At 69.5% G+C, this 230,686-nt stretch carries 200 protein-coding genes and 15 pseudogenes (2 of these 215 running past the window's edge); 113 read left to right on the top strand and 102 right to left on the bottom strand.

Translation table 11 applies throughout. The annotated features are described in order from the left end of the window. A protein-coding gene (locus tag CES90_RS17720; RefSeq protein WP_189781173.1) for a mandelate racemase/muconate lactonizing enzyme family protein crosses the window boundary here: on the bottom strand, nt 1-273 show its 5' portion. The gene continues 891 nt to the left of window position 1, outside the view; the window shows 273 of its 1,164 coding nt (coding positions 1-273); the start codon lies at nt 271-273; the stop codon falls past the left edge of the window. Nucleotides 274-836: 563 nt separating this feature from the next. On the opposite strand from CES90_RS17720, the gene CES90_RS17715 reads away from it, so the two are divergent. The 6 genes from CES90_RS17715 (at nt 837) to CES90_RS17690 (ending at nt 7,744) form a co-directional block, all read left to right on the top strand. Beyond that, nucleotides 837-1,883 (top strand): LacI family DNA-binding transcriptional regulator, encoded by a 1,047-nt coding sequence (locus CES90_RS17715; RefSeq protein WP_189781172.1) that lies wholly within the window; start codon nt 837-839, stop codon nt 1,881-1,883. A gap of 154 nt (nt 1,884-2,037) precedes the next feature. Continuing rightward, on the top strand, nt 2,038-3,039 hold the full coding sequence (locus CES90_RS17710) for an ABC transporter substrate-binding protein (protein ID WP_189781171.1): 1,002 nt from the start codon (nt 2,038-2,040) through the stop codon (nt 3,037-3,039). Between the two features lie 100 nt (nt 3,040-3,139). Beyond that, a complete protein-coding gene (locus CES90_RS17705) occupies nt 3,140-4,678 on the top strand; it encodes a sugar ABC transporter ATP-binding protein (RefSeq protein ID WP_189781170.1) in 1,539 nt (512 codons plus the stop codon). Continuing rightward, entirely contained in the window at nt 4,675-5,772 is a 1,098-nt protein-coding gene (locus tag CES90_RS17700) for an ABC transporter permease (RefSeq protein ID WP_229913616.1), read from the top strand. The genes CES90_RS17705 and CES90_RS17700 overlap by 4 nt, the downstream gene beginning before the upstream one ends. Beyond that, nucleotides 5,769-6,809: a galactofuranose ABC transporter, permease protein YjfF gene (gene yjfF / locus CES90_RS17695; protein WP_189781169.1), complete on the top strand. Its 1,041-nt coding sequence runs from the start codon at nt 5,769-5,771 to the stop codon at nt 6,807-6,809. The genes CES90_RS17700 and yjfF overlap by 4 nt, the downstream gene beginning before the upstream one ends. Nucleotides 6,810-7,015: 206 nt before the next feature. Then, entirely contained in the window at nt 7,016-7,744 is a 729-nt protein-coding gene (locus tag CES90_RS17690; protein ID WP_189781168.1) for an SCO2400 family protein, read from the top strand. A gap of 10 nt (nt 7,745-7,754) precedes the next feature. Here CES90_RS17690 and CES90_RS17685 read toward each other — a convergent pair whose 3' ends face one another. Next, nucleotides 7,755-8,594, bottom strand: a complete 840-nt coding sequence (locus tag CES90_RS17685) for an alpha/beta fold hydrolase (protein ID WP_189781167.1) — start codon at nt 8,592-8,594, stop codon at nt 7,755-7,757. Between the two features lie 119 nt (nt 8,595-8,713). Between CES90_RS17685 and CES90_RS17680 the strand changes: the two genes are divergently transcribed. After that, nucleotides 8,714-9,235 carry a hypothetical protein gene (locus CES90_RS17680; protein WP_189781166.1) on the top strand — a complete coding sequence of 174 codons (522 nt, stop codon included), beginning with the start codon at nt 8,714-8,716 and terminating at the stop codon, nt 9,233-9,235. 7 nt (nt 9,236-9,242) lie between these two features. Next, on the top strand, nt 9,243-9,746 hold the full coding sequence (locus CES90_RS17675) for a hypothetical protein (RefSeq protein WP_189781165.1): 504 nt from the start codon (nt 9,243-9,245) through the stop codon (nt 9,744-9,746). Between the two features lie 18 nt (nt 9,747-9,764). Here the strand turns inward: CES90_RS17675 and CES90_RS17670 are convergent, their stop codons facing one another. Continuing rightward, nucleotides 9,765-10,202, bottom strand: coding sequence for a MarR family winged helix-turn-helix transcriptional regulator (locus CES90_RS17670; RefSeq protein WP_189781164.1), 438 nt, complete (start codon nt 10,200-10,202; stop codon nt 9,765-9,767). An 89-nt stretch (nt 10,203-10,291) separates the two neighbouring features. Between CES90_RS17670 and CES90_RS17665 the strand changes: the two genes are divergently transcribed. Continuing rightward, nucleotides 10,292-11,290, top strand: a complete 999-nt coding sequence (locus CES90_RS17665; RefSeq protein ID WP_189781163.1) for an NADP-dependent oxidoreductase — start codon at nt 10,292-10,294, stop codon at nt 11,288-11,290. A gap of 109 nt (nt 11,291-11,399) precedes the next feature. Here the strand turns inward: CES90_RS17665 and CES90_RS17660 are convergent, their stop codons facing one another. Beyond that, nucleotides 11,400-12,551, bottom strand: coding sequence for a serine hydrolase domain-containing protein (locus CES90_RS17660; protein WP_189781162.1), 1,152 nt, complete (start codon nt 12,549-12,551; stop codon nt 11,400-11,402). 15 nt (nt 12,552-12,566) lie between these two features. Next, entirely contained in the window at nt 12,567-15,128 is a 2,562-nt protein-coding gene (locus tag CES90_RS17655) for a M14 family zinc carboxypeptidase (protein WP_189781161.1), read from the bottom strand. Between the two features lie 196 nt (nt 15,129-15,324). Here CES90_RS17655 and CES90_RS17650 point away from each other — a divergent pair, with 196 nt between their 5' ends. The 4 genes from CES90_RS17650 to CES90_RS17635 all read left to right on the top strand — a co-directional run bounded on the left by CES90_RS17650 (nt 15,325) and on the right by CES90_RS17635 (nt 19,076). Continuing rightward, nucleotides 15,325-16,377, top strand: coding sequence for a serine/threonine-protein kinase (locus tag CES90_RS17650; RefSeq protein WP_189781160.1), 1,053 nt, complete (start codon nt 15,325-15,327; stop codon nt 16,375-16,377). 70 nt (nt 16,378-16,447) lie between these two features. After that, on the top strand, nt 16,448-17,026 hold the full coding sequence (locus CES90_RS17645; protein WP_189781159.1) for a TetR/AcrR family transcriptional regulator: 579 nt from the start codon (nt 16,448-16,450) through the stop codon (nt 17,024-17,026). A gap of 16 nt (nt 17,027-17,042) precedes the next feature. Then, on the top strand, nt 17,043-18,251 hold the full coding sequence (locus CES90_RS17640; RefSeq protein ID WP_189781158.1) for a GDSL-type esterase/lipase family protein: 1,209 nt from the start codon (nt 17,043-17,045) through the stop codon (nt 18,249-18,251). Between the two features lie 9 nt (nt 18,252-18,260). Next, nucleotides 18,261-19,076: an EI24 domain-containing protein gene (locus CES90_RS17635; protein ID WP_189781157.1), complete on the top strand. Its 816-nt coding sequence runs from the start codon at nt 18,261-18,263 to the stop codon at nt 19,074-19,076. Here the strand turns inward: CES90_RS17635 and CES90_RS17630 are convergent. Continuing rightward, a complete protein-coding gene (locus CES90_RS17630; protein ID WP_189781156.1) occupies nt 19,057-20,361 on the bottom strand; it encodes a pyroglutamyl-peptidase I family protein in 1,305 nt (434 codons plus the stop codon). The two genes, CES90_RS17635 and CES90_RS17630, sit on opposite strands and share 20 nt — an antisense overlap. Before the next feature lie 307 nt (nt 20,362-20,668). Beyond that, nucleotides 20,669-20,767: pseudogene (locus CES90_RS17625) on the bottom strand (TetR family transcriptional regulator); the annotation flags it as partial. Between the two features lie 76 nt (nt 20,768-20,843). On the opposite strand from CES90_RS17625, the gene CES90_RS17620 reads away from it, so the two are divergent. Then, complete coding sequence (locus CES90_RS17620; protein ID WP_229913615.1) at nt 20,844-23,312, top strand: beta-glucosidase; 2,469 nt, start codon at nt 20,844-20,846, stop codon at nt 23,310-23,312. A gap of 11 nt (nt 23,313-23,323) precedes the next feature. Here the strand turns inward: CES90_RS17620 and CES90_RS17615 are convergent, their stop codons facing one another. Beyond that, a complete protein-coding gene (locus CES90_RS17615; protein ID WP_189781155.1) occupies nt 23,324-24,304 on the bottom strand; it encodes an aldose epimerase family protein in 981 nt (326 codons plus the stop codon). Nucleotides 24,305-24,337: 33 nt separating this feature from the next. Further along, complete coding sequence (locus CES90_RS17610; protein WP_189781154.1) at nt 24,338-25,246, bottom strand: SGNH/GDSL hydrolase family protein; 909 nt, start codon at nt 25,244-25,246, stop codon at nt 24,338-24,340. A gap of 289 nt (nt 25,247-25,535) precedes the next feature. On the opposite strand from CES90_RS17610, the gene CES90_RS17605 reads away from it, so the two are divergent. Further along, nucleotides 25,536-26,030: a DUF3145 domain-containing protein gene (locus tag CES90_RS17605; protein WP_189781153.1), complete on the top strand. Its 495-nt coding sequence runs from the start codon at nt 25,536-25,538 to the stop codon at nt 26,028-26,030. 90 nt (nt 26,031-26,120) lie between these two features. On the opposite strand, the gene CES90_RS17600 is transcribed toward CES90_RS17605, so the two are convergent. The 5 genes from CES90_RS17600 to CES90_RS17580 form a co-directional block, all read right to left on the bottom strand. Then, nucleotides 26,121-27,392 (bottom strand): beta-ketoacyl-[acyl-carrier-protein] synthase family protein, encoded by a 1,272-nt coding sequence (locus tag CES90_RS17600; protein WP_189781152.1) that lies wholly within the window; start codon nt 27,390-27,392, stop codon nt 26,121-26,123. A 123-nt stretch (nt 27,393-27,515) separates the two neighbouring features. Next, nucleotides 27,516-27,764, bottom strand: coding sequence for an acyl carrier protein (locus CES90_RS17595; RefSeq protein ID WP_007381745.1), 249 nt, complete (start codon nt 27,762-27,764; stop codon nt 27,516-27,518). Nucleotides 27,765-27,864: 100 nt separating this feature from the next. Further along, complete coding sequence (locus CES90_RS17590) at nt 27,865-28,866, bottom strand: ketoacyl-ACP synthase III (protein ID WP_189781151.1); 1,002 nt, start codon at nt 28,864-28,866, stop codon at nt 27,865-27,867. A 15-nt stretch (nt 28,867-28,881) separates the two neighbouring features. Beyond that, entirely contained in the window at nt 28,882-29,793 is a 912-nt protein-coding gene (locus CES90_RS17585) for an ACP S-malonyltransferase (RefSeq protein WP_189781150.1), read from the bottom strand. Between the two features lie 89 nt (nt 29,794-29,882). After that, a complete protein-coding gene (locus tag CES90_RS17580) occupies nt 29,883-31,085 on the bottom strand; it encodes a PucR family transcriptional regulator (protein ID WP_189781149.1) in 1,203 nt (400 codons plus the stop codon). Nucleotides 31,086-31,144: 59 nt separating this feature from the next. Here CES90_RS17580 and CES90_RS17575 point away from each other — a divergent pair, with 59 nt between their 5' ends. Continuing rightward, nucleotides 31,145-31,807 carry a pirin family protein gene (locus tag CES90_RS17575; RefSeq protein WP_189781148.1) on the top strand — a complete coding sequence of 221 codons (663 nt, stop codon included), beginning with the start codon at nt 31,145-31,147 and terminating at the stop codon, nt 31,805-31,807. A 7-nt stretch (nt 31,808-31,814) separates the two neighbouring features. On the opposite strand, the gene CES90_RS17570 is transcribed toward CES90_RS17575, so the two are convergent. The 4 genes from CES90_RS17570 to CES90_RS17555 form a co-directional block, all read right to left on the bottom strand. Then, on the bottom strand, nt 31,815-32,180 hold the full coding sequence (locus tag CES90_RS17570) for a hypothetical protein (RefSeq protein WP_189781147.1): 366 nt from the start codon (nt 32,178-32,180) through the stop codon (nt 31,815-31,817). A gap of 838 nt (nt 32,181-33,018) precedes the next feature. After that, a complete protein-coding gene (locus CES90_RS17565) occupies nt 33,019-34,149 on the bottom strand; it encodes a DUF5954 family protein (protein ID WP_189781146.1) in 1,131 nt (376 codons plus the stop codon). 48 nt (nt 34,150-34,197) lie between these two features. Further along, the gene (locus tag CES90_RS17560; protein WP_189781145.1) at nt 34,198-35,016 is read right to left on the bottom strand and encodes a serine hydrolase domain-containing protein; all 819 of its coding nucleotides are present in this window, start codon (nt 35,014-35,016) and stop codon (nt 34,198-34,200) included. Nucleotides 35,017-35,035: 19 nt separating this feature from the next. Further along, on the bottom strand, nt 35,036-35,506 hold the full coding sequence (locus CES90_RS17555) for a GNAT family N-acetyltransferase (protein ID WP_189781144.1): 471 nt from the start codon (nt 35,504-35,506) through the stop codon (nt 35,036-35,038). A 96-nt stretch (nt 35,507-35,602) separates the two neighbouring features. On the opposite strand from CES90_RS17555, the gene CES90_RS17550 reads away from it, so the two are divergent. Both CES90_RS17550 and CES90_RS17545 read left to right on the top strand, forming a co-directional pair. Next, nucleotides 35,603-36,067 (top strand): MerR family transcriptional regulator, encoded by a 465-nt coding sequence (locus CES90_RS17550; protein WP_189781143.1) that lies wholly within the window; start codon nt 35,603-35,605, stop codon nt 36,065-36,067. After that, nucleotides 36,064-37,077, top strand: a complete 1,014-nt coding sequence (locus CES90_RS17545; protein WP_189781142.1) for an aldo/keto reductase — start codon at nt 36,064-36,066, stop codon at nt 37,075-37,077. The genes CES90_RS17550 and CES90_RS17545 overlap by 4 nt, the downstream gene beginning before the upstream one ends. Here CES90_RS17545 and CES90_RS17540 read toward each other — a convergent pair whose 3' ends face one another. The 3 genes from CES90_RS17540 to CES90_RS17530 form a co-directional block, all read right to left on the bottom strand. Then, nucleotides 37,078-37,932, bottom strand: a complete 855-nt coding sequence (locus CES90_RS17540; protein WP_189781141.1) for a DUF4429 domain-containing protein — start codon at nt 37,930-37,932, stop codon at nt 37,078-37,080. A 75-nt stretch (nt 37,933-38,007) separates the two neighbouring features. Further along, nucleotides 38,008-39,216: an alpha/beta hydrolase gene (locus tag CES90_RS17535; protein ID WP_189781140.1), complete on the bottom strand. Its 1,209-nt coding sequence runs from the start codon at nt 39,214-39,216 to the stop codon at nt 38,008-38,010. 134 nt (nt 39,217-39,350) lie between these two features. Then, nucleotides 39,351-40,019: a TetR/AcrR family transcriptional regulator gene (locus CES90_RS17530; protein WP_189781139.1), complete on the bottom strand. Its 669-nt coding sequence runs from the start codon at nt 40,017-40,019 to the stop codon at nt 39,351-39,353. A gap of 100 nt (nt 40,020-40,119) precedes the next feature. On the opposite strand from CES90_RS17530, the gene CES90_RS17525 reads away from it, so the two are divergent. Next, nucleotides 40,120-41,745 (top strand): MFS transporter, encoded by a 1,626-nt coding sequence (locus CES90_RS17525; protein ID WP_189781138.1) that lies wholly within the window; start codon nt 40,120-40,122, stop codon nt 41,743-41,745. A gap of 212 nt (nt 41,746-41,957) precedes the next feature. Then, nucleotides 41,958-42,047: pseudogene (locus tag CES90_RS49625) on the top strand (small hydrophobic protein); the annotation flags it as partial. Between the two features lie 45 nt (nt 42,048-42,092). Here CES90_RS49625 and CES90_RS17520 read toward each other — a convergent pair. Both CES90_RS17520 and aceE read right to left on the bottom strand, forming a co-directional pair. After that, nucleotides 42,093-42,851 carry a potassium channel family protein gene (locus CES90_RS17520; protein WP_189781137.1) on the bottom strand — a complete coding sequence of 253 codons (759 nt, stop codon included), beginning with the start codon at nt 42,849-42,851 and terminating at the stop codon, nt 42,093-42,095. A 97-nt stretch (nt 42,852-42,948) separates the two neighbouring features. Beyond that, nucleotides 42,949-45,696: a pyruvate dehydrogenase (acetyl-transferring), homodimeric type gene (gene aceE / locus CES90_RS17515; protein ID WP_189781136.1), complete on the bottom strand. Its 2,748-nt coding sequence runs from the start codon at nt 45,694-45,696 to the stop codon at nt 42,949-42,951. Nucleotides 45,697-46,097: 401 nt separating this feature from the next. Here aceE and CES90_RS17510 point away from each other — a divergent pair, with 401 nt between their 5' ends. From CES90_RS17510 to CES90_RS17485, 6 genes are all read left to right on the top strand, one after another. Then, the gene (locus CES90_RS17510; RefSeq protein ID WP_172638938.1) at nt 46,098-46,535 is read left to right on the top strand and encodes a DUF3052 domain-containing protein; all 438 of its coding nucleotides are present in this window, start codon (nt 46,098-46,100) and stop codon (nt 46,533-46,535) included. Nucleotides 46,536-46,761: 226 nt separating this feature from the next. Then, entirely contained in the window at nt 46,762-47,220 is a 459-nt protein-coding gene (locus CES90_RS17505; RefSeq protein ID WP_189781135.1) for a peroxiredoxin, read from the top strand. 112 nt (nt 47,221-47,332) lie between these two features. Next, nucleotides 47,333-47,908: a calcium homeostasis/redox stress adaptation protein gene (locus CES90_RS17500; protein WP_189781134.1), complete on the top strand. Its 576-nt coding sequence runs from the start codon at nt 47,333-47,335 to the stop codon at nt 47,906-47,908. A 132-nt stretch (nt 47,909-48,040) separates the two neighbouring features. Beyond that, nucleotides 48,041-48,616 (top strand): TerD family protein, encoded by a 576-nt coding sequence (locus CES90_RS17495; RefSeq protein WP_189781133.1) that lies wholly within the window; start codon nt 48,041-48,043, stop codon nt 48,614-48,616. Between the two features lie 305 nt (nt 48,617-48,921). Beyond that, the gene (locus tag CES90_RS17490; protein ID WP_189781132.1) at nt 48,922-50,067 is read left to right on the top strand and encodes a DUF475 domain-containing protein; all 1,146 of its coding nucleotides are present in this window, start codon (nt 48,922-48,924) and stop codon (nt 50,065-50,067) included. A 108-nt stretch (nt 50,068-50,175) separates the two neighbouring features. Further along, on the top strand, nt 50,176-50,913 hold the full coding sequence (locus CES90_RS17485) for a TerD family protein (RefSeq protein ID WP_189781131.1): 738 nt from the start codon (nt 50,176-50,178) through the stop codon (nt 50,911-50,913). Nucleotides 50,914-50,974: 61 nt separating this feature from the next. Here CES90_RS17485 and CES90_RS17480 read toward each other — a convergent pair whose 3' ends face one another. Continuing rightward, nucleotides 50,975-51,796: a TerD family protein gene (locus CES90_RS17480; RefSeq protein ID WP_189781130.1), complete on the bottom strand. Its 822-nt coding sequence runs from the start codon at nt 51,794-51,796 to the stop codon at nt 50,975-50,977. 213 nt (nt 51,797-52,009) lie between these two features. Here CES90_RS17480 and CES90_RS17475 point away from each other — a divergent pair, with 213 nt between their 5' ends. Next, nucleotides 52,010-53,185, top strand: coding sequence for an HpcH/HpaI aldolase/citrate lyase family protein (locus CES90_RS17475; protein WP_189781129.1), 1,176 nt, complete (start codon nt 52,010-52,012; stop codon nt 53,183-53,185). A 57-nt stretch (nt 53,186-53,242) separates the two neighbouring features. Beyond that, nucleotides 53,243-54,058 (top strand): annotated as a pseudogene (locus CES90_RS17470) (phosphoribosyltransferase domain-containing protein); the annotation flags it as partial. Nucleotides 54,059-54,301: 243 nt separating this feature from the next. Here the strand turns inward: CES90_RS17470 and CES90_RS17465 are convergent. The 5 genes from CES90_RS17465 to CES90_RS17445 all read right to left on the bottom strand — a co-directional run bounded on the left by CES90_RS17465 (nt 54,302) and on the right by CES90_RS17445 (nt 60,798). Further along, entirely contained in the window at nt 54,302-57,523 is a 3,222-nt protein-coding gene (locus CES90_RS17465) for a cytochrome P450 (protein ID WP_189784364.1), read from the bottom strand. Nucleotides 57,524-58,659: 1,136 nt separating this feature from the next. Further along, nucleotides 58,660-59,376: a recombinase family protein gene (locus CES90_RS17460; RefSeq protein ID WP_208921426.1), complete on the bottom strand. Its 717-nt coding sequence runs from the start codon at nt 59,374-59,376 to the stop codon at nt 58,660-58,662. A 12-nt stretch (nt 59,377-59,388) separates the two neighbouring features. After that, nucleotides 59,389-59,532: a hypothetical protein gene (locus CES90_RS17455; protein ID WP_206187798.1), complete on the bottom strand. Its 144-nt coding sequence runs from the start codon at nt 59,530-59,532 to the stop codon at nt 59,389-59,391. Between the two features lie 14 nt (nt 59,533-59,546). Continuing rightward, entirely contained in the window at nt 59,547-59,699 is a 153-nt protein-coding gene (locus tag CES90_RS17450; RefSeq protein WP_189784365.1) for a hypothetical protein, read from the bottom strand. A 445-nt stretch (nt 59,700-60,144) separates the two neighbouring features. After that, a complete protein-coding gene (locus CES90_RS17445; protein ID WP_055543227.1) occupies nt 60,145-60,798 on the bottom strand; it encodes a TetR/AcrR family transcriptional regulator in 654 nt (217 codons plus the stop codon). Nucleotides 60,799-60,860: 62 nt separating this feature from the next. Here CES90_RS17445 and CES90_RS17440 point away from each other — a divergent pair, with 62 nt between their 5' ends. From CES90_RS17440 to CES90_RS17390, 11 genes are all read left to right on the top strand, one after another. Next, a complete protein-coding gene (locus CES90_RS17440) occupies nt 60,861-61,541 on the top strand; it encodes a class II aldolase/adducin family protein (protein WP_189784366.1) in 681 nt (226 codons plus the stop codon). Further along, the gene (locus CES90_RS17435; RefSeq protein WP_055540564.1) at nt 61,538-62,479 is read left to right on the top strand and encodes a carbohydrate kinase family protein; all 942 of its coding nucleotides are present in this window, start codon (nt 61,538-61,540) and stop codon (nt 62,477-62,479) included. Before CES90_RS17440 ends, CES90_RS17435 begins: the two co-directional genes overlap by 4 nt. 1 nt (nt 62,480) lies before the next feature. Beyond that, entirely contained in the window at nt 62,481-63,884 is a 1,404-nt protein-coding gene (locus tag CES90_RS17430) for an aldehyde dehydrogenase family protein (RefSeq protein WP_189784367.1), read from the top strand. Between the two features lie 825 nt (nt 63,885-64,709). Beyond that, complete coding sequence (locus CES90_RS17425; protein ID WP_063799256.1) at nt 64,710-65,444, top strand: response regulator transcription factor; 735 nt, start codon at nt 64,710-64,712, stop codon at nt 65,442-65,444. A 252-nt stretch (nt 65,445-65,696) separates the two neighbouring features. Next, nucleotides 65,697-66,710 carry an ABC transporter ATP-binding protein gene (locus CES90_RS17420; RefSeq protein WP_229913979.1) on the top strand — a complete coding sequence of 338 codons (1,014 nt, stop codon included), beginning with the start codon at nt 65,697-65,699 and terminating at the stop codon, nt 66,708-66,710. A 430-nt stretch (nt 66,711-67,140) separates the two neighbouring features. Beyond that, on the top strand, nt 67,141-68,037 hold the full coding sequence (locus CES90_RS17415) for a hypothetical protein (protein ID WP_055540567.1): 897 nt from the start codon (nt 67,141-67,143) through the stop codon (nt 68,035-68,037). Continuing rightward, nucleotides 68,037-69,047, top strand: coding sequence for an alpha/beta fold hydrolase (locus CES90_RS17410; RefSeq protein ID WP_189784368.1), 1,011 nt, complete (start codon nt 68,037-68,039; stop codon nt 69,045-69,047). Before CES90_RS17415 ends, CES90_RS17410 begins: the two co-directional genes overlap by 1 nt. Nucleotides 69,048-69,049: 2 nt before the next feature. After that, entirely contained in the window at nt 69,050-69,682 is a 633-nt protein-coding gene (locus tag CES90_RS17405; RefSeq protein WP_189784369.1) for a hypothetical protein, read from the top strand. Next, a complete protein-coding gene (locus tag CES90_RS17400) occupies nt 69,679-70,107 on the top strand; it encodes a thiol-disulfide oxidoreductase DCC family protein (RefSeq protein ID WP_055540570.1) in 429 nt (142 codons plus the stop codon). Before CES90_RS17405 ends, CES90_RS17400 begins: the two co-directional genes overlap by 4 nt. A 166-nt stretch (nt 70,108-70,273) precedes the next feature. Further along, nucleotides 70,274-70,879, top strand: coding sequence for a hypothetical protein (locus CES90_RS17395; RefSeq protein WP_157873213.1), 606 nt, complete (start codon nt 70,274-70,276; stop codon nt 70,877-70,879). Nucleotides 70,880-71,193: 314 nt separating this feature from the next. Continuing rightward, nucleotides 71,194-72,021 (top strand): ABC-2 transporter permease, encoded by an 828-nt coding sequence (locus CES90_RS17390; RefSeq protein ID WP_079055024.1) that lies wholly within the window; start codon nt 71,194-71,196, stop codon nt 72,019-72,021. Nucleotides 72,022-72,141: 120 nt separating this feature from the next. Here the strand turns inward: CES90_RS17390 and CES90_RS17385 are convergent, their stop codons facing one another. Continuing rightward, on the bottom strand, nt 72,142-73,020 hold the full coding sequence (locus CES90_RS17385) for an LLM class flavin-dependent oxidoreductase (RefSeq protein WP_157873214.1): 879 nt from the start codon (nt 73,018-73,020) through the stop codon (nt 72,142-72,144). 205 nt (nt 73,021-73,225) lie between these two features. Here CES90_RS17385 and CES90_RS17380 point away from each other — a divergent pair, with 205 nt between their 5' ends. Further along, nucleotides 73,226-74,275 carry a sulfotransferase gene (locus CES90_RS17380; protein WP_189784370.1) on the top strand — a complete coding sequence of 350 codons (1,050 nt, stop codon included), beginning with the start codon at nt 73,226-73,228 and terminating at the stop codon, nt 74,273-74,275. Nucleotides 74,276-74,956: 681 nt separating this feature from the next. Here CES90_RS17380 and CES90_RS49620 read toward each other — a convergent pair. Further along, a complete protein-coding gene (locus tag CES90_RS49620; RefSeq protein ID WP_229913980.1) occupies nt 74,957-75,115 on the bottom strand; it encodes a hypothetical protein in 159 nt (52 codons plus the stop codon). Between CES90_RS49620 and CES90_RS17375 the strand changes: the two are divergent. The 3 genes and pseudogenes from CES90_RS17375 to purU form a co-directional block, all read left to right on the top strand. Continuing rightward, a pseudogene (locus tag CES90_RS17375) lies at nt 75,074-75,637 on the top strand (hypothetical protein); the annotation flags it as partial. The gene CES90_RS49620 and the pseudogene CES90_RS17375 overlap by 42 nt on opposite strands. Further along, nucleotides 75,631-75,993 carry a hypothetical protein gene (locus CES90_RS17370; RefSeq protein WP_055540575.1) on the top strand — a complete coding sequence of 121 codons (363 nt, stop codon included), beginning with the start codon at nt 75,631-75,633 and terminating at the stop codon, nt 75,991-75,993. The pseudogene CES90_RS17375 and the gene CES90_RS17370, both read left to right, overlap by 7 nt. Nucleotides 75,994-76,290: 297 nt before the next feature. Continuing rightward, nucleotides 76,291-76,472 (top strand): annotated as a pseudogene (gene purU / locus CES90_RS49615) (formyltetrahydrofolate deformylase); the annotation flags it as partial. 206 nt (nt 76,473-76,678) lie between these two features. On the opposite strand, the gene CES90_RS51975 reads toward purU, so the two are convergent. From CES90_RS51975 to CES90_RS51250, 3 genes are all read right to left on the bottom strand, one after another. After that, a complete protein-coding gene (locus CES90_RS51975; protein ID WP_157873215.1) occupies nt 76,679-76,894 on the bottom strand; it encodes a hypothetical protein in 216 nt (71 codons plus the stop codon). Nucleotides 76,895-77,133: 239 nt separating this feature from the next. Further along, complete coding sequence (locus CES90_RS17360) at nt 77,134-77,610, bottom strand: hypothetical protein (RefSeq protein ID WP_157873216.1); 477 nt, start codon at nt 77,608-77,610, stop codon at nt 77,134-77,136. 390 nt (nt 77,611-78,000) lie between these two features. Next, a complete protein-coding gene (locus CES90_RS51250) occupies nt 78,001-78,732 on the bottom strand; it encodes a helix-turn-helix transcriptional regulator (protein WP_268257030.1) in 732 nt (243 codons plus the stop codon). A 315-nt stretch (nt 78,733-79,047) separates the two neighbouring features. Between CES90_RS51250 and CES90_RS17350 the strand changes: the two are divergent. Further along, nucleotides 79,048-79,761: pseudogene (locus CES90_RS17350) on the top strand (SpoIIE family protein phosphatase); the annotation flags it as partial. A gap of 336 nt (nt 79,762-80,097) precedes the next feature. Here the strand turns inward: CES90_RS17350 and CES90_RS17345 are convergent. From CES90_RS17345 to CES90_RS17300, 10 genes are all read right to left on the bottom strand, one after another. Further along, a complete protein-coding gene (locus tag CES90_RS17345; protein WP_055540578.1) occupies nt 80,098-80,559 on the bottom strand; it encodes an Lrp/AsnC family transcriptional regulator in 462 nt (153 codons plus the stop codon). Nucleotides 80,560-80,957: 398 nt separating this feature from the next. After that, on the bottom strand, nt 80,958-82,442 hold the full coding sequence (locus CES90_RS17340; RefSeq protein ID WP_189784372.1) for an NAD-dependent succinate-semialdehyde dehydrogenase: 1,485 nt from the start codon (nt 82,440-82,442) through the stop codon (nt 80,958-80,960). A 61-nt stretch (nt 82,443-82,503) separates the two neighbouring features. Next, a complete protein-coding gene (locus CES90_RS17335) occupies nt 82,504-83,370 on the bottom strand; it encodes an ABC transporter permease (protein WP_055540580.1) in 867 nt (288 codons plus the stop codon). Continuing rightward, nucleotides 83,367-84,248 (bottom strand): ABC transporter permease, encoded by an 882-nt coding sequence (locus tag CES90_RS17330; protein ID WP_055540581.1) that lies wholly within the window; start codon nt 84,246-84,248, stop codon nt 83,367-83,369. The genes CES90_RS17335 and CES90_RS17330 overlap by 4 nt, the downstream gene beginning before the upstream one ends. Before the next feature lie 3 nt (nt 84,249-84,251). Beyond that, nucleotides 84,252-85,391, bottom strand: a complete 1,140-nt coding sequence (locus CES90_RS17325; protein ID WP_055540582.1) for an ABC transporter ATP-binding protein — start codon at nt 85,389-85,391, stop codon at nt 84,252-84,254. After that, entirely contained in the window at nt 85,384-86,490 is a 1,107-nt protein-coding gene (locus tag CES90_RS17320) for an ABC transporter substrate-binding protein (RefSeq protein ID WP_055540583.1), read from the bottom strand. The genes CES90_RS17325 and CES90_RS17320 overlap by 8 nt, the downstream gene beginning before the upstream one ends. 382 nt (nt 86,491-86,872) lie before the next feature. Next, nucleotides 86,873-87,226 carry a cupin domain-containing protein gene (locus CES90_RS17315; RefSeq protein ID WP_055540584.1) on the bottom strand — a complete coding sequence of 118 codons (354 nt, stop codon included), beginning with the start codon at nt 87,224-87,226 and terminating at the stop codon, nt 86,873-86,875. A 325-nt stretch (nt 87,227-87,551) separates the two neighbouring features. Next, nucleotides 87,552-88,286 carry an SDR family NAD(P)-dependent oxidoreductase gene (locus CES90_RS17310; protein ID WP_189784373.1) on the bottom strand — a complete coding sequence of 245 codons (735 nt, stop codon included), beginning with the start codon at nt 88,284-88,286 and terminating at the stop codon, nt 87,552-87,554. 98 nt (nt 88,287-88,384) lie between these two features. Continuing rightward, nucleotides 88,385-89,491, bottom strand: a complete 1,107-nt coding sequence (locus CES90_RS17305) for an alanine racemase (RefSeq protein WP_189784374.1) — start codon at nt 89,489-89,491, stop codon at nt 88,385-88,387. A 119-nt stretch (nt 89,492-89,610) separates the two neighbouring features. Continuing rightward, nucleotides 89,611-90,096 (bottom strand): RidA family protein, encoded by a 486-nt coding sequence (locus tag CES90_RS17300; RefSeq protein ID WP_189784375.1) that lies wholly within the window; start codon nt 90,094-90,096, stop codon nt 89,611-89,613. Between the two features lie 514 nt (nt 90,097-90,610). Between CES90_RS17300 and CES90_RS17295 the strand changes: the two are divergent. After that, nucleotides 90,611-91,029 (top strand): annotated as a pseudogene (locus tag CES90_RS17295) (IS701 family transposase); the annotation flags it as partial. A gap of 385 nt (nt 91,030-91,414) precedes the next feature. On the opposite strand, the gene CES90_RS17290 reads toward CES90_RS17295, so the two are convergent. Then, the gene (locus CES90_RS17290; protein WP_189784376.1) at nt 91,415-92,656 is read right to left on the bottom strand and encodes an iron-containing alcohol dehydrogenase; all 1,242 of its coding nucleotides are present in this window, start codon (nt 92,654-92,656) and stop codon (nt 91,415-91,417) included. A 29-nt stretch (nt 92,657-92,685) separates the two neighbouring features. After that, complete coding sequence (locus CES90_RS17285) at nt 92,686-93,714, bottom strand: Ldh family oxidoreductase (RefSeq protein WP_206188010.1); 1,029 nt, start codon at nt 93,712-93,714, stop codon at nt 92,686-92,688. Between the two features lie 219 nt (nt 93,715-93,933). Here CES90_RS17285 and CES90_RS17280 point away from each other — a divergent pair, with 219 nt between their 5' ends. Together CES90_RS17280 and CES90_RS17275 are read left to right on the top strand one after the other, a co-directional pair. Beyond that, nucleotides 93,934-94,563, top strand: coding sequence for a GntR family transcriptional regulator (locus CES90_RS17280; RefSeq protein ID WP_079055181.1), 630 nt, complete (start codon nt 93,934-93,936; stop codon nt 94,561-94,563). 254 nt (nt 94,564-94,817) lie between these two features. Then, nucleotides 94,818-95,807 carry a threonine ammonia-lyase gene (locus tag CES90_RS17275; protein ID WP_055542101.1) on the top strand — a complete coding sequence of 330 codons (990 nt, stop codon included), beginning with the start codon at nt 94,818-94,820 and terminating at the stop codon, nt 95,805-95,807. A 538-nt stretch (nt 95,808-96,345) separates the two neighbouring features. Here the strand turns inward: CES90_RS17275 and CES90_RS17270 are convergent. Next, complete coding sequence (locus tag CES90_RS17270) at nt 96,346-97,032, bottom strand: GntR family transcriptional regulator (protein WP_189784377.1); 687 nt, start codon at nt 97,030-97,032, stop codon at nt 96,346-96,348. Nucleotides 97,033-97,630: 598 nt separating this feature from the next. On the opposite strand from CES90_RS17270, the gene CES90_RS17265 reads away from it, so the two are divergent. From CES90_RS17265 to CES90_RS17240, 6 genes and pseudogenes are all read left to right on the top strand, one after another. Further along, nucleotides 97,631-98,227, top strand: a complete 597-nt coding sequence (locus CES90_RS17265) for a haloacid dehalogenase type II (RefSeq protein ID WP_189784378.1) — start codon at nt 97,631-97,633, stop codon at nt 98,225-98,227. A 48-nt stretch (nt 98,228-98,275) separates the two neighbouring features. Further along, nucleotides 98,276-98,761, top strand: coding sequence for a RidA family protein (locus CES90_RS17260; RefSeq protein WP_107467814.1), 486 nt, complete (start codon nt 98,276-98,278; stop codon nt 98,759-98,761). Between the two features lie 487 nt (nt 98,762-99,248). Next, nucleotides 99,249-100,394, top strand: a complete 1,146-nt coding sequence (gene solA / locus CES90_RS17255; protein ID WP_189784379.1) for an N-methyl-L-tryptophan oxidase — start codon at nt 99,249-99,251, stop codon at nt 100,392-100,394. A 305-nt stretch (nt 100,395-100,699) separates the two neighbouring features. After that, nucleotides 100,700-101,965 (top strand): MDR family MFS transporter, encoded by a 1,266-nt coding sequence (locus CES90_RS17250; RefSeq protein ID WP_189784380.1) that lies wholly within the window; start codon nt 100,700-100,702, stop codon nt 101,963-101,965. A 436-nt stretch (nt 101,966-102,401) separates the two neighbouring features. Beyond that, a complete protein-coding gene (locus tag CES90_RS17245) occupies nt 102,402-102,728 on the top strand; it encodes a hypothetical protein (RefSeq protein WP_189784381.1) in 327 nt (108 codons plus the stop codon). Nucleotides 102,729-103,328: 600 nt separating this feature from the next. Then, nucleotides 103,329-103,424, top strand: a pseudogene (locus tag CES90_RS17240) (transcriptional regulator); the annotation flags it as partial. Between the two features lie 629 nt (nt 103,425-104,053). Here the strand turns inward: CES90_RS17240 and CES90_RS17235 are convergent. Further along, on the bottom strand, nt 104,054-105,019 hold the full coding sequence (locus CES90_RS17235; protein ID WP_189784382.1) for a pirin family protein: 966 nt from the start codon (nt 105,017-105,019) through the stop codon (nt 104,054-104,056). A gap of 121 nt (nt 105,020-105,140) precedes the next feature. Here CES90_RS17235 and CES90_RS17230 point away from each other — a divergent pair, with 121 nt between their 5' ends. The 3 genes from CES90_RS17230 to CES90_RS17220 are packed head-to-tail and all read left to right on the top strand — an operon-like array spanning nt 105,141 to nt 106,471. Next, complete coding sequence (locus CES90_RS17230; RefSeq protein WP_189784383.1) at nt 105,141-105,617, top strand: MarR family winged helix-turn-helix transcriptional regulator; 477 nt, start codon at nt 105,141-105,143, stop codon at nt 105,615-105,617. A 2-nt stretch (nt 105,618-105,619) separates the two neighbouring features. Further along, nucleotides 105,620-106,072: a winged helix DNA-binding protein gene (locus tag CES90_RS17225; protein ID WP_189784384.1), complete on the top strand. Its 453-nt coding sequence runs from the start codon at nt 105,620-105,622 to the stop codon at nt 106,070-106,072. A 51-nt stretch (nt 106,073-106,123) separates the two neighbouring features. Further along, nucleotides 106,124-106,471: a tetratricopeptide repeat protein gene (locus CES90_RS17220; protein ID WP_189784385.1), complete on the top strand. Its 348-nt coding sequence runs from the start codon at nt 106,124-106,126 to the stop codon at nt 106,469-106,471. Nucleotides 106,472-106,483: 12 nt separating this feature from the next. Here the strand turns inward: CES90_RS17220 and CES90_RS17215 are convergent, their stop codons facing one another. Beyond that, on the bottom strand, nt 106,484-107,890 hold the full coding sequence (locus tag CES90_RS17215) for a PepSY-associated TM helix domain-containing protein (protein WP_189784386.1): 1,407 nt from the start codon (nt 107,888-107,890) through the stop codon (nt 106,484-106,486). A 195-nt stretch (nt 107,891-108,085) separates the two neighbouring features. Between CES90_RS17215 and CES90_RS17210 the strand changes: the two genes are divergently transcribed. Next, nucleotides 108,086-108,742 carry a peptide deformylase gene (locus CES90_RS17210; RefSeq protein WP_189784387.1) on the top strand — a complete coding sequence of 219 codons (657 nt, stop codon included), beginning with the start codon at nt 108,086-108,088 and terminating at the stop codon, nt 108,740-108,742. A 7-nt stretch (nt 108,743-108,749) separates the two neighbouring features. Here CES90_RS17210 and CES90_RS17205 read toward each other — a convergent pair whose 3' ends face one another. Beyond that, nucleotides 108,750-110,207, bottom strand: coding sequence for a dihydrolipoyl dehydrogenase family protein (locus tag CES90_RS17205; RefSeq protein ID WP_189784388.1), 1,458 nt, complete (start codon nt 110,205-110,207; stop codon nt 108,750-108,752). 130 nt (nt 110,208-110,337) lie between these two features. Between CES90_RS17205 and trxA the strand changes: the two genes are divergently transcribed. After that, entirely contained in the window at nt 110,338-110,733 is a 396-nt protein-coding gene (gene trxA / locus CES90_RS17200) for a thioredoxin (RefSeq protein ID WP_189784389.1), read from the top strand. A 116-nt stretch (nt 110,734-110,849) separates the two neighbouring features. Here trxA and CES90_RS17195 read toward each other — a convergent pair whose 3' ends face one another. After that, on the bottom strand, nt 110,850-111,884 hold the full coding sequence (locus CES90_RS17195; protein ID WP_189784390.1) for a LacI family DNA-binding transcriptional regulator: 1,035 nt from the start codon (nt 111,882-111,884) through the stop codon (nt 110,850-110,852). 559 nt (nt 111,885-112,443) lie between these two features. Here CES90_RS17195 and CES90_RS17190 point away from each other — a divergent pair. The 4 genes from CES90_RS17190 (at nt 112,444) to CES90_RS17175 (ending at nt 116,291) form a co-directional block, all read left to right on the top strand. Further along, nucleotides 112,444-113,895, top strand: coding sequence for an amidase (locus tag CES90_RS17190; protein ID WP_189784391.1), 1,452 nt, complete (start codon nt 112,444-112,446; stop codon nt 113,893-113,895). A gap of 24 nt (nt 113,896-113,919) precedes the next feature. Continuing rightward, on the top strand, nt 113,920-114,144 hold the full coding sequence (locus tag CES90_RS17185) for a hypothetical protein (RefSeq protein ID WP_184902426.1): 225 nt from the start codon (nt 113,920-113,922) through the stop codon (nt 114,142-114,144). Between the two features lie 150 nt (nt 114,145-114,294). Then, complete coding sequence (locus tag CES90_RS17180) at nt 114,295-115,698, top strand: flotillin family protein (RefSeq protein WP_189784392.1); 1,404 nt, start codon at nt 114,295-114,297, stop codon at nt 115,696-115,698. 146 nt (nt 115,699-115,844) lie between these two features. Further along, nucleotides 115,845-116,291: a type II toxin-antitoxin system PemK/MazF family toxin gene (locus CES90_RS17175; RefSeq protein ID WP_189784393.1), complete on the top strand. Its 447-nt coding sequence runs from the start codon at nt 115,845-115,847 to the stop codon at nt 116,289-116,291. Here the strand turns inward: CES90_RS17175 and CES90_RS17170 are convergent. Then, on the bottom strand, nt 116,266-117,099 hold the full coding sequence (locus CES90_RS17170) for a TIGR02452 family protein (protein ID WP_189784394.1): 834 nt from the start codon (nt 117,097-117,099) through the stop codon (nt 116,266-116,268). The two genes, CES90_RS17175 and CES90_RS17170, sit on opposite strands and share 26 nt — an antisense overlap. Before the next feature lie 299 nt (nt 117,100-117,398). Here CES90_RS17170 and egtA point away from each other — a divergent pair, with 299 nt between their 5' ends. The 5 genes from egtA to CES90_RS17145 all read left to right on the top strand — a co-directional run bounded on the left by egtA (nt 117,399) and on the right by CES90_RS17145 (nt 122,093). Then, complete coding sequence (egtA, locus tag CES90_RS17165) at nt 117,399-118,673, top strand: ergothioneine biosynthesis glutamate--cysteine ligase EgtA (protein ID WP_189784395.1); 1,275 nt, start codon at nt 117,399-117,401, stop codon at nt 118,671-118,673. After that, nucleotides 118,670-120,016, top strand: coding sequence for an ergothioneine biosynthesis protein EgtB (egtB, locus tag CES90_RS17160; protein WP_189784396.1), 1,347 nt, complete (start codon nt 118,670-118,672; stop codon nt 120,014-120,016). The genes egtA and egtB overlap by 4 nt, the downstream gene beginning before the upstream one ends. Continuing rightward, a complete protein-coding gene (egtC, locus tag CES90_RS17155; protein WP_189784397.1) occupies nt 120,016-120,780 on the top strand; it encodes an ergothioneine biosynthesis protein EgtC in 765 nt (254 codons plus the stop codon). The genes egtB and egtC overlap by 1 nt, the downstream gene beginning before the upstream one ends. After that, the gene (egtD, locus tag CES90_RS17150) at nt 120,777-121,739 is read left to right on the top strand and encodes an L-histidine N(alpha)-methyltransferase (RefSeq protein WP_189784398.1); all 963 of its coding nucleotides are present in this window, start codon (nt 120,777-120,779) and stop codon (nt 121,737-121,739) included. Before egtC ends, egtD begins: the two co-directional genes overlap by 4 nt. A gap of 138 nt (nt 121,740-121,877) precedes the next feature. After that, nucleotides 121,878-122,093, top strand: a complete 216-nt coding sequence (locus CES90_RS17145; protein WP_189784399.1) for a dodecin — start codon at nt 121,878-121,880, stop codon at nt 122,091-122,093. A 4-nt stretch (nt 122,094-122,097) separates the two neighbouring features. On the opposite strand, the gene CES90_RS17140 is transcribed toward CES90_RS17145, so the two are convergent. Continuing rightward, nucleotides 122,098-122,586 carry a phosphatase domain-containing protein gene (locus tag CES90_RS17140; protein WP_189784400.1) on the bottom strand — a complete coding sequence of 163 codons (489 nt, stop codon included), beginning with the start codon at nt 122,584-122,586 and terminating at the stop codon, nt 122,098-122,100. A gap of 145 nt (nt 122,587-122,731) precedes the next feature. On the opposite strand from CES90_RS17140, the gene CES90_RS17135 reads away from it, so the two are divergent. Further along, nucleotides 122,732-123,835, top strand: a complete 1,104-nt coding sequence (locus tag CES90_RS17135; RefSeq protein ID WP_189784401.1) for an NAD(P)/FAD-dependent oxidoreductase — start codon at nt 122,732-122,734, stop codon at nt 123,833-123,835. Between the two features lie 64 nt (nt 123,836-123,899). Here CES90_RS17135 and CES90_RS17130 read toward each other — a convergent pair whose 3' ends face one another. From CES90_RS17130 to CES90_RS17100, 7 genes and pseudogenes are all read right to left on the bottom strand, one after another. After that, complete coding sequence (locus tag CES90_RS17130) at nt 123,900-124,418, bottom strand: MarR family winged helix-turn-helix transcriptional regulator (RefSeq protein ID WP_189784402.1); 519 nt, start codon at nt 124,416-124,418, stop codon at nt 123,900-123,902. A 72-nt stretch (nt 124,419-124,490) separates the two neighbouring features. After that, nucleotides 124,491-124,709, bottom strand: a pseudogene (locus tag CES90_RS17125) (MFS transporter); the annotation flags it as partial. Beyond that, nucleotides 124,709-125,353: pseudogene (locus CES90_RS17120) on the bottom strand (VOC family protein); the annotation flags it as partial. The pseudogenes CES90_RS17120 and CES90_RS17125, both read right to left, overlap by 1 nt. A gap of 10 nt (nt 125,354-125,363) precedes the next feature. Further along, nucleotides 125,364-126,452 (bottom strand): 4-oxalomesaconate tautomerase, encoded by a 1,089-nt coding sequence (locus CES90_RS17115; protein ID WP_189784403.1) that lies wholly within the window; start codon nt 126,450-126,452, stop codon nt 125,364-125,366. A gap of 46 nt (nt 126,453-126,498) precedes the next feature. After that, nucleotides 126,499-127,209 carry a 4-carboxy-4-hydroxy-2-oxoadipate aldolase/oxaloacetate decarboxylase gene (locus tag CES90_RS17110; RefSeq protein WP_189784404.1) on the bottom strand — a complete coding sequence of 237 codons (711 nt, stop codon included), beginning with the start codon at nt 127,207-127,209 and terminating at the stop codon, nt 126,499-126,501. Beyond that, nucleotides 127,209-127,967: a PIG-L deacetylase family protein gene (locus CES90_RS17105; RefSeq protein ID WP_189784405.1), complete on the bottom strand. Its 759-nt coding sequence runs from the start codon at nt 127,965-127,967 to the stop codon at nt 127,209-127,211. The genes CES90_RS17110 and CES90_RS17105 overlap by 1 nt, the downstream gene beginning before the upstream one ends. Nucleotides 127,968-128,102: 135 nt before the next feature. After that, nucleotides 128,103-128,753 carry a GntR family transcriptional regulator gene (locus CES90_RS17100; RefSeq protein WP_189784406.1) on the bottom strand — a complete coding sequence of 217 codons (651 nt, stop codon included), beginning with the start codon at nt 128,751-128,753 and terminating at the stop codon, nt 128,103-128,105. Nucleotides 128,754-128,997: 244 nt separating this feature from the next. Between CES90_RS17100 and CES90_RS51620 the strand changes: the two are divergent. Further along, a pseudogene (locus CES90_RS51620) lies at nt 128,998-129,619 on the top strand (IS200/IS605 family accessory protein TnpB-related protein); the annotation flags it as partial. Here the strand turns inward: CES90_RS51620 and CES90_RS17090 are convergent. Both CES90_RS17090 and CES90_RS17085 read right to left on the bottom strand, forming a co-directional pair. After that, nucleotides 129,609-131,069: a sensor histidine kinase gene (locus tag CES90_RS17090; protein ID WP_189784455.1), complete on the bottom strand. Its 1,461-nt coding sequence runs from the start codon at nt 131,067-131,069 to the stop codon at nt 129,609-129,611. The pseudogene CES90_RS51620 and the gene CES90_RS17090 sit on opposite strands and share 11 nt — an antisense overlap. An 8-nt stretch (nt 131,070-131,077) precedes the next feature. After that, the gene (locus tag CES90_RS17085) at nt 131,078-131,767 is read right to left on the bottom strand and encodes a response regulator transcription factor (protein ID WP_189784454.1); all 690 of its coding nucleotides are present in this window, start codon (nt 131,765-131,767) and stop codon (nt 131,078-131,080) included. Nucleotides 131,768-131,920: 153 nt separating this feature from the next. Here CES90_RS17085 and CES90_RS17080 point away from each other — a divergent pair, with 153 nt between their 5' ends. The 3 genes from CES90_RS17080 to CES90_RS17070 are packed head-to-tail and all read left to right on the top strand — an operon-like array spanning nt 131,921 to nt 134,632. Next, complete coding sequence (locus CES90_RS17080; protein ID WP_189784407.1) at nt 131,921-133,264, top strand: ferredoxin reductase family protein; 1,344 nt, start codon at nt 131,921-131,923, stop codon at nt 133,262-133,264. A 10-nt stretch (nt 133,265-133,274) separates the two neighbouring features. Further along, nucleotides 133,275-133,886, top strand: a complete 612-nt coding sequence (locus CES90_RS17075) for an FMN-binding protein (protein ID WP_189784408.1) — start codon at nt 133,275-133,277, stop codon at nt 133,884-133,886. Between the two features lie 5 nt (nt 133,887-133,891). After that, entirely contained in the window at nt 133,892-134,632 is a 741-nt protein-coding gene (locus CES90_RS17070; protein ID WP_189784409.1) for an FAD:protein FMN transferase, read from the top strand. 111 nt (nt 134,633-134,743) lie between these two features. On the opposite strand, the gene rox is transcribed toward CES90_RS17070, so the two are convergent. Further along, nucleotides 134,744-136,207, bottom strand: coding sequence for a rifampin monooxygenase (gene rox, locus CES90_RS17065; RefSeq protein ID WP_189784456.1), 1,464 nt, complete (start codon nt 136,205-136,207; stop codon nt 134,744-134,746). Nucleotides 136,208-136,545: 338 nt separating this feature from the next. Next, entirely contained in the window at nt 136,546-136,737 is a 192-nt protein-coding gene (locus tag CES90_RS17060) for a hypothetical protein (protein ID WP_189784410.1), read from the bottom strand. Nucleotides 136,738-136,873: 136 nt separating this feature from the next. Between CES90_RS17060 and CES90_RS17055 the strand changes: the two genes are divergently transcribed. The 4 genes and pseudogenes from CES90_RS17055 (at nt 136,874) to CES90_RS17040 (ending at nt 145,571) form a co-directional block, all read left to right on the top strand. Beyond that, entirely contained in the window at nt 136,874-138,595 is a 1,722-nt protein-coding gene (locus tag CES90_RS17055) for a SulP family inorganic anion transporter (RefSeq protein WP_189784411.1), read from the top strand. A 119-nt stretch (nt 138,596-138,714) separates the two neighbouring features. Then, nucleotides 138,715-138,996: pseudogene (locus CES90_RS17050) on the top strand (GNAT family N-acetyltransferase); the annotation flags it as partial. 266 nt (nt 138,997-139,262) lie between these two features. Next, nucleotides 139,263-144,452 carry a family 43 glycosylhydrolase gene (locus tag CES90_RS17045; RefSeq protein WP_189784412.1) on the top strand — a complete coding sequence of 1,730 codons (5,190 nt, stop codon included), beginning with the start codon at nt 139,263-139,265 and terminating at the stop codon, nt 144,450-144,452. Between the two features lie 117 nt (nt 144,453-144,569). Beyond that, a complete protein-coding gene (locus CES90_RS17040; protein ID WP_189784413.1) occupies nt 144,570-145,571 on the top strand; it encodes an LLM class flavin-dependent oxidoreductase in 1,002 nt (333 codons plus the stop codon). Here CES90_RS17040 and CES90_RS17035 read toward each other — a convergent pair. The 5 genes from CES90_RS17035 to CES90_RS17015 form a co-directional block, all read right to left on the bottom strand. After that, on the bottom strand, nt 145,495-146,421 hold the full coding sequence (locus CES90_RS17035; RefSeq protein WP_189784414.1) for a lysophospholipid acyltransferase family protein: 927 nt from the start codon (nt 146,419-146,421) through the stop codon (nt 145,495-145,497). The genes CES90_RS17040 and CES90_RS17035 overlap by 77 nt on opposite strands. A gap of 4 nt (nt 146,422-146,425) precedes the next feature. Then, nucleotides 146,426-147,196, bottom strand: a complete 771-nt coding sequence (locus CES90_RS17030; RefSeq protein ID WP_189784415.1) for a GNAT family N-acetyltransferase — start codon at nt 147,194-147,196, stop codon at nt 146,426-146,428. Nucleotides 147,197-147,552: 356 nt separating this feature from the next. Then, the gene (locus tag CES90_RS17025; protein WP_189784416.1) at nt 147,553-148,299 is read right to left on the bottom strand and encodes a succinate dehydrogenase/fumarate reductase iron-sulfur subunit; all 747 of its coding nucleotides are present in this window, start codon (nt 148,297-148,299) and stop codon (nt 147,553-147,555) included. Beyond that, nucleotides 148,296-150,248: a fumarate reductase/succinate dehydrogenase flavoprotein subunit gene (locus CES90_RS17020; RefSeq protein WP_189784417.1), complete on the bottom strand. Its 1,953-nt coding sequence runs from the start codon at nt 150,246-150,248 to the stop codon at nt 148,296-148,298. Before CES90_RS17020 ends, CES90_RS17025 begins: the two co-directional genes overlap by 4 nt. A gap of 1 nt (nt 150,249) precedes the next feature. Further along, complete coding sequence (locus CES90_RS17015; RefSeq protein WP_189784457.1) at nt 150,250-150,921, bottom strand: succinate dehydrogenase; 672 nt, start codon at nt 150,919-150,921, stop codon at nt 150,250-150,252. A 139-nt stretch (nt 150,922-151,060) separates the two neighbouring features. Here CES90_RS17015 and CES90_RS17010 point away from each other — a divergent pair, with 139 nt between their 5' ends. Then, complete coding sequence (locus tag CES90_RS17010) at nt 151,061-151,945, top strand: LysR family transcriptional regulator (protein WP_189784418.1); 885 nt, start codon at nt 151,061-151,063, stop codon at nt 151,943-151,945. Nucleotides 151,946-151,963: 18 nt separating this feature from the next. Here the strand turns inward: CES90_RS17010 and CES90_RS17005 are convergent, their stop codons facing one another. From CES90_RS17005 to CES90_RS16990, 4 genes are all read right to left on the bottom strand, one after another. After that, the gene (locus CES90_RS17005; RefSeq protein WP_189784419.1) at nt 151,964-153,268 is read right to left on the bottom strand and encodes a serine/threonine-protein kinase; all 1,305 of its coding nucleotides are present in this window, start codon (nt 153,266-153,268) and stop codon (nt 151,964-151,966) included. A 28-nt stretch (nt 153,269-153,296) separates the two neighbouring features. Continuing rightward, on the bottom strand, nt 153,297-155,441 hold the full coding sequence (locus CES90_RS17000; RefSeq protein WP_189784420.1) for a putative bifunctional diguanylate cyclase/phosphodiesterase: 2,145 nt from the start codon (nt 155,439-155,441) through the stop codon (nt 153,297-153,299). Then, complete coding sequence (locus tag CES90_RS16995; RefSeq protein WP_189784421.1) at nt 155,438-156,250, bottom strand: SAM-dependent methyltransferase; 813 nt, start codon at nt 156,248-156,250, stop codon at nt 155,438-155,440. Before CES90_RS16995 ends, CES90_RS17000 begins: the two co-directional genes overlap by 4 nt. 336 nt (nt 156,251-156,586) lie before the next feature. Then, nucleotides 156,587-157,579: an SCO0930 family lipoprotein gene (locus CES90_RS16990; RefSeq protein WP_189784422.1), complete on the bottom strand. Its 993-nt coding sequence runs from the start codon at nt 157,577-157,579 to the stop codon at nt 156,587-156,589. A 271-nt stretch (nt 157,580-157,850) separates the two neighbouring features. Between CES90_RS16990 and CES90_RS16985 the strand changes: the two genes are divergently transcribed. Both CES90_RS16985 and CES90_RS16980 read left to right on the top strand, forming a co-directional pair. Continuing rightward, complete coding sequence (locus CES90_RS16985) at nt 157,851-158,450, top strand: hypothetical protein (protein WP_229913982.1); 600 nt, start codon at nt 157,851-157,853, stop codon at nt 158,448-158,450. 22 nt (nt 158,451-158,472) lie between these two features. After that, on the top strand, nt 158,473-159,237 hold the full coding sequence (locus CES90_RS16980) for a bestrophin-like domain (RefSeq protein ID WP_189784424.1): 765 nt from the start codon (nt 158,473-158,475) through the stop codon (nt 159,235-159,237). 68 nt (nt 159,238-159,305) lie between these two features. On the opposite strand, the pseudogene CES90_RS51970 reads toward CES90_RS16980, so the two are convergent. Together CES90_RS51970 and CES90_RS16970 are read right to left on the bottom strand one after the other, a co-directional pair. Further along, a pseudogene (locus CES90_RS51970) lies at nt 159,306-159,581 on the bottom strand (helix-turn-helix domain-containing protein); the annotation flags it as partial. 90 nt (nt 159,582-159,671) lie between these two features. Continuing rightward, nucleotides 159,672-160,163 (bottom strand): LPXTG cell wall anchor domain-containing protein, encoded by a 492-nt coding sequence (locus CES90_RS16970; RefSeq protein WP_189784425.1) that lies wholly within the window; start codon nt 160,161-160,163, stop codon nt 159,672-159,674. A gap of 332 nt (nt 160,164-160,495) precedes the next feature. On the opposite strand from CES90_RS16970, the gene CES90_RS16965 reads away from it, so the two are divergent. After that, on the top strand, nt 160,496-161,167 hold the full coding sequence (locus tag CES90_RS16965) for a class F sortase (RefSeq protein WP_189784426.1): 672 nt from the start codon (nt 160,496-160,498) through the stop codon (nt 161,165-161,167). Nucleotides 161,168-161,200: 33 nt separating this feature from the next. On the opposite strand, the gene CES90_RS16960 is transcribed toward CES90_RS16965, so the two are convergent. Beyond that, nucleotides 161,201-162,082, bottom strand: coding sequence for a polysaccharide deacetylase family protein (locus CES90_RS16960; RefSeq protein WP_189784427.1), 882 nt, complete (start codon nt 162,080-162,082; stop codon nt 161,201-161,203). A gap of 101 nt (nt 162,083-162,183) precedes the next feature. Here CES90_RS16960 and CES90_RS16955 point away from each other — a divergent pair. The 4 genes and pseudogenes from CES90_RS16955 to CES90_RS16940 form a co-directional block, all read left to right on the top strand. After that, a pseudogene (locus CES90_RS16955) lies at nt 162,184-162,642 on the top strand (universal stress protein); the annotation flags it as partial. Between the two features lie 148 nt (nt 162,643-162,790). Beyond that, on the top strand, nt 162,791-163,336 hold the full coding sequence (locus CES90_RS16950; protein ID WP_149823903.1) for a sigma-70 family RNA polymerase sigma factor: 546 nt from the start codon (nt 162,791-162,793) through the stop codon (nt 163,334-163,336). Nucleotides 163,337-163,471: 135 nt separating this feature from the next. After that, nucleotides 163,472-163,987: a hypothetical protein gene (locus tag CES90_RS16945; RefSeq protein WP_189784429.1), complete on the top strand. Its 516-nt coding sequence runs from the start codon at nt 163,472-163,474 to the stop codon at nt 163,985-163,987. A 239-nt stretch (nt 163,988-164,226) separates the two neighbouring features. Next, nucleotides 164,227-164,883, top strand: a complete 657-nt coding sequence (locus tag CES90_RS16940; RefSeq protein WP_189784430.1) for a hypothetical protein — start codon at nt 164,227-164,229, stop codon at nt 164,881-164,883. 31 nt (nt 164,884-164,914) lie between these two features. Here the strand turns inward: CES90_RS16940 and CES90_RS16935 are convergent, their stop codons facing one another. Both CES90_RS16935 and CES90_RS16930 read right to left on the bottom strand, forming a co-directional pair. Beyond that, nucleotides 164,915-165,784 carry an Fpg/Nei family DNA glycosylase gene (locus CES90_RS16935; protein WP_189784431.1) on the bottom strand — a complete coding sequence of 290 codons (870 nt, stop codon included), beginning with the start codon at nt 165,782-165,784 and terminating at the stop codon, nt 164,915-164,917. Nucleotides 165,785-166,049: 265 nt separating this feature from the next. Further along, on the bottom strand, nt 166,050-168,128 hold the full coding sequence (locus CES90_RS16930) for a SpoIIE family protein phosphatase (RefSeq protein ID WP_189784432.1): 2,079 nt from the start codon (nt 168,126-168,128) through the stop codon (nt 166,050-166,052). Nucleotides 168,129-168,264: 136 nt separating this feature from the next. Here CES90_RS16930 and CES90_RS16925 point away from each other — a divergent pair, with 136 nt between their 5' ends. Next, entirely contained in the window at nt 168,265-169,689 is a 1,425-nt protein-coding gene (locus CES90_RS16925) for a lipase maturation factor family protein (protein WP_189784433.1), read from the top strand. A 160-nt stretch (nt 169,690-169,849) separates the two neighbouring features. Next, on the top strand, nt 169,850-171,196 hold the full coding sequence (locus CES90_RS16920) for an amidase (protein ID WP_189784434.1): 1,347 nt from the start codon (nt 169,850-169,852) through the stop codon (nt 171,194-171,196). Between the two features lie 100 nt (nt 171,197-171,296). On the opposite strand, the gene CES90_RS16915 is transcribed toward CES90_RS16920, so the two are convergent. After that, nucleotides 171,297-171,470: a hypothetical protein gene (locus CES90_RS16915; protein WP_172638842.1), complete on the bottom strand. Its 174-nt coding sequence runs from the start codon at nt 171,468-171,470 to the stop codon at nt 171,297-171,299. Nucleotides 171,471-171,963: 493 nt separating this feature from the next. Here CES90_RS16915 and CES90_RS16910 point away from each other — a divergent pair, with 493 nt between their 5' ends. After that, entirely contained in the window at nt 171,964-172,479 is a 516-nt protein-coding gene (locus CES90_RS16910) for a hypothetical protein (protein WP_189784435.1), read from the top strand. A gap of 34 nt (nt 172,480-172,513) precedes the next feature. On the opposite strand, the gene CES90_RS16905 is transcribed toward CES90_RS16910, so the two are convergent. The 5 genes from CES90_RS16905 to CES90_RS16885 form a co-directional block, all read right to left on the bottom strand. Then, the gene (locus CES90_RS16905; protein WP_189784436.1) at nt 172,514-174,013 is read right to left on the bottom strand and encodes an SDR family NAD(P)-dependent oxidoreductase; all 1,500 of its coding nucleotides are present in this window, start codon (nt 174,011-174,013) and stop codon (nt 172,514-172,516) included. Nucleotides 174,014-174,228: 215 nt separating this feature from the next. Next, nucleotides 174,229-175,575 (bottom strand): wax ester/triacylglycerol synthase family O-acyltransferase, encoded by a 1,347-nt coding sequence (locus CES90_RS16900; protein ID WP_189784437.1) that lies wholly within the window; start codon nt 175,573-175,575, stop codon nt 174,229-174,231. Between the two features lie 216 nt (nt 175,576-175,791). Next, nucleotides 175,792-177,012 (bottom strand): glucose-1-phosphate adenylyltransferase, encoded by a 1,221-nt coding sequence (glgC, locus tag CES90_RS16895; protein ID WP_189784438.1) that lies wholly within the window; start codon nt 177,010-177,012, stop codon nt 175,792-175,794. A 53-nt stretch (nt 177,013-177,065) separates the two neighbouring features. After that, complete coding sequence (gene glgA, locus CES90_RS16890; protein WP_189784439.1) at nt 177,066-178,217, bottom strand: glycogen synthase; 1,152 nt, start codon at nt 178,215-178,217, stop codon at nt 177,066-177,068. Nucleotides 178,218-178,314: 97 nt separating this feature from the next. Next, entirely contained in the window at nt 178,315-179,043 is a 729-nt protein-coding gene (locus CES90_RS16885; protein ID WP_189784458.1) for a (2Fe-2S)-binding protein, read from the bottom strand. A gap of 229 nt (nt 179,044-179,272) precedes the next feature. Here CES90_RS16885 and CES90_RS16880 point away from each other — a divergent pair, with 229 nt between their 5' ends. Next, the gene (locus CES90_RS16880) at nt 179,273-180,445 is read left to right on the top strand and encodes a DMT family transporter (protein ID WP_189784440.1); all 1,173 of its coding nucleotides are present in this window, start codon (nt 179,273-179,275) and stop codon (nt 180,443-180,445) included. A gap of 40 nt (nt 180,446-180,485) precedes the next feature. Here the strand turns inward: CES90_RS16880 and CES90_RS16875 are convergent, their stop codons facing one another. Beyond that, complete coding sequence (locus CES90_RS16875) at nt 180,486-181,706, bottom strand: transglycosylase family protein (protein WP_189784441.1); 1,221 nt, start codon at nt 181,704-181,706, stop codon at nt 180,486-180,488. A 398-nt stretch (nt 181,707-182,104) separates the two neighbouring features. On the opposite strand from CES90_RS16875, the gene gndA reads away from it, so the two are divergent. After that, entirely contained in the window at nt 182,105-183,544 is a 1,440-nt protein-coding gene (gene gndA / locus CES90_RS16870; RefSeq protein WP_189784442.1) for an NADP-dependent phosphogluconate dehydrogenase, read from the top strand. Nucleotides 183,545-183,997: 453 nt separating this feature from the next. On the opposite strand, the gene panD is transcribed toward gndA, so the two are convergent. From panD to CES90_RS16830, 8 genes are all read right to left on the bottom strand, one after another. Next, the gene (gene panD, locus CES90_RS16865; RefSeq protein WP_189784443.1) at nt 183,998-184,417 is read right to left on the bottom strand and encodes an aspartate 1-decarboxylase; all 420 of its coding nucleotides are present in this window, start codon (nt 184,415-184,417) and stop codon (nt 183,998-184,000) included. A gap of 831 nt (nt 184,418-185,248) precedes the next feature. Next, nucleotides 185,249-188,185, bottom strand: a complete 2,937-nt coding sequence (locus CES90_RS16860; RefSeq protein ID WP_189784444.1) for a discoidin domain-containing protein — start codon at nt 188,183-188,185, stop codon at nt 185,249-185,251. 92 nt (nt 188,186-188,277) lie between these two features. Further along, the gene (locus CES90_RS16855) at nt 188,278-189,750 is read right to left on the bottom strand and encodes a glycoside hydrolase family 32 protein (protein WP_189784445.1); all 1,473 of its coding nucleotides are present in this window, start codon (nt 189,748-189,750) and stop codon (nt 188,278-188,280) included. A 100-nt stretch (nt 189,751-189,850) separates the two neighbouring features. Further along, the gene (locus CES90_RS16850; RefSeq protein ID WP_189784459.1) at nt 189,851-192,148 is read right to left on the bottom strand and encodes a glycoside hydrolase family 3 N-terminal domain-containing protein; all 2,298 of its coding nucleotides are present in this window, start codon (nt 192,146-192,148) and stop codon (nt 189,851-189,853) included. A 167-nt stretch (nt 192,149-192,315) separates the two neighbouring features. Next, the gene (locus CES90_RS16845; RefSeq protein ID WP_189784446.1) at nt 192,316-193,203 is read right to left on the bottom strand and encodes a carbohydrate ABC transporter permease; all 888 of its coding nucleotides are present in this window, start codon (nt 193,201-193,203) and stop codon (nt 192,316-192,318) included. Nucleotides 193,204-193,209: 6 nt separating this feature from the next. After that, nucleotides 193,210-194,196: a carbohydrate ABC transporter permease gene (locus tag CES90_RS16840; protein WP_189784447.1), complete on the bottom strand. Its 987-nt coding sequence runs from the start codon at nt 194,194-194,196 to the stop codon at nt 193,210-193,212. 48 nt (nt 194,197-194,244) lie between these two features. Next, nucleotides 194,245-195,543, bottom strand: a complete 1,299-nt coding sequence (locus tag CES90_RS16835; RefSeq protein WP_189784448.1) for an extracellular solute-binding protein — start codon at nt 195,541-195,543, stop codon at nt 194,245-194,247. A gap of 408 nt (nt 195,544-195,951) precedes the next feature. Beyond that, the gene (locus tag CES90_RS16830) at nt 195,952-196,983 is read right to left on the bottom strand and encodes a LacI family DNA-binding transcriptional regulator (protein WP_268257031.1); all 1,032 of its coding nucleotides are present in this window, start codon (nt 196,981-196,983) and stop codon (nt 195,952-195,954) included. Between the two features lie 517 nt (nt 196,984-197,500). Here CES90_RS16830 and CES90_RS16825 point away from each other — a divergent pair. The 9 genes and pseudogenes from CES90_RS16825 to CES90_RS16785 form a co-directional block, all read left to right on the top strand. Continuing rightward, a pseudogene (locus tag CES90_RS16825) lies at nt 197,501-197,887 on the top strand (glycoside hydrolase family 32 protein); the annotation flags it as partial. A gap of 145 nt (nt 197,888-198,032) precedes the next feature. After that, entirely contained in the window at nt 198,033-198,677 is a 645-nt protein-coding gene (locus tag CES90_RS16820; RefSeq protein WP_189783399.1) for an HAD family hydrolase, read from the top strand. Nucleotides 198,678-198,731: 54 nt separating this feature from the next. Then, nucleotides 198,732-199,955, top strand: a complete 1,224-nt coding sequence (locus tag CES90_RS16815) for an MFS transporter (RefSeq protein ID WP_189783398.1) — start codon at nt 198,732-198,734, stop codon at nt 199,953-199,955. Next, complete coding sequence (locus CES90_RS16810) at nt 199,906-201,081, top strand: acetoin utilization protein AcuC (protein WP_189783397.1); 1,176 nt, start codon at nt 199,906-199,908, stop codon at nt 201,079-201,081. Before CES90_RS16815 ends, CES90_RS16810 begins: the two co-directional genes overlap by 50 nt. A 191-nt stretch (nt 201,082-201,272) precedes the next feature. Next, a complete protein-coding gene (locus tag CES90_RS16805) occupies nt 201,273-202,088 on the top strand; it encodes a phosphatase (protein WP_189783396.1) in 816 nt (271 codons plus the stop codon). A 129-nt stretch (nt 202,089-202,217) separates the two neighbouring features. Then, nucleotides 202,218-202,430, top strand: coding sequence for a helix-turn-helix domain-containing protein (locus CES90_RS16800; RefSeq protein ID WP_004984898.1), 213 nt, complete (start codon nt 202,218-202,220; stop codon nt 202,428-202,430). Between the two features lie 167 nt (nt 202,431-202,597). Then, nucleotides 202,598-202,696, top strand: coding sequence for a 30S ribosomal protein bS22 (locus CES90_RS16795; RefSeq protein ID WP_003948845.1), 99 nt, complete (start codon nt 202,598-202,600; stop codon nt 202,694-202,696). 273 nt (nt 202,697-202,969) lie between these two features. After that, nucleotides 202,970-204,046 carry an NAD-dependent epimerase/dehydratase family protein gene (locus tag CES90_RS16790; protein WP_189783395.1) on the top strand — a complete coding sequence of 359 codons (1,077 nt, stop codon included), beginning with the start codon at nt 202,970-202,972 and terminating at the stop codon, nt 204,044-204,046. A gap of 14 nt (nt 204,047-204,060) precedes the next feature. After that, nucleotides 204,061-205,158: a lysophospholipid acyltransferase family protein gene (locus CES90_RS16785; RefSeq protein ID WP_189783394.1), complete on the top strand. Its 1,098-nt coding sequence runs from the start codon at nt 204,061-204,063 to the stop codon at nt 205,156-205,158. A gap of 87 nt (nt 205,159-205,245) precedes the next feature. Here CES90_RS16785 and CES90_RS16780 read toward each other — a convergent pair whose 3' ends face one another. The 3 genes from CES90_RS16780 to CES90_RS16770 all read right to left on the bottom strand — a co-directional run bounded on the left by CES90_RS16780 (nt 205,246) and on the right by CES90_RS16770 (nt 208,939). Next, complete coding sequence (locus CES90_RS16780; protein WP_189783393.1) at nt 205,246-206,478, bottom strand: DUF5667 domain-containing protein; 1,233 nt, start codon at nt 206,476-206,478, stop codon at nt 205,246-205,248. A gap of 275 nt (nt 206,479-206,753) precedes the next feature. Beyond that, nucleotides 206,754-207,584, bottom strand: coding sequence for an ECF subfamily RNA polymerase sigma factor, BldN family (locus tag CES90_RS16775; RefSeq protein WP_189783392.1), 831 nt, complete (start codon nt 207,582-207,584; stop codon nt 206,754-206,756). Nucleotides 207,585-208,000: 416 nt separating this feature from the next. Then, nucleotides 208,001-208,939, bottom strand: coding sequence for an HAD family hydrolase (locus CES90_RS16770; protein ID WP_189783391.1), 939 nt, complete (start codon nt 208,937-208,939; stop codon nt 208,001-208,003). Nucleotides 208,940-209,079: 140 nt separating this feature from the next. Between CES90_RS16770 and CES90_RS16765 the strand changes: the two genes are divergently transcribed. The 8 genes from CES90_RS16765 to CES90_RS16730 all read left to right on the top strand — a co-directional run bounded on the left by CES90_RS16765 (nt 209,080) and on the right by CES90_RS16730 (nt 218,264). Continuing rightward, nucleotides 209,080-209,370, top strand: a complete 291-nt coding sequence (locus tag CES90_RS16765; RefSeq protein ID WP_189783390.1) for a glutaredoxin family protein — start codon at nt 209,080-209,082, stop codon at nt 209,368-209,370. Nucleotides 209,371-209,784: 414 nt separating this feature from the next. Beyond that, the gene (locus tag CES90_RS16760) at nt 209,785-210,540 is read left to right on the top strand and encodes a redox-sensing transcriptional repressor Rex (RefSeq protein ID WP_189783389.1); all 756 of its coding nucleotides are present in this window, start codon (nt 209,785-209,787) and stop codon (nt 210,538-210,540) included. Continuing rightward, a complete protein-coding gene (locus CES90_RS16755; RefSeq protein WP_189783388.1) occupies nt 210,537-212,273 on the top strand; it encodes a glutamyl-tRNA reductase in 1,737 nt (578 codons plus the stop codon). Before CES90_RS16760 ends, CES90_RS16755 begins: the two co-directional genes overlap by 4 nt. Continuing rightward, a complete protein-coding gene (gene hemC, locus CES90_RS16750; RefSeq protein ID WP_189783387.1) occupies nt 212,270-213,238 on the top strand; it encodes a hydroxymethylbilane synthase in 969 nt (322 codons plus the stop codon). The genes CES90_RS16755 and hemC overlap by 4 nt, the downstream gene beginning before the upstream one ends. Next, nucleotides 213,235-214,971: a bifunctional uroporphyrinogen-III C-methyltransferase/uroporphyrinogen-III synthase gene (locus CES90_RS16745; RefSeq protein WP_189783386.1), complete on the top strand. Its 1,737-nt coding sequence runs from the start codon at nt 213,235-213,237 to the stop codon at nt 214,969-214,971. Before hemC ends, CES90_RS16745 begins: the two co-directional genes overlap by 4 nt. A 214-nt stretch (nt 214,972-215,185) precedes the next feature. Then, nucleotides 215,186-215,557: a hypothetical protein gene (locus CES90_RS16740; protein WP_189783385.1), complete on the top strand. Its 372-nt coding sequence runs from the start codon at nt 215,186-215,188 to the stop codon at nt 215,555-215,557. A 5-nt stretch (nt 215,558-215,562) separates the two neighbouring features. Beyond that, nucleotides 215,563-216,591 (top strand): hypothetical protein, encoded by a 1,029-nt coding sequence (locus tag CES90_RS16735; protein ID WP_189783384.1) that lies wholly within the window; start codon nt 215,563-215,565, stop codon nt 216,589-216,591. Then, on the top strand, nt 216,588-218,264 hold the full coding sequence (locus CES90_RS16730; protein WP_189783383.1) for a hypothetical protein: 1,677 nt from the start codon (nt 216,588-216,590) through the stop codon (nt 218,262-218,264). The genes CES90_RS16735 and CES90_RS16730 overlap by 4 nt, the downstream gene beginning before the upstream one ends. Here CES90_RS16730 and CES90_RS16725 read toward each other — a convergent pair. Next, entirely contained in the window at nt 218,248-220,014 is a 1,767-nt protein-coding gene (locus CES90_RS16725; RefSeq protein WP_189783382.1) for an APC family permease, read from the bottom strand. The genes CES90_RS16730 and CES90_RS16725 overlap by 17 nt on opposite strands. Nucleotides 220,015-220,265: 251 nt before the next feature. Between CES90_RS16725 and hemB the strand changes: the two genes are divergently transcribed. Further along, complete coding sequence (gene hemB, locus CES90_RS16720; protein ID WP_189783381.1) at nt 220,266-221,258, top strand: porphobilinogen synthase; 993 nt, start codon at nt 220,266-220,268, stop codon at nt 221,256-221,258. A gap of 12 nt (nt 221,259-221,270) precedes the next feature. Here hemB and CES90_RS49590 read toward each other — a convergent pair whose 3' ends face one another. Beyond that, a complete protein-coding gene (locus tag CES90_RS49590) occupies nt 221,271-221,393 on the bottom strand; it encodes a DUF397 domain-containing protein (protein ID WP_229913856.1) in 123 nt (40 codons plus the stop codon). Between the two features lie 215 nt (nt 221,394-221,608). Next, nucleotides 221,609-222,355 (bottom strand): DUF4232 domain-containing protein, encoded by a 747-nt coding sequence (locus CES90_RS16710; protein ID WP_189783379.1) that lies wholly within the window; start codon nt 222,353-222,355, stop codon nt 221,609-221,611. A 265-nt stretch (nt 222,356-222,620) separates the two neighbouring features. Between CES90_RS16710 and CES90_RS16705 the strand changes: the two genes are divergently transcribed. Together CES90_RS16705 and CES90_RS16700 are read left to right on the top strand one after the other, a co-directional pair. Further along, entirely contained in the window at nt 222,621-223,988 is a 1,368-nt protein-coding gene (locus tag CES90_RS16705; protein WP_189783378.1) for a helix-turn-helix domain-containing protein, read from the top strand. Nucleotides 223,989-224,075: 87 nt separating this feature from the next. Then, entirely contained in the window at nt 224,076-224,471 is a 396-nt protein-coding gene (locus CES90_RS16700) for a DUF805 domain-containing protein (RefSeq protein ID WP_189783377.1), read from the top strand. Here the strand turns inward: CES90_RS16700 and CES90_RS16695 are convergent. Beyond that, nucleotides 224,465-224,626 (bottom strand): hypothetical protein, encoded by a 162-nt coding sequence (locus tag CES90_RS16695; protein ID WP_189783376.1) that lies wholly within the window; start codon nt 224,624-224,626, stop codon nt 224,465-224,467. The genes CES90_RS16700 and CES90_RS16695 overlap by 7 nt on opposite strands. Nucleotides 224,627-224,899: 273 nt before the next feature. On the opposite strand from CES90_RS16695, the gene CES90_RS16690 reads away from it, so the two are divergent. Continuing rightward, on the top strand, nt 224,900-225,802 hold the full coding sequence (locus CES90_RS16690) for an SAM-dependent methyltransferase (protein ID WP_189783375.1): 903 nt from the start codon (nt 224,900-224,902) through the stop codon (nt 225,800-225,802). Nucleotides 225,803-225,887: 85 nt separating this feature from the next. Here CES90_RS16690 and CES90_RS16685 read toward each other — a convergent pair whose 3' ends face one another. Further along, a complete protein-coding gene (locus CES90_RS16685) occupies nt 225,888-226,817 on the bottom strand; it encodes a phosphotransferase family protein (RefSeq protein ID WP_189783374.1) in 930 nt (309 codons plus the stop codon). Between the two features lie 127 nt (nt 226,818-226,944). On the opposite strand from CES90_RS16685, the gene CES90_RS16680 reads away from it, so the two are divergent. Next, on the top strand, nt 226,945-228,231 hold the full coding sequence (locus CES90_RS16680; protein ID WP_229913861.1) for an aminotransferase-like domain-containing protein: 1,287 nt from the start codon (nt 226,945-226,947) through the stop codon (nt 228,229-228,231). Nucleotides 228,232-228,282: 51 nt separating this feature from the next. Here the strand turns inward: CES90_RS16680 and CES90_RS16675 are convergent, their stop codons facing one another. Continuing rightward, complete coding sequence (locus tag CES90_RS16675; RefSeq protein ID WP_189783373.1) at nt 228,283-229,095, bottom strand: DUF4253 domain-containing protein; 813 nt, start codon at nt 229,093-229,095, stop codon at nt 228,283-228,285. 628 nt (nt 229,096-229,723) lie between these two features. Between CES90_RS16675 and CES90_RS16670 the strand changes: the two genes are divergently transcribed. Continuing rightward, nucleotides 229,724-230,452, top strand: coding sequence for a hypothetical protein (locus CES90_RS16670; protein WP_189783372.1), 729 nt, complete (start codon nt 229,724-229,726; stop codon nt 230,450-230,452). A gap of 24 nt (nt 230,453-230,476) precedes the next feature. After that, nucleotides 230,477-230,686 carry the beginning of a hypothetical protein gene (locus CES90_RS16665; protein WP_189783371.1) on the top strand. It continues 498 nt past the right edge of the window, so 210 of the gene's 708 nt are visible here — the first part of the coding sequence; the start codon lies at nt 230,477-230,479; its stop codon lies beyond the right edge, outside the window.

Below are 230,686 nucleotides of genomic sequence, written 5' to 3'. Positions count from 1 at the left end.
CTCGATCACGGCGATGCCGGACATCACGATCTCGCCGGCCCGGCCGTAGTCACCGTACTTCATGCGCTTGACGAGATCCTCGACAGCGAACGGGTCGGAGCCGAGAATGTGGTTGGTCTTCGCCTCGTGCAGATAGCCGAGCAGCGCGTCGGTGTGGCCCAGCATGCGGGTCTCGCCGACGCCGGTGAGTCCCTCGTCGGTGTGCACCTGGACGTAGGTCAGGTTCCGCCACGGCGTTCCGACTACGTGTGTGCTGATTCCCGTGATGCGCACGGTACTCCCTGTCCTCTTCGGTCTGTTCGAAATATCGGCACTCGTTCGAAATGCTGGTCGCGACAGTAGGGACGACCCGGTGCGAGTGTCAATGGGTCTACAAACAACGGTTTCGACGCGACACCGGAGACGACCGGCGAGGCGGATGCGACGGGGTGCGCCACGAGGGTCGCCGGGCTCTTCGAAGGTGTGCACATGCCTCTCGTGGTGGCCCTCGGAGCGCTCTTGACCAGGCAAAACACCAGCGACCCCACAACCCTCGCCGCTCGTCGCGTTATTCAACCGTGACGACTTCTCTGGCGCACCCCCCTTGACCGGCATGAATTGTTAGCGCTCACAATGACGTCCGCATTCACCAGTCGGCCACGAGTCGGCCCCGACGGCATCCAAGGAGGTATGAGCGTCGTGTCAGCAGTGCTCCAACTCGCCTTCCAGCCCAGTGCCGTTGGTCCTTCCGGAACTCCGGCGGCTCATTCCGGAGCTTCGACATGACGCCGCCGGCGCCGAACCATCGGCCCCCGGCACAGGTCTTATCAGCGGACGACGGCCAAGGAGGTGCGGCTGTGACTCACTCGCAGCTTCGGCCGCCCACCATGGCCGACGTGGCACGCCAGGCCGGCGTGTCCCACCAGACCGTGTCCCGCGTGCTGGGGGACCACCCCAACGTGCGGGACGAGACACGGGCCAAGGTGCTGCGGGCGATCGAGGAGATGGGCTACCGCCGTAACTTCTCCGCACGGGCCCTGGCGACCCGGCGTACCCGGACCCTGGGTGTGGTTGCCTCGAACACCACGCTCTATGGTCCAGCCAGTACGTTGTTCGCGCTGGAGGAGGCGGCACGTGCCGAGGGCTATCTGGTCTCGACGGTCAGTCTGCGCAGGCTGACGGTGGAGACGCTGTCCGAGGCCCTGGACCGCCTCAGCGAGGGCGGAGTGGAGGGGGTCATCGCCATCGCCCCGCAGCGGTCGGCGGTCGAGGCCCTCGCCGAACTCCGCCACCCGTTCCCGGTGGTGGCTGTGGGCACCGGCTCGGGCGCCGAGGTTCCCAGCGTCAACGTGGATCAGAATCTGGGAGCACGGCTGGCCACCGGCCATCTGCTCGCCGCAGGCCACCGCAGGGTCTGGCATCTCGCCGGACCCGAGGACTGGCAGGAGGCGGCGGACCGGGCCGACGGCTGGCGGGCGACCCTCGAAGAGGCGGACGTGGAACCACCTATGCTCCTGCGAGGGGACTGGAGCCCGCTGTCGGGCTACCGGGCCGGCCAGGAACTGGCGGGCTGGGTGGGACGCGGCCTGACCGCGGTCTTCGTGGCCAACGACCAGATGGCACTGGGGGTGTTGCGGGCGCTGCGTGAGGCGGGCGTGCGTACTCCCCAGGACGTGGCGGTGGCCGGCTTCGACGACATCCCGGAGTCGGAGTTCTTCGCCCCGCCGCTCACCACCGTCCGGCAGGACTTCGCGACGGTGGGCAAGCGGAGCATCGCTCTGCTGCTGGACCTGATCGAGGGCCGTACCCCCTCCGGTACGTCCCAGGTCTCGATCGAACCCCAACTTGTCGTCCGCGCAAGCACGTTCCCGTACCTGCCTCAATCGGGAGCCGCTCCCGGCTGACGACGCACCACCCGGTCGCCGTTCGTTCTTCGGGCCGAACGTGATCGTTATTTCGAACAATGATCGACAGGCTGGACGCAGTGCAGCCGGTCCCTATGAGTACCAAACGAGTACCAGCGGTCCACCCCGGGCCGGCTCTTCAAAGGAGAAGAACATGCTCAACAGACGGAACTTCCTCACTGCGGCGGTCGGTGTGGCGGCCACGGCCGGTCTGGCGGCCTGCGCCAAGGAGGACGGCAACTCCGGCGGGTCCTCCTCCGGTGGCGACAAGAAGATCACCCTCGGCTTCTCCCAGGTCGGTTCCGAGAGCGGCTGGCGCAGCGCCAACACCGACTCGGTGAAGTCGGCCGCCAAGGAGGCGGGCTTCAAGCTGCAGTTCTCCGACGCGCAGCAGAAGCAGGAGAACCAGATCTCCGCGATCCGCAGCTTCATCGCGCAGAAGGTGGACGTCATCGCCTTCTCGCCGGTGGTCGTCACCGGCTGGGACGCCGTGCTCAAGGAGGCCCAGGCGGCGAAGATCCCGGTCGTCCTGACCGACCGGTCCGTCGAGAGCGACGAGTCCCTGTTCGTCACCCTCGTCGGCTCCGACTTCACCGACGAGGGCCGCCGCGCCGCCAAGATCCTGGAGAAGGTCCTGGAGAAGGCCGGCCACAAGGGCAAGGTGAAGATCGCCCAGCTGGAGGGCACCACCGGTGCCGCCCCCGCGATCGAGCGCGCCAAGGGCTTCAAGGAGGTCATGGACGCGGAGCACAAGGACGACTGGGAGATCGTCGTCAGCCAGACCGGTGACTTCACCCGTGCCGGCGGCAAGCAGGTCATGGCGGCCTTCCTGCAGTCCAACCCGGACATCAACGTCCTCTACGCGCACAACGACGACATGGGCCTCGGCGCCATCCAGGCCATCGAGGCGGCCGGCAAGAAGCCCGGCAAGGACATCCTCATCGTCACGGTCGACGGCGTGAAGGACGGCTTCATCGCCATGTCCGAAGGCAAGATCAACGCGATCGTCGAGTGCAACCCGCTGCTCGGCCCCCAGCTGATGGACGTCGTGAAGAAGGTCCAAGCCGGCGAGAAGGTCGAGCGCTGGATCAAGACCGAGGAGAGCGACTTCATGCAGGACCAGGCCAAGGACGCGCTCCCCACCCGTAAGTACTGACCGACCGCACCCACCGGCAGGGAGCCTCCGGCCGACCGGCGACCATCCGGTCCGGGGAGGCTCCCTGCGGGCCTGAACCCATTTCAAGAGGAGCGCTGCCATGGCAGAGCCGCGGCCCGTCCTGGAGATGACGGGCATAGTCAAAGAGTTTCCGGGGGTACGGGCTCTGTCGGGCGTCGACTTCCGGCTCTTCCCCGGCGAGATACACGCCCTCATGGGCGAGAACGGAGCCGGGAAGTCCACCCTCATCAAGGTGCTGACCGGGGTCTACTCCCTGGACGGCGGCACCATCACCCTCGACGGCAAGGCCGTGCGGATCGGCAGCCCGCTGGAGGCACAGCACGCCGGCATCAGCACGGTCTACCAGGAGGTCAACCTCTGCCCCAACCTCTCGGTGGCGGAGAACATCTTCATCGGCCGTGAACCCACCCGCGCGGGCCGCATCCAGTGGAAGCAGATGCGCAAGCAGGCCGCGGAGATGGTCGACCGCCTCGGCCTCGACATCGACGTGACGGCGCCGCTGTCCTCGTACCCCCTGGCCGTGCAGCAACTGGTCGCGATCGTACGGTCGGTGGGCCACGGCGACAGCGACGGCCAGGGCTCCGGCACCAAGGTGCTCGTCCTGGACGAGCCCACCTCCAGCCTCGACCGCGACGAGGTCCTCGAACTGTTCCGCCTGATGCGGCGCCTGCGGGACGAGGGCGTCGCGATCCTCTTCGTGTCGCACTTCCTCGACCAGATCTACGAGATCTGCGACCGCATGACCGTGCTGCGCAACGGCACCCTGGTCGGCGAGCACATGGTGGCCGACCTCGACCAGGTCGGACTGATCGAGCTGATGATCGGCAAGGCCCTGGACCAGCTGGAGGAGCTCCACGAGCACCAGCTGCGCTCCGACGTCGGCGAGACCCTCGTCAAGGCCGAGGGCCTCGGCCGCACCGGCGGTATCGCCCCCTTCGACCTGGAGATCAAGAAGGGCGAGGTGCTCGGCCTCGCCGGACTGCTCGGCTCCGGCCGCACCGAACTGGCCCGGCTGCTGTTCGGCGCCGACCAGCCCGACAGCGGCAAGGTGACCGTCGCCGGCAAGCAGGTCTCGATGAGCGCACCCAACGACGCCATCGGCGCCGGTGTCGCGTTCTGCTCGGAGAACCGCAAGACCGAGGGCCTCGTCCCCGACCTCACGGTCCGCGAGAACATCATCCTCGCCCTCCAGGCGTCCCGCGGCTGGACCCGGCCCATCCCGGCCTCCCAGCGCGACGAACTCGTCGCCAAGTACATCAAGGCCCTCGACATCCGCCCCGCCAACCCCGAGGCCCGCGTCGGCCAGTTGAGCGGCGGCAACCAGCAGAAGGTGCTGCTCGCCCGCTGGCTGATCACCCAGCCGAAGCTGCTGATCCTCGACGAGCCGACCCGCGGCATCGACATCGGCGCCAAGGCCGAGATCCAGAAGCTCGTGGTCTCCCTCTCCGAGGACGGCATGTCCGTGCTGTACATCGCGGCCGAACTGGAGGAGGTGCTCCGGCTCAGCCACACCATCGGAGTGCTGCGCGACCGCAAGCTCGTGGCGCAGCTGACCAACGGGCCGGAGATCACCACCAGCAAGATCCTGGAGACCATCGCGAGCGGAGAGCACCAGTGAGTACCCCGGCAGTGACCACCCCCTCCCGCTGGCGAGCACTGACGCACCACCACCTGTTCTGGCCGGTCGCGGTCCTGATCGCCCTGCTGCTCGTCAACGTCCCCTTCACACCCGACTTCTTCGCGATCAGGATGACCGACGGCCACCTCTACGGCAGTCTTGTCTCGATCGTGCTGTTCGGCTCGCCGCTGATCCTGGTGGCGGTCGGCATGACCCTGGTCATCGCCACCGGCGGCATCGACCTCTCCGTCGGCGCCGTGGTCGCCATCACCGGCGCCCTGACGTGTTCGTACATCAGCGACCAGGCCGACCAGAACGCACTGTCCGCGGTGTTCCTCGCCATGGGCATCGGACTGGTCGCCGCCGTCGTCTGCGGCCTGTGGAACGGCTTCCTGGTCGCCCGGATGGGCATCCAGCCCATCATCGCGACCCTCATCATCATGGTCGCCGGACGCGGTGTCGCCCAGCTGATCACCGACGGCCAGATCATCACCATCAACAGCGAGCCGTACAAGCTGATCGGTGGCGGCTACTGGCTGACCCTGCCCTTCTCCATCTTCGTCGTCGCCGCCGTCGTGGCCGTCACCGTGGCCCTGACCCGCCGTACGGCGCTCGGCCTGCTCGTCGAGTCGGTCGGCGGCAACGCCGAGGCCAGCCGCCTGGTCGGCATCCGCTCCCGGCGCATCAAGATCATGGTGTACATGTTCTGTGCCCTGTGCGCGGGCATCGCCGGCCTGATGATCAGCTCCAACACCTCGGCCGCGGACGGCAACAACGCCGGCCTGTGGATCGAGCTGGACGCGATCCTCGCGGTCGTCATCGGCGGCACCTCGCTGCTCGGCGGCCGGTTCTCCATCGGCGGCACCGTGATCGGCGCCCTCGTCATCCAGACCCTGACCACCACGATCTACACCATCGGCGTGCCCACCCAGACCAACCTGGTCTTCAAGGCCGCCGTCGTCATCGTCGTCTGCCTGCTGCAGTCCCCGAAGTTCCGGGCCAAGGTCTTCGGCGCCAAGGGCGCCCGGACCACCGCCCCGGCGGAGCCCGCCACCCCGGCCGACGCCGCCCCGAAGATGGAGGTGTCGCGATGAGCGCGACCACCAAGACCCGTACGGCGGCGGAAGGCCGTACGGCGTCCAAGCCGGCCCAGGCGTCCGCGGCCGCGCGTCTGCTCGGCGACCGGCGGCTGCCCGTCCTGGTCACGGCCGGCCTGTTCCTCGCGATGTACATCGGCGGTCTCAGCCGCTACCAGAACTACGGTTTCGGCGAACCGCAGGTCTTCCTCAACCTGTTCATCGACAACAGCTATCTGCTGGTCGCCGCCGTCGGCGCCACCTTCGTCATCATGTCCGGCGGCATCGACCTGTCCGTCGGCTCGCTGATCGGCTTCACCACCATGTTCACGGCGTGGCTGGTGGAGCGTCAGGGCCTGCCGCTGATGCTGGTCATCCCGCTCGCCCTGGGCGTGGGCGCGTTCGGCGGCTTCCTCATGGGCTATGTGATCCACAACTTCGAGATCCAGCCGTTCATCGTGACCCTCGCCGGCCTCTTCCTCTTCCGGGGCCTGTGCCTGGTCATCAGCAAGGAGTCCATCTCCATCAGCGACTCCACGGTGAGCAGCATGGCCCAGACCCGGGTGTCGCTCGGACTGGGGGAGTTGTCGATCGGCGCCATCGTCGCCCTGGTCGTCCTCGCCGCCGCCTTCTACATACTCCACTACACGCGCTTCGGCCGCCGGGTGTACGCGATCGGCGGCAACGAGCAGTCGGCGCTGCTGATGGGGCTTCCGCTGGGCGGCACGAAGATCGCCGTGTACACGGTGAGCGGCTTCTGCTCGGCGCTGGCCGGCCTGCTGTTCATGCTGTACATCCAGTCCGGTGACCCGCTGCACGCCGTCGGCATGGAGCTCGACGCGATCGCCGCGGTCGTCATCGGCGGCACGCTGCTGACGGGCGGCTCCGGTTACGTCCTGGGCACCCTGTTCGGCGTCCTCGTGCTGGGCCTGATCAAGAGCATCATCCAGTTCGAGGGCACGCTCAGCTCCTGGTGGACGAAGATCGCCACGGGTGTGTTGCTGTGCGCGTTCATCCTGATCCAGCGGGCGATGACGGCGCGTAAGCAGACATAAGCCGCCGGGGCGCTGTAGGCCGACGTGGCCCGTCGCACGTACGCCGTGCGCCGGGCCACGTGGCGTTTCACGGGCCCGGCGCGGAGGATCGCGCCGAATGGTCGGGCTTGACCTCGACCGAGCAAACAGGAAAGGCCAGTTCCGCACAGAACCTTCACGGCAGCCTCTAGGAACGGCCCGTGTCGGTTCCCTAGTCTTCCCGCGTCATGGACTATTGCCACCCGTGCCGAAGGCACCTCAACGGCGCCCTCGCCTGCCCGGGGTGCGGCACCTCAGTCGAAGAGCTCCCCGCGTACGCGGACGAGGCCGAGGAGCGCCCCGACGGCGCCGAGGACACCTCCGCCACGCCCGAGGGCGAGCCCGGCCCACGTTCGAGCCGCCGGGCCGGTCGGGAGCGCGACGGGAGCGCGGGGACGCGTTCCAGCCGCCGCGACCGCAAGGCGGCGGCCCACCGGCGCCGCCGTAAGCGCGTGCTGCTGATCGGCAGCGGCCTGCTGCTGGCCGCCGGCGCGCTGAGCCTCGCCGAACTGGGCATAGAGTCCCCCGGCTCCGGCTCGAACACCACGGTGGCGGACGAGGAGTCCGCGGGCGGCGCCTCGGTCTCTCCCGACGGCGGGGCGGACGAGCAGAACGGCACGACCGGAGACTCGGGCCAGGGCGCCTCCCCGTCCGCGACCCCCTCCGACTCGGTCTCCCCCTCCGCCTCCGAGTCGGAGAAGGCCGACAAGGACAAGTCCGACAAGGACGAGAAGGAGCGCGAGTCGGAGTCCGCCACGTCAGGCACCCGCCCCGACGCCACCAGCTCGGCCCCGGCCGCCACCTCGGCCCCCGACCCCACGGCCGAGCCCACCAAGGACGCCCCCACGGCCGACGACCCGACCCCGGAGCCGTCGCCTTCGGAGACGTGCGAGAAGATCCTGTGGTGGTGCGCGTAGTAACTGGGGATCAGCCCAGGAACTCCGCGACGGTCGCCCTGAACCGCCCGGCGTCGTCCATCCACGGATGGTGCGAGGCCCCGGCCTGAACGACGAGCCGGGCATCGGGGAACAGCCCGGCGTACTCACTCATCGCGCGCGGCGGCGAGTTGAGATCGACCTCCCCGGCGACTACGAGGACGGGGGCCCCGAAGCGGGCGAGGGCGGCCCGGCTGCCCTCCGGGTCGAAGGCCCCGTCGGCCCCGAAGGCGCCCGCGGCCTCCTGGTTCTTCTGCGCGGCGTCGGCGGCGTGCAGCTCCTGGGCCGCGGAGTCCCAACGCCCGTGGAAGAACGGCGCGATGGCCTCCCAGTGCCCGGCCTCCGCCCGCCCCGCCACGACCTCCTCCAACGCCGCGAACGCCTCCCCGAACCACGCCTCACCGTCCCGCGCCCGCGCGACCCCGAGCCGGTCCTCGACGCCGACCGCGATCCCGACACCGATGGGGCTGGGCGTGACCAGCACGAGCCGCCCGACGCGCTCCGGGTGGCGGGCGACGTACGCCACGGCGAGATTCGCCCCGGCGCAGTGGGCGAGCAGGTCGATCCGCTCCAGCCCGAGATGCTCCCGCAGAGCCTCGACGTCGTCGACCTGCCGATCGCAACGGTAGGACACGGTGTCCTCCGGTACGGCGGAAGCCCCCGTACCCCTGAGATCGAGCATGATCAGCCGCCGACGCGCGGACAGCCCCCCGAGGTCGCCGAGATAGGCGGAGGCACGCATCGGCCCACCGGGAAGACAGACGAGGGGTGGCCCGTCACCGAGGGCGTGGTAGGCGAGCGAAGTGCGGTCGGCTGCGAGGAAGTCGGTCATGGAGGCGACCCTCACACTCCGCCCGGGAACGGGCAACAGAGATTCCCTTGCCCTCCTCGCCCCGCCCCCGGGTACGTTCGGCCCATGAATCACGTCCCCGCACCCGCCCCGCTGCCCCGATGAACGACTGGTGGACCCAGCTGGACGACCGCACCCGCCAGGAGGCCGACGCGCACGTCCTGGACGACCGTCACCTGCTGGCGGTCAAGATCGTGTGGGAGGCCCTGCGTCCCCTGGGCCTGGACCTGTGTGAGGCGCAGAAGATCGTCCATACCCGCTACGAGGCCCTGGTCGACCGAGTCCGACACACCCCACCCGACCCCCTCGACGTTCCCTCCCTCACAGCCCGCGCCGCCGCCCACCCGGGCCGAGTCGCCGCGATAGAGGCCCTCTGGGACGGCGACACGGTCCATGGCTGGTTCGTCGACCTGGTAGCGGTCCTGGAGGACCCGGAAGGAGAAGCCCGCCTGGCCACCGTCCACCACCGCCCCGAGGGCCCTTCACCGGCCACGGCCGCCACAGAGGCCGGGCAAGCCTTGGCCGATCACCTCGGCGTACCGTTCCACTTCGCCTCTCCAGCCGTACCGGACGACGAGGCCCCGCGCTGGCGAACAGGGCAGCGCCCCTCCGAAGATGCATGACCGGACCATGAAACCGAGCGCGGTCGACGCCGATGGCTCCCCTCTCGACCAGGAACCGCCCGAGCACCGGCGCTACGCCCGCCACCTGCGGGCCCTGGCCGACATCCCGGAGCGGGAGGAGGCCGACCTGGTGGCCGCCGTGCTGTGCGACGAGGACCCGCAGATGGCGCAGAGCGCGGTGGTCCACCACCTCGACCGCCGCGCCGAACAGCTGCTGACCGACGCCCGGTTCCCGTCCTGGGCCGAGGCCATGACGCCCGTGATCGACGGCCGGGACTTCCTCACCCGGCGCCTGCGCGAGTGGACGCTCCTGCGGGCGATCGCCCTGCACGAGCCATGGACCGCCGACGAACTCATCACGGCATCCGACTGGCTTCAGCGCACCGCCGCGGACGCGCGGATCGGCACGTCACCCGCTGCCCTGAGCCTGCTGGCCGAACGAGGGCGCACGCGCCGCGTCCGTAACGCGGCCGGGCGCCGAACGAGACAACCGGACGAACCACTGAGCTGACGCCGCAGCCGCCCCCGGTCACTTCCCGAGCATCCGCCGCAACAGATCCCGCAACGACTCCCGCTCCTGCGTGGACAACCCCGCCAGCGGCTCCCGGGCGAAGTCGAGGGACTCGCGGAGGCTGCGGGCCACGCGGCGTCCCTCCGCCGTCGCGGCGGCCAGTTTCACGCGGCGGTCCTTGGGGTCCGGGCGGCGTTCGACCAGGCCCCGGCTCTCCAGGCGGTCCACGATGCCCGTCACGTTCGACGGCTCGCAGCGGAGTTTCTGGGCGAGGCGGCGCATGGGGAGGGGTTCCAGGGAGAGGAGGCCGAGGAGGCGGGCCTGGGCGCCGGTGAGGGCGTGGCCGGCGGCGGCGTCCTCGTACTCCTCGTGGTAGCGGGCCACGACCGTGCCGATGAGTTCGATGACCTCCAGGGTCAGCGGATCGATGCGGGTGGTCGTCTTCTGTGTGGCCATGGACTCCAGCGTACCCCTTTATTTGACAACATGAAATATTCAGGAGCATGGTTGTTTCAGGTACTGAACTAATTGGGAAAGGCTCCGTCATGATCAACCGCGAATGGCACCTGCTCAGCCGCCCCGTCGGCTGGCCCAAGGACGAGGACTTCGCCCTGGTCGAGGCGGAGGTCCGGCAGCCTGCAGAGGGCCAGGTCCTGGTGCGGAACAAGTACCTGTCCGTGGACCCGTACATGCGCGGCCGCATGAGCGACGCCAAGTCGTACGTCGCGCCCTACGAGCTGGGCAAGGTCATGCAGGGCGGTGCCGTGGGCGAGGTCGTCGCCTCCGAGGCCGAGGGCATCGCCGTCGGCGACCACGTGCTGCACATCGGCGGCTGGCGCGAGTACGCCACCTTCGACGCCGCGCAGGCCGTCAAGGTCGACCCGGACGCCGCGCCGCTCTCCACCTACCTCGGCGTCCTCGGCATGACCGGTCTCACCGCCTACGCGGGCCTGCTGCGGGTCGGCGCCTTCAAGGAGGGCGACGCGGTGTTCGTCTCCGGCGCGGCCGGGGCCGTCGGCAGCCAGGTCGGCCAGATCGCCAAGCAGAAGGGCGCCTCGCGGGTCATCGGCTCCGCCGGGTCCGACGACAAGGTCAAGCTCCTCGTCGAGGAGTACGGCTTCGACGCCGCCTTCAACTACAAGAACGGCCCGGTCCGGGAGCAGCTCAAGGAGGCCGCCCCGGACGGCATCGACGTCTACTTCGACAACGTGGGCGGCGAGCACCTGGAGGCCGCGATAGGCGCGCTCAACCTGCGCGGCCGGGCCGTGATCTGCGGCATGATCTCCCAGTACAACGCGACCGAGTCGACCCCCGGCCCCCGCAACATGGTCAAGATCCTCCAGAACCGGCTCCGCGTCGAGGGCGTCCTCGTCGGCGACCACTACGACCTCCAGCCCGAGTTCGTCCGGGAAGTCGGCCCGTGGGTCGCCTCCGGCGCCCTCAAGTACCGCGAGACCGTCGTCGAGGGCATCGAGAACAACCTGGAGGCCTTCCTCGGCGTCCTCCGCGGCGACAACACCGGCAAGATGATCGTCAAGCTCTGAGCCCGACCCGTGACGGACGCCGGCTCATGGTCGTTGCACACGGCGGAGTCCGCACCCCTGGACGTGGGGTGCGGACTCCGCCATATGTGCAGGACCAGGTGTACGGTCCTCAGACCGCCAGTGCCGCCGTGTGCACCGCCCTCACCAGCCCCTCGTTCTCCGGTGCCGCCCCGCCCGGGAAGGCCATGCGGCGGCGGGTGTAGCCGTACGCCAGGCCGCTGCGGGGGTCGGCGAAGGCCTGGGATCCGCCGGCGCCGCTGTGGCCGAAGGCGCCGGCGCCGAGGAACGGGTAGCGGGTCTCGGCGGTGGCCTGGAAGCCGAGGCCGAACGCCCCGGGGGCGCGGGTCACGAGGTCGTGGCCGTGGGAGTGGATCTGGCCGATCTCGGCGATGGTGTCGGGCTTGAGGAGTGGCGGCCGGCCGTCCACCTCGCTGATGGCCGCCGCGTACATCCCGGCGAGCCCGCGCGCGGAGCCGATACCGCCCGCCGACGACTGCCCGCTCGCCCGCACGATGCGGGCGTTGGGGAAGTCCGTCAGCTCGCCTCGTTCCGGCACCTGGTTGTTGAACGCGATGGAGGACAGGGTGTGCGGGCCCTGTGGCACCGCGTCCAGCTCGGCCTGCTGCGCGGGCGTCGGCGTCATCGGCAGGACGGTCCGGAAGCGGGGCTCGTGCTCGGCCGGCAGCCCCAGGAAGAGGTCGAGCCCGTACGGGGCACGCACCCGCTCCTCGTACACCTCCTGCAGCGTGCGGCCCGTCGCCCGTCGTACGACCTCTCCGGTGAGCGCGCCGATGACGATGGCGTGGTAGCCGAAGGCGCTGCCCGGCCGCCAGAACGGGCGCTGGGTGGCGAGGCGTTCGGCGATGACGCGGTCGTCCGCCAGCTCCTCCAGGGTGAAACCGGCGTCGGTTCCCAGGAGCCCCGCCCGGTGCGCGAGCAGCTCCCGCAGAGTCACCGCGCCCTTGCCCTCGGCCGCGAACTCCGGCCAGTAGAACGCCACTTCACGGTCCAGCTCCAGCACACCGTCCTGGACGAGGAGCGCGACGACGAGGTGGGCGGCCCCTTTGGTGGAGGAGAACACGCCGTAGAGGGAGTCCGGCCCGACATCCTCACCGGCCCACAGGTCGACGACCCGCCGCCCGTGCGCGTACGCGGTCAACTGACCCTCGTAGTCGGCCCGTTCGGTGGCCACGAACGCGGCGAACTCCTCGCGCACCGCCTCGAAACCGTCCGCGACGGTGCCGTGTATCTCCTGCGTCATCCGCTCTCCTCGACCTCAGCCGCTCGTGTGTGCCATGGTGAACAATGCCCGCCCGACCTGGGGGAATTCCCCCTTCGGGTGGTCGCGGAAGAGAGGTTCCGTGCCGAAGAGGACCGTGTTCGGGTCGCTGACCACGGATGCCTGTCCCGCTGCCGCTGCCGGGCCGCCCGTGCCGTCGTCCAGAGGCCGCCAGTGGCCGGAGACGAGCGGGTTGCCGGTGCCGTACGACTGCTCGACGGTGACGTCGGGGCCGAGGTCGGTGAACCAGACGGGCGCGTAGACGAAGCCGTGGTCGGGCGCTTCGCCGGTGACGGCGCCATCCGAATTCACCACGCGGACCACGCCGTTGGCGTCCTCGTTGCCTTGCACCGCGGTCGCCGTCAGCTGTCCGGTGGCCGAGGCGAGCGATGCCCCGGTCGTGCCCCGGCCGACCAGGCCGTGGGTGGTGAGGAAGCCGGTCAGGGCCGTACGCGCGGACGCGTTCAGGCCGCCGTACGACAGGCCCGACGACACGAACAGCACATCCGCCGTCGACCAGTCGAAGCCCGCGTTGAGGATCGCGGTCGACACCGGGACGACGTCGAAGTTCATCTCCCGCAGTGCGAACAGTTCGCCCGCCGTGACGGCGGCGGCCACGCGTACGCGGTGGAGGGGGGTGCCTCTGACGGTCCTCGTCGCGTCGAAGGCCACGTCGTACGACCTGGCCAGGGCCACCGCCTTCCGCCGCGCCGAGGACGGCACGAGAGCGCTGCCGTCGGCCGCCTGGCGTACCGAAACCCCGTCCTTGAGAAGGGAGTTGAGGGCGGCGATCTCCTGCGGGGAGTCGAGGCGGAGGCGCAGATTACCGCGCGGGGCCACGTAACCGACGCGGGCCGCCGCCGTCACCGGGCGCGCGGGGACGGCCGACAGCCGGCCGCTCTCGACCTCCACCACGCTCGCGCCCCACAGCCGGCCAAGGCTCCAGCCGGAGATGTCGTACATCACCGACACCTTGTCGCTGATGTCCCGCCCGTCGGCCAGCAGGACGTTGGCCAGACCACGCTTGGGCTGGCGCATGTCGACCACGTACGAGCCCTTCGCGTACGTCCGACCGCCGAGCCGGAAGGCGTGGGTCGCGCGGGTGACTCGTACGTCGTTGGCGAGCAGGTGGTCGACGAGGCGCGCGGCGGCCGTGGCGGACCGCTGGCCGGTGCCCGCCGGGATGACGTACGCGCGCGGGAACTCGGTCGTGTAGACGTCCTCGGGGCCGATGCCGGGCACGCCGGGGACGGTCTCCTCGGAGACCGGGACCTGGGCGGCGCCCGTGGCACCGCGCCGGAAGACCTCGATCTGGTCGGCGATGAGCGAGGTCCGCCTCCGCTGCACGAAGTCGAGGGTGGCCTCCATGGCCGCACCCGCCACGTCGACATTGATAGCGGACCGGCGGCGCAGTTCGCTCACCGGCAGTGACTCGTACGCCGTGTTGTTCACCTGGAGAGGGATCTCCACGGTGTGCGCGGCGACCGTGCCGTGGAATGCCGCGTACTGCGGGGTGAAGATCGGCGGCCAGTCGTCCCAGCCCTCCGCCGAGTCGCGGAAGGGGATCTGGACCGGGTCGACGCCGTCCTTCTCGGGCGTGTAGCCGAGGCCGTTGACGGCGGACTCCATGCCGAGGGCGTTGGCGTAGGTGTTCTTGAGGAAGAGGTCGTACTCGTAGTTCTCGCCGTGCGGGGGAGTGGTCGGTTCGATGAGGGTGCCGTTGACGTACCCGTGCAGGTCGAGCATGACGGCAGGCTGCTTGTCGATCTGGATCTGCCGCATCGCGCGCACCTCGGGCTGCGAGGCGGTCACGAAGTCCCGATTCATGTCGAAGCCGCCTGCGTTCGTCCGCGTGCCCGCGATACGGCCGTCCGGGTTGGCGGTGATGTTGAAGTACAGGCGGTTGCGGGCGAGGAGGTCCTTCGTCCTTGTGTCGTCGGCGGTGGCGAGCCGCTCGACGAGCTTCAGGGCCGCGTCCGTGCCCTCCCACTCGTTGCCGTGGATGTTGTTGTTGAAGAAGACGGGTGTCTTGTACTTCCGCTTGACCGCCGGGTCCTTGGCCGCCGACTGCGGGGCGGATTCGATGAGTTCGCGCATACGGGCCTGGTCGCGGGTCTGCCGTGCGGTCTCCGGGGCGGTCACGGTGACGAGGTAGAGGCGGTGCCCGCCCGCCGAGCGCCCGGCGATCTCGACGCTCACCCGGTCGCCGAGCGCCTGGAGGGCGTTCAGCTTCGGGGCTATGGCGTGGTACGGGGTGAGGCCGAGCTTGAGGGACTTGTCGGCGGGGTTCTCCGGGTCGGGAGAGAGGATCTGTTCGCGCGGGTAACCGCGGCTGGAATCGGCCGTGTCGGAGAGGTCGGCGACCGGTGCGCTGAGGGCTCGTCGGGCCGCGCTCGCCGGGGCCTTGGCGGCGCCCTGCGGCAGTGCGGAGCCCTCGCGGACGGGGGGTTTCGGATCGGCACCCGCGGGGTGCGGGGCGATCAGGAGCGATCCTGCGGTGACAGCGACGGCGGCAACGCTGGACAGTGCGGATCTCGGGCCGGGTCTCGGCGGACGCACGCTACCTCCTGGAGTGGGGTTCCTTGGACGTGCCGGTGCGGGTGACGATCACGATGTGCTGCTGTCTACCTGTTCGACTCCCGGGCAACAAGAGGGCCCCACCGTCACGAGCGCCTCGAACGGCCCCGATCCCGACGCTGATTACGTCCCGTGAGCCGCCTTCAGGTGCTACGCATCAGCGGTGAACTCTTCCGACATGTCACGCGGTGCGCGTCTGACCGCCCACGGCGCCGTCTCCACCGCCCTCGCTCTGCACAGCGACCACGCCCTGGCCGAACTCCTCGACACGGCCGCCCCGCTCGGCACCGGTATCGGCGGCAAGTCGGCGTTGCTGGAGGTCGCCGGAAGCCCGGTCTTCGTCAAACGCGTGCCCCTCACCGACCCGGAGCGCCGCCCGGAACACGTCCACTCCACGGCGAACCTCTTCGACCTCCCCCTCTACTGCCACTACGGCATCGGCGGCCCCGGCTTCGGCGTATGGCGGGAGCTCGCCGTCCACACGATGACGACGAACTGGGCGCTCTCGGGGGCGTACGACGGCTTCCCCCTCATGTACCACTGGCGGGTGGTGCCGGACTCCACGCCCCTTCCCGAGGAACTGGCCGACATCGAACGCGTCGTCGCCTTCTGGGGCGGCGGCCCCCACGTACGCGACCGCATCGAGGCCCTCCAGAAGTCCTCCGCGAGCGTCGCGCTGTTCCTGGAGTACATCCCGCGCAACCTCCACCAGTGGCTGGGCGAACGCACGGCCGCCGGTGCCGAGGCCGCCGACCGGGCCTCCGCCATGGTGGAGAGCGAGCTGGCGGCCGGACTCTCGTTCATGAACAGCCGGGGCCTGCTGCACTTCGACGCCCACTTCCAGAACATCCTGACCGACGGCCACCGCCTCTACTTCACCGACTACGGCCTCTCCTTCTCCTCCCGCTTCGACCTGTCCCCGCAGGAGAAGGCCTTCTTCGACCGCCACCGCTCCTACGACCGCTGCTACGCCCTCAACCACCTGGTGAACTGGCTGGTCGCCGACCTGTACGACTGCGGACCGGACAAGCGCGAGGAACGCGAGTCCCGGATACGCGCGTACGCCCGGGGCGAGCGCCCCACCGGCATCCCCGAGACCGCCGAGGCGATCATCACCCGCCACGCCCCGCTCGCCACGGTGATGGCGGATTTCTTCCACCGTTTCAGAGACGAGAGCAGGGAGACGCCGTATCCCGTGGACGTGCTTCGCCGACTCGATCTCCCGGCCTAAAGGTGAGTGGCAGTTGCCTAAAGGCTGTAGGTAAATGCGATAATCGACATCGGCGAGCGAAAGGATGGTCATGGCACGCGTAGGGCTCACCCCGGAACGCCTCGCACAGGCGGGCGCCGAGCTCGCCGACGAGGTCGGGTTCGACGAGGTGACCGTGTCGGCGCTGGCCCGGCGGTTCGACGTCAAGGTCGCGAGTCTGTACTCCCATGTGAAGAACTCCCAGGACCTCAGGACCCGTATCGCCCTGCTGGCCCTGGAGGAACTCGCCGACCGGGGCGCCACCGCGCTCGCCGGACGGGCCGGCAAGGACGCCCTCGCCGCCCTGGGGAACGTCTACCGCGACTACGCCCGCGAACACCCCGGCCGCTATGCCGCGGCCGGGCTGAAGCTCGATCCGGAGTCGGCGGCCGCGAGCGCCGGCGGCAGACACTCCCAGATGACACGGGCGATCCTGCGCGGCTACGACCTCACCGAACCCGACCAGACGCACGCGGTCCGGCTGCTGGGCAGCGTCTTCCACGGCTACGTGAGCCTGGAGTCGGCGGGCGGCTTCAGCCACAGCGCCCCCGACTCGCAGGAGAGCTGGGAGCGGATCCTCGACGCTCTCGACGCCCTGCTGCGCAACTGGCCCGCCGGTCAACCCCGTTGAGCAACAGGTTGAGGTCATGGACAACACACATCACTGGATCACCACACCCCTCACCGCCGACCTCCTGCGCGGTGCCCTCGACATCGAGCGCACCGAGCACGGCGTCCTCCCGCACCGGCTGCCGGCCCGGGCCCGCGCCCAGTGCACCGACCCGCAACTGGCCATGGCCGAGGCCCAGCCCTCCGGCGTACGACTGGTATTCCGCACCCGGGCCACCGCCGTCGAACTCGACACCCTCCCCACCAAACGCGCCTACGTCGGCGCCCCACCCCGCCCCGACGGCCTGTACGAACTCCTGGTCGACGGCCGCCCGGCAGGCCGGGCGAGCGTGCCGGGCGGCAACACCGTGACCATCGACATGACCACCGGCACCGTCGAGAGCCGACCGGGCACACCCGGCACCCTCCGCTTCGCGGACCTGCCCGATGCCCTCAAGACCGTCGAGATCTGGTTGCCGCACAACGAGACCACCGAACTCGTCGCCCTGCGCACCGACGCGCCCGTGGAGCCCGCCGAACCCGACCCGGACCGCAGGGTGTGGCTGCATCACGGCAGTTCGATCAGCCACGGCTCCGACGCCGCCGGCCCCACGACCACATGGCCCGCCCTCGCCGCCTCCCTCGGCGGCGTCGAACTGATCAACCTCGGCTTCAGCGGCAGCGCCCTGCTCGACCCCTTCACCGCCCGCGCCATGCGGGACACCCCCGCCGACCTGATCAGCGTCAAGATCGGAATCAACGTCGTCAACCACGACGTCATGCGCCTACGTGCCTTCACCCCCGCCGTCCACGGCTTCCTCGACACCCTCCGCGACGGCCACCCCACCACACCGCTCCTGGTCGTCTCGCCCCTCCTGTGCCCCATCCACGAGGACACCCCCGGCCCCTGCGCCCCGGACTTCACCGACATCGCCGAAGGCCGCCTGCGCTTCCGCGCGCTGGGCGACCCGGCGGAGAGCACGACCGGAAAGCTCACCCTCCGGATCATCCGGGACGAACTCAGCCGCATCGTGGCCGGGCGCGCCACCGACGACCCCCACCTCCACTACCTCGACGGCCGCGCCCTCTACGGCGAGCCCGACGCCACCGCCCTCCCTCTCCCCGACGACCTCCACCCCGACGCCGAGACCCACCGCCACATCGGCGAACGTTTCGCCGAACTCGCCTTCACCGCCGACGGCGCCTTCGCAAGCCCCGTCGGTGCCGTTGTCGGTCCCCCTCGATAAAGTCGACCCATGCGCGAACTAGGGGCGGGCTTCAAGTACCTCCTGCGAGGACAACGCTGGGTGGCCCAGCACGGCAAGCAGTACGGCTTCGGCCTGATCCCGGGCCTGATCACGATGGTCCTCTACCTGGGCGCCCTGGTCGCACTGGCCGTGTGGGGACCGGACTTCGTCATGTGGGCCACCCCCTTCGCGGACGGCTGGTCGAGCCCCTGGCTCGGCCTCTTCCGCGGCTTCCTCACCGCCGTACTGTTCGCCCTCGCCCTCCTCCTCGCGGTCATCACCTTCACGGCCGTGACCCTCCTCATCGGCCAGCCCTTCTACGAGAACCTCTCCGAGAAGGTCGACCGCGACGTCTCACCCGACGGCACGGCCCCGGAGTCCGGCCTGCCGCTCTGGCGGGAGCTGTGGATCTCGGCCCGGGACAGCCTCCGTGTCGTCATACGGGCGGCCCTGTGGGGTGTGCTGCTCTTCGCCCTCGGTTTCGTGCCGTTCATCGGCCAGACGGTCGTCCCGGTGATCGGCTTCGTCTTCACCGGCTTCTTCCTGACCGAGGAGCTGACGGCGGTCGCCCTCCAGCGGCGCCGCGTCGAGCTCCGCGACCGCCTCGCCCTCCTGCGCTCCCGCAAGACACTGATCTGGGGCTTCGGCACCCCGCTGGGCCTCGCCTTCCTCGTCCCCTTCGTCGCGGTCTTCCTCATGCCCGGCGCGGTCGCGGGCGCCACCCTCATGGTCCGCGACCTGCTGGGCGAGGAGACGAACGACGAGGACGGGACCCCGGCTCAGGGCCCGGCCAACCCCATGTTCGTCAAGTCGCAGACCCCGTAGCACCGGCGTCGAGCGCCACCGTCACGATCGCCCGTACCTGCGCGATGATGTCCAGCCGGTTCCGTACGAACTCCGGATCCGTCACCGCCCCGGTCGCCGGATCCGTGTTGCCGGTCCCGAACTGCAGCACGGGCGTGTGCACATGCCCGCCCGGCAGCGTGTCGTGCAACCCCAGCCGGTCGCGCAGCAGCGTCGCCCGGTAGGCGATCTCGTTGGACAGGTAGTCCCCGCCGCCCCCGGCCCGGGCGGTCGACCCCGCGGTCGGCCCCTCCGGCCGTACGACCGCCGCGGTACCGCCCGCCGGGATCTCGGTCACGCTCGTGTTGTCGTACACCGGGAAGCGCCCCGTGTTCGCGCCGACGATCGCCTCGTACGGCAAGGTCGTCGACGTCCACTGCGGCTGCGAGGCGGGGTCGGTGACCGGGATGGTCTCGGTCCGTCCGACGTTGTCGTTGTCGGCGAAGCCGCCGCGCCAGGCCCCGTTGGTGCGCTCGATGTCGAAGCGGCCGACGCGGCCCTGGCTGACGGTCGCGAAGAGGTCCACGTGGGGCAGCTGCCGCCGGAGGGCGCGTTCGACGGTCCCGTCCGTGAAGTCCTGCCAGCGGACGGGGAAGACGGCCGTCTCGATACGCGCCGGACCGTCGGCGGTCTGGATCACGGTCCCGTCGAGGGCGAGAGCGGTAGCCCCCGAGGGATTGGAGATCCGGACGTCCCGGTCCAGCGTGAACGGATCGAACCCGGTGACAAGCACCCGCTTCAGCCCCTTGCCCCCCTTGCCCCCGGCGGAACGCGGATACCGGATGTCGTCCTGCCCACGCGACGCACGCTCCAACGCGCCGAGCAGCTCAGCCCTCTGCCGGTCCGACAGCCCGAACTCCGGCTCCAACCCCCGCACTTCCCGCGTCATCCCCAACCGGGCCCAGTACAACGGCCGATCGTCATCCCGACTCAAATCTCCGCCCACCGGCCCGCGCCCCTGCGCCCGGTCCACCGCCCGCGTCCACAACCGCGCACCCTGCCGTACGACGATCCGCTCGGCCTGCGCGTACGACCGCGCCCCGGCCAGTGCCCGCGCCAACTCCGGTGCCACGGTGTCGAATCCGGAGCGCCGGAGGATCTCCTGAGGCGCGGCCCGGTCGAGCCGCTGCTCCTCGACGGTGAAGGTAGTGGCAGAAGTGGCAGAAGTGGCCGAAGCGGCGGCGGCCGGGGGAGCCGCGAGGCCGGCCATCAAGGTGGTCGTCAGTCCGAGTACTACGGGTATGGCGAGCTGAACGCGTAGGGACATCAAGGGAGTTCGGGCCTTCCGTCGCTGTGGGGGTGTCGCCGGACGACGGCAAGTATGCGGCACTCTGGAGTCAGCGTGCCGTAGCTGCGGGCAATCGTGCCGCTGGGGCGATGGGGGTACCTCCCGTTCGAGCGGAGCCGAGAGTGGGGGAGGGTGGGCGCAGCGGCACCCGGTATGCGCCGGTGAGCGAAACCAACCCCCGCCCAGCACCGACCGCCGGGCAACCGGTCAACCCCGGCCCACGTCCCCGCCTTCGCCCCCACCCCCCCGAGCAACGTCAAGAAGTCCCGAAACGCCCCCGGCATGTCAACCCCTGCTGCGTGAGCCCCACCCGCTCCGCGACCGCGGCCAGGCTCGCCGCGCGGTACCCACGCTCGGCGATCACCGCCAGCGCGGCCCGCACGATCTCCGCGCGCCGTACTCATCTACTGGTGACACGTGCAAGATGGAGACGCCCAGGCTTTCAACGAGGAGGTGCCGCAGTGGCGAAGACGGTGGCGGAGACGGTGGCGACAACGGAAACGGCCCGGCGGGACGAGGCGCGCGAGGCGGTCGTCGAGGCGGCCCTGGCCAAGCTCGACCTCGACGCCAAGGCCCGACTGCTGTCCGGCCAGGACATGTGGACCCTGCCCGCCCTGCCCGAGATCGGCCTGCGGTCCCTCGTCATGTCGGACGGCCCGATCGGCGTACGAGGAGTGCGCTGGACGGCGGACGACCCGTCCGTCGCGCTGCCCTCCCCGACCGCTCTCGCCGCCACCTGGGACCCCGAACTCGCCCGCCGAGCAGGGGTGTTGCTGGCCCAGGAGGCCCGCCGCAAGGGCGTCCACGTCCTCCTCGCCCCCACCGTCAACCTGCACCGCTCCCCACTCGGCGGCCGCCACTTCGAGGCGTACAGCGAGGACCCGTATCTGACCGGCGAGATCGGCTCGGGCTATGTGACCGGCGTGCAGTCCGGCGGAGTGGGCACCACGGTCAAGCACTTCGTCGCCAACGACGCCGAGACCGACCGCTTCACGGTGGACAACCTCGTCTCCGAGCGCGCCCTGCGCGAGCTGTACCTGGCCCCCTTCGAGGCGATCGTCGCGAACGCCCACCCCTGGGGCATCATGACGGCCTACAACACGGTCAACGGCAAGACCATGACCGAGCACCGCTACCTCGTGAACGAAGTCCTGCGCGGCGAGTGGGGCTTCGACGGCTTCAACGTCTCCGACTGGCTGGCCGCCCGCTCCACCACCGGCGCCATCGAGGGCGGCCTCGACGTCGCCATGCCGGGTCCGCGGACCGTGTACGGCGAGCCCCTCGCGCAGGCGGTACGGGACGGCAAGGTGGCCGAGGCCAAGGTCGACGACGCCGTGCGCAACGTCCTGCGGCTCGCCGCCCGCGTCGGCATCCTCGACGGCGCCGAGCCCGTCGTCACCGACCTCCCCGAGACCGTCGACGGCAGCGCGCTGGCCCGCGAGATCGCCCGCCGCTCCTTCGTCCTGGTCCGCAACCAGGGCGCCCTCCCGCTGCGGCCGAACGGCACCGTCGCGCTCATCGGCGCCGCCGCCCGCGATGCCCGTGTCCTAGGCGGCGGCTCCGCCACCGTCTTCCCCGCCCGGATCGTCTCCCCGCTCGACGGCCTCACCGCCGCCCTCCCCGAGGGCGCCCTGACCTACGCCGTCGGTGCCGACCCGAACACCGAACTCTCCGTCTTCGACGCGCGCTTCGAACTGCGCGCCGTGTGCCGGGACGCCGACGGCGACGTCATCGGCTCGGACTCCGCGCCGGGCGGCCAGCTCAAGTGGATGGGGCCCTCGGGCCTGCCGGAAGGCGTCACCCACGAGCGGCTGCACACCGTGGAGTTGACCGGCGCCTTCACCCCGCGCGAGAGCGGCCCGCACACCTTCGGCATCCAGGGCATCGGCACCTTCAAGCTCACCATCGGCGGCACGACGTACTTCGACGATGTCCAGAGCCCCCCGAAGGACGACCACTTCATCACCTTCTTCGGCGAGCCCACGCCCCGGGCCCAGGTCGAACTGACCGCCGGCGAACCGGTCGAGGTCTCCCTCACCTACGTCGTGGAACACACCGAAGACATCCCGATGCAGGCGATCATCTTCGCCCTCGCCCACCAGGACCCGCAGCGCGACCCCGACGACCTGATCGCCGAGGCCGTCGAAGCGGCACGCGACGCGGACACGGCCGTGGTCGTGGTCGCGACCACGGAGCGCGTCGAGTCCGAGGGCTTCGACCGCGAGGACCTGACGCTCCCCGGCCGCCAGGACGACCTCGTCCGTGCCGTCGCCGCCGCCAACCCCCACACCGTCGTGGTCGTCAACTCCGGCTCCCCGGTGGAGCTGCCGTGGCGCGAGGACGTCGCCGCCGTCCTGCTGAGCTGGTTCCCCGGCCAGGAGGGCGGCGCCGCCCTGGCGGACGTCCTCACGGGCACCCACGAACCGGGCGGCCGCCTGCCCACCACCTGGGGCACCCTGACCGAGGCCCCGGTCACCCGAGTCCTCCCGTCGAACGGCGAACTCCCGTACACCGAGGACGTCTTCATCGGCTACCGAGCCTGGCAGAAGGAGGGCAGGACCCCGTCGTACCCCTTCGGCCACGGCCTCGGCTACACCGACTGGACATACGAGACGATCGAGATCACGGACACGACGACAGTGAGGGTCCGGGTCCGCAACACGGGCACCCGCACAGGCCGAGAGACCGTACAGCTCTACCTGGCCCCGACCACCCCGGACGCGACCCGCCCGACCCGCTGGCTGGCCGGCTTCGCCACGGTCGAGGCGGCTCCGGGCGAGACGGCGGAGGCAGTTATCGAACTCCCACGCCGAGCCTTCGAAACCTGGGACGAGAGCGCCAACGCCTGGACCTACGTGAAGGGTTCGTACGAGGTAGCGGCCGCCCGCTCAATCGCAGACCGCCGGGTAAGGGCAACTGTCGAAGCGTAAGGGAACTGCGGCTAACGAACCCCGAACCCATAAACAGTCTCCGACCGATACACGCCGCCCGGCCGCAACTCCGTACTCGGAAACTGCGGCCGGTTGGGCGAATCAGGAAAGTGCTGCGTCTCCAAGGCGATCCCATCCCCGGGCCCGAACGCCCCCTCCAGATGATCCGCCGTATAGACCTGCATCCCCGGCTCCGTCGTAGCCACGGTCAACACCCGCCCTGATCCCGGCTCGAACAACTCCGCCACCACCTCGGCACCCCCCGTAACCCCCTTGTCGAGCACGAAGTTGTGGTCGTACCCGGCCCCCACCTTCCGTGCCACGCGAAAGTCGAACCGCGTCCCCTCGACCTCGGCCAGTTCACCCGTCGGAATCAGATCCCCGTTCACCGGCGTCACCCGCGCCGCATCGATCCGCAGCTCATGCCCACCCGCACTCCCGGCCGAGGCCCCCGCGAGATTCCAGTACGAGTGGTTGGTGAGGTTCACGACAGTCGGCGCATCGGTGACCGCCTCGTACGAGACCCGCAGCGCACGACCGTCCTCGTCGAGCGTGTACGTGGCGGACACCTCGAGCCGCCCGGGGAACCCCTCCTCCCCATCCGGACTGACGCGGAACAACCGCACCCCACCCTCGACGGCTTCGGCGTCCCACACCCGCTTGTCGAACCCGAGCGCACCACCATGCAGGGAGTTGGGCGGATTGTTGCACTCCAGTTCGTACGTCCGGCCGTCCAACGTGAAGCGCCCCCGGGCGATCCGATTGGCGTACCGCCCGATCAGCGCCCCGAAGAACGGCCCCTGATTCCGCAGGTACCCGTCGAGGTCGGCGAACCCCAGCACCACATCAACGGCTCGGCCCTCGCGGTCCGGGACCTCGACCGACTGCACGATCCCGCCGTACGTCAGGACGCGCACCCGCGTGCCGCCCCGCTCCAGCGTCCAGCGATGAACAGGCGTGCCGTCGGAAAGTGTGCCGAAAAGTTCGTTCATGAGCGAAACTCTAGGTCACCCCCGGAACCCCGGTCACGTGCCCTTCCCGCTCACCACCCGATACGCGATCTCCGCCAGCCGCGCCTGTCCGTTCACGCTCGGATGGAACCAGTCCCACTGGCTGAGCTGCGCCTGCCCGAACCGGTAGTCGAAGACGGCATCCCCGTCGTAGCGGCAGTAGCGGTCCTCGGCGCAGACATCGCGCAGGACGTCGTTGTACGCCACCACGCGTTCCTGAACGGCGTCGCGCCGCTCGGTCGCGGCCGAGGTCATCACATCCGGATCGGCCAGCATCGACGGACAGATGCCCAGCTTCCAGACCTGCTTGCCGAGCGGATTCGTCCGCCCTTCGCTCCACAGCCGCTTCAGATCGGGCACGCTCGCCACGAACACCTGTGCCTTCGGCAGGCTCTTGCGCAACGTGGCCATCGCGTCCTCGAAGTCGGCGCGGAAGTCGGTGACCGGGGTCATGTCGCCGGTGGTGGCCCGGCAGGCGTCGTTCGCGCCGATCATCACCGCGACGAGTTCGGGCTCGCGGGTCACGGCCCGCGCCACCTGGCTCGGCAGGTCGGCCATCCGGGCCCCGGTGACCGCGTAGTTCCAGCTCCGCTGGGCAGCCCCGGTCTTGCCCAGCAGTCGTACGGCGAGACTGTCGACCGACGCGTCACTGCCGGTGGCCCATGACACCTCGGGGCAGTCGGAGAGCACCTCGCACGCGTCGAAGCCACGGGTGATGGAGTCCCCGACGGCGACCAGTGACTCGGGGGTGCTGTCCCAGGTGGGGGTGGGCAACGCGGAGGGCCGGGCCTTCGCCTCGGTGGCCCGGGGACCTGGGGAGTCGCCACCGCTGGCGTCGCACGCGGCCGTACCCAGCAGGAACGCCGCCACGACGGCACCGACCCCCGCCCTCGAACGGTGCGAACGGTGGCGTCGCTTCCGCATCCCTGGTCCCCTTCTCTCTCCATACACGTGCAACCCCCACTCATGACAACGCACGAGAGTTCCCGACGCGGGGCCCGGCTACGGATGAAGATTGGGTTTGACGGGACGGAAGGTGCAACTGTTCTCATACGTACAGGCGTCCCCTCGGGTGAAACCCGAGTTCTTCCTGGCGTTGGCTCCGACGGTACGTCACACTCCTTGCTTCGCCGCACGGTAGCCTCGCCACGTGGCCCGCTCCGCCACTGCCGTTCCGTCAAGTTACAAGAAGCACCGCTCTGTGGAGGCCCCGGTGACGACACGTGGAGTTCTGTACGTGCACTCCGCGCCGCGCGCGCTGTGCCCGCACGTCGAGTGGGCCGTCGCGGGGGTTCTGGGGACCCGGGTGAACCTCGACTGGATCCGGCAGCCGGCCGCGCCGGGCACCTGGCGCTCGGAGTTCTCCTGGCAGGGCCAGGCCGGCACCGCCTCCAAGCTCGCCTCGGCGCTGCGCGGCTGGCACCTCCTCCGCTTCGAGGTCACCGCCGAGCCCTGCCCCACCGCCGAGGGCGAGCGCTACAGCTGCACCCCCGACCTGGGCATCTTCCACGCCGTCACCGGCATCCACGGCGACATCCTCATCCCCGAGGACCGCCTCCGCGCGGCGCTCACGCGCTCCCGCAGCGGAGAGACGGACCTGGAGGCAGAGATCGCCAAGCTCCTGGGCAAGCCGTGGGACGACGAGTTGGAGCCCTTCAGATACGCGGGAGAGGGCGCCCCGGTCCGCTGGCTGCACCAGGTCGTGTAAGCGACAAGTCCCGACACGAACGAAGGGCTCCCACCGACCGGTGGGAGCCCTTCACGTTCGTAGGACGGGAGATGTTCGTACGACGGGAGATCAGACCGTCCGGAACGCCAGAACCACGTTGTGCCCGCCGAACCCGAACGAGTCGTTCAGCGCGGCGATACGGCCCTCAACGGGAAGCTTGCGAGCCTCGCCCCGCACGATGTCGGCGTTGGCCTCGGCCTCGGGGTCGAGGTCGTCCACGTTGATCGTCGGCGGAGCCACCCGGTGGTACAGCGCGAGCACCGTCGCCACGGTCTCCACACCACCGGCACCGCCCAGCAGATGCCCCGTCATGGACTTCGTCGCGGACACGGCGAAGTGGTCGGTGTCGTCACCGAACACCTTGCGCAGCGCCTTCAACTCGGCGATGTCACCGGCCGGCGTCGACGTCCCGTGCGCGTTGACGTGCACGATCTCGGCGGGGTCGAGGTCGGTCCGGTCCAGCAGGTTCTGCAGGGCGTGGGCGATGCCCCGACCCTCCGGCTCGGGCTGGACGATGTCGTGACCGTCGGCGGAGACGCCCTGGCCGACCGCTTCCGCGTAGACACGGGCGCCACGCGCTGCCGCGTGCTCGGCGGACTCCAGCACCACCACACCCGCGCCCTCACCGAGCACGAAGCCGTCACGCCCGGTGTCGTAGGGACGCGACGCGCCCTGCGGGTTCTCGTTGTTCTTGGACATCGCCATCATGTTGCCGAACGCGGCGATCGGCAGCGGATGGATCGCGGCCTCGGTGCCACCGGCGATCACGACGTCGGCGCGGCCGGTGCGGATCATCTCGATGGCGTAGCCGATGGCCTCGGCGCCCGACGCGCAGGCGGAGACCGGGGTGTGCACACCGGCGCGCGCGCCGACGTACAGACCGACGTTGGCGGACGGGCCGTTGGGCATCAGCATGGGCACGGTGTGCGGGGAGACACGGCGTACGCCCTTCTCCTTCAGCACGTCGTACTGGTCGAGGAGGGTCGTCACACCACCGATGCCGGAGGCGATGACCGCGCCGACCCGGTCGGCGTCGACGGTGCCGTCGTCGGCGGACGTCTCGGTGTAACCGGCGTCGGCCCACGCCTCCTTGGCCGCGATCAGCGCGAACTGCGCGGAGCGGTCCAGTCGGCGGGCCTGCGGGCGCGGAATGACCTCGGTCGGTTCCACAGCGATCTGCGCGGCGATACGTACCGCCTGGTCGGCGGCCCACTCCTGCTCCAGGAGACCGACACCGGAACGTCCGGCGACCAGCCCCTCCCAGGTGGAAGTCGCGTCGCCACCCAGCGGTGTGGTTGCGCCGATACCGGTGACGACCACGGTGCGATTGGTCGAGCTCACGGAAACTTTCTCCAACAGTTACGAGGAGGACAACCCCGCCGGGGCGGGGACAACGGCGCCACCGCCGGGTGGCGGGGCAGAACGGACTGATCCGGGGACCGGGCCGGGGCCCGATCCGGTGGATCAGGCCTGGTGCTTGAGGATGTAGTCGGTCGCGTCGCCGACCGTCTTGAGGTTCTTGACGTCGTCGTCCGGGATCTTGACGTCGAAGCGCTCTTCGGCGGCGACGACGACCTCGACCATGGACAGGGAGTCGACATCCAGGTCGTCGGTGAAGGACTTGTCCAGCTGGACGTCCTCGACCGGGATGCCGGCGATCTCGTTCACGATGTCGGCGAGACCGGCGACGATCTCTTCCTGAGTGGCGGCCATGAGGGCGCTCCTTCGTAGATATCCAGAGTGTTGGGCGTCCGCCGCGTCGGCGGCAGGTGTTGCGGTTTCCGTTCCGGACCGCATGATCCGGAACGGTTGCCTAGGGGAGGGTAACGACCGTCGCTGCGTACACGAGACCCGCCCCGAAGCCGATGACGAGCGCGGTGTCGCCGCTCTTCGCCTCGCCGGTCGCCAGGAGCCGCTCCATCGCGAGCGGGATCGAGGCGGCCGAGGTGTTGCCGGTGGTGCGCACATCGCGGGCGACCGTGACGTGCTCCGGCAGCTTGAGTGTCTTCACCATCGAGTCGATGATCCGCTCGTTGGCCTGGTGCGGGATGAAGACGTCCAGGTCGTCCGGGCTGATCCCGGCCGCGTCCAGCGCCTGCTGCGCGACCTTCGCCATCTCGAACACGGCCCAGCGGAACACCGCTTGGCCCTCCTGCGTGATCGCGGGGAACTTGGCGACCTGGCCGGTGCGGTAGTCCGTCCACGGCACGGTCTGCTTGATCGTCTCGGACTTGTCGCCCTCGGAGCCCCAGACGGTAGGGCCGATGCCCGGCTCCTCGGACGGGCCCACGACGACCGCGCCGGCGCCGTCGCCGAACAGGAAGGCCGTCGCCCGGTCCTCCAGGTCGGTCAGGTCGGACAGCCGCTCGACGCCGATGACGAGTACGTACTCCGCCGATCCCTCGACGATCATGCCCTTCGCGAGGGTGAGCCCGTAGCCGAAGCCCGCGCAGCCCGCCGAGATGTCGAAGGCGGCGGCCTTGTCCGTGCCGAGCTTGTCGGCGATCTCGGTGGCGACGGCAGGTGTCTGCTTGAAGTGCGAGACGGTGGAGACGATCACACCGCCGATCTGCTCGGCCGAGATCCCGGCGTCGGCGATCGCCTTGCCGGAGGCCTCGATCGACATCGCGGCGACCGTCTCCTCGTCGCTCGCCCAGTGCCGGGTCTCGATACCGGAGCGGGAGCGGATCCACTCGTCGGACGAGTCGATCGTCTCGAGGATCACCTCGTTCGGCACGACCCGGGTCGGGCGGTAACCGCCGACACCGAGGATGCGCGCGTACGGGGCACCCTTGCTGGGCTTCAGCTTCGCCATGCTCCGGGCTCCTTGTCAGGCGTGCTCTGCGATGAGCTCGCGAGCGGCGTCGAGATCGTCGGGGGTCTTGAGCGCCAGGGTCTTCACACCCGGCAGCGCGCGCTTGGCGAGACCGGTGAGCGTGCCGCCCGGGCACACCTCGACGAGCGCGGTCACGCCCAGCTCCTTGAAGGTCTCCATGCACAGGTCCCAGCGGACCGGGTTGGCGACTTGGCCGACCAGCCGGGCGAGCACGTCGGCGCCGGTGGCGACGGCCTTCCCGTCCTTGTTCGACACGTACGTGAACTTCGGGTCCCCGGGGGAGAGTCCGGCGGCGGCCTCGGCGAGCGCGTCGACCGCGGGGGCCATGTGGTGCGTGTGGAAGGCGCCGGCGACCTTGAGGGCCACGACCCGGCGGACACCCTCGGGCTTGTCCGCCTCCAGCGCGGCCAGCTGCTCCAGGGTGCCGGCGGCCACGATCTGGCCCGCACCGTTCACGTTCGCCGGGGTCAGGCCCAGCTTCTCCAGATGCGGAACGGTCGTCTCGGGGTCGCCGCCGAGCAGCGCGGACATACCCGTCTCGGTGATCGCGGCGGCCTCGGCCATGGCCAGACCCCGCTTGCGTACGAGGGCCAGGGCTTCGGAAACGTCGAGGACACCGGCGAAGGCGGCGGCGGTGATCTCGCCGACGCTGTGGCCCGCGACCGCGCCGGGCGTCATGTCACCGAGTGCCGCGGCGGACAGCAGTCCGGCCGCGACCAGCAGCGGCTGGGCCACCGAGGTGTCCCGGATCTCGTCCGCGTCGGCGTTCGTCCCGTAGTGGACGAGGTCGAGCCCGATGGCGTCCGACCACGCGGCGAGGCGGTCGGCGGCACCGGGGAGTTCGAGCCAGGGGGTCAGGAAGCCGGGCGCCTGGGCGCCTTGGCCGGGAGCGACGAGTACGAGCACTCTCACACTCTCTCTTGGGGACGGCCGACGCCGCCCGTGGGGACAGGGACGAAGAACACGAGGGGCTTTTGTAGCCCCCCGACAAAACCCTAGAGCTGAGGATCTCCATTCACCAGACGCCCCAGGATCAGCGCGATCCGCAGTGTGAACGCAGAGCGTACATCTGAAGGAGACCAACCGGTGACGTCAGTCACACGTCGAAGCCGGTAGCGCACGGTGTTGGGATGGACGAAGAGCATCCGGGCCGCGCCTTCGAGACTGGAGGCCTGTTCGAGATAGACGCTGAGCGTCTCCAGCAGCGCGGAGCCGGCCTCCTCCAGCGGTCTGTAGATCTCCTCCACCAACTGCTCACGGGCGTTCGGGTCTCCCGCGATGGCCCGCTCCGGAAGGAGATCGTCCGCCAGCACGGGCCGGGGCGCGTCCTGCCAGGCGGAACAGGCCTTGAGCCCCGCGGCCGCCGCCTGCGCGGACCGGGTCGCGGCCAGCAGGTCGGGCACGACCGGCCCCGCGACGACGGGTCCCGCGGCATACGGCCCGATCAGCGACTTCGCCACCTGCAACGGATTGTTGCTGCCTCCGGCGATGACCACGAGCCGGTCGCCGAGCACACCGGTGAGCACCTGCAACTTGGCGTGCCGGGCAGCCCGTCGGATCGCCTCCACGGTCAGCTCGCTGTCGCCGTCCGGGGCGGTGCCGAGGACCACGCACACATGCTCGGGGGAGTTCCAGCCGAGGGCGGCGGCCCTGCTCACCGCACCCTCGTCGGCCTCCCCGCTGAGCACCGCGTTCACGACCAGCGACTCAAGGCGGGCGTCCCAGGCACCCCGTGCCTCGGCGGCCTGCGCGTACACCTGTGCGGTGGCGAAGGCGATCTCGCGCGCGTAGACGAGGAGCGCCTCGCGCAGCACGGACTCGTCACCGGGAGCGGCCACCTCGTCGATCGCGGACTCCATGACCTCGATCGTCGTCCGCACCATCTCCACGGTCTGCCGCAGCGTGATCGCCCGGGTCAGCTCACGCGGCGCCGTGCCGAACACATCCGTCGAGATCGCCTGCGGGGCGTCCGGGTGCCGGAACCACTCCGTGAACGCGGCGATACCGGCCTGCGCGACCAGCCCGATCCACGACCGGTTCTCCGGCGGCATCGCCCGGTACCAGGGCAGCGTCTCGTCCATCCGTGTGATGGCCTGCGCGGCAAGGCTTCCGGACGACTTCTCCAACCGCCGCAACGTTCCGGCGTGCGCGTGGACGTGCGGTACGGGTTCGGATTTACGGGTTTCGGGTTCGGGCACGGGACAAGACTGCCTTATCGGGACGTCGACGCGCGGCGCGGGTCGCTACCGTGGAGTACGTGATCGACGTACGGCGCGCCGACGAGCGCTACCCCGGAGGTGACCCCGAGTCCGGGATCGCCTCCCTGCACGCCTTCTCCTTCGGGGCGCACTACGACCCGGACAACCTCCGCTTCGGTGCGGTGATCGCCTGCAACGAGGAGCGCCTCGCCCCCGGCGCCGGCTTCGACGAGCACCCGCACAGCAACACCGAGATCGTCACCTGGGTCGTCGAGGGCGAGCTCACCCACCGCGACACCACCGGCCACGAGACGCTCGTCCGCCCCGGCGACGTCCAACGCCTCAGCTCGGCGGGCGGCGTACGGCACGTGGAACGCAACGACGGTTCCGCGCCCCTGACCTTCGTTCAGATGTGGCTGGCCCCCCTGGACCCGGGCGGCGACCCGTCGTACGAGATCGTCCACGGCATCGCCGACTCCACCCCCTACGCCGTCCCGGAGGCGGGCGCCATACTGCACGTACGACGGCTGGGCACGGCGGGGGAGCGCACCGCCGTACCGGACGCGCCGCGGGTGTATGTGCATGTCGTCCGGGGTGAGGTGCGGCTCGGGGAGCACGGGCTGGGGCCCGGGGACTCGGTGCGGGTGGAGGGGGAGAAGGGGCTGGAGCTCGTGGGGATGTCGGGGCCGGCGGAGGTGCTGGTGTGGGAGCTGGCGGGGTGACGGAGGCTCAGATCCCGCTGCTCGGCTCCTCCGCGTTCCGCCACACCGTGATGTCCACGGTGATGTAGTCGCTGGGGTCGTTCGCGGAGGCGGCCCCTTGGATCGTGACCAGGCCCATGTGGCCGCGGGCGGTGTGTACACATGGCTGGGAGCCCCTGGAGACCTGGTCGAGCGACACGCTCAGCGCGTACCGGGTCTCGTTCAGGCAGGTGTCGAGCGAGCCCTGCTGAGTGGTGTTCAGCAGGACGAGCTTGTTGCCGCCGAGCACAATCCTCGTCCCCGAGAGGTCATTGACGTAGTAGAGGTCTCCGCCGGTCCCGTCGACGCTGTCGAACGTGCTGAGCGGCTTGGGCGGCGAGTCCGTGAAGCGCACATAGTGGTCGCCGGGATGTCGACACCCTTGTGACTGGCCGGGGCGTGATCGGAGTCGGCAAGCGGCCCGGAGCCGCCCGAGCCGGAACCTCCGCCGGAGGTCGAGGTCGCTTCGTAGATGCTCGACCCCTCATGGGAGCCCGTAATGCCTTCCGTCGCGTTCCCGATGACGCCCACGACCGCGGCACAGCCCCCGAGCTGCAACACGAGCAGTCCCAACACGAGCGCCACGATCCTGCCCGCCTTGCTTCTGGGCGGCGGAGGAACGGGGCGCGTGTGTGGTTGCGGCTGTGGGCCGGGGCGCCACATGTGTGGCCGCGGGGGAGGGGGCGGTGCCTGGGGCCCGGGCGGCCGGGCGTACGGCGATGCGCGGGGGGACTGTGGGGGGGCCGGCTCCGCCCGGGGGGTGTGGGCCGTGGGTGGGGCGGGGGCACCGGCACGGGTGTACGGCGTGGTGGGCGGGAGAGAATCCGCCAGCAGCCTGGTCGAGGCCGAGACCCCCCGGGTGATCTGCTCCCCGATCGCGGCGGGCAGCCAGGACCCGGACTGGCGCAGCGGGGTGAGCGACGCCTCCTGGCGCAGGGTGATGACCTGTGCGAGGGAGGGCCATCCAAACGGATCAGTCACTGTGTGCCCAACAAGGATCAACCCACCGCGCTCGATCCGATCCGATCCCGGCCGGCACCGCAACGGTTCGAGTACCGGGTCGAGCCGAGGTCGGACGTACGGTGAGCCCGCGCTTGATCGCCACACGGGCGAGGACGGCGGTCGGGGGGCGCCCCACCGGGCATCCCCGACCGCCGGCAAAGCCCGGCTGAGCCCGGAGGTTCCCACCAGGCTCAGCCGCGTTTCCTTTTCGCCCGCCGCTCCTCGGCCGCCGCGCGGCGGATCTCCTCCTGGTCCCACAGCGCCTTCAGCTCAAGGGTCCGTTCGTCGAGTTCGATCGGAGCATCCTCGTCCCCGTCCGTCCACAGCCCCTGCTCCTTCAGCTGCCGCGTGTGGACCTCCACCGGCGGCTCCGGGTCGAAGTCGCTGGGCCGGGGCCCCTCCGGGCCGTCGGGGCCGATACGGATCAGCCGCTCGACGCGGGTGACACGGAAACGGGTCCCGTCGACGCTCAGGCTGTTGCCGCGCTTTTCGTCCAGCAGGTCGGCCGCTCGCGCGTACTCCGCCTTCTTCTCGTCCGACAGCCGCAGCGTGAACGGCGCCATGACCCGCAGCCATGCCGCCAGGCTGTCGCGTGCCCCCTGCGGTGTGGAGTGCGATGACCCGGGGTTGTGCGACCTCCACTCCCCGTCCACCCGCTCGGAGATCATGAACACCGCCGGCAGCAGCACACCGCCCGGACAGGCCACAGCGGCATGCCGTGCGTCGGCCAGTACGTCCTCCGGTGTGCCGGAGGCGGATCCGAAGAGCTGCAGGAGATCGAACTTCAGCAGGCTGTCGGACAGCCCGGCGCTGGTGTACGGATCGACAACGAAGCCCTTGGTGCGTGACCGCACACGGTAGGCCTCCCCGACCTCCGCCGGGTCGGGATCGGAGGGCCGGGGCGGTTCGGGCCCGCCGCGCCCCATGCGGATGAACTTCGCGGCCCGCACGATGCGGTACCGCTCGCCGCGAACCCGGAGGTCGTCGACGACTTCCCGGTCCATGCGCAGGGCGGCCGCCATCCACGCCTTCCGCGCCTTCGCGTCACCGGCGTCCTCGGCTTCCTTGGCGCGCATCCGGAAGTGCGAACCCAGGGTGTCCCTGGCGCCCTGCGGGGTGTCGCTGCCGTACTCGGACAGCTCCCAGCCTCCGGCGTCGAGCTCCCGCGCATGGAAGAACTCCGCGAGGCTCACCGCCATCAGCCCGGGATACCGTTCCCGCGCCTGCCATGCCTCCTGCTCGGCGAATGCCGCGATGGGGCCTTCCTGCGGGGCGACCCGGAAGGTCAGATAACCAGGCACCCTGTCTTCGTAACCGGTCATGTACTGAATGTGCCCGAATCCGAGGCGACTTCGCCGCAGAACGGGGAATCACACCAACTCGGCCAGCACCGCGTCCGTGAACGGCGTCCACGCCTCGATCGCCCACGGTCCGAACGCCCGGTCCGTCAACGCCACGCAGGCCACCCCCGCCGCCGGGTCGATCCACAGGAACGTACCCGACTGCCCGAAGTGCCCGAAGGTCCCCGGCGACGACGAAGTACCCGTCCAGTGCGGTGACTTGGCGTCCCTGATCTCGAAGCCGAGGCCCCAGTCGTTGGGGTTCTGGTGGCCGTAGCCCGGCAGCACACCCTTCGTTCCCGGGTACTGCACGGTCATCGCCTCGGCGACCGTACGTGGATCGAGCAGCCGGGGCGCCTGCACCTCGGCCGCGAACCGCACGAGGTCGTCCACGGTCGAGACGCCGTCCTTGGCCGGAGAACCGTCGAGCGTGGTGGCCGTCATCCCCAGCGGTTCCAGTACCGCCTGCCGCAGATACTCCGCGAACGGGATGTCCGTCGCCTTGGCGACATGGTCCCCGAGCACCTCGAACCCGGCGTTGGAGTACAGCCGCCGCTCCCCGGGCGCCGCCGTCACCCGGTGCTCGTCGAAGGCCAGCCCCGAGGTGTGCGCGAGCAGATGCCGTACGGTCGACCCGTCCGGCCCCGCCGGCCCGTCCAGCTCGACCGCCCCCTCCTCGTACGCGACGAGCAAGGCGTACGCGGCGAGCGGCTTGGTGACCGAGGCCAGCGCGAACCGCTGCCCGAGCGGGCCATGGGCCCCCAGTACGGTGCCGTCCGCCCGCACGACGGCCGCGGCGGCGGTGGGGACCGGCCAGTTCTCGATCAAAGCGAGGCTCTGCAAGGACATGTGTACGAGACTATGCGGCTCAGAGGTTCAGCCGCATAGAGGGGTCCGGCTTGCGGACGAAGCCCAGGGCGGCGTAGAGCGGCTCGGCCTCGGCGGACGCGTTCAGGTCGACCTGGGCGACGCCCTTCGTGCGGAACCACTCCAGGAGGACCTCCATGCAGGCGCGCGCGTGGCCCCGGCGCCGGGAGTCGGGATCGGTGGCCACGCTGAACACATACCCGACGGAGCCGTGCGGGTTCCCGGCCCGCCCGATGCGGTACTCGACCGTCCCGGCCACCAGCGCGGCGAGGGCGCCCGGCCGCTCCGGATGGTCGATCACGAAGGCCACGAAGTCCCCGTCCGGGTCGGCGAGTCTGCGGCGTACCGTGGGCAGGGACTCCTCATGCCAGTCGGTGGAGCGGTCCGCTCCGCGCATCGAGTCGATCATCACCTGACGCAGCCGGAGCACTTCCTCCGCGTCCTCGGCCGTGGCACGCCGTACAAGCCTCATGATCCGCACGGTAGTCAGCCAACTCTCCGTGTGTCGCCGGAATTTCATCGGATTCCGCTTGCTTGGAGCGCACTCCAGGGTTTTAGCGTTGAGGCCATGACCGTGGTGGAGACGACAGGTACCAGGACCCAGAACTGCGCCGGACTGCCCTTGTACGAGCGGCGGCCGGAAGGACAGGACAAGTACACGATCAGCGAGGTCGCCACCCTCACGGGGCTGACGGCGCACACCCTGCGCTGGTACGAGCGGATCGGCCTGATGCCGCACATCGACCGTTCCCACACCGGCCAGCGCCGCTACCGCAACCGCGACCTCGACTGGCTCGACCTCGTCGGCAAGCTCCGGCTCACCGGCATGCCGGTCGCCGACATGGTCCGGTACGCGGAACTCGTCCGCGAGGGCGACCACACCTACGCCGAGCGCTTCGACCTCCTCAAATCGACCCGGGAGGACGTCCTGGCCCGGATCGCCGAGCTCCAGGACACCCTGAGCGTGCTCGACCGCAAAATCGACTTCTACGCGGACGCCGGGCAGGCCCTGGCGTCGGAGAGGGCCTCATGACGAACGGCAGGATCGCCAAGGCACGGCTGGGAGCGGACGGCCCCGAGGTCGGCGTACAGGGCCTCGGCTGCATGGGCATGAGCTTCGCGTACGGCCCCTCGGACGCGGCGGAGTCGAGGGCCACCCTCGAACGCGCCCTGGAACTGGGCGTCACGCTCTACGACACGGCCCACGCCTACGGCGCCGGCGAGAACGAGAAGTTCCTCGCCCCCTTCGTCAAGGCCCACCGCGACGAGGTCGTCATCGCCACCAAGTTCGGCCTGGCGGTCGACCCGGACGACTCCACCAAGCGGATCATCCGCAACGACGCCCCGCACATCCGCGAGTCCGTGGAGGCGAGCCTGCGGCGCCTCGACGTCGACGTGATCGACCTCTACTACATGCACCGCCGCGACGTGAACGTCCCCATCGAGGAGACCGTCGGCGTCATGGCCGACCTCGTCCGCGAGGGCAAGGTCAAGCACCTGGGCCTGAGCGAGGTCACGGCCGGCGAACTCCGCACCGCCCACGCGGTGCACCCCATCGCCGCCCTCCAGTCGGAATGGTCCCTCTTCAGCCGGGACATCGAGACCCATGTGGTCCCCACGGCCCGCGAACTCGACGTCACCCTCGTCGCCTACTCCCCCCTGGGCCGAGGCTTCCTCACCGGCTCCTTCGCCAAGGCAGAGGACCTCACTGCGGACGACTTCCGCCGCCACCAGCCCCGCTTCACGGGCGACAACGCGGCGGCCAACGCGGCCCTGCTGGACCCGATCCGCGCCGTGGCCGACGCCCACGACGCCTCCCTCGGCCAGATCGCCCTGGCCTGGGTCCACCAGCAGTCGGCCATGTACGGCCTCCAGGTGGTCCCGATCCCGGGCACGCGCAAGCCGGGACGGGTGGAGGAGAACACGGCGGCGACACGCATGGTCCTGGGCGAGGAGGACATGGCGTTGCTGGAACCGATAGCGGCGAAGGTGGCCGGAGACCGCTACGCGGACATGACGTTCACCTCCGCAGGCAGGGAGTAGCTAAAGCTCCGCCAGCAACTCCGCCTTCTTCACACTGAACTCCTCGTCCGTGACCAACCCCGCCTGGTGCAACTCCCCGAGGTGCCGGATCCGGTCGGCGATGTCGGCCGGATCCCGCCGCGGCACGGCGGCGGCCAAGGCCGCATCCCCGGGCCCCGCGGAGCGCACCCGCACGGCCGCCAGCACAGCCGCGGCGAACGGCAACGACTCATGCACGGGCCCGTACCCGAGCCCGAACACCACGGCCGCCGGATCCTGATCGGGCTGCGCATGCTGCTCGGCATCCCGCCGCAGCAACCGCAGATAGCCCTCGAACATTTCCGGCGACCGCCACTCCACCCCACTGAGTGAACTCACCGGAAAACTCTGGTCCCCGGCTTTCCACTTCGCCGAGGAGGCGCCCGTCCAGAACCACCGGAACGACACCGACCGCCCGTCGAACGACGCCTTCCCGTCGTACGCCTTGAACTGCAACGGCACCTCGGGCGCCGCCACCAGAAACCGTTCGGCGGGCCCCGACTCGGTCAACCTGGCCCGCAGCTCGTCGGCGTAGTACTCGGCGAGAGTCCCCCGCTCGGCCGGCATCACCAGCCGGTACGGATCGGAGCTCTCCTTGAGCTGGTCGGCCGCCGCTTCCATCAGTGGATCGGCGCCCGGTCTCGGCACGACGCGCAGTACGACGGTGCCCCGCTTCCCCGGTGTCAGCGTCACGTCCGCGATCGCTTCCAGGGGGACGCGCCGCTCGCCGAGCGCGGCGAACAGCTTCGGTGTACGGATCCCCCGTTCGAAGCGGATGAGCACGGAGTCGGACTCGAACTCCCAGGCGGCGTGAAATCCGGCCAGTACATCACCCATGCGGCTCATCGTATGCGCGCGACGCGACGAAGTCCCGACCCGTGGCGAACCGCACTTTTCCGTCCTCTACGCGCGTCAGGCCGCAGCGGCGTCGGGCAAACCCTCCAGGCATGCGTCATCCTCCTGCGCGCAGTGCACCGACTCGTAGGCGCCGACGCCGATTTCGGCGAGGTTGTACAGACTCTCGGTCCCCGGCTCGAAATAGCCGCTGTGCCCCTTGGCGTCGGACGCCGACAGGATCCGCGCACCGAACTCCGCGGAGACCGGGTCGGCGCCGTGCCCGAGCCCGCCGACCTCCAGGTAGGGAACGTCCTGGACCCAGTCGTCGGCGTCCCGCATGGCCCACACCCGGGCCGGCGTACGCAGTTGGGAGGCCGTCTCGACGCGCATACCGGGGCTGCCGGCGACCGCTATGTCGGTCACCCGCGCCGGCAGCGCGCTCGCGGCGACCCCGCACACCACCGAGCCGTAGCTGTGGCACAGCAGCGCGACCGTGGAGGCGCCCGGCAGGGCCCGCACCAGCGCGTTCAGCCGGATCGAGCCCTGTTCGGCGCGGAGCGCGGTGGCGGAGTCCAGGCCGAGGCCGTCGGGCGCGGTGTAGTCCGCCCAGGCGATGACGGCCGTACGCGTCCCGCGGCTCGCCGCCCGCTCCGCCTTGTAGAGCGCCTTGGCCATGCCGAAGGGCGCCGAGTACTGGCGGTTGGTGCGCTGGAAGTTGAGGACGTTGGTGTCGACGCCGGGGACGACGACCGACACGCGCTCGGCCTTGTCGAGGTTTCCGAAGACCTCGGCGACCCGGCCGGCGCCTTCGGGGTCGAACGCGAGGATGTGCCGGCTCCTCACGGCCAGTATGTCGTAGCGGTGCATCCGGCGGCCCGCCTGCTGCTGGCCGGCCGCGGAGAGCCGTTCGTCGTGCATGCGCTGGCGTTCGCGTCTGCTCTGCTGCTTCAGCGCGATGCGGTTGGCCCGGTAACGCAGTTCGACGGGGGCGCCGTTCATGTTGCCGATCGCGAGCGGGTAGCGCTGGGCGAGCCGGGTGCGCTGCCGTTCGCTGAGCGAGGCGAAGAACGACGCCAGTCGGTACGGGGACGATTGGGCGTCCGGCAGATCGCGTCCGTCGAGGTGTCCGCGTTGCCACGCGGAGAGCGACGCCTGCAGCGGCGACTCCCCTCGATGGCTGCGGAGCGCGGTCCAACCGGTGGTCGCCAGCATCACGAAAACGACGGCCAGCGCCAGCAGTGCGCGCCAGACGTTCAGTTGCGGGGAGGAGTCGAAGGAAGTCACTGAAAGGACACACTAAGAGAACGGAAGGGTCTCGCGTTAACCGAGTGGGGGAGATCACGTTTGGCGGACGCCTGTTCCGTACCGTGCGCGACGGTGCGCAAAGAACATCCCGATGCTGCCGTTCCCTGTGTGTTTCAGTCCGTACGTCGGTCCGTACGCCACTTCTCGGCCAGCGCGGGCCGTACGGCGTCCAGGTGCACGGCCATCAGGTCGCGCATCGTGTCCATGTTGAGGTCCTCGCCCAGGGCCCATAGACGTTCGGTGACACGGATCACTCCGGAGAAGAGGGCGACGGCCACCCGCGGCCGGGGATCGGCGTCCACGTCGACGCCCTCACGCTCGGCGATGATCCGCGCGATCGCCTCCGCCGTCTCGTCGGAGCGGCGCAGATGGGCGGCGAGGAGCGCGGGCGTCGACTCGACCATGCGGTAGGAGCGCAGATACAGCTCGACGGGAACGACCTGTTCGACGATCTCGGTGATGTCGTCCCAGCCCTCCAGGACGGCGTTGCGCATGGCCTCCAGGGGGGCCTCGTGCGGCGGGCGGTCGCGCACTGCCTCGGCGAAGCACTCCTGGGCGATGTCCTGGACCGCGAGGGCTGCCTCCTCCTTGCCCGCGAAGTAGCGGAAGAAGGTGCGCTGCGAGACGTCGACGGCCTCGGCGATCTCGTCGACCGTCGTCGCCTCGTACCCCTTGGTCGTGAACAGCTCCAGCGCGGCCCGCAGCAGCGCGTCGTGCGTGCGCCGCTTCTTGCGTTCGCGCAGTCCGGGCCGCCCTTCCGGCGTCGCCGTCACCGTCTTCATGAACCCTCGTCTCCACCCGCCCTCGCGGCGAGTGACGTGACAGTTACCGACTTGTGAATTGGTTTGTCAACTGTCAGTGGCTGTCATTAGCCTCGAACGCATGACTAGTCAGACCACTGTCGACAAGACGGGACCGGGGGACAAGGCGCCGGCAGCCCCGTCGGACCCGACACCGAGCCAGGCCCGCGGCCTGCGCGGCCATCCCTGGTTCACCCTCCTCACCGTGGCCGTCGGCGTCATGATGGTCGCCCTCGACGGCACCATCGTGGCGATCGCCAACCCGGCCATCGCGGACGACCTCAAGGCGAGTTTCGCCGAGGTCCAGTGGATCACCAACGCGTACTTCCTCGCGCTGGCGGTCACCCTCATCACCGCGGGCAAGCTCGGCGACCGCTTCGGCCACCGCCAGACCTTCCTCATCGGTGTGGTCGGCTTCGCCGCGGCCTCGGGGGCCATCGGTCTGTCCGACTCCGTCGCCTTCGTGGTGACCTTCCGTGTCTTCCAGGGCCTGTTCGGCGCCCTGCTGATGCCGGCCGCGCTCGGTCTGCTCCGCGCCACCTTCCCCGCCGAGAAGCTGAACATGGCGATCGGCATCTGGGGCATGGTCATCGGCGCCTCCACCGCGGGCGGCCCGATCCTCGGCGGCTTCCTCGTCGAGAACGTCAGCTGGCAGTCCGTGTTCTGGATCAACGTCCCGGTCGGCGTCCTCGCCGTGGCCCTGGGCGCCTGGATCCTGCTGGACCACCGCGCCGAGAACGCGCCCCGCTCCTTCGACATCCTGGGTATAGCCCTGCTGTCGGCGGCCATGTTCTGCCTGGTCTGGGCCCTCATCAAGGCCCCCGAGTGGGGCTGGGGCGACGGCCTGACGTGGACCTTCGTCGCCGCGTCCGTCGCCGGCTTCGCCCTCTTCGCCTTCTGGGAGACGAAGGTGAAGGAGCCCTTGATCCCGCTGGCGCTGTTCCGTTCGGTCCCGCTGTCCGCGGGCGTGGTCCTGATGGTCCTGATGGCCATCGCCTTCATGGGCGGCCTGTTCTTCGTCACGTTCTACCTGCAGAACGTGCACGGGATGAGCCCCATCGACGCGGGCCTGCACCTCCTTCCGCTCACCGGCATGATGATCGTCGGCTCACCGCTCGCCGGCGCCCTGATCACCAAGGCCGGGCCGCGCATCCCGCTGGCCGGCGGCATGGCGCTCACCGCGATCGCCATGTACGGCATGTCGACCCTGGAGACCGACACCGGCAGCGGCGTGATGTCCCTCTGGTTCGCCATGCTCGGCCTCGGCCTCGCCCCGGTCATGGTCGGCGCGACGGAGGTCATCGTCGGCAACGCCCCCATGGAGCTCTCCGGTGTCGCCGGCGGCCTCCAGCAGGCCGCGATGCAGATCGGCGGCAGCCTCGGTACGGCCGTCCTGGGCGCCGTGATGGCCTCCAAGGTCGACGGCGACCTCGCCGGCAACTGGAAGGACGCCGGTCTCCCGCCGCTCACCGACACCCAGCTCGACCAGGCCTCCGAGGCCGTCCAGGTCGGCGTGGCCCCGGTCGCCGAGGGCACGCCGGCACAGATCGCCGCAAAGATCACCGACGTCGCGCACGACACGTTCATCTCCGGCATGGGCCTCGCCTGCCTGGTCGCCGCCGGGGTCGCCGCGGTCGCTGTCCTCGTGGCGTTCCTGACCAAGCGCGGCGAGAACGCGGAGGCGGGCGCCGGGGCGGCGCACATCTGACGCGTTCACCTATCAGGGTGACAAGGCTAAAGATCGCTCGCACCGGACACCCGCCCTGGACCACAGTGGCGGACCGAGGTTCTGCGCGCGCTGCCGGAGGGGAGCAGCGCGCGCAGCCGGGACCGACCAACCCTCCCTTGTTTCAACCACGCCGTAGGGGTACCCGCCTTCCTGTACGCGAACTGACCGCAAGGTTCAGGGAGTTGTAGACGATGGCGGGTTTCGGACACGGTATGCGCAGGCACCCCCGCTCACGTGGCCGGACGTGGTCACGGACCGGGCCGGATCGCGCGACCCTCGGCACCCGCCCCGTCTTCTGACGCCGGGGACTGCGGGCGGCCCTACGGTCACAGGCGCTGTTTCGGCACCGCCCCTCCGGAAGACCGCAACGCAGCAACCTCCGCCCGCAACAACCGAACCTCCTCCGTCAGCTCGGCAATCGCCGCGGTCTGCCGCCGCTCCTCCGCGTCGTCCTTCTCGAACCGCGCGATGAACCACGCGGCGATATTCGCGGTCACCACACCCAACAACGCGATCCCCGACAGCATCAGCCCAACGGCCAACACCCGCCCCAGCCCGGTGGTCGGCGCGTGATCCCCGTACCCCACGGTCGTCATGGTGGTGAACGACCACCACACGGCGTCGCCCAGCGTGTGGATGTTCCCGTCCGGCGAGCCCCGCTCCACGGACAGCACCGCCAACGACCCGAACATCAACAGCCCGATCACCGACCCGCCGACGTACGTGGTGAGCCTTATCTGTGACGCGATCCGCGCCCGCTGCCCGACCAGCAGCAACGTCGCCACCAGCCGCAGCAACCGCAGCGGCTGGACCATCGGCAGCACCACCGCGCACAGGTCCAGCCAGTGCGACCGCACGAACTCCCACCGCCGCTCGGCGAGCGCGACCCGGACGAGGTAGTCGAACGCGAACGCCCCCCACACCGCCCACTCGGCGACCTCGCACCACCACTTCACGTTCGCGCTCGCGTCCGGCCGGACGATCGGTACGGCGTACGCGACGGCGAAGACCGCGGCCAGTCCGAACAGCGGCCGCTGTGTGTGCTGTTCCCAACGGGCCTGCGCCGAGCCCGATCGCTGCTTCATGCTGCGCATCGTAGAAAACACATCGTGGAAAACGTGAAGGGGTGGTGAACCCGCAGGTTCACCACCCCTTGACACACGGAGACACAGGGACCAGATGCTAGGCGTCGCCGCCCGCGGCCCCCGGGTCGGCCGCGGCCACGTCCAGCAGCTGGTACCGGTCGATCGCCTGCTTCAGTACCGACCGGTCGACCTTGCCCTCGCGGGCCAGCTCGGTCAGCACCGCGACCACGATCGACTGGGCGTCGATGTGGAAGTACCGCCGGGCCGCACCCCGCGTGTCGGCGAAACCGAACCCGTCGGCGCCCAGTGACTGGTACGTGCCCGGCACCCACCGGGAGATCTGGTCCGGCACCGACCGCATCCAGTCGGAGACGGCCACGAACGGCCCCTCGGCGCCGTTCAGCTTCTGCGTCACGTACGGGACGCGCTGCTCCTCCTCGGGGTGCAGCAGGTTGTACCGCTCCACGTCGATCGCCTCGCGGCGCAGCTCGTTCCAGGAGGTCGCCGACCAGACGTCCGCCTTGACGTTCCACTCCTCGGCGAGGATCGCTTGCGCCTCGACCGCCCACGGCACCGCGACACCGGAGGCGATGATCTGCGCCGGGATCGCGCCCGACTCGCCGACCTTGAAGCGGTGGAGGCCCTTGAGGATGCCGTCCACGTCGACATCGGCGGGCTCGGCCGGGTGCTGGATGGGCTCGTTGTAGACGGTGAGGTAGTAGAAGACGTCCTCGCCCGGCTTGCCGTCGGCGGTCTCGCCGTACATCCGGCGCAGACCGTCCTTCACGATGTGCGCGATCTCGTACCCGAACGCCGGGTCGTAGGCGACACAGCCCGGGTTGGTGGACGCCAGCAACTGCGAGTGGCCGTCCGCGTGCTGGAGACCCTCACCGGTCAGCGTCGTACGCCCGGCGGTCGCGCCCAGTACAAAGCCGCGCGCCAACTGGTCGGCCATCTGCCAGAACTGGTCGCCGGTGCGCTGGAAACCGAACATCGAGTAGAAGACGTACACCGGGATGAGCGGCTCGCCGTGCGTCGCGTACGCCGAACCGGCCGCGATCAGCGACGCCGTGCAGCCGGCCTCGGAGATGCCGTCGTGCAGCATCTGCCCGGTCGGCGACTCCTTGTACGCGAGCAGCAACTCGCGGTCCACCGACTCGTACTGCTGGCCGAGCGGGTTGTAGATCTTCGCGCTCGGGAAGAAGGAGTCCATGCCGAACGTGCGGTACTCGTCCGGCGCGATCAGCACGAACCGCTTGCCGATCTCCTTGTCCCTCATGAGGTCCTTCAGCAGCCTTACGAACGCCATGGTCGTGGCGATCGACTGCTGGCCGGAGCCCTTCTTCACACCCGCGTACGTCTTGTCGTCCGGCAGCGGGAGCGGCTTGGCGCGCACGACACGCGTGGGGACGTAACCGCCGAGCCCCTTGCGGCGGTCGTGCATGTACTGGATCTCCTCGGAGTTCCGCCCGGGGTGGTAGTACGGCGGAAGCCCGTTCTCCAGTTCCTTGTCGGAGATCGGCAGGTGGAGGCGGTCGCGGAAGCCCTTGAGGTCGGCGACCGTCAGCTTCTTCATCTGGTGCGTGGCGTTGCGGCCCTCGAAGTTCGGGCCCAGCGTCCAGCCCTTGATCGTCTTGGCCAGGATGACCGTCGGCTGGCCCTTGTGCTCGTAGGCCGCCTTGTACGCCGCGTAGATCTTGCGGTGGTCGTGACCGCCGCGGCCCAGGTGCAGGATCTGGTCGTCGGTCATGTTCTCGACCATCGCGCGCAGCCGGTGGTCGTCACCGAAGAAGTGGTCGCGGATGTACGCGCCGGTCTCGGTGGCGTACGTCTGGAACTGGCCGTCCGGCGTGGTGTTCATCTTGTTGACCAGCACACCGTCGCGGTCCTGCGCGAGCAGCGGGTCCCAGGTGCGGTCCCACACCAGCTTGATCACGTTCCAGCCGGCGCCCCGGAAGACCGACTCCAGCTCCTGGATGATCTTGCCGTTGCCGCGCACCGGGCCGTCGAGTCGCTGGAGGTTGCAGTTCACGACGAAGGTGAGGTTGTCGAGGCCCTCGCGGGCGGCGAGCGTGAGCTGGCCGAGCGACTCCGGCTCGTCCATCTCGCCGTCGCCGAGGAACGCCCACACATGGGACTTGGAGGTGTCCGCGATGCCGCGCGCCTCCATGTACCGGTTCATCCGGGCCTGGAAGATCGCGCCGAGCGGGCCGAGGCCCATGGACACGGTGGGGAACTCCCAGAAGTCCGGCATGAGGCGCGGGTGCGGGTAGCTGGACAGGCCGTTGGGGGCCTTCGACTTCTCCTGGCGGAAGGCGTCGAGCTGCGGCTCGCCGAGCCGGTCGAGGAGGAACGCGCGGGCGTAGATGCCCGGGGAGGCGTGCCCCTGGAAGAAGATCTGGTCGCCGCCGTCGCCCCCGTCCTTGCCCCGGAAGAAGTGGTTGAAGCCCACGTCGTAGAGGGAGGCGGAGGAGGCGAACGTCGCGATGTGACCGCCGACGCCGATGCCGGGGCGCTGGGCCCGGGACACCATCACCGCGGCGTTCCACCGGGTCGCGTTGAGGATCTTCCGCTCGATCTCCTCGTTGCCCGGGAAGAACGGCTCGCTCTTCGTGGGGATGGTGTTGACGTAGTCCGTGCTGCGCATCTCGGGCACGGCCACGCGCTTCTCGCGGGCCCGCTCGATGAGCCGGAGCATCAGATAGCGCGCGCGCTCACGGCCGCGCTCGTCCACCGCGGCGTCGAGCGAGTCGAGCCACTCCTGGGTCTCCTCGGGGTCGAAGTCAGGGACCTGACTCGGAAGGCCGCCAATGATGATCGGATTGCGATCGGATCCGGAAGCCACGCTGTTCCTTAGCTGTCAGAGGGCCACTCTTCATGGGTGTTCATGGGTGCCTGCACCGTTCCCCATCGTGTACCTCGGGGGCGCAAACGTCACCTCTACCGAGAGGTAACCAGGGCGTTTACTTGTTCCGTAAAGGCAGTAGAGCCGTTCGACTCTCGTACCCTCGGATGGTTACCGAATGCGCAAAACGGGCAGAAGGGTGTGGCGTGTGTCACCTGTAGCTGTGAATTCGCGCAGAGAGTTGCGGTGACACGGCCCGGATCGTCACCGTTTCGGCGGTCTCCGAGGCTGGGTACTTGCGCGATCCGTCCCGCCCGTGTGGACTACGGCCAATGCTTCGCGTACACGCGTGGCTGATATCCCGGGGGCAACCCCACCCGAACATGATCAGGAGGCAACCCGTGAGCGCGACCGCGGACCACGCGGAGGAGCGGACGAACCCTGCCGTCAGGCTGGGGTTCCAGCCCGAGCAGGTGGTCCAGGAGATCGGCTACGACGACGATGTCGACCAGGAGCTCCGCGAGTCCATCGAGGAAGTCGTAGGCAGTGAGCTCGTCGACGAGGACTACGACGACGTGGCCGATGCCGTCGTGCTGTGGTTCCGCGACGACGACGGCGACCTGACCGATGTGCTGGTGGACGCCACCACGTACATCGAGGAGGGTGGCTCGATCCTGCTGCTGACGCCCAAGACCGGGCGGGACGGCTATGTGGAGCCCAGCGACATTTCGGAGGCCGCGACGACTGCGGGGTTGTCCGCGTCGAAGAGTGTCAGCGTGGGCAAGGACTGGAGCGGTAGTCGTTTGGTGACGCCGAAGGCGGCCAAGTCGAAGAGGTGACTCTCTTGCTTCCGGTCAGGTTGTTCGCCTGAGAGCTCGGAGTGAGCTGTGTGTTGGCGGCTGCGGCGTCGTCGTGGCTTGTCGCGCACACGGGGCGGAGCCCCATATCGACACCGCCCCGCGCCCCTGGGTGGGTGCCCCTGCGGGGCTACCCACCCAGGGGCGCGCCGTTTCTCCTGCGTAGGCTGGGCCACCCGTACAGCCCATGAAGGGACGCAGGAGAATCATGGCGATCCAGGTCGGCGACAAGGCACCCGACTTCGAGCTCAAGGACAACCACGGCGCCACGGTGAAGCTCTCGGACTTCCGTGGTGAGAAGAACGTGGTGGTGTTGTTCTATCCGTTCGCGTTCACCGGGGTGTGCACCGGAGAGCTGTGCGAACTGCGGGACAACCTGCCGAAGTTCGTGAACGACGACGTACAGCTGCTGGCGGTGTCGAACGACTCGATCCACACGCTGCGGGTGTTCGCGGAGCAGGAGGGGCTGGAGTACCCGCTGCTGTCCGACTTCTGGCCGCACGGTGAGGTCAGCCGCGCGTACGGCGTCTTCGACGCGGACAAGGGCTGCGCGGTGCGCGGCACGTTCATCATCGACAAGGAGGGCGTCGTTCGCTGGACCGTCGTCAACGCCCTGCCGGACGCCCGTGACCTGAACGAGTACGTCGCCGCCCTCGACACCCTGTGATTTGTCGGCCCTAGGGCCTGCGGCAGGTGGGAACCCCTCACTAGGATCGACACGTTGATCCGATACCAACGCACGACGGGGCTCCCCGCCCCTGACGACAAAGGGAGGACTCGTGGGAGTCAGCCTCAGCAAGGGCGGCAACGTATCGCTGACCAAGGAGGCCCCGGGCCTGACCGCGGTCATCGTTGGTCTGGGGTGGGACATCCGCACCACGACCGGCACCGACTTCGACCTGGACGCCAGCGCCCTGTTGCTGGACTCCTCGGGCAAGGTCAGCAGCGACGCCAACTTCGTCTTCTTCAACAACCTCAAGAGCCCCGACGGCTCGGTCGAGCACACCGGTGACAACCTCACCGGTGAGGGCGAGGGCGACGACGAGCAGATCAAGGTCAACCTCGCGGGCGTGCCCGCCGAGATCGAGAAGATCGTCTTCCCGGTCTCGATCTACGACGCCGAGAACCGCCAGCAGTCCTTCGGCCAGGTCCGCAACGCGTTCATCCGCGTGGTGAACCAGGCGGGCGAGGCGGAGATCGCCCGTTACGACCTCTCCGAGGACGCCTCCACCGAGACCGCGATGGTCTTCGGTGAGCTGTACCGGCACGGTGCGGAGTGGAAGTTCCGCGCCATCGGCCAGGGCTACGCCTCGGGTCTGCGCGGTATCGCCGCGGACTTCGGTGTGAACGTCTGAGTCTCGGGGGAAGTCCCACAGGACTCACCGTTGTGGAGTCCCAGAGGACACTGTTGTCCGGCGCCGCCGTCATTCGACTGCGGCGCCGGATGCGCTCGTAACGCATGATCCAAATCGGGGAGGACCAGCACCATGGGCGTCACGCTCGCCAAGGGAGGCAATGTCTCCCTCTCCAAGGCCGCGCCGAACCTCACGAAGGTGATGGTAGGGCTCGGCTGGGACGTCAGGACCACCACCGGAGCCGCCTTCGACCTGGACGCCAGCGCGCTGCTGTGCCAGAACGGGCGGGTGCTGGGGGACGAGTGGTTCATCTTCTACAACCAGCTCACGAGCCCGGACGGCTCGGTGGAGCACACCGGTGACAACCTCACCGGCGAGGGCGACGGCGACGACGAGTCGCTGATCATCGATCTCACCAAGGTGCCGGCCCACTGCGACAAGATCGTCTTCCCGGTCTCCATCCATGACGCGGAGAACCGCGGACAGGCCTTCGGCCAGGTCAGCAACGCCTTCATCCGCGTCGTCAACCAGGCCGACGGCCAGGAACTGGCCCGCTACGACCTCTCCGAGGACGCCTCCACCGAGACCGCGATGATCTTCGGCGAGGTCTACCGCTACGGCGCGGAGTGGAAGTTCCGAGCGGTCGGCCAGGGGTACGCGTCGGGCCTGCGCGGCATCGCTCTGGACTTCGGGGTCAACGTCTCCTAGGGCGTGTTGCGAAAGTCCCGTCGTCCGCCCGGAGGGCGGGCCGAGCGGCGTCATGGGGGTCCCCCCGCTCGAGCGAAGCCGAGAGTGGGGGAGAAGCCGAGAGTGGGGGAGCGTGCCAGGCGTCGGGCGGCAGGCGGGACCTTCGCAACACGCCCCAGCCGCTCCGACGGCAGTTCATCGCGCTATATGAGCTAAAACCGGGGCCGGGTGGGGTTCGAAGGGGGGACGACTAGACTTCGGATTCAAAGTTTCGTAAAGCCGCGCGCGGCGCGGGGGAACGCCGTACACACACGATTGGGTAGCCAGTGGTTCTGAAAACCTTCGGCTGGTCGTTCGCGGTCACCGCGCTCGGCTTGGTCGCAGCGGTTCTCTATGGTGGATGGGCGGCGTTCGGCATCGTCGCGATCCTGTCCGTCCTGGAGATCTCGCTGTCGTTCGACAACGCGGTGGTCAACGCCGGGATCCTGAAGAAGATGAATGCCTTCTGGCAGAAGATCTTCCTCACCATCGGCATCCTGATCGCCGTGTTCGGCATGCGTCTGATCTTCCCGGTCGTGATCGTCGCGATCAGCGCCAAGCTGGGCCCGATCGAGGCTGTCGACCTGGCGCTCACCGACAAGGACCAGTACCAGCAGTACGTGACCGACGCCCACCCGTCGATCGCCGCCTTCGGTGGCATGTTCCTGCTGATGATCTTCCTCGACTTCATCTTCGAGGACCGGGACATCAAGTGGCTGGCCTGGCTGGAGCGGCCGCTGGCCAAGCTCGGCAAGATCGACATGCTGTCGGCCTGTATCGCGATGATCGTCCTGCTGATCACCTCGATGACCTTCGCGGCCAACGCCCACCAGCATGGCGGGGCGCACGTCGACAAGGCGCAGACGGTTCTGATCTCCGGGCTCGCGGGCCTCATCACGTATCTCGTCGTCGGCGGTCTCTCCGGCTACTTCGAGGACAAGCTCGAGGAAGAGGAGGAGCGCGAGCACGAGGAGGAGGAAGAGGCGGAGCGCGCCGGCAAGCCGCGCTCGGCCGTCGCCCTCGCCGGCAAGGCCGCGTTCTTCATGTTCCTCTACCTGGAGGTCCTGGACGCGTCCTTCTCCTTCGACGGTGTCATCGGCGCCTTCGCCATCACCAACGACATCGTCCTGATGGCGCTGGGCCTCGGTGTCGGCGCCATGTACGTCCGGTCGCTGACCGTGTACCTGGTCCGCCAGGGCACCCTCGACGACTACGTCTACCTGGAGCACGGCGCGCACTACGCGATCGGCGCGCTCGCCGCGATCCTGCTCGTCACCATCCAGTACGAGATCAACGAGTTCATCACCGGTTCCATCGGTGTCGTCCTGATCGCCTGGTCCTTCTGGTCCTCCGTCCGCCGCAACAAGGCGCTGGCGGCCGCGGAGGGAAAAGCTGACGCCGCCGACAAGGCGGAGGTCTCTTCCGGAGTGTGACGGCCCTCCGGGTGAGGGAACGCTCTGAGCGGGGCGGTCGACGAGGACTCCTCCTCGTCGACCGCCCCGCGGTGGTTGACGCGACGACACGGCAGTTGTGGGGCGGGCATGAGTTTCCTGGACAACCTCTGGCGCGGACGGGCCTCCGAGTTCGACGCGGGCAGTGCGGCGACCAACGCGATCGAGCTGACCAAACGACATCAGAAGGTGTCGCTCAGCAAGCAGAACGCCGCCGCCGGGCATCTGCGGGTCAACCTGTCCTGGCGGATGCGGACGTCCGACATCGGCGGGCCCAAGCGGCAGAGTGTGCTGCGGCATCCGTTCCAGGCGCTGAAGCCGGAACCCGTACAGGCGCACAGCCAGAGCATGGTCAACGTCGACCTCGACCTCGGGTGTCTGTACGAGCTGGCCGACGGGACCAAGGGGGTCGTCCAGCCGCTGGGAGGCTTCCTCGGTGACATCAACGACCCGCCGTACATGCGGCTCAGCGGCGACGACCGGTTCGGGTCGGGATCCGGCGAGACGATGTACATCAACCTCGACCACCGGGACGACTTCAAGCGGCTGCTGGTCTTCGTCTACATCTACGACCAGACGCCGGCGTTCGACCGTACGCACGCGGTCGTCACGCTGTACCCCAGCAATGGGCCGCGGATCGAGATAGGGCTGGACGAGCGGCACTCGCAGGCGCGGTCGTGTGCGGTGGTTCTGATCGAGAACGTCAAGGGCGAGATCGTTGTGCGCCGGGAAGTGAAGTTCGTGTACGGCTTCCAGGCTGAGCTTGATCGGTTGTATGGGTGGGGGCTGCAGTGGGGGCGGGGGTACAAGTCGAAGGCGGATCGCTGACGTCGTTGGGGGTGTTGTGAGCAACACCCCCAAGGCCTGACAGCTCGGGGCGACGAGCCCCTCAGCGGCCGATGAACTGCGGGCCCTGCGGGGGCAGGCGGAAGTTGGGGTCCAGGGCTGCCGCTGCCGCTGCCGCTGCTGCGGGCTGGGGGTATCCGTAGGCCGGGGCGCCGGTTGTGGCGGGGGCCGGGTGCGGGTAGCCGTAGGCCAGCTGGGACGGCTGTTGGGTGGGGGCCGCCGGGGGGTAGCCGTACGCCGGCTGGGTCGGGACTCCGGTGGCGGGCTGCTCCGGGGGGAGTGGGGCCGAGATTTCCGGGGTCGGGGTGGTGGTCGTCGCTTCCGATTCGTCGACCGAGATGCCGTAGTCCACGGCGAGGCCCTGGAGGCCGTTGGTGTAGCCCTCGCCGAGGGCGCGGAACTTCCAGCCGCCGCCGCGGCGGTAGAGCTCGCCGCAGATGAGGGCGGTCTCCTCGCCGGTCTCGGGCTTGATGTCGAAGTAGGCCAGCGGCTCGGCGTCGGCGACCGTGGCGTCGTAGAGCAGGATGCGCAGGGACCGTACGCGGTCGAAGGTGACGTCGTCGGCGGAGGCCACGAGGAGAATCTGGCCGACGGCGGACTCGACACCCGCGAGATCGGTCTGGATGGTGTCCGTGAGGCCGTCGGCAACGCGCTTCTTGCCGAGCCGCCACACCGTGCCCGAGGGGTGGCGCGGCTGGTTGTAGAAGACGAAGTCCTCGTCGGACCGTACGCGTCCGTCGGGGCCGAGGAGCAGCGCCGAGGCGTCGACTTCCGGGGCACCCTGTCCGGGCGCCCAGCGCAGCACGGCGCGGACCGCCGTGGCTTCGATCGGGACGTTCGACCCCTTCAGCATCGCGTGCGTCATGCGGTCATCCTGCCCTCTCGGTCCTGATCACGACAACGCGGGGGCGAGGAACCGCCGGTGGGAGCGCTGGTGGAGCGTCGGTGGAACCGTCGAGCGCCCGACATGGCCGGGTTACCAGAACTTCACGCCCTGCGGGAACTGATGACACACATTCGTACGTACTATTACCGGCCACCTTCAACACCGGCCGCCCAGCAGCCACGGGGGAATTCCATGCGTCATTTCGGGCACATCGCCCCTGAGGAGCGTCAGCGCCTCTTCCACCGGGAGCCGGGTGAGTTCGACGCCGACTCCCCGGCCAAGACGCTCGCCGCCGCCCTCGGCGCCACGCTCTACAGCCCGGCGACCCGGGAGCGACTGGCCGACGACATCGTCAAGCAGGCCGGGCGCGGGGTCGTCTCCATGGTGCTGTGCCTGGAGGACTCGATCGACGACGCGGAGGTCGTGGGCGCCGAGGAGAACCTGATCCGGCAGTTCGCCGACCTCGCCGACCTCGCCGGGCGGTCGGATGTGGAGCTTCCGCTGCTGTTCATCCGGGTCCGCTTCCCGGAGCAGATACCCGACCTCGCACGGCGTCTCGGCCCCGCCGTGCAGCTGCTGTCCGGATTCGTACTGCCGAAGTTCACCGAGGAGCGCGGGGTCGCCTTCCTGGAGGCGCTCACCGCGGCCGAGGCGGCGAGCGGGCGGCGGCTGTTCGCGATGCCCGTGCTGGAATCGCCCGAGCTGATGTATCGGGAGACGCGCGTAGACGCCCTCCAGGGCATCGCCCACACCGTCGACAAGTACCGCGACCGTGTCCTCGCCCTGCGCCTCGGCGTCACCGACTTCTGCTCCTCCTACGCGCTGCGCCGGCCGCCGGACATGACCGCGTACGACGTCCAGATCGTCGCCTCCGTGATCGCGGACGTGGTGAATGTGCTGGGCCGCGCGGACGGGACCGGGTTCACCGTGACCGGGCCGGTGTGGGAGTACTTCCGGGTCCAGGAGCGGATGTTCAAGCCGCAGCTGCGCACCAGCCCCTTCCTCGCCAACCGGGCCGTGGACCTGCGCGAGTCGCTCATCGAGCACGCCCTGGACGGCCTGCTCCGGGAGATCTCCCTCGACCACGCCAACGGGCTGCTCGGCAAGACCTGCATCCACCCCTCGCACGTGCTGCCGGTGCACGCGCTGTCCGTGGTCAGCCACGAGGAGTTCAGCGACGCCCAGGACATCCTGCGGCCCGAGCGCAACGGCGGTGGAGTCATGCGCTCCGCCTCCCGCAACAAGATGAACGAGGTCAAGCCGCACCGGGCCTGGGCGGAAAGGGTTATGCAGCGGGCCGAGGTCTTCGGTGTGGCCCGGGAGGACATCGGGTTCGTGGACCTGCTGGCGGCCGGGCTGCCCGACTGATCCGCCCCGCTCACGTACCACTGACGCCCGCATTCACGCCGTACCGACAAGGAATCGATGATTAACGCAGCGAACGACACGACCGATCCGACCGATCCGACCGATCCGGCCGATCCGACCGGCGTGACCGGCCCGACCGATCAGGTCTGGTCCGGGGCCTGGGTCGCCGAGCGGCTCGGGATCGAGCTGGTCGGGGACGAGGAGTTGAGCGGGCTGCTCGGGCTCGCGCTGCGGCGCAACCCCAAGCGGGCGCATCTGCTGGTGTCGAACGTGCTCGGCAAGCATGTGCCGCAGTCGCCGGCCGTCGTGTACGGGCAGGGGTTCGAGTTGGGGCGGCGGGTGCGGGAGCTGCTCGGGTCCGCCGGGGCGCGGACCGCTGTCGTCCTCGGGTACGCCGAGACGGCCACCGGGCTCGGGCACTCGGTCGCGGACGGTGTGGGCGAGGCGCCCTGTCTGCACTCCACCCGGCGGCCGGTCGAGGGCGTCGAACAAGCCGGTGGCTTCGAGGAGTCCCACTCCCACGCGACGTCGCATCTGCTGCTGCCGGAGGACCCGACGCTGCTCGCGGGGCGGGGGCCGTTGGTGCTCGTCGACGACGAGTTCTCCACCGGGAACACGGTCCTCAACACCATTCGCGCGCTGCACGAGCGGTATCCGCGTGACCGGTACGTCGTCGTGGCGCTCGTCGACATGAGGTCGGCGGCGGACCAGGGGCGGCTGGCCGAGTTCGCGCGGGAGATCGGGGCGCGGGTGGATCTCGTCGCCGCGGCGAAGGGGACGGTACGGCTGCCGGAGGGCGTGCTGGAGAAGGGGCAGGCGCTGGTCGCGGAGTACGAGGGCGCGGCGGAGGTGCCGGTCCCGGCAGGCGCGGCGGAGGTGCCGGTCCCGGGAGGCGCGGCGGAGGTGCCGGTCCCGGGAGGCGCGGCGGAGGTGCCGGTCCCGGGAGGTCAGACCGGCCAGCCCCGCACCGACCACCACCACATCCGCCCTGCGGGCGTGCTGCGCCGTGGCAATGTCCTTCTTCTGCGTATCAGTCATGATCTTTCCTTCGGTAGCGATGTGAGGTATTGGTTCAGCGGCCATGACCGGCCACGAGCAGCGGCGCCCGGCTGCGGGTCAGCCCGCCCAGACGTCCTCGACGTACGTGCCGGACTCCGTCATGGCGGTCAGCCAGTCGGCGGCCTCGTCGGCGCCGGCTCCGGTGTGCTCGCGGTAGACGGCCTGGAGGGCCGCGCGTACGCCGGGGGCCATGCGGCGCCCGTCGCCGCAGACGTACACCCGTCCTCCGGCCTGCAGGACCGACCAGACCTCGGCGCTCTCCTGGGCGATGCGGTCCTGGACGAAGCGGGCGCCGTCCTCGGGGGTGTAGCTGAAGACGGGGCGCAGGCTGACGGCTCCGGCGTCCTCGGCTGCCTGGAGTTCGTCGCGGTGGAGGAAGTCGGCGTCGGGGTGGTCGCAGCCGAAGTAGCACAGCAGTGTCCCGGTCGCCTTGCTGTGCAGCCGGTCGAGGACGGCGCCGCGGAACGGTGCCACTCCGGTACCCGCGCTGATGAGGATCACGGGGGTGGCCGGGTCCTGCGGCAGGCGGAAGGCTTCTCTGCAGGGGAGCACCCGCGCCTGGAGGGTGTCGCCCGCGCTGACGGTCTGCAAGTAGTGGGAGGCGATGCCGTGGAAGGTGCCCTCGCCGCCGCGGTGCGGCGCTTTGAGGAGCGACACCATCAGGTCCACCTCGCCAGGCGCGGCCGCGGCGGACGAGGAGATCGAGTAGTGCCGTGGCCGCAGCACGGGCAGCAGTTCCAGGAAGTGCTCGAACGGCAGCTCGCAGGCCCGGTAGCGCTCCAGCAGGGCCAGGAGGCTGCATGCGGCGTCGGTGACCTGCTCGCGGAAGACATCGGGCTTCGCCTCGGCGAGTTCTGCCAGGGGGCGGTGCTCGGGCGGGCAGACGGTGTGCTCGGCGAGTACGGCGACCTGCTCCTGGGTCGCGGCGTCCTGAAGCTCCACGAAATCCGTGAGCAGTTGACGCAGGGTCAGCGGGCGGTCGACGGGCAGGGCGCCCCGGCTGCGGCGGCGTGCTTTCAGCCGTACGGTGCGGTCCAGGTCGAGGCCGAAGCGGTCGGCGACCCGCTGCACGAGGGCGGCCGGGTTGCGTGGGAGCACCGCGAGGTGGTCGCCGGTGCGGTAGGTGACGCCGTCGGGCAGCCGCAGCCGGAGGAAGCGCTTGGAGCGGCCGAGCGGGTGGTCCAGGTCGACCAGCTCGTAGGCGTCCAGCACCTCCATGGGCTGTACGCCGTGCCGTGCCGCGAGCGGGCCGGTGACCGACTCCGTGGCGTCCTGAAGCTCGTACAGCCCCTGGTCGGCGTCGGCTTCGCCGCTCTGTCCGGTCGGTTCGGCGCCGGCCTGCACCGGGATCCCGTACTTCTCCAGCAGGGTGTTCCACAGGTCGCCGGTCCACCGGTCGACGGTGCCGGCGAAGTCCCCCGCGGCGTCGGCGGCGCCACGCTCCAGCAGGGGCGCCGCACCGGCGGCGGCGAGCCTCTCGTCGATGAGCGTCGGGATGCGCTGGTAGGTGGCGGCCCAGTTGCGGTCGCCGACGCCGAGCACCGCGTACTCGACGCCGTCGAGCGAGCCGGGCTCCAACTCCTCCAGCCATGACACGAACCGGGCGGCGTCGTCGGTGGGCCTGCCGTTGTAGGAGGCGGCGACGATCACCAACGGGCCGCCGGTACCGGTGAGCTGCCCCACGGCGTCGTCGAGGGAGGCGACGGCGGTGACGAAGCCGTGCTCGTCGCCGTCCACGGCGAGATCGGCGGCGATGCCGGAGCAGGTCCCGAGATTCGAGCCGTGCAGCACGGTCAGCGTCGTACCGGTCGCACGCCGGGCGGCGGGCCGCGCCTGTTCGGCGGGTGCGCTGACGGCGACGCCGGCGGGCAGGCGGCGCTCGCCGCCGACGCGCCGGGCCAGGTTCAAGGTGAAGGCGTCGGGCTTGAGGGTGAGGGACTGCTTGATCTTGAACTGGTTATCGGTGTGGTCGATCAGGCGGAACCGGTGCACCAGCAGGGCGAGCACCAGCGTCGCTTCGTGCAACGCGAACTGGCGGCCGATGCAGGCCCGTTCGCTGTTGCCGAACGGCTTGAACAGGTGGACCGGGCGTGCGGCCTCCCGCTCGGCCGAGAACCGCTCCGGGTCGAACAGCTCGACGTTGTCCCCCCAGGCGGGATCCCGGTGCAGCTGAGGGATCAGCACCATCAGCGACTCGCCCTGGCGCACGGCGTACTTGCCGCCGATGACCGTGTCGGCCAGGGGCTCGACCGCGTACGACGGCTCCGTGGGCCACAGCCGCAGGCTCTCGCTGAGGATCTGGCGGACGTAGGTGAGCTTGCCGATGTCCGCGTACTGCGGGTCGGGGTCGGCCGTATCGCCCCACAGGGCGTCCACTTCCGCCTGGGCGCGGGCCAGCACCGCGGGGTGCTTGGTCAGGTAGTACAGCGCGAACGACAGCAGGCCACTGGTGGTCTCGTGGCCGGCGATGAGGAAGGTGATCGCCTGGTAGCGGATGTTGACGTCGTCCAGCGGCTCACCGCTCACCTCGTCGCGGGTGTGCAGCATCCGCCCCAGCAGGTCGTCGGTGCTCTGGTCGCCGTCCGCCCTCCGCCGCCGGATCACATCATCGACCAGGTCCTTCATCAGGGTGACGTCATTGCGGAACTGCTCCGCCTTCTTCCACTGGAACAACTCGGCCCCGGGGATGGACTCGCCCTTGGCCTGAGCGAAGTCCAGTGCCCTCGCGAGCGCCGTGATGAAGGGATGCGGCTCGTCGCGGCGGAAGGATTCGAAGTCGTAGCCGAAGCCGCACAGCCCGATCGTGTCGAAGGTCAGCCGGGTCATGCCGGCGGCCACGTCCACCGGAAGCTCCCCGGCAGCCTGGTCCCACTTGGCGATCAGCTCCCGGGCGACCTTGAGCATCGTCGCGTGGTAGCCCCTCATCGCGCCCCCGCAGAACGCCTGCATCAGGACGTCGTGCGCCTTGCGCCAGTTGGGCTCGTCGCCGTAGGCCGTGAACATCCCGTCCCCGCCGATCTCCCGCAGGATCACGAGATCGGGGTGGACGTTCTTACGGAAACGGCTCTCGTCCGCCAGCTCGGAGACGAGATCCAGGCCGGAGACAAAGTTGATCTCGGTTCCGAAGATCCGGAGCTTGAACAGCGGCCCCAGCTCCTTGGCCTCCTGCATGACGTAGGCGAGGCCCTCGGCCCCGTCGGGGACATCGAGCGCGTGGCCGATGAGGGGAAGAGACGGGCGCTCGGGGATCCGCTCGGTCCCAGAAGGCGTATTGGGCATGAACATGACTTTCGAATCGCGGCCGTGAAGCGAGGGGTGTCAACCTATCGCAGACTTTGTCGACTGACAATGTCGTGCGACTTAGTTGAAAGACATGGAAGCGTGTGGCGTCTCGGCGCTGGGCCTTCCGCCCCGGCTGGAAGCCTCAGGTCGGCGAGGAAAAGCGACGCGAGGGGCGCGTCGGCCTGGCCCGCGGAGTTCCGACTCCGCGGTACTCGGTAGGGCCACTGCGGAAGACGGTGATGATCCCCGCTGGGACGTCCCAGGGCGGCCTCGGAGATGACCGGTGAGGCCTGCGTTCCCTGGAGTCATCAGCGAGACCGGGGCCTTACGGGGAAGGAGAGGCAGTCCGCGTCGCGCATCACCACGTATCCGTAGGTGGTGCACGCGTGCCGGCGCGCGAGGGGACGGGCGCGCTCCATCAGCGAAGCCGGAACGCACGGCAGTCCGGTGGAGGGTGCGTCGAGGCCCGCCGCATGCCCGCGGTGAGTCCCACCGTGACGTGGGGAAGCCGGAGACCGCTGACCAGACGTCCGCTGGCGCCTCCCGTCCACCGCTGATCCGCTCGAACACCGGGGTGGCCGACGCACACGCCGAATCGCGGTCTGTTCGGTTGCCGGGCCGGGTGACATGGTCGGGAGAAACTAGAGCGGCGGTTCCGCTGCGCCATGCACCCTGGTCCTGCCGGGTGTCCCGCCGCGCCATGCCCGTGGTGACCGGCGGGGGCAGAGGTCCTCCGGTGGGGCGTCCACGGCGCGCGACGGCCATGGGCGCGCAACCGGTGGGACGGCGTGCGCTTCATACGGAGAAGCATCTACGCCTGGCCTGTTCCTGACTATGGGTAATTTTACAGGGGCCCACGGGACCCTCGGGATGCAGGAATTCTCCGGAGTCCCCGCTCCCACCCATGAGTTGGATGCATACCCGAGCAGGACGCTCACGATGCGCTCGTCCACGGTGTGAGCCAATGCCGACTGCTCTCGGACGGCCCACCGGCCCGCGCTCCTGGTCGCCACTGCGGCTCCCTGCCGCGACCGGAACCGCGGGCAATAAGCTGTCGGCTCATGGACGTCGGCGTCCTGGCCACGGGGCGGTCTCCATGGCCTTCCAGGGCAGGCGACTGCCTGTACGCGGTGTCACTCGTGGCACAGTCGGCGGTGAGGCCACGGCTGTCGACCTCCGCTCAAATGGCGCTTTCGGACAGGTGGAAAAGACAGCGGTGAGCGAGACACCGGTGACCGTTGCGGCCTCAGGGACGGGGAACCTGCCCGCGCCGCCTGACCACTTTCATCGGCCGACGGCGCGATACTGCCGAGATCCGTCGCCTCCTCCGCGCCGCGAGGCTCCTGACGCTCACCGGGCCGGGCGGTATCGGTAAGACCGGGCTGGCGTTGGAGGCGGCCACCGCAGTCGGCCATGCTTTCCGGACGGGGTGTGGCTGGTGGACCTGGCACCCGTACTGGACCCGAAGGCCGTGGTCGGCGCGACGGCGGAAGCTCTGGGCGTGGGGGACGTCGGCTCCAGCCCCGTGGTCGAGAAACTCGCGGCTCATCTTTCCCGGCGCCATGCCCTGATCGTGCTGGACAACTGCGAACACGTCGTGGACGCCAGTGCGGAGCTGGCTCAGGCGCTTCTGCCAGCAGCTGCGCATCGTCGGCGAGCAATGCGCCACCGAGCGCCGACAGCTCCAGAAGCTGATACCAGTCCCGTCCCGAGCGGGCCAGACGCGACATCTCCGTGCCCAGCGCCAAGCCGACATGCCCCAGGGAAATTTCCGCGACCAGCCGCTGAAAGCCCTCCCGGTGCTCCGAGCGTGCGCCGGACTTGCCCAGGTCATCGTCGATGACCAGCACCCGCGACGCCTCCTAGCCCAGCGTCACGGCCCGGTCGACCAGCGCATACTGCCGCCGCGTCGACTCCTGATGCCCCTCGACCTGCTGCCGCGTCGACTGCCGCACATAGACGACGGCCGGCAGCTCACGATGCCTGGATGTGATCTTGCTTCCCATGCGTTCCCACGGCATCACCGCGGCCACGGCTCACCGCCCGTGTCCGCGAGCGGCCGATCCTGCACACCCTCCGCGGTGAGCTCCTGGGTGTGGCGGAACATCACCGCCAGCCAGTAGTCCGCTACCTCCCGACGCGCCGGGGGAAGGCTCTCCCGCACCCCCTCCATCCGCGGACTCTGGGGCCGTCGTCGACGCCGCCGTCCCGCATGCCGCCTCACCTCCGGCAGCCCGGACGGATGCCTTCCGCAGCCGCTGCACCGCAGCGACCAGCCGCAGCAAGCCCACCCGGTCCACCACCCGTCCTTGATTTACGTGCTGTTGACTACCCGTGGGCGCAGTCTGCTCGGCGCATCTCGATCACCCATCGCTTCAGCAGGGGCTCCCGTGTTTCCTCGCACTGGCCCGGCCGACGCCGTCGCCCGGGTGGAGAAGAAGACCGGAGGCCCCGCCCGCCTCGTCCTCACCCGTGAACACCGACGGCGGCCGGAGGAGGCGGTCTCCCTGCAGACCGCCGCTGAACGACAGCCCCGCACCGCCATGTCGGCCGGCTGCCGCCGGTCGCGGTGGCCCCGACGACCCGGCGTGACGCCCCGCCGGTCGCCGGACTCGCGGCTACCGGGTCCAGTGGCCGAGATAGGCGCGCAGCATGCTCTTGAGATGGCCGAGCAGTTCGGCGTCTCCGGCGGCGTCCGTGCGGAAGGCGTCCTGGGTCACCGCGTCGGCGGCGAGGAAGGCGGTGTAGCAGGCCGTCGCCGCCTCCCTGTCGTCGGGCAACAGGCGCTGTGCGACCAGGATGCGGTGCAGCCCCGCCGCCATGACGCGCTTGTGCTTGCTGTCGGCCTGCCTGGTCCATTCGGTGAGGTGGCGTCCGAACCACAGGGCCCGAAAGCCCGGTTCGGAACGGTAGATGTCCGCGAAGGCGTCGACGAGCACGGTCACCGGATCACTCCATGTCTCCGTGCGCGCGAGTTCGACGAACGCCTCCATGGCCGCTTCCAGCCGGGTCAGGTACATATCGGCCAGGGCCTCGACGATGGCCTCCCGGTCGGGCAGGTACTGGTACAGCGCCCCCACGGACACCCCCGACTCGGCGGCGACGCGGGTCGTGGTCAGCACGTCCGCGCCTTCCGCGACGAGCAGCCGTTCGGCGGCCTCCAGCACCCGGGCGACCTTCTCCCTCGCCCGGGCCTGGCGTGGCATCCGCCGCAGCCGCAGCGCCGTGACCTGCACCATGTCGCTCCCGTCGGGTTCGTCCGTCGCGGGCATCCGTCGCACCCTTCCGTAAAACCAAATGTGACTTTGTTTCATGTTCAGGGTACCTTCGCGGCATGGCTGACGCGAACGAGTTGCTGCCAGAACCGCGGCGCGCCGTGGCGGAGGCGTGCCACCGCCTCGCCGACGAGGGACTGCTGATCGGCACGGCGGGCAATGTGAGCATGCGCGACGGCGACCGGATCGCGGTCACCGCCACCGGCGCCGTCCTCGGACAGTGCACGCCCCACCAGGTGACGGTATTGGGCCCCGACGGCGGGACACTCGCCGGGAACCTCGAACCGACCTCCGAACTGGAGCTGCACCTCGGGATCTACCAGCGGTACGGCGCCGGCGCGGTGGTGCACACCCACTCGCCCCAGGCCACCGCGTTGTCCCTGGTGCTCGACGAACTTCCCTGCGTCCACTACCAGCAGCTGCTGCTCGGCGGGTCCGTGCGCGTGGCGCCGTTCGCCGTCTTCGGCACCCCGGAGCTGGCCCAGCACGTGCTCACGGCACTCGACGGCAGGTCGGCGGCGCTGATGGCCCACCACGGCGCCGTGGCATTCGGGCCGACGCTCGCCAAGGCCGTGGAGAACGCGCTGCTCCTGGAGTGGCTGTGCGGCGTGTACCTGCGCGCCGCCCACATCGGCAAGCCGCGGGTCCTCGACGACGACCAGCAGACCGCCGTCGTCACCTCCGCCCTGCGGCGCGGCTACGGCACCACCCACCCCACAGGAGAGGACAGCACCCGATGAGCCAGACAGTCATAGCCCTCGGCGCTCACGTGTTCGACGTGCAGGTCCGGCCCGTCGAGGCCATCCCGGACGGGCAGGGCGCGACCCTGGTGGACCAGATCCGGTTCAGCCCGGCGGGCACGGCCGCCGGTACCGCGCTGACCCTCTCCAAGCTGGGAGCGGCGGTGCGCACCGCTGGCGCGGTGGGCACGGACCCGATCGGTGACCTGCTGCTGAGCATGCTGGCCGGCCACGGCGTGGACACCTCTCTCGTCCTGCGCCGCGACGACACCCAAACCTCGGCCTCGGTGCTGCCCATCCGCCCCGACGGCAGCCGCCCCGCGTTCCACGTCCTGGGCGCGAACATCAGCTACGGACCGGACGACGCCCCGCACACGGAGATCGCCGAAGCCACCCATCTGCACATGGGCGCACCCGAGTTGATGGGCGGTGAGGCCGCGGCGAAGACACTCGCTCCCGCACGGGCCGCGGGTGTGGTCACCTCCGCCGACCTGCTCGTCGCCGGCGACAGCGGCTTGTTCGACTGGATCGCGCCCGCACTCCCGTATCTGGACCACCTGTTGCCCAACGAGGAGCAGGTGCTCGGACTCACCGGCGCCGCGACGCTGGAGGACGGTGCGCGCAGGTTCCTCGCGGAAGGGGTCGGGTGCGTCGCCGTCACCCGGGGCGCACGCGGTGCGCTGGTGGTCACGGAGGACGAGGTGATCGAGATTCCGGCCTTCGCCGTCGACGTGGTGGACACCACCGGCTGCGGCGACGCCTTCTCGGCCGGCTTCCTGCGCGGACTGGGCCTGGGACGCGGACCGCGCGAGTGCGGCGTGCTCGGCTGTGCCGCCGCCGCGCTGGTGGCACAGGGCCTCGGCAGCGACCACGGCGACTTCGACCTCGCCACCGCCGACGCCTTCGCCACCACGGCCGCCACCCTGGAGAGCCGCTGACATGGACACCATCGACACCACCCGGGCGCCCGGCACCGAAGCCGCGGCCACCGTTGCCCGACTGCGTACCGTCTTCGCATCCGGCCGCACCCGGTCCGTGGCCTGGCGCCGCGCCCAACTGTGGTCCCTGCGAACCCTGTTGACGGAACACGCACAGGAGCTGGGGGAGGCTCTGAGAGCCGATCTCGGGAAGAGCCCGACGGAGGCGTTCACCACCGAGATCGGGTTCACCGTCAACGAGATCGAACACACGCTCGCCCGCCTGCATGGATGGCTGCGCCCGCGTCGGACCGGTGTGCCGCTCGCGCTCGCACCCGCCCGCGCCCGGGTGATCCGGGAACCCCTGGGCACCGTCCTGATCATCAGCCCGTGGAACTACCCGGTGCAGTTGGCGCTGGCCCCCCTGGTCGGAGCACTGGCCGCGGGCAACTGCGCCGTCGTCAAACCCAGCGAACTCGCCCCCGCCACCTCCGCTGCCCTCGCCCGGCTGCTGCCGCTCCACCTCGACCCGCAGGCGGTGGCCGTTGTCGAGGGCGGCGTCCCCGAGACCACGGCCCTGCTGGAACAGCGCTTCGACCACATCTTCTACACCGGCAACGGCACCGTCGGCCGGATCGTGATGGCCGCCGCCGCCCGCCACCTCACCCCGCTCACCCTGGAGCTGGGCGGCAAGAGCCCCGTCGTGGTGGAACCCGGCACCGACCTGGCCACGGCCGCCCGCCGTATCGTCTGGGGCAAGTTCATGAACACCGGCCAGACCTGCGTGGCACCGGACTACGTCCTCGCCGTGGGCGAGACGGCCACCGCACTCGAACCGCACCTGGCCTCAGCGGTCCGCGAGATGTACGGCGACGACCCGGCCACCAGCCCCCACTACGGCCGCATCGTCAGCACCCGCCACTTCGACCGGCTCGTCAGCTTCCTCAAGGACGGACGCACCGTCGTCGGCGGAGACCACGACCGCGACAGCCGCTACATCGCCCCCACCGTCCTCGCCGAGGTCGACCCCGGCGCGCCGGTGATGAACGAGGAGATCTTCGGGCCCGTCCTGCCCCTCATCGCCGTCCCCGACCTGGACACGGCCATCTCCTTCATCACCGAACGGGACAAACCCCTGGCCCTCTACGCCTTCACCGCCTCCGCCGACAGCAAGCGACGCCTGACCGCGCAGACCTCCTCCGGCGCCCTGGCCTTCGGCGTCCCCAACGCCCATCTCACCGTCCCCGGCCTGCCCTTCGGCGGCGTCGGCGAAAGCGGCTTCGGCCGCTACCACGGCGAGCACTCCATCGACACCTTCAGCCACACCAAGGCCGTCCTCGACAAGCCCCTCTTCGCCGACCCGCTCCGGATCGCCTACCCGCCCTTCACCACCTGGAAGGACCGGCTGCTGCGCCTCCTGCTGTGAACGACGCATGCTCCGCTGCTGGCTGCGGAGTGGTTACGGGCGCTGTGCCATGGTACTGAGGGCACGGCCAGGCCGTGACGAGGGCGAGCAAGCGGTAATCCACCGCGTGGGCGGCGAGGGGCGGGGGGCGGCTGACGCACGTGCTTCGCAGTGCCCTCCGCCACGAGCGCGGCCACCTCCGTTTCCCGGCGTCCAGGGGACACGGGCAACTGCGGCACTCCGCCGGGCGTCGGCCGACGCCACCAGGGCCAATTCGACCGCACAGGCCGGACTGTCGTACTGACTTCCTTCCGTGACGGCATTCTCGAACGCCGTCGGGCCGAGGGCCGCCATGTTTTCCTTCTCGAAGCGGGCCTGGAACCGGGACATGCCTGCGATCCAGGCAGGGAGGCCATGACCAGCGGCTCTACCCGGTACGGACCGCCGGTGACCCACGTCAGCGCTACCCGGCAGTAGTACGGCCGCGACTGACGGTTGGCCAAACAATTCCTCAAACTTTGAACATGTCCGGCGTGGGAGCCGTATGCAAGAACACCGTGATTCCCTCCCCGTGGTGGGCTCCCCCGTGCTGGGCTTCCGTCCAGGAGGTTGCGATCCAGCCCGATCCGGCCCCCGAGGAGACGACGGACAAGCCAAAACGGCTCTACACGCCGCGATAACTGGGGAAGCGATTCCCCCACCGGCTGAAACTGGTGGCCCCTTCGCCAGGAGACTGATGGCGTCAATGGAAGGACGCACAGAGGTATGGACATGCAACATTCCTCACATATCGGCACTAACCGCCCTCCGGCCCCGTCGCCTTGCCACGACCGCCTGCCTCACCCTTTGGGCCGCGAACTGACCGTCGGCCTCGCGTGTGCCGAAGACGACTGGCCGTACTCGGAGTGGCCCGCCAAGAACGGTCTGGTCCGGACCCGGTTTGTGCTCCCGCCGTATGACCAGCTGCACTCCGGCCACCGGGACGGCCCGGACGCCGTGGTGTTGCGCTGCGACGATCCTGTGGACGCCTTGATGCCACTGCTCGACGCCATGCGGGGCAGGACCATCCCGGTGATCGTGAGCAGCCCGGTATGGCAAGCCGACCGGCTCGCTGAGGCACTCCGCCACGGAGTGAGTGGATACCTGGTCGACGGCGACCACTGCTCATGCATGCTCAACTCGGCGGTCCTGAACTGCGTGGCCGGCAACACCTATCTCTCCCCCATGGCCTGCACGGCTCTCAGAAAGGGAGCGTTCCCCGTGGCGGCCGTGGGGAGCGGGGACCCGGGACCCGCGGAGGCGCTGAGGGTCGGCCTCTCCCCCAGGGAACGGCAAATCATCGAGCTGCTGTCCTCTGGCTACGGAGCGCCCGAGATCGCCAAACGGCTGCATCTGGCCGAGAAGACCGTGCGCAACAACCTCAGCAACATCTACGCCAAGCTGGACGTCCGGAGCGGGACGGAGGCGGTTCTGCTGTGGCTGGGCGCCAGTCGAAACCCTGCGGGGGCCACGGTAGCCGAGAGACAGGACCCGCGGTTCGGGCAGGCAACGCTTCCTGCTGCGCACTCCAACACGGGCTGACAATTCCCGTTCACATAAAGTGGCCCCCCGGCAAAGCCCGGAGGGCCCCTGCTTCGCGTCGGGCATCGAGATTTCGACGCTGGCGGCGTTACTGAAACCTCACTGTCGATTCCCGGGATATTTGACCCTGGCGGTAATCGGCGCAGCAGAGGAAATGTGAAATCCGTAACGTCCTGCTGTGGCCTGGCACCCCCGGTCAGTAGTTGACGACCAGGACATCGACTCTGAGCCCCTGGCCGAGAAAACCACGCTGTGGCCGACCGCATAGTCTCCGGAGGCGATCTTCTAATGGCCGGTCCATCCGATCCGGTTATCGAGACCAAGGCCCTGACAAAGGTGTACAAGAGTAAGACCGGTTCACACGTTGCGGTGGACGGGGTGAATCTGCGGGTCGACAAAGGAGAGTTCTTCGGACTGCTCGGCAGCAATGGAGCCGGCAAGTCCACGCTCATCGGCCTGCTGACCACGGTGATCAAACCCACCCGTGGCCGCATGCGGGTGGCCGGCGCCAGTGTCAAGCACCGCCCAGTGGCGGTCAAACGGGCCATCAGCGTGGTCCCACAGCGCAATTCCCTCGATCCGCAGCTCACGCTGGCGGAAAACCTCGAGTTCCACGGGCGGATGTTCGGGCTGGGAGCTCGCCAAGCGCGGCGGCGTGCCACACGCCTGCTCCAGGAGTGTGGCATCGAGGATGTCGCGTCGAGAACGATCAGGAGGGTGTCGGGCGGCCAGGGCCGGCGTGCCCTGATCGCCCGGGCACTGATGCACCAACCACAGGTGCTCTTCCTCGATGAGCCGACAGCCGGCGTCGATATCAAAGCCAGGCGGCTGGTGTGGAATCTGCTGCGCGGGGTCCACGCCGCCGGGACCACCATCGTGCTCACCACCCACTACCTGGAAGAGGCACAGGAACTGTGCGGTCGCATCGCCATACTGAACCGAGGGAAGATCACGGCCATCGGTTCGCCTGACAAGCTGCGCTCCGAGGCGGGGTTGCAGACGGTGGTGACCATCCAGCTCAGCGGGGACGCCGAGGCTGTCGCTGCAGCGGCCGACCAGATGCCCGAGGTGACCAAGGTCGAGCATCACGGTGACACCTTGCGGCTCTACACCCACAAGCCGGATGGCCTCATCAGAGAGGTCGTCTTCCTCGCCGAGTCCGCAGGACTTCACGTCACATCGGCTACCACCGCTGCTCCGAGCCTGGACCGGGTGTTCCTCACCCTGACCAGCAAGACCCAGCCGGGTCCGAGTGTGCCGGTATAACGGCCGGACCAAACCCGCCCCGCCGACCACCCAGGCCGACCGTAATATTCTCCGGCACCGAGTGCCCGGGCGTCGACGCCTGCGTGTATCACCTCGTCGGCTATATCGGCCGGCTCCACTACGAATTCGCGCTGGAGAACGGCCTGCTAATCGCGTCGGAATCCTCGACGCCGGTCTCCCTCACGGCCGCCTTCTCCCTTGGTTTCCGACGCATTCTCCGCGACCGAGGTTTCGCTGAGAGTTCTTTACGGTGACTCGGGATATTTGACCCTGGCCGGGACCGGCTCGGTAGCGCACACTCGATTTCAGACAGTTGATCAGCCAGTCTGGTCCAGTCCAGTTTCACTCGTTCCCGAGTGTCGATCAAGACGTATCGAGCGAGGGGTCAATCGAACTCCTTTTGATGCCCCCTCACTAAGGAGGTTGACGCATGCAAGCGTGGACCACGGTCCTCGAAAAGGCCAAGGAATTCGAGGGTACCCAGGTGGGGTCCGAAACGGAGTCGACGATATCGGCGGTGGAGCGGCTGAATGCGGTATGTGCGCTCGTCGGGGCGTTGGAGCAGTTGAGCCGCATCTCGGACTACCGGGACGACGGTACCGTCTCATGGCAGGTGATGCGGGAGCGGTTCCCCGATCAGGACCACTGGAAAGTGCGGGTCATGGACCGGGTGTTCAGCTATCCGGGAGTGGCGGGCATGACCATCGTGCGGGGCCTGGCCGCGGCACGGCTGCTGCTGGGCCGGCCGGGGCCGACGGAGCGGAAGCTGCTCGACGGTGTGCTGGTGGCCGCCGCCAGTGTGGGCAACGCGCGTACGCACTACGGCGGTGACGGTTCCGATCACATCTCCTACGTGGGTCTGGTCACCACGTTTTTGGCCCGGCTGTTCCCGGACGACGCGCGTGCGCAGCGGGTGTGCCTGAAGTTCCTGTCGTTCCAGGCGTGTCTGTCGTATCCGGTCTCGGGTGCGGTGAAGGTGGCCTCGCCGACGTGGCGCAGCGGCCGGGCGATCACCGGGATCTTTCGTACAAGCACCTACGGCGACAAGTGGCTGTACGAGCTGACGAAGAAGCATCCGGCGATTCCGGTGTTGCTGGCGTGGATGGTGATCCTGGGGGAGTTGGCGTTCCCTTTGGTGCTGGTCGCGCCGAAGCCGGTCGCCCGTGCGATGCTGACCGCGTCGACGATGTTCCACCTGGCCAACGGCCGGTTCATGGGATTGAACCGGTTCGTGTGGGGATTCGCCTCCAGCTACCCGGCGGTGGCGCACATGTCCCGCGGGCTGGGCCCGGCCGCGCCGGCTCGTCTCGAGTCGGGGGTGCGGTGATGCGGGCCACGTGGAACGCGCTGTCGGGATGGTCCCGGCGGTGGGGTACCGCGGAAACGGTCGAGAATCTGGTGATCGGTGGCACCCTGACCGCGGTCACCGCCGCGATCGCCATCCGCGAGGTGCGGGGCCCCAATTCCCGAGTACCGGGGCGGATGGCCGGGGGCGGCGGGGTCCATGTGATCACCCGTCCCGGTGGCGGCCCGACGGTGCTCTTCGAGAACGGCCTGGGCTACCCGGCCACGATATGGTCGTGGGTCCAGCGGGGATTGCCGGCCCAGACCGCCTCGATCGCCTACGACCGGCCCGGTATCGGGTGGAGCCCTGCGCAACGCCGGTCGACCGCTCTGGCGTATCCCGAGAGCCTGCGTGCGACGGCGCGGTCGGTGGCCGCCTACGGGCCGTTCATCCTGGTGGGTCACTCGGTGGGCGGGCTGCTCACCCGGATCTTCGCCCGCCACTTCCCGGAGCTGGTCGGCGGGATGGTGTTCGTCGATTCGGCCCACCCCGCGCAGTATGTGCGCTCGCCCGGGCAGGCCGCTGCCCTGGAGCGGCTCCGCAACGACCTCGACCAGATGATCGTGCGCGGTCGGCTAGGGATGCCTCCGTCGTGGAACAGCACCATGCCGCTGTACCAGCTGCCCCCGGACGTGGGTCAGATCACGAGCAAGGTGACGTTCCAGCCCCGCAACCTGCGGGCCGCCCGACGCGAACTCGACCTCGGTGAGCGGGAGTGGAGCGCCCACGCCGACGAACTGACCGCACTGGAGCGGCCGGTCGCGGTGATCAGCGCGCAGCAGTCCCTCGCCAAGGACCCCGTCATGGACGAGCTCCACCAGGAACTGGCCGACCTGTCCCCGGTGAACCGGCGGGTGGTCGTGCCCGGCGCCGACCATCTGACCGTGCTGACCCACCAGCCGTTCGCGGCGCACGTCACCGACGCCATCACCTGGATCATCAACGAACTGTCTCCGGCCATGGCCAAGCCGGCGGCGCAGCAGGGAGGATAGAAGTGACCACCGACCCCCTCTCCCAGCGGATTCCGCAGCTGCCGTCCCGGGCCAAGCGCACCGCGTCGTGGACCGCGCTGTACTCCGCCTTCGCCGTGTGGGGAACGCTGACCGTGCTGCGCAACCTGGACGTGTCCCCTGGGCTGCTGAACAAGTTCACCCGATACGGCCTGGCGGTACCCAACTACCGGTTCTTCGGCCCCAACCCGGGCACACACGACTTGAACCTACTGATCCGCCACCGGAACCGTGACGGCTCTCTCACCGAATGGCAGGAAGTGGTCGTCGGCGAGGAACGGAACCTGCTCCACGCCGTCTGGGCCCCGTTCCGCCGCCCCGAGAAAGTCATCAACGACGCGGTCCGCGACGTGTACCGGACCGGTAGCACCGTCCTGAGCAATGACTTCCTGCCACAGACGACAGGCTACAAACTCCTGCTGAACGTGGCACGGAACCAGGTACCCCACGACAGCACCGCCACCGACGTCCAGTTCGCGGTATGTCAGCTCGCCGTCTACGAGCCACTACTGACCCCGCAGATCACCTACGTCTCCGCGTTCCACGACCTGGCCACCGCGGACATGACTGCTGAACACGTCCCGCAGCCGACAGCGGCCACGGCTGAGCCATCGTGACCGCACCCGGCCAGAACGATCGCTCCGGCCGTCATGCCGAGCTGCTCTACGACAACGACTGCGGATTCTGTACCCGCAGCGTGCAATGGCTGCGCGACCACAACGCCCTCAGCCACACCCGCACCGTCGCCTGGCAAAGCCTCGACCCACGTCGCCTCCCCGTTGCCCGACAACGACTCGAACGCGAGATCATCCTCGTCAGCGACGGCGACATCCACGGCGGCGCCACCGCCCTCGCGCACGCGGTGAGCAGCGGCTCACTCCCCTGGCGACTGACCGGCCACGCGCTGCGCCTGCCCGTCATACGCACCCTCGCCGCATACGTCTACCGGAACGTGGCCGTCAACCGGCACCGCATGCCCGGCGCCACCGCCGCCTGCGAAATCCCCACCCGAGCCGCGCCATCACCGAAGTCGCGAACCTGACGGCCCGACCGGCCCAGCCGCACGCCCGCGCCAGACAGATGAGCAGGCGGCCCATCGTCCGCCCCCGCAGTCCCCTGCCCGGCGACGTCGTGCGCGACACGTACGTCAAGCCTGGCCCCAAAGCCACCGGCGGAACGATCCGACGGAAACGAGAAGGGAAGCAAAGATGTTTCAACTGAAGAAAACCAGGGCGGCCGATTACGCCGACCTGTCCCCGGTCAACCGCACCGGGTTCATCTCAGCGGCCGACCCCATCAACTGCGTGGTCGAGGCGGGTGCCGTCGTCGCTGAAGGGGCGGTTGAGGCGGGGGAAGCGGCGGCGGAGGCCGAGGGCGAGGCGTTCGTCGAGGCCGAGGCCGAACAGTTCGCGCAGGCGGAGTTCGGGCAGGCCGCACAGGAAGTCGCCGAGGCGGAGGCCGCAAACGCACCCGCGGCCGCCGAGGGCGGCGTGAACGCGGCTGGCGCGCAGGTCGCCGAGGCGGAAGCCGCCAACGCACAGCAGCAGGCAGTAGCCGCGGCACAGGCCGATGGCCAGCAAGTAGTCGACGGAACCCCCGCAGGTCAAATAGTCAACGGCGCCCAGGCAGAGGCACAAGCCGCGGCAGAGGCCGATGGCGTGCAAGTAGTCGACGGAACCCCCGCAGGCCAACTGGCAGCAGCCCAGCAGGCGAACCAACTGGCCGCGGCCGGGGTGGGAGTCGGAGCCATCGGCGCCGCAGCCGGCACGGCAGCCGCCGGCAACGCTGTGGCGCAGAACGTCAACAACGGCTAGTCGCCTCCGTGCAGGGCTGCCCCTCACGGTGATCTCGGGAAGCCCTGAACACCCCCGAGGGTACGGGTTCCGCACCGCCGACGCGTCATCCCACTCGTCATGCTTGCCCTTGAGACGACCGCCCCCGAGGGCAAGCATGACACCAACTCGCTCCAGTCTGACTGACACATCGCGGACATGACGAATTCTTCGGCCTGCTGGGCAGCGACGGAGCCGGTAAGTCGACCTCGATCGGCACGCTGACCGCCGTGCACTGACCAGACGCAGTCCACCGGCCACCGCAAGCCGGTGGCCACGACCGAAGACGGAAAACCATGGCATTCACAGCGACCCGAGCCAAAGATGTCAAACTGACCATCTGGCGGCCATTTCTCGTACTCGTGTTCCGCGAGATCCGCCGGCTCCGCAAGGAAGCGGCAGGGTTCGTCATGAAGATCGCCATCATCACGCTGTCCACCGTCTTCGTCTTCGACTTCGTCCTGCCGCAACTCGGTGGCCAGAGCCTCGGCGTCACCCAGGGGTACGCCACGGTCCTGGCGCCGGGAATGGTCGCCGTCGCCACCTGCAACCAAGCGTTCACCGCCGCTCTCACCGCTGTCAGCCTCGACTTCGGGCCGCTGCGCCGCATCGACCAGGCCCTCATGGCCCCGCTCCCCGTACCGCTCATCGCCCTGACCAGGATCGTAGACGGCACCCTGCGCGGAGTTCTCGCGGCATGCGTCGCCCTGCCGATCGTCGCTTTCGTGCACGCCCCCGGCGCACCACCAGCGCTCGACCTGACCCGATGGCCCTTTCTGCTGGGCACCGTGGTCGGAGCCTCCATCCTGTTCGCCGCGTTGGGGATCGTAGTCGGCACCGCCGTCAACCCCGGCAAGGTGTCCAACGTCCTGCCCTTCGGCCTGCCCGTCATGATCATGCTCGGATGTGTCTACTACCCCTGGGCGGCGCTCGGCCCCCTCCCCTGGCTGCAGTACGTCGTACTGGCCAACCCGGTCGTCTACATCACCGAGGCCACTCGCTTCGCCATCGCTCCCCAGCTGGGGCACCTTCCCGAATCAGTCCTCCTCTGGACGATCGGCGTCGGCCTGATCCTCACCACCGCCGTCGGACTGACCCGTTTCACCATTAAAGCTCGCCCATGAACGGCGTTCGGGTGTGGCCGGGAAAGTCCTTCAGCAGCGGCGGTATCCAAAGAGCCGGGCCTGCCCGGCCCCTCCCCCCATCTTGGACGAAGCCTCACACAGCGCCGACGATGAGGCTGATCAGCGTCCCAGCAGCCGCATCACCGGAGCGAACTCCGCCGCCATCCCCGCCGGCACCGTGACCAGAGAGAATCCCCACCGCTCCCGGCGGGCCAGCAACTTCTGTGCGACCTGCTCAGCGGTGCCGACCAGATACGGCACAAGGCGCGGCACCGTCTGCGGCGAGCAGCCCCAGCGCCGGGCGAGCGCATCGGTCACCGCTGCCGGGTTCTGGGTCACGAAACACCCCCACAGCAGATGATTGAGGCGTGGCGGTACGTCCCGTCCGGCCGCCCCAGCACGCACCCAGGCCAGTTGTGCCTCGACGCTGGCGTCAAGCATCCCGGTGTATTCCGTAGGTCCGTCCGGTCCCATCGGCGGGAGCAGGCTCACGATGTCCGCCTCCTGCCCGGCCAGCTCCAGCATCCGGCGACGGGCTCCCCCAAGGAGCAAAGGAGGGGGTGACGTGCCGTCCGCGGCGGCTGCCGCGGCCAGGACTTCCCGCACCTTCGGCAACGCCGCCCGCAGCCGGTCGAACCGCGACACACCGGCTTCCAGTTCCACGCCGGACTGCACGTAGTCGTCACGCATCCAGCCTGCTCCCAGGCCCACCACAGCCCGGCCCCCAGAGAGGGTGTGCACCGTCGCCATCTCCGAGGCCAACAGGGCCGGACTGCGTAGATCGCTGTTCAGGACATAGGTGCCCAGCCGGATCCGACTGCTCACCCCAGCAGCCATGGCCAATGCGGGGACCGCAGCCAACCGAAGCCGTAGATGATCGGTCACCAACAGGGCGTCGTAGCCGAATTCCTCGCTTCTGCGGATCACCGTCAACCATTCTGCGGCACCGTAGTCCGGCTCCGCCACGACGGCGAATTCGAACGGTAAAGAATCTGCCACGTCACCCTCCCCGCTCGCCATGGCCACCATTTCCGGACCCGGGCAGCATGCTACTTGCTGATCGCCTCCGACTGCCGGGCGGTAACCAGCACGTCGGAGCGGACTACTCCGGGACGTTTGACCCTGTGATTTCGCCAGCCGGTCGACTAGCGTCTTCCGGTACTTGGGCAACCTGCATGCGAAGAGGGCAGAGGATGGTCACCACATGAGCTTGACTTTCGTCGTCAGCACGGGACGCTGCGGCTCAACTCTACTGTCGCGACTTCTGCATACGAACCCCGATATCCTGAGCATCAGTGAATTATTCGGCCTCGTGCCCATCAAAGACCGGCTGGCCGGGCACCTGGACGGGGGCGATTTCTGGCGACAGATCGCTGATCCCGTACCCTTCATTGACGCCATGGTGCGCGACGGCCTCACCCTTCCGGAATTTCTCTACCCCTACACCACCGGACGGTTCACTCCGGAAACCGGGGTGCCCTTCATCAGCCACATGACCCTGCCGACGCTGACCGATGACCCGGACGGCGTCTTCGACTGGCTGGCGGCGATCGTGCCAGACTGGCCGACCCGGCCAGTCCCCGACCACTACCGCCACCTGTTCTCCCTGCTTTCCGACAGGTTCGGCGGTACGGCGACCGTGGAGCGCACCGGCGGTTCCATCCGGGCGGTGGCGGACCTGCGCAGCGCGTTTCCGGAGGCACGCTTCATCTATCTCAGCCGGGACGGGATGGACTCCGCCCTGTCGATGAGCAAGCACGCCGGTTGCCGGATACCCGTACTCGTCGAGAGGGAGGGCTCCTGGACCCGAGCAGTACACAATGCGGCGGATCGAGCCACTGGACAAAGCGGACGATTCCCGGCAATCGACGCAGAACGGATCATGGAATGTGAAATTCCGCTGGCCTCGTTCGGTGACTTCTGGTCGACCATGACCCTGAAAGGCGCCGCGGAGCTGGCCCGGATACCCCTCGACCGCTGGACCACCGTTCGCTACGAACAGCTCCTGCTCGACCCCGTCGCCAGCCTCTGCCGGCTTGCACGGTTCCTCGGCGTCACCTCCTCGCCCGAGTGGCTCTCTTGGGCAGCGAAGCAGGTCAGACCGGAAAGAATCGGAACATCCATTGATCTCGCCTCGGCGGACGTGGCCGAGCTGCGCGCCGCATGCTCCCCGGGCTACGCCGCTGACGAAGCCCTCCACGCCCAGCATCCGCCTACGGCTGCAGGCATCGAACACGGTCGGTCAAAGCGGTGACGACGCCACCGGGACGAGAGGCCCGCCGTGACACCGCTTCAGGTTGCGGCATCATCCCGGCATGGGCGAGAGTCCGTCCTGCCGGGGCTGAGCAGACCGAGGCAACCAGCTCACCCGGGGGAAGTCGTGTCCGGTTCGGTTCCGCCGGCCGGAGGCGGTAGCGTGCCCAGGTGGGCCTCGACACGGGAGCGCAGGAGTTGGCACTCCGCCCAGTGGCGGGGCAGCGGTCCAGCAGGACGTCAAACCACACAGGCGGCGCTGACCACCTGACCGCGCTGGAACTGCTCGCGGGTCAGATCGATATGCACGACCTTGATGTCCTGCCAGAAATGCTCACCGTCTGGCGACCTGCGCCCGCAGGACCGCACTCCACCCCCTGGACACCGGATCCACGGCCGGCGTCGTACCTCCAGGAGGCGCACATCAGGGAAGCACGCATCACCGGCCCCGGCCCGCGCCCGCCTCCTGGCTGGCGACCGTCTTCGAACTGCCCGGGGAACTGAACGCCGGGGCGCTGGAGCGGGCACTGCTCGGCTGGATCGACCGGCACGAATCGCTGCGCAGCCGACTGCTCCCCCACGGCGGGCCTGGTGCCGGGCCCAGGGGCGGTCGGTGAGCCGGGCGACGCTGCGGGCGGGGACGGTTGCCATGCTGTAGCGAGGCCGTCGGCGATGTCACCGGTCAGATCCGGGCCACGGACACGTAGGGGACCGGGCACAGGTCGGCGGCTGCGAGTGGCTCCTCGACGAGCAGGGGGCGCAGGCATTCCAGGCCGCCTGCGTCAGCAAGGGCGGGAACTTCTTCTCCGGGGCGCTCGCGTGCCTGGCGATCGTGGCGCACGAGAACACGGGGCAGCAGCAGTTCCGTGCGATCGCACCCTTCCACACCCGGACCGATCCACAGTGGGCCCAGTCGGTCGGCTGGTACGTCGGACTGGCGCCGGTGGGATTCGCGGTGCGCGGCACCGACGCCTTTCGTGAAGTGATGGCGGGAGCCGGCCTGGCGTTGAAACGCGCGAGACCCCTGGCGACCGTGCCACTTCCCCGCATCACCGAATTGCTCGGGATGCCACTCGAACCACGGTTCATGGTCTCGTACATGGATATACGCAGAACTCCGGGCGCGGAACAGTGGGGCGAATGGCGGGCGTTCGCGCTGCGCAGCCGCCGCATACACCCCCACGAAGTGTTCCTCTGGATCATGCGCTCACACCGCGGCGTCTACCTGAGTTTCCGATATCCGGATACCGAGGGCATCAGAACCGCCGTTCCACGCTATATCGAACAGACCAGATGGCTCATGGAACAGATTGCCAATGAAGGCAGTGAAGACTGCCGAGGAAAGGAATCCGAAACATGCTGATGACACCGATCCTCGAATACGCTCCGGAACCCGGTGAACTGGTCGAATTCCGGGTACCCGCCGCGGTACTGGCGGTCACCGCAACGGCGCCCGAGCACCCGGCCCCGCCGTCCTACGTACAGGAGAACCACATCTGGCGGCGGCTGGCCAACCAGATGGCGGGCAAACGGCACTCGGGGTGGCTGGGCATCGTGTTCGACGTGCCCGGCAGACTCGACACCGGGGCGATGGCAACGGCGCTGGAGAAATGGGCCACACTGCTGACCTGGTTCGACGTGGAAACGGTCGCAACAGGGGCGGACACCCTTCCACGCCTGCGGCGCCATGCGCTCAACCCGGAAACGGAAACGTTGTGACCCCTGTTGGACGCAGCCGTGACCCCTTGGCGACCAGTTTCTCGGCTTCGGCGATGGACCGATGGCCGGGCACGAGCACGCTCCTTCGGGCCGTCTGAGAAGCCATGAGACATTGACGGCACGCAACCCGCTCATGGCCCAATGCGCATGAAAGCCATGGCGACAGCCGACCACCGGCCGAGCGGCGCTCGCGGCGCCGCTCTTCGTGATGCGGCGCAAGCTGTTACGGGCCCTCAGCTGCATCGTGGGAAATGATCTTGACGAGCGCGGGATGGCGACGGCTAGAAGTCTGATGAAGATCTTGGTGAGGGCCCGATCATCGCCCAGGACGTCGAGCCCGTCACCCACCGGGACACGCCCGAGCAACTGGCCGCAACGGGCGGGACATCGAGCGGCGCGTGCTGGCCAGGGCTGTCCGCCATCATCTGGAGAGCCGAGTGCTCCTCAACGGACGTACGACCGTGGTTTTCCCGGACTGACGGTTCCGTTGCGGGCGCCGCCTGGAGCAGCGCCCGTAACAGTCCGTCCTGGCCTCCGAGCGACGGCAGCGCGGTGCAGCCGTGCTCCTGGCAGAGGCGGTGGAAGATTTCCTCCGCAGGCCGCTGCTCATGGCCGCGGCGACGAGCAGCGTTGAGCGACTACGGCCTCCGGCTCGAGTGAGGCGCCCCCAGGGCTTCCGCAACAGTCAATCGGACTCGACACCGGATCGCGTCTGCCGGCCGATCTCACTGGTGCCACCGGCCTGACCAGCGTCTTCACCACCGCTCTGCGCAGGCTGCGCCCGCGCGGCACCGGCCACGAGCCGGGCCGGGTCGCGGTCGATCTCGCCGTGATGCTCGCCGACGGCGGCGAGACCATCACTGAGCCGAAGGGCACGCGCGCAAAAGCTGGACTTCGACACGCTGGTGTCTGATCTGCAGGCACAGGCGTTGCGTCTTTCTCAGACGGACTCAGTACACCTTCGCCCCATGGTGATCACCATTCCGCGACCGCACAGACAAGGAGCTCGCTGAGTCCGCGTTGTGCCTTTGCTACCCGCGCAGCTTGACAGAACTGCCATCAAGATCGATTCCCGTGTCGGAACCGGTCAGGCGCCTTGCGCAGCGCGCGGCGGCCGCGGCTCTGGCCGCACCAAGAACCTCATACGAGCACCGGCGTGGATTCCGGAGCGTCGGTGTCGACCAGCACCACGTCATTCTTCGCGTCATAGGAGACGCCGACGCTGTAGTCGACCGTGTTGTCAGCGATCCAGCCTTTCGCCGTGACCTCCTGCTCGAGCTGCTGCTCCTCGTCCTTGGTGAACTGGCTGATATAGCCCAGGACGTTCATACCGGCCGGGAACTTCGACTCGAGCTGGTCCCCGTCGGCGGGGGGTGTGTCCGCGGGCAGCGCGAGCATCGTCAGGGAGCCGTCGTCGGCTGTGTAGACCCCGAGGGGGTGGTACTGCTGGGCGACATCGTCGAGGGTCTGGTACTGCTCCTGGCTCGTCGCCGACGTGGACGTGGCCGACTCATCGTCCGCATATGCGGCGACGGGTGATGCCAGGGACACCGTGGCAGTCGCGGCCGCCGCGACCAGCGCCGCGGCGAGGCGCCTTCTTCTCGTTGTGGTTCTCACTTTTTCTCTTTCTCGCAGAGGGAACCGACGGCCGGATCGGCAGGGTCGGCTCACGAAGGAGATGAATTTTGCGAACGGCGTGCGGGCCACCGCGTTCGACCCATTGGGCCCGGTAACCGAAGGTGACCGGGGCCGCCCGGCGGGTCGGACCGCTTCAGAAGAACGAGAGCGCTCTCACCGAAGGAGGAGACAAGCGCTTCCACCAGCGTCGCTCATCCGCGTGTGGCCTGAGGGCGTGAGGCTCTCGGTGCCCGGGACGGTCTGAGCGGCACCGGCTCGCAGGTTGCGCTTTTTGCGAGCCCGCCCTGCGTGCTGTGCTTCATGCCGCAAAGCATCGGTGCGCACCCGCTGGCGGACATGGGTAGTTCTACGGGGGGTGGTACCTAACTTCTACGGGGTGGGTACCTGGTTCGCCGCCCACCAGGTCGCGACCTGAGTACGGCGGCTGCAGCCGAGCTTGGTCATGATGCTGTCCATGTGCCCGTCGACCGTACGCGGCGACAGCACCAACTGGGCGGCGATCTGCCGGTTGGTCATGCCCTCGGCGACCAGCGCGGCGACCTGCCGCTCCCGGCGGCTGAGCGGGCACGGCGCGGTGGCGGCCGGGGCGGTCCGCCCGCTGTCGGCCCCGGTGCTCGTGTCCAGGGCGAGGGCGATGGCCCGGGCCGGGCTGTCGTGCCGGGCGCCTTCCGCGAGGGCCTTCTCGTATCCGGCCGGGCCCAGAGCGGAGATAGCCACCTCCTCGCAGCGGGCTCGGTGCCGGGCGTATGTGGAGTCGGGGCGGGCTTCGATGTCCCGGATCCCGCTGTGCCGGGTCAGGGCGTGCGCGGCGCCCAGCAGCTGTGCCGCCCGTTCGTGGTCGCCTTGGGACGCGGTGATCCAGGTGAACACCTCCAGGGCTATCGCGGTCCCGGTGTAGTCGTTGAAGCCCCGCAGGATCTCCAGCGCCGCCCGTGTCAGCGCTGTGCCCTCCTGCCTGTCGCCATGTGCCCAGAGCACGTAGCCCAGCGCCCACTTCGCGTAGGACCCCCACAGACGTTCCTCGGATGCTTCCGCCAGCCGCACCGCGCGCCTGCTGGCCTCCTCCGCAGCGTGCGCGTTCCCGAGACGGACCTGGGCCATCGCCACCTGGAGGAGCCAGAACAGTCCCTGCGGTCCTTCGCCCGCCGCCTCGTGAGCGGCCCGCGCCCCCTCGTACAGGGGCACGGCTTCCGCCGTCCGCCCCTGGAACAACACAGACATGCCACGGTAGTCCTGGATGTAGGGCAGGTCCGATGGGTCGTCCAGCCGTTTGCTCAGCTCGTCGGCCTCGTCCAGCCAGCGGTCGGCCGTCGCGAGATCTCCCTGGAGGATCGCTACCCAGGCGGCGGCCCACAGTGCCCGGGCCCGGGCCGGGGTGGGTTCGGGTGCCGCCGCGAGGAGACGGTCGAACTGACGCCGGTCTCCCCGCCACTCGGGTTGGGAGGTGGCCTGCCCTTCGAGACCGCAGAATTCACTCTGCCCGAGGGCTCCCGGCTGGTCCTGTACACCGACGGGCTGATCGAGGACCGGCACCGGGACATCGACGTCGGCCTCGAGAAGTTGCGCGACGCCCTGGCACACCCTGGCCGGAACCCGGAGGAGACCTGCCAGGCCGTCCTCAGCGCCCTGCTGCCGGCACGGCCGAGTGACGACATCGCCCTGCTCGTCGCCCAGTCCCGCCTGCTGGATCCCTCCCAGGTCGCCGAGTGGGACGTGCCCAGCGACCCCGCCCTCGTCGCCGGAATCCGTGCCGATGTCACCTACCGGTTGGAGGAGTGGGGGATGGAGGAGCTGACCTTCTCCACCGAGCTAGTGATCAGCGAATTGGTCACCAACGCCATCCGCTACGGCACCGATCCGATCGGGCTGCGCCTACTGCGCGACCGTAGTGTCCTGATCTGCGAGGTCGCCGACGGCAGCAGCACGTCACCGCATCTGCGCCGGGCGGCCGCCACCGACGAAGGGGGGCGGGGGCTGTTCCTGGTCGCCCAGTTCACGCAGCGGTGGGGCACCCGGTACATGCCGCGCGGCAAAGTGATCTGGACCGAACAATCCCTCCACAGCCCGGCGCCAGAACCTGACCTCGACATGGCCGATGCCCTGCTGGAGCAATGGGGGGACGCGGACTGATGAGCGGCCACGGAGCGGCCTCGCCACATGGGGCGGACAAGCGGCGGCGAGACTGCCATCGCCCGATTCAGCGAGGCGTTACACCACTGATACCTCTTGAACCACGCTGAGCTGCCAAGCCATCCGACTCAAACCTCGGACCTCGGACCACAGGATGGTTGTGCAGAAGGACCAACTCCGCTCAACGCCTTCGAGGTGCTCGGTGACCGTCTTGCCCCCCACACATCGCTATTTGGCGGCCGCCTGGGGCGCGGAAGAGGCGCTGGCCACCAGGGGGAGGTGGTGGGCCTCGTGGTCAGGGTGGGCTGGACAGGGAAATAGCGATGACGGCCCTGCTCACCCCTGTGGCGTGGTACGCCGTTCTCCTCGCGGGCGGTTGACGATGCTGGACAAGGTGAGGGCGGTGACTGTGTCGCGTACGCCGGGCATCTTGGCGATGTCCTCCCAGATGCTCCGTACGCGTTCCAGCGAGGCCGCTTCGAGGCGCACCATGATGTCGAAGTCGCCGCTGAGGATCTCGCAGATGACAACCTCGGGAATGCGTTTGAGTGCGGCCAGGACGTCGCCGCCGCGCATGCGGTCCTGGCGATAGACGAGTACGAGCGCCGAGACGACCGTGCCGGTGTCGTGGCCCGCGCGGACGATGGTGTAGCCGGCGATGTGGCCCTGGCGCTCCAGTCGTTCGACGCGCTGGCGCACCGCGTTGCGGGACAGCAGCACCTTGCCGGCCAGATCGGAGTGCGAGATGCGGGCGTTGCGGGTCAGCTCGGCGATGATCTTCTCGTCGATGGCGTCCACAGCGGACCGTCTCCTTCGTCAAGTCGGTGGAGATGGCAGCCCCCACGGCACGCGGATCGCGGGTGGCATGTGTTCCTGCGGAACTTGGTGCAGTCCCGGCGAGGACGAACCGCTCCCCACCGGGCTGCCCCGGCTGTCTGACGCCCCAAACGCCTGCCCCACGGCTGCTGGATGCCCCTTGCCGTCGGTAACCAGGAGCTCAGAGGCAGGCACCGACGGCAGGAACTGCTTCACGCCGCCGTTCCTGTCGGGGATCCGGTCGGACGACCGGGCTGGCGGCATCAAGGCCGCCGGAGACTGGCGGCCTCCCTTGGCCGTGCCGCTGGTGGACGACCGTCACCCCGGTCACCGTGTTGCCCTGCTCGACGCGGAAGCGGGCTCCGCTGGTGGCGGCTTGCTCAGCTGTGAAAACCGGGCATGGACAGGTACTTGAGCTGCTGGTACTCATGGAGGCCCTCGGGTCCGCCCTCGCGGCCCAGGCCGGACTGCTTGATCCCGCCGAAGGGTGCCGCGACCTCGGAGACCAGGCCGCGGTTGATGCCGACCATCCCGGCCTCCAGCCGGGCGGCGACCCGCCGGGCGCGGTCGATGTGGGAGGTCATCACATACGACGCGAGGCCGTGCTCGGTGTCGTTGGCCACCGCTATGGCCTCGGCCTCGGTGGAGAAGCGGTGGATGGCGGCGACGGGACCGAAGACCTCCTCGTGCATGATCGCGGCGTCGGCGGGGACATGGTCCAGCACGGTCGGTGCCGCGTAATGGCCCGGCCCGTCAGGAATGTCCGCCTCCGCGACGACGACGGCACCACGGGCCACGGCGTCCTCGACGAGATGACGGACCTTGTCCACGGCCCGGTGATCGGCCAGCGGGCCTAGCCCGGTGTCCTCCCGGTCCGGGGCACCCACCCGGATCGCGGCGATCCGTTCGCCGAGCGCCGCGGCGAACGCGTCGGCGATTCCCTCCTGGACGAGGAACCGGTTGGCCCCGACGCAGGACTGGCCGCCCAGCCGCATCTTCGCGATCATCGCTTCGCGGACCGCGAGGTCGAGGTCGGCGTCGTCGAAGACCAGGAACGGCGCGTTGCCGCCCAGCTCCATCGAGGTGCGCAGCACCCGCGCACCACTCTGCTGGAGCAGCAGCCTGCCGACCGGTGTGGACCCGGTGAACGACAGCTTGCGCAGCCGGGGGTCGGCCAGCAGCGCCGTGGTGACCGCTGCCGCGTCGCTGCTGGTGATCACGGTCAGGACACCGGGGGGCGCGCCGGCCTCACGCGCCAGCTCGCCCAGCGCCAGGGAGGACAGCGGGGTGAGAGCGGCCGGTTTGAGCACGGCGGTGCAGCCGGCGGCGAGGGCTGCGGCGGCCTTGCGAGCGGCCATGGCCAGGGGCACGTTCCACGGGGTGATGAGCAGGCAGGGTCCGACCGGTTCGGCGACGGTGACGATGTGACTCCTCCCGTCCGGGGAGGGGGTGCTGCGCCCCTGCGGACGGACCGCCTCCTCCGCGTACCAGCGGAAATAGGCTGCGGCGTAGTCGACCTCGCCCCGGGCTTCGGTGATCGTCTTGCCGATCTCCAGGGTGATGATCCGGGCCAGACGCTCACGGTGTTCGAGCAGGGAGTCGGTGAGCCGGTGCAGGACGGTCGCACGGTCCCGTGCGCTGGTGCGGGCCCACTGGTCGGCAGCCGCGGCCGCCGCGTCCAGTGCGCTCACCGCGTCCTGCGGGCCGCAGTCGGCGACGGCGGCGATGACTTCCTCGGTCGCGGGGTTGCGTACCTCGAAGGCGCGGCCACCGGTGGCGGGTCGCCAGTCGTGCGCGAGGAAGCCACGGGGGACGGATTCCAGGACGTCCGCCTCCCATGAGGGAGCGGTGAGCGTGTCAGTCATGCGCGTGGCTCTTTCGCTGATCGAAGACTGGTGTGGTCGAGGGAGCACGATCGGTGGGCGGTCATACGGCGTCACCTGCGGGGTTGGCGACGCCGACGGTGTTCTCGACGGAGAGGAGGGATTCCTGTCGTCCGGAGCCGAGCCAGCGGACCAGGGCGACGAGGCCGAGGGCGAGGATGGCGAAGGCGATGAGGATGGCGCTGACGGCGGTGACGCTGGGGTCGATCTCGAAGGTGAGGGAGTTGTAGACCTGCACCGGGAGGGTGACGGTGTCGACGGAGGAGAGGAATTGGGAGATGTAGAACTCGTCGAAGCTGGTGATGAAGGAGAAGATCGCCGCCGCGATCATCCCCGGCGCGGCGAGTGGGAAGGTGATGCGCCGGGCGATGGTGAGCCGGCCGGCGCCCATGCTGGCGGCGGCGTCCTCCAGCCGTTCGTCGATCCCGCGCAGCGTCGCGATCAGGATCAGCACCGCGATGGGTGAGGCGAGCACGGTGTGGCCGAGCGCGATGGCGATCGGGCTGCCCAGCATCGCCGCGGGCTCGAACAGCAGGAACAGGCCCAGTGCGGTGACGATCTGGGGGATGAGGAGGGGGCCGAGGACCAGGGCGAAGACCGCCGAGCGCAGCGGGAGTTCGCTGCGGACCAGGGCGGTCGCCGCCGTCACCCCGATGATGAGGGAGAAGACGGTGCTCAGGGCGGCGACGAGGGCGGACAGGGAGAGTGCGGCGGGCCATTTGCTGCCGTCGGCGAAGAGGGCCTTGTACCAGTTCAGCGTCCACGTGTCGGGTGGGAAGGAGGCGAAGGCGTTGTTGCTGAAGGAGGTGACGAGGATGACGACGATGGGCAGGGCCAGGAACAGCAGGATCACGGTGGCCACGGCGGTCAGGGCGATCTTGCCGGTGAGGGTCTTGCGCAGCTCCATCATGATCCGTTCCTCCTCCTGCGGCTGGCGCCCAGGGAGCTGACGACCTTGACCAGGAGCAGTCCGGCCAGGGTGAGGACCAGCAGGATGACGCCCTGAGCGGCCGCCCCGTTCCACTGGTTCTCCTTGGTGACCTGCTGGTTGATGAGGGTGGCGATCATCGTCTGGTTCGGGCCGCCCATCAGCGCCGGGGTGATGTAGTAGCCCAGCGAGAGGATGAAGCTGAGGAGTCCGGCGCTGGCCAGGCCGGGGGCCACGAGGGGCAGGTAGACGCGGCGGAAGATCGTCACCCGTCCCGCGCCCATGCTCGCCGCGGCGGCGAGCAGGCGGCGGTCGACTCCGCGCATCACGCCGTAGAGCAGCAGCACGGTGTAAGGGAGCATCATCGACGTGGTGCCGATCACGACGCCGAGTTCGTTGTAAAGCAGTTGGTACGGCCCGCCTGGGAGCCACTCGTTCACCAGTCCCCTGTCGCCGAGCATGATGATCCAGCCGTAGGTGCGCACCAGCGCGGAGACGAAGTGCGGGACGACCACGACCAGCATCGCCAGACCCGCCCACACCGGCTTCAGCCGGGAGATCGCCTGGGCCAGGACGAACCCGAACACCAGACTCAGCACCGCGGTCTCCGCGGAGATCCGCAGCGTGGTGAACAGCACCGACAGGTTCACGCCCGTCAGTGCGTCGGCATACCAGTGCAGCGTGAACGATCCGTCCGCGTCCTTCAGGCTGAGCAGCAGCGTGGAGAAGATCGGGTAGACGAACAGCACCAGCAGATACACGACGACCGGCAACGCGTAGAGGATCCCGACGCGGGTCCTGCGTGAGGCCAGGAGCTTGCGGGGGCGGGCGGGAGCGCCTGCGGTGAGGGTGGCGGCCATGACTCACCCGCCCTGTTCGGTCGGGAAGAGGTTCACGTCGTCCGCGTCCACGGTGATCCCGACCCGCTCGCCCGCGACGGGGCCGCGGCCTGCGGGGACTTCCAGGCGCAGCAGCGGCCCGTCATCACCGTCGATGCGTACGCCGGCGCGCACCAGGGTGCCCACATAGGTGGCGGTCTCGACGGTGCCGGTACAGAAGCCGTCGTCGGCGGCGCTGGCCCGCAGCCGGCCCGGCTGCACGGCGACCTTCACCTGCGTGCCGGGGGCCAGTTGGTGACGGCGCGCCGTCAGCAGGCCACCGGACTGGGTGAGGCGGACCAGGGTGTGCTCGCCGTCGTGCTTCTCCACCCGGCCCGGCAGGAAGTTCGCCGCGCCCAGGAAGTCCGCCACAAAGGGGGTCTTGGGCCGCTCGAACAGCTCGCGGGGGGTGTCGAACTGCTCGATCAGACCGTTGCGCATCACCGCGATGCGATCGGACATCACCAGCGCTTCTTCCTGATCGTGCGTCACGTAGATGACCGTCAGGCCCAGTTCCTGCTGGATGGACTTGATCTCGATCTGCAGCTGGTCGCGGAGCTTCTTGTCCAGGGCGCCGAGGGGTTCGTCCATGAGGATGACCGGCGGTCGGTAGACCAGCGCCCGGCACAGGGCCACACGCTGCTGCTGGCCGCCGGACAGCTCACGCGGCTTGCGGCCGCCGAATCCGGACAGGCCCGCGATCTCCAGCGTCTCCCCCACCCGGCGGCGGATCTCGTCCTTCGGCACTCCGCGCAAGGTGAGGGGGAAGGCGACGTTCTCGCTGACGGTCATGTGCGGGAAGAGCAGGTACTGCTGGAAGACGAAGCCCAGGCCCCGCTTCTGCGGCGCCAGGCGCGTCACATCGCGGCCGCCGACGGTGATGGTGCCGGAGTCGGGCTCGCAGAACCCGGCGATCATCATCAGCGTCGTGGTCTTGCCCGACCCGGAGGAGCCGAGGAAGGTGACGAACTCACCCGCCGCGATCTCCATGGACGCCTCGTCGACGGCGACGACATCGCCGTAGGTCTTGCGCAGGGCCACCACCGACAGCGCTTTGCCGGTCGCGGTGGCCGGCTTGCCGCCGGCCACCTTGACGGACGGTGCGGCGACACCGAATTCAGCCACGAGCCCACTCCAACCAGCGCTTGGTGACGGCCGACTCGTTCTTCAGCCACCACTCGACATCCGCGTCGAAGCCCTTGTCGTAGTACTTCGGCGCACCCGCGGACGCGTTGCGCTGCTCCTCGGTCAGCTTGCCGTAGGCCACCGGAGAAGACGGGTTCGACGGGAAGAACTTGACGATATTGGCCTGACTCTCCGCCCGCAGCGAGAAGTCCATCAGCTTGTAGGCGGCGTCCAGGTTCGCCGCGCCCTTGGCGATGGCATAACCCGAGAACTGACGGCGCGTACCGTTGAGCTGCCGCTCCACCGGCACACCCTGCTTCTGCAGATCGGCGAGACGACCGTCCCACACGGTGGACATCGTCACCTCCTCGCGGCTCAGCAGCACACCCGGGAGCGGGCCACTGTCCCAGAACTTCTTGATGTTGGACCGCAGCTCGGTCATCACCTTGAAGGCGCGGTCCACATCGAGCGGGTACAGCTTGTCCATCGGGACACCGTCGGCCAGCAGCGCGAACTCCAACTCCGGCAGGTCACCGTCCGGGTGAACCATCGCGCGGGAACCCTTGAACGCCTTGGTGTCCCAGAAGTCCGCCCACGACTCCGGCTTCCTGCCGCCGAAGGCGTCCGTGCGGTAGGCGATGCACTGGCCGTAGAAGCCGTAGCCGACGGCATGGTCGGTGATCTGGGCCTCGGGGATCTTCGCGCTCTTCACACTCTTGACCCGGTCGAGATCCAGCGCCTCCAGCGCGTCCTGCTTGACGTACTTGAAGTGGGACATCATCGAGTTGTTGATGAGGTCGCACTGCGGCCGGCCCTGCTTGATCTGCGCCAGCAGCGGAGCGTCGTCCAGGTTCAGCACCTTCACCTGGATGCCGGTCTCCTGCGTGAACGGCGTGTAGATCGCCTTCTGGAGAGCCGCGCCCCAGGAACCGCCGCTGTCACGGACGACCACCGTCTTACTGCCGCCCTTGCCACCACTCCCACCGGCCGTCCGGCTGGAGCCGGTACCGCAGGCGGAGAGGGAAGGAAGAGCGGCGAGGGCGGTCAGACCGCCTGCTCCGCGCAGGAGCGCTCTACGACCGATCTGGGCATCACTCATGGCAATACTCCTCATCTGGGGACGCGTGGGACCAGCTGTGCGGGGGCTTTACCTCGCAGGTGCGGGGGGGGGTGGTGCAGTGTGACTAAGGCGGGCAGAGCATCGCCCGCCTGCGTTGCCGATCGCCGCTTTGGGGGCGTCGACGACCTTGTCGTCAGAGCGACGCCGATTGATGGCGGTGGGGAAGCTGGAGCCCTGGCAGGCGGTGATCAGCGGAGTGGGGGGTCTTCACCAGAGCCGCGGTATGAGGGCGTGGTGAGGGATGAAGCAGAGCCGGGTTTGCGGCTGAAGGACGGGCCGATCGGTTTGTCTGCGCCGGCGACAACTCAGCGGGTAGCTTGGCGAAAGATCCCGAAGACGATCGGGGTGCGCGGCATCGGGATCACATTACGGTCACGTAGATCTTGCGCACGGTTTCGATGGTCTTCCAGACACCGACGTAGCCCGGCTTCATGACGAAACTGTCGCCGGCCTTGTAGATCACCGGCTCGCCGCCTTCGGGTGTGAGTTCGACGACGCCGGAGAGGATGTGGCAGAACTCGAAGGTCTCGCCCTTGATCGAGCGCATCTCGCCGGGCGTCGCTTCCCAGACGCCCGTATGGATGGACTCCCCACGGGCGACGTCCTGAGCCCAGGTCTTGAAGGCGGGTTCGCCGGAGATCAAGCGTTCCGGGAGCGGGCCGGACTCTCGCGGCGCGAAAGAGGGATTGGTGTCGATGGCCTTCAGGAGCGACATGTCTTTCCTTTGGGAGCTTGAGGGATTGGCGGCCACTGTCGATGAGCTGCTGTCGAGCGGCGTCTGGCACACGCTCGTGGGTGGGGCCCGTTCCAGATGTGTGGAGGCCGGCGAGGCGTCGTGGCTGGTGCCGGGGTTGGCCGGGTGGCTCGGATGCGGTTGTCGGCATGGGCGCACCGTGGGTGGCCTTGTTCGAGCGCGGTGGCATGAGGCACGTGCTCGGCGCGGTTCGACAGTTCATGCCGCGATCGGCGGATGTCCGAGACAGAAGGCGAGACAGTGCAGGTTGTTCAGTCCCTTGCTGGTGGTGATGCCAAGCAGGGGCTCAGCCGGCGGTGTACCCGCCGTCGACGGTCAGGACCGATCCGGTCACGTACGACGACTCCGACGACGCGAAGAAGAGCACCGCGTCGGCGACCTCTTCGGGGGTGGCGAGGCGCTGGAGCGGGATCGTGCTCTCGCGCTGGCGGCGGTAGGCCTCGGGGTCGGGCCTGCGCTGGAACGCCGCTTCGATGATCGGGGTGGCGGTCAGGCCAGGGGCGACGACGTTGACGCGGATGTTGCGCGGGGCCCACTCGATCGCCGCGCCCTTGGCGAGCATGATGAGGCCCCCCTTGGCGGCGGAGTACAGGACCTGCCCTGCCATGCCGACCATGCCCAGCCGTGAGCTGACGCAGACGAACGAGCCGCCGGTCTCGGGCATGAGCGGCGCGAAGTGCTTCATCACCAGGAACGCGCTGAGCAGGTTGCTCTCCAGTACGTTCCTCGCGTCGTCGCAGGCCATCTCGGTGAGTGGACCGTCGGCCTGCAGACCGTGGTTGAGGACGACGACGTCGACGGTGCCGAAGGACTCCGCGGCCTGCTTGGCCAGGTGCTCGACGAACGTCTCGTCGTTGAGGTCTCCGGGAATGTATAGGTCGTCTGGCTGAGCGCTGTCGAGCCGCTCCTTGCGGCCAGTGAGCAGCAGCCGTCCGCCCTCCCGGCGGAAGTGGGAACTCACCGCCTGCCCTATGCCACTGCTGGCGCCTGTCACCAGGGCCGTGACGTTCTTGAGTCTCATGTCAGGCACTCCTCATACGCATGTCAGGCACTCCTCTTACGGGGGAGGTCGGTCAGGGGTGGGGGCTCGGGGAGGACGGGAGTCTCGTGCCATGCCGGTCAGTTGAGGAATCCGCGGGCGTCGACGGGCCAGCGCTCCAGCGAGGTGCCCGTGCTGTCGGTGACGATGAGTTCCTCGAAGCCGAGGACGACCGGGCACACGTGGTTCGGCACGACCGGTACGACGCTGCCGACGCCGGGGCGGAACTCGCCGTCCGGCAGCGGGAGGAACCCGTGGTACTCGTTGACCTTGGACAGGACCGCTGTCGTGCCGGCGATGCCGCCGTAGCCGATCTCGGGGCTGCCTTCCTTGCTGAGGGCCTTGTTGCCCACATCGAGGATGACCTGACCGGGGACCCAGTCACTGACCACGGTCCCGGCGACGAACAGCGCGATCTGGTCCTCCGTGCAGGCGCCGAGCCGGGCATTGTTCAGATCTCCGAAGACATACTCGCCCGGACGGATCTCGGTGATCACGCCGCTGGTGGAGAACTCCAGGGTGGGAGTGGAGCCCGCGCTGACCACCTCCGCGGTGACCCCGACGCCTTCGAGGCCGCGTACCGCGGCGGTGAGCGTGGCTTCCTGGTCCTGCGCGGCGCGTCGGCGAGCGTCCTGGTCGGCACCACCGTGACCGGGATAGGTGAAGACGCCCACCGGCACCAGACCGCGCTTGCGGGCGGCGAGCGCGAGTTCGCCCGCGGCCTCGGGTGGCGCCCCGGAACGACGGGCACCGCAGTCGACCTCGATCACGACCTGCAGCCGGTCCGGTTCGTCTCCCATCGCGTCGGCGAGCGCCTCGATCGCCGCGACGTTTTCTACGCCGACCCGCAGCCGGGCGGACTCGGCGAGCCGGCGGATCCGGGGCTTCTTCGACCCCGCGGCCCAGATCGGGTAGGCGAGGAAGATGTCGTCGAACCCGGCCGCGGCGAAGACCTCGGCCTCACCGACATTGCCCGCGGTGATTCCGACCGCGCCCGCCTCGATCTGGCGTCGCCCGATCTCCACGCACTTGTGCGTCTTGACGTGCGGCCTGACCTGCAGGTTGTGCTGGTCGGCGAAACCCTGGACGCGGTCGATGTTGCCCTGCATGACGTCGACCAGCACGATCGGCGCGGGGGTGTCGATCCGCTCGACCAGAGCGTCGAGGACTCGTTGCAGCCGGTTCACGCTGCCCTCCTTGTGGTTCTGCCTGGAATGACCGAGGGGCGCGGGTGCTGACTCCCCTAAATGCTGAGCGCGCGGTCCGCGATAGCGCGCGCAATGGCGTACACCGCCTTCGGGTCTGCCTACGCAGCGGTGCAGACCATCTGGATCTCCACCGGACTGTTGAGCGGCAGACCGGTGACACCGATCGCAGTGCGGGCGTGCCGCCCGTTCTCACCCAGCACCTCGATCAGCAGCTCACTGGCCGCGTTGGCGACCTGCGACTGCTGACCGAAGTCCGGCGTACTGGCGACGAAGACCAGCATCTGCACGATCCGGACCCGCTCCAGATCACCCACCGCCTGCACAGCCGCGGCGAGGCAGTTGAGCACGGCATGGCGGGCCAGTGACCGCGCCGTCTCCAGCTCCACGTCCCCGCCGACAATGCCCTGCCCCAGCAACCAACCGTCCTTGTAAGGCAGCTGGCCCGAGATGTAGATGCTGGAGCCCACCGACCGGTGGTGCACGTAGTACGGGTTGTCGGCGAGTTCGGGAAGGGCGAGACCCAAAGCCTTGAGCCGATCGGAAGCCGAACCAGTGCTCACTGCTGACGCCACGGACTGGCTCATCGCGTCACCTCTGCGGACGGCACGAGGAACAGACCCGTGCGGTTGTCGATAAGTGGCTGTTTCATACGAATCTTGATCATCTGCACTCGGCTCTCTCCTCGAGTAACAGTGGCGATAAAACGCCGTATCGTGGCTTAAACTAGCCACCTTTTGTCGTTTGTCGACCATATGGGCGCCTGTTGAGCGCTGTCAATACCAAGTTCAGTCTCGAATACAACCTCGGAACACCGCATGCGGCTGCACTACCGCTGCTGGAGGCGACGGTCGACGCCGGGACCTGGCTCACCGGTTTTATCCGCTTCGGCATGGACGGTCCATGTGCGTGGCCGGCCTCACCAAGCAGCCGAAGACGGCGTATGAGCACGCGCGGTAGCGCTGGGACAGCTACGAGTACCACGAGTACTCCGACATGGCGTTCGGCCTGCTCAAGATCCTCAGGTACGACTTCAGCCAGATTTTGCGTCTTTGAACGCACTGGGCAGCCTCCCGGCGTGATCGACGAGCCGGAGTTGAGATCTGGAACAACGAACTCAAGGAACGGTTCCTGCGTACCGGCCACCGCTTCAGGCGCGTGCAACCGCGTCGCAGGATGCGTGACTACATCCGTGGACTGCTGGGCCCGGTCGGACGCACAAACGGCTGGCAGCTGGCCGAACACGCCGGACACCGCACACCCGACCACCTCCAAAGGCTCCTCAACCGCGTCCGCTGGAAGGCCGACGAGCTCCGCGACGGCCTCCAGCACTACGTAGCCGAACGGCTCAGCGAACCCGGCGGGATCCTCATCCTCGACGACACCGCTTCCTCAAGAAGGGCACCACCTCCTCCGGCGTGCAGCACCAGTACTCCGGGACCGCCGGCCGCACCGAGAACTGCAAGATCGGTGAGTACGCCGCCTACGCCACCACACGCGGACGCGCCCTGGTGGACCGGGTTCATAGCTGCCGACGCCGCGGCAAAAGGGGCAGCAGAAATGGTTCCTGCCTCGCGCCCCTCACCGTGGCAGAAGTTCGGCGGCTCCTGGCAACTGTCACCTCACCCACTGCCGTTGGCCCGTCCCTGATGAGCACGCGCGCGCTGAGATGGTCTCACTGGCGCCGACGGCGCCAAGCCGTCGCTCGCCGATGTCACTATCAGCGGCGGCTGCACACGATCGAGGGGCGGCCCGGGAAAGAGAACACGGGTCGGCAATCAGTCCACTACAGTGACCCAAACCGCCCCTGACCAGGGAAAACGTGAAAGTGCTGCTGGAGTACTAGAACTTCGGTCATGGGCTTCTCCGTTTCGGGTGGGTGGTAGCGGCTACGACAGCAAAGGGTCAGGGAAGCTTTCCGGTGAAGGCGAGTTCGACCAGTTCGCGCGCCTCCACGGCGCCGAGGGGCACCGGGTTGTTCTGCACCAGCCGACGAGCTCTCAGACCGTTCTCAGCGATCTCGTCGAGCTGGTCGTAGGTGACACCGAGGTCGGCGAGGGTGGCAGGGATCCCGATGTCGGAGAGCAGGTCGGCGACGGCCCGTACGGCGCCCTGAGGGGTCACGTTCTCCCCGGCACCGAGCAAGCGGCCGATTTCGGAGGTCTCCTCCGGGCGCGCCTCGGCGTTGAAAGCCATGGCGTACGGCAACAGACAGCCGACCCCGACTCCGTGCGCGGTGTGGGTGAGGGCGCCGATGGGGTACTGGAAGGCGTGCGCGACGGCAGTGCCGGCTGTGCCGAGCGCGAATCCGCCACACAGCGCCGCCATGGCCATGTCGTCGCGGTGCGGGCCCTCGCCGCCGGTGTGCACGCAGGTCCGCAGACTGCGGCCGACGAGCTCGAGTCCGTAACGGGCGTAGGCATCGGTCAGGGCGCCCTTGCCGACGAAAACACGCTCCTGGTACAGCTCGGAGGTGGGCTCGTGCCGGATCGCGGTGAACGATTCCACGAGGTGGCTGAGGGCGTCGGCGCCCGAGGCCGCAGAGAGGCCGCTGGGGCAACTGCCTGTCAGCACCGGGTCGATGACGGCGGTGTGCGGAATCAGGTATGGCGATGAGATGCCGACCTTCATCACCGCTTCCGGGTCGCTCAGCACCGCGACGGGAGTGACCTCGGACCCGGTGCCGGCGGTGGTCGGGACCGCGACGACGGGGATCGTGGGACCCGGTACGGCGAACTCGCCGTAGTAGTCCCGCGGAGAGCCACCGTGCCGAAGCACCAGAGCCAGCACCTTGGCGAGGTCGATGCAGCTCCCACCGCCGATCCCCACCACGACCTCGGGGTCGGAGGCTTCCGAGCTACGGACGTGGGCCACTGCGGCGTCGACGTCACCGACCGGCAGATCTGGCGTGACCTGGTCGAACACGGTGACCCTGGCACCTCTGCGCCGCAAGGCGACGACGACGTCGTTGAAGAACGGGTCGCCGGCCATGCGCTCATCGGTCACGAGCACCACCTGGTTGCCCAAAGCGAGGACCATGGGAGCCAGGGCGGCCCGCTGGCCGGCTCCGTAGAGCACCTCGCGGGGTTGGCGGAGCAGCCCGAAGGAGGACGTGGGAGCAATGCCGGCCGAGCTACTTGGGGACATCGGTTTCCTTCCGTTGGGGATCGTGTCCGTCATGCGTGGTCGAGCGCTCGCAGCTCGGCCACGAGTGCAGTCGGCAGTTCGACGCCGTTTGCGAGTGCGCGCGAACGGCACTCGCGGGCCCGGTCGCCTGGGACGAGGACGGCGCGGTCGGGTCCGCTGTCGCGGATCTCGGTGAGGTAGTCAGTGAGGTGGCCGGGAACTACCGCCGGTCGCAGCAGTACGAAGAGGTCACCCTTGGTCGCGGGGTGCACCGAGTCGAGCGTGCCGGTGATTCCCGTCCCGAGTGCGGTGCCGGTCAGCGAGGCCACCATGAGCTCGATCGCGAGGCCCAGCCCGTATCCCTTTGCCCCGCCGAACGGGGCGAGCGCCCCCTCCTTCGCGCGCAGCGGATCGACGGTCGGCTCCCCGTCGGCATCCAGCGCCCACCCTGGCTCCAGGGGCTCCTCGCGTAGAGCATGGGCGTGGACTTTTCCCATGGAGATCTGGCTGGTGGCCATGTCGAGCACGAACGGCTCGGGCTCGGCGGGGACGCCGACCGCGATCGGGTTGGTCCCGATCAGCGCCCGCCGCCCGCCGTAAGGGTGGACCAGGGCTTCGCTGGTGGTCATGGCCAGGCACACGAGGCCGCGCTTCGCGACATGCTCTGCGTACCAGGCCAACATGCCGAGATGGTTGGCGGAGGCGATCGACGCGGCGGCGATCCCGGTCTCGTGGACACGCTCCTGCACGACGTCCAGGGCGGTCCGGGCCACGACGGGTCCGAGCCCCTGTCCGCCCTCGACCTGTAGGAGGGCCTGTCCGATCCACGTGTGGGTCCCGGTGGTCTCCGGGTCGGCGACGCCGGCCCGGATTCGGCGCACGAGCCGGGGAAGCCGGAGCAGTCCGTGCGACGGCTGGCCTTTGAGCTCGGCGTCGATCAGTAGGTCTGCCTGCCACCGCGCCCCCTTCACGGGTACGCCGGCGGATCGAAGCGCGCGCTCGGCCAAATCACGAAGCTCGGCCACGGGCAGGCGAACCGGCTTCTCCAACGGCTGTCCAAGCGGGTTCGGGGTGCTCACGGGGCGGTCCTCCATCATGCGTCGGCCTGCGATGACTGCACAGAGACTGACAGTAGATCCGATCGGATTCAAGAAGCGATCCGATCGGATTCTGCAAGGATCCGATCGGATCTTGAGTCAGATCCGATCGGATGTCATAGTGATTCCCAGTGCATCAACCGATGACAGGAGTGTTCCGCGTTGACGAGTCAACCGGCGAACGTCCCCAGGAAGGGACCGGTGGTCACCGAGGTGTACCACCTGATCTTCGGCATGTTGATCTCCCAGGAGATCCCGCCCGGTGCCCGGATGGCGGTCGACGAAATCGCCCGCAAACTGGGGGTGTCGCAGACGCCGGTACGCCAAGCGCTGGCCACTCTGGAGGCCGAGGGCCTGGTCACGCGTACCCACCTTGTCGGCTACCGAGCCGGCGAGTTGATGACACGCAGGCAGTTCGATGACCTCTTCGCAGTTCGTGCGTTTCTCGAGCCGCAAGCGGCCCGGCTAGCAGCCGAGAAGCCCGCGCCGGAGAGGCTCGCGGAGATGCGCAGCACCCAGAGTGAGATGACCTACGAGGCTTCTCGCAACGGTGTGGTGCCCTACGGCACGTTTGCGCGGCACGACGCCGAGCTGCACTCAGCCATTGCCGAGGCCTCTCGCAACGAAGCGCTGCGCGACGCGGTCTCCCGGCTCAATGCCCATGTCCACCTGTTTCGCCTGTACGTCGACCGTGCTGTCACCCACGACGCACTCGACGAGCACGAGGAGATCGTTTCGGCTATCGAGCACCGCGATCCACGGCGGGCGGCGGCCGCGATGCGCGCTCATCTCCGTCGCTCGCAAAAGCGCCTCCGCTCGGCATTCGAGTAGCTGCCGGCACTGCTGTCCATCTGTACCGGTGCCATGTCACTACGCCCTGCCCACATGAGGCGTGTCCATTTCGACCATTCAAGACTCTGGGCACGTCCCGCACATCGCCGTCAATGCCGGCGACGGGATCGGCCCCAAGGTGACCGAGAGTGCCCTAGCGGTCGTGCGGGGCCGCGGGGATCGAGATGGCCACCACCGACGTGCCCGTCTCGGCTGGCCTGTGTTCCTTCGAGAAGTGAGACATGAGGAGTTCCATGAGTGCGCTGGTCAGTCTTGAATCCATCCAGGACGCGGCGGAGCGGATCCGCGGGTACGCCCTCCGGACACCTCTGATGGTGTCGCCGTGGGAGGGACTTTCACTGAAGCCGGAGAGCCTGCAACCGGTGGGCAGCTTCAAGATTCGTGGTGCCACAACGGCAATCACCCGCCTTGCGCCGGAGGCTCGCCAACGAGGTATCGTCGCGATGTCATCGGGCAACCACGCACAGGCCGTGGCCTACGTGGCCCGCAGTCTTGGAATCGCGGCGCACATCTTCATTCCGGACAACGCTCCGGCACGAAAGATCGAAGCAACCAGAGCCTTGGGCGCTGTCGTTGAGGTGGTGCCACCCGAAGAGCAGTACAGCCGACCGGAGGAGTTCGCACGAGAGACGGGCAAGACTCTCATTCCTCCGTTCGAGAACCTTGACGTTATTTCCGGGCAGGGCACCATCGGCGTGGAGATCGCCGCGGATGACCCGGGCATCTCGACAATCCTGGTGCCAGTGGCCGGCGGCGGACTGATCGCGGGGATCGCGGCCGCCGCGGCGGCGTTGCTGCCGAACGCGCGAGTGATCGGCGTCGAGCCGGAGCTAGCCGCGGACGCCGCGGAGTCTCTTCACACCGGCGCACTCCGGGCGTGGGCTGCTCAGGAGACGGCACGAACAATCGCCGACGGGTTGCGCACTGCCAGCCTCGGCGAAATGGCCTGGCCACATGTGAAGGCCTACGTGCACGACATCTTGACCGTTACCGAGGACGAGATCGAAGACGCCACCAGACGACTCGCGGTCGAGGCCCGGCTTCTAGCGGAGCCTAGCGGCGCGGTCACCACAGCGGCGTACCTCCACCGGCGTCGCGAACTGCCGGCAGGACGTGCGGTGGCGGTGGTGTCCGGAGGCAACATTGATCCCGCATTCCTGAGCGGCCTGGTCGCAGATGCTGAGAAGGTACCGCGGAACACGCCTGCCGGCGCTTGCCCGTAGACAAAACTCCTGCGCATCACGCCCAGCCTTGCCCCACCGAACCTGATCCGCGAAGGAGGCCAGGTCGGCCCGAACGTCTGCTGAGGGCATGGGCGACTATCAACACCGCCGACGCCATGTGCCTGGTCTGCTCTCAGCCGTGACGCCCGTCACCGTGAAGACGGTGATAGGGCACTGATCGGCGTCTGGGTTATGCCCGCCAGCTCCGGGACCCTCGCCGACGGGCGTGACCTAGCACCGATCGGTTGTCGAGGTCATCGGGCGTCGACTCCACGAACGGTCTGCATGCAGACGTCACGGCGAGTCCCATCGTTTGCGTCGGACCTGTTCCACGAGTCGAAAGCAAGGTGTACTGCGCGGTCGTCCTGGACACGTTCTCGCGACGCGTGGTGGGCTCGCCCACTGCGGAGCTGATTCACTCAAGATCCACTACAGATCGTGTGGAGAGTGCGAGCTTGATCCTCACCGTTTCGGCATGGGCGTGCGACGTCACGGTGGCGAGCGGGCTTTGACGCGCTTCACGCACGTCGGCGTGGCCTCAAGCGTGCCGGGGCGCGTGTTCTCCTGGCACTGCCGTCCGGGCTCCCAGCCCCATGGGGAAGTGGGCGGCCAGTTCCTTGCGGAACGCGTCGGTGTCGCCTTCCAGGGCGACCGTGGCCAACCTCTCGTGCTCGACGACCAGTTGCTGCGGGTTGTCGCTGTACGTGCGGTGATCGACGCTGAGGTAGAGGCGCAGCTTGGTCTCCCAGCCGTTCCACATGCCCTGCAGGACACCGTGGCCCGAGAGGTCGTAGAAGAGCCTGTGGAAGCGGAGGTGCGCGTCGATGCTGGCCGGGATGTCGTCCTTCTCCATGGCCCGGCGCAGATCCTCGACGGTCTGCAGCAACTGGGGCCGCTCAGCACCGCGCAGCGCTTCGGCGGAGAGCTCGGCGGCGTACGGCTCGACGTGCAGCCGGACCGAGTCGATCTCGGCGACCTCGCGCGCGCTCACCTCCACGACGAACGCGCCACGGTAAGGGATCTTTACGACGAGCCCTTCTTCCTCCAGCTTGGTCAGGGCCTCGCGCAGCGGGGACCGGCTGATCCCCAGATCCGTGGCGATGTGCGCCTCGCGCAGCTGGCCACCAGGAGGGACGCTTCCATCGAGGATGGCGGCACGCAACGTGCGGTAGACACCGTCCGGCGTCGTCGTCCGCTGCTCCTGCCACTCGAACTTGTGGTCCACCCCGTCACCCTCCCCTGCTCACACCCGACCACCTGGTCGTTTGTCGACTATACCCCCGCCGATCTGGCGTCAACACCTCAAGTTGACTGCCAGGCACGGAGCTCACTGATATTCACAACGGCGCCCCATCCGGTTCGCGGGTCACGGTGACAGGCGGCGCCTCGGGGCCGTTTGGTTCTCAGACCGATGCTGGACCGGCGGCACCGACGCTCGCAGACCTGCAGCGGACGCAGCCGACGAGGGGAAGCGCTGTGGGCCCATCTCCATCTTTCCGGACGCCAACGCTTCTCATTCATCGCGTCGGTACCAGGTTTCACGTCAGTAGCTGAGCGCCTGGCTGACCGGTGACATTGCCGTTGTTCGCGGCCTGCTCGATGAGCCTGGCGCTCAGCCGGCCTGCACGAACTCGGAGGCGACCTCGGCCGAGAGGCGATTGCGCCCCGATCACCTCATCCATTCTGGAAGCGGATCATCGCCGGGTCTGTCTGCCTGAGCCACTCCTCCGCGAGGTTGACAGTCGAGGGTATTCGGTCGACAATCGACCAACAATATGGTCGACAATCGACTAGCACTGACCACTAACGAACGAGGAGGATCAGTGGGATTCGATGCCAAGCCCAAGTACGTGACGTTCGACATGAACGGCACGCTGATCAAGTTCAGCATCAACGACACGATGCGCGAGGTCCTGGGCGACCGGCTGCCGGCCGAGGTCGCCGACGACTACCTGCGGATCTGCAAGGCGTACCGGATCGACGAGTGCACGGGCGCGTACCAGCCGTTCCACCAGGTCGTCGCCCGCTCCATGGAGCGCACCTCACGCAAGCTCGGCCTCGAGTACCGCGAGGAGGACGCGCGGGCGGTGTACGAGACCATCCCCACCTGGGGCCCGTACCCCGGTGTCACCGAGGCACTGAACCGCCTGGCCGAGGAAGTCCCGCTGGTGATCATCACGAACAGCGACACCGCGCACGCCGAGCGCCTCGCGGAGAACCTGAAGGCCCCGTTCGAGGTCGTCATCAGCGCCGAGGAGATGGGCATCTACAAGCCGCGACTCGGCGCGTTCGACTACATGCTCGACAAGCTCGGCGTGACACCCGACGAGCTCGTGCACGTCTCCGCCAGCCCGATGTACGACCATCGCTCCGCGGCGAGCTCCCCGTCCTCTTCGGCCTCCCGCGCCCCTGACGCCTGAGCCCGATCGGAGAACCGAGGAAATGATTCACAGAAGGAGGGTGGCGGCATGACTCAGCCGCTGTATCAAACCGTCAAGGGAGACTCGGCTTCAGAAAGGCTCCAGGCCCTGGGGCTGAAGCTGCCCGCCCTCGCCGGCACCACGTACCTCGTGCCCCACCGGACGGTGGGCTCCATCATCCACCTCTCCGGCCAACTACCCTTCAAGGACGGCGAGCTGCTGGGTCAGGGCGTGGTCGGCCGGGACGTGGAGCTGGAGACCGCGCAGGAGCTCGCACGCCATGCCGCGCTCAACTGTCTCGCTGCCGCTGCGCAGGCGGTGGGCGACCTGGACCGGGTCCGGATCGTGCAGATGCTGGTCTTCGTGGCCAGCACGCCGGACTTCGCTCAGCAGTCGAACGTCGCCAACGCAGCCAGTGAACTGCTCATCGAGGTACTGGGTGAGAACGGGCGGCACGCCCGCACTGCGATCGGTGTCGCCGGGCTGCCGCTCAACACCCCCGTCGAGATCCAGGTCGTCTGCACCGCTGTGTAGCGGCGAGCAGTGCGGCGGTGGCCCGGCTTCGACGGGCACTCGACGCCCTCTGCCAGCACGATCGACACCCCAGTGGAGATCCTGCTGGCCGACGCGAGGGGCAGATCCCGCTCCGGCGCCTCGCCCTCCCGACGAGATCACTGACGCCGTCCTGTTCCTCACGTCGCCGGAATCCTCGCGCATCCCCGGGGCAACGAACCCCGTCGACACCGGCTACACCGTCTTCCAGCAGCGGCCCACGCGGTTCCCAGAGAAGGTCGGCATCACGCCTGGTGACGAGTCGGCACCCTCCCCTGGGTCGGCTACCGGGCACGGAAGTGGGAACCGAAACCCGTTCGCTGGCTGGGTGTTCACGCCATGTACCAGCTCTTCGGCATCGCCGACAGCTGGGAAGAACGCAGGAACTCCAGCCAGACCTCAGGCCTCGGCCCCCCGGTTCGGCAGCCGCCTCGCCGGACTCCACGAGTAAACGCAAAGGAACGCTCTCATGGACGCACGACTCGCCGTCATCGGCTTGGGCAGCATCGGAAGCATGGCCCTGTGGCAGGCCTCCCGACTGTCCGACTCGGTAGTCGGTTTCGAGGCAGCCACCCCCGCCCACGGCCGCAGCGCCGTCGGCGGAGACACCCGCCTGTTCCGCATGATCTACCTCGGCAGGCCCGACTACTACCCCATCATCGAACGCTCCCGCGGCCTGTGGGCCGAACTCGAAGCGGAAACCGGGCAGGACATCCTCACCACCACCGGCGGCCTCACCATCGGGACGGCAAACAGTAACTTCATCAACAGCCTCCTCGAGACAGCGCGTATCAACGGAGCCGAGCACAGCGTCCTCAGCCGGGAGGAGATAGCGGAACGCTATCCCCAGCACAACCTCCGCCCCGACGACTGCGCAGTCCACGACCCCCGCGGCGGCGTTCTGCGCACCGACCGCGCCGTCAGCGCCGCCGTCGCGGCGGCCCAGGCCAACGGCGCCACCGTCCTTCAGAACACACCCGTGGACAGCATCACCGAAACCGACCACGGCGTCGTCGTCACCTCGGGCGACAGAACCTGGACATTCGAAAAGGTCATCGTCGCCTCGGGCGGCTGGTCCCGAAAGCTCATGCCCGACCACCTCAAGGCCGTCACCGAAACCCATCGGATCGTCCTGACCTGGTTCATCGCCCAGGACGGCACCCAGTTCTCGCCGGAGAACTTCCCCGCCTTCAGCCGGTGGTACGAGGATCGCTCCATGTACGGCGCACCCGCCGTCGACGGCGTGACGGTCAAGGCATCAATCGACGGACCGCTGGCCGGGCGCGCACGGGCAACCCCCGACCCGAACTCCGTACCCAGGGAACTCACCCGGGAAGAAATCGACAAGACCACCGAGATCGTCACCGAGTTCCTCCCCGGCCTGATCCCCACCATCGCGCGCGCCGACGCCTTCCCCGACCTCTTCACCCAGGACAGGCATCCCCTCATCGGCTGGCTGGATCAGAACAGCAGCATCTACTGCGCCACCGGATTCTCCGGCAAGGGCTTCAAGATGGCCCCCGGCTACGGCCACATCGCCGCACACGAGGCGCTCGGCAAGCAGACCGTCGAAGGCCTGGACTTCGTGCGTCCGGACCGGTTCAAGACCAGGTAACCGCCCCCTCCTGCCGCCTCGGCGAAGTGGTCTCGGTATCGCCATCCGGCTGACGGTCGTTGTGCGACTCATCTATTGATGTGCCGAACGCGTCCCCTGGGCCGTCCTCGCCCCGGCCGCCGTCCTGGGCCCTGCTCGGGGCGCTCGCGGTCACTGCGGCCGGCGAGGTCGAATCCCCAGGCTGACGCGGCGGGCGTCAGCCCACCCCGGAGCGCACACGGACCATCCCAGCGGGTCGGCGCCGACGGTGTCGGAACGACCGCGTACGCCCGTACTCACACACCCAGGAACCGACGGACGCCACCATGCCCGATCTCATCTCCCGCGCCCTGACCCGTCGAACCGTCCAGACGACCAAGCCTTCACGCGAGCGGACCTGGAAGCATCTGTCACCGCTGCTGCGGCTGCTGATCCTTACCCAGCTCACCTCCGGTATCGGCTTCTACGCCGTTCTGCCGTTCCTCGCCGAGCACCTCGGCACCGCGCTTGGCATGGCGGGGTGGATGGTCGGCTTCGTCCTGGGTCTGCGCACCTTCAGCCAGCAGGGCCTCTTCGTGGTCGGCGGCGCACTCGTCGACCGCTACGGCGTACGCCCGATCGTGCTGGCCGGCTGCGTGCTGCGGGTTGCCGGCTTCGCCTGGCTGGGGTACGCGGAACAGACCTGGACGGTGATCGGCGCGGTGCTTCTCATCGGCTTCGCCGCCGCGCTGTTCTCCCCGGCGGTGGAGTCCGAAGTGGCCCGGCAGGCGGTGATCAGGGAGGAGGAGGGCCACGGTTTCCGCACTGGTGTGTTGGCTCTGCTGAGCGCGGCCGGACAGGCCGGTGCCTTCATCGGCCCGCTGCTCGGCGCCCTGTTGCTCGCCGTGGACTTCCGCACCACCTGCCTCGCCGGAGCCGCCGTTTTCGTCCTCGTTCTGGCCGGTCACATATGGCTGATGCCGCAGCACATCCCCGGCCGAGTGCGCACCCGACAGCGGGGCGGCACGCGCGTCCTGCTGCGCAACCGCAGCTTCCTCGCCCTGTGCTGCGCCTACGGCACCTACCTGCTCGCCTACAATCAGCTCTACCTCGCCCTGCCGGACGAGGTGCGGCGCGCGACCGGCTCCCAGGCGGCCCTGTCCTGGCTGTTCGCCCTGTCCTCCCTGCTGGTCGTCTGCGCCCAACTGCCCCTCACACACTGGGCAGGCGACCGGCTCGGCCTGCGCCGCTCGATGATCGCCGGGCTGCTGCTCATCGCGGCCGGTCTCGGGGTCGTGGCCGCCGCCCGGCCCGCCGGCTGGACGGGTGTGGCGGGGTTGCTGCCCGCCGCCGGGTACGTCGTCCTGCTCACCCTCGGCCAGATGCTGGTCGTCCCCGCCGCCCGCGCCTGGGTGCCCGACCTCGCCGAGAACGGCCGCATCGGCCTCTACACCGGCGCGCTGTCCTCCGTCTCCGGCCTGATCGTCCTCATCGGCAGCTCAGTCACCGGCTCCCTGCTCGACCTCGACCTGCCACCTGCCGTCCCCTGGCTGATCCTCGCCGCAGTGCCAGCCCTAGCGGTGGCAATCCTGCCGAGCTGCTCTGAACGGTAGACGGATATGGGAGGGGCTCACTGACGTCATCCGTTCCTGCCCGCACACAGACGGCCTGACCCGTCGCCTTCTCAGCCGCACCACCCCGCCAGGCCTCAACGTCAGCTGGACTGGGGCGGGATGTATTTCCGGCTGCGCGCAGCAGTGGTGTCCGTGTCGGACAGGGCGAGGACGGAGAGCAGGGCGAATGCGCCTGCCGGGCCGAGTACGGTCCAGGGCGCCAGTTCGGCGTACGGCTGGTTCTCCGACAGCAGGCGGCCCCACTCTGCGGTGGGCGGCCGTTCGCCAAGGCCGAGGAAGCCCAGGGAGGCCAGGACGAGGACGGTGGTGGGCAGGCGCAGGAGGGCGTTGCGCAGGCCGGGGGCAGTACGGCGGGCAGCAGGTGGTGGCGCAGAAGGTAGTCCGGTCCGGCGCCGAAGGAGAGGGAGGCGAGCAAGTGGCCGCCGGCCCGCTCCTGTTCCAGCGGGGCCGCGGCCTGGGCTGCGTAGGGGATCCAGCCGACCAGGGAGACCACGAGGGCCGCACCCGAGGCCGAGGAGCCGGTCACCGCAGTGGTCAGCATTCCGGCGAGGACCGCCGTCATCGTCGACACCACTTCCCCGAGCCCCGCTCCGACCTGTGCGGCCATGCCGAGCAACAGCCCGGTGAGCGTGCACACCGCGGTCACCGCGAGGGCCACGCCCACCGTGCGCAGCGCTCCGTGGCCGAGGCGGGCCAGCAGGTCGCGGCCGAGGGCGTCCGTGCCGAATGGGTGTGCGACTGAGGGCGGGAGCGGATGAGGAGGCCACTCGCCCGACACACTGGCCGCTGTTCGGGAGCAACCGGGCCTGGACGAGGGGCCGCTCACGCATCTCGCGCACTGGCTGGGCGGGCTGGCCCAAGGCGACGCGGGCACCTCCTGTTCCAGGACTTCGCCAGAGCGGGGGCCGCAGCGCCGTTCTTGTCCAGGGCGGTCAGTCCTTCGACCACGGAGAGCTTGCCCAGCAAGGTGGCGTCGTCGCTGTACGGGGACAGCGCCATCACCGGCGGCCGGGCGAGCGCGACCCTCAGTCGCCCTTCCGATCCTCCTTCAGCGCCCGTGCCCGTGCATTGCCCGCCGGACACGAAACAGCCTGCGAGCAGCGGAGTGAGAACGAGAGCCACGAAGACACCACGGGGGGCGTACGCATGGAAGGTCCTGCTCATGCAAGAGAGGGTGGTTTGAGCCCCTGCGCGCCATAAGTAGCCCTTGGGACTCGATCACTACACTTAGGGCACCCTAACTGGATCTACCCCGGTAGGTGAACCCTCAAGTAACGAGATCGCCACGACGCCTTGTAGTGCACGGGTGCCTGAATTCAGGGATCTGTGAACTGTCTTGGGTGTGCTGATCGTTGCCTCCGACGTCGACGTGCTGGCCCGCTTCGGCCGCGCACTCGCCGACCCAACCCGCTGCCGGATCCTGCTCGCCCTGCGCCAGGAAGAAGATCTCTTCGTCTCTCGCCTCGCGAAATCGCGGTCCGCCTGCCATGCCCCTCCGTCCGACCGATCCCGACCCAGCTAACGTCCAAGATCCGGACCATACGCGGGCCAGATTCCGCCAACTGCGCCTCGGGTCCGCTATTCGAGCTGGTCAGAGCCGCACCCACGGTGTACCACCAGCAGACGAAGAAGCTGCCAGGAGCAATCCGATAGGCGTCCCCCTCCGGGAAGCAGTACCGAGAGCGCTCACTACTACGGACACTCACGCCTTGTGGAATTGCTACATGACGACAGGCCGAGCGCCAGGTCCTGATACCAGGGTGCGACTCGGTCGCCCGCCAAGCCGGAATCCTCCGTTGACCACTCAGTCGGCAATGCCCCCTCCACACCCCCAAAGGGGGAGCACGAGCCGCCGACAAAACCTGATGACGCATCAGTAGAGTTAGCAAAGGGTTAGCAAGAGTCCTGCCACAGCTGCCAACGGACAGCCAGACCCTGGAACCGCCCAGTGCCCGAAACCGTAGCTGCGGCACACCCATCCACTCCCCCGCGAGCGGCCGCCGAGCGGGAGCCAGAACCCGACAGCGCGTCACCCGCCGGCACCGAATGATCAATCGTTTCCGCAGGTCAACGGGCTCTCCCTCGCGGCTTCAGAGGCGTCGGCGGCAGCTCGGGGGCTGGCAGGGGATCCCCGTCATAACCCTTCACCTCCCCGAACCGCGTCCCTTCCATCCAGTCCCGGCGCGCCTGTACGATCTCATCCTGCGACCGTCCGATCCAGTTCCAGAACATGATGAGCTCCTCCTCGAAGGGCTCTCCACCGAGGAGCATGAGGGCGGCGTCCGACTCGGCGCGCAGGGGGAGTTCGGAGCGGCCGCAGCCGAGGTAGAGCATGGAGCCGGGGAGGACGGGGACGCCGTCGACGTGGGCCTCGCCGGACATGGACAGGACGGCGTACTCGAAGTCGGGTTCGAGGGGCAGGCGCAGATCGGCGCCGCGGGTCAGGGCGAGGTCGGCGCCGACGATCGGAGTGAACGTGGTGCCTGGCGAGGTCGCGCCGTCGAGGGAGCCGAGGATGAGTGTGGCGCTCAGGCCGGGCGCGGTGACGGTCGGCAGCTCGGCGTGGTGCTCGAAGCGCGGGTCGGTGTGCCGGTGGCTGTCCGGCAGGGCGACCCACAGCTGGGCGCCGTGCAGGAAACGGGCGTGCGGCTTGGGGCTCTCCTCGGAGTGCGAGATCGCGCGGCCGGACGTCATCAGACCGAGCTCGCGCGGCCGGATCGTCTGCAGGCTGCCCGTGGAATCGCGGTGCAGCACCTCACCCTCGTGCAGCCAGCTGACGGTCTGCAGGCCCATGTGCGGGTGCGGCGGGACCTGCATGCCGGGCTCGTCGGCGATGTCGTCCGGCCCGTAATGGTCGACGAAGGCCCAGGCACCTACCATACGGCGGCCCAGGTTGGGCAGCAGCCGCCGGACCTCGGTGGACTCGCCGAGCGGTACCCGGCGAGGGCTGAGGAGTTCACGAACCGGCTCGGCCACGACGAAACCCCGGCCGCCGCACACCGAGGGCACCGCCTCGCGATCAAGATTGCTCATACCTCACAACCTAGACCCGAGCGGCACCCGCCGTCAGTCCGCCAGTCCCTCTCTCCACCTGCCTCAGGGCCTCCCGCGAAAATAGTAGCCATGGCTACAGTAGCCATGTACGCTATCTGTCATGAGTTCGACTTCCGAGGGCGCTACGCCCGGGTTTCTCGTCTGGCGCCTGTCCATGAAGTGGCGGGTCGCGGTCGACCGTGCGGTCGCTCCGCTGGGACTGACGCACGCGCAGTACTCGCTGGTGGCGTCGCTCCACGGCATGCACCGCTCCGGCCTGCGGCCCAGTCAGCGGCAGCTCGCGGACCACACCGGCCTGGAGGCGCTCTACGTCTCCAAGCTGGCCCGCGCCCTGGAGACCGCCGGGCTCGTCGAACGCGCCCGGGACCCCCGCGACCCGCGCGCCGTACAGCTGGCGCTCACCGAGGAGGGGCGCACTGTGGCCCGGCGGGCGATCGAGGTCGTCCAGGGGCTGCTGCAACAGCTGCTGGGGCCGCTCGGCGGTCTCGACAGCACCCGTACACGGGAGTTCACCCGCGAGCTGACGGCCCTCCTCGACGTACCTCTCACCCCTGTCACCGAGCACGAGAAGGAGTAGTCATGGCCACCACCGCGACACCCACTGTCAACGGCCGGGTCATCGCCCTCGCCCACTACGCCGGCCGCGCGGTCCTGGAGAACGTGCTGGCCGGTCACGGCGCCACGTTCCAGCAGTCGGTGGCCCTCCGGGTCGTCGCGGTCGCCGACGAACCCGTCGACCGGGACCTGCTCGTGGACCAGGTCGTCGGCTCCCTCAAGGTCGAGACAGCCGACATACAGGCCGTCGTCGATGAGTTGGTCTCCGCGCGGTTGCTGGAGCCGGACCCGGCACAGCCGTCCCGGCTCAGGTTCACCGACGCCGGACGGGAGTTGCACACCAAAACCACCGCCGATACCGCGCCCATCTCCGCCCGGATCTACGCCGGCATCCCTGCCGAGGATCTGGCGGTCGCCGGTCGCGTACTGGCCCTCGTCACCGAGCGGGCGAACGCGGAGCTGGCCGCCATGAAGTAGTGGAATATTCAATAGCTGGTCGGGGTTGTGGGCCGTCGAAGGAGGTCACCAGTGGACACGACGTACTACGACCACGGGACACCGGCCGAGCGCTGGGAGCGCGCGCGGATGTTCTTCGACGCCAAGGACTACGCGGCCGCCGCACGCGTCCTCGGCGCACTCGTCGAGGAGGTGCCGGAGCAGACCGGCCCCCGGCTGCTGCTGGCCCGCGCCTACTACCACTCGGCCCAACTTCGCCGTGCCGAGGCCGAGTTGCGCATCCTCGTCGAGCGGGACCCGGTGGAGCACTACGCCCGGCTGATGCTGGGCCGCACGCTCCAGCGACAGGCCCGGCACGACGAGGCCGAGTCCCACCTGCGGATAGCCTCGGCACTCGCGGGTGACTTCGAGCGACGGTGACGTGCGTGCGCCCTACTCCGTCTCCGCCCGGTCGCCGTACGTTCGCTTGCCGCGCCGGTACGCGATCTCGCCCAGTACGACGTCCACCGCGATGAACACGGCGAGCGGGATGCCGAGCAGCGGGACGAAGTAGCCGAGGACGGCGACGGCCGCCAGCACGGGGACCAGGATGTGCGGTGGCACGTGCTGCCAGGCGCCGCGCGGGATCGGGCGGCCGAAGGACGAGGCCCGGCCGCGCTGCCACCACATGCGGTAGCCCCAGAGGATCAGCAGGACCAGCGAGGCCGCCAGCGACAGCAGGACGATCTGGTTGACGATGCCGAACAGGACACCGGTGTGGGCGTCGATGCCCCAGCGGGTGAGCTTGGCGAGCACCGGGAAGTCGGCGAACCGGAGCGTGTCGGTGACCTCGGTGGTCGTCGGATCGACGGCCACCGCGTCCTGCTTGGTGGGCCAGCTGCGCTGGACCTGCCTCACCACGTACGTGGAGGACGCGTCCGCGGGCGGCACGATCTCCACGGGGTCGCCCAGGCCCTCGGCGCGTGCGGCGGCGAGGATCTTGTCCAGGTCGCCTTCCGCGGCGGCCCCGCCCTCCGCCGTGCCGGCGTCATGGCCCCCGTGGTCGCCGGCCGCGGCCGAGATGGCGGGGGTCGCCTGGCGGAGCTCGGTGCGCAGCACGTCGATGTTCGCACCGGCGTACGCCGACCAGGTCAGACCCGTCGCCGAGAGGAAGAAGAACCCGGCGGCGGCCCACACGCCGACCGTGCCGTGCAGCCCCAGGGTGCGACGGCGGCCACTGGTTCCGCGCACCTTGCGCTGGGCACGGCGGCGGGCGAACCACAGCACGAGACCGCCGCCCGAGATGACCCACAGCCAGCTGGCGGCGAGTTCGCTGTAGAGGCGCCCGGTCTCGCCGAGGTGCAGGTTGGCGTGGAACCGGCTGATCCAGGCCCGCACGGGCAGGGCGCCGGTCGACCCGTACTGCTCCAGCGCCCCGCGCACCTCCGCCGTGTACGGGTCGACGAACACCGCGAGCGTCGAGGCCTCGTCGACGCCCTCGATCCCCGACAGCAGCACCCGGGTCGTCGCGTCCTCCTCCGGGGAAGGGCGTACGGCCGAGAGGGTGCCCTCGGGGTACTCCTCGCGGGCCGCGGCCACCTGTTCGGAGATCGGCAGCTTCTCGTCGCCCACCTTCGAGACTGTCATCTCGTCGGCGTACACGATCCTCTCGATCTGGAACGACGCGGCGTACATCCCACCCGTGAGGGCGGCGACCAGCAGGAACGGGGCGACGAGGACGCCCGCGTAGAAGTGCAGTCGCAGGGCGAGCGGCCGGAGCGAGACCCAGCCCTTCGTGGTGACGTCGGGCTTGACGGGTTTCTGGGGCTCGTCCGTCTCGGTCGCGGGGGCGATGGTCATCGGCGGGACACTCCGGGGTGCGGGGACGTCGTGGTGGTTCGATAGCGGTTCAGTAGTCGGGGCGCGGAGGCACCGAGTTCCCGGAGGATCTGTGATGCGGGTCACACGCCCGAGTGCGGTGTGCCACTCCCCTGCCGACGGTGAGTCCGCGAGAGCCGCCTCGCTTCCCGCCAACCCGCTTGGCATGCTGGCTCGATGGCCTATGAACGTGATCGCACCGAGTCCCGCCCCCTGAGCGACCGGGTCGAGGAACTCCTCGCCCATGAGGGCCCGCTGCCGATCGTCGCCGCGGGCGACCCGGTGCTGCGCCGCACCGCCGAGCCCTTCACCGGCCAGCTGGACCCCGCCCTCCTGGCCCGCTTTGTCGCCGCCCTGCGCGCCACCATGCACGCGGCGCCGGGCGTCGGCCTCGCCGCACCGCAGGTCGGGGTGTCCCTGCGGATCGCGGTGATCGAGGACCCGGCGCCGGTCCCGGAGGAGGTACGGCTCGCCCGCGGCCGGGTCCCGCAGCCGTTCCGCGTCCTGGTCAACCCGTCGTACGAGGCGGTGGGGCCGTACCGTGACGCGTTCTTCGAGGGCTGCCTGAGCGTGCCTGGCTGGCAGGCCGTCGTGGCCCGGCACGCCAAGGTCCGGCTGCGGGCGCTCGACGAACACGGGCAGGCGGTGGACGAGGAGTTCGCGGGGTGGCCCGCCCGGATCGTCCAGCACGAGACGGACCACCTGGGCGGCACGCTCTACCTCGACCGCGCCGAGCTGCGCTCCTTCTCCTCGAACCAGGCGATGGCCGACCGCTGGAACGACCCGACCCCGGCCCGCGCCGCCCGGGACCTCGGGTTCCTGCTGCCGGAGTGAGACATCGTCAGCCCCGGTACGCCTCCAGCAGTCGCAGCCACACCTCGCTGACCGTCGGGTACGAGGGCACCGCGTGCCAGAGGCGGCTGACGGGGACCTCGCCGGCGACGGCGATCGTGGCGGACTGCAGGAGTTCGCTGACGGCAGGGCCGACGAAGGTGACCCCGCGGAGGGTCTCGTGGTCGAGGTCGACGACCATGCGGGCGCGGCCCCGGTAGCCGTCGGCGTACAGGCCCGCCCCCGCCACGGAGGAGAACTCGACGTCGACGGCGCGGACGCGGTGGCCGGCCTGTTCCGCCTCGGCGAGGGAGAGGCCCACGGCGGCGGCCTCGGGGTCGGTGAAGACGACCTGCGGAACGGCGGCGTGGTCGGCGGTGGCGGCGTGGGCGCCCCAGGGGTCGCTCTCCAGGAGGGGGACCCCGGCCGCACGGGCGGCGATGGCGGCCCCGGCGATACGCGCCTGGTACTTGCCTTGGTGGGTCAGCAGCGCCCGGTGGTTGACGTCGCCGACCGCGTAGAGCCAGGAGCTGCCCGTCACCCGGAGGCTGTCGTCGACGGGCAGCCATGAGCCGGGTTCCAGGCCGACCGTGTCGAGGCCGAGGTCATCGGTGCGCGGGGCGCGTCCGGTGGCGAAGAGGATCTCGTCGGCCTCCAGGCGGTCGCCGGCGTCGGTGAGGGCCACCACGGTGCCGTTCTCGCGGGTCACCGCCGTCACCGAGGTCCCGGTGCGGATGTCCGCGCCGGCCTCCGTGAGCGCCTCGGCGACGAGTTCACCGGCGAAGGGCTCCATCCGGGGCAGCAGCCCCTTGCCGCGTACGAGGACGGTGACCTCGGAGCCGAGGGCCTGCCAGGCGGTGGCCATCTCGACGGCGACGACACCGCCGCCCACGACGAGCAGCCGGTCCGGGACCTCCTTCGCACTGGTGGCCTCGCGGCTCGTCCAGGGCCTGACCTGCGCGAGCCCCGGCAGGTCGGGCAGTTGGGCGCGGCTGCCGGTGGAGATCACCACCGCGTGCCGGGCGGTGAGGACGTGGCGGCCGCCGTCCGGGGCGTCGACCTCGACCCTGCGGGAGCCGGCCAGACGGCCCTTGCCGCGGTAGAGGTCCGCCCCGATGCTCTCCAGCCACGAGATCTGGCCGTCGTCCTTCCAGTGGGCGGTCTCGTAGTCACGGTGGGCGAGGACTTCGGCGGCGTCCAGTGGGCCCTGCACCAGGTGGCGCAGGCCGGGGACGCGGCGGGCGTCGGCACGGGCGATCGCGGGGCGCAGCAGGGCCTTGCTGGGCATGCACGCCCAGTACGAGCACTCGCCGCCGACCAGTTCGCTCTCCACGACCGCGGTGGACAGGCCGGCGGCGCGGGTGCGGTCGACGACGTTCTCCCCCACGGGTCCGGCACCGAGCACCACGACGTCGTAGTCGGTCGTGGTCGAACGCGTTGTGTTGTCGGTGTGTTCCGTTTCCGTCATGGGGTCAGTCTGGTTGTTGGTGTGCGTCGTGGCCACACGGGTACGCGCGCGGAATACGCCACCTCCGGGTGGCGTTGTCGACAGCGGCTCGCCCCGAGCCTTGAGACCAGCGAGTCCAGGAAGAAGAAGGATGGACGCCATGAGCAGCACCGTGGAGCTCACCAAGGAGAACTTCGACCAGACGGTCACCGAGAACGACTTCGTCCTGATCGACTTCTGGGCGTCCTGGTGCGGGCCGTGCCGCCAGTTCGCGCCGGTCTACGAGAAGGCCGCCGCGGACAACCCCGACCTGGTGTTCGGCAAGGTGGACACCGAGGCGCAGCCGGAGCTGGCCCAGGCCTTCGCCATTCAGTCGATCCCGACGCTGATGATCGTCCGTGACCAGGTCGCCGTGTTCGCACAGCCGGGCGCCCTGCCGGAGGCGGCGCTGACCGACGTCATCGGACGAGCCCGCAAGCTCGACATGGACGAGGTCCGTAAGGCGGTCGCCGAACAGCAGGCGCAGGCCGAGCAGAACGGTCAGTGAGACGGCCGGTTCACGGCAGGAGGGACAGGAGCGGCAGTCACACGGCCGGGGACAACTCCGAGCAGCGGTCCTTGAGTTGGGCCCGCGCTCGGGGTCCGGTCGGCGTCGGCACCTCGTCAGCTCGATTCGCGGTGGACGATTCTCGCGCCGAGTACGTCGTGGGTCGCGGGGATCATGCCGGCGTCACGGACCGCGCGGTCGACGAGTTCGGCGAGGTCGCGGCCGGCCGGTAGTTCGATGTGGACGGTGCTGAGGCGGGGGCGCAGCAACCGGCCGAGCATCAGGTCGTCGGCACCGACCACGGCCGTCTCGTCGGGGACGCCGATGCCCTCGTCCTGCAGGGCCCGCAGCAGCAGCATCGCGTACTCGTCGTTGTACGCGAACACGGCGTCCAGACCGAGGGAGCGCCACCGCGCGGCGAGTTGCGCCGCGGCCCCCTCGTCGTACGCCAGGGGCAGCTCCGTGACCGTCGCCTCCGTGCCGCGCACCGCGCGTCGTACGCCCGCGAGTCGCGGCTGGGAGAAGACCCCGAGGCCGGGTTCCTCGGGTACGACGACGCCTATACGGCGGCGCCCTCGCTCGACCAGGTGCCGGCCGGCGCTGTGGCCGACGCAGCCGTGGTCCAGGAGCAGCACATGGGCGCCCTCGACGGGCTCGGGGCTGAGCGCGACGACGGCGCGGGCGCCGGAGCGCTTCAGGACGGCCACGCCCTGGGGGCCGAGCCCTTCGCCGGGGACGATCACCGCGACCGGGCGCAGCTCGGCCCAGGCACGGGCGGCCTCGTCGCCGCGCAGGGCGACGCCGCCGTACTGCACGACGGTGTAGTCGAGGCGGCTGAGGGCCCACTGCAGGTCGTTGATGAACTGGCTGTAGAGGGGCCCGATGGGCACCTTCGGGGTCGGCATCAGCACCATGCGGCTGTGGCCGGCGCGCAGACTGCGGGCCGCGGCGTGCGGGACGTATCCGAGTTCCTTGGCGGCGTCGTGGACCCGGCGGCGGGTGGGCTCGCTGATGCGGACGGCACTGGTGTTGTTGAGGACATAACTCACCGTCGCGCGTGAGACTCCCGCGAGACGGGCCACATCGGCGCTCGTGGGCACGGAACGTTGCAGGGGCGACGGCGGGGCGGGCTCTTTCGATATCTGCACCATGAGGAGGGCATCCTTGCAGAAGCTGTGAGGGGTGTTCCGACCGGGGGAGTTCGGCCACACGGAAGCTCGGGTCTCGGGCCACCGATCCATGTGGGTGGGAAGTTTGACGAATCTGTTCGAAATCTGTTCAAGGCTGCAACCATTTCGCGCCATGCTCGCGAAGGTGGGGAGATGGGGCGTCTTTCCGAGGCGGCCACTCGGTTTCCCGCCCCGGTGGGTAAGCGCTGTCACGCCTGGCCACGGACGTGTGACGGGTGTTCGGGAAGTGGCTCTCGGGGCGCAGGGGACCGTTCGGCGGCCGGGATTCTATGCGCATGGCATGAGGCCGCAATGCTTCACACCTATGGCGTGAACTGTGCGCTGCGACGGGCGTTACCCGCCAGTTGGCGGGCATATGCCGCCGTACGACGGCCTCCTCGTGGCTTGCCGCCGCGCTGGTCATCGCGGCACGAACCACTGGGGAAACGCCGGGCCCGCCAGGCATGATTCCGGCCTCGCACCGCAGCGTCCGCACGAACGTTACCGTTCAGTAGACAAGCTGCTTCCGGAGGTGTTCCGTATGGCTGCCGACCGTGCCCCGGGTCTGGCGGAGTGTGCCCGTGCGCTGGCCGCGGGGGAGGTGACGTCACGGGCGCTCGTGGAAAAAGCGTTGGCCCGGATCGAGGCGAGCCAGGCGACGGTCAACGCGTTTCGGCGGGTGCGGGCGGAGGCGGCGCTGGCGGAGGCCGACGCGGCGGACGAGGAGCTGGCCGCGGGCGGGCGACGGCCGCTGCTCGGGGTGCCGGTGGCGGTGAAGGACGACATGGACGTGGCCGGCGAGCCGACCGCGTTCGGCTGCCGGGGCGAGTTCCCCTCGCTGCCGGAGGACGGCGAGGCGGTACGGCGGCTGCGGGCGGCCGGGGCGATCGTCGTCGGCAAGACCAACACCTGCGAGCTGGGGCAGTGGCCGTTCACGGAGGGGCCCGCCTTCGGTGCCACCCGTAATCCCTGGCACCCGGACCACACACCCGGCGGCTCCTCGGGCGGCTCGGCGGCGGCCGTCGCGGCCGGGCTCGTGCCGGCCGCGCTGGGCTCGGACGGCGCGGGCTCGGTGCGCATCCCGGCGTCCTGGACCCACCTGATCGGCATCAAGCCGCAGCGGGGCCGCATCTCGACCTGGCCGCACGCGGAGTCCTTCCAGGGCATCACCGTCAACGGCACCCTCGCCCGTACGGTCGCCGACGCCGCCCTCCTCCTGGACGCGGCCAGCGGCAACCACGAGGGCGACCTGCACCGCCCGGCCCCGATCAAGGCCTCCGAGGCAGTGGGACGCGACCCCGGACGGCTGCGGATCGCGCTGTCGCTGAAGCCGCCGTTCACGGCGCTGCCCGCCCGGCTCGATCCCCGCGTACGGGAACGGGTCCTCGCGGTCGCGGAGCGGCTCGCCGCGCTCGGACACGTGGTGGAGGAGGCGGAGCCGCGCTACGGGCAGATCGGGCTGACGTTCGTCCCGCGCGCCACCGCCGGGATCGCCGAACGGGTCGGCGCGATCGCCCGGCAGGACCTCCTCGACCGGCGCACCCGCGACGCCGCACGCCTCGGCCGGCTCCTCGCCGGGGCGCCCCTGAGGCTGGCCCGCCGCGCGGAGGCCACGCTCCACCAGCGGATCGGCGCGCTCTTCACGTCGTACGGATACGACGTGCTGCTGGCGCCGACGACCGCCGCTCCCCCGCCGCGCGTCGGGTCCATGCTCGACCTCGGCGGCCTCGGCACCGATCGGGCGATGATCGCCGCCTGCCCGTACGCCTGGCCGTGGAACGTGCTCGGCTGGCCCGGGGTGAACGTCCCGGCGGGGTTCGTGGGGGACGGCCTGCCGGTGGGCGCGCAGTTGCTCGGCCCGGCCGACAGCGAGCCCCTGCTCCTGTCGCTGGCCGCGCAGTTGGAGGCGGACCAGCGCTGGCACGAGCTGTGGCCGCCGGCGGGAGGACGCGGGCTCACCCGTGGTGTGAACGGTTCGGCCCGCACCAGGTGAGCCGTACCCGATGACCCGTACGCTGTGACCATGGACGAAGCGTCGATGGTCGGGCTGATGGGACGGGTGACCGGTGCGGTCGGTCCCGGGCTCGTCGGCGAGGTGATCGTCCGGGTGCGGGGCGGCGCCGAGCACTTCCTGGCCTACCCCGCCTCCGCCAAGGACCGGATCGAGCCGGGGACGCTCGTGATGGTGATGGAGTATCTGCCGCCGCGCACGGTGTATGTCTCGGCGGCGTACGACAGTTGACGGTCCGTCGGATCTGCCTGTCGGCCTTCAGACACCGGCTTCGCATCAGGACTGCAACAACGGTCCCCCGGTACCTGTACCGCCGCTGTGCAACGCGGGACACTTCCGACGTTCGGTGCCGAAAGGGCACCTGGCAGAGGGGGTGTGCCGATGTTCGTCGGCATGATCGCGGGGGCGGCCGTGGGCGCCGTCCTGGTACTGGTCGGTCTGTTCAAACTCATGTGGCGCGTCGCCGAACCCAACGAGGCTCTGATCATCTCCGGCTCCAAGCACAAGATGGAGGGCCTGGAGGAGGGCATGAACTTCCGTATCGTCACCGGTCGCGGCACACTCGTGCTGCCCGGGATGCAGGCGGTGCGCAAGCTCTCACTCGATCTGAACCAGACAGAGTTGGCCGTGGAATGCGTGACCCATCAGGGCATTCCGCTGAAGATCCGTGGTGTCGTCATCTTCAAGGTGGGCGACGACTTCGTGTCCATCGCCAACGCGGCCCGTCGCTTCCTCGACCAGCAGAAGCGGGTCTCGGAGCGGGTGCACAACGTGTTCGCCGGTCATCTCCGGTCCATCGTGGGCGGGTTGACGGTCGAGGACATGATCCGCGACCGCGAGAAGCTCACCGGTCAGACCCGGGCGGCCTGCGGTACGGAGATGGAGAAGCTGGGCCTGATCGTCGACTCGTTGCAGATCCACGAGATCGAGGACCCGACCGGCTACATCAAGAACCTCGCCATGCCCCACGCGGCCGCCGTCCAGCGGGACGCCCGTATCGCGCAGGCCGAGGCGAACCGGCTCGCCACCGAGGCCGAGCAGCAGGCCGCGGCGCGCATGGCGGAGGCCACCCGGGACAGTGAGATCCTCCAGGCCGGCTACCAGGCCGAGCGGGACAACGCCTCGGCGAGGGCCAAGCAGGCCGGCCCTCTCGCCGAAGCGGCCGCCATGCAGGAGGTCGTCGTCCAGGAGACCCGGGTCGCGGAGCTGGCGGCGGCCCGGCGCGAACAGCAGCTCCAGGCGGACGTCCGCAAGCCGGCGGATGCCAAGGCCTATGAGAAGCGCACCCTCGCCGAGGCCGAGCGCGACGCCCGTATCTCGGCCGCTCAGGCCAAGGCCAAGGAGACCGAACTCGCGGCTGCCGCCGAGGCGAACGCGACCCGCGCCACCGGTGAGGCCGAGGCCGCCGCCCGGCAGGCGAAGGGGCTCGCCATCGCCGAGGCCACGCGGGCGAAGGGGCTCGCCGAGGCCGAGGGCATCAAGGCGCGGGCCGCTGCGCTGGCGGAGAACCAGGAGGCCGTGATTGCCCAGCAGTTGGCCGAGCGGTGGCCGGAGATCGTGCAGGCCGGGGCGAGTGCGTTCGGCAACGTGGACAACATGGTGTTACTCAACGGGGCGGACGGGATGGCGGACATGTTCGCCAAGGCGCTGACGATGGGCGGGACCGGGTTGGGGCTGGCTCGGCAGTTGCTGGCGTCCATGAATCAGAACGGGGTGCCTGCCGGCGGCTCGGCCGGGGTCAATGGGCTGCCTGTTGAGAAGGTGCCGGTGGATCGGGAGTCGTAGTACAGGCGTTGGGCCGTTTGAGGGCGCCGCAACTCCGACTCCTCGTGGTCTGCCGCGGGTTGTTTGTGGTTGATCGCGCCCACGCGGCGGGGCCGCAAATCGACACAGACCCGCGCCCCTTTCGGGGCGCGGGATAGCGTTGCTGCGTGACTGCCTTTGCCGATCAGCATGTTCCTGGGCGCTATGGGCCCTTTGCCACCACCGAAGCCGATCCTCGCAGCGTGGGGCGGGTGCGTACCGAGTACTCGCCCTCACACGACGGCGACCCCGACCCTGGGGAGATCGTGTGGACCTGGGTGCCGTTCGAGGAGAACGACGGGCGGGGGAAGGATCGGCCTGTGCTCGTTGTGGCTCGGGAGGCCGGGGGGACGTTGCTCGCGGTTCAGTTGTCGAGCAAGCGGCATGACGGGGATCGGGAGTGGGTGCCGATCGGGAGTGGGCCGTGGGATCGGTCCGGGCGGGATTCCTGGGTGGATGTGGATCGGGTTCTGCGGCTGCATGAGGCGGGGATGCGGCGCGAGGCTTGTGCGTTGGACCGGATGAGGTTCAACTCCGTGGTGCATCGGCTCAGGGAGCGGTACGGCTGGCGTTGAACTCTCGTTCGAAGGCGCTCCTGACCACCGCTCCCTTCGTCCGGTCCAGTACCCCGAACACCACATGCACGAAGTACCCGTCGAAGCGGCCCTCGACCAGCAACTCCCGGAAGGCGCCCGCCACATGGCTCGGGTCGTTGCCGAAGACCCCGCAGCCCCAGGCGCCCAGGACCAGCCGGCGGTAGCCGTAGGCCGCCGCTGTCTCCAGGACGCGCTCCGCGCGCGTGGCCAGCGCTCGTGGGAGCTCCGGCGCTCGTTCCGGCGCCGTACGCAGGACGACCGACGCGTTCGGGGCGGCCGAGGTCAGGAAGCCGGCCTGGTAGGGGTCGTTCAGGAGGTGGCCGCGGTCGTCCCGGAAAACGGGTACGGCGGGTGAGTGGATGACGCGGTCCGTGTAGAACGGGTCGCGGTGGGCGCGGTGGTGGTCGTAGAAGTCGCGGGCCTCGCGGACGCACGTGTACAGGGCGGAGGCGCGGCAGAGGGCCTCTTCCTGGGCCTGGGCGCCGTTCAGGTAGCCGCCGCCGGGGTTGCGGGCCGAGGAGAAGTTCAGGACGGCGACCGGGGCGACGTCCTGGCGGGTGAGGCGGTGGGCGGCTTCCAGGCTGCTCTCGCCGGTGACCTCGATGAGCGTATCCACGGGGACGGCGTTCGGGATGTCCACCGGATCCGGTCCGTGCAGCCGCGTGCCGGTCCTCGCCGCCTCGACCTCGGCCGCTATGGACACCTCGCGGCCGTCGGGCGTGCGGTAGTGGCCCGCGGCGATGATTTCCTCGGTCTCCCGTGCGATTCCGCGCAGGCGGGCGCTCATGGCGCCACCCCCGTGTGCGCCACGAGCGCCGTACGTGTGCGCTCCCCCGTCGTGCTCATGGACGCATCGTGGGTGATGCTGGTGAGTGGCCGCAACGGAGTATTTCCGACGTGAACGGCCCTGGACAGGGCCGGGAAGAGGTGCCTGAAGCTCCCGAAAACAGAGATCGACGATCCGCATTGCGGCGATGTGCACCCTTGTGCGAAGCCTCGTGAGGGTCTTGGGTTGGATGAGCACTGTCGATCCGGCCCCCACCCATCCGGCCGGCGGCACGGTGGAATCTCAGGAGGATTCTGAACATGCCAGATTCCGTGAGTGGCTGTACGGAGCACCGCTCCGGCGTCACCGAAGCCGAGGTGGAGGCCCTGGTGCGGGGCATCTGCTTCAAGACCGGCCCACCGCGCACCCTCGGTGTCGAACTGGAATGGCACGTCCACGAGCTGCGCGATCCGCGGCTCCCGGCACCACCCGTACGACTGGAAGCGGCCTACGCCGCACTGCGGACCCTGCCCCTGACCTCGGCTCTGACCGTCGAACCCGGTGGTCAGCTGGAGCTCAGCTCGGCTCCCGCCGCCTCCCTGATGGAGTGCGTGAGGTCCGTCTCGGCCGATCTGGACGTCGTACGAGCGACGCTGCGCGAGTCGGAGCTCGCCATCAGCGGCTTCGGCCACGAACCCTGGAACCCTCCGACCCGGTATCTGCGTGAGCCCCGGTACGACGCGATGGAGGTCTACCTCGACCGCTTCGGGCCCGAGGGGCGGGCCATGATGTGTTCCTCGGCCTCCGTCCAGGTGTGTCTCGACGCCGGGTACGAGGAGCCGGGGCCTCTCGGCCTCGAACGGCGCTGGTGGCTGGCGCACCAGCTCGGCGCGGTGCTGGTGGCCGCGTTCGCGTCCTCACCGCTGGCGCATGGCCGGACCACCGGCTGGCGTTCCACACGGCAGGCGCTGTGGGCGGCGATGGACCCGGGGCGTACGAACGCCCCGGTGCTGGACGGTGACCCCCACGGGGCCTGGGCGCGGCTGGTGCTGGACGCGCCGGTGATGTGCGTTCGGGCGGCGGAGGGGCCCTGGGTCGTTCCGGGCGGGATGACGTTCCGGGAGTGGACCAGGTCCGACGCGCCGCCGAGCCGCGAGGACCTCGACTATCACCTGACGACCCTGTTCCCGCCGATCCGGCCGCGCGGTCACCTCGAATTCCGCATGATCGACGCTCAGCCGGGTGCGGACGGGTGGATCGTGCCGCTCGCCGTGACGGCGGCGCTGTTCGACGACGCGGAGGCCGCCGAGGTCGCCTATCGGGCGGTCAAACCCCTTGCGGAGCGGGCCGGTTCGCTGCCGCCGCCGCGTAATCCCCTGTGGGTCGCGGCCGCCCGTTCGGGACTGGCCGACCCCGAGCTGCGGGACGCGGCGGCCGTGTGCTTCGCCGCGGCCGCCGAGGCACTGCCCCGGCTCGGCGCGAGCACCGAAGTCCAGGACGCCGTCGCCGAGTTCACCGACCGCTATGTGGCCCGGGGCCGTTGTCCCGCCGACGAGCTGCTCGACCTGTTCCACGGGAAGGACATCCCCGCATGACAGCACCCGAGACCCCGGCACCGACGAACGACGCCGACCCCGACATACTCCGGGAGCGCGCGCTGGCGGCGCTCACGACGGCCCGTTCCCGCACCGCGCTCCTCACCTCCGTCGTCGACGAGCCCGACCTGACCGCACAGCACTCGCCACTGATGTCCCCGCTGGTGTGGGACCTCGCCCACATCGGCAACCAGGAGGAGCTGTGGCTGCTGCGGAACGTCGCGGGGCGTGAGGCGATGCGGCCCGAGATCGACGGGCTGTACGACGCCTTCGAGCACCCGCGCGCCGAACGCCCCTCGCTGCCGCTGCTGCCGCCCGGGGAGGCGCGCCGGTACCTCGCCGAGGTGCGTGGCCGGGCGCTGGACGTGCTGGAGAGCACCGCCTTCCACGGCAGCCGGCTCACCGACGCGGGCTTCGCCTTCGGCATGATCGCCCAGCATGAACAGCAGCACGACGAAACGATGTTGATCACCCATCAGCTCCGCAAGGGCCCCGCCGTGCTCACGGCGCCGGACCCCGCGCCGATGCCGCTGTTCACCGGCCCGGCCGAAGTCCTCGTGCCCGGTGGGGAGTTCATGATGGGCACCTCGGCCGAGCCATGGGCGCTGGACAACGAGCGGCCGGCGCACCGGCGCGTCGTCCCGCCGTTCCACATCGACACCACGCCGGTGACGAACGCCGCGTACCAGGCGTTCATCGAGGACGGCGGCTACGAGGACGCGCGCTGGTGGACGGCCGAGGGCTGGGAGCACATCCGTGCGCACGGAATCGCCGCGCCCCTGTTCTGGCGCCGGGACGGCCGGCAGTGGCTGCGACGGCGCTTCGGCGTCACCGAGGTCGTCCCGCCCGACGAGCCGGTACTGCACGTGTGCTGGTACGAGGCCGACGCGTACGCCCGCTGGGCGGGGCGCCGGCTGCCCACGGAAGCCGAGTGGGAGAAGGCGGCCCGGCACGACCCGGTCACCGGCCGCTCGACGCGCTACCCGTGGGGCGACGCCGACCCGACGCCCGAACACGCCAACCTCGGCCAGCGTCACCTCCGGCCGGCCCCGGCCGGCAGCTATCCGGCGGGGGAATCTCCGCTGGGAGTACGGCAGTTGATCGGTGATGTGTGGGAGTGGACGTCCAGCGACTTCCTGCCCTACCCGGGGTTCACGGCGTTCCCGTACAAGGAGTACTCGGAGGTGTTCTTCGGCCCCGAGTACAAGGTGCTGCGCGGCGGGTCGTTCGCCGTGGACCCGGTGGCCTGCCGGGGGACGTTCCGCAACTGGGACTATCCGATCCGGCGGCAGATCTTCAGCGGGTTCCGCACCGCGCGGGACGCGTCTCCGGAGGCTGTCTGATGTGCCGTCATATCGCGTTCCTGGGCTCACCGTCGCCGCTGGGGAAGGTCCTCGTGGATCCGCCGCACAGTCTGTTCCGGCAGTCGTGGGCGCCCCGGCGGCAGCGGTACGGGACCGTCAACGCCGATGGTTTCGGGGTCGGTTGGTACGCCGAGGGCGACCCGGTACCGGGGCGGTACCGGCGGGCCGGGCCCATCTGGGGCGACCAGTCCTTCGCGGACCTCGCCCGGGTCGTGCGCACCGGGGCGCTGCTGGCCGCCGTACGGGACGCCACCGTGCCGGGTGCGGACAACGAGGCCGCGGCGGCGCCGTTCACCGCCGGGCCGTGGCTGTTCAGCCACAACGGGGCCGTCACCGGGTGGCCGCGGTCGCTGGCGGGGCTCGCCGCCGAGTTGCCGGCCGTCGAGGTGTTGTCGATGGAGGCCCGCAACGACTCCGCGCTCGTGTGGGCCCTGGTCCTGAACCGGCTGCGGGCCGGCGACGAGGAGGGCCAGGCGCTGGCCGACACGGTCCTCGAGGTCGCCCGGGCGGCCCCCGGCTCCCGGCTCAATCTGCTGCTCACCAACGGTGACACCATCACCGCGACGGCCTGGGGCGACACCCTCTGGTACCTCGCCGAGCCCGGCCGGAGCACCGTCGTGGCGTCCGAGCCGTACGACGACGACCCGCACTGGGTCGAGGTGCCGGACCGCACGCTGCTCGCGGCCAGCCGTACAGACGTTCTCCTCACCCCGCTCAAGGAGTTGGAGGGTACCCCCGCGTGAGTCCGTTCCTTCTCACCCGCACCCTGCCCGAGGACGCCACGGACGCGGCCCTGCGCGCCGATGTCCTGGAGGGGCTGACCCGCACGCCCAAGGCGCTGCCGCCGAAGTGGTTCTACGACGCCGTCGGCAGTGAACTGTTCGAGAAGATCACCGAGTTGCCCGAGTACTACCCGACCCGTGCCGAGCGCGAGATCCTCATCGACCGGGCCGGTGAGATCGCCTCGGCGAGCGGGGCGCGGACCCTGGTCGAGCTGGGGTCCGGGTCCTCCGACAAGACCCGGCATCTGCTGGACGCGATGCCCGGACTGCATACGTACGTGCCCGTCGACGTGAGTGAGAGTGCGCTGCGGCTGGCGGGTGAGGCGCTGGTCGCCGAGCGGCCGGGGCTGCGTGTGCATGCCCTGATCGACGACTTCACCGCCGGGATCCGGCTGCCGGAGACGCCCGGGCCGCGGCTGGTGGCGTTCCTTGGCGGCACGATCGGCAATCTGGTGCCGGTGGAGCGGGCGGCGTTCCTGGGGTCCGTACGTGGTCTGCTGGCGCCCGGTGACGCGTTGTTGCTCGGCACGGATCTGGTCAAGGACGCAGGAGTGCTGGTTGCCGCGTACGACGACTCGGCCGGGGTGACGGCGGCGTTCAACAAGAACGTGCTGGCTGTCGTCAATCGGGAGCTGGGGGCGGATTTCGATCCCGGCGCGTTCGATCATGTCGCTCTGTGGGATGCCGAGCGGGAGTGGATCGAGATGCGGTTGCGGTCGCGGGTGGCCCAGAGTGTGAAGATTCCGGCGCTTGATCTGGCCGTGGACTTCGGGGAGGGGGAGGAGTTGCGGACGGAGGTGTCGGCGAAGTTCCGGAGGGAGGGGGTGCGGGGCGAGCTGGCTGTGGCCGGGCTGGAGTTGACTCGGTGGTGGACGGATCGGGAGGGGAGGTTCGCGCTGTCGTTGAGCGTGGCGCGGTGACCTGCGGGGCGGCCGGGGGTTTTCCCGCCCCCGCCGCCCCCACATCACAGCCCCGCGCCCCTAAAGGGGCGCTACGTCTCGCGGAGTTCTGTGGGCTGGGGCACCGTGGAGGAGTGTGTGGCTGAAAGGAGCAGACGTATGTCCGACCATGTTTATCGGGTTACCGAGATCGTCGGGAGTTCGGGTGAGAGCGTCGACCATGCCATCCGCAACGGCATCGATCGCGCCGCCCAGACGCTGCGGAACCTTGACTGGTTCGAGGTGACGCAGGTGCGGGGGCATATCGAGAACGGGGAGATCGCGCACTATCAGGTCGGGCTGAAGGTTGGGTTCCGGCTGGAGGACGCGGGCTGAGTGCTCAGGTGCGGCCCTCCCGTTCCTGTGCCACCTTCAGCGCGGCGGACGTCGCGGCCCATCGTGCCCGTACGACCGTGAAGCCCGCCTGTCGCGCGTCCTCGCACACCAACTCGTCGTCGTCCACGAGGACACGGATCTCGCGGGTGCGGGCGAGGCGGCGGAGGATCTCCAGTTTGGTACGGCGGGCGGGGCGGCGGTCGTTGTCGCGGCGCATCCAGATCCGGCCCTCGGGGAGGCCGTGGGTGGTCAGCCAATCCACGGTGTCGCGGCGGCAGCGTTCGGGGCGGCCGGTGAGATACATGACCTCGCACTCCTCGGCGCTCTCCAACGCGAGGGCGATGCCCTCGGCAAGCGGCGGGTCCTGGGGGGCGGCCGCGAAGAAGGCGTCCCAGTCGCGCGGCTTGCGCTCCAGGTACCGCTGTCGGTGCGCGGTGTCGGCGAGGGTGTTGTCCAGGTCGAATACGGCGAGGGGGCGGTTGTCGGCGGTCACGGGGCCAGCCTAGGGCCCCGTGACACGTGACAGTTCTGTGATCCCCGTCGTCGCTTCACACAACAAGCACAGACTTCGCCCGCCGCTTTAAGTTTCAAGGGATAGGCTCATCATCTCTCCCCCCACCCTGCACAGGAGAATTGATGTGCTTGACGGCGAAGTAATCGTGATCGGCGGCGGATACGGGGGCATCCGCTTAGCCAGACAGTTGGACGGGGTCGCACGGGTCACCCTCGTGGACCGCAAGGAGGTCTTCTTCCACCGCATTGCCGCGCTGCGCGCCGGCGTACACGAGGACTGGACGACCACGCCCTTCATCCCCTACGACCGGCTACTGCGCAACGGCCGGGTGGTGGTGGGCAAGGCGATCGACATCGACACCGGCGAGCGGCAGGTACGACTGGCCACGGGTGAGCGGCTGCCGTACGACGTGGTGGTGATCGCCACGGGTGCCGACTATCCGGAACCCGCGCGTTTCCTGGGCACGACCATCGACGAGGCGGCCAAGACGTTCACCGCGCACCAGGAGAAGATCGCCGCCGCCGAGCATGTGCTGATCGTCGGTGGTGGGCCGGGCGGTGTGGAACTCGCCGCCGAGATCCGGCTGGCGCGACCCGAGGCACGGATCACGCTCGCGCACGCCGGGTCGGCGCTGCTCAGCTCCACCGGCAGCAAATGGGCCGGTCGGCGGGCCCTGACCTGGCTGGAGTCGCATGACGTGGAGGTGCGCCTCGACTCGTTCATCTCCCCCGGGGCCGACTTCGACACCTACCGGGACGGCCGCGGCAACATCATCGAGGCAGACCTCTCCTTCTGGGCCACCGGCACCACCCCCAACACGCTCTGGCTGCGGCTGGCCGGGCACGGCGCCTGGCTGAACGGTTCGGGGCAGATCAAGGTCGACCGGATGCTGCGGGTCGACGGGCGGCTGGACGTGTTCGCGGTCGGTGACGTGAACGACGTCACCGAGTTGAAGATCTCCCCCGTCGCGATCGCCCAGGCGGACATCGCCGCCCACAACATCCGTGCCTACCTGGGGAGTTCGGGCAGGCACCGCAAGGACCCGCGCTTCTACCGGCCGATCCAGCGCACCCCGCTGATCGTGCCGTTCGGGGCGGCCGACGGGCTCGCCCTGATCCCCGTGCCGGGCGGCGAGACCGCCGTGCTCGGCGGCCGTACCGCCACCCTCGCCAAGGCGAAGACCCTGATGACGCCGTACATGCGCAAGCAGCTCGGCTACACGGCCTGAGTCCACGCCCCTGCCCAGTCTGCGACGGCGGGCCGGGGCTGCTCGCGCGTGCCGTCGTGGAGGGTCAGCCGGTGTGTGCCGGGTCCGCGGTCTCGTGTTCGACGAGGTCGTTGGCGTGGGCCAGGAAGTCGTCGACCATGCGGTGGAAGAGGCCGGCGAGCTGCTGGAGATCCTCGGGCGACCAGTCGGCCAGAACCATCTGCATACCGCGGACACCGGCCTCACGGATGCGGTCGATGGCCTCACGGCCGACCGGAGTCAGCTCGATGCGCTGGGCGCGGCGGTCGTCCGGGTCGGGTACGCGGCTGACGTACCCGGATTTCTGCAGCTGCTGGACCTGGCGGGTGACGTGCGAGGCCTCGACGCCCAGGCGGTTGGCCAGCTCCCCCGGGCGCAGTGGCTCGGAGTCGGCGATCTGCCGCAGCAGGGCCACGGCGGCACGGTCCAGCGGCACACCGGCCAGGGCCATCAGGCGCTCATGGGCCCGGGCCCGGGTGCTGAGGTAGGTGATACGAGTGAGGGCTCGCTCGATCTCGATCACTTCAGGAGTGGGGGGGTCGGACGGGAGCGGTGATGGGGACATGGGCTCACTTTACCATCTTGTTGCCTAACTCAAGTAAATTCCCCCGTTGGCCCGTCTGAGAGCTCTTCACCCCACGGCGCCGAAGCGGCCCATGCCGGAGGTCCAGCCGACGGCGGTGGCCCGGTTCTCGGGGTGGGAGCGGATCGGGACCGTCGCGTGCCCGGCGGCGGTCAGCGCGAACCAGATCGCCGAGATGCGCGGGGCGCCGAAGCGGTCGGCGGCGCGGCCGACGATGAGCATGCCGACGATGTCGGAGCCCAACTCGTAGCCCTCGCTGCGCATCAGGGTGGGCGCCCCTGGGAGCCGGTCCAGTCCTCGGTGTAGACGACGTCGTACGACTTGTTGGTGAAGGTCAGCCACTGGGCGGCGACCTTCCCGGTGTCGAGGACGATCTGCTCGGTGGCGCGGGCGCCGAGGACCTCGCGGGTGAAGGCGGCGTTCGCCGCGACGTCGGAGGCGAGGAAGTTGACGTGATCGAGGCGGCGTACGCCGACACCGTGGCCGGGCTTGGCCTGGGACTGGTTCTTCAACCCCGGCTTGAGGTCGTCCGGCGCCTCGTACCACTCGCTGCGCCAGTACAGGGCGACCTCGTGGCCGTCGGGGTCGGTGGTGACGTACAGCGGACCGATGCCGGGTTCGTCCTCGACCCAGCGGCCCGCGCGGCCGGTGTTCTCCAGCTCCTCGACCCGGCGCTGGAGGGCCTCCTCGGAGGAGGTGCGCAGGGCGGTGCGGCGGATGCCGGACGTGGAGTGGGCGGTCAGGGTGAGGCTGTGGTGCTCGTAGTCGTCCGAGGTCCGCAGATGGACAGAGCCGCCGGAGCGGCCGTTCTCGGTCAGTCCCAGGATCGCGGTGAAGAACCACAGGCTGCGGTCGAGGTCGGGGGTGAGCAGTTCGACATGGCCGAGGTGGGCGATGTCGCCGAGCGGTGGGGCCATCAGCGGGTCCTCAGGGGCGAGAGGCGACATCGGCGGACCGGGGGAAGACCGTGCCGTCGAAGATCTTGCGGGCGGTGCGTACGACGGCGGTGCGGCTCACCGTGGGGCTGCCGTCGGGCTCGTACGTCACCCGGGTCTCGATGTCGAGGAAGCCGGTGGGGTGCTCGATACGCAACCGGTCACCCGTGGACGGAAGTCGGGCGATGCCTTCGCCCACACCGCCCTCGACGCGCAGCCCGGCGGCCACACTCGCGGCGCCGAGCACGCCGATGGAGGTGTGGCAGCGGACGGGGATGAAGGTGCGGGTGGTGATGGCGCCGCCGTACCGGGGCGGGGCGAGCAGGCTGAGTTTGGGCACGGTGGTGCGGGCCACGTCGCCGAGGCCCATGAGTTTGCCCGCCGCCGGCCTGATCTCGCGCAGCCGGTCGGTGAGGACCGGATCCGCTTCCAGTTCCTCGGGGGTTTCGTAGCCGGTGACCTCGAGTGCGGCGGCGGGGATCAGCACGGTCGGCATGCCGTTGTCGACGCAGGTGACCTCCGTGCCCGCGACGACGTCCCGGGCGTTCCCGGTGGGCAGCAGCGGACTGCCGCTCGGCGGGAACTCGATCACCACCGGCGCGCCTGCCCCCGGCACACCGGAGATCTCGGTGTCCCCGGTGACCGCGATCCGGCCGTCGGGGGTGGGGAAGGTCGCCACGGCGAGGTCGCCGGTGTTCAGCATGCGGATGCGTACGGACGTCTCCGGGTCGCCGACGGCCACCAGTCCGCGCTCGACGGCGAACGGGCCGACTCCGGCAAGGAGGTTGCCGCAGTTCTGACGGTCGCTCACCTGTGGCTTGTCGACGCCGACTTGGAGGAACAGGTAGTTCACGTCGGCCACGGGGTCGGCCGAGGCGGACACCACGGCGACCTTGCTGGTCAGGGGGTGGGCGCCGCCCAGGCCGTCGATCTGGCGAGGATCGGGGCTGCCCATGACACGCAGCAGCAGCTCGTCGCGGGCGGCGGGATCGGCGGGCAGGTCCCCGGCGAGGAAGTAGGCGCCCTTGGAGGTGCCGCCCCGCATCAGCGTGCAGCGGACCCCTTCGGGCCATCCGCTCACGACCCGGCCTCCGCACCGACGTACACCTCGTACACCTCGTACGGCTTCACGACTCCGCCTCCTCGCGGACGTACTCCTCGAAGGACTTGTAGGTCACCCCGAGATGTACGAGGGTCTCGCGCAACCCGTAGCGGTCCAGGCCGAGTTGGCCGTCGAGGAAGGCTGCGCGGGAGGCGGCCTCCTTCTGCTCGCGGGCCTCGGCGGCCTCGGCCGCCCGGCGGGCCCGCTCGCGGGGGACGACGACCACGCCGTCGTCGTCGGCGAGGATCACGTCTCCCGGGCGGACGATCTGGCCGCCGATGGCGACGGAGACGTTGACGGAGCCGCCGGTGGCCTTGACCGTGCCCTGGGCGCTGACGGCGGCGGACCAGGCGGGGAAGTCCATCGCGCGCAGTTCCTCGGTGTCGCGGATGCCCGCGTCGATGACCAGGCCGCGTACGCCGCGCCGGCTGAGGGCGGTGGCGAACAGTTCGCCGAACATGCCGTCGGTGGAGGGCGAGGTGGTGGTGACGACGAGGATGTCGCCCTCGCCGCACTGCTCGACGGCGGCGTGGATCATGAGGTTGTCGCCGGGCCAGGAAAGCACGGTGACGGCGGTGCCCGCGACCCGGGTGCCCTGCTGGATGGGGCGGAGGTGGGTGCCGAGCAGTCCGGTGCGGCCCATCGCCTCGTGGACGGTGGCGACACCGTACCGGGCGATCGCCTCGACGTCCTTCGCGTCCGCCTTCGGCGGGTTGGTGACGATCACGCCGCCCATCAGTCCAGCACCTCCGTGACCTGCGGGTAGGGGCGCATGTACGCCTCGGCCATGGTCTTGTGGGCGAGGCCCAGGTTGGGGCCCGCGTTGCGCTTGAGCTGGACGCCGCGGCGGACGGCGAGGTCGGTGTAGTAGTCCCACAGGTGCTGCTGGGCGCCGAGGCACTCCATGGCCTTGCGCTTGGTCTCCCAGACCTCGGTGATGTCGAGGAGGACCTCGGGCTTGAAGCCGCACATCTCGGGCTGGTGCGGTTCGAAGAAGAACACGGGCGGGGCTCCGATGATCTCGCCCTCGGACGGGTATCCGATGGCCTGGGCGAGCACGCGCGCGTCCAGGGCCATACGGGCGGCGGCCGGGTGGTCGCCGTTGTACGGGTCCTGAAGCGGGTGGGTGAGGACGACATCCGGCTGGGCCGCGCGGTAGACGGCGACCAGCCGGTCGGTGAGCTCGGGGCTGCCGATCAGCGGGTAGTCACCGGCGTCGAAGAAGACGATCCCGGCGCCGAGGGTGGCGGCGGCCTTCTCGGCCTCCTCCCGGCGGATCGCCTTGATCTCGTCGAGCTTCCTGCCCTCGCGCCAGGCCTTGGCGGACTCGCCGCGCTCGCCGAAGGTCAGGCACGCGATGGTGACCTTCTCGCCGCGGGAGGCCGCCAGGGCTATGGCGCCGCCGGCCCTCCATACAAAATCTCCCGCGTGCGCGGTGATGACAAGGGTCGATCGTGGTGGGGTGGCGGTGGCGGGCGCCGTGCCGTCGGTCATCTGCTGCATCTCCTCGGAGGACGGACCTGACAGGCCGGACAGGCCTGTTGCCCCACCCCTGGAGCACACTCGGTCGAGGCGCCGCTCGCGTTGTGCGCGTTGTGCGCGTTGCGCGCGTTACTCGCGTTACTCGCGTTACTCGCGCAACGCCTCGATCACGCTCATGAGGTGGGCGCGGACGGCCGCTTCGGCCGCCTGCGGGTCCCTGGCGCTGATCGTCTCGATCATGGCCAGGTGCTCACTCAGGGAGTGCTGGGGCCGTCCCGGCCGCAGCGCGAGCTGGAAACGGTGGCGCACCAGCTGGGCGTTGAGCCGCTCCAGCAGCTCCACCGCCGCCTGCTGACCGGAGAACTCCCGGATCCGGGCGTGAAGTCGCTGGTTGAGCTCGGAGTACGTCACCGGCTCGCCGTCGGCGACGGCCTTGGTCATCGCCGTGCCGATGTCGGCCAGTTCGGCGAGTTGGTCGTCGGTCGCCTCGACCGCCGCCTTCGCCGCGCACAGCCCTTCCAGGACCATGCGGCACTCGCTGATGGCGACCGCTTCCTCCACGGTCACCACCCGCACCCGCGAGCCCCGGTTGCGGATCCGCTCGACGAGTCCCTCGGCCTCCAGATCGATCAGTGCCGCGCGGATGCTGGCCCGTGTCACACCGAACTGCTCGGCGAGCTCGTTCTCCACCAGCCTCTGTGCCGGTGCCATCTCGCCGCGCAGAATCGCCTGCCTCAGCTTCGCCAGCGCGAGCTGTTTGGCCTGCTCTCCGGTGCCCGGACGGGCTTCCTCCTGCATCGCGCCCTCCCTGAGTGAGTGCCTGTCGAACATAAAAGTAGGCCAACAAGATTGTCAACAATTTTGTTCTCACAGAGGGGGTGCGGTTTTGCCGTCGGGTCGGCCGGATCAGCGCCGGGCCACGCCGAGGCTCAGCGCGTTCGCCGCGACCACCGCACCGATGGCAACCCACTCGACCCAGCCCAGCCCCTCGCCGAGCATGATCCAGCCGACGAGGGCGGCCAGGACGGGGTTGACGCTCCCCTACGACCTCACCGGCACCGCCCAACACCGCGACGCCCAACTCCGCCACGCCCTGATCCGCCTGCTGCACTGGGCCCAGCGCCACCACCTCGCCATCGCGGTCGAGGACCTCGACTTCCGGGCGGAGAAGACCCGGGAGAAGCACGGCCGCAGGAAGCGGTTCCGCAACCTGGTCTCCGGCCTGCCCACCTCCAGGCTGCGGGCCAGACTCCTCAGCATGGCGGCCGAACTCGGCATCCCTGTCATCGCCGTCGACCCCGCCTGCACCTCCCGCTGGGGCGCCCAGCACTGGCACAAGCCCCTCACCGGCAAGAACAGCAAGACCACCCGCCACCATGCGGCAGCGGTGGCGATCGGAAGGCGCGCCCTGGGGCACCCGATCCGGCGACGGACGGCACCGCCCCCTGCTCACCGGAGTGATGAGCAGGGGCATCGGACCGTTCAGGCCGACTCGGTGGCCCCGGGGAGTGAGGGAACCCGCCCCCGCATTCCCGGACCACGGACACGATCCGTGCGCGCCGGATGCGGACCGAAAGCGGGAGACCAGAACGCCCGACACCGTTCGGGACGTTCGGCTGAGCATGAGTTCTGGGAAACAGAACTCACTCCCGCTCAGCCTTTAGGAACGGTTCCGAGCGGCAGTCGTACCGTGAACGTCGTCGTGCCGGGCTCGCTGGTCAGGTCGATGGTGCCGCCGTGGGCGCTGATCAGGGAACGGGCGACGGCGAGGCCCAGGCCGCTGCCGCCGCGGTCGCGGCTGCGGCTGCGGCTGCGGGCCTTGTCGACACGGTAGAAGCGGTCGAAGACGCGGGCCTGGTCGTCCGCCGGGATGCCGGGGCCGGAGTCGGTGATCCGTACCTCGGCCGGGCCGGACTCGACGGCCACCTCCAGGGCGACCTTCGTGCCGGGCGGGGTGTGCACGGCGGCGTTGGTGAGGAGGTTGTCGAGGACCTGGCGGACGCGCAGGGGGTCGAGACGCAGCCGTACAGGGGTGGAGCCGATCGCCACGGTCAGCGGATGGTCGGGGCGGCCGGCGCGGAAGGCGTCCGCGGCCTGGCGCGCCAGCTCCGTCAGATCCGCCTCCTCCAGCCGCAGCGGGGTCTCCACGTCGGCGGCGTCCAGACGGGCGAGCATCAGCAGGTCGTCCAGCAGGACGCCCATCCGGGCGGCCTCGGCGCGCAGCCGGGCCAGGTGCTTGTCGCGTTCCTCGGGGCTGTGGGCGGCGGCGTACTGGAAGAGGTCGGCGTAGCCGCGTACGGACATCAGCGGGGTGCGCAGTTCGTGCGAGGCGTCGGCGACGAAGCGACGCAACCGCTGTTCGGCCTCGGTGCGGACAGCGAGCGCGTCGTCGATGTGCTCCAGCATGGTGTTGAAGGCGGTGCGCAGTTCCTCGACCTCGACCCCGCCGTCACGGTTGTCGTGGCGCACCGACAACCGCGCGGAGTCCGTCAGGTCGTGCGAGGTGATCCCGCGGGCGGTGTCCGCCATGTCGCTCAGCGGTTTCAGTCCGCGCCGCAGCATCGCCCGGCCGAAGACGACGAGCGCGCCGAGCGCGAGGACGAAGGTGACGACCTGGATCGTGATCAGCTGGTTCACGGTGTCGTCGATGGCCTCCATGGGCGCGGCGCTGACGAGGACCACACCGGGTTCGGCCTCGCAGGCGCGCAACCGGTACAGGCCCGCGCCCTTGAGGTGCTCGGTGCGGACGATCTCCGTGTCCAGACCGGCCTGTGCCCGCGCCAGCGAGGTGAAGTCGTCGATGTCCTCGGGGACGTCGTCGGCGTGCTCGGGGGTGCGCAGCCTGGCGTTGCCGTCCGACACGTCGTACACGGCGTAGTACCAGCCGTAGTACTTCTTCCCCTTCAGGGTGCCGTTGTCCGAGATGCTCTTGGACTGGGCGATCTGGGCGATCTTCAGCTGTTCGTTGAGCTGCGCCGACAGATAGTCGCGCATGTACATGGTGAGCGCGCTGCCGACGACGGCGAACACGATCAGCGCGAGTGCGCCCAGGCCCAGCGCCAGCCGGGTGCCCAGGCGCATCGCGCGGTAGGTCTCCTTGATCCGGGCGATCACTCGGGCGATCACTCGGTGGCCTGCCGCAGCACGTATCCGAAGCCTCGTACGGTGTGGATGAGCGGTTCGCCGCTGTCGTCGAGCTTGCGGCGCAGCCGACTGACGACCAGTTCGACGACGTTGGAGCGGCCGCCGAAGCCGTACTCCCAGACGTGGTCGAGGATCTGTGCCTTGGTGAGGACGGTCGGCGACTTGCGCATCAGATAGCGCAGGACCTCGTACTCGGTCGGGGTGAGGGTGAGCAGCTTCTCGCCGCGGCGGACCTCGCGGGTGTCCTCGTCCATCGTGAGGTCCGCGACCTGGAGCACCGAGCGCTGGAAGGCGGGCCCGGCGCTGCGCCGCAGCACGGTCCGCAGCCGGGCCATCAGCTCCTCCACCGCGAACGGCTTGACCAGGTAGTCGTCGCCGCCCCGGGTGAGGCCGGCGACCCGGTCGGCGACACCGTCGCGGGCGGTGAGGAACACCACCGGCACCATCGTGCCGGACTGGCGCAGCTGGTCGAGCACGCCGAAACCGTCCAGACCGGGCAGCATCAGGTCGAGGACCACGATGTCGGGTTGGAACTCGGCCGCCTGGTGCAGCGCCTCCTCGCCGGAGTACGCCGTGATCGCGTCCCAGCCCTCGTAGCGGGCGACGGTCGCCACCAGGTCCGCGATCGGCGGATCGTCGTCCACCACGAGCAGTCGCACTTTTTCCACATGCTCATACTGCGTCACCGATCGTGTCCCGCCATAGCCGGTTCAAAGTTCGAAAGTAGATCGATAAATACTTGAAAGTTGTCCGACAGTAAAACGACAGCTCCCGCGCGACAAGCTCGTACCCCCACTCGATCAAGAGCAGGAGCTGTCCCCGTGACCACTGTCCAACACCCCCCCGCGGCGCTGAGCCGCTCGGGAGCGCGCCCCAAAGTGGTCGCCCGCACCGGCCTGTACGCCGTGCTGGCGGCGAACGTGGCCGTGGTGACCGTCTTCTTCGTCCAGGCGGGCTTCGCCTCGAACGCCCTGATCGTGCTGGGCCGGCTGGCCGGTCTTCTCGGCGCGCTGCTCATGGCTTTCCAGCTGGTGCTGGTGGCCCGGCTGCCGTGGTTCGACCGGCGCATCGGCATGGACCGGCTGACCTCCTGGCACCGCTGGACCGGCTTCTCGGTCCTGTGGCTGCTGGTGGCGCACGGGGTGTTCATAGCCTTCGGGTACGCCCAGTCGTCGGGCATGGACCCGGTCAACCAGCTGATCAACCTCGCCGAGACCATCGAGGGCGTGCTGCGCGCGATCGTCGCGCTCGGCATCATCATCGTGATCGGCGTGGTCTCGGCCCGCTTCGCCCGGCGCCGGCTCGCCTACGAGACCTGGCACTTCATCCACCTGTACACCTACGTCGCGGTGGTGCTGGCGTTCACACACCAGGTCGCGGCGGGTACGACGTTCGCCTCGTCCAAGACGGCCACGGCGTACTGGTACGCGGTGTGGGGCGTGGCGCTCGCGTCGGTGTTCGTGGGCCGGCTCGTGCTGCCGCTGTGGCGCAACTGGCGTCACCAGCTGCGGGTCACCGCCGTCGTCCCCGAGGCCGACAACGTCGTCTCGATCTACATGAGCGGCCGTGACCTGGACCGGATGCCCGCGCGGGCCGGTCAGTTCTTCCTGTGGCGCTTCATGACCCGGGACCGCTGGTGGCAGGCCAACCCGTTCTCGCTGTCGGCGGCGCCCGACGGCAAGCAGCTGCGGCTGACCGCGAAGGCGGCCGGCGCCGGCTCCGCCGCGCTGCGGCATGTGAAGGTCGGCACCCGTGTGTTCGCCGAGGGCCCGTACGGTGCCTTCACCGCGATGCACCGCACCCGGCCGGAGTCCGTGCTGATCGCCGGCGGCGTCGGGGTGACCCCCATCCGGGCCCTGCTGGAGGAGATCGAGGGGCACGCCGTGGTCATCTACCGCGTGGCCACCAAGCAGGACGCGGTCCTCTACACCGAGCTCCAGCAGCTGGCCTTCGACAAGGGCGCCGAGCTGCACCTGGTGTCCGGCCCCGTCACCCCCGACCTGCTGGCGCCGCGCGAGCTGCTGCGGATGGTGCCGGACATCGCCGACCGGGACGTGTTCCTGTGCGGGCCGCCGCCGATGATGAAGGCGGTGCTGGGCAATCTGAGCGAACTGAACGTGCCCAAGCCGCAGATCCACTTCGAACGCTTCAGCCTGGCGGGATGAGGAAGACACCGTGAAACGAGCGATACCTGCCCTTGTCCTGAGCGCCGCGGCTCTCGTTCCCGTCTGGCGTTACGCCCCCTCGGCCGGCGCCACGACCACCACGCAGTCCGCCGCGCCGAACCCCTCGGCCTCCGCGTCGGCCGCGGCGGGCTCCAACGTGGTCGCGGGCACGACCGTCGCCACCGAAAAGGGTCCCGTCCAGGTCCAGGCGACCTTCCAGGGCGAGAAGATCACCGCTGTCGCGATGCTCCAGCAGCCGAACCATCCGCAGACCGAGGCGGCGGTGCCGGTCCTGATCGAGGAGACGCTGCAAGCGCAGAGCGCCGACATCGACACCGTCTCCGGTGCCACCATCACCAGTGGGGGCTACAAGGAGTCCCTCCAGGCGGCGATCGACGAGAACGCGAAGTCGGCTTCCTCGTCGTCCGGTTCCTCGTCGGGCTCCGCTTCCGAGGAGTCGGCTCAGAGCGCGAGCCAGACCGTCGCGGATTCGGCCGTCGGCACCTCCAAGGGTGACGTCCAGGGCCAGGTGACCTTCGAGGGCGACAAGATCACCGCGGTGGAGATGCTGAAGCAGCCGAACCACCCGCAGGCCGAGGCCGCCATCGACGCGAAGGGCTGATCGGAGTGCGCCGCGTCGAACACATCATGGGTTTCCCGATCTCGCTGATCATCGAGGACATGGAAGGCACCGAGAACGGGGCCGCCGGCGCCGAGGCCGCGGAACCGGCTTTCGACTGGCTGCGCGAGGTCGACGCGCGGTTCAGTCCGTTCCGTGCCGACAGCGAGGTGTCCCGGCTGGACCGGGGTGAGCTCGCCCCACACGAGCTCAGCCCGGATCTGGTCGAGGTCCTCGATCTGTGCGAGGAGTACCGGGTGGCGACCGGTGGTGCGTTCGACGTACGGCTGCCGGGGCGCGGGCTCGACCCCTGCGCCATGGTGAAGGGGTGGGCCGTGCAGCGGGCCGCGGAGCTGCTCACGGCCCGGGGTGCGAAGCGGCTGTGCCTCAACGCCGGTGGTGACGTGGCCGCGACCGGGGGCCCGTGGCGGGTGGGTGTACGCCACCCCGAGCGGGCCGACCGGCTCTGCACGGTCCTGTCGATCACCGAGGGCGCGGTCGCGACGTCCGCCCGTTACGAACGCGGCGACCACATTCTCGACGGCCGCACCGGCCGCCCGGCGACGGGCCTGCTGAGCCTGACGGTCGTGGCGCCGACCCTCACGGAGGCCGACGCCACGGCGACGGCCGCGTTCGCGATGGGGGCCGAGGGTATCGAGTGGGCCGCCGCGAGGGAGGGCTGCGAGGTGTTCGCGGTCGACGCCGACCAGCGCGTCTTCCGCACACCGGGGCTGCCGGTGGCGGCCTGATTTCACCTGAGGGTGCCCGGCCGACTTTCTTCGCCGCCCCCACGATCCGCCTGACGGACAATTGACAGCACGTGGAAGGCCTGTGGTGCCTTTTCGGTTGCTCGGGCGAAGTCAGTTGGCGGGCTCGCCGAACCAGCGGGAGAGGTGGTCGTCCAGGTCCTGCTGGTCGTCGCCGATCCAGGCGACATGGCCGTCGGGGCGTAGCAGGACGCACGGAACATCCAGTGCCGCAGTGGGGTCCGCGAGGCAATCGACCCGGTCTGACCAGCCGCCGACGGTCAGGCGTTCGGTGCGGTCCAGCAGCAGGCCGCAGCCTCGATGCAGCAGACCGTAGAGGTGGCCGTGTTTCACGTCGATGTCGGGCAGGCGGCGGCCGAGCAGGTCGAGGCCTTCACCGAAGTCGTAGCGGATGCCGATCGCGGTGATCTTCTCGATGAGACAGCGGTTCACCTCGTCGAAGTCCATCAGTTCGGTGAGCAGCCTGCGCACGGCCTGCGGGCCCGGTTCGGTGGAGTGCAGTTCCATCTGGGCGCGGGTGTTGTCCAGCACGTCCTCGGCGACCGGGTGGCGTTCGGCCTGGTAGGTGTCCAGCAGAGTTTTCGGCGCCCAGCCGCGGATCTGCGCGGCCAGTTTCCAGCCGAGGTTGAATGCGTCCTGGACGCCCAGGTTGAGGCCCTGTCCGCCGGTGGGTGGGTGGATGTGTGCCGCATCGCCGGCCAGCAGCACCCGCCCGACCCGATAGCGTTCGGCCAGCCGGGTGGCATCCCCGAAGCGGGACAACCAGCGCGGGGAGTGCACGCCGAAATCCGTTCCGGCGACGCTGCGCAGCTGTTGTTTGAAATCCTCGAGCGGGGGTGGTTCCGCGCGATCGCCGACTCCCGCGGCGGGGACTACGACGCTGTATGCCCCTTGGCCGAAGGGCCTGAGCCAGAATCGCTTGTCGGTCTCGCCGATTTCGGTCACCTTGGCGGCGATCTCCTCCTGCGGCACACCCACTTCCATCTCGCCCATCAGCGTCTCGGTCCGCGAGGGCTCACCGGGGAAGCCGACGCCGAGCAGTTTGCGCACCGTACTGCGCCCGCCGTCACAGCCGACGAGATAGCTCGAACGCAGCTGTTCGCCGTCAGTCAGCTCGACGGTCACACCCTCGTCGTCCTGCTCGAAACCGGCCACCGCGCAACCCCGCCGGACCTGCGCACCCAGTTGGATCGCATGCTCTTCGAGCAGGTGAACGATGACCGGCTGCGGGATGCCCAGCAGATAGGCGTACGCGGAATCCAGGCCCTTGGGCACGGGTTTGGGGATGGCGGCGAAGAATCCGCCGACCGGACGCTGTCTTCCGTGTTCGCGCATGCGCTCCAGCAGTCCGCGCATTGCCATCAGCTCGAGACTGCGCATGTGGAGACCGACGATGCGGACGAACGACACGGGCTCGGTTTCCTTCTGCAGAACGAGTACCCGCACATCGTGCAGCCGCAGTTCGGCGGCCAGCATCGCGCCGGTCGGCCCGCACCCGGCGATGATCACGTCGAACCCGTTCGACGACGGCTCGGCGGTGAACTGCGAAGAGTCCATAGGTGTTGCCCTTCGGGAGTGCCTTGTTGGCGCGGCGCTCCCGGCGACACCTACGTCAATCGCCCGACCGTGACGGGAAGGGAGAGCACCCACATCGATACAGCGTTCATGGGTCTCACCTCCTCGGGCGGTGTCCGGTCCACTGCAAGCTACAAGCCCGAGCATCACCCCGTCCAACCCTTTACTATGCGTAGCTGCGGCAGTCGTGCCGCTGGTGCGGTGGGGGCACCTCCCGCTCGAGCGAAGTCGAGAGTGGGGGAGGTTGGGCGCAGCGGCACCTCGTAGCGCCGAGTGGCGCAGGCCACCCCCGCCCACCAACAGCACCGGGTGCCACGCTGTCAGGCAGTCACCTCAGCGGCCTCCTCCGGCGCCACCACCGCAACCCGGTCCTTCCCCCGGATCAGCACCAGCGCGAGCCCGGCCCCCACAAACGCGGCCACCCCGGCGACCAGGCACACCCGCCCCAGCCCATCCGCCAGGGCAGCGCCCGCCGCCGCAACAACCCCGTCCCGCACCTCAGTCGGCAGCATCGCCGCGATTCACCTGTACGCGCCATGCCGTCCCGGACAGACAGCAGCGGCGGTACGTCGCGGAACACCGGCGTGCGGTGGATCCTGAGATCACGGACAAAGGTCACGGACAAAGGTCACGGACGAACGGAGACGCATGGCCCGCGGCTCGGGCGAAAGCACACCGGTGTGGCGCCGCCTGACGCCCGGCCTCGCCATGCTCCTCGGCTACCGGCGCTCGTGGCTGCGGGGCGACCTGATCGCCGGCGCGACCGTGGCCGCGTACCTCGTCCCCCAGGTCATGGCGTACGCGGTCGTGGCCGGACTGCCCCCCGTGGTCGGCCTGTGGGCCATGCTGCCCGCCCTCGCCCTGTACCCCCTCCTCGGTTCCTCCCGCCTCCTGTCGGTCGGCCCGGAGTCGACGGCCGCCCTGATGACGGCGGCGGTGATCGGCCCTCTCGCGAAGGGCGACGCCCAGCGGTACGCCACGCTCGCGGCGGTCCTGGCGATCGCGGTCGCCCTGCTCTGTCTGCTGGCCTGGGCCGTACGCCTCGGCTTCGTCGCGGACCTGCTCTCCCGTCCGGTCCTGATCGGCTACCTCGCGGGCCTGGCGCTGATCATGATCATGGACCAGCTACCCAAGCTCGCCGGGGTGGAGACGAGCGGCGAGGACTTCTTCCCCAAGCTGTGGTCCTTCGTCCGGCACCTGGGGGACGCCCACTGGCCCACCGTCGTGCTCTCCGTGATCGCCATCGCCTTCGTCTTCGCGGTGCCCCGCCTCTCCCGTATGCTCCCGGGCCCCCTGCTGGCCGTCGTCCTCGGTACGGTCGCCGTGGTCACCCTCGACCTCGACGACCGCCACGGCATCGACGTGATCGGCGAGATCCCGTCCGGCCTGCCGGGACTCACCGTGCCGGACCTGTCCGAGCTGCCCTCCCTGTTGCTGCCCGCCCTGGGCGTCCTCCTCGTCAGCTACACGGACGTCGTCCTCACCGCACGCGCCTTCACCGTCCATGAGGACAAGGGCCCGAGGCTCGACCCGAACCAGGAGTTCCTGGCCCTGGGCGCCGCCAACCTGGGCGCGGGGGTGCTGCACGGCATGCCGGTCAGCAGCAGCGCCAGCCGTACCGCGCTCGCCTCCACGGCGGGCGCCCGCAGCCAGGCGTACACGCTGGTCTCAGGGGTGGCGGTGCTCGCCGTCCTGCTCTTCCTCGGCTCGCTGCTGACCCGGACCCCCTCGGCCGTGCTGGGCGCGATCGTGGTCTACGCCGCCGTCCACATGGTCGATCTGGCCGGCTTCCGCCGCCTGGCCTCCTTCCGGCGCCGGGAGGCACTCCTCGCGGTCGGCTGTCTGGCCGGGGTGCTCGCCTGGGGCATCCTGTACGGCGTCCTGGTGGCCGTCGGCCTGTCCGTGGCCGAGCTGCTGACGCGCGTGGCCCGGCCGCACGACGCCGTGGAGGGACTCGTCCCGGGGGTGGCCGGAATGCACGACGTCGACGACTACGCCGAGGCCAGGACGATCCCCGGCCTCCTCGTCTACCGCTACGACTCCCCGCTGTTCTTCGCCAACGCCGAGGACTTCCGCCGCCGCTCCCTGGCCTCCGTGGACGAACAGGAGGAGCACGGGGAGACCGTCCGCTGGTTCCTCCTCAACACCGAGGCGAACGTCGAGGTCGACATCACCGCCCTCGACGCCCTCGACGAACTCCGCCGCGAACTGAACCGCCGGGGCATCGTCTTCGCCCTCGCCCGCGTCAAGCAGGACCTGTGGGACGAGTTGCGGGCGTACGGGCTCGCGGAGTCGGTCGGCAGCGACCGGATCTTCCCGACCCTGCCGACGGCCGTGGCGGGGTACCAGCAGTGGTGCCGCGAGCACTGAGCCCGTGCGCCTCGGCGGCGATACAGATCCTGTCCGTGGTCCGGGGGCGGGAGGCCGACTCCCTCACGACCTGGCCATGTGGATACGGCCATGGGCGACGGGGAGGAGCATCACAGGATGACGCGGCGGCCATGCGCACGCGCAACGACCGCACGACCATGGCCCGGATCGCCAACCCGGGCGTCCTGCCCGAGGCGCGCGGCCGGGCTCTCGGCAGCCATCTCCTCCGGCACGCCTTCGGCCACTACGCGGCGCTGGGCCGGGACCGTATCGGCCTCGGCGTGGACACCGACAACAGCAGCGGCGCCCTCGCACCGTACGAACGGCACGGCATGAAGCTGGATCTCGCCGTCGACACGTGGGAGTTGGTACTCCCCGTGACGGGTACGCCGGGCAAGTAGGGCGAGCGGCAAGGGGCACCGAGCATCCCCCCTGAGGATCCCCCTGGAGCAACTCGTTCGACCTGTCGGACATTGTTCGATTCCCCTTGACGCCCCACCACACGTCGATTGACACTCTCGCAACACGACGTTACACGGCCGAAACGGCGGGGCACCCAGGGACGAGGGCCATCGCCTCGGCCCCTTTCCGCTTGCCTTGCTCCGCCCTTCGTTCCGCCCTCTGTTCCGCCCCTTCATCAGCCGTGCCTTCAGCAGGGAATCACCACATGACGTACATCGCAGGTCTGCGCGGCCGCGCGAGACGCTGGGCGGGTCCGCTCGCCGGGCTGACCGCCGCGTCGCTGCTCCTGGGCCTCGCCGGACCGACCGCGCCCGGCTTCGCGGCGGACAGCGCGACCAGCGCGGACAGCGCCGAGATCACCGACGGTCTGGCCCTCTGGTACAAGCTCGACGCCACGTCCGGCACCACCGTCACCGACGCCTCCGGCAACGGCCGCGACGGCACGGTGAACGGCACCGCCGGCTGGACGGGCACCGGCCAGGGGCTCGCCTTCAACGGCTCCGACACCTACGTCAAGGTGCCCAACGACGTCATGAAGGGCATGAACTCGATCAGCGTCTCCCTGGACGTGCTGATCGACGAGTCGCAGACGACTCCGTACTTCATCTACGGCTTCGGCAACACCAGCGGCGGCAACGGCAACGGCTATCTCTTCGCCACCGGCAACTCGCTGCGCACCTCCATCGCGACGGGCAACTGGTCGACCGAGCAGAACACCAGGCCCTCCGACTCTCACAACCTGACCCGTGCGGTCTGGAAGCAGCTCACCTACACGCAGACCGGCAACACGGGCGTGCTGTACGAGGACGGCGTGGAGGTCGGCCGCAACACCTCGGTCACCATCACTCCGGGCGCCATCGGGTCCGGCACCACCACCGCCAACCACATAGGCAAGTCGGTCTACTCCGGCGACAAGCTCTTCAAGGGCAAGATCCGCGACTTCCGGGTGTACGACCGTGCCCTCGCCGCCACCGAGGTCGAGCAGCTCTCGCTGCCCGTGGCCACCCAGGGCGTCGCCGACGACAAGGCCGCCCTCAGCCTGGGCGACACCAGCGCGGTGACCGCCGACCTGAACCTGCCGAAGACCGGCACGGCCGGCGGCTCGTCCATCAGCTGGAAGAGCGACAACACCGGCGTCGTCTCGGACTCCGGCGCGGTGACCCGGCCCGCCGCCGGTGAGCCGAACGGCCACGCCACGCTCACGGCGACCCTGAAGAAGGGCACCGTCACCGACACCAAGACCTTCGAGGTCACGGTCCTGCCCGCCTTCGACGACAAGACGGCCACCGAGCAGGCCGCCGAGGCACTGACCGTCCACAACCTCGACGACGTACGCGGCAACCTCACCCTCCCCACGGACGGCACCCTCGGCACGAAGGTCGCCTGGTCCTCCGCGAAGCCGGACGTGATCGCCGCCGACGGTGTGGTCCACCGTCCCGCGCACGGCGACGGCGCCACCATGGTCGAGCTGACCGCCACGGTCACCAAGGGCGACGCCACGACGACCCGCGCCTTCACCGCGAAGGTGCCGGAACTGCCGAAGAAGGAAGCCCTCAAGGGCTACATGTTCAGCTACTTCACCGGCGAGGGCACCTCGGACGGCGAGCAGCTCTACTTCGCGCTCAGCAAGGGCAACGACCCGCTGAAGTGGCGGGAGTTGAACGACGGCAAGCCCGTCCTGACCTCCACCCTCGGCGAGAAGGGCCTGCGCGACCCGTTCATCATCCGCTCCCCGGAGGGCGACAAGTTCTACCAGATCGCCACCGACCTCAGGATCTACGGCAACGGCGACTGGGACCGCTCGCAGCGCACCGGCAGCAAGTCCATCATGGTCTGGGAGTCCACCGACCTGGTGAACTGGACCGACCAGCGCCTGGTCAAGGTCTCCCCCGACGCGGCCGGCAACACCTGGGCCCCCGAGGCGTACTACGACGAGAAGCTCGGCGAGTACGTGGTCTTCTGGGCGTCGAAGCTGTACGACAACGAGGCGCACTCCGGCGACACGTACAACCGCATGATGTACGCGACGACCCGCGACTTCCACACCTTCAGCGAGCCCAAGATCTGGATCGACCGCGGCTACTCCGTCATCGACTCCACGGTCATCCAGCACGACGGCACGTACTTCCGCCTCTCCAAGGACGAGCGGAACAACACCTCCTCCACCCCCAACAGCAAGTTCGTCTTCGAGGAGAAGAGCAGCTCGCTGCTGAACCTGTCGTGGGACGCGGTCGCCGAGGGCATCGGCAAGGGCGCGATGAACGCCGCCGAGGGCCCGCTGGTGTTCAAGTCCAACACCGAGGAGAAGTGGTACGCGTTCCTGGACGAGTTCGGCGGACGCGGCTACATCCCCTTCGAGACGACCGACCTCGCCTCCGGCGTGTGGACGCCGTCCTCGTCGTACGACCTGCCGTCCAAGCCGCGCCACGGCACGGTGCTGCCGGTGACGCAGGCCGAGTACGACCGGCTGCTGACCACCTACCAGCCCGACCAGATCATCAGGAGCGTCGAGGACATCAAGGTCGAGACGCGCGTCGGTCAGGCCCCGGTGCTGCCGGCCACCGTCATCGCCGAGTCCGCGGACGGGGTCAAGCGGCCCGTCGCCGTCACCTGGGCGGACGTCCCGGCATCGCAGTACGCGCAGGTCGGCACCTTCACGGTCGAAGGCACCCTGCCGGGCGACGCCACGATCGACGTACGCGCCGAGGTGACGGTCTCCGAGGAGGGCCCCGACGTTCCGGCGGACCTGGTCCTGCACTACGGCTTCGACGAGACCGGCGGCAACATCGCCCGTGACTCCAGCGGCCACGGCTACCACGGCACCTACGTCCGTACGCCCGGCTTCGGCACCGGCGTGGACGGCGGCTCGTTCAAGATGTCCGGCGGCAACAGCAGCTCCAGCTCGCCGTACGTCAAGATCCCGAACGGCGTGCTGAAGGACGCCGGCAGCGTCACCGTCTCCACGTACGTCAAGTGGAAGGGCGGCGACAACTTCCAGTGGCTGTTCGGGCTCGGCCCCGACAGCAACAAGTACCTGTTCGCCACCCCCTCCAACGGCGGCGGCAAGCTGTTCTCCGCGATCACCAAGGCCACCTGGTCCGGTGAGAAGCAGATGATCGGCGGCTCCCAGCTCACCCAGAACGAGTGGAAGCACCTCACCGTCACGCTGAACGGCTCGACCGAGACGGCGATCCTCTACGTGGACGGCGCCGAGGCGGCCCGCGTGAACGGTGTCACCATCAAGCCGTCCGAGCTGTACGACTCGGCCAAGGACTACTCCGGCTACATCGGCAAGTCCATGTACTCCCCTGACCCGTACTTCGGCGGCGAGGTCGACGACTTCCGGATCTACAACCGGGCCCTCACGCCCGCCGAGATCCTGGAGCTCGCCGGCAACACCACCGGCATCGCCGTGGCGACCCACCCGGCGCTCAAGGTGGACGCGATCGTCAACGACAAGGACAGCACGATCGTCCTGCCGCTGACCGAGGGCAGTGATGTCACCGCCCTTGCCCCGGAGTTCACCCTCGCCCACGGCGCGGCCATCAGCCCCGCCTCCGGCACCCTGCACGACTTCACCGAGCCGGTGACGTACGAGGTGACCGGCTCGGACGGGAAGAAGCGCACCTGGACGGTCTCGGCACTGATCATGAAGAGCCCGGTCCTGCCGGGCCTCAACGCCGACCCGAACATCACCCGCTTCGGCGACACCTTCTACATGTACCCGACCACCGACGGCTTCCCGGGCTGGAGCGGTACGCAGTTCAAGGCGTACTCCTCCAAGGACCTGGTCCACTGGGAGGACCACGGCGTCATCCTGGACCTCGGCCCGGACGTCTCCTGGGCGGACAGCAGGGCCTGGGCGCCGGCCATCGAGGAGAAGAACGGCAAGTACTACTTCTACTTCTGCGCCGACGCCAACATCGGAGTCGCGGTCTCGGACTCGCCGACCGGCCCGTTCAAGGACGTCCTCGGCAAGCCGCTGCTGAAGGCCGGTGACCACACCGGCCAGATGATCGACCCGGCGGTCTTCACGGACGACGACGGCCAGTCGTATCTGTACTGGGGCAACGGCAGGGCGTACGTCGTGCCGCTGAACGACGACATGGTGTCGTTCGACGCCTCGAAGGTCACCGACATCACCCCGAGCGGCTACAACGAGGGCACCTTCGTCATCAAGCGCAAGGGCACCTACTACTTCATGTGGTCGGAGAACGACACACGTGACGAGAACTACCGGGTCGCCTACGCCACCGGTCCCTCCCCCACCGGCCCGTGGACCAAGCAGGGCGTGATCCTGGAGAAGGACCTCTCGCTCGGCATCAAGGGCCCCGGCCACCACTCCGTGGTCCACGTCCCGAACACCGACGACTGGTACATCGCCTACCACCGCTTCGCCATCCCCGGCGGCGACGGCACCCACCGCGAAACCACCATCGACAAGCTGGAGTTCGACGCCGACGGTCTGCTCAAGAAGGTCGTCCCGACGCTGGAGAGCATCGCCCCGGTCACCATCGCCCGCGCCGGGCAGGACGCCGAGGGCACGGAGGGCGACCGCATCGAGCTGGGCGGCACCGTCTCCGGGGCGGGCAGCCCCAAGTGGACGGTCGAGGAAGGGGCGCCCTGCACCTTCACCGACACCACGTCCGCGAAGACGACGGTCACCTGCACGGACAACGGCACGTACACGGTGACCCTGACCGGCGGCCGCAGCAGCGACTCGGCGACCGTGAAGGTCACCAACGCGGCGCCCGCCATTGGCTCCGCCAGTGGTCCGAAGTCCCCGGTGTCGGTCGGCAGGACGGCCACGGTCACCGCCACCTTCTCGGACGCGGGCACCGGCGACACCCACACCTGCGAGGTCGACTGGAAGGACGGCACCCAGCCGACAGCCGGAAAGATCACCGCCACCGGCTGCCAGGCCCAGCACACCTACACCAAGGCCGGCATCCACCGCCCGGTCGTCACGGTCACCGACGACGACGGTGCGGCCGACGGCACCACGCTTGCCGAACTGATCGTCTACGACCGGGCGGCCGGCCCCGCGATCGGCAACGGCGGCTTCACCACGCCGACCGGCAAGGCGGCCTTCTCCTTCAACGCCAGGTACAACTGGGCCGGCACGGTGCCTTCCGGGAAGGCCGCGTTCGACTTCGACCGGGGCAAGCTGAAGCTCCGCTCCACCGGGTCCGACTGGCTGGTCGTCACCGGGTCCAAGGCCGTCTATCAGGGCAGCGGGACGGTCAACGGCAAGAGCGGGTACGCGTTCCGTATCACGGCCACCGATGGGCCGGACACCTTCCAGATCAAGATCTGGAAGCTGGCTGGAGGTGAGGTGGTGTACGAGAACATGGCCGCGAAGACCACCGGCATCATGGTGGGCAACCTCAGTTAGCGTGCGACAGAAAGTGCCACGACGGGTCCGTAGAGCGTCTGCGGGCCCGTCGTGGCTTGTCCGTGCCCCTGAACAGCTGACCGGGAATCACTGGGCGCCCTGTGCGTTGAATCCCGTGTGACCTCAGTTCTCTCCTCCGTTCAGTTCTCTGTGCTCGATCGGTCCCGTGTCCGCGAAGGTCATCACGCGTCCGAGGCACTGCGCGACACCGTGCGGCTGGCCCGGGCCGTGGAGGAACTCGGCTATCACCGGTTCTGGGTCTCGGAGCATCACGGGGTGCCCGGAGTCGCCGGGTCAGCACCTACCGTGCTCGCCGCAGCCGTAGCCTCCGCCACCCGCTCGATCCGCGTCGGCACCGGCGGAGTGATGTTGCCCAATCACCGTCCCCTGGTGGTGGCCGAGCAGTTCGGCGTCCTCGAATCCCTGTTCCCGGGGCGCATCGACATGGGGCTGGGCCGTTCTGTCGGCTTCACGGACGGCGTACGCAGGGCGCTGGGCCGTGACAAGGACGACGCCGATGACTTCGCGGGGCAGCTCGACGAACTGCTCGGCTGGTTTCACGGGACGTCCCCGACCCGGGTGCACGCGCGCCCCCCGGAGGGGCTGGTCGTACCCCCGTTCGTGCTCGCCATGGGTGAGGGCGCCTCGATCGCCGCGCGAGCAGGGCTGCCCATGGTCATCGGCGATCTCCGCAACCGCGACAAGATGCGGCACGGCATCGACCGTTACCGCGCCGAGTTCCGCCCGTCATCGTGGGCCGAGGCGCCGTACGTGGTCGTCTCCGGGACGATCGCCGTCGCCGAAACCCCGGAGGCGGCTCACCGCATCCTGCTCCCCGAGGCCTGGGCGATGGCGTACTCGCGCACGCACGGCAGTTTCCCGCCGCTCGCCCCCGCCGAGGAGGTCGAGCGGCGGGTGATGACCGCCAAGGAGCGCGGGTTCTACGAGGCCGGGCTGGCCGGGCATGTGTACGGCACCGAGGAGCAGGTCGCGCACGAGCTGGAGGCGGTGGTCAAGGAGACGGGTGCCCAGGAGGTCCTGGTCACGACGAGTACGTACGACCGCGAAGCAATGCTGGAATCCTACGAGCGGCTGGCACGGGTCGCGGGACTCGGATAGTCCCTGCCGGGGCCGATGTCCCGCCGTGGCCTTCGGTGGGCGCACCCGAAGCGCACGTGGCCAGGTCCTGCGTGTCGGTCACGCCGATCTCCGCGGCCCGCGCCAGCGCCCGCCGGTCGAGCGGGCGGCCCGGACCGAGGACCGGTCGCACGTCGACGTCGGCCACCAGGCCCCGTGCCGACACGACCCGCCACACCGACGTGAGCAGTGAGTCGTCCCCGACGAAGGCGGGCGCGGTGCTGGGCCCGCCGTCGAGGAGCCGGTAGCGGACGGACACCGGCTGTACGGGCGCACCCGCGTCGAGCGCGGCCTGGAAGACGGCCCGCCGGAAGTGTCCCTGGGCGCGCCCGCACCAGGTACTGCCCTCGGGGAAGGCAACGACGGCGTCGCCGGCGCCCAGGGCTTCGGCGATCCGGGCGACCGTGCCGGGCAGGGCGCGGATGCGGTCCCGGTCGATGAACAGGGCTCCGCTGCGGGCGGTCAGCCAGCCGGCCACGGGCCACCGCAGTATCTCCGACTTGGCGAGCATCCGGGCCGGGCGCACGGCGGCGAGCAGGGGGATGTCCAGCCAGGAGACATGGTTGGCGACGAGCAGCAGCCCGCCGGTGGGCGGCGCGGCCGCACCGGAGATCCTTACCCGGACCCCGAAGGCCCGAACGATCCACCGGCTCCACCGGCTGACCGCACTCGACGGGATCCTGGCCCCGAGGGGAATGAGCAGGAACCCGACGAGGAGCAGGGCCACGACGGCCGCGAGTCTCAGCACCGCCAGCGGTACGGCGGCGAGGGACGCCCGCGCCTCCACACACGCCCGTGGAGTACAGGGCGCGCTGGGCAACCACACGCTCATCGCGTCACGCCGCCGGTACGAGGGAGAGGAAGTGCCGCAGGTAGCGCGGGTTGACCCGGCGCATCGACAGCAGCACGTACATGTCGGCGACCCCGAAGTCCGGGTCGTGCGCGGGCTCGCCGCAGACCCAGGCGCCGAGGCGCAGATAGCCGCGCAGCAGCGGGGGAAGCTCGGTACGGCCCTCGGGGGCCTCGCCCTTCGGGATCCAGGGGAGCAGCGGCCGTACCCGGTACTCCTCCGGCGCCAGGTTCTTGGCCCGCACCCGGTCCCAGGCGCCCGCGGCGAGGGCACCGCCGTCGGCGAGCGGGATGGAGCAGCAGCCGGCCAGCCACTCGTGGCCGCCCTGGACCATGTAGCGGGCGATCCCGGCCCAGATCAGGCTGATCACGGCGCCGTCGCGGTGGTCGGGGTGCACGCAGGACCGGCCGACCTCCACCAGCGAGGGGCGGATCGCGTCGAGCGAGCCGAGGTCGAACTCGCCGTCCGAGTACAGCCGTCCGGCGATCGACGCGCGCTCGGGCGGCAGCAGTCGGTAGGTGCCGACGACCTGGCCGGTCAGCGTGTCGCGGACGAGCAGGTGGTCGCAGTAGGCGTCGAAGGAGTCGACGTCCAGCCCCGGCTGCGGTGACGCCAGCAGGGCGCCCATCTCCCCGGCGAACACGTCGTGCCGCAGCCGCTGCACGGCACGCACGTCCTCCTCGCTGCGGGCGAGGGTGACGGTGTAGCGGGTGGGGGCGGTCGGCTGGGGCGGACTGTCGAGAGTGGAGGCGGTCATGGCTTCTCCTGGTCACGGGCCGACTCGGCGGCCATCAGTGGCGGACCTGGGGACGTGCGACCCGCCGCCACAGTTCTTCCGACGCCGACTGACAGGCGAGTGACCGCCGCCCGGAGAGCGGATGTGGGAATGTTGAATGCCAGGAATCCCGAAAAGCGAAACGGGACCGGGGTTTGAGCACCACTCCCGGTCCCGCTCGTCCGCACGTTTCGGCGAACGTCTATAACTTTTCAACTGGCCTTAACTGCACCGCGCCCGATAGGGGCGCGGGGCAGTGTCGATTTGCGGCTCCGCCGCGTGGGCGCGACCAGCCACAACGCACCCGCAGCCCGAAAGAATCAAGCACCCCGATGGCGCTACCGACCACTCTTACGAACAGCCCGCAGCCACTCTCTGTTCATATGAGTAATAGACACCAAGGGAATCCCCTTGGGACAAGCCGTGGCGCACTCCCCAGTCAACGTGCACCCCCCGAACCCTTCCTCATCCATCTGCTCGACCATGCCCAACACCCGCGTCTCCCGCTCGGGCGCCCCCTGAGGCAGCACGTTCAGATGATTGACCTTGGCCGACGTGAACAACATCGCCGCCCCGTTGGGACACGCGGCCACACAAGCCCCACACCCGATGCACTCCGCGTGCTCAAAGGCATAGTCCGCGTCCGGCTTCGGCACAGCCGTGGCGTGCGCCTCCGGCGCGGCCCCCGTAGGCGCCGTGATGTACCCCCCGGCCTGAATGATCCGATCGAACGCGGACCGGTCGACGACCAGATCCTTGACCACCGGGAACGCCGACGCCCTCCACGGCTCCACATCGATCGTGTCGCCGTCCGAGAAGGACCGCATGTGCAGCTGACAGGTCGTCGTCCGCTCCGGCCCGTGCGCGTCCCCGTTGATGACGAGCGAACACGCCCCGCAGATCCCCTCGCGGCAGTCGTGGTCGAAGGCCACCGGGTCCTCACCGCGCAGGATGAGCTCCTCGTTGAGCGTGTCGAGCATCTCCAGGAAGGACATGTCGGGCGAGATGTCGTCCACCTCGTACGTGGACATGGCGCCGTCGGCGTCGGCGTTGCGTTGCCGCCAGACGCGCAGGGTGAGCCTCATGCGTAGCTCCGCTGGGTGGGGTGGACGTACTCGAAGACGAGGTCTTCCTTGTGCAGGACGGGCGCCGAGCCCGTGCCGGTGAACTCCCAGGCGGCCGCGTACGAGAACTCCTCGTCCTTGCGGGCCGCCTCGCCGTCCGGCGTCTGGGACTCCTCACGGAAGTGCCCGCCACACGACTCGCTGCGGTGCAGCGCGTCGAGGCACATCAGCTCGGCGAGCTCCAGGTAGTCGACGATCCGGTTGGCCTTCTCCAGGGACTGGTTGAACTCCTCACCCGTCCCCGGGACCTTGATGCGCCGCCAGAACTCCTCCCGGATCTGCGGGATCCGCTCCAGGGCCTTGCGCAGCCCGCTGTCGGTACGGGCCATGCCGCAGAACTCCCACATCAGCTCACCGACCTCGCGGTGGAAGGAGTCGGGGGTGCGGTCGCCGTCGACGGCGAGGAGCAGGGTGAGCCGGTCCTGGGTCTCGGCCAACACCTCCTGTACGAGGGGGTGTTCGACCCCGACGGGCTCGCTGTGCGGATGCCGGGCGAGGTAGTCGTTGATCGTCGCCGGGAGGACGAAGTACCCGTCGGCGAGCCCCTGCATCAGCGCCGACGCGCCGAGCCGGTTCGCCCCGTGGTCGGAGAAGTTGGCCTCACCGATGGCGAACAGGCCGGGGACGGTGGTCTGGAGGTCGTAGTCGACCCACAATCCGCCCATCGTGTAGTGCACGGCGGGGTAGATCCGCATCGGCACCTCGTACGGATCCTCGTCGGTGATCCGCTGGTACATGTCGAAGAGGTTGCCGTACTTGGCTTCTACGGCCTTGTGGCCCATCCGCTTGATGGCGTCGGCGAAGTCGAGGTAGACGCCCTGCCCTCCCGGCCCCACTCCCCTGCCCTCGTCACAGACGTTCTTCGCGGCGCGGGAGGCGATGTCACGCGGAACCAGGTTGCCGAAGGACGGGTAGATGCGCTCCAGGTAGTAGTCGCGCTCGTCCTCGGGGATCTTGTTCGCGGGACGGGTGTCGCCCTTGGCCTTCGGCACCCAGATACGGCCGTCGTTGCGCAGCGACTCGCTCATCAGCGTCAGCTTGGACTGGTGGTCGCCGGTGCGCGGAATGCACGTGGGGTGGATCTGGGTGAAGCAGGGGTTCGCGAACAGCGCACCACGCCGGTGTGCCCGCCACACGGCGGTGGCGTTGGAGTTCATGGCGTTGGTCGACAGATAGAAGACGTTGCCGTACCCGCCGCTCGCCAGAACGACGGCGTCCGCGAAGTACGTGTCGATGCGGCCGGTGATCAGATCCCGTGCCACGATCCCGCGCGCCCGCCCGTCGATCACGATCAGGTCGAGCATCTCGGTCCGCGGGTGCATCTCCACGTTGCCGGCCGCGATCTGCCTGCTGAGGGCCTGGTAGGCACCCAGCAGCAGCTGCTGGCCCGTCTGGCCGCGGGCGTAGAAGGTTCGCGACACCTGGACGCCGCCGAAGGAGCGGGTGTCGAGCAGACCGCCGTACTCACGGGCGAACGGGACGCCCTGGGCCACGCACTGGTCGATGATCTCGACGGAGATCTGGGCGAGGCGGTGGACGTTGGACTCGCGGGCCCGGAAGTCACCGCCCTTGACAGTGTCGTAGAACAGCCGGTGCACGGAGTCGCCGTCGTTGCGGTAGTTCTTCGCGGCGTTGATGCCGCCCTGCGCGGCGATGGAGTGGGCCCGGCGCGGGGAGTCCTGGTAGCAGAACTGGACGACGTGGTAGCCCTGTTCGGCGAGCGTGGCGCCGGCGGAGCCGCCGGCGAGGCCGGTGCCCACGACGATCACGGTGTGCTTGCGGCGGTTGGCGGGGTTGACCAGCTTGGCCTCGAAGCGGCGGGTGTCCCAGCGTTCGTTGATCGGGCCGGACGGGGCCTTGGTGTCGACGACGGGCTCGCCGGTCGCGTAGTTCACGTATTCAGCGGTCATCTCAGTTCACCACTCCGGTCATGACGCCCACGGGTACGGCGATGAAGCCGGCCGTGAGCAGCAGCGCGAGGACGTCGGCGACGGTCTTGAGGGCTCGGTCGCGGGTGCGGCTGCCGGCGCCGAGGGTCTGGGCGGCGCTCCAGAAGCCGTGCCGGATGTGCAGGCCGAGGGCCAGCATCGCGACGAGGTAGATGACGTTGCCGTACCAGGTGGAGAAGGTGTCGATCACGTTCTGGTACGGGTGGCCGGCCTCGAATCCGTCCGGGTGGACCGTGCCGGTCGTCAGGTCGAGGATGTGCCAGACGATGAACAGGCCGAGGATGATGCCGCCCCACCGCATGGTGCGGGTCGCGTAGCTCGCCCGGCGCTTCTTGTGCGCGTACCGGGTGGGCCGCGCCCTGATGTCGCGGCGGCTGAGCTGGTAGGCGGCCGTGGCGTGGGCGACGACCGCGGCGACGAGGACCACGCGGACGGTCCACAGCGCCCACTCGTGGTGCAGGAAGGGCTCGCCGAGGGTGCGCAGCCAGTGCGCGTAGCCGTTGAACTCGTCCGAGCCGAAGAAGATCTTGAGGTTGCCGAGCATATGGACGACCAGGTACGCCAGCATGATCAAACCGCTGACGGCCATGACCGTCTTCTTGCCGAGGGAGCTGTCCCACACCGTGCGCGCCACGGACGGTTTCCGTTCCGTCCGTTCCGTCCGCGTTGCCAGAGCCATGGAACAAGACGCTAAGGCCGAAAACACTCATCGGTCCAAGACATGGTCCGGCTCGATTCGATAGCCGGAAACTATCGTGTCATATCGTGGACGGGTGCAGTTCCAGCAGCTTCAGTACTTCGTGGCGGTCGCCGAGACCCGGCATTTCACCCGCGCCGCCGAACTCGTCCATGTCGCTCAGCCGTCCCTGTCGCAGCAGATCAAGGCGCTGGAACGGGAGTTGGGGGCGGACCTCTTCCTGCGGGCGCGCGGCAACATCACCCTGACCGACGCCGGTGAGGCCCTGCTGCCGCTGGCCCGCCGCATCCTGGCCGACACGGACACCGCCCGGCACGAGGTGCAGGAACTGGTCCAGCTGCGGCGGGGCCGGGTCAGGCTCGGCGCGACCCCGAGCCTGTGCACCGGCCTGCTCCCGGACGTCCTGCGCGCCTTCCACGACCGCTACCCCGGCATCCGCCTGCTGATCGAGGAGGGCGGCTCCCACGACCTCGTACGGCAGCTGGCGCGCGGCGCCCTCGACCTGGCCCTGGTCGTCCTCCCCCTGCCCACACCCGCCCCCGCCCTGACCACGGTGGAGCTCCTGCGCGAGGACCTCGTGGTGGTGTCGTCTCCGGACGCCCCCAGACCCGGCAACGGCCGCCGCACCGTCCGGATCCCCGACCTGGAGGGCGAGCGCCTGGTCATGTTCCGCCACGGCTACGACCTGCGCGAACTCACCGTCGCCGCGTGCCGCTCCGCCGGGTTCGAGCCGGACTTCGCGGTGGAGGGCGGCGAGATGGACGCGGTCCTCGGCTTCGTACGGGCCGGGCTGGGCGTGGCCGTCGTCCCCCGCATGGTCGCCGCCCGCTCCGGACGCGGCCTGCGCGTCACCCCTCTGGCCCGCCCCGGCCTGCACCGGACGATCGCCCTGGCGCACCGCAGCGACGTGGCCCCGCCGCGGGCCGCGCGGGAGTTGCAGCGGATGCTGGTGGAGCGGTGAGGGGCGGGGTGCGCACGATCACCGGTGTCTTCCCTGGTAGAAGCCCTGGTCGAAGTGGGTCCTCCCCCGCGTCGCGAGGTACCAGACGATGCCGGCGACGAAGAGGACCCCACCGATCTTCCAGGACACCAGGAGCACCACGATCAGCCACACCAGGGTCATGGCCACGTAGCCGAGTCCGCCGATGCGCTTCATGGTCGAGGGTGTGGGACTCGAAGCGATCGGAGCCGTGACGGAGTGGGACGGGGCCGGATCGGACGGCATGTAGGCGGGCACCGACGGCACGGCGGGCTCCACCCAGGTCGGCGTGTGCCTCGGCGCGGGTGGGGCAGTCCGGGTATCGGCCCGGGCGTCCACGGCGGGTACCGGGGTGCGGGGCGGACACGAGGGCGGTGGGGTGGGCGCGAGTCGGCCGGCGTCGTCCGGTATCCGGATCGCGCTGCCGCCCGTACGTCCCTCCAGCTCGACGAGCCGCCTGCGCGCCTCCCCCGCCGTCGACGGCCGGTCGGCCGGGTCCTTCTCCAGCAGGGCCAGGATCAACTCGTCCCAGCTACCCGGCAGTTCGGGGCGGTGGTGGCTCGGCGGCACGGGTGGTTCGTCCATGTGCTTGCGGAGCAGTACGTGCCAGACGGGAGCCTCGAACGGGAGCCGTCCGGTGGCCAGTTCGTAGAGGATGCAGCCGAGGGAGTACAGGTCGGTGCGCGCGTCGACCGGGACGTCGCCCCGGGCCTGCTCGGGCGACATGTAGGCCGGGGTGCCCACGACCGAGCCGGTGGCGGTCAGCGCCGTCGGGGCGCCCGAGGCGTCCAGGAGACGGGCGATGCCGAAGTCCAGGACCTTGACCAGGCTGTCCTCCGGGTCGGCCGAATCCGCAGCGGCCACCAGCACGTTCGACGGTTTCATGTCCCGGTGCACGACCTGGGCGGCATGGGCCGTGCCCAGCGCCTTGCACATCTGCCCCGCCCAGCGCGCCACGTCGACGAGGTCGGGCAGCCCGTCGCCGCCGTGGATCAGCCGGTCCAGGCGCCGTCCCTCGATCAGCTCCATCACGATGTACGGCAGCGCCGCGCCGTCGTGCGCCGACGCCGTACCGAGTTCGTACACGGTGACGATGTGCGGGCTCGACAGCCGCGCCACGGCCCGCGCCTCGCGCACGAACCGCTCGGCGGTGGTCGGGTCCTGGCCGTGGACGAGGCCGGTCACCAGCTTGACGGCCACCTCGCGCCGCAGGTGCTCGTCGTGGGCCCGCCACACCTCCCCCATGCCACCGGCACCGATCCGGTCCACCAGGCGATAACGCCCGTCCAGCATCCGCTCCGGCATCCGTCTCCCTCGCCCCACCAGCCGTCGTTCAGCCCGTCGCGTCCACCAGCGCCAGATCGTGCAACCTTTCCGGCGGACCCGGGCGAGCGTAGTACCAGCCCTGGGCCGTGTCGCAGCCGAGGATCCGCAGTTGCTCGGCCTGGGCTCCGGTTTCGACGCCCTCGACGGTGACCGCGAGGTCGAGGCTGTGGGCGAGGGCGACGATGCCCTCGACGATCTTCAGGTCGACGGGGTCGGCCGGGAACTGCTGCATGCTCTGGGTGAAGGAGCGGTCCAACTTCAGCACCCGGACCGGCAGTCGGCGCAGATTGGCGAGGTTGGAGTAGCCGGTGCCGAAGTCGTCGAGGGCGATGTCGACGCCCATCTCGGAGAGTCTGCGCAGGGGTTTGAGCAGATCGTCGTCGGCGCCGATGAGGGCGGACTCGGTGACCTCCAGACAGAGGGCGTCCGGTTCGAGGCCCGCGCGCTCCAGGATGTCGACGGTGTCCTGGACCAGCCCGGGATGGGTCAACTGGCATGGCGACAGGTTGACGTTGACACGCAGGGGGCCGGTCGCTCCCGTACCACCGTGACGTTCCTGCCATTCACGGGCCTGCCGCACCGACTGCTCCAGGACCCAGCGGCCGAGCGGCACGATCAGGCCGGTGCGTTCGGCGAGCGGGATGAACCGGTCGGGGCCGAGGACGCCGTGCTGCGGATGCAGCCAGCGGACCAGGGCCTCGGCGCCGCGTACGGTGCCGTCACCGAGGTGGACGAGCGGCTGGTACTCGATGAAGAACTCGCCCCGGTCGAGGGCGGCGGGCAGGGCGGTGGTCAGGCCGTGCCGGGTGATGGCGCGGGCGTCGGCCTCCGCGTCGGCGACCTCGCAGCGGTTTCCGCCCGCCGACTTGGCCCGGTACATCGTGATGTCGGCGCTGCGCAGCACCTCCGCGGGGCCGCGCTCGCCCGCCGGGCCCTCGACGATGCCGATGCTGCCGCGGACCAGGAGTTCGCGGCCGTCGATGCGGACGGGGGTGACGAGGGCGTTCATGATGCGGTCGGCGAGTTCGTCGACCTCGCGTTCGGTGTCCGTGCCGGTGGTGAGCGCCACGAACTCGTCGCCGCCGAGCCGGGCGACCATCTCGCCGGGGGCGGTCGCGCAGGACTGCAGCCGGTCGGCGACCTCGACGAGCAGCCGGTCGCCGGCCGCGTGCCCGAGGCTGTCGTTGATGGCCTTGAAGCCGTCGAGGTCGAGGTAGCACAGGCCGAAGCGCTGGCCGTCGCCCGCGGCGAGGGCCTTCTCCAGGCGTTCGAAGAACAGGGTGCGGTTGGGCAGTCCGGTGAGCGCGTCGTGCGTGGCCTCGTAGCGGAGGCGGAGGTTGAGCAGTCGGCGCTCGGTGGTGTCCTCCATCAGCGCCAGCTGGTACTGGGGGTTGCCGTCCGCGTCACGCAACAAGGAAACCGTCAGGTTGGTCCACAGAACCGTTCCGTCTGGTCGGTGGAACGCCTTCTCGGTGTGGTAGTGCTCGCGTTCGCCGCGTACCAGCTCCTCGTAGAGGCGCCAGACCTGCGGGGCGTCGTCGGGGTGCGTCCAGTCGGTGACGACACGGCCGCGCATCACCTGCTCCGTGACGCCGAACATGCGCAGCAACGCGCCGTTGACCTGGAGGATGTTGCCGTCGAGGTCGGCGATGCCGATGCCGATGGCGGCGCCTTCGAACACCGCGCGGAAGCGGGCCTCGGTCGCGTGCAACGCCCGGGCGACCGCGCCCTGGGCCTCCAGCGCGGCTCGGGCGATCGCCTCCTGCTCGGCCAGGGTCCGCTGCCGCAGCGCCTCGGCGTATCCGGCGGCCATCGCGGACTGCAGTCGCGCGGCGCGGGCCCGCAGATCCTCCTGGGCGCCGTCGCCGCCGCAGTAGAGCACCAGGTAGGCGTCGACGCAGTCCAGGGTCTGGCTGAGCGCCTCGGGCTCGGTGCAGTGCGCCTCGACGAGGGCGGCGCCGACGGCTCTTCCTTCCCCGGCGTCGTACGTCCTGGCCCGCAGCGCCTCGCTCAGGCGCCGGGCGAGCGGCAGGAGTCGCTCCTCGAACTCGGGGCGGGTCAGCGACGTGGAGGTGACGGGGAAGACCGCCCGGCTCCAGATCGTCGCGAACCGGCGCAGTCTGCCCTCCGGCCCGTCCGACTCCGCCCTCACGCCTTGGTCCCCACGCCGGCGAACTGCGCGAAGGCGTACGGATCCTCGTCCTCGGGAGCCGTGTCGGGCCGCCACTTCGCCATCGGCACCACTCCGGGTTCCACCATGTCGTACCCCTCGAAGAACCGCGCGACCTCGTCGGATGAGCGCATGGTCAACGGATTGCGAATGTCCTTGTACACGTCCACCATGCTCTCTGCCCTCTCCCGGGGGAGCGGAATTCCCTCGGAGCAGGCGTGCGAGACGACGAGCATGCTGCCGGGCGCGAGCGCGTCGCTCAGCTCGGCCACCGCTGCGTACGGGTCGTCCCTGTCCTCCACGAAGTGCAGTATGGCAACCAGAAGCAGCGCCACTGGCCGGTTCAGGTCGATAAGTCGCTCAACACGGGGGCTCTCGAGGATGTCCCGGGGCTTGCGCAGATCGGCCGCGATCACATCCGCGTCGTCGTTGCCCTCCAAAACCGCCTGGCTGTGTGCTACGGCGACCGGGTCGTGGTCGACGTAGACGACATGCGCGCCAGGGCTGGCCTCCTGGGCGACCTCGTGCACATTTCCGAAGGTGGGTATTCCGGAACCGACGTCCAGGAACTGGGTGATGCCCGCGTTCACCGCGTACCGCACGGCGCGGCGCATGAACGCGCGGTTCGCCTGCATGATCTTGGGCAGGCCCGGCACGAACTCCATGGCCTTGCGGGCGGCTTCCCGGTCGACCTCGAAGTTGTGCGAACCGCCCAGGTAGTAGTCGTACATGCGGGCCACGGACGGCATCGAGACGTCGATGCTCCGTGGCGCCCAGGCGGGACGCTCCATCTGTGCTCTCCAACGCGTCGGGGGTGGCGTAGGCGATCCGGTGTTCGAGCAGAGGCTACTGATCGTCCGCCAATGGAGCGAGCAAAAACGGAAATTGACCGTCCGTTCCCGGTCGCTGCCGATGGCACATGCCCAACCATCGTCCCGGCCATACCTGTTCACCCCCGCTTCCCGTGGCGGGGCACGCCAAGTGACCCGCCCCCTCCGTGCGGTGCGGAGGGGGCGGGTCGGATCCGTCGCGCTGATGTGGTGCGTCCGGCACTCTTCTGCTCGTCCACTCCCTTCCGCGTGCGGTTTCCTGAATGGCGAGGTGATCTACCCTGGGGAAGGTGACCTTTACTTCTGCGCGCGGATCGGCTCTCCGTCGCCGTTGATGACGAACCAGGTGCCGCCCACACCCTGGCCCTTGGTGTCACCGGGGGCCTTGTCGCTGGCGAAGGTGTAGAGCGGAATGCAGTTGATGGTCTGCTGCTTGATGCCGTCGGGCCGGTCGAAGACCGTGTAGCCCTTCAGCAGGATGCCCTTGGTGTCGTTCTTGTCGACCGGGGCGACGACGGGCCACTTGTCGAGGCAGGCGCCGGTGCACGCGGTGGACATCGGCCACTGCGTGTCCTTCATGAACCGATAGACCGTCATGCCGTTCTTGTCGACGACGATCTCGCCGAAGTCCGGGTCATTGCGGGTGGTCAGGCCAGCCTGCTCGACCGCCTCGCCACCGGCGTCGCCCGCGTCACCGCTGTCGGCGCCGCCGCCGCCCTTCGTGGAAGCCTTCTTGCCGTCGGGCGCCGAGGCGTACCAAGTGCCGCCCACGGCCTGGCCGTTGATGTCACCGGCCTTGGTGTCCTTGGCGTAGTAGTAGAGGGGCCAGCCGCTGACCGTCAGCTGCTTGGTGCCGTCGGGCCGGGTGACCTCGCCGAGCAGCGACTTGTCCACGCCCTCGGCGGCGGTGGCGCCCGAGGCGGGCACCGGCGGCCAGGTGGTGGCGCACTGGCCCTCACAGGTCGTCTTCGGCGGCTGGAAGGAGTCCTTGTCGAAGCGGTACAGGGTGCGTCCGGCGCTGTCCGTGAGGACCTTGCCGTACTCGTCACTGTTCCACACGGTCAGTGCGCCCGCCGAGGCGGCCGTCGTCGACTGGGCCTGCTCCTGCGCATTGGAACCGGAACCGGCCGCGCCGACACCGGCGATGGCGCCGGCCCCGAGCGTCGGGGTGGAAGCCGCGCCCACATTCTGACTCGATGTGGAGCCCTGTTCCTGACCGCACGCCGTCGTCAGCACCAGCACAGCCGCAGCTGTCGCTACGAGTGAGGCGCTCCGCCAGGAGGTCTTCATTCCAACTCCCCGTGTTTCCTTGGGTGTTGCAGCGCCCTACTGCGCCGCTCGCTGGCCCTAGGTACGGGCGGGGGTGGCCGATGTGTTCAACGCGGCGCGAATTTCTTTCCGAAAGCTGTGACATTTCTTCGTCGCGGGGTCCTCGCAGGCCCCGAAACAGGGGTCGGCTTCCGGCTCCCGGTCAAACCTTCGCGTCCCGTTTTTCCCTCGTCCGGGGCAATCTGCACAGGCTCCGGCTTGCGCGGGCACGCGAGCACCGATGATCTTCGTCGTGCAAGGACCCCAGCGGACCCGATCCGCTCTCGCCCTGCGGCTGTCGGCCCTGCTCGCACTGACCTGGCTCCTCACCGGAGCGCCGAGCGGCACAGCCGTCGCCGACGCCTGCGCATACGCGACGGCCGGCCCGGACATGGGGGGAACCGTCGCCGTGGCGATCGCGGGGACCAGCTCCTGCGAGCCGGTTCCGGCGACCACACCGTCACCGACCCCCACGCCGACGCCCACACCCTCGTGCCCGCCGGAGCCGACCCCCACCCCGACTCCCCCACCGCGCCCGAAGCCGCCCCCGACCACCCCGGCACCCCCACCCACACGGGCGCCGGCCCCCACGCCGAAGCCCGAGCCGCCGCCTCCACCACCCCCACCGCCCGTCACCCAGGCGCCCCGGCCCGTCCCCATTCCGCCCCCGAAGCCCGCCCCCAAGCCCACACCGAGCCCACGCCCCGAGGTGTCGCCGACGCCGGTGAGCTACCCGCCCTACCGGACCCCGGCCCGCACGCACACCAAGCGCTCCGGACCGTCCCTCGTCACGCTCGCCCTGCTCATCACCGCGCCCGCGGTGTTCGCCGTCGCCGCGCTGCGTCCGCGCTGACCCCGATCGCTGGAGGAATCCCTTGTCGGAATGGCTTGTTCTCACCCTCGCGATGGGGGCGGCGTGTGTCGTCGTCCTCCTCGTGGCCGTCGTACGGCATCACGCCGCGCCGGCGGACGAGGACCCGTCCGAGACCCCGGACGTCATCGAGTACATCACCATGATGATCGGCGTGGTGTACGCCATCGTCCTGGGCCTGGCCATCGCCGGGGTCTGGGAGGCCCGCAGCGTCGCCCAGGACCATGTCCAGGCGGAGGCCCAGGCGCTGCACGAGATCAGGGAGCGGGTGCGGGTGTACCCCGAGGATGTGCGCGACCGTATCCGAGCCGACCTCGACGCGTATGTCGGCCACGTCGTGACCACGGAGTGGAAGGCCATGGCCGAGAAGGGGGAGATGACCGAGAAGGGTACGGAGCTCCTCGACACCGTCCGCCGGGACGTCACCGACTACCAGCCGAGGAGCGACTTCGAGGCGCAGGCCTACCAACCGCTGCTCGACCAGATGGCCGCGGCCGACGCGGCGCGCAACGCCCGCGCCGACTCGACCGGCGAGACCATGCCGGGCGTGGTGTGGTTCGGTCTGATCACCGGCGCCGTGGTGACCGTGGGCATGGTCTTCGCGCTGCAGATCCGGCGTACGGCACGAGAGCTGATCCTCGCCGGCCTGTTCTCCGCCCTCATCGCCTTCCTGCTCTTCCTCATCTGGGACTTCGACTCGCCCTACAGCCGGGGACTCACGGCCACGGTGGACCCGTTCCGCGCGCTGTTCCCGAACGCGGGCGGGTGAGGGTCCCCCGGGTGGAGCAGGTGCATGTCAGGCGCGCGCCGGGGTCCTCCCGCTCGAGCGAGGCCGCGGGGGTCACGTCCATGGCCGCTGTCGGGAATCGGCGGTGACGGCGGCCGAGCCTGTTTGGGCCGGCGCGCACGATGCTGTGTGGCCTCGTGCGCCCGGCCCGCCCGGCCCGCCCGGCCCGCCCGGTAATCGTCCGGTCCGCCGTTGCGGGTGACCTCCCGCATGACCCTCGAGGCGGGCCGCCCCAGACGCCGCCCGATCTCTGTGTATCCAAGCCCCTTGGCCAGCCCCGCGGCGATGTGCTGACGGTCCTCCTCGGTGAGCCTGCCTCCGGGCATCGGTGCCGAGAGTGGGGGAGGGCGGGCGCAGCGGCACCTCGTGGCGCCGAGTCGCGCAGCCACCCCCGCCCACGCCATTCCGCTCCCTCCTCAAATCTTGTTCTCCGAGCGGCGGCGCATCCAGAACAGGCCACCGCCGATGAGCGCGGCGGCGACGAGCCCGCCGCCGATGGCGATGTCGGTAGGCGTGGCCCCGGTGGAGCTGCTGCCGCCGAGACCGCCGCGGACGCCGCCGATGACGGTGAAGACGTCCTCGAACTTCTTTCGCTGGCCTTCGCAGTGGGTGAAGACGTCGTACGCCCCGGGGTTGGCGTTGGCGTTGATCCGCACCGTCGCCGTCGCCGTCCTGCCGTCACGGGACGTGAGATTGGTGGTGGGGAAGGCGTTCGAGCTGATCGTGCTGCCCATCGTCGCGCAGGCGTTGCCGCCGCTGACGGTGAGCACGATCTGCCCGCCGCGGGCGACGGCGTTGGGGCTGGCCGTGACCGAGGTCGGTTGCTCCCAGGCGGTGGCCGTCGGGGCGGCGATGCCGACCAGGGCGACCGCGGCGGCCGAGGCCGCGAGGGCACGAGTAGTACGCATGTGATCCTCCGCGGAAGACGCCCCGGGAACGGTCCCCGGTCGATCGGCGAGAAGCGCCTCCCAGAAAAACCCTCAGTTGCCTTGTACGGGGCCGCATTTCGGCGATGGTCCGTCCTGGTGAGCCAACACGCCGCGATATCTCCGCGTGATCGGATATCGCCGCAGGTCACGGACTGTCAGAAAATTCCTGTGCCCGGCGACTCGGATGGCGCACAGCTCCGCCGCGCCGCCACCCATTCGTACCTGAGCCGTCGCCGTGATCGTGCGGAGCGCTTATTTTCTGTCGTATGCGCGAGGGACGCGGCGACGGCCGCGTCGAGAGGGGATGGCGAATGTATTCGTCCGAACCGGCCGAGGCCGAAGAGGAGGAGCGGAGGAGGAAGCGTGCGCCGTGGGGCGTGATAGCGCTGGTCCTGCTGACCGGTCTCGCCCTCATTCGCAACGGCTCGGGGGAGTTCGACGTGGGTCCGCCGCAGCCCGCGTCGGCGGCGGCCGCCGACAGCCGCACCACCCCCCGCGGCACCTTCACCAATGTGCCCGATCCGCTGCCGTACGCCATGGTCGAACGGGTGCGGATCCCTTCGATCCAGGTCGACGCCCCGGTCGTGCCCGTCGGTCTGGACCCCCAGGGCTGGGTCGACGCGCCGCCCGCCCAGGACCCGAACCTCGCGGGCTGGTTCACCGGCGCGGTCTCCCCCGGCGAGCGGGGTACGGCCGTGATCGTGGGGCACGTCGACAACGATCGAGGGCCCGCGGTGTTCTACGGACTCGGGGCGCTCAAGAAGGGCAGCCGGGTCGAGATCCGGCGCGGGGACGCGAAGACCGCCGTGTTCGAGATCTACGGAATCGAGGTCTTCGAGAAGAACAACTTCCCCGGCGACCGCGTCTACGGAAACAGCGGAATTCCCGAGTTGCGGGTCATCACCTGCGGAGGAGGTTTCTCCCAGCAGAACGGCTACGACGGAAACGTCGTTGTTTTCGCCCGCCTGGTCGAGGTTCGCTGAGCGTTCCCCGGCCGGGCGGGCGAATTCCCGCCGTTATGCGTATTTCCGTTGGGGCACGGTGATCCGATAACCCGAGTCCAGTAGTGCGGGCAGATAGTGGCGCAGCGCCCGTACGCTCTGCGAGCGGTCGCCGCCCGCGTCGTGGGAGAGCACGACGACACCGGGGGCCGCGCCGTCCGCCACCCGCTCGATGATGGTGTCGGCGCCCGGGGCGCGCCAGTCGAGCGTGTCGACGGACCAGGCCAGGGGTTCCATGTTGAGTTCGGCGCCGAACCGGAAGACGGCCCGGTTCCAGGCGCCGTACGGTGCGCGGAACCACAGCGGCGGTTCGCCGTACGCCTCGTCGATGATCTCGCTGGTGCGGGCCATCTCCGCGTAGATCATGCGCCGGGAGAGCTTGGTGAGCAACGGGTGGGACCAGGTGTGGTTGCCGACGACATGGCCGTCGTAGGCCATCTCCCGCAGCAGGTCCCCGTACTGGGCCACCATCTCGCCGCACACGAAGAACATCGCGCGGACGTCGTGGTAACGGAGGATGCGCAGGATGTCCGGGGTGTAGCGCGGGTCGGGGCCGTCGTCGAAGGTCAGCACGATGGTCCGGCCCTGGCCGTCCACGCGCAGGAACGGCTCGCGCCGGACCAAGGGGCGGACGAGCCTGCGGCGCCGCGGGCGGGCGCCGTATCCGGCGATGGGCCGGAGGCGGTAGGCGGAGGGAGGGAGCGCGCGATCGGTCCCCGGACCGGGCCCCGGACCGGCGGCAGCGACGGTGGTCCCGGGCGCCGCCGTGCCGGAGGCCCCGTCACCGAGGAGCGAAACGGTGGTGCCCGCGACACCGGCCGCGCCCAGCAGGGCGGCGCCTCCGATCAGCAGACGGCGCCGTGTGAAGATCTGATCCTTCGTCTGATCCTTCGTCATGACTCATCAGTCGACCAAGGCGGGGACGGCGCACCCCCACGACACCGGTGCGGCGGCACAGAAACACCCGATGGGAGTAGTTCTCCGACAGCCTCGCCACCGTGACTGATCGGCGAGCACACCAGTTCGAACGAGGTACCGACGGACCCAAGGTCATCCTCGTCGGGCTGGACGGCTCCGACTCCTCCCTCCGCGCCGTGGCCTACGCCGCGGGTCTCGCCCGGCGGCAGCAGTCGCTGCTCGCCACCGTGTACGTGCAGCCGACGCCGGCGGCGAGCGCGGCGCTCGGGGCGCCGGTGGCCGGGACGACGGACGCGATCACCGAGCAGCTCGTCGCGGAGATCCGGGAGGCCGCCGAGCAGGTGAAGGGCATCTTCGAGGTGCGCTGGGCGTTCCACACCTTCCGCGGCGACCCGTACAGCGGGCTGGTGAAGGCGGCGGACGAGCTCCAGGCGGACGCCGTCGTGGTGGGCGTCTCCGAACAGGCGGGCCACCGCTTCGTCGACTCGGTGAAGGTACGCCTGGTGAAGGCGGGCCGCCGGCCGGTCACGGTAGTGCCGTGGTACGGGGCGCGGCCTTGTCTTCGGGCCGAGTCCCCGAAACACCGGCAGACCGTTCGTCGCACCGTTCGTCGACAGGTTTGACCGCCCGCCGCAGACCCGTGACCGCCCTCTGTCCCCACGGAGCGCTCCGCGTTCCCATACGGCCATGACGGCCGGAACCACGATCACCAACGGGACGACCGCCGAGCACGAGCTGGCCGAGCTCCAGCGCGAACACGGCCGCCCCCTCTTCGCCCTGATGCTGCGGCTCTCCGACGGGGACCGCCACCGCGCCGAGGACCTCGTGCAGGAAACCCTCGTGCGCGCCTGGCAGCACCCCGAGGCGCTGCGCGCCGACGACTTCGACTCCGTACGCCCCTGGCTGCTCACCGTCGGGCGGCGGCTCGCCATAGACGCGCGACGGGCCCGGCAGGCGCGCCCCGCCGAGGTGGGGGACGCGGTGCTGGAGAACGCCCGAGTGATGGCCGATCACGCCGAACGGTCGGTCGCGACGCTCGATGTGCGGGAAGCTGTGAAGACACTCACTCCCGAGCACCGCGAAGTACTGGTGCAGGTGTACTTCCAGGGTGCGAGTGTGGCGGAAGCCGCCGAAGCCCTCGGCATCCCGCCCGGTACGGTGAAGTCTCGCGCGTACTACGCGCTGCGCGCCCTGCGCCGGGTGCTTCCGGGATACGCGGCCGACCTGCACTGAAACCAATGGCTGAGTCAAACCTCCGTAAAGCGCCTTGCTGAGGACCCCGGTTGAGCAATCAGCTGTCTTCATCCGTGTTCGGGATGGGGGCCCGGGGTCGGGCGACGCGCACGCACCGGAGGAAGGCAGGAAGGGATGCTGCACAGAGGTCAAGAGAGCACGGACGGCGCCGGCGGCGGCGAACTGGCCGTCCCCATGGCGTGGTTCTACGCCGAGTACATCGCCGAGGAACTGCTGCGGACCGGCGACCTGATGCCGCCGACGTCCTTCGAGTTCCGCGCGGGGCGGGACGCCCTGGCACTGACCATCTTCCTCTCGGACTCCGGCGGTGAGCTCTCCGGTATCCGGGTCGTCACCCAGCTGGAGACCTGGCTGTCGCTGACGGCGTACGACCAGCCGTGGCAGGACTGGGTGTGCGAGCGCATGGCCCACTTCACCGCCGAGGCTCTGGAGCGGGGCGGCCCGTCACCGGACCTGGAGCTGGCGGCCGAGGCCTGGCGCTGGCTGGAGGAGACCGAGCTGCTCGCGCCCGATCTGGACGCGGTGCCGGGCGGTGGTGCGGTCCTCGGTGAGGACGACGGTCCAAAGGTTTGGACACCGGCCTGGCGGCTCGGTCTGCCGCTCGGGCACCTGGCGATCCATCTCTTCTAGGCCGGCTCCGGGCCGGGCGATCCCCTGTCTCCGACCTGGTTACCCGTGTCTTCCTGGGCGCGAAGCCCCTGTTCGCGCGTTGACAGGCCAATTTTTTCGGTCCTCGACCAATCCGCGGGACGAACGGCTCCGAATCTTTTGGTTGGCAATGGTCACGGGGCTTGAGTGATTCGCCGGTCTGGTCCGTACCGGTGGGGGCACGAAGCAACCCCCACCGCACACCGGCCCGAGGAATTGCCATGTGGTCCCAGGATCGTCATCACGACGTCGGCGCGTACTCGTTGGGCGTGCTGGACGAGGTGGAGTCCTTCCACTTCGAGGACCATGTCCGCGGCTGCCCCCAGTGCGCGGTACAGGTCACCGAGTTCCGTCCCGCCGCCCGGCAGCTGATGCTGTACCGGAACGCCACACCGCGTGCCGTCCACCCCTTCGCGGCACCCGGTCCCCGGCTGCTCGGACGGCTGCTGGACGAGGTGGCCGTCCGGCGGCGGGCCCGGCGCAGGCGCTGGCTGTTCGCGCTGGCCGCCTCCGTGGTCATCGCCGTGGGCGGGCCCGCGGTCGCCGTCCTCGCGGGGCCGGGCGCGCCGCCGGACACGGTCGCCGCCACCGACGCCAAGACGGGCGTGTGGGCCGAGGTCAGGGCCGGGGACCAGGTGTGGGGCAGCGACATCGAGCTGAACGTCAAGGAGGCCGAGGGGGCCCACGCCTGCCGGCTCGTCGTGGTCGGCAAGGACGGCTCCGAGGAGACGGCCGCCAACTGGAAGTCCCCCGACGGCGGCGAGGCCTCCGACATGCATGGCGGCACCACGATGCGGCGCGGGGACATCAGCCACTTCGAGGTGCGCAGCCAGGAGGGTGAGCTTCTGGTGACGCTGAAGGCACCGGCCTGGCGCTGACTTGGTCCGTACCTTCAATGGTCGCGCCCGCCTACTTGAGCAGTCGTGACATCCGTCGGTCGGCGAGGGGCTTGCCGCCGGTCTGGCAGGTCGGGCAGTACTGCAGCGAGGAGTCGCTGAAGGAGACCTCGCGGATCGTGTCGCCGCACACCGGGCAGGGCTCGCCGGTACGGCCGTGGACGCGCAGGCCGCTCTTCTTCTCCGCCTTCAGCCTTCCGGCGGCCAGGCCCCGGGCGCGCTCGACGGCTTCGGTGAGCGTGGAGCGCAGCGCCTCGTAGAGGTGGCGGGTCTCCTCCGGTTTCAGCGACGAGGCCAGCTTGAAGGGCGACATCTTCGCCGTGTGCAGGATCTCGTCGCTGTACGCGTTCCCGATCCCCGCGATCAGGCTCTGGTCGCGCAGCGCCCCCTTGATCTGCCGCCGCTCCCCCACGAGCAGCCCGGCGAAGCGGGTCACGTCGAACGCGTCGGCGAGGGGGTCGGGGCCGAGTCGGGCGATGCCGGGGACGTCTGACGGGTTCCGTACGACGTACACCGCCAGCCTCTTCTGGGTGCCGGCCTCGGTGAGGTCGAAGCCCTCGCCGGTCTCCAGTGCGACGCGCAGTGCGAGAGGGCTCTTGCCGCCCGGCCGGGGCGGACCGTCCGGGAGCCGGTCCCGCCAGTGCAACCAGCCGGCGCGGGCCAGGTGGGTGACGAGGTGCAGGTCCTGGTCGTCCGCCTCCATGTCCAGGAACTTGCCGTGCCGCCGTACGCCGGTGATCTCCCGCCCCTCGAAGGCGGTGACCGGTGGGTCGTACGTCTTCAGCACGCTGATCGCCACGGGCAGTATCCGGACGACTTCGTGGCCGACCAGATTCTCGACCAGGAAGTCCCGGAGTGCCTCGACCTCGGGAAGTTCCGGCATACGTTCAGGGTGCCATGTGCCTGCGGCGCTTGGGCGGTGCATCTGGGGCGGGTGTCTGAGGCGGGTGAGTGAGGCGGGAAGGTGAGCGCGGGAAGGTGAGCGCGGGAAGGTGAGCGCGGGAAGGTGAGCGCGGGAAGGTGAGCGCGGGAAGGTGAGCGCGGGAAGGTGAGCGCGGGAAGGTGAGCGCGGGAAGGTGAGCGCGGGTAGGTGGGGGCTGGTCGCGCAGTTCCCCGCGCCCCTGAAAACCTGGGGGCACCCCGAGCTCTCAGGCGCACCGGAACTCGCACCACACGCACTTGCCGCCGCCCCGCGCCTCCACGCCCCACACATCCGTCAGGCGGTCGACCAACAGCAGTCCGCGCCCGGAGACGCCCGACTCGCCGGCCTCCCGGCGGCGGGGCAGCGCGCTGGAGGAGTCCTCGACCTCGACGCGGAGGCGCCGGTCGGGACCGGTCAGGGCCCGCAGGGTGACGATGGCGGAGCCCTCCGTGTGCATGAGGGTGTTGGTGATCAGCTCGTCGGCGACCAGCTCGATCTCGTCGGCCCGGTCGCGGGCGCCCCACGTGCGTACGGCCGCGCCGATCATGTGGCGTGCCTCGGTGAGCGCCTCGGGGTCGCCGGGCCCCACGTGCTGCCGGAGTCGCCCGCCGGGCTGCTCTGCGCCGCGGCTGCGGCGGCGCAGCAGGAGCAGGGCCACGTCGTCGTCGCCCCCGCTTTCCTCGGCGACGTCGATCAGCCGGTCGGCGAGGTCGTCGACGTCGTCGGGGCCGGTGGCGATCAGTGCCTGCAGGGTTCGCATGCCGTCGTCGAGGTCGGCGCCGGGCTCTTCGATGAGGCCGTCGGTGCACAGCAGCAGCGTCTGGCCGGGGTCCAGCTCGATCGTGCCCACGGGGTACTCGAGGCTGCCGAACTCGGCGGACAGTCCCAGGGGCAGGCCTCCGTCGACGGTCACCCGGCGGCAGTGGCCGTCGGTGTTCCGGATCAGGGGGTCGATGTGTCCGGCCCGGACGACCTGGACGACTCCGGTGGCGAGGTCCGCCTCGGCGTAGAGGCAGGTCGCGAAGCGGTCGGTGTCGAGGTCGTGGAGGAAGACGGAGGCCCGAGCCATCACGGTGGCCGGGGTGTGCCCCTCGGTGGCGTAGGCCTTGAGGACGATGCGCAGCTGGCCCATGACGGCCGCCGCGTGCGTGTCGTGACCCTGGACGTCGCCGATGACCGCGCCGACCCGTCCACCGGGCAGCGGGATGAGGTCGTACCAGTCGCCGCCGATGTCCCGGCCGTGGGAGCCCCCGATGGACGCGGCCCGGTAGCGGACGGCGATGTCGGCGCCGGGGACGCTGGGGATGGAGCGGGGCAGCATGGCCTGCTGGAGGCCCTCGGCGAGGTCCTTCTCCTGCTCGTAGAACATGGCCCGCTGCAGGCTCTGGGCGATGCTGCTGCCGAGGGCGACGAGGACGTCGCGTTCCTCCGCGGTGAAGCCCCGCCGGTCGTTGTAGAGCAGGCCCATGGCGCCGATGGGGCGGGCCTGGACGATGAGCGGCAGATACGCGGCCGAGGTGATCTTGAGGTCGGTGATGTGCGGCCACAGCAGTGGATACGACTCCGCGAACTCCTCCGGCGACTCGATGAAGTGCGGTACGAGGCTGCGTACGACCTCGTTCATCGGGTACTTCACGCCGAGGCGGGTGATCCGGGTGCCGGGCACATAGCTGTCCTCGGGGCCGGCGGCGACCATGCGGATGCGGCCGGCCTCCACCAGGCCCATGACCAGGCTCGTGGCGCCGAGGTGGGTGAGGCCGTCGGTGTCCTCCAGGACGTCGATCACGTCCTGGACGGTGCGGGCGTGGGCGAGGGCGGCCGTGATGACCTGCACGACGTTGGTCTGCCGGTGGCGGGCCTCGTTCAGCACGGCCTGCTCCGTGCGGCCGCTGAGCTCGCACAGTTCCCGGGTGGCGTCGCGGACGATGCCGATGACGCGGTACGGGCGGCCCGTACCGTCGCGGCGGATGTAGCCCTGGGTGTGGGTCCAGCGCGGGGTTCCGTCACGCAGACGGATGCGGAAGTAGGCGCCGTAGTTCTCGCTGCCGTCCTTGAGCGCCTGGGACACCAGGGTGTCGAGTCTGCGGCCCTCCATCGGGGGTACCCGCATCGACAGGCTCTCGGGCTTGCCGTCGTATTCCTCGGGACGTACGTCGAAGACCTCGTGGGCCGTGGCGTCCATGTGCATCACACCGGCGTCGAGGTCCCAGTCGAAGCTGCCCATCCGATTGAGGGCCAATACCGGGTCCGGGCGGGCGAGCCAGTCGTCGGGCACTGCCGACTCGCTCGCTCCCCGATCAACCATGGGGCCACTTTGCCAGCATTCGACCGATTCTTCGAGTGGAAGGTACGCGTTCTTCGAGTGGAGGGGTACACGCCAATCCGCTCACTATGGTGAGGACAGCCCCTACCGGCTCGCATTTTCCAGGAGCGCGAGAGCCATGGAGTGGTTCACCGCACCCGACTACTGGCTGAGCCGACTGCTCTTCCAGCGGGCCTTGGCCGTGATCTACCTGGTCGCCTTTCTGGGGGCCGCCCTGCAGTTCCGGGCGCTGCTCGGGGAGCGCGGCATGCTGCCGATCCCCCGCTTCGTCGGGCGGGTCCCGTTCCGGCACGCGCCGAGCGTGTTCCACTTCCACTACTCGGACCGCTTCTTCGCGGCGTGGGCCTGGACGGGCTGCGCGGTGTCGTTGGCACTGGTGGCCGGGCTGGACTCGCGGCTTCCGCTGTGGGCCGGCATGCTGCTGTGGCTGGTGCCGTGGGTGATGTACCTGTCGATCGTGAACGTCGGCCAGACCTGGTACTCGTTCGGCTGGGAGTCCCTGCTCCTGGAGATCGGCTTCCTGGCCGTCTTCCTGGGCAACGACGAGGTGGCGCCGCCCATCATGGTGCTGTTCCTGCTGCGCTGGGTGCTGTTCCGGGTGGAGTTCGGCGCGGGACTGATCAAGATGCGCGGCGACGCGTGCTGGCGGAAGCTGACCTGCCTCTACTACCACCACGAGACCCAGCCGATGCCGGGGCCGCTGAGCTGGTTCTTCCACCATCTCCCGAGGCCGTTCCACCGGGTCGAGGTGGCCGCCAACCATGTGACCCAACTCGTCGTCCCGGTCCTGCTGTTCACCCCGCAGCCGATCGCGACGGCCGCCGCCTCGCTGATGATCCTGACCCAGCTGTGGCTGGTGCTGTCGGGCAACTTCTCCTGGCTGAACTGGATCACGATCGTGGTGGCCCTGTCCGCGGTCGACTTCGGGACCGGCGCACCGGACGTGTCCGACGCGCCCCGCTGGTACGAGGTCGTGGTGCTCGCGGTCGCCGCGCTGGTCCTCTGGCTCAGCTACCACCCGGTCCGCAACATGATCTCCCGCCGCCAGGTGATGAACCGCTCCTTCGACCCGCTGCACCTGGTCAACACCTACGGGGCGTTCGGCAGTGTCAGCCGCGTGCGGTACGAGGTGGTGGTCGAGGGAACGGCGGACGACGTGCCGCGCGAGGACTCGCACTGGCTGGAGTACGAGTTCAAGGGCAAGCCGGGTGATCCACGGCGCTGGCCGCGCCAGTTCGCTCCGTACCATCTCCGGCTGGACTGGCTGATGTGGTTCGCGGGGCTGTCCCCCGCCTACGCCGCGCCCTGGTTCGGGGCCCTGGTGGAGCGCCTCCTGGAGAACGACCCCGACACGCTCCGGCTGCTGCACCGCTCGCCCTTCCCGGCCGACGCCCCGCCCCGGTTCGTCCGCGCCCGTCTCTTCCGCTACCGCTACACGACCTGGCGGGAGTTGCGGGAGACGGGTGCGTGCTGGGAGCGGACGTACGTTCGGGAGTTCATGCCGCCGAGCCGTTTGGCCACGGTGCCCGCGCGGCGGTCGTAGACACCGGGCGGCTGTCCTCAAGGGCAGCTTTTCTGCACTGCGGCCTCTCGACGCGGTGCCGTCGCACAGGGCACAGTGCTCCTCTGTACTCGACCGTTACCTGCGGGTACACCCTCCGTCGCGTCCGGACCGACGCGCACGACATCGACAGGGAGCGCCCGTGACCAGCTGGGTCGGCCGGACCGCCGCCGAGATCGCCGCGGCCGTACAGGAGAAGCGGGTCACGCCGCGTGCGGTGGTGGCGGAGCATCTCGCGCGGATCGAGGCGCTGGACGGGCGGGTCGGGGCGTTCCGCAAGGTGCGGGCCGAGGCGGCCCTGTCCGAGGCCGACGAGGTGGGCGCCCGATCCGACCTGGCCGAACTACCCCTGGCGGGCGTGCCGGTGGCGGTCAAGGACAACCTCGCCGTACGCGGTGAGGCCACCCGGAACGGGTCAGCCGCGACGCCCGGCACCCCGGCCGAGGACGATCACGTCACGGTGGCCCGGCTGCGGGCGGCGGGCGCGGTGGTCGTGGGCCTCACGAACGTACCGGAGCTGTGTGTCTTCGGCACCACGGACGGGGTGCACGGCACCGCCCGCAACCCGTGGGACCCCTCGCGCACGACCGGCGGTTCATCGGGGGGCAGCGCGGCCGCGGTGGCCGCCGGGCTGGCGCCGATCGCGCTCGGCAACGACGGGATGGGCTCGCTGCGTATTCCGGCCGCCAACTGCGGTCTGGTGGGCCTCAAGCCCGGCTTCGGCGTCGTCCCGGCCGGCATCGGGCACGGCGACTGGTTCGGCATGTCGGAGAACGGGCCGCTCGCGACGACCGTCGAGGATGCCCGGCTGATGTTCCAGGTGCTGGCGGGAACGGAGATCACCCGGCCTTCCGGCCCCCCGTCCCCCCGCCGCATCGCCCTCTCCGTGCGCAGCCCCCTGGTCGGCGTGACCGTCTCCCGCCCGTACGCCGATGCCGCCCGCCGGGCGGCCGGCCTGCTGGCCGGAGCCGGGCATCAGGTCCGGCCTGCCGATCCGCCGTACCCCGTCTGGCTGGGCACGACGTCGCTGGCGCACTGGACGGCGGGCACCGCGGTGGACGCCGAGGGGCTCGACCCCCGGCTGCTCACCCGGCGTACCCGGGTGCACGCGGCCGTGGGGCGCCGCTTCGTGGAGGGGGTCCGCAAGGGAGAGCGCAGGGAGCAGTTGCGCCGCCGCATGGAACCGTTCTTCGCCGAGCACGAGGTGCTGCTCACCCCCGCGCTCGCCCGGCGCGGGCCCGCGGCCGCGGACTGGCACGAGCGGGGATGGCTGCGCAACCTGCTGGTCAACACCAACTACTCACCTCTGACCCCGCCATGGAACCTGACGGGCTGGCCGGCACTCTCGATCCCGTTCGGCACACTCCCATCGGGCGCGCCCTGCGCGGTACAGATGGTCGGCCCCCCGGGTGCCGAGCTGGAACTGCTGGGGCTGGCAGGCCAGTTGGAGATTCTGCGTCCGTGGCAGCGGACGGCACCCATCAATTAGCGGGGCCAGTCCTCGGTGGTGGCTTCCCCGATCCGTACGGGCGTGAGTCCGGCACGCCCATACAGACGACGATCACGACGGGTTACGACCGGGAATCCCGTCAGTCCACGCTGGGCAGGATGTGGGGCTCGGCGAGGTCGTCCTCGTAGCCCGCCAGGCGGATGGGTGCGGACCTGGCCCACACGTCCAGACTGCCGAGTTCCTTCTCCGACCGGCCGCCGCGCTCCGTGCGTTCCTTGGGGCGCTGATCGCGATTCGTCTTCTCCGGTGTCACCGCGCACTCCTTATGTGTCGGTCACCCTCGGGACGTCGGCCCCAGCCTGCCGCTGTGCGCCTGACGTCCGCTCGGGTCTGAGTCGATGTCAGTTCGGACGCGGTGGCGCCGTATTGCTTTGGGCGGAGCAGGCCGTGGTGACCGGCTTGTCCCGGTACGGACCGTGGGTGTGGGTGGGACCCATGTAAAGCTGTCCGTCCGGTACAGAGTAACCAAATGAGCGGGTGCCCGCTCGATGGGGCTCAAAACAAGAGGCAAGTGACTAGAGTCTTTCCGCTCCCCTCAGGCCCAGCCGCATGACATTTCGCCCATTTCGTTACGTTTTCCACCACCCGTTCGGCGCAGTGCTCGAACTGCACACCGGGCCTGCGAACCATCGGATCGCTGCCCTCGGCACGTAGTTCAAGTCCTGTTGGCCGAAGCGCAAGCCGACCATGATCTGGTGATGTACCGCAACGGCATTTCTCGTGGGCGGACTCGGGAGGACCGACGCATGGAGCTGCGTAGCGTCGAGGAGCTGATGGATCTGCTGCACGCCTGCCGGGGCGGCCCGGAGGGCTCGGACGGCCGTCTGGGCGCTCCGGACCGCCCTTCGGGCGCCTCGGTCGATCCGCACGAGCACGCGCTGCAGACCGCCGCGCTGCTGCGCCGGGGGCGACCCGCCGACAAGGAGCTCCAGGTGGCCGGCCTGGTGCACGCCATCGGGCAGCTGCTGCGGCCGGGCGACGACAGCGGGCACGCGGACCTCGCCGCCGACGCGGTACAGCCGCTGCTGGGCGAGCGGGTCGCCCGCCTCGTCCGGCTGTCCGTGCTCGGCCCGGACGACCTCGTGCGGCGGCACGCGGGCGGCTGGGTCGACGCCGCACTCGTCGAGGACGTGCTGACGCTACGGCAGGCGGACGAGGCAGGCCGGTCCCCCGGGCTCGACGCCGGGGTCCTGGAGGACTGGCGCACGGTACTGGAGCTGGTGGCGGAGCGGGCCGGGCGGGCGGGCCGGGTGCGGGCGTAGGGCGCGTTCTGAAAACCCCGGGCCCGGCCTGCCTTCACCACTTGCCGGGCGCGTAGTCCTTCAGGAAGACGCCGTAGAGGTCCTCGCCCTGTTCACCGCGGACGATGGGGTCGTAGACGCGGGCCGCGCCGTCGACGAGGTCGAGCGGGGCGTGGAAGCCGGCCTCGGCCAGGCGCAGCTTGTCGTAGTGCGGGCGCTCGTCGGTGATCCAGCCGGTGTCGACCGAGGTCATCAGGATGCCGTCGGTGTCGAACATCTCCTGGGCGCTGGTCCGCGTGACCATGTTCATGGCGGCCTTCGCGGCGTTGGTGTTCGGGTGGCCCGCGCCCTTGTAGCCGCGGCTGAACACCCCTTCCATCGCCGAGACGTTGACGACGTACGCGCGCTTGCTGGGCGCCTTGCGCGCGGCGTCGGCCATCGTCGAACGCAGCTTGCTGATCAGGATGAACGGCGCCGTGTAGTTGCACAGCTGGGTCTCCAGCAGTTCCACCGGGGAAATCTGCTCGATGGACTGCACCCAGGTGTTGCTGTCCACGACGTCGGGGACCAGTCCGCCCGCGTCGATGGCGGTGCCGTCGAGGTGCTTGGCGACACTGGCGTTGCCCGCGACCAGGGCGAGGTCAGCGACCTTCTGCGCGTCGAGTCCGCTGCTGCCGAGGGGGAGCGCGGCGAGGCCGTCCACGGCGCCGGAACCGAAGGCGCCGATGACGTGGTGGGCGGGCAGTTCACCGGCCGGCAGCGGGGCGCTCTCGCCCTCGACGAGCGCGGCGTACGCGGAGGGCAGACGGCGCACGGTCTGGGTCGCGTTGTTGATCAGGATGTCGAGCGGGCCCTGCTCGGTCATCTGGTCGGCGAGGGCCACGGCCTGGGCCGGGTCGCGCAGGTCGATGCCGACGACCTCCAGGCGGTGGATCCAGTCCGCCGAGTCGTCCATGGCCTTGAAGCGGCGGATGGCGTCCTTCGGGAACCGCGTGGTGATCGTGGTGTGCGCGCCGTCACGGAGCAGCCGCAGCGCGATGTACATGCCGATCTTGGCGCGGCCGCCGGTGAGCAGGGCTCGCTTGCCGGTGAGGTCGGCGCGGGCGTCGCGGCGGGCGCGGTTCTCTGCGGCGCAGTTCTGGCAGAGCTGGTGGTAGAAGTAGTCGACCTCGACGTAGCGGGTCTTGCAGACGTAGCAGGAACGGGGGCGCTGGAGTATCCCCGCGATCCGGCCGGCCTCGGTCACGGACGACGGCAGGATGCCCTCGGTCTCGTCGTCGATGCGCTGGGCGGAGCCGGTGGCGGTGGCCTCGGTGACCGCCTTGTCGTTCGCGGTCTTGGCGGCGCGGCGTTCCTGGCGGCGGCGCTGCTTCACGGTGCGGTAGATGCCGGCCGTGGCGCGGCGTACCGTGATCGCGTCGGGGTGGTCGACATCCAGCTTGTCGAGTTCCTCGAGCACGCTGAGGCAGACGGCGAGTCGGTCGGGGTCGATGCCCGGGCCGTACGACGCCTCGGCCGCGGCGGGGGTCGCCTGCCCGTCTTCTGTCACCGTCATCGTGCTGCCGTTCCTCGGGGTCGCCTGCGGCGCGGGTGCCGCGTGTGCTGTTCGAACGCGGAATTCTACGGAGCGGCGCGCCTGGGCACCAAAAACCGGGTTCCGCCCCCGCCGCCCCTACCCGTCCCGTCCCCGGGGGCTGCGCCCCCGGGGTGGTTGCTCGCGCAGTTCCCCGTGCCCCTGAAGGGGTGCGGGGAACTGCGCGACAAGCCACGTCAGGGAACGCAGGCCGCTACGAGGTCCTCCACCTCCCGGGTTACGGCCTTGCCCAGGAGCTCGAGGTCCGGGACGGCTTCCGCGTCGGCGACCAGGCCGTAGTGGACGCGGCCGCGATACGTCGAGACGGCTACGGCGAGGGACTGGCCGTACGCGAGCGGAGCGAGGGGGTAGACCTCGGTGAGCGGGCAGCCGCCGAGCTGGAGGCCGAGGCTGGGGAGGGGGACGCTGGTGACGAGGATGTCGAACCAGAGGCGGGCGGCCTGGCTGACGAGGGGGCCGCCCAGGCGGTGGCCGAGGGGCGGGACGTGGTCCGCCAGGAGGGCCACCGCGCCGGCCCCGCGGTTGGGTCCGGCGTCCTTGTTGCGGTCCATCGCCGTACGGACCGTGCGCAGGCGGCCCAGCGGGTCGGGGTCGTCGACGGGGAGTTTCATCAGATAGCCGGAGAGCCGGTTGCCCTGGGGGTGGGCGGTGCGGGGACGGCGCTTGGAGACGGGGATGAGGGCCCGGGGCGCGACCCCGTCGCTGCCGTCCCCGCGCTCGTCGAGCCAGCGCCGCAGCGCGCCGGCGACGACGGCGATGAGCACGTCGTTGACGGTGCCGCCGACGGTCTTGCGGATCCGGTGCACCTCGTCGAGGTCCAAGGCCACACCGACGGTACGGCGGGTGCCGCTCGGCTCGGAGGTGAGCGCGGCGGAGGACCGGGCACCCAGGGTCGCGTCGAGCGTCGTACGGGCGACGGCGGCGCCGATGTCGAGGGCGCGTCCGAGGTCGGAGAGCCTGCCCCGGAGGAGGTCGGGCAGCTTGCGCACGTCGCCGAGGAGGCCACGCGGCGGCTCGACCGGGCGCGGCCGGGGCGCGGGCATGTCCATGGGGTCCATGACGGCGGCGGCGAGCGTCAGCGCCCGGAGCCCGTCGGCCAGGGCGTGGTGGAACTTGAACAGCACGGCGAAGGAGGTGCCGTCCTCCCCCGGCAGGACGTGTGCCTCCCACGGCGGCCGGCCGCGCTCCAGGGGGCGTTCCATCAGCCGTCCGGCCACCGCGTGGAAGTCGGCGGTCGGCGCGTGCAGCCGTACGTGGTGGAAGGGCTCGAAGTCGGCGACCGGCTCGCGGGTAGCGCCGCCGAAGGCCAGCGGCAGCCGTACGTCCGGGAACCACACGTCCCGGATCCGCATCCGCAGTCCGGGCACCGCGGCGGCCCTGGCGGCGAGCAGGTCCGCGGCGTGGGCGCCCGCGGTGGGCGAGTTCGCCGTGAAGACGCCGAGGGCGGCCAGGTGCATCGGGTGGTCGGCGGACTCGATGTTCCAGAACGCCAGGTCGAGTGGTGCGAGCAGGTCAGAAGTCAATGGCTTGCCTCGCGTCGACGATGGGGTGAGTCAGCAGTCAATCGCCGTTGCCCGATTACGGTCAAGTACGATCAAGCTACGCACAGTTAACAACAGATTAAGTCCCGCCTTGGGGAAAAGGCGGGACTCGTGGGGCATCTGTGGTCGACACGGTCACTCTGACACTCTGAAGGACCAGTCCGGGTGATTGCCGGGCGGGCGACCGGGCCGAGTCGGCTACTGGACCCGCTGGCCCTTGCCCAAGGCGATCACGCCGCCCTTGGAGACCGTGTACAGCTCGGCGTCACGCTCCGGGTTGACGCCGATGGTGGCGCCCGGGGGCACCTGGACGTTCTTGTCGAGGACGGCGCCGCGCACGACCGCGCCCCGGCCGATGTGGACGTTGTCGTGGAGAACCGAGCCCTGGACGACCGCACCGGGGTCGACGACCACCCCCGGGGAGAGGACGGACCTCGTCACCTGTCCGCGTATCAGACAGCCCGCGCTGATGATCGACTCGCTGGCCATGCCCCCCGCGTTGAAGCGGGCCGGGGAGAGCTGGCCGGAGCTGGTGTAGATGGGCCAGCTGCGGTTGAAGAGATTGAAGGCGGGGCGCTCGGCGATGAGGTCCATGTGGGCGTCGTAGTACGCGTCGAGGGTGCCGACGTCACGCCAGTAGCCCCGGTCGCGGGTGGTGTCGCCGGGCACGTGGTTGGCACTGAAGTCGTACAGCTGGGCCTCGCCCCGGTCGGTGAGCTGGGGCAGGATCGAGCCGCCCATGTCGTGCACGGAGTCCTCGTCCTCGGCGTCCCGCTGCAACGCCTCGACCAGGGCCTTGGTGGTGAAGATGTAGTTGCCCATGGAGGCGTACACGGACTCGGGGTCGTCGACGAGGCCCGGCGGGTCGGCCGGCTTCTCCAGGAAGCGCTCGACGACCCGGCCGTCGGAGCCGGGGGTGATGACGCCGAAGGAGGAGGACTCCGTGCGCGGCACCCGTATCCCGGCGACCGTCACGCCCGCGCCGCCCTCGATGTGCTGGGCCAGCATCTGGCGGGGGTCCATGCGGTAGACGTGGTCGGCGCCGAAGACCGCCACATAGTCGGGCTGCTCGTCGTGGACCAGGTTCAGGGACTGAAGGAGCGCGTCCGCGCTGCCCAGGTACCAGCGCGGGCCGAGCCGCTGCTGGGCCGGGACGGGGGTGACGTAGTTGCCGAGCAGGCTCGACATCCGCCAGGTCGTGGTGATGTGCCGGTCCAGTGAGTGCGACTTGTACTGCGTGAGCACGCAGATGCGCAGGATGTCCGCGTTGACGAGGTTGGAGAGTACGAAATCGACCAGGCGATACGTTCCGCCGAAGGTCACCGCCGGTTTCGCGCGGTCGGCGGTCAAGGGCATCAGCCGCTTGCCCTCACCTCCCGCCAGTACGATTCCCAGCACCGAAGGTCCACCGCGCCGCATGCCGCCGCCCCTCTGAGCCCGGTCGAGCCGTGCCCTGTCCTTTACCGCTGTGCCTACCCCTGTTTGAGGACTTCCTCGTACAGCTGGACCGTGCGCCGGGCCACCGCGTCCCAGCCGAACTCCCGCACCGCGCGCTCCCGTCCGGCCTCGCCCATGCGGGCGGCGGTGGCGGGGTCGGCGAGCACCGAGTCGAGGGCACGGGCCAGCTGAGCTTCGAAGTCGTCCTCCGTCGACACGAGGAGCCCCGTCACGCCGTCGTCCACGACCTCCGGGATCCCGCCGACCCGCGAGGCCACCACGGCCGTACCGCAGGCCATGGCCTCCAGGTTGACGATGCCCAGCGGTTCGTACACCGACGGGCAGACGAACACGGCGGCGTGCGTGAGGAGTTGGATGACGTCCGGGCGCGGCAGCATCTGCGGGATCCAGTACAGGCCCTCGCGTACGCGGCTCAGCTCCTCGAAGAGATCGCGGAACTCCCGGTCGATCTCCGGGGTGTCCGGCGCGCCCGCGCACAGCACGACCTGCACGGCCGGGTCGATGTCCCGCACGGCCCGCAGCAGGTGGGGCACACCCTTCTGGCGGGTGATGCGGCCGACGAACAGGACGTACGGGCGGCCGGCGTCGAGGCCGATCCGGTCGAGGACGTCCGTGCCGTGGTCCGGCTTGTAGAGGGAGGTGTCGATGCCGTTGTGCACGACGCGGACCTTGTCCGGGTCCAGGGCCGGGTAGCAGCCGAGGATGTCGTCGCGCATGGCGCCGGAGACGGCGATCACCGCGTCGGCGGACTCGATGGCGGTGCGCTCGGCCCAGCTGGACAGGGCGTATCCGCCGCCCAGCTGCTCGGCCTTCCAGGGGCGCAGCGGCTCCAGCGAGTGGGCGGTCATCACATGTGGGATGCCGTGCAGCAGCTTGCCGAAGTGGCCGGCGAGATTGGCGTACCAGGTGTGCGAGTGGACGAGTTCGCGGCCTTCGAGTCCGGCGGCGATGGAGAGGTCCACGGAGAAGGTGCGCAGCGCGTCGTTGGCGCTGTCGAGCGCGGACCAGGGCCGGTGGCGTACGACGCCGCCCGCGGCGCCCTCGCCCCAGCAGTGCACGTCCAGCTCGACGAGGGACCTCAACTCGTGGGCGAGGAACTCGACATGGACGCCCGCGCCACCGTAGACGTCCGGCGGATACTCCCGGGTCAGCAGGCCGACTCGCACCCGGAACCCCCTTGCTCAGTGGCTGGTTCCCTCATGGTCACCCACATGGGGCAGTTGGGGAAGACCGCGATGGCCCCGCGGCGATGTTGACCGATGGTCAGGTGCGACCGGGTGGGCGGTCGAAACAGCAGTCGCCGCACAGGCCGCCGCCGGGTATCCGGTAGTAGAGGCAGCAGCTGCGGCGGCGGTACGTGACCGGGTCGAGCGTGCCGGAGAGGTCGGGGTGGGCGAGCAGCTCGGCGGCGAGGGCGCGGGCCCGACTCCCCACCTCCGTACGGCCGTTGGTGTGCCCCCATCGGTCGAGTCGGCCTACGGCGCCCATGAGCGCGGAGGCCGCGTTCCCCCACAGCAGGCGGGCGGAAACGGGCAGTTGAGCGCGCAGGGCCGCCGCGAGGGGGACGAGATGGCCGTCCCGTACGACCTCGCCGATCCGGTCGGCGGGCAGGCTCCGTACCTCGGTCAGCCACAGTTCGTCGGGGGCGCTCGCGGCCGCGTCCCAGCGCAGCAGGCGGGGATCGAGATCGGGTACGCGGTCGTACAGCGCGACGGCGCCGAGGGCGATGGACCAGAGGCGGGCGGCGAAGCCGAGGTGGGCGATGGAGGCGGCGACGCGCGGCTCGGGGACACGCACACGCCGGGCGACGTCCCGGACACGGAAAATTATGGGATTCGCGTAAACCTCCCTCCTCTCGTCTTCCACATCGGCATCCCGTGCCGCGTAGGCCTCCGCGAGGGTGGGGAGCGGACCGTTCGGCGGTTCTCCCGTGCGTAGGACGAAGAAGCCGCCGAGGGTCGTGAGGCCGGTGAGTCCGGGGTCGTGTTCCACGAGGTCGAGTAGTACCAGGAGCCACGGGTCGTTGCTGTGGGAGGAGCGCACTCCGTGCCGCCCACCTTGGGTACCAGCGCGAGGCCCGTCGTACTCCATCGGCAGTAGGACTCAATGAGTGCTCAGGTACGACGACGGGAACACTTCCGCGCGGCATTGTGTTCACCATGGAAGCCGATCGTTCACCACGCCGGACCCAGGGGGTCCGCGCCTCGCAGAGGAGCCGCTCATGAGCGCCCTCGCGTTGTCCGTGCTGCTGTCGTTCGTGTCCGCCGTCGCGTACGCGGGCGGCGCGATCGTGCAGGAGCGGGTCGCGGTGTCCTCCCCCCGTCAGAGCTACGCGCCGCTGCGCCGGCCGGGCTGGTGGGCCGCGGTCGGACTGAACGGCCTCGGCGGGTTGCTGCACGTGGTGGCCCTGGCCTTGGGCCCGCTGAGCCTGGTGCAGCCGCTGGGCGCGCTGACCATCGTCTTCGCCCTGCCCATGGCGGCGCTCTTCGTGGGCCGCAGGGCCGGGGCGAGGGCCTGGCGGGGCGCGATCATGGCGACGGTGGGTCTCGCGGGTCTGCTCGCCCTCGTCGGCTCGGCCGATGTGCAGTCCCTCGGCACGGCCCAGCGGGTTGTGGTGGCCGTGGTCAGCGGTGGCGCGGTGGCGGCGCTGATGACGGCGGCCCGCGCGGCGCACCGGCACCCGGCGATACGGAGCATCCTGCTGGCGGTCGCTTCCGGTGTCGCGTTCGGCATGTCCTCGGTGTTCACGAAGACGGTCGCCGTCGACTGGACCGACGGCATCGCCCTCTCCGACCTGGCGACCCTCGCGGTCATAGCTGTCTTCGCCACGGCCGGTCTGCTGCTGTCCCAGGCCTCCTACCGGGACGGCGGCCTCGCGGCCCCGCTCGCCACGCTGACCGTGGTGAACCCGGTCGTGGCGGCCGCGGTCGGCATCACGATGTTCGGCGAGACGTTCCGCTACGGCACGACCGGCACCGTACTCGCGCTGGGCTGCGGGATCGTCGCGGCGGGCGGTCTGATCCTGCTGACCACCGAGCGGCTCGACGCCGAGGTACGGGACGGGCGGGTCGACGGCGATGTCACGGTCGGCGACATCACGGGCCGCGACCGGGCGTCCCTCGCCCTCGAGGAGCTGCTCGCGGCACTTCCGCAGCAGCCCGCGGCTGCCACGGCCGACGACGACGCGATCGACCTTGACCTCGACGTCGACAAGCCCGCGGTCGTACCGGCCCCCTTCCTACGGGGCTCGTACAGGGATGAGGGCCCGCCGGGACAGGCGCTGCCGCGGCCGTCCTACGGCGAGCTGTACGTACCGAGGTCGCTTCTCGACCGGCATCTCGACCGGCATCTCGACCAGCATCTCGACCGGCGTCACGACCGCGTCAGATCCTGAGCCGGAGGCCCGGTTTTCGTTCCGGGCCTCCCGCGGCGCGTCAGATCCGTACCCCTCCCGCCCTCAGATAGGCGATCGGATCGATGTCGCTGCCGAAGCCGGGCCCCGTCCGCACCTCGAAGTGCAGATGCGGGCCCGTGCTGTTGCCCGTGTTCCCGGACCGGCCGATGCGCTGGCCCGCGCCCACGTTCTGGCCGGCCTTCACCGAGATCGCCGACAGATGGGCGTACTGCGTATAGCGGCCGTCGGAGTGCCGGATCACCACCTGGTAGCCGAAGGAGCCGCCCCAGCCGGAGGTGACGACCTCGCCCGCCGCGACGGACTTCACGGCGCTGCCGGTCGGCGCGGGGAAGTCGACACCCGTGTGGTAGCCCTTCGACCAGGAGGAACCGGAGGCACGGTAGGGCGTGCCGAGGGAGGCGCTCACGGGGGCGACGAAGGAACCGGACTGCTGCTGCCGGTCGGCCCGCTGGTCCTGCCGCTCCTGCTTCTGTTCCTGCTTCTGGTCCTGTTTCTGGTCTTTCTTCTGCTCCTGCTTCTGGTCCTTCTTCTGCTTCTTCTGTTGATCCTTCTTCTGTTGATCCTTCTTCTGTTGATCCTTCTTCTGTTCTTGCCGCTGTTCTTTCCGCTCGTCGGACCTGTCCGTGCCGGGGGCCGTCGGGCGGAGGCTCAGCCGCTGTCCCGGAACTATCAGGTCCGGGTCGGCGCCGATGGTCCTGCGGTTGGCCTCGTAGAGCCCGCGCCAACCGCCCTTCACTTCGCGGGAGTCGGCGATCTCGGAGAGGGTGTCACCCCGGACCACCGTGTACATCTCGGTCCTGCCCGCCTGCGACTGGGGCGTGGTCTGCGGTTTCACGTCCTCGATCGTGCGTGTCGAACCGCCGCCCTTGGTGAGGCCGGCGCGGACCGAGCAGGTGGGCCAGGCGCCGGGGCCCTGGCCGTCGAGGACCTTCTCGGCGATGGCGATCTGCTCGTCCTTGGTGGCGAGGTCGGCGCGGGGCGCGTAGGCCGTGCCGCCGAATGCCTCCCAGGTGGACTGGCTGAACTGGAGGCCGCCGTAGTAGCCGTTGCCGGTGTTGATGTTCCAGTCGTTGGTGGACTCGCAGGCCGCGACCTTGTCCCAGGTGTCGACGTCCGCGGCCTCCGCGGTGCCGGTGGCCATCAGCGGGAGTGCCATCCCCGCGCCGCCGGCCGTGACCGTGAGTGAGGCGCGGTTGATCCTGTTCGGCTGGTACCGGCGGTGCCGACCGCGTACGGCCATCGAGAAGCCCCCCTCGCATATGCCATGGGCCGCAAAAGTAAGCGCCGCGAACCGGCCATGACAAGACGAAAAATCAGCCGCTCTAACCACACGAGTGGCGGGTAAGCGACCTGATCCGGCGCGTAAGTGCCCTCGTCCGGCGCGCGAGTGACCGGGGACGGCGCACAAATGACGCGGTTGCGCGCCCCATTGAGGCAGGTGGGGCCCTTCCTGCGTACTCAAGCCCGGCAGGCCGCGCAGTGCGATCGGGGCCGCCGCACGTCAGGATGACCGGAGGGGCAATACTGGCGGAGCGTTGACGGCGTTACCGATATCGGGACCTACCGGCACCACCGCTTTACCAGGTTTATCCGGATCAACCGGCACCACTGATTCCAGGATCCATAGGAGCCAAGCGAATGAGCACTTCAGCCCAGATCGGCGTCACGGGCCTCGCGGTCATGGGGAGCAACCTCGCCCGCAACTTCGCGCGCAACGGCTATACGGTCGCCGTGCACAATCGCACCCCCGCGAAGACCCACGCGCTGATGCAGGAGCACGGGCACGAGGGCGACTTCATCGCGGCCGAGACCGCCAAGGAGTTCGTGCAGGCGCTGGAGCGGCCCCGGCGGCTGGTCGTCATGGTGAAGGCGGGCGGTCCGACGGACGCGGTGATCGAGGAGTTCGCGCCGCTCCTGGAGCCCGGCGACATGATCATCGACGGCGGCAACGCGCACTTCGCCGACACTCGCCGCCGTGAGGCCGCGCTGCGCGAGAAGGGCATCCACTTCGTCGGCGCGGGCATCTCCGGCGGCGAGGAGGGCGCGCTCAACGGGCCCAGCATCATGCCGGGCGGTCCGGCCGAGTCGTACGAGTCCCTCGGCCCGATGCTGGAGAAGATCTCGGCGAAGGCCGCCGACGGGGCGCCGTGCGTCACGCACGTCGGTCCCGACGGCGCCGGGCACTTCGTGAAGATGGTCCACAACGGCATCGAGTACGCCGACATGCAGCTGATCGGCGAGGCGTACCAGTTGCTGCGCGATGTGGCCGGGTACTCCCCCGCGCAGATCGCGGAGATCTTCCGTACCTGGAACACCGGCCGTCTCGACTCCTACCTGATCGAGATCACGGCCGAGGTGCTGGCGCATGTGGACGCGGCGACCGGGAAGCCGTTCGTGGACGTGGTCGTCGACCAGGCGGAGCAGAAGGGCACGGGTCGCTGGACCGTGCAGATCGCGCTGGACCTCGGTGTCCCGGTCTCCGGTATCGCCGAGGCCGTGTTCGCCCGCTCGCTGTCCGGCCACGCCTCGCTGCGGGACGCCTCGCGGTCGCTGGCCGGTCCGAAGGCGACGCCGCTGAGCGCGGCCGAGGCCGAGGCCTTCGCCGACCGGGTCGAGCAGGCGCTGTACGCCTCCAAGATCGTGTCGTACACGCAGGGCTTCCACGAGATCGACGCGGCCCGTGCCGAGTACGACTGGGACATCGACCTCGGCAAGGTCGCCTCGATCTGGCGGGGCGGGTGCATCATCCGGGCCGCCTTCCTCGACCGGATCCGGGCCGCCTACGACGCACGGCCGGATCTGCCGAGCCTGCTCTCCGACGACACGTTCGCGCAGGAGATCGCCGCGGCGCAGGACGACTGGCGCGAGGTGCTGGTCGCCGCGACGCGGCAGGGGGTGCCGACGCCCGGCTTCGCGGCGGCGCTGGCGTACTACGACGCGTTGCGTGCGGAGCGGTTGCCCGCGGCGCTTACGCAGGGGCAGCGGGACTTCTTCGGGGCGCACACGTATCGGAGGGTTGACCGGGAGGGGTCGTTCCACACGTTGTGGGGGCAGGACCGGTCGGAGGTTGGTGCGTAGGGGGTCGGAAGACCGGCGCCCAAGAGAGAGGGACTGCGGATCGTTGGCGGCTGCGGGTTTGTCGTGGCTGGTCGCGCCCATGCGGCGGAGCCGCACAGTGATGCAGCCCTCGCGCCTCTGATCGGACACACACAGCGGCCCGGCGTGGAGATGTTCACGCCGGGCCGCTGTGTGTGTCCGATCCGCCGTTCTGTCAGGAGAGCGGCTTTGGCTCTGGTTCTCCCGGGACCGGGTCAGGGCCCGGGGGCTTGGGGATGGGGTCCGGCTCTGGGACAGGGTTGGGAGGTGGAGGTGGGAAGGGTTCCGGGCGTCCGGGGCCCGGACCGGGGGTGGGGCCGGGCTTCACGGGGTCCGGGTCTGGGTGGGTCATGGTGTCCTCCAGCCAGTGGATACGTCGGCCATGGACTTGTCCCACGGGTACCCGTGGCACGCACGGGCACTCACCCGTTTGGGTCAGGCCGTGACGGCCTGTGGGCTGCGTCGCTGGTCCGAGCCCGGTACCGGCTCGGACGGGTCCGCGCCCAGGGAAACGATCCGGTTGTCGCGGTCCACGTGCACGACCCTGGGCTTCAGAGCGCGGGCCTCGGCGTCGGAGACCTGGGCGTAACTGATGATGATCACCAGGTCTCCGGGGTGGACGAGATGGGCCGCCGCACCGTTGATGCCGATGACCCCCGAGCCACGCTCACCCTCGATGACATACGTCTCCAGGCGGGCCCCGTTGGTGATGTCGACGATGTGCACGAGCTCGCCGGGCAGCAGATCGGCTGCCTCGAGCAGATCGGCGTCGATGGTCACGGACCCGACGTAGTGCAGGTCGGCCTGGGTGACGGTGGCGCGATGGATCTTGGACTTGAACAGAGTACGCAGCACTTGGGACTCCTGGAAGACGGCTCCCTGCCTGCTTTCTGCAGGTCAAGGGCTGTCTTCACTGTACACCGGCACGCGTTGGACTCGAAGATTGTGAGGAACATCGCTTCACTCTGGCGAGAAGGTTCCTGCCTGCAGCTCTTTGCGAACCAGGCTGCTGCGACGCCGTCGCCAAGGCACCTGTTCAGACATCCGTCTCAGAACGTGCAGGGACTGATGCTGATCAGATACTGACTCAGCTGACGATATATCAGGCACACGAGGAGCCCAGGGCGAGTCGCTTCATGCGAGCACCTATGGCCAATAGCGGTGTAACTCGCGCCTGGATGGCTCGGTGTGCCACTCAGGTCGCCATCTGCTGCTCCAGGGTGGGCCACTCGCCGCCGTTTCCACTTCGGGCACAGCCTGCGCCGAAGAAGGCCCCGGCGTTACTGCTCGATCTCGTAGCGCCGGGCCCCGCGAGCTGAATCGGCCATGGCCGACTCGCGCTCTTCTCGGCATGACGTGAGCTGTCCAGGCTTCGGTGCAGGGACGGTGCGGCGGAGGCGGAGATGACGGATAGACGTGGGCGGAGGGGCGGCTGCTCGTCGCCGGTGAGATGCCAAGGTGAAGCTGGTCGTGCTCGGCGGCGCTCTTGCCGACACCATCACGGGAAGCTTCGGCACCTTCACCGTGTGGCTGAGGCGAGCCAAGTGGAGCGCGAGGACTGACGGCGAAGGGGCCGGTGACTCCCGCACGAGCCCCGGTGCCGGCTTCCCACGTCACGAACGTCAGCCTACGGCCGGAGTGGCACGCCTTGGTGAGGCGTGCCACTCCGGCCCTCAAAGCCCGAGGTCAGTTGTAGACGTTGAACTCTGCGACTGACCACCAGCTACGCGCAACGTTGCCGGTATTGACGATTTTGATGTAGCGAGCTGTCTGCGTGGGGAAGGAGATCAGGTGGACTCGTTGGCCGTCCGCTACGGACGTGACCTTGGTCCAGTCGGTTCCATCCGTGGATACGTATACGTCTGCGCTTCGCGCATAGTCGCTGACACTGCCGCCGACATCCAGCACGATCTTGTCGAAGGTCTGTGTCTGCCCCATGTCCACTTGGATCCAGAGGCCGTCGTACTGCCCGGTTCCGGAGCTGTAGCGAGTGTCGGAATTACCGTCGAGCATGTTTCCGGGCGCATCCCACTGGCTTGCGTCCGAAGCCTTTGCGGTCCAGCCTGTCCGCGGCAGCGCAGGACCAAGATCTATGACGTCGAACGATGATCCGCCTGCCTCTGCTCCGCCGGCCCCCTTCACGGAAACCGTGACCTTCCCCGCTGGAAGCCCCTTCGGAACGTAGGCGCTGATGCTCGTGTCCAACCAGGTGTCTATTTCGGCATAGCTCGATCCGAAATACACCGTACCCAGCCCCTGTGCATCACCGAAACCAGAACCGCGGATCGTGAACTTGGAGCGCGGCATGCCTTGGCCCGGCTTCAGATCACTGAAGGTCGGCGATGGGAAGCTCGACAGCTTCTTGGTGGTGAACATCGCGGAGGTGCCGCTAGGCAGCGTATACGTGTACGAGCCGTCGGTGGATATCTTGAAACTCTTGCTGTCGGCAGTCCCGTTGAATACGACGGTGACCTGCGACCCTTCCTTGCTGGTCCAGGTCTTCAGCTGGAGGCCGTTCGATACTGCTGCAGGAGCTGTGATCGAGCCGGTTCCACGCGCAGACCCGTACACCTCTATGTCGCCGATGGCCCACCAGAAACCGGATGCCGCGGTACTGACGACGCGAATGTACTGTGCCGTTCGGGTCGGCAACGTGACGGCTATCTTGCCGATGCCCCCACTGCCGCTCGCAATCGCGCTGCCCCAATCGACTCCGTCGTTCGAAACGTATATCTGGTACCTGGTGACGTAGTCGAACGAATTGTTCACGCCGGTGTCGATGACGATTTTATTGAAGCTCGTGGGGTTCCCCAGGTCGATCTGGAACCAGTCGCCGCTCGTCGGCCCGTGCCCGAGACTCCACCTGGTGTCGATGTCGCCGTCGATCGCGTTCGCGGCCACCCCCCAGTCCGGCTGCGCGGAAGCCGTGGCGGTCCACTTTCTACGGCTCAGCGCCCTTCCTGTCGTCCGGACGGAAGCTCCGATCGGAAGGGAGTACGTGACCAGCTTGTTTCCGGTACGGATGGCGTTCTGGTAGGGCAGCAGTGCCGGATCGTACGTGACGGTGACCGGGCTGGATGCCGACGTGAACGTGAAGTCGTGTGTCGGGTCCGAGACCTTGGTCGCTGCGGGGGTGCGGCCGCTCTGCGCAGGCCCGGAGTACGTGAAGGTGACGGCGTCGCCGGCGTTCAGGGTGTAGTCGAACGAGTGTGTGCCATCCGCGACGCTGAAGGTTTTCGCGGCGCTGCCCGAGTTGTGGGCGATCAGGACCTTCGATCCGTCCGGGTTCTGGAACGCGACGTTCTCTATGCTTCCTTCGCCGAAGGTGTTCGAGTAGATCCGGCGTGCTCCGGGCTTGACGAACCTGCTGGCGTGAGCGAGGGCGTGGTAGTCCACGTTGTAGGTCACCCGTCCGTCGGCCGGGTCGATCGTGAGCAAGCCCCGAAGCATGGGTATGCCGGCCGTGTCGCTGTTGAGCGGGCCCCGATCGGGGTCGAGTGCGATGTTCCACAGCATCACCCCGTTTGCCCAGTTGCGCGTTCCGTTGATGATCCACGTTCCCAGTGCTTCGCTGAACGCCGTCTGGTTACTGTCCTGCCATACGCCTCCGGTGGCTTCTGTGATGAAGGTTTCCTTGCTCGGGTAGTCGTTGTGGACCACTGTCTGGTAGTTCGGTTTGCCGCTGTAGATGTGCCATCCGGTTCCCGCGGTGTACTTGGAGGCTGCGGGGTCGCTGAAGATCGTCTCCGGATACGAGGGCACGTCCCAGTTGTGGTCCCAAGCCAGGATCTTCGTGGAGATTCCGTTGGCTTCGAACGCCTTGCCGATCTCCTGGATCAACTCGGCTTCCTGGTACGCGGACAGGAACATTCCGGGCCAGGTGGGAGTACCCATGGGTTCGTTCTGCGGGGAAATGTAGGAGATGGGCACGCCGGCTTCGCCATAGGCGTGGATGAACTTGACGAAGTAGTTGGCCAGCGCGGAGGTGTACTCGCTCTTGAGGGTGCCTCCGATCATGGAGTCGGAGGTCTTCATCCAGCCTGGTGGGCTCCACGGGTTGGCCATGATCTTCATGGACGGGTTGAGTGAGAGGGCCTGCTGCAAGGCCGGAATGATGTACGGCACGTCATGCTGGACGGAGAAGTTGGACAGCGTGGGGTCCGTTTGTCCTGCGGGCATGTCGTTGTAGGAGTAGTTCCCGGACGCGTTGAAATCCGTGGCGCCCATCGGAGAGCGGAGCAGGCTGAGGCCGATTCCCTTCGAGGGATCGAACAGCTTCTTCATCAGCTTGGTCCGCTCGGCGGTGGACAGCTTGTCGATGAGCCAGGCGGAGGAGTCGGTCATGGCCGCGCCGAAGCCTTGGACCTTCTGGTACTTGACGCTGTCGTCGATCTTGATCGTCAGCGGGTTGGCCGTTCTCTTCGCCTTGAACAGCACATCGTCCTGGTCGGCGACCCACTTGTCGGCCGATACTTCCGTCAGCCACACACGGACGGAATTGTCACGTGAGGCTTGCTTCAGCTGCGGGGCGGCGATGGCGTTCCCGGAAGCCTGGGTCCAGGCGGCGGCGACACCGACGGCGGTGGCCAGGAACTGGCGTCGTCCGAGACCGTATGACCTCATGGAAGATCCTCCTTCGGACCTGCTTGTTCAGTACTTGGGAGAGGGGGTGGGACACATTGCCGAGGTGGGGGATCGACCGGTTGGAGTCGGTTCTACGGCGACGTCGGCGCCGGCTCTGCGGTGCCGGTGCTCGGCTCCTTGATCACGAGCGGGTGCATCTCCCAGGCGTCGACGGCAAAGCCGAGGCGCGTGCCCGGGGCGGTGCGGGCCTGAAGTCGCCACGGGCTCTGCCCTGTGGGGTAGAAGCGCAGGGTGAGGACCTGGCCGGTGGTGATCAGGAAGATTTCGGCGATGGAGTGGTCGACGACGACGCGCAGGTCGACGGGCCGGTCTGGCGGGCAGGGCATCCGGTGGGAACCGCCGCGGGCCCGGCTGTCCAGTGAGGCGTGGTCACGGTCGACGACGAGTTCGCCCGCGTCTACGTCGAGACGGATGTCGAGGTACTCGGAGCCGTCCGGGCTGGTGAGCAGCCGCAGGCCGGCGTTTCCGGTCGGCTCCAGACGGGCCGTCAGGTCGAAGGCGCGGCCCACGGTGCCGAGGTCCACCGGCTGCGAGCCGTTCGTCGCGCCTGTGGCGGTGATGGTGTGTCGGCCGCGCAGGGCGAGCAGTTCGGTGGCGGGCTGCTGGCGCAGTGTGCCGTCGTCGTGGACGTGGATCTCGCGGGGCAGGGTGAGGACGCCAGCCCATCCGTCCGCGACGGCCCAGGCTTCGTCGCGGGCTTCCCACGACCAGCCCCACAGCAGCCACCGGTCGCCCGGTGCCCGCAGCAGGGCGGGGGCGTAGCAGTCGGGGCCGTGGTCGACGGGCACCGCTGAGCCCGCCTTGAAGTGACCGTCATGCTCTTCGCCGATCAGGGCCGCGACGCTCTGCGGACCGGTGGGTTCGGTCCAGGTGCTGAAGAGGAGGGCGCCGCGTCCGTCGGCTGCCGGGAGGTATTGCGGGCATTCCCAGCCCTCCCCGGTGAACAGGTCGGTGCCACCGACGGGCTCCGGATGGCGGGTGGCGAAGGGCCCCCGGTAGGCCCAGTTCTCCAGGTCGGGCGAGTCGTAGAGGAGGGCGGCGGCGCGGCCGTCCGTGAGGGCGGCGCCGACCAGCATCCGCCAGCCTTCGCCGTCCTGCCAGACGTACGGGTCGCGGTACATGGTGCAGCCCTCGGGCAGCTCGGGGATGACCAATTCACCACTCGGGCTGAACGTCCGGCCGCTGCCTCGGGAGACGGCGCGGGTGACCGGCTGGTGCTGGAACGAGCGGTCCTCGCGGTGCGCGGAGTAGAAGGCGACCAGCCGTTCGCCGTCGGAGATGGCGTTACCGGAGAAGCAGCCGTCGGCGTCCAGGCCACCGGGGGTCGGGGACAGGGCGATCGGCAGCGGCTCCCAGGTCAGCAGGTCGGGGCTGCGGAAGTGGCCCCAGTGCATGTTGGCGTGGTTCGCTCCGTGCGGGTTGTACTGGTAGCACACGTGGTAGTGGCCGTCGTGGAAGACCAGCCCGTTGGGGTCGTTGATCCAGTTGCGGGGCGGGCGCAGGTGCGCGACGGGGAAGTGCGGATCGCGGGGTGGGGTGGACACACGCGTGCCTTTCGGTATGACAGGGGACCGCCCCGCCGGCCCTCTGGTTGGCGGGGCGGCGGGCCGACGGGGCGGTGGTCTTCAAGCCTGTGCGCGGCCTTCAGGTCCGGATGCGGAATTCCACGCTCAGCTGCTGCTCCCGCCGTGAGCTGGGGCCGACGCGGAGTGCGAACTCGCCTGGTTCGACCACGCGGCGGTTGTCCGCGGTGACGAGTGAGCACTGGGAGGCGGGGATGCTGATGCGGACGTCCAGGCTTTCGCCGGGAAGTATTTCGACCTGGGTGAAGCCCTTCAGCTCCTGCTCGGCCCAGGTGACGCTGGTGGTCAGGTCGCTGACGTACGCCTGGACCGTTTCCACGGCCCTGCGGCTGCCGCTGTTGGTGAGCCGCACCGTGGCGTCGACGGTGCCGTCGGCGGAGACCTCCGGGTCGTGCACGACCAGGTCGGAGTAGGTGACCGTGGTGTAGGTGAGACCCTCGCCGAACGCGAACAGGGGGTCCTGTGTGAGATCCGCATAGCGGCTCCCGTGCTGGCCTCGCACCTGGTTGTAGAAGACCGGTTGCTGTCCGACGTGCCGTGCGAAGGAGACCGGGAGCCGGCCGCTGGGTTCGGTGAGTCCGAGAAGCAGTTCGGCGACGGCGCGGCCACCGCGCATGCCCGGGTTGAACGCCTCGATGAGGGCTGCTGCGTTCAGTGCCGACTCCGGGAGGGTGCTCGGCTTGGACTGGGCCAGTACGACGATCATCGGTGTGCCGGTGGCGGCGACCGCGTCCAGCAGCGCGATCTGGCCTCCCTGGAGGTCGAGCGTCGCCGTGGAGCGCACCTCGCCGGTGAGGGCGATGGTGTCCCCCACGACCACGACGGCGTAGTCGGCGGCCTCCGCGGCGGCGGTGGCCTCCCGAAGCTGTGCCTGGTCGACCGGGGCGGGGGTGAAAACGGATGGCTGCGGTTGGCCGTCGGGCCCGAGGGACCACTCGGAGTTGGAGGCGGTGCTTTCGATGTCGGCTCCGCGGGCGTACGTGATGGTCCAGTCAGCCGGCGCGACGGCGCGCAGGCCATCGAGCACCGTCTCCACCGACTCGCGTGGATGTCCGTCGGGCATCCACGGGACCTGGCCGGTGGCGCCCGCCCAGTCGCCGAGCATGGCTTGCGGGCTGTCGGCATTGGGGCCGATGACCGCGATCGTCCGCTGCTTGCCTCGGCTCGCGGCGCGGCCGATTCCGTCCGAGGTCAGCCCGCCTTCGAGGGGCAGGACCCCGTCGTTGCGCAGCAACACCAGGGAGCGACGGGCCGTCTCCAGGTTGAGGTCGGCGTGTGCGCGGCAGCCGATCACCTGCGCCTGCCGCTCGGGGTCGGGGGCGCGGGGGTCCTCGAAGAGCCCGAGCTCGAACTTCAGCCGCAGAACCCGCCGTACCGCGTCATCGATCTGCTTCTCTTCGATCAGGCCGCGGGCGACCGCCTCCTGGGCGCCCTCGAAGAACTGCGGCGTGGCCATGATGAGGTCGTTCCCGGAGTTGACGGCGACTGCCGCCGCCTCGGCGTAGTCGGCGCAGGTCCGCTGGTCGTAGACCATCCGGCCGACGTTGTCCCAGTCGGTCACCAGCGTCCCGGTGAAGCCCCACTCACCCTTGAGCACGTCGTTGATCAGCCACTGATGCGCCGTGATGGGCACCCCGTCGATGGACTGGTAGCCGAGCATGAAGCCGCGGCAGCCGGCCCGTACCGCCTGCTCGAAGGGGGGCAGGAACCACGAGCGCAGCTTGCGGGGGCTGAGATCGGCTTCGCTGGCGTCGCGCCCGCCCAGGGTTTCGGAGTAGCCCGCGAAGTGCTTGGCGTACGCCAGCACGGCTGTCGGGTCGCTGAGGCCGTCGCCCTGGTAACCGCGCACCATGGCCGCCCCGAGTTCACCGATCAGGAACGGGTCCTCGCCGAACGTCTCGTTGATCCGACCCCAGCGCAGGTCCCGGGTGATGCACAGCACCGGGGAGAACGTCCCGTGGATTCCGGTCGCCGCGATTTCGGTCGCGGCCGCTCGGGCGACTCGGTGGAGCAGGGAGGGGTCCCAGGTGCAGGCCATGGCCAGCTGGGTCGGGAAGATGGTCGCCCCCGGCCAGAACGAGTGGCCGTGGATGCCGTCGTCGGCTGTCAGCAGCGGTATGCCGAGCCGTGTCCGCCGGGCCAGTTCCATGGCCTGCGGCATGAGGTCGGGAGACACATGCAGGACTGCCCCGGCCAGCTTGGCCGACACGATGTCCGCCAGGTCCCCGTGTTGTGCGTCGAGCATCAGCAGCTGCCCGACCTTCTCCGGCAGGGTCATCCGGGACAGCAAGTCGTCGGTTCTCGCTTCCACGGACGCTTCCGGATCCAGGTACGCGGCAGAGTGGACCGGCTGTCCCACGGTGTTCTCCAAGAGATGAGTCGTCACAGATCAGAGAGTTGATGGGCGACGGTGAGTGCTTCGTCGCGCGAACCTTGCCGCCCGGCGCGGCGGGGCTCGCGTGCCGTCCGTCCGCCGCTCTGGGCGGGACCGGTACGGCATGGGGCGGCGGGGCGGGAGCCGGGGTGTCACTTCAGGCCGGTAGTGGCGATGCCCGCCACGAACTGTCGCTGGAAGAGCAGGAAGACGATCATCACCGGCAGCAGGACGACCATGGCGCCGGCGAGGAGGATGCCGAAGCGGGTGAAGGACTGTCCGCTGCTGGCCAGGGCGAGGCCGACGGGGAGGGTGTACTGGCTCTCGTTCTGGGCCACGACCAAGGGCCACAGGAAGTTGTTCCAGGAGCCGAGGAAGGTGATGATCCCGAGGGTGGCGAGGGCGGGCTTGGTCAGCGGCAGGATGATCTTCGCGAAGATGGCCAGTTCGCGGCAGCCGTCGACGCGGGCGGCGTCGATCAGTTCATCGGGCAGGGTGGAGATGAACTGCCGCATCAGGAACACCCCGAAGGGCGTGGCCAGGAACGGCAGGATCAGCCCGAGCAGGGAGCCGGTCAGCCGCATGTTGGCCACCAGCACGTACAGCGGTACGAAGGTGACCAGGCCGGGGATCATGAGCGTCCCCATGACCAACAGGAAAACGGCGCGCTGCCCGCGGAACTCCAGCTTGGCCAGGGCGTATCCGAGCATCGAGCAGAAGATCAGGTTGCCCGCGGTCACAGCGAGGGCCACGATCACGGAGTTGGCGAACATGCTCGTGAAGTCGAGCGTGCTGAACAGCTCGCCGTAGTTGGCGGTCGTGGGCACCGTGGGTATCAGGACGGGCGGGACCCTACGGATGTCGGCCTCGGGCTTGAACGACCCGGACAGCATCCACAGGAACGGCGCGATCATCAGCAGCAGGGCGCCGGCGAGCGGTAGGTACAGCCAGGGCCGGCCCCAGTTCTGGCGGATGCGGCGGCGCCTCAGGGCGCGGTTCGTGCCCGGTTGTGGCGTTCGGAGAGTGGAGAGGGTGCTCATGAGGCATCAGTCCTTGTCTCGCAGCACGCGGAACTGCAGCACGGTCAGCGCGACGATGAGGACGAAGATGACGTAGCCGGCGGCCGACGCCATCTCGTAGTTGCCGTTGCCGAACTGTTTGTAGGCGTACAACGTCGCCGACAGGGTGGAGTCCAGCGGTCCGCCATCGGTCATCACGAACGGCTCGTCGAAGAACTGCAGATAGCCGATGCCGGTGGTCACAGCGGTCAGCAGCAGGGCCGGCCGCAGGAGCGGGAAGGTGACCCGCCAGAACCGCTGCCAGGGCCCGGCGCCGTCGAGTTCGGCCGCCTCCATCAGGGACTGGGGTACGGACTGCAGACCCGCCAGCATGATGATCATGACCGTGCCGATGTTGCGCCACACCGCCATCACGATCATGACGGGCAGGGCGAAGCGGGTGTCCGCCAGCCAGGCCGGACCGTCGATCCCGAACCAGCCCAGGACGAGGTTCGCCAGTCCCGCGCGAGGCTCCAGGAGCGTCTTCCACACCACGGCGACGGCCACGATGCTGGTGATCACCGGCAGGTAGAAGCCGACCCGGAAGACGGCCCGGAAGCGGCGGATGCCCCGGTCGAGGGCAACCGCCGCCGCGAGCCCGGCGGCCAGGGTCAGGGGCAGGGCCACCAGGACGAACACGGCCGTGTTGCGCAGAGCCGTGAAGAACTGCGGGTCCTCAAAGAGGCGTATGTAGTTGTCGAAGCCGACGAACGACACGTTCAGCGGTGTGCGCAGGTCCGCGCTCTTGGTGTCGGTCAGGCCCATCAGCAGCGACCACACCACCGGCAGCAGCATGAAGGCCAAGAACAGCGCGAGGAACGGGGCGGCGAGGACCCAGGCGGCCCGGGCCTGCCTGCCGCGTGCCGTGCTCCGGAGCCCGGAGTGTCGGCGATCGGCACTCCGTTCCGACCCTGCGGTGCCCTGCTCGTGGGTGTCGCCCCGCTCGGGGAGCGTTTTCGTGGACATGGATGTCATCCGTCCGTACGAGGGTTGTCCGTACGAGGGGTACTCACGCGGCGGCGCTCAGCGGCCGGTGCCGATGCTGGTGGCCTTGGACTGCAGCGTCTTCTGCACCTCGGCGACGGTGGCCTTACCGAGGGTCAGCTTCTCCAGTTCGGAGTCGATGGTGTCGGCGATCTGCTGCCAGGTCGTGATGGCGGGCGGCGCCTTGCTGACCTCGAGCTGCTCGGCGAACGCCTTCAAGTTCTCGTCCTCGGTCAGCTTCCCCTCCGTCCACGCCTGGGGCGAAGGAGGCAGGCTGCCGGTGGCCTTGGAATAGGCCGCGAGGTTGGCGGGCTCGGTCAGGAACTGGGCGAACTTCCATGCCGCGTCGGGGTTCTTGGCCTCCTTGAACACCGCCAGGTCGGTGCCGCCGGCGAACCCGGCGGGCTGCTTGGTGTACGGCATCGGCATGGTCTTCCACTTACCGTCCAGTTGCGGGGAGTCCTTGTGGAAGGTGCCGCCGGCCCACGCGCCCTCCTGGTAGACGGCGGTCAGCCCGTCCTGGAAGCTCTGCACGTTGTCCGCCCTGTCCGTCGGCGCCAGGCCCTGCTTCGGAACGTTCGCGTAGTTCTCCAGCGCCTTGGCGACCTCGGGCGTGTCGAAGGAGAACTTCCCGGACTTGGCGTCGTAGATGTCACTGCCCTGCTGCCAGACCATCGGCAGCCAGAAGATCCAGGAGTTAAAGCCCATCACCAGCCCGCTGGCGTGGCGCAGCTTGGGGTTCTCCTTGCCCGCGGTGGCCTGGATGGCCTTGAGGTCCTTCAGGTATCCGTCCCAGTCGCCGGCCAGGGCGCCCTTGATACCGGCCTTCGCCGTGAGATCGGTCCGGTAGTAGACCGCTTGGGTGTCGGCGATGAACGGGATGCCGTAGGCGGTGTTCTTGTACTTGGTGGTGTCCCACTGGCCGGGGTAGAAGTCCGAGGACTTGATCGACGTCGGGGTGGCCTGGAAGCCCTTCAAGGCGGCCATCTCGGCCATCCAAGTGCTGCCCACCATGGACATGTCCGGTGTGTTTCCGCCGGCTATCGCGGTGGTCAGCTTGTCGTGGGCGCCGTCCCACGGGACCGCGGTGATCTTGACGTCTGCGTCCGGGTTCTCCTGCTCGAACTTCTTGGCCAGCTCCTTCAGGTCCTCGTCGGGGTCACCCAGGGACCACATGACCACCGTCCCCTTGGCCTTGCCCGCGCCGATCTTGGCGGGCGCGTCGTTGCCGGGGCCGGAATCCTCGCTCCGGCCGCAGCCGGTGGCCACGAGGGCTGCCGAGACAGTGACGCACAGGGTCTGGACGGTTCTGACAGCGTGACGGGTAGTGATACGCATGATGCGGCTCCTTGCCGTTGAGCGAGACAGGCGCGGGGGGGCGAAGGGTAGGAAGGGGCGGGCGCCCGGATAGGCCGGCCCACGAGTGGGCAGCGTCTGTGGTGACAGCGGCGGCGGTCCCTCGCGGGTCGCGGTGGGAGCGTCCGACGCGGAGTGGGTAGCGGCCGGGCGGGATGTGCCAGGCGCCCCTTCGGTGTCCCGGATCGGGAAACGCGCGGGCGGAAAGTGCAGGTGGGCGGTGCCGCGTGAACGCAGGCGCAGCCGCCGGATGTTGTCAGGAAGGCGAGGCCGAAGAGGGTCGCCTGGGTTTCAAGAAGAGAGGTTTCAAGGAGACGGGGGCGGTGCGTCACCGGCAACGCACCGCCCGGCCGCGAGGCGCCATCACTTACGCATCGCGATGACGTCGCGTCAGTTCGAGCTCGGCTCTAACGTCGAGCCACGGACCACGAGGCTGGTGGGAACGATGCGCGAGGGAGCGGCCTCCGGCGATCTGCGCACGTGGTCGAGCAGCAGACGAGCCGCCGCCTCACCCATTTCCCGCATCGGCTGTCGGATGGTGGTCAGCGCCGGATAGGTGTACGACGCCACCTCGACGTCATCGAACCCCACCACGGCGACATCCCGCGGAATCTTGAGGCCGGCCTCATGCAGGGCCGCGATCACACCGGCTGCCAAGGGGTCGTTGTGCCCGAAGACCGCGTCGAACTCCACGCCGTCCGCGAGAGCTTGCGCCACCGCGCTCCGGCCGTCGTCGAACAGGAAGTCGCCGCAGATGATTCTGCGCGGGTCGAGTTCGATCCCAGCCTGCGCATACGCGTCGACGAAGCCGCCCAGCCGTTCCTGCGTGCACCCGTACTCATCAGGACCGGTCACCACCAGAGGGCGACGGCGGCCGATGTCCAGCAGGTGGCGCGCCGCCTGCTCACCGCCCTCCCGGTTGGTGGTGGCCACGTAGGGGAATCCCGGCCGCTGGAAGCGGTCGTCTATCAGCACCACCGGCAGTCCGGCCTCGTGCAGTTCCGTGATGGACCCCAGGGCCCCCTCGGGCTCTATCACCAGCAGCCCGTCGAACGACTTGGCAGCGACCTGCAGGCCCAGCCTGCGCAGTGACTCCTCACCGCGGTTCCAGGTCAGCATCCGCAGCCCGAAGCCCTCGGCCTCCAGCGTTTCGACGACCGCCTGCACTATGCCGGCCCAGGCCCAGGCCAGGTCAGGGACCAGCATCCCGATCATCTGGGTCGTGCCGCGTGCCAGCCCCACGGCCCCAGCGCTCGGCACATAGCCGAGCTCCGAGATCGCCTTGCGGACCTTCGAGACGGTGTCCTCGCTGATCTCGCCCTTGCCGTTCAGCACCCGCGAGACCGTCGTCTTGCTGACCCCGGCCCGCGAGGCCACGTCGGCGATAGTGACTCCCATGTCACCTCCCCTCTCTTCCTGCAGAGGCGGAAGACTTCCTCCCGCACCGAAGGGCCTGATCCTACAGAGACCCGTGCAACCGGTACCGGTATCGGTCCCGGAACCGGTTTCGGTACCGGTCCCGGAAGTGAAGCACCGCGAGGCCCTACCGGTCAACACCCCGGAAACAACTCGTTGACGCGGCCGATCTCGGTCTCGCACGACGCCGCGGAGGCCTGCCGGTTGCCACCCAAGTCACCACTCTGACCTGCGCGTTTGCCGACCCCAACCCGTCATGGCCGAACTTGTTGGTGCGGTTCGCGACCTCCGACGATGCCCGACGGACCGCAGGCCCGTACCGGAGCAATCACGCCCGCACCGTTGACGCACTGGCCGGATTGCGCTTCATAATCGGGCACTCGCTGTCATCGATGACACAAGTCGTCGTTGACACCCCAGTCGGCTGCGTGGACGTCGACGCCGCTGGGGTGTCACTTTTCGGTCCGTCCGCGCCGGGGCCGCAGTCAGCGCTGCGCCGACGAGCCGCGGGACTAGGAGACACATGAGCTCTGTACGCGTATCCCGGCACGCCCGTATACGGATGATGGCGGCGGTGGCGACCGTCTGCGCCCTGTCCGCAGCCCCCCTCGGCCCTCAGACGGCGGTCGCGGCCGACACCCCGCCGTACACCGAGACCTACCGACCCCAGTTCCACTTCACTCCGCAGAAGAACTGGATGAACGACCCCAACGGCCTCGTCTACTACAAGGGCGAGTACCACCTCTTCCACCAGTACAACCCGAACGGCAACTCCTGGGGCGACATGTCCTGGGGGCACGCGGTGAGCAAGGACCTCGTGCGCTGGCAGGAGTTGCCGCTCGCCCTGTCGCACGACGACGAGGAGATGGTGTTCTCCGGCAGCGCGGTCGTCGACTGGGACAACACCACCGAAGCTAAGCCTTACAGCGCCGATGGTACTGCAGGGGGGACCCTGTGGGAGAGTAGGACACCGCCGAACAAATATTGCGAAAGCCCCTGCCGGGAAACCGGCGGGGGCTTTTTGCATTTAGGGGTGTGCGTTTAGGGTCCTAGGCATGCGCTATGAACTCGTGATCTTCGACAACGACGGTGTACTCGTCGACAGTGAGCCCATCTCCAATCGGCTTCTGGCGGCCTACCTGACCGAGCTCGGGCACCCGACCTCGTACGAGGAGTCCATTCGGGATTACATGGGGTCGGCGATGCACCGGATCCACGAGCTGATTCTGGAACGGACGGGGGAGCGGTTGCCGGACGACTTCGACGAGGTCTTTCATGGGCGGGTGTTCGCCGCGTTCGAGCGGGAGTTGGAGGCGGTCACCGGGGTCGGAGATGTGTTGGAGAAGCTGGTCGCGGACGGCGTGCCGTACTGCGTGGCGTCCTCCGGGAGTCATGAGCGGATCCGGGTGGGGCATCGGAAGACCGGGCTTGACCGGTGGTTCGGGGACGAGCGGGTCTTCAGTTCGCAGGATGTGGGGCGGGGGAAGCCGGCGCCGGATCTGTTCCTGCACGCGGCGGAGCGGATGGGGGTGGCCGCAGAGCGGTGTGTGGTCGTCGAGGACAGCCCGTTGGGGGTACGGGCGGCGGTGGCGGCCGGCATGGATGTGTACGGGTTCACGGCCATGACCCCGGCGGCGAAGCTGGGCGGGGCCAACGGGCTCTTCGGGGACATGCGAGCCCTGGTCAGCCTGATGAGTTGAGCAATCTTCAGCTTCCCCTACCCGCGAAGAGGGCGTGACCCCTACTGTTCCGCCATGACAGATGTGCTGCGGCGCGGTCGGGCCGCGTTGGCGTTCAGCTTCTTCGCTCAGGGTGTTGCCTTCGCGCTGCTCGTGACGCTGATTCCGGCCATTCAGGACCGGTACGGGGTCTCCGACGCACTGCTGCCCGCATTCCTCGCTGCCGTGCCGGTCCTCGCCGGGGTCGGCAGCGTCTGCACCGAGCACCTGGTGAAGAAGGTGCCGCCGAGCCGGGTGCTGCGGTGGACCCAGCCCGTCGTGCTCCTGGCGCTGCTCGGAGTGGGGGCCGGCTCGCACATGGTCGAACTGGGTGTCTCGCTGGCGGTCTTCGGGCTGGCGGTCGGGTCGCTCGACGCGTCGATGAACATGCTCGGGGTGAGCCTGCAGCGGACGTACGGGCGGAGCATCATGCTCGGCTTTCATGCCGTGTTCAGCCTGGGCGGGATGGTCGGGGCCTCGCTGGCGTGGGTCGGGGAGCACTGGGACCTGACGCTGCTCGTGTCGTATCTGCCCGTGGTGGCCGTGCTGCTGCCGGCCGCGTTCGTGGGGAGCCGGTGGTACGTCGACGGGCGGCCCACCGAGAAGGAGCCGGACACCGCTGTCGCGGGGGCCGCCGGTGGGACCATCGCCTTCAAGATGCTGCTGCCGCTCTGTCTGGTGATGTGCTTCGCGTACATCGGGGACTCGACGGTCTCCAACTGGAGTGCGAAGTATCTGAAGGATGTGCTGGGGAGCAGCGCGGAGCTGGCTACCGTGCCCTACAACGTCTACATGGTCACCACGTTGCTCGGGCGGTCCATCGGGGACTTCGGGGTCCGGAAGTTCGGGGCCGTGGCCGTCGTACGGGCCGGGGCGCTGGTGGCGGCGGCCGGGTTCGCCGTGGTGGCGGGGGCGCCGGGGGCTTGGGTGGGGATGCTCGGGTTCACTCTGCTGGGGCTCGGGTTGTGTGTGCTCGTCCCGCAGACGTTCGCGGCTGCGGGACGGCTGTTCCCCGGGGCTTCGGATGCGGTTGTCGCTCGCTTGAATATCTTCAACTATGTCGGGTTCTTGATCGGTTCTGCGTTGGTGGGGGCGTTGGGGGACCTCTTCAGTTATCGCGGGGCGATGCTCGTGCCGATGGTGTTGGTGCTGGTGACATTGGTGTACGCCCGCTCGTTCGAGACTCAACCGGACCGATACGGTGGCGGGCATGAGCGGCCGCGCACAGCTGATGTGGGACGAGGCAGTAACGGGCTATGACTTCGGTCCGGACCATCCGATGGATCCGGTCCGGCTGTCGTTGACCCGGAGTCTGGTGAGTGCCTTCGGGCTCGACCGGGAGATGGATGTCGTCTCGGCGAAGCCAGCGGGGGAGTCGACCCTGCGGCTCGTGCACCGTGAGGACTATGTGGCGGCGGTCAAGGCGGCGTCCGCGGATCCTGGGAGTGCGGACCAGGGGTATGGGTTGGGGACCGTCGACGATCCCGCCTTCGCCGGGATGCATGAGGTGTCCGCGTTGATCGCCGGGCAGTCGGTGGGGGCGGCTGAGGCCGTGTGGCGGGGGGACGCACTGCACGCGGTGAACTTCGCGGGTGGGCTGCATCATGCGATGCCGGGCGGTGCGTCGGGGTTCTGTATCTACAACGATGCCTCGCTGGCCATCGCCCGGTTGCTGGAGTTGGGGGCCGAGCGGGTCGCGTATGTGGATGTCGATGTGCATCACGGGGACGGGGTGCAGGCGGCGTTCTGGGAGGATCCGCGGGTGCTGACGATCTCGATGCACGAGCATCCTCGGACGTTGTTTCCGCAGACGGGGTGGCCGGAGGAGACGGGGGCCTCGCCGGGTGCGGAGGGGTCGGCCGTGAATGTGGCGTTGCCGGCGGGGACCGGGGACGCGGGGTGGTTGCGGGCGTTTCATGCGGTGGTGCCGGAGGTGCTTGCCGAGTTTCGGCCGCAGGTGCTCGTGACTCAGCATGGGGCCGATACGCACTTCGAGGATCCGTTGGCGCATCTGGCGGTGTCGTTGGACGCGCAGCGGGCGGTGCAGGTGGCTCTCCATGAGTTGGCGCATGAGCATTCCGAGGGGCGGTGGGTCGCACTCGGTGGGGGTGGGTACGCGGTCGTGGATGTGGTGCCGCGGTCGTGGACCCATCTGGTGGGGATTGTGGCGGGGCGGGAGATCGCGCCGGAGAGCGTGATTCCTGAGGGGTGGCGGCAGGAGGTCTTTGCTCGTACGCGGCAGTTGGCGCCGGCTCGGATGACTGATGGGCGGTGGCCTGTGGGGTGGGCCTCCTGGGAGGCGGGGTACGACCCTGCGGATCGGTTGGACCAGGCGGTGGTGGCTGCGCGTAAGGCTGTGTTTCCATTGCGGGGGCTGTTGCCGTAGGGGTATTCGCCCCCGCCGCGCCTACCCGTCCCATCCTCAAGGGGCTGTGCCCCTTTGACCCCGCGTGGCGGAGCCGCACATCGATAGAGCCCCGCGCCCCTGATGGGGTCGCGGTGGTCGTTACGCCGACTGTGTGGTTCGGGCGGGGGTTTCGGCGGTCTCGGTGAGGCTGATGCGTCAGCATCGGGGGTGTGGTGAGTGTCGGGGGGCTGCGGGCGCATCTTGTGGGTGTCGGGTTGGCTGGGAGGGTCGCCACCTCGCGTGAGTCGAGTCTGCGGAGTTATCGGCTGTTCGCGGCTCGGGATCCTCGGTTTTTGATCGGGCTTGATCCGGAGTTGGCCTGGCGGCAGCGGGATGTGCTCGGATTGATGGCCGAGAGGTGTGGGGTTTCGGCCGATCCAGGGTGTACATCCGGGCAGGATGTGATTGATCCGGGGCGGACCCTGGCGGCGCTGGACCGGTTCGCGGAGCGGCTGGGGGCGGTCGCTCACAGTGGTGGGCCGGTGCTCTTCGGGACGGGGCATCCGCACCGTCTGATCGGCTTCTACGGTGCGTTGGCGGACGCGTTGTCGGCGGCGGGATGTGAGGTTCTCACCCCTGCGATGGGTAGACGTGTCGACATAACGACCCGGTTCGGTCTACGCACGTACAACCTTGGCTACGTACGAGGAGTCGCCGTCGTACGCGAGGCGCCCGCGTTGCGCCCGGGTTGTGCGACCGGCGTGCACACGCATTCGCCCCTCCCGGTTCGGACGGTTCTGGCGGCCGCGGCGGACGGTGGCGGGCCGCTCCCGGAACTCGTGGTCGGGGACCATGGATGGGTCTGCGGAGCAGGTCAGCTGGGGTTCGAGGCGATCGGGCTCGCGGATACGGACGATCCCGCGCTCTTCGTGGGGGAGGCGGAGGGGCGGGTGTCCGTCGCCGTTCCACTTGATGACGGTGTGCGGTCTGGTTACTACCGACCGCTGACCCGCTACGTACTCAATCGGGCGTGTCTGTCACAGTAGGCCGTCGATGGCATCCCCTCTTCCCCACTCGCATCACCCGCCCCTACATTGGGGAGTGAGCACGCAGCGACGAAGAGTCACCGGAAGGGGAAGCCGGTGGCCGTCGAGTGCGGAAGGTTCAGGTGTGTCATGGCTGCAGCTGGCGAGAGGCCTCTGAACGAGGTTCAGTTCCTGACCGTGGCGGAAGTCGCCTCGGTGATGCGAGTGTCGAAGATGACCGTGTACCGGTTGGTGCACAGCGGTCATCTGCCGGCGATCCGGGTGGGCAGGTCCTTCCGGGTGCCGGAGCAAGCGGTTCACGAGTACCTCCGCGAGAGCTATGTGGGGGTGGAGACGGCCTGACGGTCATCGGGGCCGGAGGGCTCCCGGAGGTCCTGCGGGCCTCCGGGAAACCTCCGGTTCACCCTCGATTACGACCTCAGCGCTCGGGCGGGTAGGCTGGCCCCTCGTAGGTCGTATGGGCCCATGGCGCCCAAACACCGAGTGATGAGAAGTGAGCGAGGGTAGTCGTGGGCTCTGTTATCAAGAAGCGGCGCAAGCGGATGGCGAAGAAGAAGCACCGCAAGCTGCTCAAGCGCACCCGCGTTCAGCGTCGCAACAAGAAGTAAGGCGGTCCGGGCCCTGAAAAGGGGCCCAGGCCGGCCCTCGTTTCGTACGGGGGTCGTATGCCTTGCACGCTTGCGCGAAAGCTGTTGAGAGCGCGTTGCTGTGACCCCCCACCGAAAAGCGGTGGGGGGTCACATGTTTTTGCCGGTCGTTGGCGCGGTCGTGGGCATCACAGCGCAACACCGACCCGCTAACGTGGCCGTACACGGGGAACGCGGCAGAGTACGAGCAGAGTGACGCCTACGGGTGCCGATGTCGGGAAGGAAGGCGCTGTCTTGGGGAAGGTCGTGCTCGTGACCGGGGTGGCCCGTCAGCTGGGGGGCCGGTTCGTCCGGCGGATCCAGCGTGACCCGGAGGTCGAGCGGGTCATCGCCGTCGACGCGGTGCCCCCGGGGCACCATCTGGGCGGCGCGGACTTCGTGCAGGCCGATATCCGGCACCCGGCCATAGCCCGAGTGCTGGCCGAGCACAACGTCGACACCGTGGTGCACATGGACGTCACGGGTACCCCGTTGGGCAGCGGCGGCCGGGCCACGCTGAAGGAGACCAACGTCATCGGCACCATGCAGCTGCTCGGTGCCTGCCAGAAGTCCCCGTCGGTCAAGCGGCTGGTCGTGAAGTCCAGCACGAACGTGTACGGGTCCGCGCCGCGTGACCCGGCCGTGTTCACCGAGACCACGCCGCCCAAGTCGCTGCCCAGCGGCGGCTTCGCCAAGGACACCGTCGAGGTCGAGGGCTATGTGCGGGGCTTCGCGCGGCGTCGGCCCGACGTGGCCGTGTGTGTGCTGCGGTTCGCGAACATTCTCGGGCCGAGCGCCGATTCGCCGCTCGCCTCGTACTTCTCGCTGCCGGTGCTGCCGACCGTGCTGGGCTATGACCCGCGGCTGCAGTTCGTGCACGAGGACGATGTGATCGAGGTGCTGCGGATCGCCTCGCACGAGCCGGAGCGCGGCACGCTCAACAGCGGCACGTTCAACATCGCCGGCGACGGCGTCCTGCTGCTCTCGCAGTGCGCGCGGCGGCTGGGCCGGCCGACCGTGCCGCTGCTGATGCCGGCGGTCAGCTGGGTCGGTTCGATGGTCCGTACGCTCGGCGTCTCGGACTTCTCGCCGGAGCAGCTGCGGCTGCTGACCCACGGCCGGGTCGTGTCGACGAACCAGATGCGCGAGACGCTGGGCTACCGGGCCAAGTACACGACCGCGGAGACCTTCGCGGACTTCGCGCGCAGCCGCGGGCCCGGCCTGCTGCCCCCCGAGGCCCTCGCGGGGGCCATCGACCGGATCGCCGCACTGCCCCTGCCCGCCCTGCCCGTACCGGGCGGTGGCCACCCCCCGAAGCAGAGCGCCAACTGAGGAGCGCATCAACGATGGCTGATGCCAAGGTCATTCCGTTCGACGACGACCGGACGCGCGGGGGTGCCACGCAGCGCCCGTCGCGCCGCCGGGGCACGGGGAGCCGGCGCAAGGGCGAGCCCGCGGTCGTCCGCGACGTCCATGGGGGCCGTGAGGGTCGTGAGACCGGTGAGGTCCAGCCTCTCCCCGGACGGCCGGCCAGCGCCGATGATGTCCCTGTGACACGGGAGAAGCCGGAGCCGCCCCAGGAGGCCGCCGAGGCGCAGAACGGCAGCAGTCTCGAACGACGGATCGCGGGCGGTCTCGCCTTCCTGCGTAAGCGGCTCACGGGTGATTACGAGGTCGACGACTTCGGCTACGACGAGGAGTTGACCGACCAGGTCCTGATGTCCCTGCTGCGGCCGGTGTACGAGAAGTACTTCCGTGTCGAGGTGAAGGGCATCGAGAACATCCCGACGGACGGTGGCGCGCTGATCGTCGCCAATCACTCCGGGACGCTGCCGATGGACGGCCTGATGATGCAGGTCGCCGTGCACGACAACCATCCGGCCGGGCGCCATCTGCGGCTGCTCGCGGCGGACCTGGTCTTCATGCTGCCGGTGGTCAATGAACTGGCCCGCAAGCTCGGGCACACCCTCGCGTGCGCGGAGGACGCCTCGCGGTTGTTGCAGCAGGGTGAGCTCGTCGGGGTGATGCCGGAGGGGTTCAAGGGGCTGGGTAAGCCGTTCGGGGACCGGTACAAGCTGCAGCGGTTCGGGCGGGGTGGGTTCGTCTCGACCGCGTTGCGGGCTGGTACGCCGATCATTCCGTGCTCGATCGTGGGGGCGGAGGAGATCTACCCGATGATCGGGAACTCCAAGACGCTTGCGCGGCTGCTGGGCTTTCCGTACTTCCCGATCACGCCTACGTTTCCGTGGCTCGGGCCGTTGGGGGCGGTGCCGTTGCCGACGAAGTGGACGATTCAGTTCGGGGAGCCGATTCCTACGGATGGGTATCCGCCGGAGGCTGCCGAGGATCCGATGCTGATGTTCAACCTGACGGATCAGGTGCGGGAGCAGATTCAGCACACGTTGTACAAGTTGCTGGTGCAGCGGCGGTCGGTGTTTTTCTGAGGGTGGGCCCCAGCGGCACGATTGCCCGCAGCTGTGCAGAGTGGGGGCGCCCTTCTTCGAGAAGGGCGCCCCCACCGTCGTAGCGGGCTAGTTCGTGTTCTCGCCGTCGATGTCCAGGCTCGGGACGAGGCCCGGGAGGAGGGGCGGGAGAGTGACGTCGGGTTCTGTGGTCGGGGTGCTCTTGTCGGTGGACGGGGAGACGGTGCCGGGGGCGTCCAGAGGCGGGTTCAGGAGGTCGCCGGTGGTGCCGCCGACGAGGCCTTCGGCTGTGCTGTCGGAGGTGGACGGCTTGGGGTTGCCGCTGCTGTCCTGGGTGCCGTCGGTGGAGCCGCCGGGGTTGGTGGGGGCCGGCCGACCGGGGTCCGTGGAGCCGGGGGCGCCGGAGTCCGTGGAGCGCTGCCTGCCGTCGCCGCCCTGGGCGGGGGGCTGCGGCAGCAGCGACTGGTGCGGGGCGACCTCTTCGTCTATGGCGTCGAAGACCGAGGAGACCTGCTGACTGACGTCCCCGAGCTGCACGGGCAGCCGGTCGCGCAGTGCGCCCCACGCCTCCCGGTGGGACTGAGAGAAGGCCGAGAGAGCCTGGATGGGGCCCAGGGAGTCGGGGTCGCGCTGGAAGGCCTCGTGCAGCAGGCGGTGGCCCTCGGAGGCGTCGTGCCGCATGCCGGTGAGGGCGCGGCGGACCTCGCCGACGGATTCGTGGTCGAGCTGTCCGCCGCGGTCGCGCTCCATCAGTCTGCGGGCCTCGCTGAGCCGGGTGGACGCCTGGTCCAGGTAGAGCCGGCCGCGGTCGTCGCTCTCGTCGGCCAGGGTGAGCTTCACGTCCTCGATGCCGCGCTTGAGGCCGTAGAGCGAGTCACCGGGCAGGGCGTCCGAGCTGGCGGCGGCCACCCCGCCGAAGGCTCCCGCGGCCACACCGACGCTGAGCCCGCCCGCGGCGAGGCCCTTCGTCAGTCGTGAACGTGGTCGCAGCTTGCCCAGCGGGCTTGCCCGGTGGGCGCCCCGTGCCTTGCCCGCTCGCTGCTCCGGCACCGAAGGGTCCGCCGCCTCGCCTCCCGGCACCGTGCCGTCCCGCAGCATGGCTTCCATCGCGGCCACCAGTTGGGCGCGATGGACGACCTTGACCTCGGGGTCGAGCACTGGCTTGGGCAGCTCGCCGAGACCGGTCGCCAGGGTCAACAGGCGGCCCTGCTCGGTCTGTTCCGCCGCCGGGGCCGGTGCCGGTTCTTCGGGCTGCTCGGCCGCCGTGGCCCGGTCGGACAGCTCCTCCAGGGCCTGGGCGAAGGCGTTCGCCCGCCGGTGTGCCGATACGTTTGCGATCACTGGCGGCACCTCCTCTCGTCATGACGGTCGACTCCCCAGGGGGTCCTGAGGGTTGCACGCCTTGGGCCGATCCACACGATCGAGTGATCGGTGTCGGTCAAGTGTGACCACAGGGAGCCTGTATCCCGCACAACGAGCGGCGCGGCACTTGGGTTACGGACGGCGGATGATCGTGCGGGGAAGTCAACGGACTTCGACGCAGGGTGAGTTGGGTGTCGCGGAGCGTGCGTGCTTGGCGTGCTCGGCGGATGCGGCCCGGTGCCGTCGGGTGTGGCTCAGCGGGCGTCGTCCGGCAGGAGGCGGGCGAGGGTGCGGACCGCGCGGTATTGGAGGGTCTTGATCGCGCCCTCGTTCTTGCCCATGACGCGGGCGGTCTCGGCAACGGAGAGGCCCTGGAGGAAGCGGAGGGTGACGCACTCCTGCTGCTGGGGGTTGAGGCGGCGTACGGCCTCCAGGAGCGCGGCGTTGGAGAGGGACTCCAGGACGGAGTCCTCGGGGGAGCGCTCGACCTCGTTGGCGTCGAGCATCTCGCCGGTGGTGACCTCGAGGCGGAAGCGGCTGGACTTGAAGTGGTCGGCCACCAGGTTGCGGGCGATGGTGACCAGCCAGGCGCCGAAGTCGCGGCCCTGCCAGGTGAAGGTGCCGATGCGGCGCAGGGCGCGCAGGAACGTCTCACTGGTGAGGTCCTCGGCGGTCGCCTTGCCGCCGACGCGGTAGTAGATGTAGCGGTAGACGGTGTCGCTGTACTGGTCGTACAGACGGCCGAACGCTTCGGCCTCGCCGGACTGGGCGCGTTCGACGAGGTCCATCATGCGCGCGCTGTCGCTGTCGGCGGCAGGGCGGCGGGTGGTGGTGGCGGTGGATCCCGAACGGCCTCGTCTGCCCACCTCCCGCCCGTCACCCGACCTCCGCCCCCCAACGACGGCGCTGCGCGCCGACCCCTGTTCGATGCCGTCGGCCAGTGCGTAGCACGGGCCTGCGGGCGCGGTGGCGGAGGCGAGGGCGGGGACGGCGTACGCGGTGGGGACGAAGCCGCACAACAGTTCGTTGACTGCTGCGCGCAGCGTAGCCAGGCCCGAGGCGTCAACCCCGACGTGTGGGTACACGGGACTCCCAGAGGCAGAGCTTCCATCACGTGCAGTACGGGACCATTCACCCGTCGTAGCGACGGAGGGGTACCGGTTTGCGTCTGAGGAGAATAACGCTTCGTGCAGGCACTGCTACACCCAGTTGCTCAAATCATCGATTACGTCGCTTCTGTTACCGATTGACGGCTGTCCAAGTGCCGCTGAGTGATCGGTTGTTGATCGATTGGGTTCACGTTCCGTCTGGGTCCGGGGCGTGTTGTGGCCGAGGCGCGGACGGAGTGGTCTGGCGGGGGGTGAGCTGGGGTATGACAGCCGGAATCCCCCGCGCCTGATGGCTCGGGGGTGGGGGTTCGTTGGCGGGTGCGGGTTGATTGTGGCTGGTCGCGCCCCGTGGCGGGGCCGCATATGTCACAGCCCCGCCGCCCCTGAAAGAGTCAGCGGCGGCGGCGGTGCAACGCGATCGCCGCTACTGTGCCGCCGGCCACCGCGCCTACGCCTGCTGCCGCGGGGAGGCCTACCTTGGCGGCCTTGCGGGCGGTGCGGTAGTCGCGGAGCCGCCAGTCCATCTCTCGGGCGTGCTTGCGGAGTTTGGTGTCGGGGTTGATGGCGTACGGGTGCCCGACGAGGGAGAGCATGGGGATGTCGTTGTGGGAGTCGCTGTACGCGGCGCAGCGGGAGAGGTCCAGGCTCTCCGCCGCGGCCAGGGCGCGCACCGCCTCCGCCTTCGCGGGGCCGTGGAGGGGCTCGCCGACCAGCTTGCCGGTGTAGACGCCGTCGACGGACTCGGCCACCGTCCCCAGGGCGCCGGTCAGGCCCAGGCGGCGGGCGATCACCTGGGCGATCTCGACGGGGGCCGCGGTGACCAGCCAGACCTTCTGGCCGGCGTCCAGGTGGGCCTGGGCGAGGGCCCGGGTGCCCGGCCAGATGCGCTCGGCCATGTACTCGTCGTAGATCTCCTCGCCGATGATCGTCAGTTCGGCGACGCGGTGGCCCTTGACGATGGAGAGCGCGGAGTTCTGGGCGTCCTGCATGTGCTCGGGGTCCTCGGACCCCGCCAGCCTGAACCAGGCCTGCTGCCAGGCGAATCGGGCGAGGTCGCGCGTCTCGAAGAACTTCCGCTTGTACAGGCCCCGGCCGAAGTGGAACAGGGAGGCGCCCTGCATGACGGTGTTGTCGAGGTCGAAGAACGCCGCGGCCTTGTCGTCGCCGAGGACCGGGAACTCCGGTTCCTGGGCAGCGGTGTCGGGCGCGGGGGCGACGTCCTCCAACTCCTGGGAGGACTTGCGCGCTGCCTCCGCCGAGGCCTCGCCTGCCAAAACGCTCCGCGCCGTGGCGGAGCGCCTACGGGGAGTGAGCCATCCGAGAGCGGCCATGTCGTGAGCATAGCCAGTCTGTTCGGTACTTCCGGAGTCGAGAGGTTTGCAGGCTGTGAACTCTCCACGACCGTGTCGTTAAAGAAGTGATCCAACCGGCGCGTCCGCGTGCGGAACGGGTGGGTGACAGGTGGGCGACAATGGCCGGCATGAGTGCCATGTTTCGGCGGGCGTCGAGGGCGTCGAGGAGTCCTCGTGAGCGGCTCGTCACGTTGATCGGGAAGCCGGGGTGTCATCTGTGCGATGACGCGCAGGTGGTGATCGAGAAGGTGTGCGGTGAGCTCGGGGTGCCCTGGGAGAAGAAGGACATCACCCAGGACGAGGAACTGCACCGGCAGTACTGGGAGCAGATCCCGGTGGTGCTGGTGGACGGCGCGCAGCACACCTTCTGGCGCGTGAACGAGGACCGTCTTCGCAAAGCCCTGACGTAGCCCTGGCGTGGCCCTGGCGTGGCTCCGACACAGCTCGAGCGAAGCTCTGGCGTATTCGTGTCGTATCTCTGTCGCACGGTCGTCGCACAGTCATGACCCAGATGTGACCTGACCGACCAGTCCAAGTGGTCCCAAAAGTCGCTTAGGATCGATGGGCTGGTTGGTCTCGGGGGCGGGATGTCGTGAGGAGAGTGTGCTGTTTTGCCCCCGTCTAGCAAGGCGTCTGGTGAGGAACGAAGGCACGCGTGTGCCGGTTCCGTGCGCGTGCGTCGCGTGTGCGTGACCCCGGTCACGTTGGCCGGGCAAATCGGACACCATCTTTGTGCACGCGTTCACAAAGACATAGCCTGCTGTCGACGGGGCGGTCTGGGGACGCATGACCGCCCGCAGCCCCGCTCTACCCGCAGGAGCACCGTGGCAACTGGCCGAACTCACCGACCGGCGACCCGTAGCCGAGGGATTCCCGAGGCCACCGTCGCCAGGCTTCCGCTGTACCTCCGTGCCCTGACCGCGTTGTCGGAGCGCTCGGTACCCACCGTTTCATCCGAGGAACTGGCGGCCGCGGCCGGGGTCAACTCCGCGAAGCTGCGCAAGGACTTCTCGTACCTGGGTTCCTACGGGACGCGGGGGGTCGGCTACGACGTCGAGTATCTCGTCTACCAGATCTCGCGTGAGCTGGGGCTGACCCAGGACTGGCCGGTCGTGATCGTCGGTATCGGTAACCTCGGCGCGGCGCTGGCCAACTACGGCGGGTTCGCGTCCCGTGGATTCCGGGTCGCGGCGCTGATCGACGCCGATCCGGCGATGGCGGGGAAGCCGGTCGCGGGGATGCCGGTCCAGCACTCGGACGACCTGGAGAAGATCGTCGAGGACAACGGGGTGTCGATCGGTGTGATCGCCACTCCCGCCGGTGCCGCGCAGCCGGTCTGTGACCGGCTCGTCGCCGCGGGTGTCACGTCCATCCTGAACTTCGCGCCCACCGTTCTCTCCGTGCCGGACGGTGTCGACGTACGCAAGGTGGATCTCTCGATCGAGCTGCAGATCCTCGCCTTCCACGAGCAGCGCAAGGCCGGTGAGGAGGCCGCGGGTGAGACCGGGGCCGTGCCGCTGGCTCCCAAGGAGGCAGGGAAAGGACCGGACGGGGATGTCCCCGCCGTGATGCCGGCATGAGTCTCCTGGTCGTCGGGCTGAGCCACCGCAGTGCTCCGGTGAGTGTGCTGGAGCGGGCCGCGCTGTCCCCGGACGCGCAGATCAAGTTGCTTCAGGACACGGTCGCCGCCGAGCCGGCCGCCGAGGCCGCCGTGCTCGCCACCTGCAACCGCATCGAGCTCTACGCGGACGTGGACAAGTTCCACGCGGGCGTCGCCGAGCTGTCCACGCTGCTCGCCCAGCACAGCGGGGTGGGGCTCGACGAGCTGACGCCCTACCTGTACGTGCACTACGAGGACCGGGCCGTCCACCATCTGTTCTCCGTGGCCTGTGGGCTCGACTCCATGGTCGTCGGCGAGGGGCAGATCCTCGGACAGATCAAGAACTCGCTGGCCGGCGCGCAGGAGACGCACACCGCCGGGCGGCTGCTGAACGACCTGTTCCAGCAGGGCCTGAGGGTCGGTAAGCGGGCGCACTCCGAGACCGGAATCGACCGGGCCGGGCAGTCGTTGGTGACCTTCGGTCTGGAGCAGTTCACCGCCGGCGCGGACGTCGAGAGCTGGGCCGCGGGCAAGCGGGCCGTCGTCATCGGCGCCGGGTCGATGTCGTCGCTGGCCGCCGCCACGCTCGCGCGGGCGGGCGTCGCCGAGATCGTGATCGCCAACCGGACGTACGACCGTGCCGAGCGGCTCGCTCTCCTGCTCGGAGAGCAATATGGACAACGTCTTACCGAGTCGGGCGAAACGGACGTGCTGGCCCGCGCGGTGCCGATGGAGTCGGTGCCGGCCGAGCTGACCCGTGCCGATGTCGTCGTCTCGTGCACGGGCGCCACGGGTCTGGTCCTCACCGCCGACGTGGTCGCGGCGGCGGTCGAGGGCCGGGTGCCCGAGGGCACGCCCGGCGCACCGGAGACCCGTACGCATATACGGCCCGTGCTGCCCCCCACGTCTGTCGGCACCGACGAGAACTGTCCGCTCGACCTCTCCGCCGGAGCCGTGCAGGGCGGTGGCTTCTCCGTGCTCGGGGAGGCCGCGGTGGCCGGGATGGACGCGGCGACGCTGGAGCAGCACGCGGCCTGGGTCGACAACGCCACGGTCGACATCCGGGACCGGCGACGGACCCCCGCCGCCGACGCCGAGCTGATCACCGCGCTCGCCGCGACGGTGGCCCGCACCGGACGGATCACCGAGCTGCGCAGGCCCGAGCCGGTCGTCGAGGTGCCCCGGCCCGCGCCCGTGCTGGCGCTGCTGGACCTGGCGATGCCCCGGGACATCGACGCGGCCGCGCACCGGCTGGCGGGCGTACGGCTGGTCGACATCGAGTCGCTCGCCGAGGCCTCGGCGGACGCTCCGATGGCCGCCGACGTGGACATGGTGCGGCGGATCGTTTCGGACGAGGTCGCCGCGTTCGGCGCCGCTCAGCGGGCCGCGCACATCACACCGACCGTCGTGGCGCTGCGGGCCATGGCCGCCGAGGTCGTCGCGAGCGAGATCGCCCGCCTGGAGGGCCGGCTGCCGGGGCTCGACGACAAGCACCGCGGCGAGATCACCCAGACCGTGCGGCGCGTCGTCGACAAGCTGCTGCACGCGCCGACCGTACGGGTCAAGCAACTCGCGGCCGAGCCCGGCGGCGCCGGGTACGCGGACGCGCTGCGGACCCTGTTCGACCTGGACCAGGAGACGGTCGCTGCCGTGTCCCGGGCCGAGGACAGCAAGACCACCGAGAACGACGCCGAGAACCGAGGGCGATCATGAGTGAGCCGCAACAGAGGGCACTGAGGCTCGGGACGAGGCGCAGCAAACTCGCCATGGCCCAGTCCGGGCAGGTGGCGGACGCCGTGCGCGGCCTGACCGGACGACCCGTCGAACTCGTGGAGATCACGACGTACGGCGATGTCTCCCGCGAGCACCTGGCGCAGATCGGCGGCACGGGTGTGTTCGTCACCGCGCTGCGCGACGCGCTGCTGAGCGGCGAGGTCGACTTCGCCGTGCACTCGCTCAAGGACCTGCCCACCACACAGCCCGCCGACCTGGTGCTGGCCGCCGTGCCGGTGCGGGAGGACGCGCGGGACGTACTGGTCGCCCGGGACGGCCTCGCCTTCGAGCAGCTGCCGGAGGGCGCCCGCGTCGGTACCGGTTCGCCTCGGCGGATGGCGCAGCTGAACGCGTACGCCCGCAACCACGGGCTGACCATCGAGACCGTGCCGATCCGCGGCAACGTGGACACCCGGATCGGGTATGTGCGGAAGGGTGAGCTGGACGCCGTCGTTCTGGCCGCCGCCGGACTGAACCGGATCGGGCGCATTGATGAAGTGACCGACTTCCTTTCGGTCGACACCGTTTTGCCCGCCCCCGGCCAGGGGGCACTGGCGATCGAATGCGCCGCCGACAACGCGGAGCTGATCGCCGCGCTCGCCGGGCTCGACGACCCGTACACTCGGGCCGCCGTGACCGCCGAGCGGTCCCTGCTCGCCGCCCTGGAGGCCGGTTGCAGCGCACCTGTAGGTGCGTTCGCCGACCTTCTGGCCGACGGGCAGACTGTCAAGGAGATGCGCCTGCGCGGCGTCGTCGGCACGACCGACGGCTCGACGCTGGTGCAGCTGTCCACCACCGGTCCCGTGCCCGAGACGTACGACCAAGCAATGGCGCTCGGCCGTGAACTCGCCGCCGAGATGCTCGCTAAGGGCGCGGCCGGTCTGATGGGGGAGCGAGCACATTGAGCCCCACCACCCTTCCCGCCGGTCCGGAACACGGGCACGTCACCTTCCTCGGTGCCGGACCCGGGGATCCGGGACTGCTGACACTGCGCGCCGTCGAGGCGCTGGCGAACGCGGACGTTCTCGTCGCCGAGCACGACGTGCTCGACGTCGTACGTGTGCATGCCCGCTCCGGCGTCGCCCTGCTCGACACCGATTCGAGCCCGCCGCCGTCCCCGTCCCCCAACGCGGTGTCCGTCGCGGACACGTTTTCGGGCACGGGCACGCCTCAGCTGACGGTTGTTGACGGCGCGTCAACGACCGTTGGTGCACCCGCTGTGCGGGATGCGGCACATCTTGTCATGGAGGCCGCGCGGGGCGGCAAGCGGGTCGTGCGTGCGGTGTCCGGGGACCCCGGGCTCGACACGTACGCCACCGAGGAGATGCTGGCGTGCGCCGCCGCGGGTGTGCCGTTCGAGGTCGTGCCCGGCGTGGCGACCGCGGTGGGCGTGCCCGCGTACGCCGGTGTACCGCTGCGGGACGCGCAGGGCGCCGACGTCCGGTTCGTGGACGCCCGTACCGCCTCCGACCGGTGCTGGACCGAGGTCGGCGCCTCGGACGGCACGGTCGTCGTCTCGGCGACGCTGGAGACCGTGGCCGCGGCGGCCGGTGAGCTGGTCGCCGCCGGGCGCAAGCCCGATACGCCGCTGACCGTGACCGTCGCCGGTACGACGACCCGGCAGCGGACCTGGACCGCGACGCTGGGCACCATCGCCCAGACGTTGAAGCAGGCCAAGGTGCTGCCCTCGCCGGAGGGCGGGCGGCCGGTGATAGCCGTGGTCGGCGAGCGTTCCGCCGCGGCCCAGCGCGACCAGTTGTCGTGGTTCGAGAGCAAGCCCCTGTTCGGGTGGCGGGTTCTCGTACCGCGTACGAAGGAGCAGGCCGCCTCGCTCTCCGACCAACTGCGGTCCTACGGCGCCGTGCCGCACGAGGTGCCGACGATCGCCGTCGAGCCTCCGCGTACGCCGCAGCAGATGGAACGGGCCGTCAAGGGGCTCGTGACCGGGCGGTACGAGTGGATCGCCTTCACCTCGGTGAACGCGGTCAAGGCCGTGCGGGAGAAGTTCGAGGAGTACGGGCTCGATGCGCGGGCCTTCGCCGGGATCAAGGTCGCGGCGGTGGGGGAGCAGACGGCCAAGGCGCTCGTCGCCTTCGGCGTGAAGCCGGATCTGGTGCCCAGCGGGGAGCAGAGCGCGGCGGGGTTGCTGGAGGACTGGCCTCCCTACGATCCGGTGTTCGACCCCATTGACCGGGTGTTCCTGCCTCGGGCCGACATCGCCACGGAGACGTTGGTGGCCGGGCTGATCGAGCTCGGGTGGGAGGTCGACGACGTCACGGCTTATCGGACGGTTCGGGCTTCGCCGCCGCCGGCTGAGACTCGGGAGGCGATCAAGGGGGGCGGGTTCGATGCCGTGCTCTTCACGTCGTCTTCCACTGTGCGGAATCTGGTGGGTATTGCCGGGAAGCCGCACAACGTGACGGTGATCGCTTGTATCGGTCCGGCTACCGCCAAGACCGCCGAGGAGCATGGGCTTCGGGTGGATGTGATGGCCCCCGAGCCGTCCGTGCACAAGCTGGCTGAGGCGCTGGCCGACTTCGGCTTGCGGCGGCGGGCCGCGGCCGTGGAGGCGGGGGATCCGGTTACCCGGCCCAGTGAGCGGCGGCCGGGGGCGCGTCGGCGGCGGTCGACGACCTGAGCTGAGCGACAGGCAGGCAGGGGAAGAACGGCGGAGGAGGTCCTCGCGGACCACCTCACGCCGTTCTTCTTTTCAGGAGTCTCAGCCACCTGTGTGGGCGGCGTTCAGGGGCGTACGGAGCCTGTAAATGTGCGTCAGTTCGCTCTCGCGGAGACCGTGTTCGCGCTGGCAGAGTGGACGTGTATGTCACAGCGCAGCGGGGGAGGCACGGGAGATGACAGCGATGATCTCCGTGAAGGTCGAGGGACCGGTCGGGTTGGACGAGCCGCAGGATCTCCTGGAGGAGTTGGGGCGGGAGACGGGGCTGGCGTGGCGGCTTGAGACGGCCGGGCAGAAGGGCACCCTCGGCGGCGAACTCGCCGTCACCATGCTGGAGGCCCTGCTGGGCGGTGTCGCCGGGGCCGTGGTGCAGGTCGCCGTGCAACGAGCGGTCGACAACTGGCGGGGCCGACGGCTGGACCCGCCGATCGTCACCATCGTCGTCCAGCCACCGCAGGCTCCGCAGCCCGCGCGGGACCCGGAGCCCCCACAGCCCACGCAGGACCCGGAGCCCCCGCAGCGCTCCGACGACCCCGAGGGGAGCTGACCGGCATGGCATCGCGGGCGTTGGTGATAGGGGTCGGCACGTACGACGACGACTCCGGTATCGACGGGTATCCGACGATCGAGGCGAGCGCCCGTGCGTACGGAGCCGCGCTGGCCCGGGACCCCCAGTGGGGCGACGCGTCCCGGTTCACGGTGCTGGAGCCGCGGCGGGCGCGGACCGCGGACGGTGTGATGCGTGCCCTCCACGAGGCGGCCGCGGCGGGTGAGGGGCCTCAGGACACGCTGCTGGTGGTGTACGTCGGACACGGCGCGTACTGGCAGGACGTGCCCGGCGGCCAGGTCCACTTCGCGGTCGGCTCCTCCCGGATCAACGAGCCCTGGACCTGGCTGTCCGCGTGGTACGTGTACCGGGCGATCAGGAAGAGCAAGGCCGGCCTCAAAGTCCTGATCGCGGACTGCTGTTACTCGAACATGCTGCCCCACCTGGGACCCGAGTCCGCCCTGCCGGGAGCCCTCGGCACCCGCCTCCAGGGCACCTGCGTACTCACCGCGGTCGGCGGCAACATCCACAACGCGTGGGCCGACGCCTGCGCGAACCTGCCCGGGCCCCTCGACACCTGTACGCCGTTCAGCGGCCATCTGCTGAACGTGCTGGGGCAGGGCATGCCGGACCATTCCGACGACCTCACCCTCGGCGCGCTGCGCGCCGGCATCGACGAGAGCATGCAGGAGTGCGGCGTCCACCACGCGCCCCGCATGCTGCTGAACGATGCCTCGGAGGCGACCGCGCTGTTCACCAACCACGCGAAGGGCCGCCGACCTCGGACACGCACGCCGACCACGGTGGACGAATGGGTCCGCGAACTGCTTCTCAACGGCGAGCGCAACCTGGGCGATCTGATGAGCCGCCCGGATCTCGCGGGCCGCGTGGTGGTGCGGCTGAAGACCGGGGACGAGCAGAGCCGCGACCTGGCCCGCCGTGTCGACCTGAGGGCCGGCGAGCTGCTGATCAACCCGGTCGACTTCGTCAGGTACTGGGGTGAGATCGAACCCGCGATGCTGGGCGGCGGATGACCGCCATCGACGGCCCGGGCGGCGCCGAGGGTGTCCGCCGCACCGACCACTTGTTCCAGCTGGACCTGGCCGAGTCGCTCAACGAGGCGTACGCCTGGGTGGCGCAGATGCAGGTCCGGCAGTTCGTGCTGATCCTGAGCAGGATGCGGGAGGAGCACCGCGAGGCGATGGCCATGCGCGCCCTGCACGCCTTCGCCCTGCGCCGTCCGGTCGAGGAACTGGTCGAGCTCGCCCACCACTTCGACCCGCGGGACGCGGTCATGCTGATGGCGACGGCGGCCCTGTCACGGCCGGTCGGGGAGGCGGCCGAGCTGGCCCTGATGCAGCAGGAGGCGGAGTCCGGCGGCGAGCGTGCCCCGATCACGGCGAGCATCGTGCACGACGTGGCCTGCCAGCGCACGGCGTTCGATGTGGCGGTGTTCGTGCGGGTGCTGGAGCGGCGGCAGTCGGCGCTCGCGAAGCGCACCGTGCAGGTGTTCGCGAGCCCAGGCTCCGGCCGCACCAACCTCGACAGGGCGCTGCTGCACACCGCGCTCCGTGACGAGGGCTGCGAACGCGAGGCCGACCGGCTGCTCGGGCTGACCCTGCGGGGGCTCGCCGACAGCCCGCCGGGCGCCGCCGGGGCGGGCGACGACGAGGAGATGGCCGACCTGGCGGGCGCGTTCCAGCACCTCAGCCCGGCCGGGCGGGTCCTGGAGCACTGGGTCGAGGAGCGGCTCAACGCCTCGGACGCGACCGAGGTGGAACGGACCCGGCGACTGGTGGCGAAACTGATCGCCCGGCGCGGCACCGGCCACGACGCCCTCGCCGAGCACATCGGCCGTACCACAAAGCCCCGACACGTGGTGAAGCTCTGCGCGATGCTGGCGAAGGACGAGGCGGCCCCGGCCAAGTGCGCCCTGGTGCGGCACTACGCGGCAGGACACAGCAACGTGCAGGAGCTGGCCGTGCTCGTGGCGTCCTGGTACAAGGAGCCGGCCCTCACCCGTACCACCCGGGATCTGCTGGCCGACATCGTGGCGGGACCCGACCCCGGTGCCTCGCCCCGCTCGCTCGAAGAGCTGAGGCAGCTGGGCGAATGGCTGCGGCTGGACGGTGCCGCCCCCGAGTGCTCCCGGCTGCTGTGCCACGTCGCCGCCGTACGGATCGAAGGGCGCTCCGGCGCCGATCTGGTGACCCTGCTGGGCCGTGTCGAGCGCAGCCGGGACCGGACCCGGGCCGCGGACGAGGCGGGCCGTCGGCTGGCCATGGACGTCATGGGCCCGGGCGGCAACCGGGACTGGTTCGTGGAGTGTCTGCGCGCGCTGCACGACGCCAGGTACGCGGTCGCCGTACGTGCCGCCTGCCGTGAACTCTCCGACCCGTCCCACGAGTTGCCGGTCGACGCCGCGCTGGTCGCCGATGTCGCGGGACGTCTGCACCGCGCAGGGCTGCACAAAGTGGCCTGGACACTGCTCGAACGACTGCTGGAGAACGAGCAGTTGGTGACGCCGGCCGATGTCGTCGAGGTCGTCGGCCGGGTGCTGGAGCTGCCGTTGCCGGACGCGGAGCTGCTCCTGCGGGCCACCGTGGGCCGCTGGTCGGACGTGGGGCACCGGGATGACGCGGTGGCCGAGCTGAGGGCGGCCGGGCGGCGCGAGGCGGCGGACTGGGTCATCAAGTCCCTGCGGTGACGGGCGGCTCCACGCGGGCCTCGTCCCGGGGAGCGGGCAGGGTGGGCCGTACGGCCTCCATGTAGCGGCGGCAGGCCCGTACCAGCAGCGGGAACACGATGGCCGCCGAGAGGGCGGCGACCACGGGCGTCACCTTGGCCATGAGGTCGGCCTCGCCGTCCCTCTCGTCCAGGTGCCGCAGCAACGTGCACAGCACGATCACCCCCAGATGCGTGAGGAACAGCAGCACCGGCCGTACCGCGGGGTCGCCGGGGGCGGCGAAACGGGAGACGTGGTCCCGCGCGTCGTAGCGGCGCAACAGGCGCCCCACCAAAGGCAGGTCGAGCCTCGCCAGCCACGGCAGCCCGAGCAGCAGCGCCGAGCCGATTCCGATGGCGGCCATGCCCCGCCACACGTCGGCCCACTTCGCCTCGTGGATCACGACGGCGATCGCGACGAACGTGGCGTAGGAGAGGGCCAGATGCACCATCCGGCGCGTTCCCCGGAACCCCAGCTGTTTCATCGCCACCAGGACGACGCCCGGCATGGTGTACACCACCAGCGTCGGCACACTGTTGAGGGCGACCAGTTCCTCCCACGTACCCTGCACCACGACGAGTGCCACCAGGCCGATGGCGAAGTTGACCAGCAGGATCATCCAGTACGCGTCGATCTCGGTGCCCCGGAAGCGGAAAGAGGCCCGGCGCGCGGTCTGCAGTCCCCGGTGGGTGAGGTGGGCGCGGCTCAGGGCGGCGACCTCCCGGGTCAGCGCGTGTGTGAAGACGATGCCGGAGCCCATCGGGGACACGATCGCGTCGAGGCGGACCAGCCAGGCCAGCCAGAACAGCGTCAGGCCGAAGGCGAAATGGGAGTACGGCGATTCGAGCATGCTTGCGTCGAGCCTGCCGCAGTGTCTGACGAACACCCACTGCAGCGCCGTGTACAACAGGAACGCGCCGACGAGGGTGCCGTACACCGCCCACCGCAGCCGAGCGGCCTCGCCCACGCCGCGGCGTTTGACGTTGCCGGCGAAGTCGAGCGGGGCCTGGAAGCCGATGTACGCGTAGATGACGCCGCCGCCCAGCACGACGTACAGGGGCGACAGATCCCCGGGCTTGGTTCCGGCGTTCCTCGACTGCTCGCTGAGATACCACGAGACGTCGGCCGGAGCGCAGCTGTCGGCTCCGGCTCGCAACAGACAGACGATGATCAGTACCGGGATCAGGACCTTCACCATGGTGAGGAAGAGGTTCAGCCTGATCAGCCGAAGCGGCGGCAGCAGGTTGAGCCCCATGATCAGCGCCAGGAAGCCGACAGCGCACAGCCAGCCCGTGGGGGAGAGGACGTAGTGGTCTCCCTCCTTGTCCAGCAGGGCGGGAACCCAGTGCGCCAGCCCGCGGACCATGGCCACCGCCTCGCTCGCCGGGTTCACCGCGTACACGATCCACAGCGCGGCGGCCACCACCGTGGCCACGAGCGGGCCGGCGGCCTGCAACGGCAGGAAGATCAGCCCGCCCGTCTTGGGGAGGGCGATCCCCAGTTCGACCATCACGGCGGCTATCAGCAGCATCAGCGCCCCACCGATCACCCACGCCCACACGGCGTCCGCGCCGGCTTCGGCGTAGGCGGGGCCGGCGGCCAGCAGCCACCCCGAACCGACCACGCCGCCGGCGGCGAGACCCACGAGGTCCAGGGTGGAGAGCCGACGCCGCTCGTCCGCGTCCTCCGCCGAACCGTCCTGCACCGTGCCCCGACCGCTCGTCCGCCCCAACGCTCTCCCCCTTTACCGGAGTTCCGGTGGACCAGCCATGGGATCAAGGATTTCCTCGCGTGTCAGCCTTCCCGCCAGGTCTTTTACGGTCGCTGTCCCCCATGAGCTGCTCTTCTTCACAGGTTACGCATGAGTGGACACGTGGGGTGAGGCGAAGTGGTGAAAGCTGCCGCGCGCATCGCCGCTTGTCGCCGCGCATCGCCGACGCCGCGTCGGCAAAGGGGGCGTCGGCGCGGGCGTAGCGTAGGCGTATGTCGAAGTACGGATCCTTCCCCGGTACGCGCCCGAGGCGGCTGCGTACGTCGCCCGTGATGCGGCGGATGGTCGCGGAGACGCGGCTTCACCCGGCCGACTTCATCCTCCCGGCGTTCGTGCGGGAGGGGGTCGATGAGCCGGTGCCGATCGCCGCCATGCCCGGGGTCGTGCAGCACACCCGGGACAGTCTGAAGAAGGCCGCGGTGGAGGCCGTCGAGGCCGGGGTCTCCGGGATCATGTTGTTCGGGGTGCCGGAGGAGTCCAAGAAGGACGCCCTGGGGACGCCGGGGACGGATCCGGACGGGATTCTTCAGGTCGCGATACGGGATGTGCGGGCCGAGGTCGGCGATGAGTTGTTGGTGATGTCCGATCTGTGTCTCGACGAGACCACCGATCATGGGCATTGCGGGGTGCTCGATGCCGAAGGGCGCGTCGACAACGACGCGACCCTTGAGCGGTACGCCGAGATGGCCCAGGTGCAGGCCGATGCCGGGGCCCATGTGGTCGGGCCCAGCGGGATGATGGACGGGCAGATCGGGGTCGTTCGTGATGCGCTCGACCAGATCGGGCGGGAGGACGTGGCGATTCTCGCCTACACCGCCAAGTACGCGTCTGCCTTCTACGGGCCCTTCCGGGAGGCTGTCGCCTCGTCACTGAAGGGGGACCGGAAGACGTACCAGCAGGATCCGGCGAATGTGCGGGAGTCACTGCGGGAGTTGGCCCTCGACCTCGAAGAGGGCGCCGACATGGTGATGGTCAAGCCCGCCGGGCCCTACCTCGACATCCTCGCGCGCGTGGCCGACTCCGTGGATGTGCCGGTTGTCGCCTACCAGATCTCCGGTGAGTACTCGATGGTCGAGGCCGCCGCCGAGAAGGGGTGGATCGACCGGGACCGGGCCATCTTGGAGACCTTGACCGGCATCAGGCGGGCCGGGGCGCAGAACGTCCTTACGTACTGGGCTGTTGAGGCTGCGCGGATGGTGCGCTGAGTACCTGGCGGGTCAGCGGGCCACGTAGGCGGTGAAGGCCGACCAAGCCTCTGATGAGGTGATGAAGGCGGGGCCGTCGTTGCCCTCCGCGCTTTTCGAGTCGCGGATGTGGATGGCGTGGGGGGTGACGGCCACCTCGTTCGGGTCGGAAACCCACTGGCTGCCGCGTTGCCCCCGTACCTCCGGGCCTCCGGGCCTCCGATGGCCAGGTGAAGCACCGGCTCCCACACATGATGGCGGGCGGGCCTCGGTGGGTTCCTTCTGTGGGAGTGGGGGTGCGTGGCCATCGGTGGAGGTCCGTTGGCCACGATCTCGGCGGTGAGTTGTCGGCTCCTGTGTCTGTGGCCGCCTCAGTAGGCCAGGGCGTCGTCCGCGGTGGACCGCCAGTAGGTGACGGCCACGGAGTCGTCGACGTACACGCCCTCGGCCGGAAGGGCGGGGGACGCGGGGGCGCCGGCGTCGCTGCCGGGCTCCCCGTCCTGGAAGTGGATGACGACCTTGTTCTCCGTCGAGCCGTTCCCGCCGCTGCCGTCGGCGGAGGAGAGAAGGACGCCCGCGTAGCCGGACTCGCCGGGGGCGAGGGTCACCACGGCCTGCGGCTGGGAGTCCTCGATCACGCGCGGCGCCGACTGCGCCTCGCCGAACCGGACCGAGGGGTTGTAGTAGAGGTCGCAGAACTTCGAGCCGGTGTTCTTGACGGTGATCAGCATGTGGTTGAGCGGGCGGGAGACCGGCTGAACGGTGACCGTGGTGTTGGAGCCGTTGCAGGTGACCCGGTTGGCGGGGTCGGCGGGGTCGGCGGTCCCGCCGTTCGGGGAGGTCTTGTCGGCCCCGGTGCCGGTGCGCGTCCTGGAGGAGGCCTCGTCGGCCGTGGAGCCGCCGGTGGTCGAGCCGGAGGAGCCGGTGGTCGTGCCCGAGCCGCCGGTGCTCTGCGAGGTCGAGGTGGAGGTGGAGTCGCCCGACGCACCCTCGTCCCGGGTGCCCATTCCGTTGTCGCACGCCGTGAGGGCGAGGGCTGCGAGGGCGACTCCGGTCGCGGCGAGCAGCCGGGCCGGGCGGGCGACTCGGGCGGTACGAGCGGTGCGGAACGTGCGCATGATGAATCCCTTTCGGACAAAGCCAGTTGAAGAGGCCGAGAACACGTGGTCGAAGCCGCGCCGCTCGACCGGTCTGCCGGGAGCCGCGTGCTTGGATGACAAGAGCTTGTGCGGTGATCCGTCCCATCCGCCACGCCCGGCGGAAGATCAGGGACGCTGGAACGCCCACACCGGCTTTGACCTGGGGAGACGTCCCTGCCCTGGAACGCGGGAATGGGACGAGGTGGACGGAGGAAGTGTGTCGGGGAGCGGTACCGAAAACGGCATGGCGGCCGATTTCGCCGCGCTGCTGCGGGAGTTGAAGGAGCGCTCCGGGCTCAGCTACGGAGTGCTCGCCAAGCGGCTCCACATGAGCACGTCGACGTTGCACCGGTACTGCAACGGGGACGCCGTACCTACGGACTACGCGCCCGTGGAGCGGCTCGCCCGCCTGTGCAAGGCGGCTCCGGAAGAGCTCGTCGAGCTGCACCGGAGGTGGGTGCTGGCGGATGCGACGCGGGGGCGTAAGGGCGTTGAGCCGGGGGTCGGTACGGCGGCCGGTACGGCAGCTGCGTCGACTTCGGATACGGGGTCCACGGAAGGGGTGGACTCGGGCGACGGGCCGGTCCCGGCGGAAGCGCTGGTTCCGGCGGACGTCATCGCGGACGGCCGCTCCGAGGCGCGCGAGCTCCGGCTGCCGTCCCGTCGTCGTACGCGTGTCGCCCTCGTCGGAGCTGCCGTCGCCGCCGTGCTCGGGGCCGTCACGCTTGCCACGAGTCTGCCGTCCGGTGGGGAGGAGAACGGGCGGGAGCGTCGTGCGGGGGCCGTGTCCGCCGGGGCCGGGGGCGCGGACGAGGGCGCCTCGGAGTCGCCGTCGCCGTCGAGTGCCTCGCCCTCCGCTTCCGCCGGCAAGAAGGGCAAGGACAAGGTCGACGACGGCAAGGGTGCCAAGGCCGGTGCGTCGGCCTCCGGTGAAGCCACCCCGAGGAGCCCTGGATCGGGCGGTGCCGACTCCGCCGTGGGGGTGCCGCTGACGGTGAAGGTGGAGCCGTACACCTGGGAGAGTCCGTGCTCGCAGCGGTATCTGATCGACCGGGCGCCGGGGAAGGTGGGGCCGCCGCCGCCGGAGCAGGACGCGCGCGCCTGGGTGGACGCGGCCGGGGCCGTGTCGTCGGGGCAGCAGTACGTGACGCTCACCGTGCAGGGCACCGGCGCGGAGACGGTGGTGGTGGACAGTCTGAAGGTCCGGATGATCGAGAGGCGTTCGCCGCTCGCCTGGAACGACTACACCATGGGATACCCCGGCGTCGGGTGCGGTGCCGGCGTACCGACGCGGTCCTTCACGGTCGCCCTCGACGCCATGCGTCCCGAGGTCGTACCCGCCGCGGGGAGCAAGGACTTCCCGTACTCGGTGAGCGAGTCCGACCCGGAGGTCTACTACATCACCGCCGACGCCTCCGCGTACTACGTGAGCTGGCACCTGGAGCTGAAGTGGTCCAGCGGCTCCCGGAGCGGCACGCTGACGGTGGACGACAACGGCACCCCGTTCCGCACGAGTGGCAACAACGGGCGCCCGGCCTACGAGTATCCGCTCGGTGGCCCGAAGTGGGTCGAGGAGGGGACGACACTGGGCGACCAGGGGGCGGAGGGATAAGTAATTGACGAGTTCTCATCAATGAACATACGTTCTGCGCCTGGCTGATCCGCTCGGAACGGCCGATGTCGATCCCCGGGGGAAGCCATGAGCTGGTTCTTCGTCGTGCTCAAGAAGTACGCGGTCTTCAGCGGACGCGCGCGCCGCATGGAGTACTGGATGTTCACGCTGATCAGCACGCTGATCTACATCGGGGTGTGGGCCCTCGGCCGCACCATCGACTCGGAGATCCCCGAGTACGTCTTCCTCGCCGCGTTCCTGCTGCCCTCCCTGGCCGTCACCGTTCGGCGGCTGCACGACACCGGGCGCACCGGCTGGTTGGTCCTCATCGGGTTCATTCCCTGCATCGGCACCATCGTCATGCTCGTCTTCGCCGCCACCGAGGGCGAGCGAGGGCAGAACAAGTACGGTCCCAACCCGAAGGAGCTTCAGGCGTTGGCCGACTCCGGTCCGGCGCCCACATCGGGCGGCCCGGCCTACTGACCCGTCCGTTCGACCTGCCCTGTCGCCGCCGGGCCCTCGTCCCGTACGCCCTGGCCGTCCTCGCACGCCGTCAGCGTCAACAGCCCGGCGAGGGCGAGACCGAGAGCCGTGGCGAGGAGACGGGTGACGTGAGGGGAGACGACGCGGGCAGGCATGACGGTCCCTTCCTTGGGGGCGTTGGATGTGTGGCCGTCGACGGTGTGGCCGGCGGCCTCAGCATGTGATGCGATCCGTCCCCTGCGCCACAGGAGTGGGCACAGATGGGACGCCCAAGCCGCGTCCCACGCCCTGACCTGCGAGAAGGGCGTCCCATGAGGGAGCGATACGGGACGCCCGGCCAGACCGGGAACGGCATCCGGGCACTATCGAGTTGCCCTGGGAGTTAGGTTGTTGCTCCTTTAACGACGCGACTCTCCAGGGAGAGCTTCATGGCCGGTGACGCACTCAGTCAGGACCCCGCCGAGTTGCGGAAGAGGATCGACACCACCAAGGCACACCCGGCACGGGTCTACGACGTCTTCCTCGGCGGCAAGGACAACTACCCCGTCGACCGCGAGGCCGCCGCGGCCGCGCTCGCCGCCAACTCGCGCGGGTACCTCGACGTACGGCACAACCGCGACTTCCTGCGCCGCGCGGTGACCACGCTCACCCAGGACGAGGGCATCCGGCAGTTCCTCGACATCGGCACCGGGCTGCCGACCGCGGAGAACGTCCACCAGATCGCCCAGGCCATCGCCCCCGGGGCACGGGTCGTGTACGTCGACAACGACCCGGTGGTGCTCGCCCACGCGCGCGCGTTGCTGACCAGTGGGCCCCAGGGCGCCACCGACTACATCGACGCCGACCTCAAGACCCCGGCGCACATCCTCGAACAGGCCGCCAAGACCCTCGACTTCGACCAGCCGATCGCACTGTGCCTCGTGGCGATCCTGCACTTCGTCGAGGACGAGCAGGCCTACCCCGTCGTACGTGAACTGGTCGACGCGTTGCCCTCCGGGAGCCGGCTGGTGCTGAGCCACCTCACGGAGGACCTCAACCCCGCGAACATCCGTGCGGTGCAGAGGACGTACACCGAGCGGGGGTTCACCTTCGTGCTGCGGTCCAAGGACGAGGTCGCCCGCTTCTTCGAGCAGAGCGGGCTGGTGATCGACGAGCCGGGTGTCGTGCCGGCGCACCACTGGCGGTTCGAGGATGGTGCGCCGGTGCCTCCGGCGGTTGAGCCGCATACCTGGGCTGGGCTGGACGATATTGAGAAGGTTCGGTATCAGGACATCAATGATGTGACTGACGCGGACATCAATGTGTATGTGGCTATGGGGCGTAAGGCGTAGAGGGGCAGCTGCGGGCCGGTGGGGGCTGGTCGCGCCCACGCGGCGGAGCCGCATGTCGACACAGCCCCGCACCCCTGAAAGCCCCTCACGGAACGCTGAACCACGTTTCCGCCAGTGACTCGAAGTCCTTGCGCGGTGGTGTCGGCAGGGTGCGTAGGTACCAGTTCAGGTCGCTGTAGACGTGCAGCAAGGTGTAGGCCATGAGTTCACGGGGTGCGAACGGGGACTGGCCGTAGGCCTCGTAGAAGATTTTGAGGAGGTGGGGGTCGGCGCGGGTGAGGAACAGGCCGACGCTCACGAAGTCGTACGCGGGGTCGCCGACCATGGCGGGTTCGAAGTCGAACAGGCCGGTGAGGCTCCAGCCGTCGTCCGGGTCGACGGTGAGGTGCTCGCGCATGAACTCGGTGTGCAGCAGTACCGGGCGGCGCGGGGCGGGCAGCGGGACCGAGCGCAGGAAGTCCGGGATCTGTTCCAGCCAGGGCGCCGACAGGCCACCGCCCACCTGCTGCTCGACGGCGCCCGAGCGCTGTCCGGCCACGAACCTGCCCCAGTCCGGCGGTCCGACGAGCGCGGCCATCGGGGCGGCGTCCAGGTCGTGCAGAGCGGCGAGGCACTCGGCCGCCTCCGCGACGATCCGTTCCTGGTGCGTGCGGGAGGCGCGCGGCCAGGCCTCGTTGAGGTCCTCGCCGGGAAGCCGGGACATCAGCACATAGCGCCAGCCGTTCTTGTACTGGTCAGCCGCGTGCAATCGCGGTGTGGGAACGGGTAGTTGGCCCCACAGGTGGGCCAACAGGTGGGCCTCTCTGACGGCTTGAGCCGCTTCGAAAGCCGGGTAGAGCTTCAGTACGAGGGCGTCGCCGACCGAGTACACGGGCAACGAGCCCTCTGGAAAACGCACGATCCGCGCGCCTGCGAGACCGAGCTGACCGCAGAGTTCCTGGGCAGCCGGCCGCAGCAGCGCCTCGTCACTGACGACTTCTTGCAACTCGTCGTTCGTGTCCACGCTGGGCAGCATGCGGGGCAGCCTAGGGGTTGTGGGCGGTGCCCGCATCGCGGAATTGGTGGATGTAGGGGGCATGTATCGATCTATGGTATGGGCGGGGGCGGGGGCGTGCCGTCCGTTCGTGCCGGGAGAGCTTGGGGTGGGTGCCGTGGATGCTGGGCGAGGCGTGGATGACGTGCGGTTTGTCGGGGGCGTGGAGGTCGTGGGCGGCGGCGGGGGCGCGGCGGCGCCGGTCGCCGCCGCGCCCGTCCCCGGCTTCGCGGGGCGGGTGACGGCGGTCCAAGGTTCCCCCGTACGGGATATCCTCGCCGTCACCTCGCGGCCCGAAGTCGTCAACTTCGCGGGTGGGTTGCCCGCGCCGGAGCTCTTCGACACCGAAGGGGTGGCGGCGGCGTACCGGAACGTCCTCGCCGAGTCGGCCGGACGGGCCCTGCAGTACGCGACGACCGAGGGCGAGCCGGTGCTGCGGGAGGCGCTCGCCGCGCGGTACCGGGCGCGAGGGCTGCCGACGGGCGCCGACGACGTGCTCGTCACCACCGGGTCGCAGCAGGCGCTGTCGCTGCTCGCCACCGCGCTCGTCGACCCGGGCGATGTCGTGCTGGTCGAGGACCCGTGCTACCTGGCGGCGCTTCAGGTGTTCCGGCTCGCGGGGGCGCGGGTGGTGGCCGTACCGGGGGACGAAGGCGGAGTGGACCCGGACGCGCTGGAGGAACTCGTCGCGCGGACCCGGGCCAAGCTCTTCTACACCGTCCCCACCTTCCAGAACCCCACCGGACGCACCCTGCCGACCGAACGCCGGGCCGCCGTCGCCGCCGTCGCGGCCCGGCTCGGGCTGTGGATCGTCGAGGACGACCCGTACGGCGAACTCCGCTTCGAGGGCGAGCGGTTGCCGTGGATCGCCGCCCACCCGGGCGCCGAGGACCGTACGGCGCTGCTGGGCTCGTTCTCCAAGGTGATGGCCCCCGGTCTGCGGCTGGGCTGGCTGCGCGCCCCCGCCGGGCTCCGCCGCGCCTGCGCGGTGGCCAAGCAGGCGGCCGACCTGCACACCCCGACCGTCAACCAGCTCGCCGCGGCACGGTACCTGGCCGACCGCGACCTCGACGCGCACGTGGCCCGGGTCGCGGCGGCGTACCGCGAGCGACGTGACGCCATGCTCGCGGGACTGCCGGACGCCCTCCCCGAGGGCTCCACCTGGAACCGCCCCGAGGGCGGCATGTTCCTCTGGGCCCGCCTGCCCTCCTCGTACGACACCACCGCCCTCCTCCCGCGCGTGGTCGAACAGGACGTCGCGTACGTGCCCGGGGCGCCCTTCTACGCCGGGGAACCGGACCGGGCGACCCTGCGGCTCTGCTTCGTCACGCAGGCGCCGGAGGAGATTCGGGAGGGGCTGCGGAGGCTGGGGAAGGGGCTGGGGCCGGGGCTGTAGGCGGGGCTGTAGGCAGGGCTTGGGTCGAGGCGTCGTCGGCCGGGGCCGGGCTCAGTCCCACCAGAAGGTCCACGTGTGTTCGCCCAGCAAGGTGTGGGCGTAGGTGCGCAGGGAGCCGTCCGCGGTGCCCTGGTGGATGTTGTCGGGGCAGAAGGCGAAGTGCTCGGCGGCCACCGCTTCGGCATCGGCCTCGGTGGTGGGCGGGGTCGCCACCGAGACGATCAGCTGGTCGAAGGTGAGGGCGACGACGCGTATGCCGAAGCGGTCCTCCCAGGAACGGAGTACGGCGCACAGGCGGGCCACGTCGTTCTCGTGGTTCATGGGCCCGCCCCAGCCGATGGCCGCCGGGATGTCGGCGCTGCGGCGCGCGGGGACCAGGGCGAGGCGCGGGTCCTTCAGGTGGGCAGGGGCGTCCAGGAGGGCGTCGGCGATCTCGGCGGCGAGGGTGTCCGGATCGGTGGCGAGGGCTTCCGACTCGGTGTCGGGGGCGATGGCGAGGCCGGGCCAGTCGTCGTCCTCGTCCGTGGCGTACTCGTCCCAGAACTCCGCCAGGACCTCCTCGGCGTCGTGATCCCCGGGGTAGGACGTCTCCCCGGGCATCAGCTCCCACTCCTCCGGGCCGCCCTGACCGCCGCCGACGTCCAGCAGCACCGGGAGGAGGCCGGCCGTGCGGCGTGCGGGCTGGACGGCGGTCCAGGCGCCGGGCGCGGCCGGCTCGTCGGCGCACCACAGCAGCGGCTCGTGCCAGGGGCCGTCGTCGGTCGCGTCGATCAGCCTCCCCGGTGGCAGCGGGAGTTCAAGCCCGAGCGCGCGGCCGCTCGGGTCGGCCGCCAGCTTGGGCAGCGGGTTGGGAAGTGTCGCCATGCCGGTGACTGTAAGGGGCGGCACTGACAACGAGGGTCGGACCGGTGGACGTCCAGTGGCCCATGGGGCACTGCCCGAAGAGACGATTTCCGCCAACCCGCCGAAAAACTAGCCTCGTTGCGCATCCCCGGTCCGCTTGGAAGGCGCCGTCACCATGCGCACGCTCGCCATCGCCACCCGCACCGCCGCCCTAGGGGGTGTTGCGAAAGTCCCGCCTGCCGCCCGACGCCTGGCACGCTCCCCCACTCTCGGCTTCTCCCCCACTCTCGGCTTCGCTCGAGCGGGAGGGGCCCCCATGAGCGGGAGGGGCCCCCACCGCCGCACCGGGCGAAAGCCCAAGTCCGTCCAGTCCATCTACGGGGCCTTCCGCGCGGCACGCCGAGAGCACGCTCCCCCACTCTCGGCTTCGCTCGAGCGGGGGGACCCCATGACGCCGCTCGGCCCGCCCTCCGGGCGGACGACGGGACTTTCGCAACACGCCCTAGGCCCCTTCTCATGGACGGGAGGGGCCCCCACCGCCGCACCGGGCGAAAGCCCAAGTACGTCCAGTCCATCTACGGGGCCTTCCGCGCGGCACGCCGAGAGCACGCTCCCCCACTCTCGGCTTCGCTCGAGCGGGGGGACCCCCATGACGCCGCTCCTTCTCCCATGGAGATCCATCAGGAGGGGCCTGGCCGCAGGCGTCGGCGCCCTCCTCCTCACCGGCGTCGCCGCCCAGGGCACCGCCGTGGCCGCGCCGCAGGGCAAGCCGGCCAAGCTCACGGTCAAGGACTACCGGGCCTGGCTGAAGACCAAGGACGCCAAGACCCTCAAGGCGTTCGACGAACTGCCCAGGACCAAGCAGCAGAAGCTCGTCGGCTATCTGCAGAACCGGGCCGTCACCAAGGAGTTCAACGCCAAGGTCACCGGCGCCCTCGCCAAGGGCGGCCACAGCGAGGTCGCGTACAACAAGGACGTCCGCTTCATCGGAGACGTCAAGACCTCCGACAGCGACCATTCGCACGGCGTGCACACCATCACGGTGAACTTCACCGCCACCGAGCGGATCTACGACATCCCGGTCCTCACCCAGAAGACCACGCTCTCCTACGTGTACGAGTCCTTCCGCCCCCAGCCCCGGATCACCGGCAAGCCGAAGCTCAAGCGCTCGATCACCAACCTCAACGCCGCCTTCGCCATCGAGGCGTCGAAGGGCGCCGTCACCGTCAAGAACAAGAAGACCGTCGTCGCGAACCTCACCTGGTACGCCACGCCGAAGTACAAGAGCGCCGGCAGCGGCGCCCTCACCAAGCGGCAGACCACCACCAGTTCCCACGGCGCCACCGACAAGTTCACCGCCGTACTCACCAAGAGCTGACCAGCCAGGAAAGGCACCTTCACCATGCGTACTCTCGCCACCGCCACCCGCGCGGGCGTCCTCGGCGTCGCCGCCGGCGCCCTCCTCTTCACCGGTGTAGCCGCCCAGGGCACCGCCGTCGCCGCGCCGCAGGGCAAGCCGGCCAAGCTCACCGTCGCCAAGTACCGCGACTGGCTGAAGAACAACGACGAAGCCGCCGCCTCCATCAAGCTGCTCAAGGCGTTCGACAAGCTG

Origin of the sequence: Streptomyces capitiformicae (assembly GCF_002214185.1) — a bacterium.
In the GTDB taxonomy this organism is placed as follows: Bacteria; Actinomycetota; Actinomycetes; order Streptomycetales; family Streptomycetaceae; genus Streptomyces; species Streptomyces capitiformicae.
This window is presented reverse-complemented; position numbering and strand designations above follow the sequence as displayed.

Excerpts from the sequence above, each read along its gene's own strand:
- CES90_RS17035 (WP_189784414.1), bottom strand. The coding sequence starts at position 146,421 with ATGAGCGTGTGGTTGCCCAGCGCGCCCTGTACTCCACGGGCGTGTGTG.
- CES90_RS17610 (WP_189781154.1), bottom strand. The coding sequence starts at position 25,246 with ATGCGGAAGCGACGCCACCGTTCGCACCGTTCGAGGGCGGGGGTCGGT.
- CES90_RS17685 (WP_189781167.1), bottom strand. The coding sequence starts at position 8,594 with ATGACCGACTTCCTCGCAGCCGACCGCACTTCGCTCGCCTACCACGCC.
- gndA (WP_189784442.1), top strand. The coding sequence starts at position 182,105 with ATGAGCACTTCAGCCCAGATCGGCGTCACGGGCCTCGCGGTCATGGGG.
- CES90_RS17545 (WP_189781142.1), top strand. The coding sequence starts at position 36,064 with ATGACGAACGGCAGGATCGCCAAGGCACGGCTGGGAGCGGACGGCCCC.
- CES90_RS17395 (WP_157873213.1), top strand. The coding sequence starts at position 70,274 with ATGTTTCAACTGAAGAAAACCAGGGCGGCCGATTACGCCGACCTGTCC.
- CES90_RS16840 (WP_189784447.1), bottom strand. The coding sequence starts at position 194,196 with ATGACATCCATGTCCACGAAAACGCTCCCCGAGCGGGGCGACACCCAC.
- CES90_RS17710 (WP_189781171.1), top strand. The coding sequence starts at position 2,038 with ATGCTCAACAGACGGAACTTCCTCACTGCGGCGGTCGGTGTGGCGGCC.
- CES90_RS17440 (WP_189784366.1), top strand. The coding sequence starts at position 60,861 with ATGGCTGACGCGAACGAGTTGCTGCCAGAACCGCGGCGCGCCGTGGCG.
- CES90_RS17110 (WP_189784404.1), bottom strand. The coding sequence starts at position 127,209 with ATGGGCGGCGTGATCGTCACCAACCCGCCGAAGGCGGACGCGAAGGAC.
- CES90_RS17550 (WP_189781143.1), top strand. The coding sequence starts at position 35,603 with ATGACCGTGGTGGAGACGACAGGTACCAGGACCCAGAACTGCGCCGGA.
- CES90_RS17390 (WP_079055024.1), top strand. The coding sequence starts at position 71,194 with ATGGCATTCACAGCGACCCGAGCCAAAGATGTCAAACTGACCATCTGG.
- CES90_RS17480 (WP_189781130.1), bottom strand. The coding sequence starts at position 51,796 with ATGACGCACGCGATGCTGAAGGGGTCGAACGTCCCGATCGAAGCCACG.
- CES90_RS17530 (WP_189781139.1), bottom strand. The coding sequence starts at position 40,019 with ATGAAGACGGTGACGGCGACGCCGGAAGGGCGGCCCGGACTGCGCGAA.
- CES90_RS17560 (WP_189781145.1), bottom strand. The coding sequence starts at position 35,016 with ATGTCCTTGCAGAGCCTCGCTTTGATCGAGAACTGGCCGGTCCCCACC.
- CES90_RS17660 (WP_189781162.1), bottom strand. The coding sequence starts at position 12,551 with ATGACGCAGGAGATACACGGCACCGTCGCGGACGGTTTCGAGGCGGTG.
- CES90_RS17430 (WP_189784367.1), top strand. The coding sequence starts at position 62,481 with ATGGACACCATCGACACCACCCGGGCGCCCGGCACCGAAGCCGCGGCC.
- CES90_RS17520 (WP_189781137.1), bottom strand. The coding sequence starts at position 42,851 with ATGAAGCAGCGATCGGGCTCGGCGCAGGCCCGTTGGGAACAGCACACA.
- CES90_RS17235 (WP_189784382.1), bottom strand. The coding sequence starts at position 105,019 with ATGAGCAATCTTGATCGCGAGGCGGTGCCCTCGGTGTGCGGCGGCCGG.
- CES90_RS17525 (WP_189781138.1), top strand. The coding sequence starts at position 40,120 with ATGACTAGTCAGACCACTGTCGACAAGACGGGACCGGGGGACAAGGCG.
- CES90_RS16990 (WP_189784422.1), bottom strand. The coding sequence starts at position 157,579 with ATGAAGACCTCCTGGCGGAGCGCCTCACTCGTAGCGACAGCTGCGGCT.
- CES90_RS16800 (WP_004984898.1), top strand. The coding sequence starts at position 202,218 with ATGGCTGCAGCTGGCGAGAGGCCTCTGAACGAGGTTCAGTTCCTGACC.
- CES90_RS16785 (WP_189783394.1), top strand. The coding sequence starts at position 204,061 with ATGGCTGATGCCAAGGTCATTCCGTTCGACGACGACCGGACGCGCGGG.
- CES90_RS16965 (WP_189784426.1), top strand. The coding sequence starts at position 160,496 with ATGTATTCGTCCGAACCGGCCGAGGCCGAAGAGGAGGAGCGGAGGAGG.
- CES90_RS16945 (WP_189784429.1), top strand. The coding sequence starts at position 163,472 with ATGCTGCACAGAGGTCAAGAGAGCACGGACGGCGCCGGCGGCGGCGAA.
- CES90_RS17455 (WP_206187798.1), bottom strand. The coding sequence starts at position 59,532 with ATGGGAAGCAAGATCACATCCAGGCATCGTGAGCTGCCGGCCGTCGTC.
- CES90_RS17370 (WP_055540575.1), top strand. The coding sequence starts at position 75,631 with ATGCTGATGACACCGATCCTCGAATACGCTCCGGAACCCGGTGAACTG.
- CES90_RS17540 (WP_189781141.1), bottom strand. The coding sequence starts at position 37,932 with ATGGGTGATGTACTGGCCGGATTTCACGCCGCCTGGGAGTTCGAGTCC.
- CES90_RS17495 (WP_189781133.1), top strand. The coding sequence starts at position 48,041 with ATGGGCGTCACGCTCGCCAAGGGAGGCAATGTCTCCCTCTCCAAGGCC.
- CES90_RS17690 (WP_189781168.1), top strand. The coding sequence starts at position 7,016 with ATGGACTATTGCCACCCGTGCCGAAGGCACCTCAACGGCGCCCTCGCC.
- CES90_RS16755 (WP_189783388.1), top strand. The coding sequence starts at position 210,537 with ATGAGTCTCCTGGTCGTCGGGCTGAGCCACCGCAGTGCTCCGGTGAGT.
- CES90_RS17665 (WP_189781163.1), top strand. The coding sequence starts at position 10,292 with ATGATCAACCGCGAATGGCACCTGCTCAGCCGCCCCGTCGGCTGGCCC.
- CES90_RS17650 (WP_189781160.1), top strand. The coding sequence starts at position 15,325 with ATGTCACGCGGTGCGCGTCTGACCGCCCACGGCGCCGTCTCCACCGCC.
- CES90_RS16925 (WP_189784433.1), top strand. The coding sequence starts at position 168,265 with ATGGAGTGGTTCACCGCACCCGACTACTGGCTGAGCCGACTGCTCTTC.
- CES90_RS16880 (WP_189784440.1), top strand. The coding sequence starts at position 179,273 with ATGAGCGCCCTCGCGTTGTCCGTGCTGCTGTCGTTCGTGTCCGCCGTC.
- CES90_RS17615 (WP_189781155.1), bottom strand. The coding sequence starts at position 24,304 with ATGAACGAACTTTTCGGCACACTTTCCGACGGCACGCCTGTTCATCGC.
- CES90_RS16815 (WP_189783398.1), top strand. The coding sequence starts at position 198,732 with ATGACAGATGTGCTGCGGCGCGGTCGGGCCGCGTTGGCGTTCAGCTTC.
- CES90_RS16730 (WP_189783383.1), top strand. The coding sequence starts at position 216,588 with ATGACCGCCATCGACGGCCCGGGCGGCGCCGAGGGTGTCCGCCGCACC.
- CES90_RS16690 (WP_189783375.1), top strand. The coding sequence starts at position 224,900 with ATGGCCGGTGACGCACTCAGTCAGGACCCCGCCGAGTTGCGGAAGAGG.
- CES90_RS17060 (WP_189784410.1), bottom strand. The coding sequence starts at position 136,737 with ATGCTGCCGACTGAGGTGCGGGACGGGGTTGTTGCGGCGGCGGGCGCT.
- hemC (WP_189783387.1), top strand. The coding sequence starts at position 212,270 with ATGAGTGAGCCGCAACAGAGGGCACTGAGGCTCGGGACGAGGCGCAGC.
- CES90_RS17675 (WP_189781165.1), top strand. The coding sequence starts at position 9,243 with ATGAAACCGAGCGCGGTCGACGCCGATGGCTCCCCTCTCGACCAGGAA.
- CES90_RS17045 (WP_189784412.1), top strand. The coding sequence starts at position 139,263 with ATGACGTACATCGCAGGTCTGCGCGGCCGCGCGAGACGCTGGGCGGGT.
- CES90_RS17590 (WP_189781151.1), bottom strand. The coding sequence starts at position 28,866 with ATGGCGAAGCTGAAGCCCAGCAAGGGTGCCCCGTACGCGCGCATCCTC.
- CES90_RS17475 (WP_189781129.1), top strand. The coding sequence starts at position 52,010 with ATGCGTCATTTCGGGCACATCGCCCCTGAGGAGCGTCAGCGCCTCTTC.
- solA (WP_189784379.1), top strand. The coding sequence starts at position 99,249 with ATGGACGCACGACTCGCCGTCATCGGCTTGGGCAGCATCGGAAGCATG.
- CES90_RS17635 (WP_189781157.1), top strand. The coding sequence starts at position 18,261 with ATGCGCGAACTAGGGGCGGGCTTCAAGTACCTCCTGCGAGGACAACGC.
- CES90_RS16940 (WP_189784430.1), top strand. The coding sequence starts at position 164,227 with ATGTGGTCCCAGGATCGTCATCACGACGTCGGCGCGTACTCGTTGGGC.
- CES90_RS17565 (WP_189781146.1), bottom strand. The coding sequence starts at position 34,149 with ATGACCGGTTACGAAGACAGGGTGCCTGGTTATCTGACCTTCCGGGTC.
- CES90_RS17340 (WP_189784372.1), bottom strand. The coding sequence starts at position 82,442 with ATGACTGACACGCTCACCGCTCCCTCATGGGAGGCGGACGTCCTGGAA.
- CES90_RS16695 (WP_189783376.1), bottom strand. The coding sequence starts at position 224,626 with ATGCCTGCCCGCGTCGTCTCCCCTCACGTCACCCGTCTCCTCGCCACG.
- CES90_RS17595 (WP_007381745.1), bottom strand. The coding sequence starts at position 27,764 with ATGGCCGCCACTCAGGAAGAGATCGTCGCCGGTCTCGCCGACATCGTG.
- CES90_RS17300 (WP_189784375.1), bottom strand. The coding sequence starts at position 90,096 with ATGAGCCAGTCCGTGGCGTCAGCAGTGAGCACTGGTTCGGCTTCCGAT.
- CES90_RS17260 (WP_107467814.1), top strand. The coding sequence starts at position 98,276 with ATGACTCAGCCGCTGTATCAAACCGTCAAGGGAGACTCGGCTTCAGAA.
- CES90_RS17020 (WP_189784417.1), bottom strand. The coding sequence starts at position 150,248 with ATGACCGCTGAATACGTGAACTACGCGACCGGCGAGCCCGTCGTCGAC.
- CES90_RS17315 (WP_055540584.1), bottom strand. The coding sequence starts at position 87,226 with ATGTCGCTCCTGAAGGCCATCGACACCAATCCCTCTTTCGCGCCGCGA.
- CES90_RS51250 (WP_268257030.1), bottom strand. The coding sequence starts at position 78,732 with ATGGCCCAGGTCCGTCTCGGGAACGCGCACGCTGCGGAGGAGGCCAGC.
- egtC (WP_189784397.1), top strand. The coding sequence starts at position 120,016 with ATGTGCCGTCATATCGCGTTCCTGGGCTCACCGTCGCCGCTGGGGAAG.
- CES90_RS17205 (WP_189784388.1), bottom strand. The coding sequence starts at position 110,207 with ATGACGGAAACGGAACACACCGACAACACAACGCGTTCGACCACGACC.
- CES90_RS17130 (WP_189784402.1), bottom strand. The coding sequence starts at position 124,418 with ATGTCCCCATCACCGCTCCCGTCCGACCCCCCCACTCCTGAAGTGATC.
- CES90_RS16970 (WP_189784425.1), bottom strand. The coding sequence starts at position 160,163 with ATGCGTACTACTCGTGCCCTCGCGGCCTCGGCCGCCGCGGTCGCCCTG.
- CES90_RS17145 (WP_189784399.1), top strand. The coding sequence starts at position 121,878 with ATGTCCGACCATGTTTATCGGGTTACCGAGATCGTCGGGAGTTCGGGT.
- CES90_RS17505 (WP_189781135.1), top strand. The coding sequence starts at position 46,762 with ATGGCGATCCAGGTCGGCGACAAGGCACCCGACTTCGAGCTCAAGGAC.
- CES90_RS17435 (WP_055540564.1), top strand. The coding sequence starts at position 61,538 with ATGAGCCAGACAGTCATAGCCCTCGGCGCTCACGTGTTCGACGTGCAG.
- CES90_RS17555 (WP_189781144.1), bottom strand. The coding sequence starts at position 35,506 with ATGAGGCTTGTACGGCGTGCCACGGCCGAGGACGCGGAGGAAGTGCTC.
- CES90_RS16740 (WP_189783385.1), top strand. The coding sequence starts at position 215,186 with ATGACAGCGATGATCTCCGTGAAGGTCGAGGGACCGGTCGGGTTGGAC.
- CES90_RS17190 (WP_189784391.1), top strand. The coding sequence starts at position 112,444 with ATGGCTGCCGACCGTGCCCCGGGTCTGGCGGAGTGTGCCCGTGCGCTG.
- CES90_RS16935 (WP_189784431.1), bottom strand. The coding sequence starts at position 165,784 with ATGCCGGAACTTCCCGAGGTCGAGGCACTCCGGGACTTCCTGGTCGAG.
- CES90_RS17055 (WP_189784411.1), top strand. The coding sequence starts at position 136,874 with ATGGCCCGCGGCTCGGGCGAAAGCACACCGGTGTGGCGCCGCCTGACG.
- CES90_RS17170 (WP_189784394.1), bottom strand. The coding sequence starts at position 117,099 with ATGAGCGCCCGCCTGCGCGGAATCGCACGGGAGACCGAGGAAATCATC.
- CES90_RS17250 (WP_189784380.1), top strand. The coding sequence starts at position 100,700 with ATGCCCGATCTCATCTCCCGCGCCCTGACCCGTCGAACCGTCCAGACG.
- CES90_RS17645 (WP_189781159.1), top strand. The coding sequence starts at position 16,448 with ATGGCACGCGTAGGGCTCACCCCGGAACGCCTCGCACAGGCGGGCGCC.
- CES90_RS17180 (WP_189784392.1), top strand. The coding sequence starts at position 114,295 with ATGTTCGTCGGCATGATCGCGGGGGCGGCCGTGGGCGCCGTCCTGGTA.
- CES90_RS16910 (WP_189784435.1), top strand. The coding sequence starts at position 171,964 with ATGGAGCTGCGTAGCGTCGAGGAGCTGATGGATCTGCTGCACGCCTGC.
- CES90_RS16810 (WP_189783397.1), top strand. The coding sequence starts at position 199,906 with ATGAGCGGCCGCGCACAGCTGATGTGGGACGAGGCAGTAACGGGCTAT.
- CES90_RS17195 (WP_189784390.1), bottom strand. The coding sequence starts at position 111,884 with ATGGTGCAGATATCGAAAGAGCCCGCCCCGCCGTCGCCCCTGCAACGT.
- CES90_RS16950 (WP_149823903.1), top strand. The coding sequence starts at position 162,791 with ATGACGGCCGGAACCACGATCACCAACGGGACGACCGCCGAGCACGAG.
- trxA (WP_189784389.1), top strand. The coding sequence starts at position 110,338 with ATGGACGCCATGAGCAGCACCGTGGAGCTCACCAAGGAGAACTTCGAC.
- CES90_RS17105 (WP_189784405.1), bottom strand. The coding sequence starts at position 127,967 with ATGACCGACGGCACGGCGCCCGCCACCGCCACCCCACCACGATCGACC.
- egtB (WP_189784396.1), top strand. The coding sequence starts at position 118,670 with ATGACAGCACCCGAGACCCCGGCACCGACGAACGACGCCGACCCCGAC.
- CES90_RS17310 (WP_189784373.1), bottom strand. The coding sequence starts at position 88,286 with ATGAGACTCAAGAACGTCACGGCCCTGGTGACAGGCGCCAGCAGTGGC.
- CES90_RS16905 (WP_189784436.1), bottom strand. The coding sequence starts at position 174,013 with ATGACGGTGACAGAAGACGGGCAGGCGACCCCCGCCGCGGCCGAGGCG.
- CES90_RS17705 (WP_189781170.1), top strand. The coding sequence starts at position 3,140 with ATGGCAGAGCCGCGGCCCGTCCTGGAGATGACGGGCATAGTCAAAGAG.
- CES90_RS16765 (WP_189783390.1), top strand. The coding sequence starts at position 209,080 with ATGGCCGGCATGAGTGCCATGTTTCGGCGGGCGTCGAGGGCGTCGAGG.
- egtA (WP_189784395.1), top strand. The coding sequence starts at position 117,399 with ATGCCAGATTCCGTGAGTGGCTGTACGGAGCACCGCTCCGGCGTCACC.
- CES90_RS17485 (WP_189781131.1), top strand. The coding sequence starts at position 50,176 with ATGAGTTTCCTGGACAACCTCTGGCGCGGACGGGCCTCCGAGTTCGAC.
- CES90_RS16685 (WP_189783374.1), bottom strand. The coding sequence starts at position 226,817 with ATGCTGCCCAGCGTGGACACGAACGACGAGTTGCAAGAAGTCGTCAGT.
- CES90_RS16875 (WP_189784441.1), bottom strand. The coding sequence starts at position 181,706 with ATGGCCGTACGCGGTCGGCACCGCCGGTACCAGCCGAACAGGATCAAC.
- CES90_RS16835 (WP_189784448.1), bottom strand. The coding sequence starts at position 195,543 with ATGCGTATCACTACCCGTCACGCTGTCAGAACCGTCCAGACCCTGTGC.
- CES90_RS17215 (WP_189784386.1), bottom strand. The coding sequence starts at position 107,890 with ATGACCATCGCCCCCGCGACCGAGACGGACGAGCCCCAGAAACCCGTC.
- CES90_RS17380 (WP_189784370.1), top strand. The coding sequence starts at position 73,226 with ATGAGCTTGACTTTCGTCGTCAGCACGGGACGCTGCGGCTCAACTCTA.
- CES90_RS17450 (WP_189784365.1), bottom strand. The coding sequence starts at position 59,699 with ATGGAGGGGGTGCGGGAGAGCCTTCCCCCGGCGCGTCGGGAGGTAGCG.
- CES90_RS16705 (WP_189783378.1), top strand. The coding sequence starts at position 222,621 with ATGGCGGCCGATTTCGCCGCGCTGCTGCGGGAGTTGAAGGAGCGCTCC.
- hemB (WP_189783381.1), top strand. The coding sequence starts at position 220,266 with ATGTCGAAGTACGGATCCTTCCCCGGTACGCGCCCGAGGCGGCTGCGT.
- CES90_RS17445 (WP_055543227.1), bottom strand. The coding sequence starts at position 60,798 with ATGCCCGCGACGGACGAACCCGACGGGAGCGACATGGTGCAGGTCACG.
- CES90_RS16960 (WP_189784427.1), bottom strand. The coding sequence starts at position 162,082 with ATGACGAAGGATCAGACGAAGGATCAGATCTTCACACGGCGCCGTCTG.
- CES90_RS17210 (WP_189784387.1), top strand. The coding sequence starts at position 108,086 with ATGGCCTATGAACGTGATCGCACCGAGTCCCGCCCCCTGAGCGACCGG.
- CES90_RS16670 (WP_189783372.1), top strand. The coding sequence starts at position 229,724 with ATGACGCCGCTCCTTCTCCCATGGAGATCCATCAGGAGGGGCCTGGCC.
- CES90_RS17290 (WP_189784376.1), bottom strand. The coding sequence starts at position 92,656 with ATGTCCCCAAGTAGCTCGGCCGGCATTGCTCCCACGTCCTCCTTCGGG.
- CES90_RS17680 (WP_189781166.1), top strand. The coding sequence starts at position 8,714 with ATGAACGACTGGTGGACCCAGCTGGACGACCGCACCCGCCAGGAGGCC.
- CES90_RS16995 (WP_189784421.1), bottom strand. The coding sequence starts at position 156,250 with ATGGAGCGTCCCGCCTGGGCGCCACGGAGCATCGACGTCTCGATGCCG.
- CES90_RS17670 (WP_189781164.1), bottom strand. The coding sequence starts at position 10,202 with ATGGCCACACAGAAGACGACCACCCGCATCGATCCGCTGACCCTGGAG.
- CES90_RS17230 (WP_189784383.1), top strand. The coding sequence starts at position 105,141 with ATGAGTTCGACTTCCGAGGGCGCTACGCCCGGGTTTCTCGTCTGGCGC.
- rox (WP_189784456.1), bottom strand. The coding sequence starts at position 136,207 with ATGGACTCTTCGCAGTTCACCGCCGAGCCGTCGTCGAACGGGTTCGAC.
- CES90_RS17415 (WP_055540567.1), top strand. The coding sequence starts at position 67,141 with ATGCAAGCGTGGACCACGGTCCTCGAAAAGGCCAAGGAATTCGAGGGT.
- CES90_RS17410 (WP_189784368.1), top strand. The coding sequence starts at position 68,037 with ATGCGGGCCACGTGGAACGCGCTGTCGGGATGGTCCCGGCGGTGGGGT.
- CES90_RS16845 (WP_189784446.1), bottom strand. The coding sequence starts at position 193,203 with ATGAGCACCCTCTCCACTCTCCGAACGCCACAACCGGGCACGAACCGC.
- CES90_RS17100 (WP_189784406.1), bottom strand. The coding sequence starts at position 128,753 with ATGCAGGAGGAAGCCCGTCCGGGCACCGGAGAGCAGGCCAAACAGCTC.
- CES90_RS17630 (WP_189781156.1), bottom strand. The coding sequence starts at position 20,361 with ATGTCCCTACGCGTTCAGCTCGCCATACCCGTAGTACTCGGACTGACG.
- CES90_RS16770 (WP_189783391.1), bottom strand. The coding sequence starts at position 208,939 with ATGGCCGCTCTCGGATGGCTCACTCCCCGTAGGCGCTCCGCCACGGCG.
- CES90_RS17465 (WP_189784364.1), bottom strand. The coding sequence starts at position 57,523 with ATGCCCAATACGCCTTCTGGGACCGAGCGGATCCCCGAGCGCCCGTCT.
- CES90_RS16735 (WP_189783384.1), top strand. The coding sequence starts at position 215,563 with ATGGCATCGCGGGCGTTGGTGATAGGGGTCGGCACGTACGACGACGAC.
- CES90_RS17275 (WP_055542101.1), top strand. The coding sequence starts at position 94,818 with ATGAGTGCGCTGGTCAGTCTTGAATCCATCCAGGACGCGGCGGAGCGG.
- CES90_RS17640 (WP_189781158.1), top strand. The coding sequence starts at position 17,043 with ATGGACAACACACATCACTGGATCACCACACCCCTCACCGCCGACCTC.
- glgC (WP_189784438.1), bottom strand. The coding sequence starts at position 177,012 with ATGCGGCGCGGTGGACCTTCGGTGCTGGGAATCGTACTGGCGGGAGGT.
- CES90_RS16675 (WP_189783373.1), bottom strand. The coding sequence starts at position 229,095 with ATGGCGACACTTCCCAACCCGCTGCCCAAGCTGGCGGCCGACCCGAGC.
- CES90_RS17005 (WP_189784419.1), bottom strand. The coding sequence starts at position 153,268 with ATGCCGGAGCGGATGCTGGACGGGCGTTATCGCCTGGTGGACCGGATC.
- yjfF (WP_189781169.1), top strand. The coding sequence starts at position 5,769 with ATGAGCGCGACCACCAAGACCCGTACGGCGGCGGAAGGCCGTACGGCG.
- CES90_RS17320 (WP_055540583.1), bottom strand. The coding sequence starts at position 86,490 with ATGAGTGATGCCCAGATCGGTCGTAGAGCGCTCCTGCGCGGAGCAGGC.
- CES90_RS17225 (WP_189784384.1), top strand. The coding sequence starts at position 105,620 with ATGGCCACCACCGCGACACCCACTGTCAACGGCCGGGTCATCGCCCTC.
- CES90_RS16860 (WP_189784444.1), bottom strand. The coding sequence starts at position 188,185 with ATGAGGTCATACGGTCTCGGACGACGCCAGTTCCTGGCCACCGCCGTC.
- CES90_RS16820 (WP_189783399.1), top strand. The coding sequence starts at position 198,033 with ATGCGCTATGAACTCGTGATCTTCGACAACGACGGTGTACTCGTCGAC.
- CES90_RS17330 (WP_055540581.1), bottom strand. The coding sequence starts at position 84,248 with ATGGCCGCCACCCTCACCGCAGGCGCTCCCGCCCGCCCCCGCAAGCTC.
- CES90_RS16710 (WP_189783379.1), bottom strand. The coding sequence starts at position 222,355 with ATGCGCACGTTCCGCACCGCTCGTACCGCCCGAGTCGCCCGCCCGGCC.
- CES90_RS17030 (WP_189784415.1), bottom strand. The coding sequence starts at position 147,196 with ATGACCGCCTCCACTCTCGACAGTCCGCCCCAGCCGACCGCCCCCACC.
- CES90_RS17025 (WP_189784416.1), bottom strand. The coding sequence starts at position 148,299 with ATGAGGCTCACCCTGCGCGTCTGGCGGCAACGCAACGCCGACGCCGAC.
- CES90_RS16930 (WP_189784432.1), bottom strand. The coding sequence starts at position 168,128 with ATGGTTGATCGGGGAGCGAGCGAGTCGGCAGTGCCCGACGACTGGCTC.
- CES90_RS17335 (WP_055540580.1), bottom strand. The coding sequence starts at position 83,370 with ATGATGGAGCTGCGCAAGACCCTCACCGGCAAGATCGCCCTGACCGCC.
- CES90_RS16700 (WP_189783377.1), top strand. The coding sequence starts at position 224,076 with ATGAGCTGGTTCTTCGTCGTGCTCAAGAAGTACGCGGTCTTCAGCGGA.